The organism is Streptomyces sp. MCA2 (assembly GCF_023544705.1).
Taxonomy (GTDB): Bacteria; Actinomycetota; Actinomycetes; order Streptomycetales; family Streptomycetaceae; genus Streptomyces; species Streptomyces decoyicus.
Genome location: NZ_JAMJFM010000002.1, coordinates 1 through 230686, shown reverse-complemented (window position 1 = coordinate 230686; position 230686 = coordinate 1). Strand labels below are relative to the sequence as shown.

At 69.8% G+C, this 230686-nt stretch carries 180 protein-coding genes, 15 pseudogenes and 2 riboswitches (1 of these 197 cut by a window edge); of the genes and pseudogenes, 105 read left to right on the top strand and 90 right to left on the bottom strand.

Features of this window, described 5'->3' with window-relative positions; all coding sequences use genetic code 11:
- The 3 genes from M8I34_RS02845 to M8I34_RS02835 all read right to left on the bottom strand — a co-directional run.
- Window positions 1–761, bottom strand: partial view of an ABC transporter substrate-binding protein gene (locus M8I34_RS02845; protein WP_374210844.1) — the 5' portion only. 454 nt of this gene lie to the left of the window's left edge; 761 of the gene's 1215 nt are visible here — the first part of the coding sequence; it begins with the start codon at window positions 759–761; the stop codon falls past the left edge of the window.
- 248 nt (window positions 762–1009) lie between these two features.
- Window positions 1010–3856, bottom strand: a complete 2847-nt coding sequence (locus M8I34_RS02840) for a SpoIIE family protein phosphatase/ATP-binding protein (protein ID WP_250047697.1) — start codon at window positions 3854–3856, stop codon at window positions 1010–1012.
- 264 nt (window positions 3857–4120) lie between these two features.
- Window positions 4121–4681, bottom strand: coding sequence for a TetR/AcrR family transcriptional regulator (locus M8I34_RS02835; protein WP_250047696.1), 561 nt, complete (start codon window positions 4679–4681; stop codon window positions 4121–4123).
- A gap of 94 nt (window positions 4682–4775) precedes the next feature.
- On the opposite strand from M8I34_RS02835, the gene M8I34_RS02830 reads away from it, so the two are divergent.
- Window positions 4776–5417, top strand: coding sequence for a DUF2867 domain-containing protein (locus tag M8I34_RS02830; RefSeq protein ID WP_250047695.1), 642 nt, complete (start codon window positions 4776–4778; stop codon window positions 5415–5417).
- A gap of 210 nt (window positions 5418–5627) precedes the next feature.
- Here the strand turns inward: M8I34_RS02830 and M8I34_RS02825 are convergent, their stop codons facing one another.
- Both M8I34_RS02825 and M8I34_RS02820 read right to left on the bottom strand, forming a co-directional pair.
- On the bottom strand, window positions 5628–6008 hold the full coding sequence (locus M8I34_RS02825) for a hypothetical protein (RefSeq protein WP_250047694.1): 381 nt from the start codon (window positions 6006–6008) through the stop codon (window positions 5628–5630).
- A 503-nt stretch (window positions 6009–6511) separates the two neighbouring features.
- A complete protein-coding gene (locus M8I34_RS02820) occupies window positions 6512–7327 on the bottom strand; it encodes a methyltransferase domain-containing protein (protein WP_250047693.1) in 816 nt (271 codons plus the stop codon).
- A gap of 183 nt (window positions 7328–7510) precedes the next feature.
- Between M8I34_RS02820 and M8I34_RS02815 the strand changes: the two genes are divergently transcribed.
- Window positions 7511–8152 carry an HAD family phosphatase gene (locus M8I34_RS02815; RefSeq protein ID WP_250047692.1) on the top strand — a complete coding sequence of 214 codons (642 nt, stop codon included), beginning with the start codon at window positions 7511–7513 and terminating at the stop codon, window positions 8150–8152.
- A gap of 118 nt (window positions 8153–8270) precedes the next feature.
- Here the strand turns inward: M8I34_RS02815 and M8I34_RS02810 are convergent, their stop codons facing one another.
- Window positions 8271–9407, bottom strand: a complete 1137-nt coding sequence (locus tag M8I34_RS02810; RefSeq protein WP_250047691.1) for an ABC transporter substrate-binding protein — start codon at window positions 9405–9407, stop codon at window positions 8271–8273.
- Between the two features lie 264 nt (window positions 9408–9671).
- Here M8I34_RS02810 and M8I34_RS02805 point away from each other — a divergent pair.
- Window positions 9672–9968 (top strand): annotated as a pseudogene (locus tag M8I34_RS02805) (GntR family transcriptional regulator); the annotation flags it as partial.
- A 45-nt stretch (window positions 9969–10013) separates the two neighbouring features.
- Here M8I34_RS02805 and M8I34_RS02800 read toward each other — a convergent pair.
- The 3 genes from M8I34_RS02800 to M8I34_RS02790 all read right to left on the bottom strand — a co-directional run bounded on the left by M8I34_RS02800 (window position 10014) and on the right by M8I34_RS02790 (window position 13255).
- Entirely contained in the window at window positions 10014–10184 is a 171-nt protein-coding gene (locus tag M8I34_RS02800; RefSeq protein WP_250047690.1) for a hypothetical protein, read from the bottom strand.
- Window positions 10185–10623: 439 nt separating this feature from the next.
- Window positions 10624–12324 (bottom strand): APC family permease, encoded by a 1701-nt coding sequence (locus M8I34_RS02795; protein ID WP_250047689.1) that lies wholly within the window; start codon window positions 12322–12324, stop codon window positions 10624–10626.
- A 565-nt stretch (window positions 12325–12889) separates the two neighbouring features.
- A complete protein-coding gene (locus M8I34_RS02790; protein WP_308371789.1) occupies window positions 12890–13255 on the bottom strand; it encodes an EamA family transporter in 366 nt (121 codons plus the stop codon).
- On the opposite strand from M8I34_RS02790, the gene M8I34_RS02785 reads away from it, so the two are divergent.
- Both M8I34_RS02785 and M8I34_RS02780 read left to right on the top strand, forming a co-directional pair.
- Window positions 13229–13453 carry a hypothetical protein gene (locus M8I34_RS02785; protein WP_250047688.1) on the top strand — a complete coding sequence of 75 codons (225 nt, stop codon included), beginning with the start codon at window positions 13229–13231 and terminating at the stop codon, window positions 13451–13453. The two genes, M8I34_RS02790 and M8I34_RS02785, sit on opposite strands and share 27 nt — an antisense overlap.
- Entirely contained in the window at window positions 13447–14007 is a 561-nt protein-coding gene (locus M8I34_RS02780; protein WP_250047687.1) for a class I SAM-dependent methyltransferase, read from the top strand. Before M8I34_RS02785 ends, M8I34_RS02780 begins: the two co-directional genes overlap by 7 nt.
- A gap of 193 nt (window positions 14008–14200) precedes the next feature.
- On the opposite strand, the gene M8I34_RS02775 is transcribed toward M8I34_RS02780, so the two are convergent.
- The gene (locus tag M8I34_RS02775; RefSeq protein WP_250047686.1) at window positions 14201–15535 is read right to left on the bottom strand and encodes a multicopper oxidase family protein; all 1335 of its coding nucleotides are present in this window, start codon (window positions 15533–15535) and stop codon (window positions 14201–14203) included.
- A gap of 641 nt (window positions 15536–16176) precedes the next feature.
- Between M8I34_RS02775 and M8I34_RS02770 the strand changes: the two genes are divergently transcribed.
- Complete coding sequence (locus tag M8I34_RS02770) at window positions 16177–16665, top strand: GNAT family N-acetyltransferase (protein WP_308371787.1); 489 nt, start codon at window positions 16177–16179, stop codon at window positions 16663–16665.
- Window positions 16666–16673: 8 nt separating this feature from the next.
- The gene (locus tag M8I34_RS02765) at window positions 16674–17144 is read left to right on the top strand and encodes a hypothetical protein (protein WP_250047684.1); all 471 of its coding nucleotides are present in this window, start codon (window positions 16674–16676) and stop codon (window positions 17142–17144) included.
- 131 nt (window positions 17145–17275) lie between these two features.
- Here M8I34_RS02765 and M8I34_RS02760 read toward each other — a convergent pair whose 3' ends face one another.
- Both M8I34_RS02760 and M8I34_RS02755 read right to left on the bottom strand, forming a co-directional pair.
- On the bottom strand, window positions 17276–17803 hold the full coding sequence (locus M8I34_RS02760; protein ID WP_250047683.1) for a GNAT family N-acetyltransferase: 528 nt from the start codon (window positions 17801–17803) through the stop codon (window positions 17276–17278).
- 101 nt (window positions 17804–17904) lie between these two features.
- The gene (locus M8I34_RS02755) at window positions 17905–18570 is read right to left on the bottom strand and encodes a nitroreductase (protein WP_250047682.1); all 666 of its coding nucleotides are present in this window, start codon (window positions 18568–18570) and stop codon (window positions 17905–17907) included.
- A 115-nt stretch (window positions 18571–18685) separates the two neighbouring features.
- Here M8I34_RS02755 and M8I34_RS02750 point away from each other — a divergent pair.
- Window positions 18686–18906 (top strand): annotated as a pseudogene (locus M8I34_RS02750) (transposase); the annotation flags it as partial.
- Window positions 18907–19312: 406 nt separating this feature from the next.
- Complete coding sequence (locus M8I34_RS02745; RefSeq protein ID WP_250047681.1) at window positions 19313–20893, top strand: alpha/beta hydrolase; 1581 nt, start codon at window positions 19313–19315, stop codon at window positions 20891–20893.
- 133 nt (window positions 20894–21026) lie between these two features.
- Here the strand turns inward: M8I34_RS02745 and M8I34_RS02740 are convergent, their stop codons facing one another.
- Window positions 21027–21479, bottom strand: a complete 453-nt coding sequence (locus tag M8I34_RS02740; RefSeq protein WP_030985756.1) for a VOC family protein — start codon at window positions 21477–21479, stop codon at window positions 21027–21029.
- A gap of 316 nt (window positions 21480–21795) precedes the next feature.
- On the opposite strand from M8I34_RS02740, the gene M8I34_RS02735 reads away from it, so the two are divergent.
- Entirely contained in the window at window positions 21796–22527 is a 732-nt protein-coding gene (locus tag M8I34_RS02735; RefSeq protein WP_250047778.1) for an HdeD family acid-resistance protein, read from the top strand.
- Window positions 22528–22754: 227 nt separating this feature from the next.
- On the opposite strand, the gene M8I34_RS02730 is transcribed toward M8I34_RS02735, so the two are convergent.
- Window positions 22755–23624, bottom strand: a complete 870-nt coding sequence (locus M8I34_RS02730) for an alpha/beta fold hydrolase (protein ID WP_250047680.1) — start codon at window positions 23622–23624, stop codon at window positions 22755–22757.
- Window positions 23625–23858: 234 nt separating this feature from the next.
- Here M8I34_RS02730 and M8I34_RS02725 point away from each other — a divergent pair, with 234 nt between their 5' ends.
- The 5 genes from M8I34_RS02725 (at window position 23859) to M8I34_RS02705 (ending at window position 30228) form a co-directional block, all read left to right on the top strand.
- The gene (locus M8I34_RS02725; protein WP_250047679.1) at window positions 23859–24371 is read left to right on the top strand and encodes a CGNR zinc finger domain-containing protein; all 513 of its coding nucleotides are present in this window, start codon (window positions 23859–23861) and stop codon (window positions 24369–24371) included.
- Window positions 24372–24606: 235 nt separating this feature from the next.
- Window positions 24607–26400: an MOSC and FAD-binding oxidoreductase domain-containing protein gene (locus M8I34_RS02720; RefSeq protein ID WP_250047678.1), complete on the top strand. Its 1794-nt coding sequence runs from the start codon at window positions 24607–24609 to the stop codon at window positions 26398–26400.
- Between the two features lie 350 nt (window positions 26401–26750).
- Window positions 26751–28427, top strand: a complete 1677-nt coding sequence (locus M8I34_RS02715) for an FAD-dependent oxidoreductase (RefSeq protein WP_250047677.1) — start codon at window positions 26751–26753, stop codon at window positions 28425–28427.
- Window positions 28424–29881, top strand: a complete 1458-nt coding sequence (locus tag M8I34_RS02710; protein ID WP_250047676.1) for an ATP-binding protein — start codon at window positions 28424–28426, stop codon at window positions 29879–29881. The genes M8I34_RS02715 and M8I34_RS02710 overlap by 4 nt, the downstream gene beginning before the upstream one ends.
- Entirely contained in the window at window positions 29878–30228 is a 351-nt protein-coding gene (locus tag M8I34_RS02705; protein WP_244416710.1) for a UBP-type zinc finger domain-containing protein, read from the top strand. Before M8I34_RS02710 ends, M8I34_RS02705 begins: the two co-directional genes overlap by 4 nt.
- Here M8I34_RS02705 and M8I34_RS02700 read toward each other — a convergent pair.
- Entirely contained in the window at window positions 30225–31208 is a 984-nt protein-coding gene (locus M8I34_RS02700) for an IS481 family transposase (RefSeq protein ID WP_250047675.1), read from the bottom strand. The two genes, M8I34_RS02705 and M8I34_RS02700, sit on opposite strands and share 4 nt — an antisense overlap.
- 124 nt (window positions 31209–31332) lie before the next feature.
- The gene (locus M8I34_RS02695; RefSeq protein ID WP_250047674.1) at window positions 31333–32559 is read right to left on the bottom strand and encodes an amidohydrolase family protein; all 1227 of its coding nucleotides are present in this window, start codon (window positions 32557–32559) and stop codon (window positions 31333–31335) included.
- Between the two features lie 112 nt (window positions 32560–32671).
- Between M8I34_RS02695 and M8I34_RS02690 the strand changes: the two genes are divergently transcribed.
- The gene (locus tag M8I34_RS02690; protein WP_250047673.1) at window positions 32672–33163 is read left to right on the top strand and encodes a MarR family winged helix-turn-helix transcriptional regulator; all 492 of its coding nucleotides are present in this window, start codon (window positions 32672–32674) and stop codon (window positions 33161–33163) included.
- A gap of 257 nt (window positions 33164–33420) precedes the next feature.
- On the opposite strand, the gene M8I34_RS02685 is transcribed toward M8I34_RS02690, so the two are convergent.
- The gene (locus tag M8I34_RS02685) at window positions 33421–34737 is read right to left on the bottom strand and encodes an SGNH/GDSL hydrolase family protein (RefSeq protein WP_250047672.1); all 1317 of its coding nucleotides are present in this window, start codon (window positions 34735–34737) and stop codon (window positions 33421–33423) included.
- A gap of 334 nt (window positions 34738–35071) precedes the next feature.
- Between M8I34_RS02685 and M8I34_RS02680 the strand changes: the two genes are divergently transcribed.
- From M8I34_RS02680 to M8I34_RS02665, 4 genes are all read left to right on the top strand, one after another.
- Entirely contained in the window at window positions 35072–36259 is a 1188-nt protein-coding gene (locus tag M8I34_RS02680; protein ID WP_250047671.1) for a glycosyltransferase, read from the top strand.
- Window positions 36260–36557: 298 nt separating this feature from the next.
- Window positions 36558–37202: a TetR/AcrR family transcriptional regulator gene (locus tag M8I34_RS02675; protein ID WP_250047670.1), complete on the top strand. Its 645-nt coding sequence runs from the start codon at window positions 36558–36560 to the stop codon at window positions 37200–37202.
- Window positions 37203–37533: 331 nt separating this feature from the next.
- Window positions 37534–39327, top strand: a complete 1794-nt coding sequence (locus tag M8I34_RS02670) for an MFS transporter (RefSeq protein ID WP_250047777.1) — start codon at window positions 37534–37536, stop codon at window positions 39325–39327.
- Window positions 39327–39875, top strand: a complete 549-nt coding sequence (locus M8I34_RS02665) for a MarR family winged helix-turn-helix transcriptional regulator (RefSeq protein WP_250047669.1) — start codon at window positions 39327–39329, stop codon at window positions 39873–39875. Before M8I34_RS02670 ends, M8I34_RS02665 begins: the two co-directional genes overlap by 1 nt.
- 151 nt (window positions 39876–40026) lie before the next feature.
- Here M8I34_RS02665 and M8I34_RS02660 read toward each other — a convergent pair whose 3' ends face one another.
- Window positions 40027–40470, bottom strand: coding sequence for a nuclear transport factor 2 family protein (locus M8I34_RS02660; protein ID WP_250047668.1), 444 nt, complete (start codon window positions 40468–40470; stop codon window positions 40027–40029).
- 133 nt (window positions 40471–40603) lie between these two features.
- Window positions 40604–42019 carry a DEAD/DEAH box helicase gene (locus M8I34_RS02655; protein ID WP_250047667.1) on the bottom strand — a complete coding sequence of 472 codons (1416 nt, stop codon included), beginning with the start codon at window positions 42017–42019 and terminating at the stop codon, window positions 40604–40606.
- A 660-nt stretch (window positions 42020–42679) separates the two neighbouring features.
- Here M8I34_RS02655 and M8I34_RS02650 point away from each other — a divergent pair.
- A complete protein-coding gene (locus M8I34_RS02650; RefSeq protein ID WP_374210848.1) occupies window positions 42680–44329 on the top strand; it encodes a GAF domain-containing protein in 1650 nt (549 codons plus the stop codon).
- A gap of 173 nt (window positions 44330–44502) precedes the next feature.
- On the opposite strand, the gene M8I34_RS02645 is transcribed toward M8I34_RS02650, so the two are convergent.
- Window positions 44503–45240, bottom strand: a complete 738-nt coding sequence (locus M8I34_RS02645; RefSeq protein WP_250047665.1) for a response regulator transcription factor — start codon at window positions 45238–45240, stop codon at window positions 44503–44505.
- A gap of 168 nt (window positions 45241–45408) precedes the next feature.
- Between M8I34_RS02645 and M8I34_RS02640 the strand changes: the two genes are divergently transcribed.
- Window positions 45409–46860, top strand: a complete 1452-nt coding sequence (locus M8I34_RS02640; RefSeq protein WP_250047664.1) for a globin domain-containing protein — start codon at window positions 45409–45411, stop codon at window positions 46858–46860.
- Between the two features lie 266 nt (window positions 46861–47126).
- Here the strand turns inward: M8I34_RS02640 and M8I34_RS02635 are convergent, their stop codons facing one another.
- Complete coding sequence (locus tag M8I34_RS02635; protein WP_250047663.1) at window positions 47127–48101, bottom strand: YafY family protein; 975 nt, start codon at window positions 48099–48101, stop codon at window positions 47127–47129.
- Window positions 48102–48184: 83 nt separating this feature from the next.
- Between M8I34_RS02635 and M8I34_RS02630 the strand changes: the two genes are divergently transcribed.
- Window positions 48185–48928, top strand: a complete 744-nt coding sequence (locus tag M8I34_RS02630; protein WP_250047662.1) for an alpha/beta fold hydrolase — start codon at window positions 48185–48187, stop codon at window positions 48926–48928.
- Window positions 48929–49021: 93 nt separating this feature from the next.
- Here the strand turns inward: M8I34_RS02630 and M8I34_RS02625 are convergent, their stop codons facing one another.
- Complete coding sequence (locus M8I34_RS02625) at window positions 49022–50131, bottom strand: M4 family metallopeptidase (protein ID WP_250047661.1); 1110 nt, start codon at window positions 50129–50131, stop codon at window positions 49022–49024.
- A 444-nt stretch (window positions 50132–50575) separates the two neighbouring features.
- Here M8I34_RS02625 and M8I34_RS02620 point away from each other — a divergent pair, with 444 nt between their 5' ends.
- The gene (locus M8I34_RS02620) at window positions 50576–51775 is read left to right on the top strand and encodes an Ig-like domain-containing protein (RefSeq protein WP_250047660.1); all 1200 of its coding nucleotides are present in this window, start codon (window positions 50576–50578) and stop codon (window positions 51773–51775) included.
- 83 nt (window positions 51776–51858) lie between these two features.
- Here M8I34_RS02620 and M8I34_RS02615 read toward each other — a convergent pair whose 3' ends face one another.
- Window positions 51859–53358, bottom strand: a complete 1500-nt coding sequence (locus tag M8I34_RS02615) for a DUF4334 domain-containing protein (RefSeq protein ID WP_250047659.1) — start codon at window positions 53356–53358, stop codon at window positions 51859–51861.
- A gap of 313 nt (window positions 53359–53671) precedes the next feature.
- On the opposite strand from M8I34_RS02615, the gene M8I34_RS02610 reads away from it, so the two are divergent.
- The 3 genes from M8I34_RS02610 to M8I34_RS02600 all read left to right on the top strand — a co-directional run bounded on the left by M8I34_RS02610 (window position 53672) and on the right by M8I34_RS02600 (window position 57480).
- Window positions 53672–55204 carry a prenyltransferase/squalene oxidase repeat-containing protein gene (locus tag M8I34_RS02610; RefSeq protein WP_250047658.1) on the top strand — a complete coding sequence of 511 codons (1533 nt, stop codon included), beginning with the start codon at window positions 53672–53674 and terminating at the stop codon, window positions 55202–55204.
- Between the two features lies 1 nt (window position 55205).
- A complete protein-coding gene (locus tag M8I34_RS02605) occupies window positions 55206–56633 on the top strand; it encodes a cytochrome P450 (RefSeq protein ID WP_250047657.1) in 1428 nt (475 codons plus the stop codon).
- Window positions 56634–56763: 130 nt separating this feature from the next.
- A complete protein-coding gene (locus M8I34_RS02600) occupies window positions 56764–57480 on the top strand; it encodes an SDR family oxidoreductase (protein WP_250047776.1) in 717 nt (238 codons plus the stop codon).
- Between the two features lie 105 nt (window positions 57481–57585).
- Here M8I34_RS02600 and M8I34_RS02595 read toward each other — a convergent pair whose 3' ends face one another.
- Window positions 57586–58494, bottom strand: a complete 909-nt coding sequence (locus tag M8I34_RS02595; protein ID WP_250047656.1) for a PDR/VanB family oxidoreductase — start codon at window positions 58492–58494, stop codon at window positions 57586–57588.
- A 26-nt stretch (window positions 58495–58520) separates the two neighbouring features.
- On the bottom strand, window positions 58521–59156 hold the full coding sequence (locus M8I34_RS02590; RefSeq protein ID WP_374210843.1) for an MSMEG_1061 family FMN-dependent PPOX-type flavoprotein: 636 nt from the start codon (window positions 59154–59156) through the stop codon (window positions 58521–58523).
- Window positions 59157–59292: 136 nt separating this feature from the next.
- Between M8I34_RS02590 and M8I34_RS02585 the strand changes: the two genes are divergently transcribed.
- On the top strand, window positions 59293–59937 hold the full coding sequence (locus M8I34_RS02585) for a TetR/AcrR family transcriptional regulator (RefSeq protein ID WP_250047655.1): 645 nt from the start codon (window positions 59293–59295) through the stop codon (window positions 59935–59937).
- Window positions 59938–60085: 148 nt separating this feature from the next.
- Here the strand turns inward: M8I34_RS02585 and M8I34_RS02580 are convergent, their stop codons facing one another.
- Together M8I34_RS02580 and M8I34_RS02575 are read right to left on the bottom strand one after the other, a co-directional pair.
- A complete protein-coding gene (locus M8I34_RS02580) occupies window positions 60086–60616 on the bottom strand; it encodes a DedA family protein (RefSeq protein ID WP_250047654.1) in 531 nt (176 codons plus the stop codon).
- Entirely contained in the window at window positions 60613–61359 is a 747-nt protein-coding gene (locus M8I34_RS02575; RefSeq protein ID WP_250047653.1) for a class I SAM-dependent methyltransferase, read from the bottom strand. Before M8I34_RS02575 ends, M8I34_RS02580 begins: the two co-directional genes overlap by 4 nt.
- A 391-nt stretch (window positions 61360–61750) precedes the next feature.
- Here M8I34_RS02575 and M8I34_RS02570 point away from each other — a divergent pair.
- A pseudogene (locus M8I34_RS02570) lies at window positions 61751–62223 on the top strand (NUDIX hydrolase).
- Window positions 62224–62387: 164 nt separating this feature from the next.
- Here the strand turns inward: M8I34_RS02570 and M8I34_RS02565 are convergent.
- Window positions 62388–62822 (bottom strand): hypothetical protein, encoded by a 435-nt coding sequence (locus tag M8I34_RS02565; RefSeq protein ID WP_250047652.1) that lies wholly within the window; start codon window positions 62820–62822, stop codon window positions 62388–62390.
- Between the two features lie 819 nt (window positions 62823–63641).
- On the opposite strand from M8I34_RS02565, the gene M8I34_RS02560 reads away from it, so the two are divergent.
- The 6 genes from M8I34_RS02560 (at window position 63642) to M8I34_RS02540 (ending at window position 70078) form a co-directional block, all read left to right on the top strand.
- The gene (locus tag M8I34_RS02560) at window positions 63642–64145 is read left to right on the top strand and encodes a tyrosinase cofactor (protein WP_250047651.1); all 504 of its coding nucleotides are present in this window, start codon (window positions 63642–63644) and stop codon (window positions 64143–64145) included.
- Window positions 64146–64186: 41 nt separating this feature from the next.
- Entirely contained in the window at window positions 64187–65005 is an 819-nt protein-coding gene (locus M8I34_RS02555; RefSeq protein ID WP_250047650.1) for a tyrosinase family protein, read from the top strand.
- Window positions 65006–65797: 792 nt separating this feature from the next.
- Window positions 65798–66457, top strand: a complete 660-nt coding sequence (locus M8I34_RS02550; protein ID WP_250047649.1) for a YceI family protein — start codon at window positions 65798–65800, stop codon at window positions 66455–66457.
- A 498-nt stretch (window positions 66458–66955) separates the two neighbouring features.
- A complete protein-coding gene (locus M8I34_RS41200) occupies window positions 66956–67090 on the top strand; it encodes a hypothetical protein (protein ID WP_284049850.1) in 135 nt (44 codons plus the stop codon).
- Between the two features lie 616 nt (window positions 67091–67706).
- Window positions 67707–69203 (top strand): alpha/beta fold hydrolase, encoded by a 1497-nt coding sequence (locus M8I34_RS02545; RefSeq protein WP_250047648.1) that lies wholly within the window; start codon window positions 67707–67709, stop codon window positions 69201–69203.
- A 368-nt stretch (window positions 69204–69571) separates the two neighbouring features.
- Window positions 69572–70078, top strand: a complete 507-nt coding sequence (locus tag M8I34_RS02540) for a hypothetical protein (RefSeq protein WP_250047647.1) — start codon at window positions 69572–69574, stop codon at window positions 70076–70078.
- Window positions 70079–70212: 134 nt separating this feature from the next.
- On the opposite strand, the gene M8I34_RS02535 is transcribed toward M8I34_RS02540, so the two are convergent.
- A complete protein-coding gene (locus M8I34_RS02535; protein WP_308371816.1) occupies window positions 70213–70578 on the bottom strand; it encodes an RNHCP domain-containing protein in 366 nt (121 codons plus the stop codon).
- A gap of 650 nt (window positions 70579–71228) precedes the next feature.
- On the opposite strand from M8I34_RS02535, the gene M8I34_RS02530 reads away from it, so the two are divergent.
- Together M8I34_RS02530 and M8I34_RS02525 are read left to right on the top strand one after the other, a co-directional pair.
- Entirely contained in the window at window positions 71229–71801 is a 573-nt protein-coding gene (locus M8I34_RS02530) for a hypothetical protein (protein WP_250047646.1), read from the top strand.
- Window positions 71788–72105, top strand: coding sequence for a transcriptional regulator (locus M8I34_RS02525; RefSeq protein ID WP_250047645.1), 318 nt, complete (start codon window positions 71788–71790; stop codon window positions 72103–72105). Before M8I34_RS02530 ends, M8I34_RS02525 begins: the two co-directional genes overlap by 14 nt.
- Before the next feature lie 240 nt (window positions 72106–72345).
- Here the strand turns inward: M8I34_RS02525 and M8I34_RS02520 are convergent.
- Together M8I34_RS02520 and M8I34_RS02515 are read right to left on the bottom strand one after the other, a co-directional pair.
- Window positions 72346–73020 (bottom strand): annotated as a pseudogene (locus M8I34_RS02520) (response regulator); the annotation flags it as partial.
- On the bottom strand, window positions 73017–74351 hold the full coding sequence (locus M8I34_RS02515) for a sensor histidine kinase (protein ID WP_250047644.1): 1335 nt from the start codon (window positions 74349–74351) through the stop codon (window positions 73017–73019). The pseudogene M8I34_RS02520 and the gene M8I34_RS02515, both read right to left, overlap by 4 nt.
- Window positions 74352–74714: 363 nt before the next feature.
- On the opposite strand from M8I34_RS02515, the gene M8I34_RS02510 reads away from it, so the two are divergent.
- The 3 genes from M8I34_RS02510 to M8I34_RS02500 all read left to right on the top strand — a co-directional run bounded on the left by M8I34_RS02510 (window position 74715) and on the right by M8I34_RS02500 (window position 80472).
- Window positions 74715–76928, top strand: a complete 2214-nt coding sequence (locus M8I34_RS02510) for an MMPL family transporter (protein WP_250047643.1) — start codon at window positions 74715–74717, stop codon at window positions 76926–76928.
- A 1504-nt stretch (window positions 76929–78432) separates the two neighbouring features.
- Window positions 78433–79185, top strand: coding sequence for a hypothetical protein (locus M8I34_RS02505; protein WP_250047642.1), 753 nt, complete (start codon window positions 78433–78435; stop codon window positions 79183–79185).
- Between the two features lie 453 nt (window positions 79186–79638).
- The gene (locus M8I34_RS02500) at window positions 79639–80472 is read left to right on the top strand and encodes an SDR family oxidoreductase (RefSeq protein WP_250047641.1); all 834 of its coding nucleotides are present in this window, start codon (window positions 79639–79641) and stop codon (window positions 80470–80472) included.
- Window position 80473: 1 nt separating this feature from the next.
- Here M8I34_RS02500 and M8I34_RS02495 read toward each other — a convergent pair whose 3' ends face one another.
- The 3 genes and pseudogenes from M8I34_RS02495 to M8I34_RS02485 all read right to left on the bottom strand — a co-directional run bounded on the left by M8I34_RS02495 (window position 80474) and on the right by M8I34_RS02485 (window position 82050).
- Entirely contained in the window at window positions 80474–81205 is a 732-nt protein-coding gene (locus M8I34_RS02495) for a transposase (RefSeq protein WP_250047640.1), read from the bottom strand.
- 239 nt (window positions 81206–81444) lie between these two features.
- Window positions 81445–81621, bottom strand: a pseudogene (locus M8I34_RS02490) (ISL3 family transposase); the annotation flags it as partial.
- A gap of 6 nt (window positions 81622–81627) precedes the next feature.
- Window positions 81628–82050 carry a transposase family protein gene (locus M8I34_RS02485; RefSeq protein WP_250047773.1) on the bottom strand — a complete coding sequence of 141 codons (423 nt, stop codon included), beginning with the start codon at window positions 82048–82050 and terminating at the stop codon, window positions 81628–81630.
- A gap of 293 nt (window positions 82051–82343) precedes the next feature.
- Between M8I34_RS02485 and M8I34_RS02480 the strand changes: the two are divergent.
- Window positions 82344–82753: pseudogene (locus M8I34_RS02480) on the top strand (DUF6086 family protein).
- Window positions 82754–82877: 124 nt separating this feature from the next.
- Here the strand turns inward: M8I34_RS02480 and M8I34_RS02475 are convergent.
- On the bottom strand, window positions 82878–83729 hold the full coding sequence (locus M8I34_RS02475; RefSeq protein ID WP_250047639.1) for a LysR substrate-binding domain-containing protein: 852 nt from the start codon (window positions 83727–83729) through the stop codon (window positions 82878–82880).
- An 80-nt stretch (window positions 83730–83809) separates the two neighbouring features.
- On the opposite strand from M8I34_RS02475, the gene M8I34_RS02470 reads away from it, so the two are divergent.
- Window positions 83810–84373 carry a cupin domain-containing protein gene (locus M8I34_RS02470; protein ID WP_374210842.1) on the top strand — a complete coding sequence of 188 codons (564 nt, stop codon included), beginning with the start codon at window positions 83810–83812 and terminating at the stop codon, window positions 84371–84373.
- 176 nt (window positions 84374–84549) lie between these two features.
- Entirely contained in the window at window positions 84550–84912 is a 363-nt protein-coding gene (locus M8I34_RS02465; protein ID WP_250047638.1) for a DoxX family protein, read from the top strand.
- A 504-nt stretch (window positions 84913–85416) separates the two neighbouring features.
- Here M8I34_RS02465 and M8I34_RS02460 read toward each other — a convergent pair.
- Window positions 85417–86169, bottom strand: a complete 753-nt coding sequence (locus M8I34_RS02460) for a DUF4232 domain-containing protein (RefSeq protein WP_250047637.1) — start codon at window positions 86167–86169, stop codon at window positions 85417–85419.
- Window positions 86170–86731: 562 nt separating this feature from the next.
- On the opposite strand from M8I34_RS02460, the gene M8I34_RS02455 reads away from it, so the two are divergent.
- The gene (locus M8I34_RS02455) at window positions 86732–87262 is read left to right on the top strand and encodes a DM13 domain-containing protein (protein WP_250047636.1); all 531 of its coding nucleotides are present in this window, start codon (window positions 86732–86734) and stop codon (window positions 87260–87262) included.
- Window positions 87263–87508: 246 nt separating this feature from the next.
- Here the strand turns inward: M8I34_RS02455 and M8I34_RS02450 are convergent, their stop codons facing one another.
- On the bottom strand, window positions 87509–88303 hold the full coding sequence (locus M8I34_RS02450) for an oxidoreductase (protein WP_250047771.1): 795 nt from the start codon (window positions 88301–88303) through the stop codon (window positions 87509–87511).
- A 260-nt stretch (window positions 88304–88563) separates the two neighbouring features.
- A complete protein-coding gene (locus M8I34_RS41195; RefSeq protein ID WP_284049896.1) occupies window positions 88564–88686 on the bottom strand; it encodes a hypothetical protein in 123 nt (40 codons plus the stop codon).
- 195 nt (window positions 88687–88881) lie between these two features.
- Window positions 88882–89068, top strand: a riboswitch (cobalamin riboswitch).
- Window positions 89069–89279: 211 nt separating this feature from the next.
- Between M8I34_RS41195 and M8I34_RS02445 the strand changes: the two genes are divergently transcribed.
- From M8I34_RS02445 to M8I34_RS02425, 5 genes are read left to right on the top strand one after another with little or no spacing between them, the layout of a single operon-like run.
- Entirely contained in the window at window positions 89280–90779 is a 1500-nt protein-coding gene (locus tag M8I34_RS02445) for a CoA-acylating methylmalonate-semialdehyde dehydrogenase (protein ID WP_250047635.1), read from the top strand.
- Window positions 90780–90784: 5 nt separating this feature from the next.
- Window positions 90785–91930, top strand: a complete 1146-nt coding sequence (locus tag M8I34_RS02440) for an acyl-CoA dehydrogenase family protein (protein WP_374210841.1) — start codon at window positions 90785–90787, stop codon at window positions 91928–91930.
- On the top strand, window positions 91927–93003 hold the full coding sequence (locus M8I34_RS02435) for an enoyl-CoA hydratase/isomerase family protein (protein ID WP_250047633.1): 1077 nt from the start codon (window positions 91927–91929) through the stop codon (window positions 93001–93003). The genes M8I34_RS02440 and M8I34_RS02435 overlap by 4 nt, the downstream gene beginning before the upstream one ends.
- A complete protein-coding gene (mmsB, locus tag M8I34_RS02430; protein WP_250047770.1) occupies window positions 93000–93980 on the top strand; it encodes a 3-hydroxyisobutyrate dehydrogenase in 981 nt (326 codons plus the stop codon). The genes M8I34_RS02435 and mmsB overlap by 4 nt, the downstream gene beginning before the upstream one ends.
- The gene (locus M8I34_RS02425; protein ID WP_250047632.1) at window positions 93977–94768 is read left to right on the top strand and encodes an enoyl-CoA hydratase; all 792 of its coding nucleotides are present in this window, start codon (window positions 93977–93979) and stop codon (window positions 94766–94768) included. Before mmsB ends, M8I34_RS02425 begins: the two co-directional genes overlap by 4 nt.
- Window positions 94769–95003: 235 nt before the next feature.
- Here the strand turns inward: M8I34_RS02425 and thiI are convergent, their stop codons facing one another.
- Window positions 95004–96356, bottom strand: coding sequence for a tRNA uracil 4-sulfurtransferase ThiI (gene thiI, locus M8I34_RS02420; RefSeq protein WP_250047631.1), 1353 nt, complete (start codon window positions 96354–96356; stop codon window positions 95004–95006).
- A 153-nt stretch (window positions 96357–96509) separates the two neighbouring features.
- Window positions 96510–96728: riboswitch (cobalamin riboswitch) on the bottom strand.
- A gap of 1044 nt (window positions 96729–97772) precedes the next feature.
- Here thiI and M8I34_RS02415 point away from each other — a divergent pair.
- The 3 genes from M8I34_RS02415 to M8I34_RS02405 all read left to right on the top strand — a co-directional run bounded on the left by M8I34_RS02415 (window position 97773) and on the right by M8I34_RS02405 (window position 118917).
- Window positions 97773–111419 carry a non-ribosomal peptide synthetase gene (locus M8I34_RS02415; protein WP_250047630.1) on the top strand — a complete coding sequence of 4549 codons (13647 nt, stop codon included), beginning with the start codon at window positions 97773–97775 and terminating at the stop codon, window positions 111417–111419.
- The gene (locus M8I34_RS02410; RefSeq protein WP_250047629.1) at window positions 111416–118621 is read left to right on the top strand and encodes a non-ribosomal peptide synthetase; all 7206 of its coding nucleotides are present in this window, start codon (window positions 111416–111418) and stop codon (window positions 118619–118621) included. The genes M8I34_RS02415 and M8I34_RS02410 overlap by 4 nt, the downstream gene beginning before the upstream one ends.
- Window positions 118622–118689: 68 nt before the next feature.
- Window positions 118690–118917 (top strand): MbtH family protein, encoded by a 228-nt coding sequence (locus M8I34_RS02405; protein ID WP_250047628.1) that lies wholly within the window; start codon window positions 118690–118692, stop codon window positions 118915–118917.
- Window positions 118918–119076: 159 nt separating this feature from the next.
- On the opposite strand, the gene M8I34_RS02400 is transcribed toward M8I34_RS02405, so the two are convergent.
- On the bottom strand, window positions 119077–120042 hold the full coding sequence (locus M8I34_RS02400) for a YafY family protein (protein ID WP_250047627.1): 966 nt from the start codon (window positions 120040–120042) through the stop codon (window positions 119077–119079).
- 96 nt (window positions 120043–120138) lie between these two features.
- On the opposite strand from M8I34_RS02400, the gene M8I34_RS02395 reads away from it, so the two are divergent.
- Window positions 120139–120504, top strand: a complete 366-nt coding sequence (locus M8I34_RS02395) for a VOC family protein (protein ID WP_250047626.1) — start codon at window positions 120139–120141, stop codon at window positions 120502–120504.
- 87 nt (window positions 120505–120591) lie between these two features.
- Window positions 120592–121577, top strand: a pseudogene (locus M8I34_RS02390) (IS481 family transposase).
- Here the strand turns inward: M8I34_RS02390 and M8I34_RS02385 are convergent.
- Together M8I34_RS02385 and M8I34_RS02380 are read right to left on the bottom strand one after the other, a co-directional pair.
- Entirely contained in the window at window positions 121574–122293 is a 720-nt protein-coding gene (locus M8I34_RS02385) for an aspartyl/asparaginyl beta-hydroxylase domain-containing protein (protein WP_250047625.1), read from the bottom strand. The pseudogene M8I34_RS02390 and the gene M8I34_RS02385 overlap by 4 nt on opposite strands.
- A 614-nt stretch (window positions 122294–122907) precedes the next feature.
- On the bottom strand, window positions 122908–123798 hold the full coding sequence (locus M8I34_RS02380; RefSeq protein ID WP_250047624.1) for a helix-turn-helix transcriptional regulator: 891 nt from the start codon (window positions 123796–123798) through the stop codon (window positions 122908–122910).
- A gap of 134 nt (window positions 123799–123932) precedes the next feature.
- On the opposite strand from M8I34_RS02380, the gene M8I34_RS02375 reads away from it, so the two are divergent.
- Both M8I34_RS02375 and M8I34_RS02370 read left to right on the top strand, forming a co-directional pair.
- Window positions 123933–124838, top strand: a complete 906-nt coding sequence (locus tag M8I34_RS02375) for an MBL fold metallo-hydrolase (protein WP_250047623.1) — start codon at window positions 123933–123935, stop codon at window positions 124836–124838.
- A 29-nt stretch (window positions 124839–124867) separates the two neighbouring features.
- Window positions 124868–126306 (top strand): annotated as a pseudogene (locus M8I34_RS02370) (carboxylesterase/lipase family protein).
- A gap of 229 nt (window positions 126307–126535) precedes the next feature.
- Here M8I34_RS02370 and M8I34_RS41810 read toward each other — a convergent pair.
- Window positions 126536–127281, bottom strand: a pseudogene (locus M8I34_RS41810) (hypothetical protein).
- Between the two features lie 790 nt (window positions 127282–128071).
- Here M8I34_RS41810 and M8I34_RS02360 point away from each other — a divergent pair.
- Complete coding sequence (locus M8I34_RS02360) at window positions 128072–128887, top strand: SDR family NAD(P)-dependent oxidoreductase (RefSeq protein ID WP_250047622.1); 816 nt, start codon at window positions 128072–128074, stop codon at window positions 128885–128887.
- On the opposite strand, the pseudogene M8I34_RS02355 reads toward M8I34_RS02360, so the two are convergent.
- From M8I34_RS02355 to M8I34_RS02340, 4 genes and pseudogenes are all read right to left on the bottom strand, one after another.
- A pseudogene (locus tag M8I34_RS02355) lies at window positions 128878–129061 on the bottom strand (IS5/IS1182 family transposase); the annotation flags it as partial. The gene M8I34_RS02360 and the pseudogene M8I34_RS02355 sit on opposite strands and share 10 nt — an antisense overlap.
- A 54-nt stretch (window positions 129062–129115) precedes the next feature.
- On the bottom strand, window positions 129116–129670 hold the full coding sequence (locus M8I34_RS02350) for a LysE family translocator (protein ID WP_250047621.1): 555 nt from the start codon (window positions 129668–129670) through the stop codon (window positions 129116–129118).
- A gap of 331 nt (window positions 129671–130001) precedes the next feature.
- Window positions 130002–130604, bottom strand: coding sequence for an HAD family phosphatase (locus M8I34_RS02345; RefSeq protein WP_250047620.1), 603 nt, complete (start codon window positions 130602–130604; stop codon window positions 130002–130004).
- A 4-nt stretch (window positions 130605–130608) separates the two neighbouring features.
- A complete protein-coding gene (locus tag M8I34_RS02340; protein ID WP_250047619.1) occupies window positions 130609–131367 on the bottom strand; it encodes a DeoR/GlpR family DNA-binding transcription regulator in 759 nt (252 codons plus the stop codon).
- A gap of 72 nt (window positions 131368–131439) precedes the next feature.
- On the opposite strand from M8I34_RS02340, the gene M8I34_RS02335 reads away from it, so the two are divergent.
- From M8I34_RS02335 to M8I34_RS02320, 3 genes are all read left to right on the top strand, one after another.
- Window positions 131440–132630, top strand: a complete 1191-nt coding sequence (locus M8I34_RS02335; RefSeq protein WP_250047618.1) for an MFS transporter — start codon at window positions 131440–131442, stop codon at window positions 132628–132630.
- Between the two features lie 32 nt (window positions 132631–132662).
- Window positions 132663–133436: an alpha/beta hydrolase gene (locus M8I34_RS02330; RefSeq protein WP_284049868.1), complete on the top strand. Its 774-nt coding sequence runs from the start codon at window positions 132663–132665 to the stop codon at window positions 133434–133436.
- A gap of 1028 nt (window positions 133437–134464) precedes the next feature.
- Entirely contained in the window at window positions 134465–136033 is a 1569-nt protein-coding gene (locus M8I34_RS02320) for an alpha/beta hydrolase (protein ID WP_250047616.1), read from the top strand.
- A 426-nt stretch (window positions 136034–136459) separates the two neighbouring features.
- On the opposite strand, the gene M8I34_RS02310 is transcribed toward M8I34_RS02320, so the two are convergent.
- Window positions 136460–137251, bottom strand: coding sequence for a S9 family peptidase (locus M8I34_RS02310; RefSeq protein ID WP_250047615.1), 792 nt, complete (start codon window positions 137249–137251; stop codon window positions 136460–136462).
- Window positions 137252–137373: 122 nt separating this feature from the next.
- Window positions 137374–138918: an FMN-binding glutamate synthase family protein gene (locus M8I34_RS02305; RefSeq protein WP_250047614.1), complete on the bottom strand. Its 1545-nt coding sequence runs from the start codon at window positions 138916–138918 to the stop codon at window positions 137374–137376.
- A gap of 645 nt (window positions 138919–139563) precedes the next feature.
- Here M8I34_RS02305 and M8I34_RS02300 point away from each other — a divergent pair.
- Both M8I34_RS02300 and M8I34_RS41805 read left to right on the top strand, forming a co-directional pair.
- Entirely contained in the window at window positions 139564–140994 is a 1431-nt protein-coding gene (locus M8I34_RS02300) for a cellulase family glycosylhydrolase (RefSeq protein ID WP_250047613.1), read from the top strand.
- Between the two features lie 217 nt (window positions 140995–141211).
- Window positions 141212–141349, top strand: a pseudogene (locus M8I34_RS41805) (transposase); the annotation flags it as partial.
- A 173-nt stretch (window positions 141350–141522) separates the two neighbouring features.
- On the opposite strand, the gene M8I34_RS02290 reads toward M8I34_RS41805, so the two are convergent.
- The 6 genes and pseudogenes from M8I34_RS02290 to M8I34_RS02265 all read right to left on the bottom strand — a co-directional run.
- Entirely contained in the window at window positions 141523–142020 is a 498-nt protein-coding gene (locus M8I34_RS02290; RefSeq protein WP_250047612.1) for a GNAT family N-acetyltransferase, read from the bottom strand.
- A gap of 293 nt (window positions 142021–142313) precedes the next feature.
- Window positions 142314–143297: a glycine betaine ABC transporter substrate-binding protein gene (locus M8I34_RS02285; protein WP_250047611.1), complete on the bottom strand. Its 984-nt coding sequence runs from the start codon at window positions 143295–143297 to the stop codon at window positions 142314–142316.
- Window positions 143297–143651: pseudogene (locus M8I34_RS02280) on the bottom strand (ABC transporter permease subunit); the annotation flags it as partial. The pseudogene M8I34_RS02280 and the gene M8I34_RS02285, both read right to left, overlap by 1 nt.
- A gap of 48 nt (window positions 143652–143699) precedes the next feature.
- Window positions 143700–143903: pseudogene (locus tag M8I34_RS41185) on the bottom strand (ATP-binding cassette domain-containing protein); the annotation flags it as partial.
- Between the two features lie 205 nt (window positions 143904–144108).
- Window positions 144109–144755: pseudogene (locus tag M8I34_RS02270) on the bottom strand (ABC transporter permease).
- A 49-nt stretch (window positions 144756–144804) separates the two neighbouring features.
- A pseudogene (locus M8I34_RS02265) lies at window positions 144805–144975 on the bottom strand (Lrp/AsnC family transcriptional regulator); the annotation flags it as partial.
- 741 nt (window positions 144976–145716) lie between these two features.
- Between M8I34_RS02265 and M8I34_RS02260 the strand changes: the two are divergent.
- Window positions 145717–146334: a flavin reductase family protein gene (locus M8I34_RS02260; RefSeq protein WP_250047769.1), complete on the top strand. Its 618-nt coding sequence runs from the start codon at window positions 145717–145719 to the stop codon at window positions 146332–146334.
- A gap of 187 nt (window positions 146335–146521) precedes the next feature.
- Here the strand turns inward: M8I34_RS02260 and M8I34_RS02255 are convergent, their stop codons facing one another.
- The 8 genes from M8I34_RS02255 to M8I34_RS02220 form a co-directional block, all read right to left on the bottom strand.
- Entirely contained in the window at window positions 146522–146755 is a 234-nt protein-coding gene (locus M8I34_RS02255; protein WP_250047610.1) for a DUF2277 domain-containing protein, read from the bottom strand.
- Window positions 146756–146783: 28 nt separating this feature from the next.
- Complete coding sequence (locus M8I34_RS02250) at window positions 146784–147575, bottom strand: alpha-ketoglutarate-dependent dioxygenase AlkB (protein WP_250047609.1); 792 nt, start codon at window positions 147573–147575, stop codon at window positions 146784–146786.
- Between the two features lie 30 nt (window positions 147576–147605).
- Window positions 147606–148178 (bottom strand): hypothetical protein, encoded by a 573-nt coding sequence (locus M8I34_RS02245; protein WP_250047608.1) that lies wholly within the window; start codon window positions 148176–148178, stop codon window positions 147606–147608.
- 31 nt (window positions 148179–148209) lie between these two features.
- Window positions 148210–148755 carry a methylated-DNA--[protein]-cysteine S-methyltransferase gene (locus M8I34_RS02240; protein ID WP_250047607.1) on the bottom strand — a complete coding sequence of 182 codons (546 nt, stop codon included), beginning with the start codon at window positions 148753–148755 and terminating at the stop codon, window positions 148210–148212.
- 372 nt (window positions 148756–149127) lie between these two features.
- Window positions 149128–150357 carry a sorbosone dehydrogenase family protein gene (locus M8I34_RS02235; protein WP_250047606.1) on the bottom strand — a complete coding sequence of 410 codons (1230 nt, stop codon included), beginning with the start codon at window positions 150355–150357 and terminating at the stop codon, window positions 149128–149130.
- A 342-nt stretch (window positions 150358–150699) separates the two neighbouring features.
- The gene (locus tag M8I34_RS02230; protein ID WP_250047605.1) at window positions 150700–151443 is read right to left on the bottom strand and encodes a hypothetical protein; all 744 of its coding nucleotides are present in this window, start codon (window positions 151441–151443) and stop codon (window positions 150700–150702) included.
- Between the two features lie 345 nt (window positions 151444–151788).
- Window positions 151789–151974 (bottom strand): hypothetical protein, encoded by a 186-nt coding sequence (locus tag M8I34_RS02225; RefSeq protein WP_107050179.1) that lies wholly within the window; start codon window positions 151972–151974, stop codon window positions 151789–151791.
- A 318-nt stretch (window positions 151975–152292) separates the two neighbouring features.
- Window positions 152293–152673, bottom strand: coding sequence for a VOC family protein (locus tag M8I34_RS02220; protein ID WP_250047604.1), 381 nt, complete (start codon window positions 152671–152673; stop codon window positions 152293–152295).
- A gap of 982 nt (window positions 152674–153655) precedes the next feature.
- On the opposite strand from M8I34_RS02220, the gene M8I34_RS02215 reads away from it, so the two are divergent.
- A complete protein-coding gene (locus M8I34_RS02215; RefSeq protein WP_030983041.1) occupies window positions 153656–153886 on the top strand; it encodes a DUF6296 family protein in 231 nt (76 codons plus the stop codon).
- 190 nt (window positions 153887–154076) lie between these two features.
- Here M8I34_RS02215 and M8I34_RS02210 read toward each other — a convergent pair whose 3' ends face one another.
- Complete coding sequence (locus tag M8I34_RS02210) at window positions 154077–154376, bottom strand: hypothetical protein (protein ID WP_250047603.1); 300 nt, start codon at window positions 154374–154376, stop codon at window positions 154077–154079.
- A 292-nt stretch (window positions 154377–154668) separates the two neighbouring features.
- Here M8I34_RS02210 and M8I34_RS02205 point away from each other — a divergent pair, with 292 nt between their 5' ends.
- Window positions 154669–155520: a GNAT family N-acetyltransferase gene (locus M8I34_RS02205; protein ID WP_250047602.1), complete on the top strand. Its 852-nt coding sequence runs from the start codon at window positions 154669–154671 to the stop codon at window positions 155518–155520.
- A 123-nt stretch (window positions 155521–155643) separates the two neighbouring features.
- On the opposite strand, the gene M8I34_RS02200 is transcribed toward M8I34_RS02205, so the two are convergent.
- Window positions 155644–156342, bottom strand: coding sequence for an aspartate/glutamate racemase family protein (locus M8I34_RS02200; RefSeq protein WP_250047601.1), 699 nt, complete (start codon window positions 156340–156342; stop codon window positions 155644–155646).
- A gap of 455 nt (window positions 156343–156797) precedes the next feature.
- On the opposite strand from M8I34_RS02200, the gene M8I34_RS02195 reads away from it, so the two are divergent.
- A complete protein-coding gene (locus M8I34_RS02195) occupies window positions 156798–157559 on the top strand; it encodes a chitinase (protein WP_250047600.1) in 762 nt (253 codons plus the stop codon).
- Window positions 157560–157824: 265 nt separating this feature from the next.
- Here M8I34_RS02195 and M8I34_RS02190 read toward each other — a convergent pair whose 3' ends face one another.
- Window positions 157825–159114: a bifunctional GNAT family N-acetyltransferase/ATP-binding protein gene (locus M8I34_RS02190; protein ID WP_250047599.1), complete on the bottom strand. Its 1290-nt coding sequence runs from the start codon at window positions 159112–159114 to the stop codon at window positions 157825–157827.
- Window positions 159115–159435: 321 nt separating this feature from the next.
- Between M8I34_RS02190 and M8I34_RS02185 the strand changes: the two genes are divergently transcribed.
- The 4 genes from M8I34_RS02185 (at window position 159436) to proP (ending at window position 165246) form a co-directional block, all read left to right on the top strand.
- Window positions 159436–160164, top strand: a complete 729-nt coding sequence (locus tag M8I34_RS02185) for a Mut7-C ubiquitin/RNAse domain-containing protein (protein ID WP_250047598.1) — start codon at window positions 159436–159438, stop codon at window positions 160162–160164.
- Between the two features lie 766 nt (window positions 160165–160930).
- Window positions 160931–161746 (top strand): hypothetical protein, encoded by an 816-nt coding sequence (locus M8I34_RS02180; RefSeq protein WP_250047597.1) that lies wholly within the window; start codon window positions 160931–160933, stop codon window positions 161744–161746.
- Window positions 161747–161871: 125 nt separating this feature from the next.
- The gene (locus M8I34_RS02175) at window positions 161872–162570 is read left to right on the top strand and encodes a class F sortase (protein ID WP_250047596.1); all 699 of its coding nucleotides are present in this window, start codon (window positions 161872–161874) and stop codon (window positions 162568–162570) included.
- A gap of 1164 nt (window positions 162571–163734) precedes the next feature.
- The gene (gene proP, locus M8I34_RS02170; RefSeq protein WP_244416788.1) at window positions 163735–165246 is read left to right on the top strand and encodes a glycine betaine/L-proline transporter ProP; all 1512 of its coding nucleotides are present in this window, start codon (window positions 163735–163737) and stop codon (window positions 165244–165246) included.
- 182 nt (window positions 165247–165428) lie between these two features.
- Here proP and M8I34_RS02165 read toward each other — a convergent pair whose 3' ends face one another.
- Window positions 165429–166085, bottom strand: a complete 657-nt coding sequence (locus M8I34_RS02165; RefSeq protein ID WP_250047595.1) for a maleylpyruvate isomerase N-terminal domain-containing protein — start codon at window positions 166083–166085, stop codon at window positions 165429–165431.
- 80 nt (window positions 166086–166165) lie between these two features.
- Here M8I34_RS02165 and hemC point away from each other — a divergent pair, with 80 nt between their 5' ends.
- Window positions 166166–167101, top strand: coding sequence for a hydroxymethylbilane synthase (gene hemC, locus M8I34_RS02160; RefSeq protein ID WP_250047594.1), 936 nt, complete (start codon window positions 166166–166168; stop codon window positions 167099–167101).
- Window positions 167102–167359: 258 nt separating this feature from the next.
- On the opposite strand, the gene M8I34_RS02155 is transcribed toward hemC, so the two are convergent.
- Window positions 167360–168247 (bottom strand): LysR family transcriptional regulator, encoded by an 888-nt coding sequence (locus M8I34_RS02155; RefSeq protein WP_250047593.1) that lies wholly within the window; start codon window positions 168245–168247, stop codon window positions 167360–167362.
- Window positions 168248–168390: 143 nt separating this feature from the next.
- Between M8I34_RS02155 and M8I34_RS02150 the strand changes: the two genes are divergently transcribed.
- Window positions 168391–169137, top strand: coding sequence for a hypothetical protein (locus M8I34_RS02150; protein WP_250047592.1), 747 nt, complete (start codon window positions 168391–168393; stop codon window positions 169135–169137).
- 86 nt (window positions 169138–169223) lie between these two features.
- Here the strand turns inward: M8I34_RS02150 and M8I34_RS02145 are convergent, their stop codons facing one another.
- The 3 genes from M8I34_RS02145 to M8I34_RS02135 form a co-directional block, all read right to left on the bottom strand.
- A complete protein-coding gene (locus M8I34_RS02145; RefSeq protein WP_250047591.1) occupies window positions 169224–170414 on the bottom strand; it encodes a hypothetical protein in 1191 nt (396 codons plus the stop codon).
- Window positions 170415–170488: 74 nt separating this feature from the next.
- Window positions 170489–171094 carry a dioxygenase gene (locus tag M8I34_RS02140; RefSeq protein ID WP_250047590.1) on the bottom strand — a complete coding sequence of 202 codons (606 nt, stop codon included), beginning with the start codon at window positions 171092–171094 and terminating at the stop codon, window positions 170489–170491.
- A 610-nt stretch (window positions 171095–171704) separates the two neighbouring features.
- Window positions 171705–172460 (bottom strand): SDR family oxidoreductase, encoded by a 756-nt coding sequence (locus tag M8I34_RS02135; RefSeq protein WP_250047589.1) that lies wholly within the window; start codon window positions 172458–172460, stop codon window positions 171705–171707.
- 248 nt (window positions 172461–172708) lie between these two features.
- Here M8I34_RS02135 and M8I34_RS02130 point away from each other — a divergent pair, with 248 nt between their 5' ends.
- Window positions 172709–173509 carry a helix-turn-helix transcriptional regulator gene (locus M8I34_RS02130; RefSeq protein ID WP_250047588.1) on the top strand — a complete coding sequence of 267 codons (801 nt, stop codon included), beginning with the start codon at window positions 172709–172711 and terminating at the stop codon, window positions 173507–173509.
- 102 nt (window positions 173510–173611) lie between these two features.
- Window positions 173612–174862, top strand: coding sequence for a GNAT family N-acetyltransferase (locus tag M8I34_RS02125; RefSeq protein WP_250047587.1), 1251 nt, complete (start codon window positions 173612–173614; stop codon window positions 174860–174862).
- Window positions 174863–174943: 81 nt separating this feature from the next.
- Here the strand turns inward: M8I34_RS02125 and M8I34_RS02120 are convergent, their stop codons facing one another.
- The gene (locus M8I34_RS02120; RefSeq protein ID WP_250047586.1) at window positions 174944–177349 is read right to left on the bottom strand and encodes a LuxR C-terminal-related transcriptional regulator; all 2406 of its coding nucleotides are present in this window, start codon (window positions 177347–177349) and stop codon (window positions 174944–174946) included.
- A gap of 357 nt (window positions 177350–177706) precedes the next feature.
- A complete protein-coding gene (locus tag M8I34_RS02115; protein ID WP_308371767.1) occupies window positions 177707–178015 on the bottom strand; it encodes a hypothetical protein in 309 nt (102 codons plus the stop codon).
- 375 nt (window positions 178016–178390) lie between these two features.
- On the opposite strand from M8I34_RS02115, the gene M8I34_RS02110 reads away from it, so the two are divergent.
- The gene (locus tag M8I34_RS02110; RefSeq protein ID WP_250047584.1) at window positions 178391–179137 is read left to right on the top strand and encodes a Clp protease N-terminal domain-containing protein; all 747 of its coding nucleotides are present in this window, start codon (window positions 178391–178393) and stop codon (window positions 179135–179137) included.
- Window positions 179138–179427: 290 nt separating this feature from the next.
- Here the strand turns inward: M8I34_RS02110 and M8I34_RS02100 are convergent, their stop codons facing one another.
- Both M8I34_RS02100 and M8I34_RS02095 read right to left on the bottom strand, forming a co-directional pair.
- Entirely contained in the window at window positions 179428–179931 is a 504-nt protein-coding gene (locus tag M8I34_RS02100) for an ABA4-like family protein (RefSeq protein WP_250047583.1), read from the bottom strand.
- Window positions 179928–180857 (bottom strand): hypothetical protein, encoded by a 930-nt coding sequence (locus M8I34_RS02095; RefSeq protein ID WP_250047768.1) that lies wholly within the window; start codon window positions 180855–180857, stop codon window positions 179928–179930. Before M8I34_RS02095 ends, M8I34_RS02100 begins: the two co-directional genes overlap by 4 nt.
- A gap of 221 nt (window positions 180858–181078) precedes the next feature.
- Between M8I34_RS02095 and M8I34_RS02090 the strand changes: the two genes are divergently transcribed.
- Together M8I34_RS02090 and M8I34_RS02085 are read left to right on the top strand one after the other, a co-directional pair.
- Complete coding sequence (locus tag M8I34_RS02090) at window positions 181079–181732, top strand: MerR family transcriptional regulator (protein ID WP_250047582.1); 654 nt, start codon at window positions 181079–181081, stop codon at window positions 181730–181732.
- Window positions 181733–182248: 516 nt separating this feature from the next.
- A complete protein-coding gene (locus M8I34_RS02085; protein WP_199812690.1) occupies window positions 182249–182407 on the top strand; it encodes a hypothetical protein in 159 nt (52 codons plus the stop codon).
- Between the two features lie 78 nt (window positions 182408–182485).
- On the opposite strand, the gene M8I34_RS02080 is transcribed toward M8I34_RS02085, so the two are convergent.
- The 5 genes from M8I34_RS02080 to M8I34_RS02060 form a co-directional block, all read right to left on the bottom strand.
- Window positions 182486–182830 carry an MmcQ/YjbR family DNA-binding protein gene (locus tag M8I34_RS02080; RefSeq protein WP_250047581.1) on the bottom strand — a complete coding sequence of 115 codons (345 nt, stop codon included), beginning with the start codon at window positions 182828–182830 and terminating at the stop codon, window positions 182486–182488.
- Between the two features lie 218 nt (window positions 182831–183048).
- On the bottom strand, window positions 183049–183546 hold the full coding sequence (locus M8I34_RS02075) for a potassium channel family protein (protein WP_250047580.1): 498 nt from the start codon (window positions 183544–183546) through the stop codon (window positions 183049–183051).
- Between the two features lie 175 nt (window positions 183547–183721).
- On the bottom strand, window positions 183722–184690 hold the full coding sequence (locus M8I34_RS02070) for a serine protease (protein WP_250047579.1): 969 nt from the start codon (window positions 184688–184690) through the stop codon (window positions 183722–183724).
- A gap of 217 nt (window positions 184691–184907) precedes the next feature.
- The gene (locus M8I34_RS02065; protein ID WP_250047578.1) at window positions 184908–185645 is read right to left on the bottom strand and encodes an HAD family hydrolase; all 738 of its coding nucleotides are present in this window, start codon (window positions 185643–185645) and stop codon (window positions 184908–184910) included.
- Window positions 185646–185785: 140 nt separating this feature from the next.
- Window positions 185786–187018: an alpha/beta hydrolase gene (locus M8I34_RS02060; protein WP_284049860.1), complete on the bottom strand. Its 1233-nt coding sequence runs from the start codon at window positions 187016–187018 to the stop codon at window positions 185786–185788.
- 319 nt (window positions 187019–187337) lie between these two features.
- Here M8I34_RS02060 and M8I34_RS02055 point away from each other — a divergent pair, with 319 nt between their 5' ends.
- From M8I34_RS02055 to M8I34_RS02030, 6 genes are all read left to right on the top strand, one after another.
- Window positions 187338–188324: a winged helix-turn-helix domain-containing protein gene (locus M8I34_RS02055; RefSeq protein WP_250047576.1), complete on the top strand. Its 987-nt coding sequence runs from the start codon at window positions 187338–187340 to the stop codon at window positions 188322–188324.
- 194 nt (window positions 188325–188518) lie between these two features.
- The gene (locus tag M8I34_RS02050) at window positions 188519–190354 is read left to right on the top strand and encodes a glycoside hydrolase family 15 protein (protein ID WP_250047575.1); all 1836 of its coding nucleotides are present in this window, start codon (window positions 188519–188521) and stop codon (window positions 190352–190354) included.
- 248 nt (window positions 190355–190602) lie between these two features.
- Window positions 190603–192399, top strand: coding sequence for a coagulation factor 5/8 type domain-containing protein (locus tag M8I34_RS02045; RefSeq protein ID WP_250047574.1), 1797 nt, complete (start codon window positions 190603–190605; stop codon window positions 192397–192399).
- A 177-nt stretch (window positions 192400–192576) separates the two neighbouring features.
- Window positions 192577–194007: a cytosine permease gene (locus tag M8I34_RS02040; RefSeq protein WP_250047573.1), complete on the top strand. Its 1431-nt coding sequence runs from the start codon at window positions 192577–192579 to the stop codon at window positions 194005–194007.
- Window positions 194008–194310: 303 nt separating this feature from the next.
- The gene (locus M8I34_RS02035) at window positions 194311–195399 is read left to right on the top strand and encodes a type II CAAX prenyl endopeptidase Rce1 family protein (RefSeq protein WP_250047572.1); all 1089 of its coding nucleotides are present in this window, start codon (window positions 194311–194313) and stop codon (window positions 195397–195399) included.
- A gap of 536 nt (window positions 195400–195935) precedes the next feature.
- On the top strand, window positions 195936–196373 hold the full coding sequence (locus M8I34_RS02030; RefSeq protein WP_250047571.1) for an ATP-binding protein: 438 nt from the start codon (window positions 195936–195938) through the stop codon (window positions 196371–196373).
- A 437-nt stretch (window positions 196374–196810) separates the two neighbouring features.
- On the opposite strand, the gene fabV is transcribed toward M8I34_RS02030, so the two are convergent.
- Window positions 196811–198019, bottom strand: coding sequence for an enoyl-[acyl-carrier-protein] reductase FabV (gene fabV, locus M8I34_RS02025; protein WP_250047570.1), 1209 nt, complete (start codon window positions 198017–198019; stop codon window positions 196811–196813).
- Window positions 198020–198405: 386 nt separating this feature from the next.
- On the opposite strand from fabV, the gene M8I34_RS02020 reads away from it, so the two are divergent.
- The 3 genes from M8I34_RS02020 to M8I34_RS02010 all read left to right on the top strand — a co-directional run bounded on the left by M8I34_RS02020 (window position 198406) and on the right by M8I34_RS02010 (window position 202519).
- Window positions 198406–199029 carry a hypothetical protein gene (locus tag M8I34_RS02020; RefSeq protein WP_250047569.1) on the top strand — a complete coding sequence of 208 codons (624 nt, stop codon included), beginning with the start codon at window positions 198406–198408 and terminating at the stop codon, window positions 199027–199029.
- Window positions 199030–199574: 545 nt separating this feature from the next.
- Entirely contained in the window at window positions 199575–201563 is a 1989-nt protein-coding gene (locus tag M8I34_RS02015) for a hypothetical protein (protein WP_250047568.1), read from the top strand.
- A 224-nt stretch (window positions 201564–201787) separates the two neighbouring features.
- Window positions 201788–202519 (top strand): SDR family NAD(P)-dependent oxidoreductase, encoded by a 732-nt coding sequence (locus tag M8I34_RS02010; RefSeq protein WP_250047567.1) that lies wholly within the window; start codon window positions 201788–201790, stop codon window positions 202517–202519.
- Between the two features lie 48 nt (window positions 202520–202567).
- On the opposite strand, the gene M8I34_RS02005 is transcribed toward M8I34_RS02010, so the two are convergent.
- Window positions 202568–203692: an MFS transporter gene (locus M8I34_RS02005; protein ID WP_250047767.1), complete on the bottom strand. Its 1125-nt coding sequence runs from the start codon at window positions 203690–203692 to the stop codon at window positions 202568–202570.
- A gap of 449 nt (window positions 203693–204141) precedes the next feature.
- On the opposite strand from M8I34_RS02005, the gene M8I34_RS02000 reads away from it, so the two are divergent.
- From M8I34_RS02000 to M8I34_RS01970, 7 genes are all read left to right on the top strand, one after another.
- Entirely contained in the window at window positions 204142–205506 is a 1365-nt protein-coding gene (locus M8I34_RS02000; RefSeq protein ID WP_250047566.1) for a helix-turn-helix domain-containing protein, read from the top strand.
- Between the two features lie 234 nt (window positions 205507–205740).
- On the top strand, window positions 205741–206349 hold the full coding sequence (locus tag M8I34_RS01995; RefSeq protein WP_250047565.1) for a toll/interleukin-1 receptor domain-containing protein: 609 nt from the start codon (window positions 205741–205743) through the stop codon (window positions 206347–206349).
- The gene (locus M8I34_RS01990) at window positions 206346–208673 is read left to right on the top strand and encodes a hypothetical protein (RefSeq protein ID WP_250047564.1); all 2328 of its coding nucleotides are present in this window, start codon (window positions 206346–206348) and stop codon (window positions 208671–208673) included. The genes M8I34_RS01995 and M8I34_RS01990 overlap by 4 nt, the downstream gene beginning before the upstream one ends.
- Before the next feature lie 34 nt (window positions 208674–208707).
- Window positions 208708–209610: a hypothetical protein gene (locus M8I34_RS01985; RefSeq protein ID WP_250047563.1), complete on the top strand. Its 903-nt coding sequence runs from the start codon at window positions 208708–208710 to the stop codon at window positions 209608–209610.
- Window positions 209607–210872 carry an OmpA family protein gene (locus M8I34_RS01980; RefSeq protein WP_250047562.1) on the top strand — a complete coding sequence of 422 codons (1266 nt, stop codon included), beginning with the start codon at window positions 209607–209609 and terminating at the stop codon, window positions 210870–210872. The genes M8I34_RS01985 and M8I34_RS01980 overlap by 4 nt, the downstream gene beginning before the upstream one ends.
- 15 nt (window positions 210873–210887) lie before the next feature.
- Window positions 210888–212561 carry a hypothetical protein gene (locus M8I34_RS01975; protein ID WP_250047561.1) on the top strand — a complete coding sequence of 558 codons (1674 nt, stop codon included), beginning with the start codon at window positions 210888–210890 and terminating at the stop codon, window positions 212559–212561.
- Complete coding sequence (locus M8I34_RS01970) at window positions 212558–212977, top strand: hypothetical protein (RefSeq protein WP_250047560.1); 420 nt, start codon at window positions 212558–212560, stop codon at window positions 212975–212977. Before M8I34_RS01975 ends, M8I34_RS01970 begins: the two co-directional genes overlap by 4 nt.
- An 18-nt stretch (window positions 212978–212995) precedes the next feature.
- Here M8I34_RS01970 and M8I34_RS01965 read toward each other — a convergent pair whose 3' ends face one another.
- A complete protein-coding gene (locus tag M8I34_RS01965; protein ID WP_250047559.1) occupies window positions 212996–213298 on the bottom strand; it encodes an HIT family protein in 303 nt (100 codons plus the stop codon).
- Between the two features lie 349 nt (window positions 213299–213647).
- Window positions 213648–214214 carry a GNAT family N-acetyltransferase gene (locus M8I34_RS01960; RefSeq protein ID WP_250047558.1) on the bottom strand — a complete coding sequence of 189 codons (567 nt, stop codon included), beginning with the start codon at window positions 214212–214214 and terminating at the stop codon, window positions 213648–213650.
- A gap of 199 nt (window positions 214215–214413) precedes the next feature.
- Here M8I34_RS01960 and M8I34_RS01955 point away from each other — a divergent pair, with 199 nt between their 5' ends.
- Together M8I34_RS01955 and M8I34_RS01950 are read left to right on the top strand one after the other, a co-directional pair.
- Entirely contained in the window at window positions 214414–214812 is a 399-nt protein-coding gene (locus tag M8I34_RS01955) for a DUF3662 domain-containing protein (RefSeq protein ID WP_244416823.1), read from the top strand.
- 85 nt (window positions 214813–214897) lie between these two features.
- Window positions 214898–215386, top strand: a complete 489-nt coding sequence (locus M8I34_RS01950) for an SAM-dependent methyltransferase (RefSeq protein WP_250047557.1) — start codon at window positions 214898–214900, stop codon at window positions 215384–215386.
- Between the two features lie 62 nt (window positions 215387–215448).
- Here the strand turns inward: M8I34_RS01950 and M8I34_RS01945 are convergent, their stop codons facing one another.
- The 4 genes from M8I34_RS01945 to M8I34_RS01930 form a co-directional block, all read right to left on the bottom strand.
- Complete coding sequence (locus M8I34_RS01945) at window positions 215449–215760, bottom strand: DUF4326 domain-containing protein (protein ID WP_250047556.1); 312 nt, start codon at window positions 215758–215760, stop codon at window positions 215449–215451.
- A gap of 260 nt (window positions 215761–216020) precedes the next feature.
- Window positions 216021–216317, bottom strand: coding sequence for a hypothetical protein (locus tag M8I34_RS01940; RefSeq protein WP_030983120.1), 297 nt, complete (start codon window positions 216315–216317; stop codon window positions 216021–216023).
- A 163-nt stretch (window positions 216318–216480) separates the two neighbouring features.
- The gene (locus tag M8I34_RS01935; RefSeq protein ID WP_250047766.1) at window positions 216481–217242 is read right to left on the bottom strand and encodes a MerR family transcriptional regulator; all 762 of its coding nucleotides are present in this window, start codon (window positions 217240–217242) and stop codon (window positions 216481–216483) included.
- Window positions 217243–217547: 305 nt separating this feature from the next.
- Window positions 217548–217925, bottom strand: a complete 378-nt coding sequence (locus tag M8I34_RS01930) for a hypothetical protein (protein ID WP_250047555.1) — start codon at window positions 217923–217925, stop codon at window positions 217548–217550.
- A gap of 513 nt (window positions 217926–218438) precedes the next feature.
- Here M8I34_RS01930 and M8I34_RS01925 point away from each other — a divergent pair.
- The 8 genes from M8I34_RS01925 to M8I34_RS01890 all read left to right on the top strand — a co-directional run bounded on the left by M8I34_RS01925 (window position 218439) and on the right by M8I34_RS01890 (window position 226763).
- Window positions 218439–219050, top strand: coding sequence for a flavodoxin family protein (locus tag M8I34_RS01925; protein WP_030074981.1), 612 nt, complete (start codon window positions 218439–218441; stop codon window positions 219048–219050).
- Between the two features lie 1005 nt (window positions 219051–220055).
- The gene (locus M8I34_RS01920; protein ID WP_250047554.1) at window positions 220056–221060 is read left to right on the top strand and encodes an acetylserotonin O-methyltransferase; all 1005 of its coding nucleotides are present in this window, start codon (window positions 220056–220058) and stop codon (window positions 221058–221060) included.
- A 28-nt stretch (window positions 221061–221088) separates the two neighbouring features.
- On the top strand, window positions 221089–221739 hold the full coding sequence (locus tag M8I34_RS01915) for a thermostable hemolysin (RefSeq protein ID WP_250047553.1): 651 nt from the start codon (window positions 221089–221091) through the stop codon (window positions 221737–221739).
- On the top strand, window positions 221726–223297 hold the full coding sequence (locus M8I34_RS01910) for an AMP-binding protein (RefSeq protein ID WP_250047552.1): 1572 nt from the start codon (window positions 221726–221728) through the stop codon (window positions 223295–223297). The genes M8I34_RS01915 and M8I34_RS01910 overlap by 14 nt, the downstream gene beginning before the upstream one ends.
- The gene (locus M8I34_RS01905) at window positions 223294–224235 is read left to right on the top strand and encodes a TauD/TfdA family dioxygenase (RefSeq protein ID WP_250047551.1); all 942 of its coding nucleotides are present in this window, start codon (window positions 223294–223296) and stop codon (window positions 224233–224235) included. The genes M8I34_RS01910 and M8I34_RS01905 overlap by 4 nt, the downstream gene beginning before the upstream one ends.
- Window positions 224232–224909 (top strand): O-methyltransferase, encoded by a 678-nt coding sequence (locus tag M8I34_RS01900; RefSeq protein ID WP_250047550.1) that lies wholly within the window; start codon window positions 224232–224234, stop codon window positions 224907–224909. The genes M8I34_RS01905 and M8I34_RS01900 overlap by 4 nt, the downstream gene beginning before the upstream one ends.
- A gap of 16 nt (window positions 224910–224925) precedes the next feature.
- Window positions 224926–225504, top strand: coding sequence for a nuclear transport factor 2 family protein (locus M8I34_RS41575; protein ID WP_308371814.1), 579 nt, complete (start codon window positions 224926–224928; stop codon window positions 225502–225504).
- Window positions 225501–226763 carry an amidohydrolase family protein gene (locus M8I34_RS01890; RefSeq protein WP_250047549.1) on the top strand — a complete coding sequence of 421 codons (1263 nt, stop codon included), beginning with the start codon at window positions 225501–225503 and terminating at the stop codon, window positions 226761–226763. The genes M8I34_RS41575 and M8I34_RS01890 overlap by 4 nt, the downstream gene beginning before the upstream one ends.
- Window positions 226764–226772: 9 nt before the next feature.
- Here the strand turns inward: M8I34_RS01890 and M8I34_RS01885 are convergent, their stop codons facing one another.
- Entirely contained in the window at window positions 226773–227282 is a 510-nt protein-coding gene (locus M8I34_RS01885; RefSeq protein ID WP_051817687.1) for a MarR family winged helix-turn-helix transcriptional regulator, read from the bottom strand.
- A gap of 331 nt (window positions 227283–227613) precedes the next feature.
- On the opposite strand from M8I34_RS01885, the gene M8I34_RS01880 reads away from it, so the two are divergent.
- Complete coding sequence (locus tag M8I34_RS01880) at window positions 227614–228264, top strand: alpha/beta hydrolase (protein ID WP_250047548.1); 651 nt, start codon at window positions 227614–227616, stop codon at window positions 228262–228264.
- Window positions 228265–228414: 150 nt separating this feature from the next.
- Here M8I34_RS01880 and M8I34_RS01875 read toward each other — a convergent pair whose 3' ends face one another.
- Window positions 228415–229338 carry a CAP domain-containing protein gene (locus tag M8I34_RS01875; protein ID WP_250047547.1) on the bottom strand — a complete coding sequence of 308 codons (924 nt, stop codon included), beginning with the start codon at window positions 229336–229338 and terminating at the stop codon, window positions 228415–228417.
- 346 nt (window positions 229339–229684) lie between these two features.
- Between M8I34_RS01875 and M8I34_RS01870 the strand changes: the two genes are divergently transcribed.
- Window positions 229685–230686, top strand: a 1002-nt coding sequence (locus tag M8I34_RS01870) for an RNA polymerase sigma factor (RefSeq protein WP_250047546.1), incomplete at its 3' end; no start/stop codon positions are given.

Sequence of the window (230686 nt, the reverse complement as noted above, 5' to 3'; positions counted from 1 at the left end):
GCGAAGAATTCGATGCCTGGCTGGATGTTGTCGAACGACCCCCCGTTGGCGAGTGCCGCCGCGTACACGGCGGCGAAGGCCGATCCCGCGGTCGTGGGTTCGCCGTGGATCGCGACCATGCCCTTGTACTCCGGCTGGAGCAGATCTGCGAAGGACGCGGGGCAGGTCCGCACGCGGGCGGCGTCGCAGCCGATGGAGACATAGCCGCCGTAGTTGTTGTACCAGCGGGCGTCGGCATCCTTCTGCTCCGGTGGGATCTGGTCGAACGGTGCGACCCGGTAGGGGGCCAGCAGGTCCTGCCGCGCCGCCGACTGGGCGAAGGAATCCCCCAGGTCGAGCACGTCGGGGGCGCGCTCTCGGCCACCGTAGCGCTTCACGGCATCGATCTCCTGCTGGCTGTGGCCGCTCGGATTGTCGATGACGACCTTGATGCCGTACTTCTTCTCGAAGCCGTCGATCAGCCCGCTGTAGTTGGCCCACTGGCGCGGCAGCGCGATGGTGTTGAGCCTGCCCTCCCGCTTCGCTGCCTTGATCAGTGCCGCCATCCCGCCCACCTCCGCGGCGGATCCGGCCCGGGAAGGTTCGACCGGCCGGGTGGCTCTCCCTTCCTCGCAGCCGACGAGACCGAGCACCGTGAGGCCGAGACAGCAAAGGAGAGCGCCCACGCGGACCCGATGATGTGTAGCCACGACGCCTCCAGCAGGACCAGGTGGGGGAGCGGTCCGCCGAGTGGGTGGCGGACAGGGACCAGAGCAGGCCATGGCACGGTGCGGTCGTATGGCCCGTACAGCGGCCCCGCTGCCACGGACGGCGCACGCCCGGAGAGGGGGCGGAACGCCGACGGGGCCTCGCAGTCCCGCCGAGCGGGCGTCCTCGGCAACCCCGCGGGGCCGTCGACACCTTGGCACGCGGGCGGTCCTGGCGCCGCCCCGCCGCGACGTGTCACTGCCCGAATTCTCTGTCCAGCAATGGTCCAAAACAGCGTACTCCGCCCCCTTGCGGGCCTCCGTCAAGACGGTGATCGGGCCAGGTCACAGCGGCTGAGAAGGTCTTCCTGCGACTCCTCTTCCTCGGGCAGGGCGTCGGGCCCGACCGCCTGAGCGGCCCAGATCGTCTTGCCCCTGGGGGAGTAGCGGGTGCCCCAGTGTTCGGCGAACTGCGCGACGAGGAAGAGGCCGCGGCCTTCTTCGTCGGTGTCCTTCGCCTGGCGGATGTGCGGGGAGGTGCTGCTGCCGTCGGAGACCTCGGAGATCAGGGTGCCGGGGGTGTGCAGGAGCCGCACGTGGATGGGCTCGGCGCCGTAGCGAATGGCGTTGGTGATCAGTTCGCTGAGGATGAGCTCGGTGCCGTAGGCGATGCGCTCCAGACCCCAGTCCGCCAACTGGCGGGCACAGTCGTTGCGGACCGGGCTCACCGCCGCCGGGTCGCGGGCCACGTCCCACTCGGCGACGTGTGCCGGGTCCAGCCGCCGGGTCCGGGCCACCAGCAGCGCTACGTCGTCGGTGGACCGGGCGGGCAGCAGCGATTGCAGGACGGTGGCGCAGGTGTCCTCCGGCGTACGGTCCGGTCCGGTGAGGGCCGCCCGCAGTGCTTCCATTCCGGCGTCCAGGTCGTGGCTGCGGTTCTCGACCAGCCCGTCCGTGTAGAGCACCAGCCGGGAGCCTTCCGGCAGCGTCAGTTCGGCGGTCTCGAACGGCAGGCCGGCGCCCAAGCCGAGCGGTGGGGAGACCGGCGCGTGCAGGAACTCCACTCTCCCGTCGGGGTGGGCCACGGCCGGTGGCAGATGGCCGGCCGTGGCCGCGGTGATCCGGCCGGAGACGTAGTCGTAAATGACGTACAGACAGGTCGCGCCGGTGATCGCCGGTCCGTCGTCGGTGTCCTCGTCCTGGACGTCGATGTGGGTCACCAGCTCATCCAGGTGCCCCAGCAGTTCGTCGGGGGAGAGGTCCAGGGCCGAGAAGTTGTGCACGGCGATGCGCAACCGGCCCATGGTGGCCGCCGCGTGCAGACCGTGTCCGACGACGTCGCCGATGACCAGCGCCACCCGGGCGCCGGGCAGCGGGATGACATCGAACCAGTCCCCGCCCACTCCGGCCTGGGCGGGGAGATAACGGTGCGCCACCTCCAGGGCATCCTGGTCGGGCAGGCCGCGGGGCATCAGGCTGCGCTGGAGCGTCATCGCCATGGTGCGCTCACGGGTGTAGCGCCGGGCGTTGTCGATACCCACCGCGGCCCGCCCCGCCAGTTCCTCGGCGAAGGACAGGTCCTCGTCGTCGAACGGAGGGGAGCTCCCCGACCGCCAGAAGTCCACCAGCCCCAGCACCACTCCCCGGGCGCGCAGCGGTACGACCGCCAGGGAATGCACCCCGTGGTCCAGGATGCGCCGGGCGCGTTCCGGGTCCTGGGACCGCCAGCCGGAAGAGCCGGCCAGGTCCGGCTCCACCATGGAGCGGCCCTGGTCCACACCCGCCGCCACCGAGGTGCCTGGGACGAACCCCCTCAGCTCGCCGACGGGGTGGAGCGGATGGTCCGGCGCCAGGCCGGCGATGGCCGTCCGACGCAGCTCGGTACCCGCCACGGCCGGCTCCTCACCTTTGAGGACCGGATCCAGCAGCTCGACGGTGACGATGTCGGCGAACCGGGGGACCGCCACCTGCGCCAGTGCCTCGGCAGTGCGCTCGACATTCAGTGTGGAGCCGATCCGCATCCCGGCGTCGTAGAGGAGCCGCAACCTCTCCCGCGCCACTTCGGCACGCCCTGACAGCCACCTCAGTTCAGTGGTGTCGCGCAGGGTCACCACGCTTGCCTGGTGGGCTCCGTAGGGGGTGGTCGACCGCTTGTTGACGGCCAGCAGTCTGTCCTGGGCCAGGTGCACCTCGTCGGTGGCGATCCGGTCCGACGCCAGGAGCTCGGCGGTGCGGTGGTCCAGCCCCAGGTCGCCGACAGGGCGGCCCTCCGCGTCCGCCGGCAGGTTCAGGAGACGCCGTGCCTCGTCGTTGGCCAACAGCAGCCGCCCGTCGCGGCCGACGATGAGGACGCCCTCCCGCACCGCGTGCAGGACCGCATCGTGATGCTCGTACATCCGGGTCATCTCGGCCGGTCCCAGACCGTGGGTCTGCCGGCGCAGCCGACGGCTCACCAGCCCCGCGCCGCCTCCGGCGAGCGCCAGCGCCCCGACCGCGGTGCCCAGGAAGATGGGCAGCTGCTGGTTGACCGATTTCTGTACCTTCTCCACGGTGACCGGTGCGGCGACGATGGCGACGACCTTGCCCGAGGAGTCCTTGACGGGGGCCGCGGAGACCACGGAGAGGCCCAGGGCGCCCTCGAAGGTCCTGGTGAAGGGCTTGCCCCGGGCAGCCTCGGCATACGGGCCGATGACGTGCTTGCCGATCTGCCGCGGGTCGCTGTGGGTGAGGGTGATCCCGTCGAGCTTGTACACGATGAGCGCGTCGACGCCGGAGGCCTTCCGGGCCGCCTCGGCGAGCGGCTGGAGTTTCGCGGTCGGATTGTCGCTGTTCAGCGCCTCCTGGAGGCCCCAGGAGTGCGCGAAGGACTCGGCGGCGGCGAGCGTCCGGTGCCGGGCGTCGGTCATGGTGTCCCGCTGGGCCTGGACGACGATGGCCACCACTGCCGCCGCGACCAGCAGCACCACGAGCACCAGCTGGAGGAGGAAGACTTCCTGGGCGACGCTGCGGGTGGGGAACGAGGGCGGTATGTGCTGCGGACCTCCGGCACCCGCAGTACCTTCGTCCGGCTGGTCGCCGGTGCCGTTCCCGGCAGGGGACGCGCCCGGAGCTGCGGAACGGCCGGGCGCGCGGCTCAGCCGGCGCCGGAACCGCCCCGAATGTCCGCTCATGATTCACATTTATCCTGCTTTGCCGCGGCGCTGGCAAGGCGCGCTACGGCAGTTGCCCCACGGGTCGGCGAGTGGGCTGCCAGGGCGCGGGCCGCACCGGCTCGTGCCGGGGCGGGTGCCGGCTCGCACCAGCAGGCGCTCGCTCGCACCGGCAGGCACCGGCAGGCACCGGCTCGCACCGGCCCTCGTCGGCCTCGCCGCTCGACGGCGGGGATCGTCGTCCGGTTGAGGGCTCCGAACCGTAATCGCGTCCGGCGGCGGGCGCTACCGCAGGAGCCATTTTCTCGTCAGCTCCATTACTTCTGCCCGGCTGCGACCGCCGTGGTCGGCGGCGATGAAGTGGCTGCCGATCCGCACCGAGAAGGTGATCATGCAGCGGACCTCGACGTCATCCTTGTCGGGGCAGAAGGATCCGAACAGTGAGCGCAGGTAGTCCATCCGCCGGTTGTCGACGCGTTGAAGGCGGCGCGCGACGGCCTCGTCGCGCCGGGCCCAGTCGCGGATCGCGAGGTCGATGGCGGTGCCCGTCACCGCTTCGGCGCCGAGCGAGGTGACGAGGGTGAACAGCCGGTCCAGCTTGGTCCGGGCATTTCCCCCGCCGCTCTCGACCTCCTCGATCACCGCCTCGGTGACCTCGCGCTCCCACGTGTCGAGCATCTCGGCGAGCAAGGCGTCCCGGTTGCGGAAGTACCCGTAGAAGCCGCCCTTGCTGACGCTGAGCGACTGCGCCAGCGACTCGATCCGTACGGCCTCCGGACCGCCGACGGCGAGCACCCGCAAGCCCTCCTCGATCCACCTGCCGCGAGGCGTGCGGGCATGGGCCATGGTGTGTCTCCCCTCACATCTTCCTCATCTATACGGTGCCGTATAACTGGGTCTAGTCTCATCTATACGGCATCGTATAGATAGGGGCCGCCTCATGAGACTCCCCAGAACCGCACACACATCCCGTCCCTGGCGGATCCACGAGATCGCCGGCGATTTCCACGTCGAGGACGTGTGGGCCCTGCCGACACCGGGCGGTCCCGATGACCTCCGGCACCTCGTGCGCCAGATCGCGAACAACGAGGGCGACGACGGGGGCGGCAGGAACGAGGGCGACGGCGAGGCCAACAGGGCAGCCATCTCCTCGCCCGTGTACCGCGGACTCTTCGCGGTCCGCTGGATGCTCGGGAGGCTGCTCGGCTGGGACAAGCCCGGCACCGGCATCGGCGCCCGGGTACTGACGCTGCGCGACCGGTTGCCTGTGGACCTCCGCGAGTGCCCTCGGGGGCCCGACCCCCGTTCGGTGCCGCTCACCTCCGTCTACCAGTTGCACGACGAGTGGGCGGCCGAGATGTCCAACCGGACCGTGCACGCGGTGATGCACATCGGCTGGGTCCCGGACGGGGCCGATGGCTATCGCGGTCAGATGGCCGTCCTCGTGAAGCCGAACGGGCTGTTCGGCGCCGTCTACATGGCCGCTATCAAGCCGTTCCGGTACGTGGGCGTGTATCCGGCGCTGTTTCGAGCGATGGGAGGCACATGGCAGGCGAGCGCCGGTCAACGGAGCGCGGGATAGCCGGGGCCGGCGGAGCGCGCAACCGTCGCCTCGGCGAGCGCGAGCCGGCCGCCCGTCAGCTCGGGCAATGCCCGCGGGGAGCGGCCGTGGAAAGGGCGAGGGGCCCGCTACGGGGGTGCAGGCCCCTCGTCCTCTCCACGGCCGCTCAGCCGCCGGGGCGCAGGGGCGGAGGTGGCCGAGCGCCGGGGGAGGGGCGCGCCCGGGCCGGGGCTACCGCGGTGCGGGCTCCTGGTACTTGAAGTAGGTGACCGGGGTGCTCGGCTTGGGGGACTGGACGTAGACCCGGGCGGGGATGGCCTTGATGTGCTCCTTCTCCGGACCGGTGCCGGGTGCCCCGGGTGCCGCCTGATACTGAACGAAGAGGTAGCCGACGTAGTAGGCACCGTCGCGCCGGCCTTGCAGGCTCCCCTTCTTGTCAGCCGGGAACTCCGTTTCGTACTTGTCTTCGTACTTGTCCTCCTGCGTGCCCGTTACGCGGTTGAGGGAGGTGGAGGAGTAGCTGTAGGTGAAGCCGATCTCGCCGCCGATCTCTCCCCCCGCACCCCCATTGGCGGGAGTGCTGATGACCTTGGGCGTGAACTTGCCACCCATCCCGTCAGATCAGCGCCTGACCCGCCCGTCGGCGTCGTCGGCTCCGTCGCGAGGGTGGGGACGCTGGAGGAGGCGGGTGGCAGGAGTGGAAGGGGGCAGGGGTGGCATGGTGCGGCATGGCGACTCCTGGAAGAGGTCCACGTTCCCGACCATCGTGGCCGCGGTGCACCCCCCCAACTCATCGCTCTCAGGTCGGGATGCGCCGCCTGCCCAACGGCAGAACCGCCGCGGCCACCTCGCCCTCAGGAACCACGGGCTCTCTCCCCAAAGACAGACGCCCGACCGCCCCGGCCTGGAGCTTCGCCGCCTCCGGCCCGGGGCTTCGCCGCCTCCGGCCCGGGGCTTCGCCGCCTCCGGCCCGGGGCTTCGCCGCCTCCGGCCCGGAGCTTCACCGCCCCCGGCCCGGGGCTTCGCCGACCTCGGCCCGGAGGCCTCGTCGGGCCCTCCACCCTCGCCGGGACTCCTGTGCCGCTACGCGGACGATGGACCGGGCCGGCACGCCCTCATGGGCGGCGGCCCCACGCGGAGATCATCGGGGACGTGGCGAGGTCGAGGCGGCCCGAAGTGACGTTCGCGAGATGCCGGTCGATCTCCTCGTCCGTCGCGAGGCCCGCCGCGACCAGCCTGCCGCGTACTTGTCGGGTCGTCGCCGCCTCCAGCACGTCGCAAGCCGCGGACGTGAGCGGGAAGTAGGCATCCGCGGTGACCTCGGTCAGCCCCGCCTCCCGCAGCAGCCGGGGGAGCTTGCGTCCGTAGGCCAGATCTGCGCCCCGAGCCGCCAGCAGCGAGCGGAATCCGGCCCGCAACCTGTTGGCCAAGGCCTGCTCGGGCCCGTACTCGTCCAGGCAGATCAGCGGCTGCGATGCCGGATCGGCGTCTTCCAACAGCAGCCACCCGCCCGGCCGTAGTGCGCCGACCATCGCGCGCAGGGCCCGCTCCCTGTCGGCCACATGCACCAACACCAGTCGGGCGTGGACGAAGTCGAAGCCGCTCCCCGGCGGCTCGTCCTGGCCCACGTCGTGGCGCAGCACCTCGATGACCCCTCCCGCTGCCTGGGAGGCCCAGGAAGTGTCGATGTCGGTCGCCACTACCCGACCGGTCTGCCCGACCCGGTCGGCCAGCCATGTCACCACCGAGGGGCCGCCAGCTCCGATCTCCCAGCACTGCCACCCCGAGGCGATTCCCAGGCCCTCGATGTGCCGGAAGGTGGTGGGGTCGAAGAGCTCGCTGAGCGCGTCGAATCGGGTGCCCGCCTCGGGCTGTGCATTGTCGAGGAGGTAGCCGCCGTCGTCGCGGGAGTCAGGTGCGGAGCACGTCATGGGGGGATTATCCCCCTCCCGTAATACCCCTGTCGTAAGGCACTACCGACCCCTCACACCCCTGCCGCCGGCCCCTGGGACGGCGCTGCGACCAACGGGAGTGAATCTAAGACTCGTCCCGCAAACTGCCTGCTCCGATGGCATGATCGAAGCGTGCACAGTGAACTCGGTCAGCCTGGTGCGATGAGATGTGTCCTGTTTGATGTTGATGGCACGTTGATCGACGCCGTGGACAATCAGCGCCTGGTGTGGCGAACGTGGGCAGAGCGATACGGACTGGACCCCGATGAGGTCTACCGTGTGGCGCTGCGGACGAGGCCGATGGAGACCTTCGCGCAGGTTGCTCCGGACCAGGATCCCGGGGAGTGCCTCGCCGCACTGCACGAGCTGGAGGACGAGGACGTCCGCTCCGGCGCCTATACGGCCTTCGGCGGCGCCTCGGAGCTGCTGAGCGCTCTGCGGCCCGGTTCCTGGGCGCTGGTGACTTCGAACTATGAGCACCGGGTTCGTGGACGCTTCGCACGGACGGGCTTGCCGCTCCCGGAGGTGCTCGTGGATGCGGCCGCCGTGGAGGAAGGCAAGCCGTCGCCGGTCCCGTATCTGCACGCGGCCGCGCTACTTGGAGCCAGGCCGGAGGAGTGTCTGGTCATCGAGGACGCCCCTTCCGGAGTGGAGTCCGGGCTGCGTGCCGGGATGACGGTGTGGGGTGTCAACGCCCCTGCGGCGGTGGACGGCGTGCACCGTCACTTCGGCAGCCTGCGCGAAGCGGTCCGCGACGTCCTTGCCTTCGCGTCCGGCCGCCGCGATCCTGCGGCTCGGTCGTGAGGCGCCCGCCGAGGGACGCGAGCCGGCCGGCCGCGCGGTGCCGCCGCTGAGGAAGCGGCGGGCACCACGTCGGCACGGGTGTGAGTCACGGTCAGCCGGTGGCGGAGACGCGCGCCCCTCAGCCCCAGGCCTGGGCGATGACGCCCTTGGCATTGCTCTGCTGGGTCTCGGTCGGGAAGGTCGGCGTGCCGGAGACCTTCGGCAGCTTCGCCGCCGCGGACTTGTCGAGCGTGCCGGCCTTCTTCATGGCGTCCATCAGAGCCGGGCGGGCGTATCCCTTGAGTCTGAGGTTCTGGCCCTCGGTGCTGTAGAGGTACTCCTGCCACAGGCGCGCGGCCGCGGGGTGCGGCGCATCCTTGTTGATGGCCTGCGAGTAGTACTGGGAGAACTTGCCGTCCGAGGGGACCGTGACCGTCCAGTCGACGCCCTTGGACTTGAACTGGTCGGTGTACCCGGCGTTGAGGTAGTCCCAGTCGATGCTGATCGGCGTCTGGCCCTTCTCGATGGTGGCCGCGGTGGACTTGACGGGCGTGTAGTTACCGTTTTTCTTCAGCTTGGCGAAGAAGTCCATGCCGGGCTGGATGTCGTCGTAGGAGCCGCCTCGGGCGAGGGCGGCCGCGTACACGGCGCCGAAGGCCGAACCCGAGGTGGTGGGGTTGCCGTTGAGCGAGACCTTTCCCTTGTACTGCGGCTGGAGCAGATCCTTGAAGCTGGTCGGGCAGGTCTGCACACGCTTGGCATCGCAGCCGAAGGAGATATAGCCGCCGTAGTCGTTTGCCCAGCGGCCGATCGAGTCCCGCTGGACATCGGGGATGTCAGCGAAGCCGGCGACCATGTATGTCGCGAGCAGCCCCTGCTGGGCGGCGCTCTGCGCGAAGGAGCTGCCGAGGTCGAGGACGTCGGGCGCGTTGTCCTGGCCCTTGCGCGAGGTGACCGCGCTGATCTCGTCCTGGCTGGCTCCCTTCGGGTTCTCGACCTCGACCTTGATGCCGTACTTCTTCTTGAAGCCGTCCATCAGGGCGCCGTAGTTGGCCCAGTCGCGGGGCAGCGCGATCGCATGCAGCGTGCCCTCCTTCTTGGCCGCCTTGGCCAGGGCACCGATACCGCCGGCGGCCTCGGCCGTGGTCGCGGTGGCCGCGCCCTTTCCACCCTCGGCTGTCGACGCGTCGGGGTCCGCGCCACAGGCGCTGAGGGTGACGGCGGCGACGGTGAGGACGCCGGTGAGGACGGCTGTCCTCGGCAGGAACACGGTCACGGTCTCTCCAGGGGTACGCACAGAGCATTGAGGGGATCATGCGGGGCTACACAAGGGATGTACGTGGGGGGTGAGCACTTGTCCGACGACTTGTCTGACAAGTTGGGCCTCAGTAGGCCCAACTATGGTGTCCGCCAGGTAAACATTGGGGAAACTAATGACTTCAATTCCCTCGCAATCGCAGCTCGCAGGGGTCGGCACGGCACCTCGGCCAGGCCGTCCGCGCTGCACAATCTGCGCACAACTCCGCGCGGCAGAGGAAGTATGACGGCACGATGCCAGGAGATCGCCAAGAGCTGAGGCGGGTGATCGATGGCGAGGGATGCACCGTGAGCGGACTGTCCCCCCGGCGGAGACCGAACTCGCGGCCCACTGCGGCGTGTCGCGTGGCACGGTCCGCCAGGCCGTCGCGTCCCTGACCGCCGAGGGGCTCATCGGGTCACGACAGGGTGCCGCCGAGGGACTGATCGGGTCATACCAGGGCATCCGCTGTGTGGTCCTGGCTGGTTGCCGCAGCCAGAGCTTCACCGACTGGGCGGTTTTGCGCAGTGGGCGCAGGCGAGGGAGGGGCCGCTGCCGTGCAGTTGACGGTGACCCGCCGCCCGCCTAATCACTCAGCCCCACGACGCTCCAGCCCCGCCGGGCCGCTTCGGTGAGGACGTGGCCCCACTCCTCCAACGGGGCGGTGAACCCGTCGAAGTCGCCGACCCGGCCCCTGGGGTCGTTGGCATGCTCGTCAAAGGCCCCACGCAACCCGCCGATCCGGGCCCCAGTCATGGCTAGTCGACGGTCATCACGGTGATGTCCAGTCCCATGGGGGGGGCGGGGAGGCTGCTGATCGCCGGGACACGACAGTGCTGTTCGTGGACAGCCGTGCTGATTTCTGGCACCAGGTGTGGAGGGATCGCCCGGTCTGGAACAATCCTGGCTGCCCGGTCAAAACTGCCCAAACGAGCGCTCTGTGAGGACGTATTGGCCGGCGATGTCATTCCGGAGCCGGGCCGTCCTTGCGGTCCTCACTCGTCGCTGCCGGCCTGACCGGACCGTCGGTAGGCCCTCACCCAGCGGGACGTCCTTCTCCGCGCAGCAGCGTCTGACTTACGCAAGACCGCGCAGCCATGGACGGTGGAGCGGGGATGAAGGGAGATGCGCCGGGCCACGGGCGTCACCCGGACCCGGCGCGGTGCCCTCAGGGCGGGGTGCCCTCAGGGTGCCCTCAGACGGAGGCCATCGGGCGTGCGTCGTCGGGGGTGACAGTGGTGGTCGGGGCGGCCTCGGCGGGGGACGGATCGCCGGTCAGGCCTCGTTGGTGTGCCCTGACCCCGGAGCGCACCGCCCAGAAGTAGAAGAGCGGGGCGGTGACCGCGATCAGGACGGTGCCGAGCACGCCGGGGAGGATGTCCCGGCCGCCGAACTCCTGGCCGCCCAGCGCGGACACCGTGGCCGTCCACACCAGGAAAGCGATCATCCACCAGGCCGGGGCGAAGTGCCGCAGCAGGCCCGACCATCGCCCTCCACCGCCCTTGCCGGACGCTTGCCGGCCCCTTTCGAGCTCGCCCCGGCGCCACAGCACCAGCGCCGCGACCGGTGCGGCCACCAGCGTCAGCACGGTGATCTTCCCGGTCTCCGGCCACTTCGACCAGTACAGCGCGCAGGCGGCGAAGGCGAAGGTGACCGGGCACAGCACCCCGGCGGCCGGCAGCCGGAAGGGGCGGGGCAGCTCCGGGCGGGTCCGCCGCAGCACCCCCACCGCGATCGGGCCGATCAGATACGAGATGACCATGGCCGCCGACACCACACCGGCCAGCGCCTGCCAGCTGCGGCCGACGGTGAGCAGCAGCACGACGGAGAAGCCGAGGTTGAGCCACATCGCGGGGCGGGCGGTGCCATAGCGGGGGTGCACGGCCGCCAGCTTCCGGGGGAAGAACCTGGTCTCGGCGAGGTTGGTGACCATGTACGCGGCCGAGGCGACATTGGCGATGTTGGACCCGGCCGGCGAGATGAACGCGCCGAACTGCAACATGGTGACCACCCAGTGCAGCATCAGCAGCCCCGCCAGGTCGGCGAACGGCGAGTTGAGGTTCACGCCCTGCCATCCGCCGGACCGCGCCAGCAGCTCGGGCGGCACCGCCCCCAGGTAGGCGACCTGTAGCGCCAGGTAGATCACCAGACCGAGTGCGAGCGCACCGACCAGGGCGACCGGGATGGCCCGGCCCGGGTTCTTCGCGGCCCCGCCGAGGTTGACCACGGCCTGGAAGCCGTTGAAGGCGAAGACCACACCGCAGGTGGTGACGGCGGTGAGCACGGCCGGCCAGCCGTACGGGGCGAAGCCGCCCTGCGCGGTGAAGTTCGAGGTGTGGAAGCCGGACCCGACCAGGGCGAGCACCGCCAGTACCGGGATGGCGAACTTGACCAGGGTGAGCACGGTGTTGGCGCGGGCCAGCAGTTGGACCGACCAGAAGCAGGTCAGCCAGAGCGCGAGGGTCAGAACCAGCGCCACTGCCGTACCGGAGAGGGTCAGCTGGTGGGTGGCCGGATCGACCAGGCCCTTCGCCCAGCCGAAGCTCCAGGACGTCATGTACTGGGTGGCCGCGATCGACTCGATCGGGATCAGCGAAGCGGTCGCGATCCACACCGCCCAGCCGGTGAGGAAGCCGAGGACCGGGCCGTGCGAGAGATGCCCGTAGCGGGCCATGCCGCCGGGGATCGGGTAGGCCGAGCCGACCTCCGCGTACGACATCGCGATCATGCCGATGAAGAGGGCGCCGATCACCCACGCGACGACCGCCGCGGGGCCCGCCACCTGGGCGGCGGCGCCGGCTCCGAAGAGCCAGCCGGAGCCGAAGATCGAGCCGATGCCGATCATGATGAGGGCGAAGAGGCTGAGCCCCTTGCGCTCGCCCGCGCTCATGTCCATGGGAAGTGTCGTCCGTCCTGGTGGTGCCGCATGCCCCCTCGCCGTTGAAGGGCCGCTGTCGTCTGCCGCGGACAGCTTATTTCCGGCCCATCGCCGGGAACGCCGCTGAGCTGCCGGAACACGACGTGGACCGACCCCTGTGGACCACGATCCCGGGACCAACGGCCCCAGACCCACTGCCTGTTCACTCCCGGACCACCGCTCGTGGGCGGTCCGGGAGATCACTGCATGAGACGCGTCACAGCTACGGGTGGCTCGGCTCGTCCCCCTCACGCCTGCTGATGACGCGGCGGCCGGTCCCTTCCCCCGTAGGGCCGGCCGCCGCCACAGCTACCGAGCCTGAGTGACTGGGTCCTCTCCGGCAATGGCTTTCGGCGTCCCGGACAGCCATACAGCTGTCCGGGCTGGTCAGCGGCATGTCCGGACAGTTCCGGCCCGGGTATCCGGTGTGGCCGGGACGGGATGGTCGGCCATCCGTAGTGCTGCCGGAGGCGTGGCCCGCCTGGGGGAGGACGGCTCGGGCGTGCGGGCCCGCGACGATGCCGGGTGTGGGCAGGTGGTGAAGCTACTCGGCAGGCGTTCGGGACGTCAGGTCGTCCGGTGTGCCGCTTGGCCTGTCGGGTGGGGTCGGCTTCGGGGCGCGGCTCGGGGCGCGGGTGGCGCCGATGGAGGCGAGGGCCACCGCGGTCACCCCGGCCCACTGCGGGACGCCGAGGTGCTGGCCGAGGAGGACGAGGCCGATGAGAGCTCCGACGGCGGGCTCCAGGCTGGTCAGGATGCCGAAGACGCGGGGTGGCACACGGCGGAGGGCTTCGAGGTGGAAGGTGTAGGGCAGGACGCTGGAGAGTACGGCGACGGCGGCGGCCAGGACGCCGACCGCCAGCAGCACCCATAGGGTGCTCGGATGGATCAGGATGAACGGCTGCTTCATTCCTCGTCGTTTGGTGCAGCGGCGGTCGCATACGCCGAGCACCGTCCGGACTACGCGCAGGCCGCGGTGCGGTGGGCGCTGGAGCCCGCGTCCGGCCCGCGCGTGCTCGACCTCGGCGCCGGAACCGGCAAGCTCACCGCCACGCTGGTCGCGCTGGGTGCCGAAGTCATCGCAGTCGAGCCGATTCGGCGATGCTGACCGAGCTGCGCCGCTCGCTGCCGGCTGTCCGTGCCCTGTCGGGTAGTGCCGAGGCGATACCGCTGCCGGACGCGTCCGTCGATGCTGTGCTGGCCGGCAACGCCATGCATTGGTTCGACATGGCCGTCGCGGGACCCGAGATCGCCAGGGTGCTCGCACCCGGCGGCATCCTGGCCGGCCTGTGGAACGTCCTGGACGACCAGGTCGAGTGGGTTGCCGGGCTCGCGCGGGTCAGCGGGAGCGCGGCCATCGGCCCGCGTGACACTCCCACCAGCTGGCGCGCAGAGACGGCAGACATGCACCTTCCAAAGACTGGCGTGGCCGCCCGGTTCGGCTCGCCGGAGCAGGCCGAGTTCCCGCACGGGCACCGCCGCACCGCCGATTCTCTCGTCGCGACCATCGCGACGCGCGCGGGGGTGCTGGTCATGCCGGAACAGGAACAAGAGGTCACGCTGGGCCGGATTCGCGCTTTCCTCGCGAGTCGACCGGAGACCGCCCGCGGCGAGTTCACTCTCCCGATGCTGACCGGCGTGCTGCGCATCCGGCGGCTGTGAAGCATCACGTCGACACCCGAGCCTGACGGGCTTGCTCACCTGAGAAGCAACGAACCGCCGGGGCAGTGCCGTTGGGCTCCCGCTAGGCCGTCGCAGCCAGTGGCTTCATGGGCCGTGGCCCAGGCGACCGTGCGAGCACGCGGAGGTGCGTCGGCGGCCGTCGCTGTCCAGCGGCCCTACGGTCCAGGTCGGCTCAAGCGTGCGGCATGGCGTGATGATGAGGGATCGGCTCTTTGCCGGCACCGTTGGCGGGCTGGTCGCCGACGATCTCGAGGGTGGCCATCATGCCGGCGTCCTCGTGGTTGAGGATGTGGCAGTGCAGCACCGTCCTTCCGACGTAGTCCGAAAAGCGGATCCGGATCACGGATTCCCCGCGCGGCGAAATATCCACCGTGTCCCGCCAGCCGTAGAACCTCACCGGAACACCGTCCTTGCTCATCAGCTGGAAGTCGTCGGTGTGCGTGTGGAACGAATGCACCTCGTCGGATTGGTTCCGAACCGTCCACTCCTCGACGGCGTTCAGCTTCGCCCTGAAGTCCGTGCGATTCATGTCGAATTGCTTGCCGTTGATGAAGAACTGGGTCCCTTGTGCGTTCTCGGTGAACGTGATCGTCTTCCGAGCGGCGATCTTGGCGTTGGACAGATCCCGTGTCGGTGCGAAGGCGGTGGGAATCTTCACCGGGGCCATTGCCCTGCCCTGCGAGACGACCGTGGCGAGGGTTGCCCGGGGGAACTGGTTGCCGGCCGAGCCCGTGTTGTAAGGGAGCGTCTGAAGTTCGGAAGTACCGGGCCGGCCGCCCTCCACCAGCACATCGAAGCGCGCCGCGGCGGGGATGACGATCGAATCGGCGGAATAGATCGTGTTGACGGGATTCGCGTCCCTGGCGATCACGTGGAACTTCCGGCCGGGCAGTGCCACCTTGTAGAAGATGTTGGCGCTGATGTTGGCGATCCGCCAGAGCTGAACCTCGCCCGGCCGGATGTCGATGACGGGGTTCAGCTGGCCGTTGACCGTACGATGCGTGGGACTGCCGATCTTGAGCCCTTCGGTCTTGACCTGGTCACCCTGGACCTGGAAGTCCTTGAGCGCGACGACGCGCTCCCTGATGCCCCGCAGCGATTCCGGCAGATACTTCTTCAGCCCGTCGACGATGATGAGGCCGGACATCCCCCCGGCCGTCTGAGCGGCACTCTGCGTGTGTGGGTGCGGGTGGTACCAATACGTCCCCGCGGCGAGATTGCTCGGAAACTGGTACGCGTAGTGATACGTCTGCCCGGGCTCGATCGCGAGGAAGATGTTGTCGGAATTGCCGCTCGGTGAAACATGCAGGCCGTGAACGTGCAGGTTCGTCACCTTGTCGATTTTGTTCACCACCGCCAGCTCCATCCGATCCCCGGGTTTGATGCGCAGGGTCGGCGGCATGTACTGCCCGTTGTAGGTCAGGGCCCACAGCTTTCGGCCGGCGAGTTCCACCTTTTTGCGCTCCACCACGATGCGCGTGCGCAGCAACCCGTCCTTGCTCACCACTTCCGCGGGGTTCCGCAGCGCATGTGCCGACCGGGCCGAGGCCCAGGAGGAATCCGACGGAGAGGAGGCCGGGTCGTGCTCCGCACCCGAATTGCTACAGCCCGAGACAAGGGCGAGAACGGCGAGGAGCGCCCCGGCAAAGGACTTTCCTCCCTGGGAACGAAGCCGCATCACGTTCCTCCGATTTGACGTAGCGCCAGGAATGCGGCCGGATCGCTACCGCACAAGGCATCTTTCGGCCCATCCTGGCGCGAGAGCCCGCCAACGGGGACAACGACCCGCTGGCGCCTCGCATGACCGACCCGAACAGCGTCAGTCCGGGCCGAGCTCACGAAGCGAGCGAGACCACCGGTGGAATGGCAGGGGCGGTACGGAGGTGCCCCGTACCGCCCCTGTGTTCCCGCCCCTAAGGGTTGTCCCGTAACTGCTGGTCGTCACTGAGGGGCGCATCATGAAAACGGCCACCCCCTGCTTGGACTGGCCTCAGAGTTGCTCGCCCTGATGCCCCACATGGACGAGGGCTGTGAGACGGTGCGGCGACCGCGGATTTCACCACGTGGCGGGGGCCTGCACGCGAAATCCTCTGGTCCGTAGGCTCCTTGGGGTGATCGGATAGGCGCATGAGTCTTCCTCGTAACGGAATGTCCGAGGTTGTCGTGCCAGTCCTCGTCCGTGACCTGACGCCCACTGATCTGCCGGCCTGTACGTGGGCCGGCTCGACCGCCCATCTGATGCAGGTGGAACGGGAGTTGGTGCGCGCGGCAGCGGGAGAGGTGGACTATCTGGCGGTGTGCACCCCGGCCGATGTTCCGGTGGCGATCGGAGGCATCGACTACCAGGTCACGGCCGGCGTAGGCACACTCTGGCAGCTCGGGGTACTCCCGGCCCTTCAGTCCTGTGGTCTGGGCACCATGCTCATCCGGGCCGCGGAGGACCGCATCAGGTCACGTGGCCTGCACAGGGCCGAGCTCGCGGTGGAGGAGAGCAATCCACGGGCCCGGGCCTTGTACGAGCGGCTGGGCTACCTGGCCCACGGTCGCCGACCGGACGCCTGGGACGTCCAGGCGCCGGACGGCTCACTGCTCCGGTACGAGACCATGTGCACGCTGATGCACAAGGACTTGTCGTAGGGGGCCGCGTGGCGATGGAAGTGTGGGCACCGATCTTTTCACTCGCAGGCGTCGCCCTCGGCGGCGGCCTGACGGCACTCTCCCAGCGCGCCACTCAGCGCTCCGCCGAACGCCTGGAGGAACGCCGCCAGGCAGCGGCCACCAGCGAGGCGCGCCGAGCAGAGCAGATACAGGCGATCAAGGACTTCATCGCCTGCGCCCAGGACGCCGAACGGGCGGCCTACAGCCGCCCCGAGGCTTGGGGCGATGACGAAGACTGGAACAGCGCCGCTTCGGGTGCCATGACCAGGCTCTGGATCGCTGAACGGCACCTCGTGCTGCTCGGCGACGCGGACCTGCACGCCCCTGTGCACACATACGGTCGGGCACTCAACCAGGCGGTGTGGCGAGAGATCGGCGACGTCGAGGTCAACGAGCACCTCGAGGAACACAAGATCGCCTTCATGGCCGCAGCACGCGCGAGCCTCGCTTCCCCTTGAGCCCAAGCAACCTAGGTGGGACCCCTCCGTTCAGGAGCCGCCAAGACGAGCGGCCTCCGACGTCCGTCTCGAAACCCTGAGCAGTTGGGGAACGAAGAGCGACACTGGCCGGATTTCACAGGTTTCCATCATCACTGGAGAGCGACGCGCAGGTCCCGGATGTACCAGTGGAACCGTGTGCCGTCCTTGCTGTGCAGCTGCTTGCCGGGGGTGAATCCTGCCCGCCGCGCGACGGCGGCGGATGCGGGATTCTCCGGCTCCACCTGGATCACCGCCTCCTCCCCGCCCTCACTGGCCGCGTACTGGGACGCGAGGAGGACCGCGCGGGTAGCCAGGCCACGCCCCCTCCAGGACGGATAGAGGCCGTAGGCGACATTCACCTGGCCGGGAGCCAAGCCCTCCCCTGTGAACCGCAAGTCGATCGTCCCCGCAAGCGTCTCGTCGGCGCCGGACCGGATGCCGAAAGCGCGGAGCGGCCCGGCAGTGTCCCACTGTTCCCGGCAGTGCTGGAAGTACGCTTCAACGCCCTCGCGCGTGCCGGGACCACCGTTGAGCCAGCGAACCAGCAGCTCATCCTCCCCCGTGAGATGCGCCTTCACATCGTCCAGGCGCAGCGGCGACAGAGTGATGATCCCGTCGGACAGCTTCACTTCATGCATCCGCCGATTCTTGACGCTGAAGCTGCGTCGATCCAGCGGAATTCCGCGAGACGTTGCCCAGAGCTACGAGGAGCCCAGACAGGGCCTGGTGCGAATCCCGGTCACATTCCGATGAAGCTCACTGTTTCCGTCATGTGCGCCCGCTCGGTACGAAGTCGTGGCACGCCTTCCTTCTCGAATCCCACCGAGACGCCGCAGAACAGTACGAGCCCGTCATCGGCTCCGACCGTCTGGCTGACTGTCTCTCGATACATGGTCCACATGACCTGGGGGCAGCTGTGCAACCCTTCAGCCCTCAGCAATAGCATGACCGTCTGCAAGTACATGCCCGCGTCACCCCACTGTCCGGGCCCCATCGTCCGGTCGAGGTAGCAGAACAGAACGACCGGCGCCCCGAACGCCTCAGAGTTCAGGGCAGCGATCTTCCTGGGCCTGTCAGGGTCGTCGCGCTCGATTCCGAGTGTCTTGTACCGCTGGGCGGCTGCGGCGGAGAAGCGGTCCAGATACGGCGAGGTCAGTTCGGCCGGGTACATCGGGTACTCCCGGTCATCACCCGGGTCTCCCGCCAGGGCCCTGGCCGTCGCGCGCCTCTTCAGTTCGGCCAAGGGCTCACCGGTGACCACATACACACGCCACGGCTGGAGGTTGCCACTCGACGGAGCCCGCGTCGCAGCAGCCAGCACTCGTTCGAGTATCCCCTTGGATACCGGCTCATCGCTGAACGCCCGCACGGCCCGTCGACTGTCCACGGCCTCATACACATCCAAGTCTTCGCGTCCTTCCATTCGACCGGGCCCTCTACCGTATTCAGTAGTCAGTAGTCAGTGCCGAGCATCACGGGTCCTGGGGCAGCGTCCTGACGGCCAGTCCGGTCGTTGGGCTGTGAGAGTCAGAGGTGACCTGACGGACGATCAGTGGGTGCGGCTTCGACCTCTCCTGTCAGTGCGTAACGGGCGTTGTAGCAGGTGGCGGGATCACCGGCAGGTGATCAACGGGGTGTTGTACCGGATCAGGGCGGGCGTGCAGTGGCTGACCTGCCGGAGCGTTATGGGCCGTGGAAGACGGTGCACGAGCGGCATCGCCGCTGGTCGTCAGACGGCACGGCACGCGGGAACTCGTGCTCCATGCTCGTACTCGGGGCGGCCTGGTATCGCAGTTCCTGGCCCCAGAGACCACGGACATGGATCTGTACGCGCAGCCCGTGCGGCCCGCGCAACCCGGGAGGGCGTGGTGAGGGCGTTCTGGGGCGGTGGGCGCCGGGAGGGTGTCCGTGACATGTGAACTGCCGCTCTCGGCGCGGCCCATGCAGCGGGGACGGGACACAGGCCGGACGCCCTGGACGGCGGTGCGGGATGATGGATACGAGCACCGTGTCCGACTCCAGGACCATATGTACCAGCAGTCCGTCCACCCACAGTCGGACACGTCGTGCCCTGCTGGGGGATTCGCCCCAACTGCCCTGTGCGCAAGGGTGAGTGCGTCCCACACGTACTGACCCGAAGGGCCCACGTGCGAAGCAGACGAATAGCCCCCGTTCTGGCGGCGAGTGCCGTCGCGGCGCTGATTCCGGCACTCACGCCGGCGACCGCCTCCGCCGCCGAGAACCCCTTGCCGCAGCTCCTCAAGCAGAGACCGGCCTGGCACCGCTGCAACAGCGAAGCTCCGGCCTCCTTTCAATGCGCCACCCTCAAGGTCCCGTTGGACTACAGCCGTCCGGGCGGCAAGAAGATCGACCTCGCGATATCGCGGATCAAGGCGAGCAGCCCCACCGAACGCCACGGTGTCCTGCTGCTCAATCCCGGGGGACCGGGGGGCCAGGGCCTCGATATGCCGCAGTCGCTGTCGGCCGAGCTCCCCAAGTCCGTGCAGAGGAAGTATGACCTCATCGGCTTCGACCCGCGGGGTGTCGGCCGGAGCTCCCCTCTCAGCTGCGGTCTGACCGCCGAGGAGGAGAACTGGCAGCGTCCCTACAAGGCCGCGTCGTTCGCCAAGGACGTCAAGTGGGCCCGGACCGTCGCCGAGAAGTGCGACGCCAAACAGGGCGACAAGCTGCCCCACATCACCACGCGCAACACCGCCCGTGACATGGACGTCATCCGGGCCGTGCTGGGCGAGAAGAAGATCTCCTACCTCGGGTACTCGTACGGCACCTATCTCGGAGCCGTCTACACGCAGATGTTCCCGCGGCGCAGCGACCGGATCGTACTGGACAGCGCCGTCGACCCCGCACGGATCTGGCGGGGGATGATGCAGGTCTGGTCAGAGGGCAGCGAGCCCGCGTTCACGAGGTGGACCGAGTGGACCGCCCAGCGGAACGCGACCTACAAGCTGGGCAACACCCCGGACAAGGTCCGCAAGACGTTCTGGGCTCTGGTCGCCCGGGCCAACCGGAAGCCGATCGAGCTCAACGGCGCCTCCCTGAACGGCGATGACATCCGCGCGGGCCGCGCCATGTTCTTCAGTGTGCGCGAGGCCGCGGAGGAAATCGTCGAGCTGAAGAAGGCCGCCGACGGCAAGGGCTCGTCCTCCACCCCTGACACCGTGAGGCCCGAGCGCCCCGCACCGCCGGCATTCGGCGCCGGCGTGCCCTCGGACAACTCCAGCGCAAGCTTCTGGGCAGTCGCCTGCTCCGACACCCGCGCCTGGCCGCGCGACCCCGAGCAGTACCGCCGCGATGCGATCCGGGACAAGGCCAAGTACCCGCTGTACGGCGACTTCGCGTCCCAGATCAAGCCGTGCGCGTTCTGGAAGAAGAACGGCAGCGAACCCGCCACCACCATCGACAACAAGGTCGGGGTGCTCACCCTTCAGAACGAGTGGGACTCCCAGACGCCGCTGTCCAGTGGCCTCGGCATGCACCGGGCCATGAAGGGTTCGAGGATGGTCACGGTCGCCGGGGGTGTCGGACACGGCATCTACGGTTCCAAGTCGTGCGCCGACAAGACGGCCACCGCGTACCTGACCACGGGCAAGCTCCCCGCGAAGGACGTGACCTGCCAGGCACCCGCGCCGGCACGTGAGCGCAGCAGCGCCGGCAAGCTGCCGGTTCCCCTGCCTCCGGGCATCCCGGGGCTGCCCGGCCGCTTCTGATCCGTTCCGGACGAGGTGATGTGACGTGGGGCCTCTGCCGAGCGGAGGCCCCATGTCATGTGGACCTGCATGCCGTATGGACCTACATGTCGTGTGGACCTACATGGCGTGTGGACCTGCATGGCGTGTGGAGCTAGCCGGAGTTGGTGTCGGTGCGGGCGAAAATGCCTTCCAGCATTCCGGTGGCCTGCCCGACCTCGATCAGGTAGCCATCAGGATCGCGTAGGTAGCAGCGGACCTCGGCACGCCGGTCGATCGGTGGGGTCAGGAACTCCGCTCCCTTCGCGCTCCATTGGGCGTAGCAGGCCTCGATGTCGGCGACCCGCAGGTTCATGAAGCTGGAGACGGTGTGCGGTTCGCCGGGCGGGACCAGCGTCACATCGGGCTTGTCCGGGGTCGGGCCGCCGCCCGGATTCATGATGATCCAACTGTTGGCGAGCTTCACGATGCAAGGGTTCTCGTCCAGGACGACCTGCCCGCCGAGCACCTCGCTGTAGAAGCGGCGCGAGCGTGCCACATCACGCACCGTCAGGAAATGTGTCATCAGCAGCCCCTCACTCGGGGCTGGAATACCGTCGTTGTCCATCTGGCGCCTCACTCCGCCGACCGCGATACCCGGCGCATTTTCCGTGTCATTCGACATCTTGGCGATGGCGGCACAGCCCGTGGCGGTGCTTCCCACGTGGTGGGCCTCTGCCTTCCATGGCATCGCGCCACGGGGCCCGCTGCAACCCGTGGGTGCCCGGGCAGCGCCCGAGCGGCCGTTCCGCCTGCTCACGGGGCGTATGGCGGCTGTGGCCACCGACGGGAGCGGTGAGCGTCTGCCAGGCGGGACGGGGCCAGTCGGGTGACGATGGAACTCGATCCCTCTGACCGTGCTCTTCCTGGAGGAGGCAGACGACATGGCATACCCCTCCGATTCCTCAGGCGCAGGCGCAGGCGCAGGCGCAGGCGCAGGCGCAGGCACAGGCCCCGGCACAGGCACCGGCCCTCCGCACGGCACCGAGCCCCGAGATGCCTCCCCGGCCGGGGGCCTGAATGCCCTGGCGAACATGGCCTGGCAATTCCTGCTCATCATGGGCCTGGCCGCGATCGCCCTGGGCGTCCTCGTCCTGGCCTGGCCTGTCCAGACCCTGCGGGTCGTCGGTGTGCTCTTCGGCATCTACCTGCTGGCCACCGGAGTCTTTCAGCTGGCCGCTGCCTTCGGGACGCACGTCCCTCGGCATCTGCGGGTGTTGCATTTCGTCGCGGGCGCGCTGTTCATCCTGCTGGGCCTGGTCTGTTTCCGGGGCACCCTGCAATCGATTCTGTTGCTCGCGCTGTGGATCGGCTTCGGCTGGCTGCTGCGCGGCATCATGGTGACCGCCACGGCGGTCTCCGCCGAGGACATCCCGGCGCGCGGCTGGCAGATCTTCTCGGGGATCATCATGGCTCTGGCAGGCATCGTGCTGATCGTGTCGCCGTTCAGCTCGATCGCCGCGCTGGCCTTGGTGGTGGGCATCATGGCCATCGTCGTGGGCGCTGTCGAGGTCTTCCACGCCGTCAAGATGCGCGTCGAACTCGGCCGCCTCACCGAGGGCACCACCCCCAAGCGGCGGCCCATGTTCCATTCCCGGCCGCACCCCCAGCACTGATCACGGGGCGCGCGAGGCCACCCGGGCGGCGAAGCATCGCGAGGTCGGGCGGTGAAGCATCGCGAGGCGTCCATCGCAGCATTGCGAGGTGTCCCTCGCGCGCCACACGAAGGCGATGCGGTCCTGGAGTGCGACGGTGTGCCCGGGCCGTGCGGTGAATTCCCAGGCGTCCGGGTGGCTTTGCCGTCGCCGGTGAGGGCTCTCCGGCTCGCCAGTCGTCGCGCGCCTCAGGCGAGGACACGGGCGAGGAAGCCACGGATGTGCTCGGTGATGGCCTCCAAGTGGCTCTCCAGGGCGAAGTGTCCGGACTCGAGCAGATGGATCTCGGCCTCGGGCAGGTCCTGGGCGAATGCCTTGGCTCCGTCGGGGCCGAAGATCTCGTCGTTCGCTCCCCAGACCGCCAGCAGTGGAACCTGCGAGTCGCGGAAGTACTGGTGGACCCGCGGATAGAGGTCCACGTTCGTCGGGTAGTCGCGGAAGAGCTGGAGCTGGATCTCGTCGTTGCCCGGGCGGTCCAGCAGCGCCTGGTCATGGACCCAGTTGTCAGGGCTGACCAGACTCGGATCGGCGACTCCGTTCACGTACTGCCAGCGGGTGACCTCAGGGGTCAGGGCGCCGCGCATGGGGGCTTCGGTGTCCGGACCCGGAGCATTGGCGTAGGCGAAGGCGCCGTCCCAGAAGGACTTGACGAAGCCCTCTTCGTAGGCGTTGCCGTTCTGGGTGATGATCGCGCTGACGCGGTCCGGGGCTTGGAGGGCGAGCCGCCATCCAATGGGAGCGCCGTAGTCCTGTACGTACATCGCGAACCGGTCGACGCCCAGGTGCTGGAGCAGTCCGGAAGTGACATCGGTGAGGGCCTCGAAGGTGTACGGGAAGTCCTCTGGGGCCGGCATCGCGGACTGGCCGAACCCGATGTGATCGGGGGCGATGACGTGGTAGCGGTCGGCGAGCGCCGGGATCAGGTGGCGGAACATGTGCGAGCTGGTCGGAAAGCCGTGGAGAAGGAGCACGACGGGCGCCTTCGGGTCGCCTGCCTCCCGGTAGAAGACGTCGAGACCGTTGACGGTGGCGGTGCGGTGGTGAACTGCGGAGACCATGTCCCTAACCTTTCTCTTGGGTTTTAGTGGTTATGGAGTCAGTCGAGCACGTTGCGCCTAACCTGTCAATGCATTTTTAGGGGTTAGGTGGTGTGGAGCTGGGTGAGGCTTGCGGTTGGGGCCTCGGCCTCTCCCAAGCCTCCGTCCGCGAGGGGGTGCCGGCCAGTGCGGCACTGGGGCCCTCGGGGTTCGTGTAACCTGTCAAGCGGACTAATGCGGTTAGGAGGTGCAAGGGTGGCCGGTCGGGAAGAGCAGGACGCACTGCTGGAGCTCCTCAACACCACGCCCGTGGTCAACGGCGTCGTCCAGGACCTGTTCGCGGAGCCGGACACCGCCAGGTCCTGGCAGCAGGCCCACGGCGGCACCGGCACCGCGGAGGAGCTCCGAAGCCTCGTGCGGGCGCGCGACGCCCTACAGGACGTGGTGCGCGGCAGTCGGCCCGCCACGTCGCTGGCCCCGCTCCTGAAGGACGTCACCTCCCTCCCGCACCTTTCGTCTGCCGGGGTGTCGTGGGAGCTGGACGCCCCCGCTGAGCGCCGGATGGCGGTGGAGGCGGTCATGGCGTGGAGCGCACTGCTGGAGACGATGCCCGGCCGGCTGCGGCCGTGCGCCAACGCGGAATGCCGGCTGTTCCTCATCGACCGCAGCAAGACCAACAAGGGCCGCTGGTGCTCCATGGCCGTCTGTGGCAACCGCATGAAGGCCAGGCGGCACTACCAGCGCACCCGCGACGGCGCAGCCGAGTAAAGGCGCCGGCGGTCACCTCTGATGACCACGGGCCCGTCGACGCTTCGCCTTGGCGATCTCGCCGAGGGGCGTTTCTCCAGCGGTGCAGGTGCAGGTGCAGGGAGGCGCCCCAGCACTGCCCGGGTGGCGGCCGGAATCGCGGCGCCACCGGCACGAGAATTAGGATCGGCTTGAGCGCACAGATCACAGCGCCCTGAGGCTGCCCCCGGACGGCCACCTCGCAGGAGGGTCCGCAATGGCGACGCTGCTGTCCGTCAACGTAGGAATGCCCGAGGACGTCTCCTGGCAGGGGAGGACCGTCCACACCGGAGCCTGGAAGTCCCCCGTGCGTGGCCCCCGGACGGTGCGGCGGCTGAACATCGACGGAGACGGTCAAGGAGACCTGGCCGGACACGGCGGCGAAATTCGTGCCGTCCTTGTCTATCAGCTGGAGTCCTACCGGTACTGGCAACAGCAACTCGGTCGCGACGACCTGACCTTCGGGAACTTCGGGGAGAACTTCACCGTCGATGGCCTGCCCGACGACGAAGTATGCATCGGCGACCGGTACCGCATCGGCGAAGCCGAATTCGAAGTCACCCAGCCGCGCGTCACCTGCTACCGCGTCGGCATGCGCCTGGGCGAACCCGCCATGGCCTCCCTGTTGGTAGCCCACCATCGCCCCGGCTTCTATCTGCGTGTCCTCGCCGAGGGACGAGTCCAGGCCGGCGACGAGGTCACCCTGACGCGCAGAGGCCCCGGAGAACTCAGCGTCGCCGACACCGACGCGCTGCTCTACCTCCCCGGCCGCGACCCCGCGAAACTGCGCACAGCACTGAACATCCCCGCCCTCAGCCCCGGATGGCAGCAGTCCTTCCGTGAACTCGCCGCCGCCCGGCAGCCCCAACAGGAACCGGGATGGCCGGGCGAACTCGCCGGCACCCAGCAGCCCCGCGAAGAGCCGGGATGGCCGGGTTTCAAGACCATGCGCGTCGCCCGCATCGTTCCCGAGACCCCCACCGTCTCGTCGGTCTACCTCGACGCCACCGACAACACACCCCTGCCTGAGGCCCGCCCCGGCCAGTACCTCTCCATCCGCCTCGCCGTCGGCGGGGCCACCGCCGCGGTGCGCAGCTACTCCTTGTCGTCCGTGCCCACCGCCTGCACCTACCGCATCAGCGTCAAGCACGAGCCCCACGGGCAGGTCAGCAGCTATATCCATGCCAGGCTCCACCTCGGGGACCTCGTGGACATCGCAAGCCCCCGCGGAACGTTCGTACTCGAAGAAGGCACCTGCCCGGTCATCCTCGTCTCGGCAGGGATCGGTGTCACTCCCGTGCTCGCCATGCTTCACCAACTCGCCGCCGCACGAGACCCACGCCCTGTCTGGTGGATCCACATCGCCCACGACCGCGCCCAGCACGCTTTCGCCGACGAGGCCCACGAGCTCCTGGCACAACTCCCCAACGCCCACGAGCACATCTACTACACCGCCGAAGCCGCTCCACATGAAGCCGCCCCACATGAAGCCGACCCACATCCCGGCGAGCCCCACATCACCCAAGGTCGTCCGACCGCCTCCTCACTCGCGGCCCTGGGCGTGCCCGCCGATGCCGACGGCTATCTCTGCGGACCTCCCGCCTTCATGGACGCCCTCGGCGGTTACCTGCGCGATCACGGCCTGCCTCCCGAGCGGATCCATACCGAACAGTTCAGCGCCCTCCCCGCCATCAATCCCGGCGTAACGCCCACGACCACGGTCCGGCCGCACCAACCCCCCGGCCCACCGGGCGACGGCCCCCTCATCACCTTCGCCCGCAGCGGCATCACCACCCCATGGTCACCCGCTCACGCCTCACTCCTCGATCTCGCCGAAGCCTGCGACATCCCCACCCGCTGGTCCTGTCGCACCGGCGTCTGCCACACCTGCATCACCCACCTCGTGTCAGGCGACATCACCTACACCACCCAGCCTCTCGAACTCCCCGAGGCCGGCACCGTCCTCGTCTGCTGTAGCAACCCGACCACCGAAGTCGTCCTCGACCTCTAGCGTCCGCCGACAATGGCACGGGTCGGCCGAACCTCAACTCGGCTGATCAGGCGGCAACTTGGCTCACAGTGCGCCGCGCCCAGCACCCGGGCGCCTTCGATGCGCCGAGGCGGCCCCGCCGGTCGGTCTCAGCCGGACGCTCTCAGCCCGGAGGAACCGCACGACGGCGGCGAGGCCGGCCCCCGCCCGCACCCTGGGCGGCGGCAGCTCTCGGCAGGGGGCCGCACTCCCGATCTTGCGTAGCAGAGCTTGATAATCACCCATAAAATGGTCATTGCTGGCGCACTGGCGAGCCGGACAGGCACACGAAGTCGGTGCGGAAGGGTGATCGACCCGGGGACGGGGTGCCTATGGATCAGGCCGCCAGTCCGGCCCGGACCGTCATCATGACTGTGGACGACGACCCGGGCGTATCGCGTGCTGTCGCCCGCGACCTGCGGCGACGCTACGGCGCGGCGTACCGGATCGTACGCGCGGAGTCCGGCGAGTCCGCCCTCGATGCCCTGCGCGAGCTGAAGCTGCGCGGCGGCCCCGTCGCGGTGATCGTGGCCGACTACCGGATGCCGAAGATGAACGGCATCGAGTTCCTCGAACAGGCTCTCGACATCTACCCCGGCGCCCGGCGGGTGCTGCTGACCGCGTACGCGGACACCAACGCGGCCATCGACGCGATCAACGTCGTCGACCTCGATCACTACCTCCTCAAGCCCTGGGAGCCGCCCGAGGAGAAGCTCTACCCCGTCCTCGACGATCTGCTTCAGGCCTGGCGGGCCACCGATCAGCGGCCGGTGGCCGTCACCAAGGTCGTCGGGCACCGCTGGTCGGCGCGCTCGTCGGCCGTACGGGAGTTCCTGGCCCGCAACCAGGTGCCGTACCGCTGGTACTCGTCCGATGATCCGGAAGGCCGGCGGCTGCTGTGCGCCGCGGGCCAGGACGGCCTGCGGCTCCCGCTGGTGATCACTCCGGACGGCACGGCCCTCATCGAGCCCGAGGACCAGGAGCTCGCCGCCCGGGTCGGCCTCGCGACGACCCCGGCTACCGACTTCTACGACCTGGTCATCATCGGCGGCGGACCGGCCGGTTTGGGTGCGGCGGTGTACGGGGCCTCCGAGGGGCTGCGGACCGTCCTCGTGGAACGCTCCGCGACCGGGGGCCAGGCGGGCCAGAGCTCGCGCATCGAGAACTATCTCGGCTTTCCGGACGGCGTGTCCGGGGCGCAGCTGACCGACCGGGCCCGGCGTCAGGCGGCGAAGTTCGGTGCCGAGATACTGACCGCGCGCGAGGTCAGCGGGCTGGAGATCAATGGCGCCTCGCGCGTCGTCCGGTTCTCGGACGGCTCCGCTGTCGCCGCGCACGCCGTGATCCTCGCGACCGGCGTGTCGTACCGGCAGCTGGAGGCGCCCCATGTGACCGAGCTGACCGGCTGCGGAGTGTTCTACGGCTCGGCCCTGACCGAAGCGGCCGCGTGCCAAGGTCATGATGTGTACATCGTCGGCGGGGCGAACTCCGCAGGCCAGGCCGCGATATACCTGGCCCGGAGCGCCAAGTCGGTCACCGTACTGGTGCGAAGGCCCTCCTTGTCCACGTCGATGTCGCACTACCTCATCCAGCAGGTCGACGAGACGCCCACGATCTCCGTACGCACCAACACGGTCGTCGACGCCGCCCACGGCTCGCGTCAACTGGAACAGATCACCCTGCGCGACACGGCGACCGGAGACACCGAACTCGTCGACGCCCAGTGGATGTTCGTCTTCATCGGCGCGGCCCCGCTGACCGACTGGCTGGAGGGAACGGTGCTCCGGGATTCCCGCGGGTTCATCCTGACCGGCCCCGACCTGACCGCGGACGGGCGCCCGCCGGCCGACTGGGAGCTGGACCGGCCGCCCTACCACCTGGAAACGAACGTCCCGGGCGTGTTCGTGGCCGGAGACGCCCGCGCCGAGTCCGCCAAGCGTGTCGCGTCCGCAGTGGGAGAGGGAGCGATGGCGGTCATGCTCGCCCACCGGTATCTGGAGCAGTCATGAACGGCCGGCCGATGCCGTGCAGTCAGGAGGAACTCGGCTCGCTGTTCCTCTTCGAGAAGCTGGCTCCCGACCAGATCGCCCTGCTCTGCCGCGAAGGCCGTGTGGAGGAGTTCGAACCCGGGCCCGTGTACGGGGAGGGCGACGCCGCCACGTGCTTCTACGTGCTGCTCGAAGGGACCGTCGTTCTCTCGCGCCGGATCGGGGACTACGACGTGGAGATCAACCGGAGCTCCGGCCGCGGGGTGTACGCGGGAGCCTTCCAGGCCTACCTGGGTGACCGCTTGCGGCAGGTGTACAACAGCTCCCTGCGGGTCATCGAGCCCTCACGCTTCTTCGTACTTCCCGCGGAGACCTTCGCCGCGATCATGCGCGAGTGGTTTCCCATGGCCGTACACCTGCTGGAAGGCCTCTTCTTCGGCACCAAGAGCGCCCAGGAGGCCGTCGGCCAGCGAGAACGGCTCCTGGCGCTCGGGTCGCTGTCCGCAGGGCTGACCCATGAGCTGAACAACCCTGCCACCGCGGCCGTGCGCGCCACGTCCGCGCTCCGTGAGCGTGTTGCCGGCATGCGCCACAAGCTGGGCATCATCGCGGCACGCCCGTACCGGCGCGACAGCCTGGAGACACTCATCGACGTCCAGGAACGCACGGCCGAGCGCGTCGCCAAGGCCACCACCCTGAGCCCGCTGGAGGCCTCCGACCGGGAGGACACCCTCTCCGACTGGCTCGACGACCACGGCATCGCGGACGGATGGCAGCTCGCGCCGACCTTCGTACAGGCCGGCCTCGACACCGAATGGCTGGACCAGATCGCCGCGGTCGTGGACAGCGACACCCTCGAAGGTGCCGTGCGGTGGCTCAACTACACCGTCGAGACCGAACTGTTGATGAACGAGATCGAGGAGTCGACCAACCGCGTCTCGGCCCTCGTCACCGCGGCCAAGCAGTACTCGCAACTCGACCGTGCACCCCACCAGGTCGCCGACGTGCACGAACTGCTGGACAGCACCCTGCTGATGGTCTCCGCGAAGATCGGCCCCCACATCACCGTCGTCAAGGACTACGACCGCACCCTGCCGAAGATCCCGGCCTACCCCAGTGAGCTCAACCAGGTATGGACGAATCTGATCGACAACGCCGTCTCGGCGATGAACAGCACGGACGCCGACGGCACGTTGACCGTACGCACCGCGCGCGACGGAGACCATCTGCTCGTCGAGTTCCAGGACACCGGCCCCGGGGTCCCCGAGGAGATCCGCGACCGCGTCTTCGACCCGTTCTTCACCACCAAACCGGTGGGTGAGGGCACGGGCCTCGGCCTGGACATCTCCTGGCGCATCGTCGTCAACAAACACCAGGGGGACCTGCGACTCGACTCCGCCCCCGGCGACACCCGCTTCCAGGTACGCCTCCCGCTGGCCTCCGCCGACCCCCAACCCCCACAGGAGCCGTCATGAGTTCCCCGAACGGAATCGACCCCTCGGTCCCACCCAGCGGAGCCGGCTGCGTCGAGTGCGACGCCGACGGCGGCTGGTGGTTCCACCTGCGACGCTGCGCACAGTGCGGCCACATCGGCTGTTGCGACGACTCGCCCGCCAAGCACGCGACGGCCCACGTGCGGGCCACCGGGCACCCGGTGATCCGTAGCTTCGAACCGGGCGAAAGCTGGTTCTGGAACTACGAGACCTCGGAGATGTCCGCCGCGGGCCCGCACCTGACTCCCCCCGAGAGCCACCCGGCCGATCAGCCCACCCCCGGCCCCGCGGGACGAGTCCCGAAGGACTGGGCCGACCGACTGGGCTAGGTGTATTGACCCGCAGCATTGTTGATTCGACTGATGGGCGGGTGGCCGCCGAGTGCAGTGTGGCAGCGGTGATGGTTGTAGGTGTGGAGGAACTCCACGAGAGCTGCGGTGCGCTCGGCGTTGCTGGAGTACGGGCGCACGTACGCCCATTCGTCGAGCAGCGTGCGGTTCAGGCGTTCGACCTTGCCGTTCGTCTGCGGGCGGTACGGTCGGGTGCGTTTGTGGACGATGCCAGCGACGCTCAAGGTCTGGCCGAACAGCTTGGATCGGTAACAGGAGCCGTTGTCGGTTAGGACGCGTTCGACGGTGATGCCGTGTTCGGAGAAGAAGGCGTTCGCGCGTCGCCAGAACGCGGCTGCGGTCTCCTTGCGCTCGTTGGCCAGGACCTCGCTGTAGGCGAGCCGGGAGTGGTCGTCGATGGCTGTGTGGACGAAGCTGTATCCGATGACGGGGCTGCCGCCCTTGCGCGCATCGGTCGTCGCCTGCCTGTTGGCACCGGCCTGCTGCCGGGGCTTGATGCGGTGCCCGCCGCCGTCGGGGATGTTGCCGAGCTTCTTGATATCGACGTGGATCAGCTCGCCGGGGCGTGCGCGTTCGTACCGGCGAATTACCTGGCCGGTGGGCCGGTCCATCCAGCGCAGTCGGTTCAGTCCGTGGCGGGTGAGCACGCGATGGACTGTGGAGGCGGGTATGCCCAGGATCGGACCGATCCGTGCGGGGCCGAGCTTTCGCTCGCGCCGCAGCGCGCAGACCTGTTTCTCGACGTCTGGGGCAGTGCGGTGCGGGGTAGTCCGGGGCCGACTCGTGCGGTCGAACAGGCCGGTGTCGCCCTCGGTGCGCCAGCGACGTACCCACTTGTAGGCCGTGGCGCGGGAGATGCCCATTTCGTCGGCTACGTGCGCGACGGGGCGCCCGGCTCGGACCCGGTCGATCAGAAGTCGTCTGCCGTAGACGGTCAGTCGGGCGTTGGGGTGGGACACGAAGACCTCTGCTGTGGTGCGGATCTTGATCAGTCGTCTGGGCTCAGGCGGGGAGCGCAGGCACATGAGGCCGCCGACCCGGTGGTCGGCGGCCTATGGCGCTGTGTGGTGGGCGGCAGGAGGGTCAGGCCGCGAGTCGGGTGCCGCGGCGCCAGATGGCGCGGGTGTTGAGGGTGTCGGAGATGGTGCTGGTGGGGTCGCCGTCGATGAGGAGGAGGTCGGCGCGCATACCCTCGGCGATGCGGCCGCGGTCTTCGAGGGCGAAGCGGCGGGCAGTGGTGGCGGTGGCTGCGCGCAGGGCCTGGGCGGGGGTGAGGCCGGCTTGAACCAGGTACTGCAGTTCGTGGTGGACGCTGGCGCCGTGGGCGAGCCCGCCCAGGAAGGGCAGGGGCAGGGAGACGTCGGTGCCGGCCAGCAGGTCCACGCCTGCGTCGGCGAGGGCCTTGACGGTGGCCAGGACGTCTTCGATCTTGCCTTGGGGGTAGTGGCCGAAGGCGGAGCGCAGGGCCTTGTCCCAGTCCGCATCGAGGCGGGTGGCGACGCGCGGATCGTCGGCGAGGTCGCTTCCGGTGATGCCCATCATGGAGGCGTTCAGGACGACGCAGGGCACGACGAACACTCCAGCGGTCTTGACCAGGTTGATGATCTCGTCGGTGTGGGGCTGGTCCATGAAAAGGTGGGCCAGGCCGTCGATACCCGCCTCGATGGCCATACGGGTGGCGTCCACGGTCAGGGCGTGGGCGATGGTGAGCATGCCATGCTTCTTGGCCTCAGCCACGCCGGCGTTCAAGGTGGCCTGGTCAAGCATGGGCAGGCCCGGATGCCCTTCGACGCTGCCGTCGTCGACCATGAACTTGATGTAGTCCGAGCCGCGCTCGATCAATTGCGGGATGAATGCAACGGCTTCTTCGGGGGTGGTGGAGAACGGCATCAACGGCGGCTCTCCTGCAGGCTTGGCGCCGGGAGGAGGGCCGGGACGGAAACCCTCGGGGAACAGCTCACTGGGGTGGCCGCCCGGAGGGGTGATACCGAAACCGGAGGAACGCACGTCAGCGACGGCATCGTCCTCGCTGATGTGGGCCCGGTTGTCCCGCGTGTTGGTGCCCTGCATCTCCAACTCGGTCGTCACACCGAACCGCAGCGCCAACGCCAGCGCGTCCCGGCTGGTGTGGACGTGCGCGTCGATCAGGCCGGGGAGCAGCGTGGCGCCGCTGCCGTCGACGATCTCGGCCCCTGCTGGGGCGTCGCCGCCGATGCGGGCGATGTGCCCGCCCTCGACGAGCACGGTGGTCACCCCCAGCGGCTTCTCGCCGTCGAAGACCCGGGCACCAGCAATAGCGGTCACGGACATGGCTTACCTCGATCCTGGAGTACGACCCTCCATCTCAACGTATACCTAAAGCTATGCACATGCATAATGGAATGGTTATGCATGTCGACCAAAACTCCCTAGGATGGGCGGCATGAGCAGCTCGTCAACGCCCCGGGAGACCGGCAAGGGCCTCTTCGATCAGGTCGGACCTGCCCTGTCGCGGCTGCGGCGGCGCACCTCGGGCGGACGCGGGGATCTGACCCGCAACCTCGTCCTGAACGTGGTCGCGGACGCGCCCGGCGAGATGACGGTCGGCGGCATCGCCGCCGAGATGGGCGTCACCCAGCCCGTCGCCAGCCGCACCATTGCCGCCTGCATCGCCGACGGACTGCTGCGGCGATCCGCATCCCAGGCAGACGGCCGCCGCACCGTCCTTGAACTCACTCAGGCCGGCCAAACCGAGCGCCGCCGCTTCGCCTCCGAGCAGCGCGAGACCTTTGAGCACATCACCGCTGCATGGGAGCCGACCGAGCGCATGCAGTTCGCCCAGTTCCTCATCCGCTACAGCCAGGACGCCAGCGCCTGGTCCGCCCGGCAGACCCACCGCAGCGACGATGACACGAGTGCCCGCGCACACGACTGAACCACCCCGCAGCGATGTAGCGCAGGACCAAAGGGCAGGACCCGCGTCACGCCGCAACATCACCCTCGGGCAAGCTCCCGAAAACCGGACGAAGCGAACCCCTGAGCATTGTCAACAACGCTCGTGGGCAATACCGCTAGGCAGCTTGTACCTGGCGGTCCCGTCACTGTCGATGCCGGCGGCTTCGATCGCCGCCACGGGCCGCCCGCCGCGTCGATTCGCCGTGTCATACGGTCATGGCGCTGCCGGTGTGGGTGTCAGAGGGCGTCGAGGTCCACGGCGGAGGCGATGGCGTGGAAGCCGGCCTCGTTGGGGTGCAGGCCGTCTTTGAAGACGTAGCCGGGGCGCGGCAGGGTGGGATCGGCGGGGTCGGCGAGGGCACGATCGACATCGAGGACGGCGTCGTAGGCGCCGCCGGCGCGGATCCAGTGGTTGACGGCGGCCCGGACCTTCTCGCCCTGCTCGCTGTAGACGGGGAAGAGGGCGCCCTTCATGGGCAGGATGGTCGCACCGACGGCCTTGACACCGCGGGCGTGGGCGGCGCGGATCAGCTGTTTGTGGGCGTCGATGATCTGGCGTGCGGTCACGTGGGGTGCGGTGCCCATACAGGGGTCGGCTATCTTCGGGGCGCCGATGTCATTGGCGCCCAGGTGGATGATCACCGTGCGCACGCCGGGGCGGTCGAGCACATCGCGCCGGAAGCGGTCGGTGGCCTTGTCCCCGTAGCAGGGGGAGTCGTTGAGGAGCCGGTTTCCGCCGATACCGGCGTTGACCACGTCCAGCGGGCGGCGGTCGGCCACGAGGCGTTCGGCGAGCTTGTCCGTGAAGCGGTGGTCGGCGCCGGGTGTGGCCCCTGTCCCGTCGATGAGCGAGTCACCAAAGGCGACCACGGTGCCACGCCGCGGGGAGGCGGCGCCGGACACCTCCACCCCACTCAGGAAGTACCACGCGTTCGTGGACTCCTTGAACAGGTCACCCGCCGGATCGGACAGTCGGCGTCCGGAGGCGCGGTACGAGGTGGCGGTGGTGAACCGGTGGAAGGTGGCCGGACCGGTGCGGCCGGCGAAGTACAGGGTGACGGTCAGCTTCTCCAGCGGGGAGGTGCGCAGGCCCTCGGCGTCGCTCACGAGGTCTCGTCCAGGGGCGATGGTGGCGCCCTGGCGACCGCCGAACGTCACCTTGCGTACGGTGCCCGGCCAGACCTGGGCATCGCCGGCGGACCGGCCGACGGTCGCGGCAGTGATCCGCAGCGGCGTGGTGCCGTAAGCGTTGGAAAGCCGGATTCTTAAGGCGGAGCCGCCGTTTGCGACGCGGACCACTTGGCGTACGGACTGGTCGGCGAACCCGTGCTGTGACCAGTTGGGCCCCCAGTCCTCGCTGCCCGCGACGGGCCGCTGCATGGCCGTGCCCCACGCCCCGGTCCACACCGGCCCCTTGCTGTCGCGCAGCTGCGGCCGCGCGTCGCCGTGTGCCACAGCTGTCGAGACGGCGAGCGCGGTGAGTACCGCCGTGACAGCGGCGAGCGTGCCCCGCCGTCCCGTCCTCTTCAAGGGCCGCGGCTTTGCTGAACGCATCAGGTGTCTCCTCGGGAAATGAGTGATGAGGAGATCTCAGCGCCATTCGGCTCCGAGGTCACCAGGGCTGTCCCCCGAATCGGCCTTCGGGCAGGCCCTACCTATGGCAGGCCGTCCCCTTGCCCGGCGGCAGGCCAGTGGGCGTGGGCGCGTGCGCACACCAGCGTGGGTGAGTGAGCACACCAGCGTGAGCGAGTGTTGCGGGGGCCCGCAGGGGGCCGGAAGGGCGAGTGGTAGATTCTCAACAAGCGTTTAGTTTTTGAGAAGTCGACCGTGAAGTCCGGGGCGAGGCCCACACGTTGGCGCCCGCACCGCATCGTGGAGAGCGAGCACCATGCGCATCCTCATCACCGCACAGGCCATCTACTCGCACCTCGCGCCTCTGGTGCTGCCCGTGGCGGAGAGAGCCCGGGAGGCAGGTCATGAGGTGGCCATCGCCACGGGAGCCGGCGTTGTCCAGCACATCGAGAAGCGCGGACTCACCGCGCTGACGTTGCCCCACATGCAGTCGATGGGGGAAGCGCTCCAGGGCGGTGCGCTCCGGCCCCCGCCGGAGATGGCGAAGGTCGGCTCCGTGACCGTCGAGCTGGCGCCGGAGTTCTTCGCCGCGGCCTTCGTCGGGCACCTTGCCGAGGCCAGCACCCCCGACCTCCTCGAAGTGGCGAAGAGCTGGCAACCGGACCTGATCCTCCACGAGTCGACCGAGTACGGCGGCTATCTGGCGGCGGAGAGCCTCGGCATCCCGCACGGCGCTCTGGACATCGCGCCGATGGCGCCGTACGCCCACCCCGCCGTGACGGAGGAGCTCAACCGCCAGCGGGGGAAGCTCGGCCTGGCGCCGGTCAACGACGCCTGGCACCCGTTCCGGGACTTCCGCGCCGGAGTCGTTCCGGAGGACTTCTACCCCACGGACAGCCGACTGCCCGGCGCCCGCTACTACCAGGTCCCCACCCAGACGGCACAGGGCGGTCTCGACCCGGACATCGCCCAACTCTCCACGGACCGGCCGCTGGTCCTCGCCACCCTCGGGTCGAACGCTCCCCGGCTCCCCGGCGGCGCCCATGCCCTGCTGGAGATCATCGTCGAGGCTCTCGGAGAGCTGCCGGTCACCGGTGTCGTGGCCCTGGGAGCGGACCGCGACCCGCGGCAGTGGGACGGGCCGCGCCCCGACAACGTCCATCTGACGTCGTTCGTCCAGCAGGAACTGCTGCTCCGGTCCAGCGACCTGTTCATCACGCATGCTGGGTTCAACGGCACCCGGGAAGCCCTGGCGGCCGGAGTCCCCATGGTGGCGGTGCCGTTGTTCGCCGAGCAGTCCCACAATGCGGGCCGGCTCCACGAGTTGGGCGTCGGGACCCGGATAGACGTCCAGGACGTCACCCGCGACTCGCTGGCCGCGGCGGCGCGCAACGTACTGGAGGACCGCTCCTACCGGTCCCGCGCCCAAGGATTCCAGCGCCGGTCCCACGCTCTGCCGGACCTCGGCCGGCTGGTGGAGGACGCCGCGGCGCTGGCCGCCTGAGCCGGACGGCTCCCGTCCGCACCTCACCACGGTGACGGTTCCGCCGAACCGTTCTCCCCGTCTCGTTCCGGCCGTTGGTACTCCAGCGGCCGGAGCGCAGTGGTGGTAGGGGCCGGCTGGGCGTCGGCCATTCCCCGTGCCGCAGCGTCAGCTCCTCCCCATGCTGCAACGTCGGCTCCTCCCCATGCCGCAGCGTCGGCCGTTCCCTCCGGAGCTTTTCGATCCGCCGTCTCCAAGGTGTCGGCGCCGCCCGGAGGTGCTTGTAGCATCAGGGCCGGCACCGGAAAGGGGACCGACTTTGACCTGCGCCGATGCAGCGACGAATGCGCCGGGACAGGCCGCGCGGCGGAAGTACGATTCAGCGGACCCGGCCGAGGAAGCAGTCCTTCCGGAGCGCAAAGGCGAGCGCACACGTCGGCGCATCCTGACGGCCGCACGGCGGAAGTTCGCCGAAGTCGGCTACGAGCGCGCCACCATCCGCGCCATTGCGACTGAAGCCGACGTGGACAAGTCCTCCGTGATCCAGTACTTCGGCAGCAAGCAGGACCTGTTCCGCGAGGCCGTCCACTGGCAGATCCCCCACGACGAACTCACCACCAGCGACCCCGGCCACACGGTGGAGAACCGCCTGCGCGGCATGCTGGACACCTGGGCCGCGGATCCGGACGGCCCCATGGCGGTGCTCCTGCGGACCAGCATGACGAGCGAGGAAGCGGCGGAGCTGCTGCGCCGGCATGTCACGGCCGAGGTCACCGATCACATCGCTGCCACCATCGATGCTCCCGACGCGCGACTGCGTGCCGCGTTGTTCAGCGCGATCATGATGGGTCTCGCCGCCCAGCGCTATCTGCTGCACATGCCCGACCTGGCCGAGGCGGACGTGGACGACATCGTGCGGATCGCCACTCCCTTGCTCCGTGGCCTCGTCGCTCCGGAGGCGTGAGTTACCTAGCGTCGGATCCCACCGCGGGTACCCGCAGGCCCGCCCGCCCGCGATGAGGCCCTCGCCTCCGCATGAGGACGGTGCGCGGCATCCGTCGCCCCGCATCCGTCGCCACGGATCCGTCCTGGCCGGACTCCGCGCCGAGAGTTAGATTGGTTGATGTCAAGCAAGTAAATATCCCGGTGGGAGTAGGTGCCCCGTGGGAAGTACTGCTGCTGATTCCGGCGACCGGGCCGCTGCCGGCCCGCGGCCGCGCCGCGCACAGGGTGCGGGCTACAAATGGGTCGCGCTGTCGAACACGACCCTGGGCGTGCTGATCGCGTCCATCAACATGTCGATCATGCTCATCGCGCTGCCCGACATCTTCCGGGGCATCGGCGTGGACCCGCTTCAGCCGGGGAACACCGGCCTACTGCTGTGGCTGATCATGAGCTATCTGGTCGTCACCGCCGTGCTGGTGGTCAGCTTCGGCAGGCTGGGCGACATGTACGGCCGGACCCGGATGTACAACCTGGGCTTCGCCGTCTTCACCGTCTTCTCCGTGCTGCTGTCGGTGACCTGGCAGCACGGCACGGCCGGCGCCCTGTGGCTGATCGCCATGCGGGTCCTTCAGGGCGTCGGCGGCGCGATGCTGATGGCGAACTCCAACGCCATCCTCACCGACGCCTTCCCCGCCCGGCAGCGCGGCCTCGCCCTCGGCCTGAACCAGGTCGCGGGCATCACCGGTTCCTTCGTCGGGCTGGTGCTCGGCGGCCTGCTCGGACCCGTCAACTGGCGGCTGGTCTTCCTGGTGTCGGTGCCGTTCGGCGTGTTCGGCACCGTCTGGGCGTATCTGAAACTGCGGGACACCGGAATCCGCACCCCGGCCCGGCCGGACTGGTGGGGCAACCTCACCTTCGCGGCCGGACTGATCGCCCTGCTGGCCGGGATCACCTACGGCATCCAGCCCTACGGCGGACACACCATGGGCTGGAGCAATCCCACCGTGCTGGCCGCGATGGGGGGCGGGGCGCTCCTGCTGGCCGTCTTCTGCGTCGTCGAGACACGGGTGGCGGCGCCGATGTTCCGGCTCGGGCTCTTCCGCATCCGCGCGTTCACCGCGGGCAACCTCGCCAGTCTGCTCGCCTCGCTCGGCCGCGGCGGCCTGATGTTCCTCCTGATCATCTGGCTTCAGGGGATCTGGCTGCCCCGGCACGGCTACGGCTTCACCGAGACCCCGCTGTGGGCCGGCATCTACATGCTGCCGCTGACCCTCGGCTTCCTGGTGGCCGGTCCGGTCTCCGGATGGGCTTCGGACCGGTTCGGCGCCCGGGCCTTCGCCACCGGCGGGATGCTGCTCGCGGCCGGCACGTTCGTGGCGCTGCAAGCCCTGCCGGTCGACTTCGACTACCCGACCTTCGCGTTGATCCTGCTGCTCAACGGCATCGGCATGGGCCTGTTCGCGGCCCCCAACCGGGCCGCCATCATGAACAGCCTGCCGCCCGACCAGCGCGGGGTGGGCGCCGGCATCAGCACCACCTTCCAGAACTCGGCCATGGTGCTGTCCATCGGCATCTTCTTCTCACTGATGATCGCGGGCCTGGCCGGGTCCCTGCCCCGCGCCCTCACGAGCGGGCTGACCGCCCAGGGCGTCCCGGCACCCGACGCCGCCAAGGTCGCGGCGCTGCCACCGGTGGGCGTACTGTTCGCCTCTCTCCTGGGCTACAACCCCGTCCGTACCCTCCTCGGGCCGCAGGTGCTCGGCCACCTTCCGCCCGGGCATGCCGCGTATCTGACCGGACGGGAATTCTTCCCGCAGCTGATCTCCCAGCCGTTCTCCGACGGGCTGGCCGTCGCCTTCGACTTCGCCATCGCCGCCTGCCTGATCGCCGCGGTCGCCTCGCTGCTGCGCGGCGGACGCTACGTCCACGAGGACGGGCGGGCCCGTACCAGGGTGGGGGACGTGTCGGCGTCGGCGTCGGCGGCGGCACCGGTCGCCGCGGGCGGCGGCACGCCCGGGTCCGCATCCACGAACGGCCCCGGCCCGGCCGCCAAATCCGGCGCACTCACCCGCACCGACGCGCCACTACCCCTGCCCCCACACCCGCCCCCACTCCCGCCACCGCCGCCTCCCAGGAGCCCTTGATGCAGCAGCCCGACTCCGACCTGGGCCCTGACTCCGACCTCGGCCTCGACGCCGACCTAGACCCCGGCCCCGCCACCGAGCAGTCGCCGCCGTCCCGGGCAGAACCGGCGGAGCTGGCCGGGCGGCTGCGTGCCGTGATCCAGCAGTTGCTGCCGCTGCTCCGCGGCCTGAGCCGGCACCGCGATCTCACCCCCAGCCGGACGGCCGCCCTCGCGGCGCTCGCCGCCCACGGTCCGCTGCGGGTCAGTGAACTCGCCGCACGGATGAACATCGCCCTGTCCACCACCTCGCGCATGGTGGATCTGCTGGACAACTCCGGCTGGATCGCGCGCCGTCCCGACCCCGCGGACCAGCGCGCCAGCCTGATCAGCCTCAACGACGACGGGCTGGCGCTGCTGCGCACCGTACGCCGGGAGACAACCGGTCTGCTCTCCGAACGGATCGCCCAATTGGACCCCGACCGGCAGCAGTTGCTGTACGAGGCGCTCCCCGCGCTGGAAGAGCTCGTCGCATGGGAGAAGCCACCGGCCGGCCCGCAGCCACGGTGATCAACGGCATTCTCGGACGGGACGCGAGGAAACCCTGATCGAGGGCCCGCTCCGGTAGCAGTGAGGTGAAGCGGGACCCTCGGGAGCTCGGGACCCCCGGGAGCTCGGGACCTCGGGAGCTCAGGGCCTCGGGAGCTCAGAACCTCGGGACTCAGGAAGTCCTGCACGCCTCGGCGATCGACACGCTGTTCTCGTAGAGGTGGTGCCGGGTGATCCGGCCCTCCTCGACGGTGAGGCGCAGCGCGAACGGTCCCTCGAAGGACTTCCCCGTCGCGCGCACGGTCCCCGAGAGGTGCCCCATCAGGACGGCGTCGGTGCCGTCCACGAGGAACGTGTCGACGGAGGCCCGCGCGTCCTCGGCCACCGTGTGTTCGGCCAGCTCCGTGACCTGGGCGGCGCATTCTGCGCCGGTGGAGCGCGGCCGGATCCACGGGACAGCGGGGTTCTCGGCGAGCAGCCAGTCGACGTCGTCCGCGAAGAGTGCGACAAGCCGCTCGACGTCCCCGGCCATCCGGGCTGCGAGGAACTCCTGGACGACGTGGCGGGTGGTGTCGGCAGCGGAACTCACGCTGGTGTCGGGGGACTTGACGGGCATGGTGCACTCCTCGGGCCTGCGGTGCCGGAACCCTCGTCGGGGTCTCGTTGACGTGCACCACGCTGCCGTAGTGGGGGAGTGCGGTCCATTACGTCAGGGGTAAGGGCCGGCCACGGCAACAGGGCAGCGGCTCTCAGGCGCCGCGGCGCACCCGGGCCGCCTTGCGGGCCTCGGCGAGCTTGCGGGCCTCGTTGGCCTTGCGGGACTTGCCGCCGGTGCCGCGGGAGGCGTCCTTGCTGGTGCCCAGCCCGCGGAAGGGGGTGTTGGTGTTCTTGGCCCGGGGCGTGGCGGGCCCACCGTCGAGCGGGGTGCCGGAGGGAGCCTTGGCCCCGGTGATCCGGCTCAGCTCCGCCTCGCCCGAGCGCACCTTGGTGATCGTCGGCTCGATGCCGGCCTCGGCCGTCAGCCGGCTCATCTCGCGGCGCTGGCTCGACAGCACCAGTGTGACGACGCTGCCGGACTCACCGGCCCGGGCGGTGCGGCCCGCGCGGTGCAAATAGTCCTTGGGGTCGGTGGGCGGGTCGACGTTCACCACGAGATCGAGGTCGTCGACGTGCAGACCACGGGCCGCGACATTGGTCGCCACCAGGACGGTGATCTGGCCGTTCTTGAACTGTGCGAGGGTCCGTGTGCGCTGCGGCTGGGACTTGCCGCTGTGCAGGGCCGCGGCGTGCACGCCGCTGGCCCGCAGATGCCGGGTGAGCTGGTCGACGGCGTGCTTGGTGTCCAGGAACAGCAGTACGCGGCCGTCGCGGGCGGCGATCTCCGTCGTCACGGCGTACCGGTCGGGGCCGTGGACGATCAGCACATGGTGGTCCATCGTCGTGACCGCGCCCGCGGACGGGTCGACCGAGTGGACGACGGGGTCGTGGAGGTAGCGGCGGACCAGGTGGTCGACGTCGTGGTCCAGGGTGGCCGAGAACAGCATCCGCTGGCCGTCGTGGTGCACCTGGTCGAGCACCTCGGTGACCTGCGGCAAGAAGCCCATGTCACACATCTGATCGGCCTCGTCGAGAACGGTGATCCGTACCCGTCCCAGGCGGCAGGCCTTGCGCTCGATGAGGTCGTGCAGACGGCCAGGGGTGGCGACGACGACCTCGGCCCCGTCGCGCAGCGCGGCGGCCTGCCGGCCGATCGACATGCCGCCGACGACCGTGGCCATCCGCAGCCGGAGCGCGTCGGCATACGGCGTGAGCGCCTCGGATACCTGTTGGGCCAGCTCCCGGGTAGGCACCAGGACCAGGGCGAGAGGCTGCTTCGGCTCCGCGCGCCGCCCGGCCGTCCGTGTGAGCAGCGGCAGTCCGAAGGCGAGCGTCTTGCCCGATCCCGTGCGCCCGCGCCCCAGGACGTCGCGTCCCGCGAGGGCGTGGGGCAGCGTGGCTGCCTGGATCGGGAAGGGCTCGTGCACACCGAGCTCGGTGAGCGTCCGCAGCACCTCGGCCGGCAGCTCCAGGTCGGCGAAGGAGGCGACCGGGGGCACCGTCGGGGTGAGGGGCGCCGGCTGGGCGAGCTTGCCGTGCGAGGTGTCGAGGCGGTCCGGGTGGTTCATGAAGAGCCTTCCGCAGGGGGAACGTACCGAGGAAGGCCCGGCAGGAATGAGCAGCCCAGTGATGAGCAGCCGACGAACAAGGGGAACCGTACGGACGAAATCGCCAGCCGGCACAGTCGTCAAAGCATTTGAGGCTAACACGAAGTAATGGTTCGACCCGGCGCTGTGGTGCTGGTCGCTCCGCTCGCTCCGCCTGCTTCAGTGACGGGCAATGTACGGAGAGTCATGCCCGACGTCCCATCGCCGGCCGTGCTCCCTGCCAAGGCGTGCCATCGCGGAAGAGAGGCCAGAAGCGGTGCGAGGTGAGGTGGCCGGAGCCGGGAAGGGCCATCGGCACGGGGGAGACCGGCCCTTCCCGGCAGACACATCGTCAGCCGGATCGGCTCCGCGGCCCCAGGGCCGAACAGCCCTCCTTCGCCCGGCGACCGGCCCTCGGCGGCGAGACGGTCGGCCCTCGCCGCGGCACCCTTCCGATGGCCGGTCGGCGCCGGTGCCCGCCGGTGCTGACTCGCTGATCGCGTAGGCTGCCGAGCAGACGTACGGGATCTTTGGAGCAGCACGGTCATGTCCGAGTCGCAGCAGTACGCACCGGCCGTGAGTGGTCCGCACGGACCGCAGCTCCACGAGCCGGACCGGGTGCGCGGCCTGCTCGACGCCGTGATGAGCCTGGGGCGGGGGCTCGAACTCCCGAAGGTGCTCAAGGGCATTGTGGAGGCCGCGGTCACTCTCACCGACGCGGAGTACGGGGCGCTCGGTGTGGTCGGGGACGGGCAGCTGTCGCAGTTCCTGCCCGTCGGGATGTCCGACGAGCTCATCGGGCTGATCGGCCGGACGCCGTGCGGTCGCGGCATTCTCGGGGAGTTGATCCGTAACCCGGAGCCGCTGCGCCTCACCGACCTGACCCAGCATCCGCACAGCTTCGGCTTTCCGGCCAACCATCCCCCGATGCGCACCTTCCTCGGGGTGCCGGTCCGGGTCCGCGACGAGGTGTTCGGCAACCTCTACCTCACCGAGAAGCGCGGCGGCGGCTCGTTCGACGCGGACGACGAGGCGGTGTTGACCACGTTGTCCATCGCGGCGGGAGTGGCGATCGACAACGCCCGCATGTACCACGAGAGCCGCCGCCGTGAACGGTGGTTGGAGGCGCTGGGCGAGATCACGCGCAGCCTGCTGTCCGGTACCGAAGCCGACGAGGTGCTACAGCTGATCGCACAGCGCGCGCAGGAGGTCGCCGGCGCGGACTGCGCGGCGGTCCTGCTGCCGGTGCCCTCGTCCACGGACCAGCTGACGGTGGCGGTGGCGTGCGGTACGGGCGCGAGCCGGATCCTCGGGCTGCGGGTGCCGGCCGACGGTTCCCTGCCCGGGATGGCCGCCCGCAGTGGCCGGCCCGTGGTCAGTGCCGATTTACGGGACGACTCACGGGCGTACCCGCTCGGCCCGGGTACTTCCGGCAACGGGGCCGGGCACCCGCCCGAGGGGGAGGAGCCGGACGACGCCGTGCTGAACGGAGAGCCCGCGGAGAGGTACGGGCCGACGGTCGCCGTACCGCTCCAGGTGGACACCGGCTGCGGCGCACTGCGGCTGAGCCGCCTGGCCGGGCGGCCCGCCTTCGACGACGCCGAGGTCACCCTGATATCGGGCTTCGCCGACCAGGCCGTGATCGCCATGGAACTCGCCCGCCGGCGGGCCCAGTCGGAGGAGTTGACGGTCCTTCACGACCGTGACCGGATCGCCCGGGACCTGCACGACCTCGCCATCCAACGGCTGTTCGCGACCGGCATCACCCTCCAGAGCGCGACCCGGCTGATCGACCGCCCGGAGGCCGCCGAACGGGTCGGCCGCGCGGTCAACGACCTGGACACCACCATCAAGATCATCCGGTCCACCATCTTCGGACTGCGCACCACCGGGGACGGCAGGGGCGGCCGGGGTCTGCGCCGCGACCTGACCGAGACCGTGCAGCGGGCGGCCGGCCCCCTCGGCTTCAGCCCGGCGCTGCGGATCGACGGACCGGTGGACGCCACGGTCCCCGACGACCTGGCCCCGCACCTCGTGGCGGTGACCGCGGAGGCCCTCAGCAACGCCGCCCGCCACGCCCACGCCCGCCACCTGGACGTGACGCTGTCGGTGAACGCGGCCGGGGTGACGCTGACGGTGACGGACGACGGGGCGGGGGTCGGCGACGCACCGCACACCGGAGGTCTGGCCAACATGCGGGCCCGAGCTGATATGCACGGCGGCCGGCTGTCCGTCGAGACACCGGAGGGCGGCGGCACCCGCGTCGTCTGGTGGGTGCCGCTGTCGGACTGACCCCCGATCCGTTCCGGCGCCGGCCGCGGTGAGGCCGGAGTGGAAAGTACCGCCGTCGCGGCAGGCGGCAGGCGGCAGGCGGCAGGCGGCAGGCCGCACGCCGCACGCCGCACGTCTCGTGACGCACCGGGAGCGGTGGGTAGGTCAGGCCCCTGGGGTTGCCGGTGCCGCGGTCACGCCCGTGGCAGCCTGAGCCGTTCGACGACCATCGCTGCCTGGACCCGGCGGCCCACCCCCAGCTTGGACAGGATCGCGGACACCCGGTTCTTGACCGTCTTTTCCGAGAGGAACAGCCGGTCCGCGATCTGGCGGTTCGTCAAACCCTCGCCGATCAGGTCCAGCACCTCCCGCTCGCGCGGTGAGAGCCGATCGAGTTCGGACGTCTCCTCCTCGGCCGCCCCGGCCCCGCCCGGGTCGCGCAGCCGCTCCATCACCCGTGTCGCGGTGCGCGGATCCAGCATCGACTGCCCCGCCGCTACCGTGCGGATCGCGTGCACCAGCGCAGTGCCGTCGATCTGCTTGAGCACATAGCCGGACGCCCCCGCCATGATGGCGTCGAACAACGCCTCGTCATCGTCGAAGGACGTCAGCATCAGGCAGGCCAGCTCCGGCACGCGGGCCCGTAACTCCCGGCAGACCTCGATCCCTTCGTGGTCGCTCTCGGGGCCTTCGGTGCCGCCGAGCCGGACGTCGAGCACGGCCACCTGCGGACGGGCCGCCGGTACCCGGGCGAGGGCCTGCCGGGCGTCTCCCGCCTCCCCGACGACCTCGATGTCCTCCTCCGCCTCCAAAAGGTCCCGCACACCGCGGCGGACCACCTCGTGGTCGTCGAGGATGAAGACGCGCAGCGGCGTCCCGGGGGCGGCGACGGGCGCGGCGGGGCCAGGAGGAACGGGCTGATGGTGGTTCATGGACTTCTCACTCTGTGGTTCTCGCGGATCGGCAGGCACAAGGGTCCCGCCCACGAGGTTCGCCGGGCCCGGCAGCCTGCGCAAGGGCCGAACGGCCCTGGGGGACCGGGGCTCTTCGGGCACGGCACCGCGTTGCGACACTGGCGCCCCCGTCAGGAGGTCGATTCCATGCAGCAGTCCCGCCAGCCCGTACGTTCCGCGTCGTCCGCGTCGTCCGGACGGTCCGCCGCCAATACCGTGGGCGGTGAGTACCACGCCCTGCTCGCCCGGCACGACGCCATGCGGCTGCGGCGGCGCATCCTCGGCCAGGGCCGGGAACCCGCGACGGAAACGGCCGCCTTATACGACGGTGCCGCGGACCAGCGCCTGATCACGCAATACCTCGACCTGGTCACGCCGTTCGCCGGCCTGATCGCCCATCTCTACGACGAGATGTTCGCCCGGTGGCCCTACCTGCGGTCGCTGTTTCCCGCGTCGATGGACTTCCAGCGGGCACATCTGGCCCGCGCCTTCTGGTACCTGATCGAGAATCTGCACCGCCCCGACGAGGTGGCCGCCTCCTTCCGGCAGCTAGGCCACGATCACCGCAAGCTCGGGGTGCGTCCGGCGCACTACGAGGCGTTCGAGGCGGCACTCTGCGCGGCGCTGCGGCGCACGGCCGGGCCCCGCTGGGCCGAGGCGGTGGAACAGGCGTGGGTGCGGATGCTGCGGTTCGCCGTCGCGTCGATGGTCGAGGGCGCCGATGCCGCGCTCGCCGAACCCCCGTGCTGGCAGGGCACGGTGACCGCTCACGAGCGGCGCCGCCCGGACCTCGCGGTGCTGCGGGTCCGGCCGCATGAGCCGTACCCGTACCGGGCCGGCCAGTTCGCGGCGGTCGAGTCCCCGCTGATGCCCCAGGCGTGGCGCCACTACTCCCTCGCGTCGGCGCCGGTGCCGGACGGAGAGGTGGCGTTCCACATCCGGCGCACCGGCCCCGGCGGGGTCAGCGACGCCCTGGTCAGCGGCACCCGGGTCGGCGACGTCCTGCGGCTTGGCCCGGCACACGGCACGATGACGCTCGGGGACGAGGACCGCTCCCGCGATCTGCTGATGGTGGCGGGCGGCACGGGCTGGGCGCCGATCAAGGCGCTGCTGGAGGAGTGGGCGGGCCGTCGTCGCGGGACCGGCGGTCTTCCGCAGCGCCCGGCCGGCCGGGTCCACCTCTTCGTCGGGGCCCGCAGTCGCGCCGACCTGTATGACGCCGCGGCGCTGGACCGGTTGGCGGCACGCCACGACCGGCTGCGGGTGGTCCGGGTGCTGGACGAGGATGCCGTCCCGGAGAACGACGATCCGTCGGCCGGGTACGGTCCGCTGGCCGAGGCGGTGGCGCGGGACGGGCAGTGGTCGCCTCACCTCGCTTTCGTCAGCGGTCCGGCGGCCATGGTCGGTGCCACGGTCGCGCGGCTGACCGCGACCGGCATACCGGCGGACCACATCCGCCACGACCCGGTGCCGGAATCACTGACCCCGCCGACCGGCCGCGGGAAAGCTGACGGACCCGGACCTGCATGTGTGGAGGGACTGGTTGACGGCGTGCCCCTCGGCCTCAAGGGCGGCCTCAAGCGCGGGTGGGAGGTGTGATCCGGCGAGTGGGACGACGACGGCTGAGTGCTGGGTGAACTGTCCGCGAAGGGCCGGGTCCAGGAGCGGATGACGGCGTCGGCGAGCGGGGGAGGGGAGCCGGGGTCGCGGCCGGCCGACGCCTTCGAAAGGTCAGAACAACCAGGCCAGATAGGCAGAGATGGCTATTCCGGCGGTGGACAGGAGCGCCAGACGCTTGGCGATCCAGGTGGCAGAACACCCAGGGGTGGTCCCGGCGACCGTCTCGCCGGTTTCCACGGCCTGATCTACTTCGGAATGTCGCCGAGTGGTCGTTCGGCGGCGGCCGTGAGCTGGTGGGCCAAGTCCTTGAGCGATTGGCGCAGTTGGTCGGGGCTGTGGACCGTGAAGGGCCATTCCAGGGAGGCGAGCAGGCGGGCCACGCTGTCCAGCTGTGCGGCCTGCGCGCGCATCAGTACGCCGGTAGGGGTGGCGGTGAGGGTGGTGATCGTGCGGGGCAGCCGGCGTGCGATGTCCTCAAGGGGGCCTTCGATCAGTACCTCGACCTGCCACGGCGCGGGTGTCCGGGCCAGGGATGCCGTGAGGTGGGTGACCGGGTCGAAGTCGTCGGGGGCGGTGAACGTTGCCGCGCCGGTCGTGGCGGACGCGATCCGGTCGATGCGAAAGGTGCGCAGGCCGGCACGGAGGTGGTCGTGTCCGACGAGGTACCAGCACCCGGAATGGAAGACCACGCCGTACGGGTCGACATCGCGCTCCGTGTGTTCCTGGTGCCAGGAGCGGTAGCGCAGGCCGACGGTGTGACCGGAGTGGCAGGCATGCGCCAGGGTCAGCAGGACGCCTGCTTCGGGAGCCTGCGCGAGCACGGTGTTGGTGGTGAAGGACAGGGTGTCCCGCATGGCGGCCAGCGGTGCACGCAGCGGGTCCGGGAGCACTCGTTCGATCTTGGCGAGGGCGCCGGCGCCGGCTGGAGCGGCGGTGCTCATCCCGAGACGCTCACCGGCGAGCAGGCCGAGCATGACCACGAGGGCTTCTTCGTTGGTGAGCATCAGCGGTGGCATCCGGTAGCCGCGGGCCAGCCGGTAGCCACCGAAGCGGCCTCGGTCCGATTCCACCGGGATGCCCAGCTCGCGCAGGCGTGACGCGTAGCGCCGCACCGTGCGCACGTCGGTCCCCAGGCGGTCCGCCAGCTGCGCGCCGGTCAGTCCCGGGTGTGTCTGGAGGAGTTCCAGCAGGGCCAGTACGCGGGTCAAGGGATATGACATGGATCACTCGGCAATTCAGGGCGGAAACTGTCCTGTATGGACTCTACTCTCACCTCAACCCCTTAAATCCAAGGAGAAACCGCATGGCTACCTTCGTACTCGTCCCTGGTGCCTGGCTCGGAGCATGGGCATGGGAGGCCACCGCCCATGCGCTGCGGGAGCGTGGGCACGCGGCGCTGCCGATGACGCTGACCGGCCTGGGCGAACGATCCGCCCTCGCCACCCCGGAGGTGGGCCTGGACACGCACATCGACGACATCACCGCGTTCGTCGTGGAGCAGGACCTGCGCGAGGTCACTCTCGTCGCGCACAGCTACGCGGCGGTCCCGGTCACCGGCGCCGCGGCCCGCCTCGGGCCGCGACTGGAACGCCTGGTCTATCTCGACAGCGCTCCCTTCGCAGAGGGCACATGCCTGCTCGACGTCATGCCGGACGACGTGGTGGACCAGCTGCACCGGCAGGTTGCCGAGCACGGAGACGGATGGCGGCTGCCCTTGCCGCCCTTCGAGCTTCTCAGCAGGTTCAGCACCCTCGAAGGGCTCGACGAGGCCCAGCTCGACCTCATGCGCACCCGGGCCACGTCCCAGCCCTTTTCCACCTTCCAACAGCGGCTGACCCACGCCGGCGAGCTCGGTCCGGATGTCGACCACGTGGTGGTCGCGTGCCACGACGCCAAGGCCCTGCTGGATGCCGGGGTGCCGACCCTGGACTTCCTCAACCAGTCACCGTGGCGGCGCTTCCATCTGCCCACGGGGCATTGGCCCATGCTGTCCACACCCGTCCAACTCGCCGAGACACTGGACGCAGTGGTCACTTCCACCTGCTGATCAGGCGCCGCCGGCTCGGTATGGGCAGCGCCGTGCCGTCCTCCCTGGTGGGGGATCGGCACGGCCGGGGCGGTGCGTGCTGTGCGAGGTGGGTTACTTCACGTTGACCGCGGTCCAGGCTTTCTGGACGGTCCGGTACTCGGCGCCGGCTTTTCCGTACAGGGCGGCCGCGGCCTTCAGGGTGGCGGTCCGGGCGTTCCTGTAGTCGGTGGTCGAGGTGAACTGGGTGGTCAGCGCCTTGTACCAGATCTTTGCGGCTTTCTCGCGGCCGATACCGGTGACCTTCGAGCCGTCGTACGTGGGACTGTCGTAGACCACGCCGTTGATGACCTTCCTGCCGCTGCCCTCGGCGAGAAGATAGAAGAAGTGGTTGGCCACCCCTGCCGCGTGGTGGGGGTTGTCGAGACGCCCGATGCCGGGCTTCCAGTAGTCCGGGGACTTGCCGTCCTTGGAGGGCTTGTCCATGTAGCGCATCGGCTTGCCGTCACCATGAAAATTGACCTTCTCGCCGATGAGGTAGTCAGGGGTGTCGGCGGCGAGGTTGGCATGGAACTCCACCATTGTGCCGAAGATGTCGCAGGTGGCGTCGTTCAGACCGCGGAATTCGTCGCCCGTGTCGGCAAACCCGACCGTTGACTCGACGACTCCGTGAGTGAACTCGTGGGCCACGATGTCGAGTTCGGTCAGCGGGCGCTTGTCATCCTTGCCGTCGCCGAACCACAGGCCGTAGTCGTATTCGGCCTCAGCGCGGCCCTTGCCGTAGTGGACAATGACAGAGGGGCCCTGACCATTGCCCCGCATGCCTTTGCGGCCAAAGGTGTTCTTGAAATAATCCCAGGTCTTTCCGGCGGCGAAGTAGGCGTCGACGGCGGCAGACTGGCGGCTGCTCACGGTGCCGTTGCCCCACACGTTGTCACCGTCGGTGAACTGCTTGCCCGACGATTCTTCCCGGTTGTCGCGGTTGCCGAAGTCGACAGTTGACAGGCCGCCACGGGTCGGGTCGGTGAGTTCGTACCTGCCGTTGCGCAGCCGCGTGGTGATGTTGACCTTGCCGACGTGCACGCCGTTGCCGGTACCGATGCGGGTCTCCGTGGACCTTCCGGTGTGGTTGCTCGTCCCGGCGGAGGCCGAGACCGGCTGCACGGCCGCGACCACGACCGCTGCGGCGCTCGCCGCAATTCCCCGGGCCAACTTCCTACGCACTGTTGCTCCTTCTTGTTCCATACCTGTGAGCCGGCGGTGCGCGGTCGACGTCGATGGAGCCGAGCGCGGTGGGTAGAGGCGGTCGGTCCGGGGCACGCGCGTGAGTGGGGTGGGGGCTGATATGGCCAGGACTACCCGTGTGAGGCCTGGCAGGTAGGGAACGACCGTAAAGAAGACTTCTGAGAGCGCCTCTTAGATCTGTGAGGTGAACTTGCACAGAGCCGCCCTGCGGCGGCGAAGAGATGGGTCGCGAGAAGACCACATCCGTGAACGTCTCCGCAGCGGGCTATGTATGCGCATGGAATGACACAACGTCCCTGGTTGGAGCAGCTCGTGATAGCGCCGCACACCCCCACGCCCGATCGGTCCCGCCCTCCGCGTCAGGGCGCCCGCCGTGACAAGCAGGTGCCCGGCGCCTTGTGGCGCACCCGTCGGACGGGGCGTATGGCGGCCGTCACCGGGCTGCTCGCGGCGGGCGCGCTGGCGCTGTCCGCCTGTGGCGGCGGTTCCTCGGCCGGCGGGAACGACGACGACGGCAAGAACGGCCGGCCGGGTGCCAACGCCCCGGACGTCAAGATCAAGGTCTCGTCGAAGGACGGTGCCACCAACGCCAGCATCAACGACACCGGCGTGAAGGCCACCGGCGGCAAGCTGACCGAGGTGAAGCTCACCGAGGCCGAGTCCGGCAAGGACGTGGCCGGTGCCGTATCGTCCGACGGCTCGTCCTGGAAGCCCGGCGTCCAGCTGGAGCGCGGCACCAAGTACAAGATCGTGGCGAAGGGCAAGGACGCGAAGGGCCGGGCCGCCACCCAGAACTCCTCCTTCACGACGGTGTCCTCGGCCGACAGCTTCATCGGCAGCTACACCCCCGACGACGGCAAGACCGTCGGCGTCGGCATGCCGGTGTCCTTCAACTTCGACAAGGCGATCACCAACAAGAAGGACGTCCAGTCCCACATCACGGTGACCTCCAGCAGCGGTCAGAAGGTCGTCGGCCACTGGTTCGGCACCCAGCGCCTGGACTTCCGTCCGGAGGACTACTGGAAGGCCGGCTCCAAGGTCACCATGAAGATCGACCTGGAGGGGGTGAAGGGCGGCCAGGGCATCACCGGTGTGCAGTCCAAGACGGTGTCCTTCACCATCGGGCGCTCGCAGGTCTCCACGGTCGACATGAACACCCAGCACATGACGGTCAAGCGGGACGGCAAGACCCTCAAGGATGTCCCGATCTCCGGCGGCAGCCCCGAGAACCCGACCTACAACGGCCAGATGGTGATCTCGGAGAAGCTGGAAGAGACCAGGATGGACGGCTCGACCGTCGGCTTCGGCGACAAGGGGAAAACGTACGACATCGCTGATGTGCCGCATGCCATGCGTCTCTCCAAATCCGGCACCTTCCTCCACGGCAACTACTGGGCCGATGCGTCGGTGTACGGCAACCGCGGCACGAGCCATGGCTGCGTCGGTCTGCGTGACCACGAGGGCGGCGGGGGCGACACCCCGGGCAAGTGGTTCTTCCAGCAGTCGCTGGTCGGCGATGTCGTCATCATCAAGAACTCCGACGAGCAGACCATCAAGCCGGACAATGGCCTCAACGGCTGGAACATGTCCTGGTCCGCCTGGAAGGCGGGCAGCGCGGCCTGACCGGGCACGGAACGCACCGACGGCGTGGGAGGGGGCTACGTGTGAGGCACGCCAGCCCCTCCCCAAGCCCGGCCGTCGGCTCGCTATCCGCCGTCGCCAGATGACTGGGGCGGCGACGCGGGTACGCGGGTGAGGTGGAAGAAGAAGTCCGCGGGGGCCTCTTTCTTGTCCATCACACACAGCAGGACGTTGTCGGTGAGCCGGCGGAAGTGGTCGATGATGGGCAGTTGGTCATAGACCATCGCCGTGGACTGCTTGCCGCGGTACGTGACCTCGTGCAACGTGGCGAGGCCCATCTCCTCGTACGAGAAGACCGTCCCGTCCTCGTCGCGGCACAGCAGCGGCTCCACGTGCTCGGCGTCGACGAACCGCTTGCCGTACCACCGCATCTTCGTCAGCAGCGCGGCGTTCTCGCTGGTGTCCTCGAACCCGCCGCCCTGCCAGGTGCCGATGAGGAGATCGGTGTCGACCGGTTCGAGCTGGTCGAAGAGCTCCGCCAGCTTGGCGTTGTCGTACTGCCCTCCGGACACGATGACGTCCAGAACTTGCTGCTCGATGTTCATGGCCGGGGCCTCTCTCGGCTGGGGGACGAACGGGCTGAGCCGGGCGTGCGGGGCGCTGCCCGGTCCGCCCGGCAGGGGTGAGGTGGTGGTCTGGCCGGGCCGTACGGGGTCGAAGCGGTGGTACATCCGCGCATGCCAGAGCGCCACCCGCTCCAGTGCCACCGCGGAACCGTACCCGGCAGCGGTGAGCGGAGCCAGGGCCCGCCGGCAGTTTTCCAGCCCTTCCTCGGCGCGCCGGTACGCCTCCTGCTCGGTCAGACCGATGGCGAGTGCGTCGGTCTTCCCCTCGGACTGTTCCCGTTGGTGGCCGCGCAGGTCGTTGAGCAGGCGAATGGCCGTCGCGGCCTGGCGCAGTGCGCCGAGCAGCACAGGAAGGCGCCGGGGCAGACCTGGCTCGTCCATCAGGGCCCACAGGGCGGTGACCTGTTGTTCCACGCCGATGGTCCAGGCGCCGTGCCGTAGATAGTCCGCCAGCCGGGGCACGCCGCCACCGGCGGCCGCTGTCCGGGCCGCCTCCCGTTCGCCGCGCATGCCGAGGAGCGTCTGATGCATGCTTTTCCGCCAGATGGGGGTGAGTTCGGGGCGGCCGTCGCGGTACAGATCTCGGGTGATTTCCGCCAGCGCGCGCGCCAGGGGATCGTCGCTGCTGCTGCTGCTGCTGCCGCTGTCGCTGTCGCTGTCGCTGTCGCGCCCCGCGAGGACCTCGTGCCAGGCCCGGACGCGGTTCGGGGTCCCGTCCGGGCCCGCGGAGTGCGCTGCATCCGGTGCGTCCAGGACATTGTCGATCGCCATCAGCCAGACGGTGAGCCGGGACAACTGGTAGCAGGTCTCCGGCGGCAGCCAAGGGGTGAAGAACGCCGTCTGAAGACACATCAGGGGTACCAGTGCGGGGTCCACGGGCAGCCCGAGCTCTTTGAGCCAGATCTCCAGTCGCGGCATGCTCCGCAACGCGGCGGAGCATGTGTCCGCTATGGAGACGATCTCCCGGGGCGGGTGGCCGTGCGGTCGCGAAGTGTCCACACCGTCAGGCTACGTCCCGCGCTCATGCGGGTTCCGGTGCTCCGTAGCTTTTCGGCACGCACCCGGGCCGGTCGCACGCCGCTGCCGTGGCGCCTCGCCCCGCCTCGCCTGCCCTCGGCGAGCCGGCAGCGCGTCGGGCCCACAGCGCGTTGGGACGACAGCGCGGCGAGCCGTCATCCACGCCGGTGATCCATGCCGGTGCGTCACGCCTACGAAGCGGAACGGAACTCGGGAAGACAGAGGTCAGATGTCAACAGGACCTGCGACGCCGTCGATACCGGACGCGCACTTATCGCCCGCGCTCGCCACACGTGTGAGCCGTGCGCTTGCCCTCGCCACCCGGCACTCCCTCTCCACCCAGCGGGACAACGGTTCATGGCTGGCCACCCCCGACCCCCGTATCACGGAGACCGCACTGTGCACGCTGGCCCTGGCACACGCTCCGTACCCCGGCGCCGACCGAGCCGCCGAGCGGGGCAGGGCGTGGCTCGCCGACGGGGCCGCCCCGCAGAACCACCATCCAGTGGCCCATGCCATGGAGGCCGCGCTGCTGTCGCTGGCCCTGGACACCGGCGGCCCCATCGACGTGAGTCACCCCTCCTTCGCGGACCCGGCGCTGTCGGCCCGCTCCCGGCTCCTCCAGGCCATCGCCCTGTACACCGGCCGAGCGACCAGTGGCGGCACCGGTCCCGCCGCGCTGCGCACCCAGCTGGCCACCGCGGTCGCGGCCCAGGAGCGGCTCAAGCGCTGGACCCGGGTGGAACTCTGGTCCGCACACGCACTGGTGGAGACCCACTTCGGCGACCGGACATCCGCCCGGCAAGCCGCCCGTAGGGTCGCCGACGAGCAATCCCCGTCGGGCGACTTCTTCGGCAATCCGGTCACCACCGCTCTCGCGGCGCTCGCCCTCCAGGCTGCCGCTCCCGGCACAGCTGCCGCCCGCCGCTGTGCGGAGTACCTCCTCGCCAGTCAACTCCCGGACGGTACCTGGCGCTTTTCCACCAGCGATGTCTGGGACACATCGCTGACCGTGCGCGCCTTCCACGGCGCAGCGGCCTTCGACCGCCACGGGCTGCCGGCCGCCGTCGCGTTCCTGGTCGCGGCACAGAACCCGGACGGCGGCTGGCCGTACCGCCTGGGCGTCGAGTCCGACAACGACACCACCGCGGCCGTCCTGATCGCTCTGGACGGCGCAAGCGGTGCGCCCGGCACGACGATCCGGGCCGGGCTCCGTCACCTGGTCCGGCAGCAGACGGCCGACGGCCTCTGGCGGACATGGCAGTCCGCCGGGGACCCTCCGGTGGACGACGTGGTGGCCCATGTCGTCACCGCTCTGGCCCGCCACTCCGGCCGCCATCGCGCACACCTGGCCGTGGCGCGTGGCCGGCTCGCCGAACGCCTCGGCGAACAGGGGCGCTGGCACGCCGGGTGGTACCGCGGGCTGCCGTACGCCACTGCCGAGGTCCTTCCTGCCCTCGACGCGGCAGTACACGCGGGAGGCCACCCCGCCGCCCGGACTCTGGCCGAAACCCGTAATCCCGATGGCGGTTGGCCCGTCGAAGGGGCCGGGCCGAGCACTCCTGCCGCAACGGGACTGGCGCTCGCAGCCCTGGAACGTGGCGGTCTGCCCCACGAGGAACACTGGGCGCCGGCGCTCGGCTACCTCGTGGAGACCCAGCGCGACGACGGCACCTGGCCGGGCGTACCCCTCATGTACGGCCCGCGCCCCCTCCTCACGCATCACCCCACCCACACCCATGCGTTCGCCGTCGGCGGCCTCTTTGCCGGGCAGCGCCGCCTCCACACCGCTGCGGGGATCGGTGCCACCGCTGACAAGGAGGGCTGACATGCGGCCGGGTTCGAGAAGGAGCAGCAGGAGCAGCAGCAGCGGCATCCGTGCACGGCTGGCCGGCGGACCGGGACGGGCCGCCGCCGAGGCGCTCACCGAAGCCCCCGTCGCCCCCGGCCGCGTGCCGCTGGCCGGCCACGCCCCATGGATCCACCGGGACGCTCTGCGCTTCTTCCGCGAGCTGCGGCACCACGGACCGGTGACGAAGATCTACATCGGCCCCCGGCAGGTCCATGTCGTCAACTCCCACGCACTCGTCCGGGAGTTACTGACCGCGCAGGCCCGCGCCTTCGACAAGGGCGCGATGTTCGACGCCCTGCGCGTGCCCCTCGGCGACGGACTGATCACCGCCGCGGGTGAGCGCCACCTCCGCCACCGCCGGCTGATGCAACCCGCCTTCCACCACGACCGGATCGCCGGCTACGCCCGCATCATGTCCGAACGGTCCCTGGCGCGGGCCGCCATCTGGGAGCCCGGCACCACTCTCGATCTGGTGCCGGAGATCAACCGCCTGACGCTCGACATCCTGCTGCGTACCCTGTTCGCGGATCCCCAGGACCCCGAACTGCGCACCGCGGTCAAGGACTGGCTGTCCGTCAAGTACCACTCGATGCGCCTTGCCCTCTCCCCGCTGCACGCCTGGTCGGAACGTCTCCCGCTGCTTCCGGGATGGCGGCCGCCGCACGCCGGCCCGCTGCGCCGGCTGATCGCCGTCCAGCACCGCATCATCGACACCTACCGTGCCGATGGCCGGGACCGCGGCGATCTGCTGTCGATGCTCCTGGCCACGGGCGGCCCGGACGGTGTCCTGACCGACGCCGAAGTGACCGACGAACTGATCACCCTGTTCCTGGCCGGAACCGGCACCGTCAGCGCCTCCTTGGCCTGGGCGCTGCACGAGATCTCCCGCCGTCCCGACGTCCAACGGCGGATCCACGACGAACTCGACACCGTTCTCGCCGGACGGCCCCCCGGCTACGAAGACCTTCCGGCACTGGTCCACACACGACAGGTACTGACCGAAGTGCTGCGGCTGCATCCGCCGTCGTGGCTGCTGATGCGCCGCGCGGTGCGGCCGGTCACCCTCGGCGGCGTACGGCTCTCCCCGGGCGCGGAGGTGTTCTTCAGCCCGTACGCCCTGCACCTCGATCCGGAACTGTACGAGAACCCGGACGACTTCGACCCGGAGCGCTGGTCGCACGACGGTGCCGCGAAGGCGCCGCGTCACACCTATCTGCCCTTCGGAGCGGGCAGCCGGCTGTGCATCGGGGAGGACTTCGCCTGGACCGAACTGACCCTGGCGCTGGCCGCGTTCCTCGCTCACCGGCGCCTGACACCGGCCGATTCCACCCCCGTGCGGACCCTGGTCGGCACCGTCCTGCGCCCGGCCCGGCTGCCGCTCACGGCACATGCCCGCCCGTCCTGATCCGCCCGTCCTCCCACGCCTGCCTTCACCCGCTCGCCCATGCCCTTGCGAGGAGCCGCACATGCCAGCGCACGCACAGATGCCAGGTGACGGACCACAGCCCGGCCGACTGCGGGACCGGGTCGCCCTGGTGACCGGCGGCGCCTCGGGGATCGGCGCCTCGTGTGCGCGACGACTGGCCGCGGAAGGCGCCGTGGTGGTGGTCGCCGACCTCGACGAGAACGGTGCGACCCGGGTGGCGCGGCAGATCACCGCAGCCAGTGGCACCGCCCTGCCCCGCCGCGTCGATGTCACCGACCCGGACAGCGTCACGCACGTCGTCACGGAAGCCGCCGCCTTGCGCGACGGCCTGCGGATCGCGGTCAACAGCGCCGGAATCAACGGCCCCCTCAACCCACTGGCCGAACTTCCGCCCGCCGACTTCGACACCGTGATGAAGGTGAACCTGTACGGCGTCTTCCACGCCATGCGCTGCCAGCTCCCCGCGATGGCCGACACGGGTGGCGTCATCGTCAACCTCGCCTCCATCGCCGCACATTCGGGCTTCCGGGGGCACGCCGCCTACGCCGCCGCCAAGCAGGGTGTCCTCGCCCTGACCCGGACCGCGGCGCGCGAATACGCCGGCCAGGGCATCCGGGTCGTGTCGGTATCACCGGGAGTCGTCGACACCCCGATGGTCACCTCGCTGCCGCCCGGAGCCACCGACAGTCTCCTCACTGCCGTCCCCCTGCGGCGTACCGCGCAGCCGGCCGAGGTCGCCGCACTCATCGCGTTCCTGGTGTCCGACGACGCCTCATACATGACGGGCAGCGACCATGTCGTCGACGGCGGTTACCTGGCCAAGTAGCGTGCGAGTGCCGGCCTCGCAGCCGTCCGCGCGCCGCCGGCGGTTCCACCGACCCCTTCGGGCCGGGCCAGCGATCTCTTCGGTCCGGGGGAGCGGTCGGCGGTCTCAGAGGTCCAGCACCAGACGCGGACTCAGTGCACGAGACACGCAGGCGTACATCCGGCCCGCGGGGGCGCCGATGTCGTCGCGGTGCTCAGGCTCGCCCTCCAGGACCGTGAGTTCACAGCTTCCGCAGACGCCCTCGCGGCAGCCGGACGGCAGTGGGTGCCCGGCGTGCGTCAGGGCGTCGAGCAGGGTTTCGTCGGCCGGCACCTGGACCGTACGTCCGGACTTGGCACACAGCACTTCGAACTCCGTGCTCGCCGCAAACGGCCTGGCCACCGGGTGGAACCGCTCCGTGTGCAGCCGGTCGGGCGGGAACGCGGCCCCCGCCGCGGTGAGCATCGGCTCGGGTCCGCAGCAGTAGACGAGGGTGGCGGGGTTCAGCCCGGCCGCGAGGGCGCCGAAGTCCGGCCTGCCCTGTTCGCGCGTGGCGACGATGCGGACGCGCCGGCCGTACGCGGCACGCAGCTCGTCGGCGAACGGCATGGTCGCGGCCGACTGTCCCACGTACACGAGCGAGGCCGGGACCTGGGACGCGGCCGACGCGCGCAGCATCGGCAGGACGGCGGTGATGCCGATGCCGCCCGCGAGGAAGAGGTATTCGGGCGCGGGCACGAGCGGGAAGTGGTTGCGGGGCAGCGACACGTCGAGGGTGCGTCCCTGGCGCAGGAACCGGTGGATGTATTCGGACCCGCCCCGGCTGAGGCGCTCGTACCGTACGGCCACGCGATACGACGTGCGGTCGTCCGGATCCCCGCACAGCGAGTACTGCCGGGTCAGCCAGTTCGGCAGCGCCATGTCGATATGCGCTCCGGGTTCCCAGGGCGCCAGTGGTCCCGCGGTGGCGCGCAGGACGAGGGAGACGGCGTTCTCGGCGACCTGATCGATGCGGTCAACGGTGGTCTGTTGCATGGCCTGTTGCCTGGTCAGTTGCATGGTCAGTAGAGCTTTCGGTAGGCGTCTTCGAGGCCGCGGTCGAGGACGCCCGGGTCGATGTCGAGGCTGAACTGGGCCGTGGCCATCTCACCGAGCGTCGGCATTTCCTCGGCGAGGGCCTGGCTCGTGGGGTCCCACAGCCGCGAACGGACGAGGGCGCGCCCACAGTGGAAGTACGCCTCCGTCACCTCCACGACGAGCGCCAGCTCCGGCTCCCTGGCCTCGGTCCGCATCCTGGCGAGCACATCGGGCTCGTCGGTGGGGTAAGCACGTCCGTTGACCCGCAGCGTCTCGCGCAGCCCGGGGATGAGGAAGAGCAGGCCGATCCCGTCGTTCTCGGCGAGGTTGCGGAAGGAGTCGGCGATCTTGTTACCGGGCCGGTCGGGTATCGCGAGCGTGTGGGTGTCCAGGACCTTCACGAACCCGGGGTAGTCGCCCCGGGGCGAGCAGTCGGCGCGGCCCGCCGCGTCCGCGGTGGCCATCGTCAGGAACGGGGAGTGCGCGATGAAGCGATGGAAGTGCTCGTCGATACGGTCGAGGATCTTTGCCTTGGTCATCGCTTCCGGTTCTCCGAGCCGGGCGAGGACCTCGGCGGGTGACACCCGCCGAGGGCGCGTACGGGGCTGCGACTGCGTCACGGGAACTCCTTCCGGGGCAGACAGGGGCCCGCGCCGGAGAGCGCCATGCACCGCTCCGCCGCAGGTCATGGCAGTATTGTGAGCAATTACTCAGGTCCTGCGCTACTCGCATTCGCAGCGCTGTCCAGGAGGTGTCATGACGTCGGGACGTCGCGGACTTCAGCCACGTAAACAGCCCCGTCAGGCACGGGCCGAGCTCACCCGGCAGCGGATCCTCGCCGCCGCTGCTCACGTTTTTGCCGAGTACGGCCATGCCGCAGGGACCACCAACCGGATCGCCGAGCGGGCGCGGATCTCCATCGGCTCGCTGTACCAGTACTACCCGAACAAGGACGCCATCCTCGTCGAGCTGCTGACCCGGCACCTCGACGCCGGAATGAGCGCCATGACACGCGGTCATGACGACGAGGCCCCCGACTCCCTCGACGAGGTCATCCGCCGTTACGTGCGCCTCACGATCGAGAACCATCGGGACGACCCCCAGCTCCTCCGCGTCATGATCGAACAGGCACCGCGCTCCCACGAGTTGCTCGAGAAGGTGTCCCAGTACCACCAGGCACTGACCGTCTTCGCCCGCGAGCTGATCGAGAATCACCCGGAGGCCCGGGTCGCGGACGGGGAGGTCGCCGCCCGGCTCGTCGTCTCCACGGTCGAGCTGGTCGTCCACCAGCTCATCGCCGCCCCCGACCCCCTCGACCCCGCCCGCCTGGAGAGCGAACTGGTCACCATGCTCACCCGCTACCTCACGGGTGAGCCGTGCAGCGGACCGCAGCAGAGCTGACGACTTGGTGAGCGATCGAGGTCGGGGGAGCGGGGCGCCGGCCTGGCGGGGGGCCGACGAGGCCCCCGTGAATGCCGGCCTGGCGGGTTGGCCGATGTGTCGCTGGAGGTCCGCCCCCTGCTTGTGGTCGGCATGGGCGTGCGTGCGGCTACGGGGCTCCGATCGCGGAGACGTGCTGGAGGGAGAAGGCTGCTGTGTAGCCCGCGCCGCTTTCCACGCTCGCCCAGGTGACCGAGGCCAGGGCACTGTACGGGGCGATATGACGGTACGGCAGGCCGGCGACGCCCGCCATGTGCGGGGCAAGGGTCCGCAGCACAGGCACAAAGCGGAAGACCAGAAGGGTTTGTCCGGCGCGCTTGTTCATGAGGGTCTCCACTCGCTGCCACGCCGAGGCAGGAATGCGGCGGCCGAGCTTCCCGGTACGTAGGCGCTTGCCCAGCACATGACCGGTTCGATGGCCAAGAGCGTCCCCGATCACGACAGCGCCGGCGGCGACTGCGATGACCCACATCAGGTTCATGCTGCCGGCACGGGCCAAGGCTCCCGCGGTGAGCATGAGAGCGAGAGTGGGAACGAGGGCACCCACCAGCAAAACGGATTCCGCAATGATTGCTGCGCCCAGCACCGTATAGGCGGTGGCAGGGGGAATCTGGCTGAGCAGACCGCTGAGGGTATTCATCGCGAAATATCTGGCTGGACAGTCAACGCGCCGGAGGCGTGGACCGCATCCATGGGCCGGCGCAGTTGCCACACCTGCGCGGGCGGCAGATTTCCCCATACGGTCCAACAGCCGACCGCGTACTGGTTGTGGTAGTGGTGCAACAGACCTTTGACGTCGAGCTGACGGCGGGCCTCTGGGCGGGATGTCAGTAAGGTGCGGACCCAGCGACTGCCGCAATAGGAAAAGTAGGTGAGAGTGCCCCCGGGGCGGAGCAGATCCAAGTAGCGATCCATGATTTCCTCAACCTGCCGGGGCGAGAAGTTGGCGAACGGCAGGCCGGAGACGATCACGTCATAACGGCGGTCGGTGGTGAGCTGTTCGACAAATATGTTGTGGACGCGCACTTGCTCCTGCTTTTCCAGCAGGTTCGGGTAGCCGTGAACCAGGCGACGCAGGTGTGCGGCAAAATGCGCGTTGGCTTCCACGATGTCCAGTTGGCTTCCCTGCGGCATCCGGGAGAGCAGAACGCGTGTGACCGAGCCGGTACCCGCGCCCACTTCCAGGACGTTCGACATCCGCGGCGCACGTTCCAGCAACGGGTCGGTCAGCAGGTTGGCCAGCGACTTGCCGCTGGGGGCGATGGAACCGACGGTGCGATGGTTCCGTACCGATTCAACCAAGAAGTCCCACCCCTCTGTCGCACGCCGACCCCGGCCCCGGCTATGGGTCGGGGAATCCGTATCGGCTGCCGTGTAGGACATGGGGGCTCCTGGGAAAAGGGACGGAGGATTCGACATCCCCATCCTTGAACGCCCAGGTCAATGCCGTCCTCCCCCACAGGGACCCAAAGCCGGACTGTCCTGAAGTGCCACCCATGGCCCCGGTGTCATCCTCTGGAGGGACGGCCGCCCACCCTGGGACCTAGGCGGTTCGTCTCGGGGTGATCAGCTTCGCGGAACGCGTCCTCGGACTCGGCGGCGACCTGTCGCCCGACCAGGACTTGTCCGGCCGGCTTGTGGATCGTGATCAGTAGGTGGATGAGTTCGTCGACTGTGTCGTGGCGGTGCTGCGGTTACGCTGCGGCGGCCTCGGGCCGTTCCACGAGGTGGCCGTCGACGTTGAGATAGCGTCCGAGGAGGGGGAGGTATGGGGATGAGTTTCCGGCTGGCGGCGTACGCCGTGTGCATCGAGGACGGGCGGGTGCTGCTCGCCTTCACGTACCGCCGAAGGGCGAGGCCAACTGGACTCTTCCGGGCGGCAGGGTCGAGCATGCGGAGGATCCGTTCGATGCAGTGATCCGAGAGGTCGCCGAGGAGAGCGGCTGCGACGCGGTGGTCGAGCGCCTGCTGGGCGTGGACTCAAGGATCATCCCCGCAGCCGAACGCACCGTTCCCGGCGGACCGGAACACCAGAATCTCGGCATCTTCTACCGGGTCCGCATCACCGGCGGCCAACTCCGGCCTGAGCCGAATGGTGAAGTCGTCGAGTGTGTCTGGACTCCGATCTCCGATGTCGCCGGCCTGCGCCGGTCATCGCTGGTCGACACCGGCCTCGCCCTGGCGCAGACCCTTCCGGTAACCGGCCACATCGCTCCCGTCCCGGTCGGCGGCCTGATCCAGCACTGAGGCAACCACCAACGTCTGCTTGACCTGCCGGTCGGCGAAACAGCAGGTCCCCGGAACCACGTTCCGGGGACCTGCTGCGTATTCGCCCCCGCGGCCGGAGCGGAGCGAGGGAGCCGGTGAAGCCCACAGCGACGCTGGGCGATACCCCTAGGGGGAGGTTGAGGTCAGAACGTCCAGGTGGTGTACCACGTCGCCTGACTGGCGGGATGGGCCAGGTCGGTGGTGACTCCGCTGAGGCGGCCGTCGGAGCCGCGGGAGCCGATGTAACGGCCCCTTGCGCCGTCGCTCCAGGCGATGACGAAGTAGAGGGAGGTGCCGTCCACGAACCCCTGCTCGATGGTGCCCGTCGTCGAACTTCCCGTTCTGGCTATGCCGGTGAGGTTCCCCTGGGCGTCCTGAGCCACGGAGAGCGTCGCGTTGGCCGAGTTGCTCTGATAGATGGTCCAGATACCCCCCACGTTGAAGTCGGCGGCCGCCGCCGCGGCAAGCGGTGCTGCGGAAGGCCGGTGCGCCGTCGCGGCCTGCGCGGAAGGGGCGAGGGTGATACCACCCAGGGCGACGGCGAGCGCCACGGCAGCCGTGGTGAGTCTGGCACGCATGAGGGTTCCTTCCCATAAAGGGGCATTTATGCGGCATGGGTGCTAGTGCGAGCCATGAGCCTCGCAGTAGCGGCTGTTCCCGGACAGGCGAGAACCGGTCATTGCGGCGCAGACGGGGTCGTCCTCCAACGAAACGCCCTACGCTCCCGTTCGGAATGGCCGGCGGCGGCGCGAAACATCGAGGTCGGGCGGTCACTTTTCCGTACGGGTGTCGGTGTCCTCGATGCGCAGAGCGCCCGGGCGGTGGGCGGAGTCGGGCAGCTTCAGAGGCGCAGTTCGAAGTCCCGGCCGGTAGTTCCGGCGTCACCAAGCAGAGGGCAGCGGTCGGTTGGAGGGGCGGGTTGCAGGGGCGGGTTGGAGGGGCTGGTTGGAGGGATCAGCGCCAGGCATTCACTCACGTCACCCCGCACGCAGGCACGCAGGCACGCAGGCACGCACGCACGGCGCGGAAGCCCGAGCCGCAAACACCCCGCATCTCAAGCCCCTTGCATTCGCGCCGAGTTCCGGCCGTGGGGCGTCTCACGGTTTTGGACGTCGGAGAGAAGGATCTGCGGCTGAGAACGCTCCACATCACGGAATATCCGGTTCCGCGCACAGGTGCGGCGGGGCGCGAGCACGATCACCGCCGTTGAACTCTGCACCTCCTCTGGGGTGTTGTCTCGTTCGTTGCCTGATCCGCCGGTGGAACTTGATGATCCGCTCGTCCCTGCCAGCATGTGGCGGCGCGGGCCGACCTTCGGCGCGCCGGCTCGAAGAACCCCTCTTGTGCGGTTCTGACGTGGAGGGGGGAGCCGAGACGAACAAACAGAGGAGTGGAACATGTCGCGTCCCACCCGACGCCAGGTGCTGCACGGCAGCGCCGCGACCCTGGCCGGAGCGGTGCTCGCCGCGCCGGTCGCCTTATCCGACACCGCCGCCGCCCGTCCCGTCGCCGGCCACGGTCACTCGGAAGGCCACCAGGCTCCCGGGGGTCACGAGATGCCGGAGCCCTTCGACGAGGTCTACCAGGGCCGCCATATCGAGGGCTGGCCGGCGGACGAAGACGCGCCGGAGAACGGAGGCCACGCAGGCCGCGCAAGCGAGGCAAGCCACGGAAGTCACGGAAGCCGGGCACATCCCCGGGCTGGCCAGGCCGGACCTCACGACGGCATGGACTTCGTCGTCCGCATCGACAACGACGACCTCCATGTGATGCGGAACGCGGACGGCACCTGGATCAGCCTGGTGAACCACTACGAGACGTTCACCACGCCACGCGCCCTGGCGCGCGCCGCCGTTCGTGAACTCCAGGGCGCTGACCTGGTCCCCGTCGTCACCGGCTGAGGCCTGGCCCCTGACCGTCCCCCCACCGAGGAGTCCTCGACATGGCAGTCCGGAAGAACCAGGCGGACCTCACCGCCACCGAGAAGCGGAACTTCGTCGATGCGGTGCTGGAACTCAAGCGCAGCGGCCGCTACGACGAGTTCATCAGCACCCACAACGCCTTCATCATCGGTGACACCGACAATGGAGAGCGGACCGGTCACCGGTCCCCGTCGTTCCTCCCCTGGCACCGCAGGTTCCTGCTCCAGTTCGAAGAAGCCCTACAGAGCATCACCCCGTCGGTCACGTTGCCCTACTGGGACTGGACCGTCGACCGCAGCCCCCGCAGCTCCCTGTGGGCCGAGGACTTCCTCGGTGGCGACGGGCGCAGCGGTGACGGCCGGGTGCCCTCGGGGCCGTTCGCCTTCGGCAACGGCAAGTGGCCGATGAACATACGCGTCGACGGCCGGACGTTCCTGCGCCGCTCGCTCGGCACCGGGGTCCGCGAACTGCCGACCCGGGCCGAGGTCGACCGGGTGCTCGCCATGACCGTCTACGACGCCGCCCCCTGGAACAGCTCCTCCGACGGCTTCCGCAACAACGTCGAGGGCTGGCGCGGACCGAACCTGCACAACCGGGTGCACGTCTGGGTCGGTGGGCAGATGACCACGGGTGCCTCGCCCAACGACCCCGTCTTCTGGCTGCACCACTGTTTCATCGACAAGCTCTGGGCCGAATGGCAGCGCCTGCACCCCAAGTCGGGCTATCTCCCGACCGGCAACACTCCCGACGTCGTCGACCTCCACGACACCATGAAGCCATGGAACGACGTCACGCCGGCGGACCTGCTGGACCACACCAAGTTCTACAGGTATGCATGACAGGTGCATGACATCCACTCGGCTCCGCGGCCTTCCGCGGCGGCGGGGAACGCGCAAGCGGACATCACGTCCGTGAAAGCGGGTGCGTCGCCGGCCTGCCCGCGGTCAGAACGAACGCGAGGGGCCGGCGGCGGGCATCTGTAGCGGGCGCGTCTTCAGCGAGGCGGATCTTCGTGGTCAGCCCGCCGCGGGACCGGCCGATCGCGTGGTCGGCCGACTCTCCGGCCGGGGCCCCTTATCGCGGGCCCCGGCCGCGTGTCGGTGAACCCCACACGATCGTGGGTTCCACCGACACGGATACCGCCCAGGCCGGCTCCTCGTCGGCGTCGGCGTAGGCGTGAGTCATCAGCGCGAGCCGTTGCTCGGCGAGTCGACGAGTAGGCCAGTTCCACGTTGTTAGCTGTGGCCTCGACCCCGACCCCGACCCCGACCCCGGCCCCGACGCCGACCGGGGCGTTGTGGCGGGGTCGGCCGACCTGCCCGATTAGAAGCTGTGACGTATCGACCACCGCACTGCCGACTGCGGCGCCCTTCCAGTACGCGGCTCGCGGCCTGAGCGTCCTCGCGAGAATCGAGCGGCGCTGGGAGCACAAGGACATCCTGCGGGTCGTGGACTGTCGCCATGGACTGTCGTCATGGACTGTCCGTCAGTGCACCCCATATTCGTGTCGATCCTGTGCATCTTTGCGGTCGGGGGCATGGAATCCGGACGAGGCTGCCCATCTCGCTGGGTAGCGCCTGCCTATGCCGTGATAGCACGGAGTAATCCAATTCGAGGAAGGCTACGACCGCATGGGTATCTTCAGCCGTCGTCAGAGCGCGACTGTCCAGCCGACGCAGGCTGTTGGCCCCCGTACGCCTTTCCCGGCGGCCGACGCCACCGGAGTCGCGCTCGACCCCGCACTTCGTGCGCTGACGGGGCAATGGACCATCGACCGCCCGCATAGCCGCATCGGATTCTCCGTGCGGCACGCGATGGTCACGACGGTGCGGGGTGCTTTTGCCGATTACGACAGCACGCTGTATTTCGACGGAGCCCGGCCCTCCCAGTCCCGGGCCGAACTCGTCATTCGGGTCGCCAGTGTCGACACGGGCGTAGAACAGCGGGACGCACACCTCATCGGCACCGACTTCTTCGACGCGCACCGCTACCCGGAGATGGTCTTCCGCAGCACCTCCACGATCCACGAGGGCGCAGAGAGCTTCCGCATGACAGGGGATCTGACCATCCGCGGCATCACCCGGCCGGTCGAGCTGCAACTCGACTACCTCGGCTCGGTCTTGGACCCGTTCGGCTATGAGCGGGCCGGCTTTGACGGCACCACCACCATCGACCGCACCGATTGGGGCTTGGTCTACAACCAACGTCTGGAAGCGGGCGGCGCCATGGTGAGCGAGAAAGTTCGCTTGCAGTTCGATATCTCCGCGATCCGGTCCGTGCCCCTGGCGTAGTTGCCCCGGGATGCCCCCTGCATTCCGTACGCCTACGCCTACGCCTACGCCCACGCCTACGCCCTCGACGAGGCGAGCTGCGTGCCGTCACACGGAACTGGCCTGACGTGCACCCCGCTCACGGCACGCTGTCGTGAGATCGGAAGCAACATGCCATTCGGGCTGTCGCCGCGCGGCCGAGGGTCTGGCGACCGCCGTCGTCGGGGAGGCGGCCGAGTTTCTTGATGTCAATGCACGACCACTAGCGCGCAACATCCGCTTCACCGGTACTGACAGCCGCCCTCGACCACTCCCGTGCAGCCGCCGTCGCCGAGTCCGGTGCCGTATGTGCGTGGCGCACGGACGCGACGCGAGGAGTGACGTCGGCGCCAAGAGCGCGTTGTCCTGCCCGCGGTCTTGCGTCAACTGCTGGGCAGTCGGCCAGCAGGTTGTTCAGTTCGGCTGCGCACAACCCATTGCCCCTGCTCCTCGAGGTACGCGCCCCATGCCGTTTCGGCGGTGTCCGCTGACGCGGCCGCGAAGGTGCCGAGGGGCGTCGACACGATCTCCGCGGTGATTGTGGTGGTTCCGCTGATCGCGGTGTTCGCGGTGATGTCCTCCGGGGCGCGGCAGCGGAGCACGGGCGTGCCGTAGGCGAGTAGATGCCGCTGGGGGAGTCGAACGCCCAGCGACGCAGTGCGTGTGCGAGGTCCGCGAGGTCGACGCCGTCCGTGGCGGTGGCTCGGGACGGGACTCCTTGCGTGCTCCGTCATGGCCACCATCCCTTCCTGCCCGGCCTGTTATGCCCTATCGCTATCAGAAGTGCCTGTAATAAATCATGCGCCACTCCCTTGACGGATGGTGTCGGTGCACCTCAAGCTGAGCGCAGTTACACCCCATAACAAGAGTGTTGATGCATAGCGGAAGAGGTTCTGGTGGGTCCCGATGAGCGCGTCGAGCTCGGTCTGCCCGGCAAGGCGGGGCCGGAAGCGCGGTACTGCCATACGGCTCGGTGCCTGGGCCCAGTGCGGGGGAGCCCGTGGTCCGCGGGCAGGCGGCCGGTGCGTCGTACGCCGGGCAACGCAGGGGCCACGGCCGCCACTTGTCCAGCAGGCCCGCCAGCTTGGGCGCACGTCATCGGTACGGCCTCCGCCGCCACCACGACGCGACCGACGCCCTGCGCGGGCGTCAATTCCGTCCACCCATCACCCTCCCCGCACATCCCGACCGCACCGGCAGCGCCGGCCCGCGCCCTTCAAGGAGAACCGTCATGAGCAGAGTGATGAGACAACTTCGGCGGACGCTCACCGCCATACTGACGGCCGGGGTGGTACTGGCCACGCCGGTGCTTGCCACGCCGGTGGTCGCCGCGCCCGGCCGTACCGCCCCACAGGCCCCGACGGGCCACATCACGTGGCATCCGTGCAACGACGCCGGGTTCCCGGGCATGCAGTGCGGCACGATGCGGGTGCCGGTGGACTGGTCCAAGCCGCGAGCCGCGCAGCTCGATCTGGCCCTGGTCCGCCGCAAGGCAGACGACCCGGCACGCCGTCAGGGCACCTTGCTCCTCAACGACGGAGCCGGTGGCTCCTCGATCGAGCAGCTGAGGCTGGCGACACGCAACGGTTTTCCCGACATCGCCGGTGCCATGACCCAGCGGTTCGACATCGTTGCGGTCGACCCGCGAGGGGTCGGCCATAGCACCCCCATCCGCTGCTCCGAGCCGCTCAAGCCCGCCGGGGTCAGCTACTTCCCGAAGAACCGGGCCGCGTTCGACAAGCTCGTGGCCCACAACCGCACCTTCGCCAGGGACTGCCTGCGCCGCAACGGACCGCTGGTGGCCCATGTCGACCTGACCAGCACGGCCCGTGACATCGAAGCGGTCCGCACCGGGCTCGGCGTCCGCCGGCTCAACTGGTACGGCATCCACTACAGCACCCTGCTCGGACGCACCTACGCGGCCCTCTTTCCCGGCCGGTTGCGCACGATGACCCTCGACACCGCGCTGGACGACACCACTTCGCCCCTCACCCGGATCGTCAAGGAGACCACCGGCGCCGAGGAGGCCTTCAACCGGTTCGCCGCCTGGTGCACCCACTCGGCGAAGTGTGCCCTGAAAGGACATGACGTCGCTGCCGAGTACGACGCCCTCGTCGCCCGCGCGGACCGCACCCCCGTCCCCGTCGCCGGCGGCACACACCGCCCGCTGACCGGTGAGGACATCCGCGGTGCCACCCAGGACTACCTGAACATCGCGAGCGTCACCTGGCCCGCCCTGGCCGAGGCGATCGTCAAGGCGCAGGCGGGCGACGCCACCGACTTCACCGTCGACCCCGATGGCACCCTCGATCCGGTGCAGGTCCTGGTGCCCGCCTGCCTGGACAACGCCCGTCCGGTCAGTACCTTCGAACAGGCCGACCGACTGCACAAGTCGCTCGCCGCACGCGCACCGCACCTCGGCGGCGCGGTGCGCTCCTGGACCGCGCTCGTCGGCTGCCTCGGATGGCCGGTTCCCGCCAAGCCCGTGCAGGCCGGCCGCCTGATCTCCGGGGCACCGCCCGCGCTGGTCCTCCAGTCCACGCACCAGGCCCTGGCTCCCCACGCGGCGGGCTCAGTCATGGCGGCCCAGCTGCCCGGCAGCGTCGTACTCAGCCGCGAGGGCGATGACTACAGCATGTTCCTGCTGTCCCCGTGCGTCCGTGAGGCGACCAACCGCTACCTGACCGACCGCATCCTGCCCGCCCCGGGCACCACCTGCACCAACTGACTCCCTGGGTGCCCCTCCACCCCAACGGGACTACGCCCGCATGAACGAGCCCCCTCCCGCGGGCACTTCGACACCCCGCGTGTCCTGCCCCAGCTCCAGGCATTGAGGACGGGCGGTACGTGCCACGACCCGGCCCGGCCCGACCTGGCCCGGGCCCAGACGCCGGCCTCGCCCGGACATCCGAGTGATGTCCGGGCGGGGCCGTCCCGTCATCGCCGTGCCCCGCCGCGCAGCACCACTACAACCTCTTCGGCCGCGCAGTACCACTACAACCTGCGCGGCCGGCTCCTCCACGCCACCTTCCCGACGCGGTCCTGGACCTACAGCGAGACGACACCTGCGGCAGTGCTGGCTGGCAAGATGGCTCAATGTTCGATTTCGGCATCGACGGATATCAACCGGTGTGGTTGCACGGCCGTAGAGAGGTTGTGCGGGAGCACGGGCATCGCCTGCGTGGTCTTGCCGGCCGGACTCTGACAGGAGTCTGGATGGTCTGGGACGTAGAGGATGACGAGTGGTTCTGTGACTGTCCCGTGCTGTTCGACTTCGATGGCGAGCAGGTCGAGGTCAACCATCAGAAGTTCGACGATCTTTCCCTTACGTGGAACACGATCGACATCGGCCGTCCGGTGCGTTGGCCCGGCTTCGACCTGCGATGGCGTCCTGAGCCTCTTGCCGAGTTGGATGCTCTGCGGAGTCTGTCCCTCAAGGGGGTCGAACTGCTCGAATGGACCGGCAGGGATGTGGCTCAGGGGAGGGTTGACGTGAGCTTCGACTTCGAGGTGAATCGGGCAACCGTCTTCAATGCTCTCGATGAGAACGGGCTGAGCTTCGGTTCCCCTGGTCCGCATCAGCGGGCCTACGCGCTGGGCTGACGCACTTGGAGTTGCTGACGCACGCGGAGTTCAGGCACACCGCCAGGTCGGGGTGGTTTCGGGCCCCGGATTGAGTGCAGACCCAGTGAGACATAGGGAAGCGGCTCCCGCTGCGAGCGGGAGCCGCCGGGGCGTCAGAGGAGTGTCCGACGCCGGTTTGTGTGTCCGGCTTCGTGATGCCCGATGGCCCTGTGCATCAGTGCGATGACGGTATCGAGGTCGTCGCCCTGGTGCGGGTCGTCGGCCATGCGGTTGCGGCCGCGGGTGCCGCAACCGGTGCATTGGTGGACGATCATGTAGCCCTTGGCGGAGTGATGCGCGACGGCCACCGGGCGCATCAGCGCCTGACAGTCGTTGGCACGGTCTCCGGGCGAGACGTCCACGTGCAGCGAATGCAGACAGCGCGGGCAGTGGTTGCGGTAGCTTCCGTTGGCCAGCGCCGCGACTATCTTCCCGCAGTTTCCGCAGGTGAAGCCGGTATTTTCGGTTGTTCTGCTGATGGTGCTGCTCCTCAGCGAGTCGAAGGGATCTTCAACTCGGAGGCGCAGGGTTCCGTTCGTTCTCCCCCTGCCGAAGCAGGGGTCGCAGGCTTGACTGGGGAGTGACGCGGTTCACCGCCGCTCGGGGCGGGCGATTACTTCCGGCTCCAGCTTTACCAGAGTGCGCTTGCAGCTCCGGATCCGGACCACGACTGGGTTTGGGTAGTTGTCCCAGCCACTGTCACGCGGGTTTTCCACGTGCCGCCGGTAGGTGTCCATCCAGTCTCACTGCCGTCGGCGTCGTCCCCCGTCAGACAGCACCAGCAGCGGCATGCTTCATCGTGATCACGCCACCTCCTTGATCTTCCGAGCCTCCGCCGCATGTCATGTGGGTGGGCTGCGGAGACTCCCTCCATCATATTCGGGAGCCGGACGCCGTCTGAAAAATCGCTGGTCAGGCGGCTTCCGCAAGTGGGGGAGGAGCGAGAGGCCCGCGAGACCAGCGGGTTCCTCCGCTTCCTGAAGCAGGTGATGCACACGGTGGTGGAGTACTGGTGGTAGCACCGAGGCCTGAGGATCTGACGCCCCGTTGACAGGCCCGGGCATGGGAAACTAGTTTCCTCTCAGGAAACTGATTCTGCTGAGGCAACTAATACTCCGAGGAGACAGTCATGTCATCCACGCCCTCGTCATCCGGCCCCGACGGCCTTGACCGCCTCGACGGCTCTCGCCCCCCGGCAGACGAAGCAGCCCGCGCGCTGAAGGACATCGACCGGCGCCGGAACCAGGCGCACAGCTCGGCCATCAACTCCCGTTGGGTGTATGTGCTGTTCGCCGTAGTGTTCTTTGCGCTCTTCGCAGCCCCCGACTTCCTCGGACAGGGAGCGGCCGGCTGGACCTCGGTGGCTTTCGGGATACTCGCCGTCGGTTATGTCGCGCTGCTCAACACCCGCAGCGGCTCGGCTCTACTGGGCCAGCCCGTCCGGCCGCGCAGGCAGGAGATTTCCGGGCGCTTCCGCCGTTACGCACTGTTCACGCTGCTTGCCGTGCTCCTGGCCGGCTTCGCCATCCAGCTGCTGCAACCGCACTGGCACCTCGACGTGCCGTACTGGCGGACCGCGGTGGGCGCGGTGGGCGGCGGCGCCCTGGCCCTGTTCGGGCCGCGCTGCCAGCAGGCGCTGCTCTCGGTCGCCGTACGCGGCGGCCGTCGCGCAGGGGAGAGCGCCCTCGATGGCACACACTGACTTCGACCCGGTACTCCTTGACCCCACCCGGCTGACGATCGTGTCGTTGCTCGCGGGCGTACAGTGGGCCGAGTTCGGCTGGGTGAAGGAGTCGGCGGGACTGTCCCCCTCCGCGTTGTCCAAACAGGTCAGCACGCTGGAATCGCACGGGTACGTCGAGGTGCGCAAGGGGTACGTCGGCAAGCGCCCCCGCACCTGGGTGAACCTCAGCGAGGGCGGGCGGGCAGCGCTGGAGGCACACGCGGCGGCTCTACAGCGGATCGTCGAGGAGTCACGGCGCACGGCGAGCGGGGACGGCGCCTAGCGGGTACGGCGCCTGGATGGATGCGTCCGATGTCCGCAGTGGTCAAACGCTCCCTGATCGCCTATGACCACTGAGGGCATCGGACTTATTCATCTACGTCTTCATCTACGTCGTGTTTCAGAACCGGGGTCGGGGTCTCGTCTCGCGCCGTGACGATCTGGGTGCAGGGCGACTGGGTACAGGGCGAGGGGAGTTGGGTTCGCTGTGCCCGTAGCCGGGCGGATCCCCGGCTGCCGTGCGGGCAGTGACCAGGCCCGATTCGTAGGCCGCGATGACCGCCTGGGCGCGGTCGCGGACGGCGAGCTTGTCGAAGATGCTGGTGATGTAGTTCTTGACCGTGGAGAGGCTGATGTCCAGGGCGCGGGAGATCTCGGTGTTGTCGAGGCCGGTGGCCATCAGATGCCACACCTCGACCTCGCGGGGGGTGAGTTCACCCAGGCCGGTGGGGGCCGGCGGTGCACCGTGGGGTGTCCGTACGTAGGTGGAGATCAGCCGGGTGAGCAGGCGCGGCGCGACGGCGGCCTCTCCGGCGTGGACGGTGTGGATCGCGGCGCTCAGGTCCTCCGGGGAGCTGTCCTTGGGCAGGAACCCGTAGGCTCCGGCGCGCAGGGCGCCCACGACGTACTCGTCGAGGTCGAAGGTGCTGAGGGCCAGGACCCGGCAGCCGGGCACGGTGGCGGCGAGTTCCCCGGTCGCGCCGACTCCGTCGAGGACGGGCATCCGGATGTCCATCACCACTACGTCGGGGCGCAGTTGGCGGGCGAGGGTGACCGCCTGCGCGCCGTTCTCGGCCTCTCCCACCACCTCGAGGGACGGGTCGGGGGAGAGGATCAGCGACAGGCCGCGCCGGACCAGCGGCTGGTCGTCCGCGATGAGCACCCTGATCCTCGGTCGGGTCGGCCCGGTTCCGGTCATCGGCGCGCTCCCTCGTGCTGGACGGTGGCCTCGGCCGTCTCGTCCGTGGTGAGTGGCAGCTCGGCCCTCACGGCGAACCCCCCGTCGGTCTGCGGGCCGACGGTGAGGGTGCCGCCGTGCAGGGCGACACGTTCGCGCATGCCGATCAGACCGTATCCGCCTGAGCCCGCCGCCGATGTCCCCTCCTGCGGTGGTGTGCCTCCGCCGTCGTCCCGCACCTCGATGACGACCCGGTCCTGGTGGTACGTCAGCTGTAGGGACGCGCGGGCGTCCCCCGCGTCCCCCGCGTACTTGCGGGTGTTGGTGAGGGCCTCCTGGGCGATCCGGAACACCGTGAGGCCGACGGTGGGCGGCAGCGGGCGCTGCGGTCCGCGAACGCTGAACTCGGTCGGCAGTCCGGCGAGGCGGGACTCGGCGACCAGGCGGTCGAGGCCGTCGACGCCGGGCTGGGGCAGCGACGGCGCGGCCTCCGGTTCGTCGTCGCCCCGCAGTACGTCGAGGAGTTGGCGCATCTCGCGCAGCGCGAGCCGCCCGGAGGACTCCAGGGTGACCAGGGCGTCTCGGACCACCTCCGGTTGGGCGAGGTTGGCCCGGGCTCCGCCGGCCATCAGCTGCATGGTGGTGATGTGATGGGCCACGATGTCGTGCAACTCCCGTGCGATGCGGCGGCGTTCGTCGGCCACGGCACGGTCGGCGAGGAGTCTGCGGTTGGCCGCCACCTCCTGCTGCCAGCGGTTGATCGCCAGGGCGGTGCCGACGACGATCAGGGTGGTGAGGGGCGGGGTGATGGTCTCCTGCCAGGGCGGAATCCGGCCGTTGCTCTGGCTCAGCAGCGTCAGCGACACCGTCGCGGCGGCCGCGACCGCCGTCACCCGACCGGGGCAGGCCCTGGCGACCGAGTACAGGGCGACCACCAGGACGGCACCGAAGTGGCTGGGCAGCGGTACGGTCAGGGCGGCCGTCGCATCGAGTGCCAGCGCGGCGGCGAGCGCCGCCACCGGGTGGCTGCGCCGGGCCAGCAGCGGCATGGCCGCCAGCGCGACGAGCAGGAACCCGGCCACGCTCACGTGGTGCCGGCCGTCGGGGTCGTTGAAGAACGCATAACTGAGCAGGTTCAGCGCACAGGCGCCGCCGGTCACGAGTGCGTCGTTACGGGTCCATGGTGGCTCGGCGCTGTCGATGTCCACCGACTCGTGGTCATCGTCGGGCCCGATGTCCACCGACTCGTGGTCATCGTCGGGTCCGACGTCCACCGATTCCTGGTCAGCGTCGGGCTCGATGTCCACCGGCTCCTGGTCGCCGTCGGGCCCGATGTGTCGGCTCCTGGGCATGCCTGTTCCCCCCTGTGTCCGGCCTCCCGGCCCCCGGGGACAGGGTTGCACAGCGGGCCGTAGCCGTAGCCGTAGCCGTAGCGGTTGCGGTAGCGGTTCGTGGCCACTGTCCCGGGCGTGACCTGGATCGGGAGGGCCAGGAGCAGGGTCAGGACCAGGTCTAGAACGAGGACCAGGATCAGGACTGGAAACGAGGACTCGGACCAGGACCAGGGTCCTGTTCGCGGGCCGGGGAGGGCCCCAGGGCCCCGGTCCGGATCATCCGCTGCCACGACGCTCGGCGGCCCCTCGCAGTGATGGTCTGGAGACCGGCCGGGAACACCCGGCAGACGTCGCATTCAAGTCCGTCCGCCGGAGGACATCGTGATCCGCGCCCTGACCGGATACTCCACCAGACACCCGTGGAAGGTCATCGCTCTCTGGGCGGTGCTGGGTGTCGTACTGAGCGCCCTGGCTCCGACACTGATCGCCCGTGTCACTCAGCACCAGACCGGGGACTTCCTGCCCCGTAGCTACGACTCGGCCGCCGCGTTGCACATCGCCGAGGAGCAGTTCGGGGTGAACCCCGACGCCACCACCGTGACGGTGCTGGTTGCCCGGTCCGACGGCAGGGCCTTGAGCGCCGCCGACCAGAAGCGGGTCGAGGCCGAGGCGGCGAAGCTGGGCCAACGCCGGGTGACCATGCCCAGGGAGGACGACGGCCCGCAGTTCCTGGTCCCGGACCGCTCCCAGACGCCCCGGGTCGCCCCGGCGATGACGGCGCCCGACCGGAGTTTCGAACTGCTCTCCGTCCAACTGACGGGGAATCCCTCGGACAAGGGGGTCCAGGGCGTCTACCGGGCTTTCCGGGACGCTGCGCGGACGCAGTTCTCCGAGGCGGGGATGCGCACCGGATTCACTGGGGGCCTCGCCGACACCGTCGACACCACCGATGCCCACGAGACCGCCGCGAAGGTCGGCGGCGCCCTCGTCATGGGGTTCATCGTCCTGCTCAACGTGCTGGTGTTCCGAAGTGCGCTGGCGGCCCTGCTACCGCTGCTCGCGGTCGCCATGATCGGCGGCGTGGCGATCGGCACCGTCGCGGGTGCCGCGATGCTGGCCGGGCGCAAGCTCGACGCGAGCACCCCGAACCTGATCAACGTGGTCCTGCTCGGCATCGGCATCGACTACCTCTTGTTCCTGCTCTTCCGCTTCCGCGAGCAACTGCGCAACCGGCCCGAGCAGTCCGCGCGTGAGGCGGCCGAGCAGGTCTCCGGCCGGGTGGGTACCGCGATCACCTCGGCGGCGCTGACCATCGTGGCCGCGTTCGCCACGCTGGGCCTCGCGACCTTCGGGCAGTTCCGCTCGCTGGGCCCCGCGATCGCCGTCGCAGTCCTGGTGATGCTGCTCGGCAGCCTCACCCTGCTGCCGGCGCTCCTCGCGGCCGCCGGGCGCAAGATGTTCTGGCCCTCCCGAACCCTGCGCCACAAGCCGAGTGAGGGGCGCGCCGCCCGCCTCGGCGCACTGGTCACGCGACGACCGCTGACGATGCTGACGGCCTCCGTCGCCCTGCTTGCCACGCTGGCCGCCGGGTTGATCGGCATCCGCATGGACTACGGTCGGGGCGACTCCGGTGACCGGACACCCGCCGCGGCCACTGCTGCCGAGATCTTCCGCACGCTGCCGGCCGGAGTGTCGGACCCGACGAGCGTCTTCGTCACCGCCACGGACGGCGACCGCCCCCTCACCACCGCCCGACTCGACGGCCTTTCCCATGCGCTCGCCCAGGTCGAGGGCGTGGGTCAGGTGGGGCAGACCATCCTGAACAAGGACCGTCGTGCCGCCCGGATCGACCTCTACCCGACCGCGGACCCGCAGAGCCAGCAGGCCCGCGACCTGGCCTCCGGACCGATACGGGACGCGGTCGCCCAGCACACGCCCGCCGGGACGACGGCACACGTGGGCGGAACGGCGGCGGTCTTCGCCGACATCTCCACCGCCGTCGACCACGACCTGAAAATCGTGTTCCCGGTCGCGGCCGCCCTGATCGCGCTGATCCTGCTGCTGCTCCTGCGCAGCCTGCTCGCACCGGTCGCCCTGTTGCTCTCCGTCGGACTCGGCTTCGCCGCCACCCTCGGCGCCGCCACGCTGCTGTTCCAGCACGGCCTCGGCAAGCCGGGTGTCAACTTCACTCTCCCACTGGTGCTGTTCCTGTTCGTCGTGGCCCTGGGCACCGACTACAACATCCTGATCGCCGACCGGATCCGGGAGGAGATGCAGCGACCAGGCCCGGCCCGCACCGCCGTTTCCCGTGCGGTGCGGCACACGACACCGGCCATCGCGACGGCCGGCCTGGTCCTTGCCGGCTCCTTCGCCACGCTCGCCACGACCCCGGGAAACGAACAAATCGCCTTCGCGATGGCGCTCGGCATCATGCTCTCCGCGCTCGTCCTTTCGCTGGTGTTGGTTCCCGCCCTTGCCGCACTCCTCGGCCGGAGCATCTGGTGGCCGTTCCGCCCGAAACCCACCACGGGCGGCCACCCGCAGCACCAAGCGCACGCACCCGCCCCGGAGCCCGACCAGGTCACGGCGTACTGATGGAGGGAGCGGCTCAGCCGGCCAGTGAGCACTTCAACTGGCCGGTGGCCGGCGCGGCCTCGTATTGACCTACACGAGCGCGTCCGCTCGTTGCCGCCGGTCATTGACGATCGCGGAGCCGCGGCCGGCGCGTCATGCGATGTCTGCCTGTCTGCCCTGTCTGCCATGTCTGCCATGTCTGCATGGACGGCCGGCTGCTGACCGTTGTCCGAGCTGCCGTCGCCTCCCCCGCACCTTCGTGGGCCGGGCGGGAACACGGCTTCCTTCGGGGCGAGGCCGAAGAGCGCCCGGCCTGTGCGGGCGCGGCTGGGAGCATCGTCCTGCCCTGCCCTGCCCTGCCCTGCCTGCCTTGCCGAGTCACGCCGCGTCGTGTCGCGCCACGTCGTGTCGGCATGGTGGATTCCCGGGCGCCGAGAGGACGTGGTCAGCCAACCCTGTGGAACCGAAGTCGACTGCTGAGCGTGACTAGTTGTGTGCCCTGCGCATAGACGGAGGCTACAGTCCTTTTGACGGAGACGGTGGGGCTCGGGTGCCGACGGGCGTCGACTGGGGCGGCCGAGCCGTTCGAGGGAGAACTGGATGGGAGACCGAAGCAGGTACGCGGCCCGAAACGCGGCGCTCGTTGCCTTGATGATCGCGTCGGCGGGGTGCGCCCAGGCGGAGCCCGGCGGACGTGACGAGGGTGGTTCCGGCCTTGGCCGGCCGAAGCCAGAGACCAGCGCTGACGCCCCTGTCAACCCTGGGTCAGCTGAGTCTGCCTCAGCGGCTCCGGCTCCGTCGGACCGCGGTGGCGGGGCGGACCACGGTGCTGTGGGTGACCAATCGGCGGCCGGCGGTGCGGGTTCGAGTTCGAGTTCGAGTTCGAATTCGAGTTCGGGTTCGGGAGGACGGAAGGATCCGTCAGGTGGCGGCCCTTCCTATGGCGGGGACCCCATCCCTCCCGTCAAGCCGCCACCCGTCGACCATGGTGAGCCCCCGACTTCGGACAGCGGTATGGATCCGACCGGTGGCGGGGACGGTGGTGGCGGCGACACCGGCGGCGCCAGCATCGGCGGCGCCGGCGGGGAGGGCAGCGAGACCTGTTCTCCGCCGAACGGATCCCAGTCCCCGTCTCCCCGGCCGGATCCGACGCAGCCGGCCACACCGTCACCCCCGCCTGACGCCAGCCCTTCGCCGGATGGATCCTGTGCTTCCCCCTCCGGTACCTGAGCGCCGGGACGAGCAAGGTAGGCACTTGAGCAGCAGAGGAATCCAACGGCACCCCCAGTCATGGCGAGTTGATCCGCGCACGCGGGGCAATGGTGCGACGCGCCGCCCTCAGCCAAGTCGCAGGGGGCCGCAGACTGGCTTGCGCGCCCCTACCCGCCGAACAGCAACCGCCGCGCGACGAGAGAGGCCTGCCACGCCGGCTTCTTCCGGGGCTTCCGGGCAGCCGACCGGGGACCGTACGGCAGCCGGACTGCTCGGCGTAGTGGTGGCACAGGCTTCCTTCCTCGTAGCGATCATGTACTTTCTGGGCGCCGTCTACCTGACCTCCTACTACCACTACTTCCGCCTGGACGCTTTCAGCCTGGGCTTTGGCTTCGCCGAGCTCTCGATCCAGAGCCTGAACGTGCTGAAAGTGCCTGTCGTGATCGTCCTGACCGTGGCTGTCCTTGCCGCACGGCACCTCACCACCAGGGAATCCGCTCCTGCACAGGGGAGCCTGGCACGCATGCTGGAGAGGTGGGGTCGGGCCGTGGTCCGAGCCCACCTGGCCTTCATCTTGGCCGGACTGGCTCTCCTTCTCCTATGGTCCCGCATCCAACCCTACGGATGGACGGCTCCCTTGCTGCTGGGGACCGGAGTGTTCCTCGGGCAGACTCCTTGGGCCGGTGGAGGTGCGACCCCCGCCACGCTGTGGAGCAAGGCGGTGCCCGTTTTCACCGGCGGCCTGTTGATGATGTGGGCGTTCAGTCTCGCCACCAGCCAACTGGGCGAACAGGAGGCCCAGCAGGCCGCCGGCCAACTCGTGCGCCGCACAGCCGTCGCGGTCCTGAGCACCGACCGCCTCAGTCTGGCCGGGCCAGGGCTGAAAGCAGAGGACCTGGGAGCGAAAGCGCACTACCGGTACCGCTACACCGGGCTACGCCGGATCATCGAACGCAACGGCCGCTACTACCTGTTGCCCCTCGGCTGGGACCCGCGGACCGGACCTACCTACGTCATCCAGGACGGTAACGATGTCCGAGTCGAGCTGTTGCCCGGAACGCAATAGGGTCTGCCGTCGGATCCGGCGGCAGACCCTATTGCGCCGACTAGGCACAGCGATCAATGCCCGGCCGGTGCTGCGTGGTCCTGAGCTCCAGGAGCGCGGCTGCGTGAGTTTCGCCCGGTAGTTCGTACCTCCGGGGTGGCGCCGACGAGGCGGTGCATCTGTACGTCGCCCACTGGTACGGCCACCACGGGAGCTTTTGGCCAAGCGAGGTGTGCCGATTTGACCTGCAAGTACCCGTCTACGTCCATGACTTCGGGGCTCAGGCACAAATTCCGTGAGGACGATCAGTTGTCCTGTCTGTTGCTTACTGACTGTCGGCGTACTCGGCGAAGTGGCCAGAGGCGTACGGATGAACGGGCCCAGCGGCAAGACCTGCCCGGAACCCCTTGACCTCAAGTGCGATTGAGTTCCTAGCGTTTCTTCCAGGTCATCACTGACGACGGGAGAAGGCTCATGATTCTGGTGACGGGAGCCACCGGGAACACAGGAAGTGCTCTGCTGAAGGAGCTGCATGCGTGCGGCGCCGGGCCGCTGCGGGGTCTCACTCGTGACGCCACAGGGGCTTCCTTTCCCGAGGGAGTCGAGACGAATGAGGGTGACCTCGCTGACATCGCTTCACTGAAGCCTGCGCTGGACGGGGTGCGCTCGCTGTTCCTCGTGCCGCATATGGGCTCGGACGCCGACATCCTCGACGCCGCCCGGCAGGCAGCAGTCGAGCACGTGGTGCTCGTGTCATCCATCACCGTCCAGACCCATCCTCACCTGGGCCCAGCCGGCGAGAACATGGCTGTCGAGCGGCTACTCAAGAACGGCGGCATGGCCTGGACGATTCTACGGCCGACGCAGTTCGCCTCGAATGCCCTGTGGTGGGCGGCGTCGATCCGCGAGCACCGAACGGTCCGCGTGCCCTATGCGGACACCGGGCTCCCCACGATCCACCCCGCGGACATCGCCTCGGTGGCACGGGTGGCGCTGACCGAGCCCGGTCACCAGGGGCGCACGTATGCCCTGACTGGTCCGGAACGGGTTACGGCCCGCCAACAAGTGGAGTCCATCGCAAAGGCCCTGATGCGAGATGTGCCCATCGCCGAGATCAGCCGGGAGGAAGCCCACCGTCATTTGGCCACGTTTCTGGGAGACGAGTCCGCGGACGCGGTGCTCGACGTGACCGGCGGGGACGTCAACGACGAACTGCTGAAGGTACGCGACACGGTTGCGCGGATCACCGGGTCCCCGGCCAGGCCGTTCCAGCAGTGGGTATCGGAGAATGCCGGTGTCTTCCGCTGATTCAACCTGGTCCTGAGTACGTTGATGCGTACTCAGTTGGGCACTCTCCCGTGTACGTCGACACTGACTGTGTTGACGAGCGGGCAGCCGTGAGTAGGACGCGTTTGCGGAGGAGCGGGAGTTTGGCGCGGCCAAACATCTGGCGTTTGATCATCTTGATGTGGTTGACCCGCCCTTCCGCCGGACCGGAGTTCCAGCGGGTGGTGAGCCCCTGGAGGACGGTGTCCCAGTCCTTCGCCAGGCCGGTGGCGAATGTGTGGAGGCCGGGCAGGTCCTCGGCGCGAGTGGCGGTGATCCAGTCTTTGAGGTGCTGGCCGGAGCGTGTTGTGACGATCTCAGTGAATGCGCGGACGTGCCCGTAGAGGGCGGTCAGTTCGGGGCAATGGGCCAGAACGGAGGTGAACTGGCGGCGTTCGTCGTCGCTCAGGTGCTCGGGGTGTCGCGTCATCCAGCCGGTGACCTGCCGGACGCCCGGTGGTGCTGGGACGACAACACGGATGCGGCGTCGGCGCCTGGATCGCAGGTAGTCGCTGATCGTTTGGTAGCTGCCGCGGTAGCCGAGTTCCTGGAGCTCGGCGTGCAGATGAATCGCGTTGGTGTGTCCTTCGGCCCAGCGTTTGTCCAGGTGGGGTTTGTAGGGGTCGAGCTGGCTGGGCCGGGGCTGGTGTCGTCCGGTGAGCGGTTCTTCGGGGGTTGCGGCGCGGGCGGTGCGGCGGACGGTGTTGCCACCCATATGCAGTTCCCGGGCGATCTCACGGATGCCGTGTCCCTGGGCCAGCAGCGCGTGGACGGTCGCATGGCGTTCGCGGATACGGGCTCGATGGGCGACATTTCCTTCTCGGCATCCGCACAGTCGGCACCGGCATTGTTCGTCAGGCCATCAGCCCTCATAGCAGCCCTTTTCGGGCAGTTATTATGGCGACGCACGCTGCGTTCGACTGCGGTGCCGAGATTCTGCCAGAGATGGAAGCGGTCGGCGACCTGGACCGCGTTCGGAGCACCAGTGCGGGCCCCATCGGCGTAAGAACCGCCCCGGTCAGGGCAAATGATCTCGGAGCAGGGATGGGCGCGAAGCCAGCCGGCCAGGGCCGATGCGTCGCGGCCGGGCAGCAGATCGAGCGGCCGGCCGGTCTCGCAGTCGATGAGCACGGTGCCCTAGTGCTGTCCGCGTCGGGTGGCTAAGTCGTCGACGCCGAGCACCTTCGGAACGGTCCAGTCGGGATCGGGCAGGGCCATAACGGTCCGCAGGAGTGTTGTCCGGCTCACCCGTGTGTGCAGGACAGCGGCCAGACGGCTCCCAGCCCGGCCACCGAGTGTAACGGCGACAGCCTCAAGAACCCGCCGGGCGGCAGGCGTACGTCGGCCGTAGCGAACAGTTAGGCCCTTGACCTGCTCGGCGAACGTGCGCCGCGGATACCGAACGTTCTCACAGTACAGCCGCCGCACCGTCAGCTCGATCAGTACTGGCCGATCCCCAACAGGCGTATCGGCAAGGCGCCTTCCGTACGTACTGTGCACCCGGTTGGACACAGCCGTACACCTCGGGCAGGCCACCTCGGCCTCCCGGGTTCTCGTCATCACGTGAACCGCTCCGCGCTTGAAGAACACGCGCTCCACCAGAAACTTGCTGAGGTGCGGAAACAGGTCACCGACGAGCTCATCACACCGGACCACGATCCCAGATGACACTACGTCACCGAGAACAAACCCCGTTGATCGTCCTCACGGAATCTGTGCCTGATCCGACTTCGGGGAGCGGTCGTTGACGACTTCGAGCGGCAGTTCTGCCTGACTGACCGTAACGTCATGTGCTCACGACGCTGGCCGGGTAAGAGCAGCAGGAAGAGGCGGCATTGAGTCAGTACTACGACATGGGCGACCAGACCGTGTGGAATCCGTCCAACGGGGCCTCCCGGTTGTTTATGAGCCAGGTGAGCGTCTATCAAGCCGAACTGGGCCTGCCGTCCGGCATCGGAGCCATGCAGGCTGACGAATGTCAGATCGACCTGTCGTCTTCACAGCGTTCGTCGACGCCCTGCTCGCGTGGCACCGCCGAACGAGTCACGCCGTCATGGTTGCCCTGTCCGAGGGGTTCGTTGCCACGGTGCTGGTCCTGGCGGAGAGAGCAGGCATCGAGGTGACATGTCAATCAGCAGCCTTCACCGAGGCCGACGGCCTCAAGGATGTCCAGGCCCCGACGGCCCCGGATCCCTTTGAAGGGGCATGGGCAGCCGCCATTCAGCAGATGGCACGCGAGCTGGGCCGCTGCATGGCGGTCTAAGCAGTCGGCCCAGCTGCCTCGGAGGCCCCGAATGGATTTGCCGCGTGCGACCGGCCCGTTGGGCACTTGGGCGGTCGTGCCCGGCTGGGGTCGTAGGTGCTCAGTGGTGGTAGGAGGTGCTTGCTCAGTGGCGGTACGCGGCCATCGCGATCTCGAGGAACGAGCGGATCAACGGGTTGGTGTCGCCCTCGTTGAACACCGCGACCACTCGGCTTGGCGCCATGTCGACCAGCGGAATCGCGGCCAGGTTCTCGGGCAGGTCGTGTCCGAGTGGGGCCAAGCCGACCGTGCTGTTCCAGAGCACGGCCTGAAGGCATTCCTGGACGACGCGCACCACCGGGCCCTCGCGCGGCGTGCCGCCGTTCCAGTACGACTGCCAGATCGGGTCGGTTCCCTGCGGGAACTGGAACCAACGGCGGTCGGCCAGGTCGGCCAGCTTCAGGTGGTCGCGACGGGCCAGTGGATCGTCGGCGCGCAGTACCGCACCGACCGGATCGGTGCGCAGCTCACGCACCGTCAGGGCGGTGTCGTCGAACGGCGCACGGGTCACGGCGACGTCGACCATTCCGGCGCGCAGCCCGCAGGTCGGGTCGGTCAGGTCCGTGTTGCGGATGTGGATGTCGACGCCGGGGTGGCTTCGGCGGAAGACGGCCGCCAGCTTGCTGATGCCGGGGTCGGTGCCGTCGCCCAGGATGCCGATGGTGAGGGTCGCGGCGCCGGCCGCCGCGGCCACGCGGACGCGGACGCGGTCGGCCTGGTCGAGCAGGGCCCGCGCTTCGTCGAGCAGCACTGCCCCCACCGGGGTGAGCGCGATACCGGCAGGCGAGCGGGCGAACAGCAGGGCGCCGACCTCTGTCTCCAGCTGCTTGATCGCCCGGCTCAGCGGCGGCTGGCTCATGTGCAGCCGGGCGGCGGCCCGGCCGAAGTGGAGTTCCTCGGCGACCGCGACGAAGTAGCGCAGGGTACGTAGCTCCACGCGGCAACGATACCCGCAAGGTATCGGCGTGGCGGAACAGGTCTTGGACACTCGCAGGGCCCTGGCGGTGCACTCGGAGCATGACCGACGAAGCGAAGTTCAGTGAAGCGAAGATCAGTGAAGCGACGAAGACCAGTGAAGTGAAGACCAGTGAACCGCAGGTCGGCCCCGAGGTATCGGTGATCGGCCCCGACGTATCGGTGGTCGGCCCCGACGACGGGGAGACGATCGTCATGGGGACCACGCGCATGCGCGTTCTCGAAGACGGCAGTCACACCGGGCATCGTCTGGGGATGGCCGAGTCCGTCCTCGCCCCGCACACCGACGGACCGCCGCAGCACCGCCACGCCCAGCACGACGAGGGCTTCTACATCATCTCCGGCACGGTGCGGTTCACCGTCGGGGACAAGGGCTACGACGCGACCGCGGGCACGCTCGTGATGGTCCCGCCCGGTGCCCCGCACACCTTCGCCAACCTGACCGACCAACCCGCCGTCATGCTCAGCACGTTCACCCCCGCCCTGTATGTGCAGTACTTCCGAGACCTCCAGCGCATCACCGCCGACGGCACGCCGCTGACACCCCAGGCCGCCATCCACACGATGAGCCGCTACGCCACCGAGCCCGCTACCGACTTCGCCTGAAGCCCCGACGAGCCGACACCGCCCGGCTGCCCGCCACCGGACCGGGAACAGCCAAGGCCGCGCTCCCGCCTCTCGGCGTCCGGGTCGCTCACACACGCTCACATGCCGTTTTCGGGCACTTCTCCCGGAGCCGGCGGGTCACTGTCACCCACAAACGGTGACCATGAAGGGAAATCATGACCATCGTCTACTGGATCGTTGCCGGACTGCTCGCCTCCTTCTACTTCTACGCGGGCGTGGTCAAGGTGATCCGCAGCCGCGATCGGCTCCGCCCGATGATGGCTTGGGTGGACCGCATACCGCTACCCGCCGTCAGGGCGCTGGGAACGCTCGAAGTTCTGGGCGCCGTCGGACTGCTACTGCCGCCGGCGACCGGCATCGCGCCTTGGCTGGCTCTGGCCGCGGCCATCGGGTTCGTGCTCCTACAGATCGGTGCGATCACCGTGCACCTGACCGGCGAAGACCGCCAGGTCATGCTCAACGTCGGGCTCATCGCCACTGCCGCTGTGACCATCTGGCCGGCCACCAGCTGGCTGTGACCGAGCAGAACTCTCGACCGGCAGATGCGCTGTCAGTTGATTGTCAGTCGCTCCCTTGCATGCCGAATGGCCTGGGAAGCGCCGTGCCCTGACCAACGGCCGCGGATGCCGCTGCCGGCGTCGTTGACCGGCGGCCACCGCAATGGGGGGCGGCGATCCGGCGTCTGGGGCGGGGGCCCGTGAAGCGGAAAGTCCGCTGCCCTGGTGCGTCACACCGGGGCAGCGGACTTTCTTGGCGCAGGCGCAGGCGCAGGCGCAGGCGCAGGCGCTGGGCGGGACGAGTCCTCGCCGGGTGGAGAGCAGTCAGCGGCTGTAGATGGCCATGATGGGGTCGCTGTCGTCGCAGCACACCTCGTGGTAGCCGTTCGCCTGGGCCTGCGGGAGTTGCTCCGCTTCGCACGCCGCCTTCGAGGGGTACTTCGGGCACCGACGGGGACTGAGCTGGTCCCGCTTGGTCCCGCTCAGAGATCTTCTTGGCTCATGTCCAGGGCAGTGCCCAGGTGGTCAGCCGATGGGGTTGACGAAGGTGGCCGGGTGGGTGGCGCCGGTCTGGTCGACGAGCGGACCCCAGGGCCACTTCAGGGTCAGCGCGGTGGTCTCGTTCGGCGGGGTGACGACCGCGGAGGCGGGCATCCAGGGGTGCGCCTCGTCCTTCCTGGCCATGGCGAGGTTGATCGTGAAGTCGGTACTGTCCCCGGGCTCCAGGGTGATCGAGCTGTGCTTGGCCGACGAACGGCGCAGCGACCAACTCTGACTGCCGTTCTCGGACTTGAGGTCCACGCCCGGGAATCCGCCGATCTTGCAGGTGCTGCTGCCCTTGTTGGTCAGCACGATGCTGGTGGTCGTCGCACCGTCCGCGTCCGGGGTTGCATCGCCGCCTGTGGCGAACGACGCCTTGAGGCCGGAGGTGTGGCAGCGCTGGACGCCCGAGCCCGACCCACCACCGGTAGCCGCCTGCGCGCCGCCCGGCTGCTTGCCCGCAGCGCCCGCCTTGGCCTCGACCTTCGCGTCGACTTTGGCGTCGACCTCGGCACCGGGGCCCGCCTGGCCATCGGAGCCCTGGGCCCCGGCGGAGGAGCCCGCGCCGCCGGACTCTGCGGCGGCCACGCCCGTGTCCGTGCGGCCCGCGGGCTTGGCGCCGGCGGCGTCCGAGCCGGAGCAGGCGGTCAGGGTGAGGCCGGCGGCTGCGGTCAGGGCCGCGGCGGCAATGCGCAGCGTGCGGCGACGAGCGGTACGGGCGGTGGTGGTGGCGCTCATGTGGTGTCCCCCGGGGCAGTCGGTGTCGTTGGCTCTTCGGTACGTCACCCACTTTGGTCTGGGCCACTGTTGCGAGGCTGCTGCTCCACTAACGTCCGGCTAACAGGGGCGTGATGAGGGGAAGGACGTCAAGGAGAACCCGAAGAGGCAGGCGTAGCCGCCTAGTTGGGAAGAAAACGCCCAGCCGCTTGCGGAAGCAGGGGCATCCGACAGGCCCTACAAGCGCCCGACAGGCCCGACAGCCAAGGTCATAGCCATAGCCACAGGCGTCCCGCCCCACAGCGACCGGAACGGTCAGGACACTCAGCAGTTACGCGACCCCTCGGACACCTCCAAGGCCTCCCAGAGCGGGGGCGGGGCGGGGCGAGGACAACCATGCGGAACCTAGGGCCTGACCATGGGCCGCTCCCTCCGCAGCCCGGCCGGGACTGCGGGCCTGACTGGTTACCGGTGTCTTACGAGGCGCCCTTCCCCACGCCCCGACGGGGTGGCTGCGGGTTTGCTGTACGCATGAGGGGCCCGCCGATAGCGGTCGGCCCCCTGTCCCCTTCAGGAGGCCCTGGTGTCCCGAGTGTCCCGCCGTACCGTCGTGCCCCTCCTTCTCGTGCTGGTGGTCGTCGCCGGAATCGGGCTTTATCTCTTCCAGCCTTGGAAGGCGTTCACCGACACCACGGTGAACGAGGCGTTGCCCACGGCATCCGCCCCCGAAGTGAAGGGCGGGGAACCGTCGATGAAGAGCACGAGACCGAAGGACCTCGCCGAAGGCCGCTTCGTCACCCACGAGCACGACACCAGTGGCACCGCCCGTACGGTCCGGCTGGCGGATGGCGGCCAAGTGCTGCGGCTGGAGGACCTCAAGACCTCCGAGGGGCCGGATGTACGCGTCTATCTTTCGGCCCGGGCCGCCGATGCGGCCAAGGCCGGGCTCGATGACGGGGCAGTCGCGCTGGGGAAGCTCAAGGGGAACCTCGGAAGCCAGAACTACACCGTCCCGGCCGGCACGGACCTGTCGAAGCTCCGCAGCGTCGTGATCTGGTGCGAGCGGTTCTCGGTCTCCTTCGGCGCCGCCGATCTCGCCCCGGTGTCCGGCTGACCCGTTGAACATCTGGATATGCACACGCGTAGCGGCTCTGCCACAACGTCTGCGAAGCCACCTCGGTGGCGGCCGGTGGCAGCCATTGGCGGCTTGATACCCGCTCCCACAGCAGACTGCGATACGTGTCGTAGTTGTAGTCCCGGTCGGCGAACGGCCGCTTCGGTCGGTGGCGTGGGCGATCGCGCCCGTCTTGGCTTCCTCGGCGGCAACGGACCTGCCCACCGTCCTTCGCCCGAGCCCCTGTCAGGTGGTCTTGATCTGGCCTCCGTCGATGACGAATTCGGCGCCGGTGATGTTGCCGGCACGCGGGGAGGCCAGGAAGGCAACGAGGTCGGCCACCTCCTGGGGTTCGGTGATGCGTCCGGTGGAGATGCCCATCTGCTGGGGTACGACCTGGTCCAGGGCCTCCTGTGCCGTGCCGCCCGCACTGGCCGCGACGGTGTCGGCGAAGGCGCCGGGGGCAGTCCAGAACGGGGTGCGTACGGGGCCGGGAGCGACGGCGTTGACGCGGACGCCACGGGGAGCGAACTCCTCCGACAGAGCTTTGGTGAGGTTGCTCAGGGCGGCCTTGGCCGCTGAATAGTCCACCACCATGGGGAACGGCAGGCGGGCGTTGACCGAGCTGATGTTGACGATCGCGCCCTCGCCGTGGGCCAGCAAGTGTGGCAACGACGCACGGCTGGCGCGCACCGCGCTCAGGAATGTCATGTTGAGGGCGTGCGTCCACGCTGCGTCATCGACGTCGAGGAAGCTGGAGCGTGGGTTGGTGGCGCCGACGTTGTTGACCAGCACGTCGATCCGGCCATGTCGGTCTGCTGCCTCCTGGGCCAGCGTGTCGGCACCGTTGGCGTCGGCCAGATCCACGGAGTGGAAGGTGACGTCGTATCGCTCGCGCAGGGCTGCCAGCTCAGTGGTTTCCGTACGGCTGCCGACCACCACGCGCGCGCCCTCACGGCCGAGTGCCTCGGTGACGGCCAGCCCGATGCCCTTGCTGCCTCCAGTGACAACGGCGACCTTGTCCGTCAGGTTCAGCTCCACCGGGATCTCCTCCTGCGTCACGCTTCCAGCATGAATAAATGCGTCTGAATCGGTCGTACTGGGTGAGTGTCCGCTCTCGTTTCGGAGCAGCCCCGTCGCCACGCGGCCTGCGCTGAGGATTCCCGCCCACCAGCACCCTTCGGGGGCCTTGGGACCTCACGGTTCCGTCGGCGGTCGGGTCGTGACGGCGGGGTCGCCGGACACCTCCTGACGCAGCACCGGCTGGGGGTGTTCTCGTAGAGCCGGTCGTCGAACATCAGCTAATGCCCGGGTCGGCTGTTGCCGAACCACTGGTGGGCCAGTTCATCGGCGATCAGGCGTTCCGAGGTGCGTGCGCCGTCGAGGTGGTTGGTGCCGAAGGTAGTCGTGCCCTGGGCCTCCACCGGGAGACCGGTTCGCGAACCGCAGACGACGGGGCCGTGCCGGAGGCCGCCTGCCGGCCTTCGACAAGACCGCCACCCTCCACCAAGCAGCACCCCACCTCGCAACCATCCACATCTGGACCGCACGACGACCCGAAAGAAACGGCCTGGGTCCCCTGGTGCGGCGGGGCGGGGTGGACTTACTAGGACGTCCAACTATATGTTCGTGGGCAAGGCCCGCGGTGCAGGGAAGCCGGCGTGAATCCGGCGCGGTCCCGCCACTGTGACCGGGAAGTGTGCTCTTCGAGCAGGACAGGCCACTGACGGAGAAGTCCGTCGGGAAGGCCGGAGGGCGCGCGCTGATCCGGGAGTCAGGATACCGGCCGCGGGGTGTTCCGTGTTGTCCACGAGGATGGAGCAGACACGCATGGCACCGGTCCGTACCCACGACCCAGGTGATCCGGCGGAGCAAGCGGTGGCGCACGCCAACCCCTAGTTCCGCGACGGCTCTTCGGCCTTCGCGTCCCACGGCCTGCCCGTACGCGCACCCCACCGGGTGTGGTCTGCGGCCTGCCGTGCCATCCCCGGATCGCACCTGACGAGAGCAGGCTCTCATGGTCCGTGAACTGACACATTTCATCGGCGGCAAGCATGCACCGGGAACGTCGGGGCTCTTCTCCGACGTGTACGACCCCAACACCGGCCTGGTCCAGGCCCGTGTCCCGCTGGCCGGGCGGGCCGACACCGAGCGGGCAATCGCCGACGCCGAGTCGGCACAGCAGGAGTGGGGCGAGTGGAATCCGCAACGCCGCGCCCGGGTCCTGCTGAAGTTCCTCCAACTCGTCGACGGGGAGCGGGAGTCGCTGGCCCGGCTGCTCTCCGCCGAGCACGGCAAGACCGTCGCCGACGCGCACGGTGACCTTCAGCGCGGCCTGGAGGTCGTCGAGTTCGCCGCCGGGATCCCCCATCTGCTCAAGGGGGAATTCACCGACAACGCGGGCGGCGGTATAGACGTCCATTCGCTGCGCCGTCCGCTCGGTGTCACGGCCGGCATCACCCCGTTCAACTTCCCCGCGATGATCCCGCTGTGGAAGGCGGCGCCGGCCATCGCCTGCGGCAACGCCTTCATCCTCAAGCCGTCGGAGCGCGATCCGTCCGTACCGCTGCGGCTCGCGGAACTCTTCCTGGAGGCCGGTCTGCCGCCCGGTGTGCTGAATGTGGTCAACGGCGGTAAGGAGGCGGTCGACACGCTCCTTGCGGATCCCCGCGTGCAAGCCGTCGGCTTTGTGGGCTCCACCCCGATCGCCGCCGACATCTACGCCACCGCCGCCGCGCACGGCAAGCGCGCCCAGTGCTTCGGGGGCGCCAAGAACCACATGATCGTGATGCCGGACGCCGATCTCGACCAGACCGTCGACGCCCTGATCGGCGCCGGGTACGGATCGGCCGGCGAACGCTGCATGGCGATCTCCGTTGCCGTTCCCGTGGGGGAGGACACCGCCGATCGCCTGGTCGCCCGCCTCAAGGATCGTATCGCCATGCTGCGGATCGGTGCCTCCGATGACCCGGACGCCGATTTCGGTCCGCTGGTGAGCCGGGACGCCCTCGACCGGGTACGCCGCTACGTCGACATCGGCGTCACCGAAGGAGCCGAACTCGTCGTAGACGGGCGCGACTTCACACTCCCCGGGTATGAGAACGGGTTCTTCGCGGGTGCCTCGCTCTTCGACCGGGTCGCCCCCGCGATGCGGATCTACCGGGAGGAGATCTTCGGCCCGGTCCTCTGTGTGGTGCGCGCCGCCGACTACGAGGAGGCACTGCGGCTGCCCAGCGAGCATCCGTACGGCAACGGGGTGGCGATCTTCACGCGGGACGGGGACACGGCCCGTGACTTCACCCGCCGCGTCAACACCGGCATGGTCGGCGTCAACGTACCGATTCCGGTCCCTGTCGCCTACCACACCTTCGGCGGCTGGAAGCGGTCCGGCTTCGGCGACCTGAACCAGCACGGACCGGACGCGATCCGCTTCTACACCCGCACCAAGACCGTCACCTCGCGCTGGCCCTCCGGGGTCAAGGAGGGCGCGAGCTTCACCATCCCGACGATGGGATGAGCCCGATGAACAGTACTCTCACCAAGGACCAGCTCGCCCTGGCCGAGGTCACCCTCGACTTCACCGAGGAACACCTCACGCCGCACGCCGTCGCCTGGGACCGCGACAAGCACTTCCCCGTCGATGTCCTGCGCAAGGCCGCCGGCCTCGGCCTCGGCGGTGTCTACGTGCGCGAGGCATCCGGCGGCTCCGGCCTCACCCGCAGCGACGGGGCACTCATCTTCGAGGTCCTGGCGACCGGCTGCCCGTCCATCGCCGGTTACCTCTCCATCCACAACATGGTCGCCTGGATGATCGACCGGTACGGCGACGAGGGGCAACGCGTCCGCCGGCTGCCGGATCTGTGCTCCATGGAGGCGCTGGGCAGCTACTGCCTGACCGAACCGGGCGCCGGATCGGACGCCGCGGCACTGCGCACCCGCGCCGAACGCGACGGCGACCACTACGTCCTGAACGGAGTCAAGCAGTTCATCTCCGGAGCAGGCGCGGCGCAGGTCTATGTCGTGATGGCGCGCACCGGCGGGGGAGGGCATGACGGGATCTCCGCGTTCGTCGTCGAACGGGACGACCCTGGACTGTCCTTCGGGCCCAATGAACAGAAGATGGGCTGGAACGCGCAGCCCACCCGGCAGGTGATCCTCGACGACGTACGCATCCCGGCCGACCGCCTGCTCGGGGCCGAGGGGGAGGGCTTCCGCATCGCCATGTCGGGCCTCAACGGCGGCCGCCTCGGCATCGCCGCCTGCTCCTTGGGCGGCGCGCAGAACGCATTGAACCGCAGCCTGTCCTACCTCGCCGACCGGGAGGCGTTCGGCGCTCCTCTCCTGGACGCGCAGGCGCTCCGGTTCCGGCTCGCCGACATGGCGACCGAGCTCGCCGCGGCCCGCGCCCTGGTACGGCAGGCCGCCGACGCGCTGGACCGTGACGACCCGCAGGCGCCGCAGCTGTGCGCCATGGCCAAGCGGTTCGCCACGGACACCGGCTACTCCATCGCCGACCGGGCACTGCAAATGCACGGCGGCTACGGCTATCTCAGCGAGTACGGCATCGAAAAGATCGTCCGCGACCTTCGGGTCCACCAGATCCTGGAAGGAACCAACGAGATCATGCGCGTCATCGTGGCCCGCGGGCTCACGGAGGTCGTCCGATGAGCGGAAACGAGGACACCGTACTGGCGGCCGTCGAGGGCCGCACGGGGCGTATCACCCTGAACCGGCCCCGGGCCCTCAACGCCCTCACCCACGAGATGGTGCACAGGATCGCCACGGCCCTCGATGCATGGGAGCACGATCCGGCGGTCGAGACCGTGGTGATCACCGGAGCCGGAGAGCGCGGTCTGTGCGCCGGCGGTGACATCCGTGGGATCTATGAGGACGCACGTGGAGGCGGCGGCGACGCCTCGGCTGCCTTCTGGCGCGACGAGTACCGGCTCAACGCCCGGATCGCCCGCTATCCCAAGCCCTATGTGGCCCTCATGGACGGCATCGTGATGGGCGGCGGAGTCGGCGTCTCGGCGCACGGCAGCGTCCGCATCGTCACCGAACACTCCCGGATCGCCATGCCGGAGACCGGCATCGGCTTCGTGCCCGACGTCGGCGGTACCTATCTGCTGTCTCTGGCCCCGGGGCAGTCGGGCACCCATCTGGCGTTGACCGGGACGGCCGTGGGAGCTGCGGACGCGCTGCTGTGCGGGCTCGCGGACCACTTCGTCCCGGCACACCGGCTGCCGGAACTGAGCGAGGCCCTTGCCGTGAGGGAGGTGACCGACGTACTCCCCGCATTCGTCGGTGAGGCGCCCCCCGGTGAACTGGGCGCGCACCAGGAGTGGATCGATCACAGCTATACCGCCGACACCGTCGAGGAGATCGTGAACCGGCTCCTCGGGAGCGGCGCCCCGGAAGCGAAGGCGGCAGCTGAATCGATGCTCGCCAAATCGCCCACCGCACTGAAGGTCACGCTGGCCGCACTGCGCAAGGCGCGCGGCCTGGGACCGCTGGAGGCAGTCCTTGAACAGGAGTACCGCGTCTCCTGCGCGGCACTGTCCGCCCCGGACCTGGTGGAGGGCATCCGCGCGCAGGTGATCGACAAGGACCGGACGCCGCGCTGGACGCCCGCCACCCTCACCGAGGTGACGGACGACGACGTGGCCCGCTTCTTCGCCCCGCTCGGTGACCGGGAACTGACCCTGGCCACCGGCGACTCCCCGCAGGAGGTTCCGTGGTGAGCAGGGTCATCGCCTTCATCGGCCTCGGCCACATGGGCGGCCCGATGGCCGCCAACCTGGTGAAGGCCGGGCACCGGGTCCTCGGGTACGACCTGGCGGCGGAGTCTCTGGCGGGTGCCACGGTGGCGGGCATCGAGGCCGCCGGATCGGCTGCGGCGGCCGCGTCCGGCGCGGACGTGGTGATCACCATGCTCCCCGCGGGCCGGCATGTCCTCGCGCTCTACCGCGACGAGGGGCTGCTGGCGGCAGCCAGGCCGGGCACGCTGTTCATCGACTGCTCCACCATCGATGTCGCGGACGCCCGCATCGCTCACGAGGCTGCCATCGCTGCTGGTCACCGGGCATTGGACGCACCGGTCTCGGGCGGCGTGGTGGGAGCCGAGGCGGCGACGCTGACCTTCATGACGGGCGGAGGCGCGGCCGAGTTCGCCGAGGCCGAGCCGCTGCTGTCCGCGATGGGCAGGAAGGCGGTCCACTGCGGTGCCGCGGGGGCCGGACAGGCCGCGAAGATCTGCAACAACATGATCCTCGGCATCTCCATGATCGCCGTCAGCGAGGCATTCGTCCTCGGCGAGAGCCTGGGCCTGTCCCATCAGGCGCTCTTCGACGTGGCCTCCACCGCGTCCGGCCAGTGCTGGGCCCTGACCGTCAACTGCCCGGTGCCGGGACCCGTCCCCGGCAGTCCCGCCAACCGCGGCTATCTCCCGGGCTTCGCGGCGCCGCTGATGGCCAAGGACCTCGGCCTGGCCGCCAATGCGGTCCGTACGGGCGGCGTGCGTGCCGAACTCGGCCTGAAGGCGTCGGAGTTGTATGCCGCGTATGCGGCGGGAGCCGGGGCCGACGAGGACTTCTCCGGGATCCTGCGGGCCCTGCGGGACGGAGTGGTGGCCGAGCCGGGAGTCGAGTCCGGGGCCGAGCCCGGGGCCGAACCCAGGAGCGACACGAAAGGAGACACCAAAGGAGGCACCCTCGCATGACCCACCCCTACGAGACGGCTTACGGGACCATCCGCGTCGAGGGCAAGGGCCGTACCGCCCTGGTGACCCTCCATCGCCCCAAGGCGCTCAACGCACTGAGCCTGGAAGTGATGACCGAGGTCGTCGCAGCAACCGAAGCGCTGGACCGGGATCCGGAGGTCGGCTGCATCGTCCTCACCGGGTCGGCGAAGGCCTTCGCGGCCGGAGCCGACATCAAGGAGATGGCCCCTCAGGGCTATCTCGACATGTACCTGAGTGACTGGTTCACCGCTTGGGACCGGCTCGGGCAACTGCGCACCCCGACGGTCGCGGCCGTCTCCGGCTTCGCGCTGGGCGGCGGCTGCGAACTCGCCATGCTCTGCGACATCCTGCTGGCCGCCGACACCGCCGTGTTCGGCCAGCCGGAGATCAAGCTGGGCGTCATCCCGGGCATCGGCGGATCCCAGCGGCTGACCCGCGCAGTCGGCAAGGCCAAGGCGATGGAGATGTGCCTGACCGGCCGCACCATGGACGCCGCCGAGGCGGAGCGGGCCGGCCTGGTCTCACGGGTCATCCCCGCGGACGACCTGCTCGACGAAGCCCTCGCGGTCGCCGACACCGTCGCGGGGATGTCGCTGCCCGTCGCGATGATGGCGAAGGAGGCGGTCTCCCGCGCCTTCGAGACGACCCTCACCGAGGGAGTCCGCTTCGAACGGCGGTTGTTCCACGCGGTGTTCGCGACCGCGGACCAGAAGGAGGGAATGAGCGCCTTCGTCGACAAGCGGCCGCCGGACTTCGTCCACTGCTGAGCGGGCGGGGCCGTGTTCGGTGTGAGCCCTGTCGACGGAAACAGGGCTCACACCGAAGGTGGTGCGGGCTCAGCACTCTCGTCACCGGCAGACCGACGGGCCCGGGAGCCGCGTCGGCAGGGAGCACGCCTCACAGTCCCGCATGGCCCGCATGGCCCGCACGGCGGTCGGCGTCACATGCTCCGGATTTCGCGGGCCGATCCCGATCACGCGGACCCGACGCGGACCCTCCCGGTCATGACGACACCGCCCCGGACGGCCCCGTCGCACACACGGCCGGGCCGGGGCGGCCGAGCGCAGGGCCGCTGTCCGGGGTGTCCAGGCTGTCCGGGCCGTCCGCGTCGGCCTCCCCCTCCCCGCCGGTCTCTCCCGGGTACATGATCTGTACGTCGCGCAGCAGGCCGTCCACCACCTCGTCGAGATCGAGGCGCTTCTCCACCGAACGCAGGCCGGTCAGTCCGGCCCGGAGGGAGACCCGGGGCGGCGCGAGGAGCTTGCAGCAGTCCTCGTCGGGCAGCACGGAGATCTCCGCGGTGCCGATGGACCGGGCCTCGTCGATGATCTCCTGTTTCTCCCAGCCGACCAGCGGCCGCAGCACCGGCAGGGTGGCGGCCTCGTCGACGGCGGCCATGTTCGCCAGGGTCTGGCTGGCCACCTGCCCCAGGCTGTCACCCGTCACCAGGGCCTCCGCCCGGGTCCGGCCCGCCAGCGCGGAAGCGGCGCGGACCATCAGCCGTCGCTGCGCGACGACCTGGAGCCGGCCGGCCCCCGCGATGGCCAGCTGCTTCTGGGCGTGGCCGAGTGCGATGACGTGCAGCCGCCCGCCGGGCTGGTAGCGGTTGAGTTCACGGGCGAGGGCGTACGCCTTGTACACGGAAGCGGCGTCCGTGTACGGAGCGCCGGTGAAGTGGACGAAGTCGCAGTGCAGTCCGCGACGCATCGCCCGGTAGGCCGCCACCGGCGAGTCGTAGCCACCGGAGAGCAGCACCAGGGCGCGTCCGCTGGACCCGACGGGCAGGCCGCCCGGTCCCGGGTGACGGGTCCAGGAGACATAGCTCTCCTTGCGGTCGATCTCGACCGAGATCCGTACATCCGGACTGGAGAGGTTCACCGGCAGTGGCCCCAGGGCCTCCCGGACGCGCGCCCCGAGAAAGCGCTCGAACTGCGACGAGGTCATCTCGAAGCCCTTGTCCCGGCGCTTGACCCGCACGGCGAAACTGATGCCGGGCCGCTCGGCGCGGGCTCCGGCGACCGCGTCCACGGCTGCCTCGGTGATGTCCGTAACGGTGCTCGGGACGCGCAGGGCTGGCTCCACCGAGTTGAACCCGATCACCCGGCGGGCGCGCTCCACAAGAACCTCCAGGGCGACCTCACCGCCGAGCACAGTCACGTTCTGGCCGGACTTGATCCACGTGGAACCGCCGACGCCCCGCAGAGCGCGGCGGAGGTTGTCGTGGAGCCGCTCGGTGAACGAGTGCCGGTTGCGGCCCTTGAGGAAGATCTCACCGTGTTTGAGCAGGACACAGGGCCCACTCGGGCGGGGCGCCCTGGGGGAGGGGAGGGACGGAATGCTCGGTTCGCCGGGCACGAAACTCTCCTTCGCGAGTCGTCGTGAGGGCCGGCGCCGGGCCGCGAACGGGGCGCGGGCCCCGCCCGTCCCCGCTCTGCGCAGGGCTGGGTGGCACACACCACTCGCTCAGCGGTCCCGCTGCCGGGACGCGTGGATCCGTGCGCGGTGATCGCACCCCGCACGAGCAGTGGCAGGTCTTCGGACTCGTGGGCACTTCCCGAAGGACGGGACACCTACTGGCCGTCGCTTCCCAGGTCACATATGCACCCAGTGCTTCATGACGGCGGTCGTTCCCACTCACCGCTGCGAGGCAGTCCCGGACTCCCACCGGGTTCCCTCTTGCGACACCCCGTCTGGCGGACGGGATGAACCAGCTGCCGGTCCAGGGTAGACAAGCTGCCGGGCCAGGGTGGACAAGGGCGCCAGCGGGGGACTACGGAGACCGAGCCGTGATGGTGCGCACAGGCCGCAGAGGCCCGGCGCCGCCGTGCTGTCCCGTGGATGTGGAGACGCCATCTTCTGGCTGATACGCGTCGGTTGCGTGGCGCAATGCCCGGGGGGCGGCTGAGGCCAGGGGGCGATTGCACGCCACACACACTGACGGCACAGCGGGCGCGGCTGGCTGAAATGAGATCTATGGAGGTCTATGGAGATCTATGGGGCTCCTGGTGCAGTGTTAGACGGCTGTGCAGCTCAGTGACGGCCGAGGCTGTAGGGATCCCGCTGTTCACGGGGTGCGAGGGGGGGAGGAAGCGATCTCCTCGGGGCTCTGGCCGGAGCTTCCGGCCCGTCCAGACTTGCCCTCACGAGTGATCCATTTCGGCCACCCGGCGATTGTCTGCATGTGGAGTACTTCGAGAAATTTCCACACTTTAGATTTGGAGAGGTTCTGGCGGGAGAGCAAGGCCAAAAGTGACAGGAGCGGTGCGGCGCTCATGGCATGGCGGTCAGGCGAGGATGGAGGACCGCCGGCGGCACCAGAGACTCGTGCTCCTTAGTGGAGGGCCCTACGGTCCTTTCCACCGTGCCGGCTTGGCAGTTCTTTCGAGGGCAAGGCCCATGCGGCTGTGCGGACGGCCGGTTCGACAACGGCCTTGAAATGGACCGGGCACGATCCCGGAGGAGAGCACCGAGGGTTCTGCCGTTCCGCACCTCGCCGGCGCGTGAACGCACTCGTGGCAAGGGTGGCTGGCCCCAAAGGCGACTGGCCCCGAGGGTGGCTGGCCCCGAGGGTGGCTGGACCTTTCTCCGGTTTTCAGCCGGGAGAGCGCCCTACGTCGCCGGCCAGAGCTGCCGAAGTGCCTCGAGGTCAGCACCGCTGACGCCGAGCTCCGATCTCGTCCGTATCCCTCCGCCCTGTCGGGCCGGGGCCCTTGAACCGTCGGCCGACGACCTGAGGGTTCGCCACAGACTTCCGGAAAGATTGGGTGTGCAGTGTCCCGTCCTCAGCACCGCAGCTGGCCGTTGTCGATTGCGCAGCGTGGTATTTGGTTTGCGCAGCAGCTCGACCAGGACAGCCCGAGCTATAACACTGCGGAGTACCTGGAGATAGCGGGCCCGATCGATGTGGTGCTGCTCGACGCCGCGGTGCGGCGGGTGGTGGCGGAGACCGACACGCTGAACGTCCGCTTCACTCAGGAAGGCCAGGAGCTCCGGCAGATATTCGAGCCGGCGGACGACGGGTTGTCCGTCCTGGACATCAGCACGGAACCGGATCCGCGGGCGGCCGCCGAAGCGTGGATGCGGGCCGAAACGGACCGGCCGGTGCGCCTTGAGTCCGGTCGGACGTTCACCCTGGCGCTGCTGCGGGCCGGTCCGGAGCGGTACTTCTTCTACCTGCGAGGTCACCACCTGGTCACCGACGGGTACATGTGTGCGCTGTTCGTGCGCCGGCTGGCCGAGGTCTACACGGCTGCGCTGCGCGGGGCGCCGGTACGGGAGGACGACGGCGGGTCACTGGACCTGCTCCTGGACGACGAAGCCGCCTACCGCGCCTCGGAGCAATACGGTCGGGACCGGGATTACTGGCTGGGCCGGCTGGCGGGCCGCGCCGAGCCGCGCAGCCTCGCGGACCGGGCGACCGGGGTCTCGCGGAGCGTTCTGCGGGAGACCGCGCAGCTGCCGTCTGCGGCCGTGGACGCCTTGCGGGCGTCGGCGCGCCGGTCACGGGTCGGCCTCCCCGTTCCCCTGATGGCCGCCGCGGCGGTCTACCTCAGCCGGATGACCGGCACCGAGGAGGTGGCCCTCGGCATCCCGGTGACCGGGCGGACCGGCAGCGGACGAGGCATCCGCGGGCCGATGTCCAACGAACTGCCGCTCCTGCTGGAAGTCCGGCCCGGCATGAGCGGCGAGGAGCTGCTGCGCCATGTGTCCACCGAGGCCCGGCAGTTGCTCCAGCACCAGCGCTACCAGTACGAGGACCTGAGCCGCGACTTGAAGACGGTGGGCAGCGGCCGCCGCCTCATGGGCCCGTCGGTCAACATCATGTCCTTCGCCCATGAGCCGGCATTCGGCGACGCCCGCGCGAGGCCCGTCAACCTGTCGACCGGGCCGGTCCACGATCTCAACATTTGCGTCGACGACCGGTCGGGCGACGGCACGATGCGCGTGCATTTCGATGCCAACCCCGCCATGTACGGCGCCGCGGAGAACGCCGCCCATCAGCAGCGCTTCCTCCAGGTGCTGGACGGTCTCGCCGCGGCCGACCCGGGACGGCCGATCGGCAGGCTGGAGGTTCTGCTCCCGAAGGAGCGCGCACAGGTGCTGCCGCCTGTGGGCGAGTTCCGTGCCGAGGTCCCGGACCGGACGCTTCCGGAGTTGTTCGAGGCGCAGGTGCGGCGGACACCGGATGCGGTGGCGGTGGTGGCGGGCGAGGTGGAGTTGTCGTATGCGGAGGTGAACGTCCGGGCGAACAGGCTGGCGCGTGTGCTGGTGGGGCGGGGCGCGGGGCCGGAGCGGTTGGTGGCGGTGGCGTTGCCGCGTTCCGCGGAGTTGGTGGTGACGTTGCTGGCGGTGGTGAAGGCCGGTGCGGCCTACCTGCCCATCGACCCCGGCTATCCGATGGGCCGGATCGAGCTGATGCTGCGTGATGCGGATCCGGTGTGCGTGGTGGCCCCGGGTGGGCTCGCGCGGCAGCTTCCCTGCGACGAGGGAAAGGTGCTGGTGCTCGACGACGCGAGCACCGTTGCGGCTCTTGCCGCGCAGCGCGGTGATGACGTGACCGGGGCGGAGCGTTCGGCGCCGTCGGTGTCGTCGCATCCGGCGTATGTGATCTATACGTCGGGTTCGACCGGTGTGCCGAAGGGGGTGGTGGTCCCGCACCGGAACGTGGCGCGGCTGTTTGCCGAGACCGAGCGGTGGTTCGGGTTTGGTGCGGATGACGTGTGGACGCTGTTCCATTCCTTCGCCTTCGACTTCTCCGTCTGGGAGTTGTGGGGGGCGTTGCTGCACGGCGGTCGGCTGGTGGTGGTGCCGCACGAGGTGTCGCGTGCGCCGGCGGAATTCCTTGACGTGTTGGTGCGTCATGGGGTGACCGTGCTCAATCAGACGCCGTCGGCGTTCCATCAATTGATGCGGGCCGAGGCCGAAGACGCGGAGCTTGCGGCGAAGTTGGCCCTGCGGACGGTCATCTTCGGCGGTGAGGCGCTGGAACCGGGGAGTGTGGCGGAGTGGCTCCGGCGGCACCCGGTGGATGGGCCGCGGCTGGTGAACATGTACGGCATCACCGAGACCACGGTTCATGTCACCTACGCGCCACTCGGCGAGGAGGACGTGGAGAGCGGACCGTCCCGCTGCGTGATCGGCCGGCCGATTCCCGACCTCCGTGTCCATGTGCTGGATGCGGCGCTGCGGCCGGTACCGCCCGGCGTCACCGGCGAGATGTACGTGGCGGGTGCGGGGCTGGCCCGCGGATACCTGAACCGCTTCGCCCTGACCGCGCAGCGATTCGTGGCCGATCCCTTCGGCGCGCCGGGCTCTCGGATGTACCGCACCGGTGACCTGGCCCGGTGGACCGCCGACGGACGGCTCGACTACCTCGGTCGCGCGGACGGTCAGGTGCAGTTGAGAGGGTTCCGCGTCGAGTTGGGCGAGGTCGAGGCGGTACTGGCCGGGCACGAGGACGTGTCCCAGGCCGCGGCCGTCGTACATGAGGACCGCCCGGGCGACCAGCGGCTCGTGGCCTACGTCGTCGGCGTAGGGGCCGACGCACCGGACCCGGCCCGCCTGCGGGAGGCCGCCGCCCGGAGCCTGCCCGCGTACATGGTTCCTTCCGCGATCGTGCCGCTCGAAGTGCTGCCGCTGACGGTCAACGGCAAGCTCGACCGCGCCGCGCTGCCCGCTCCGGATCCCGTCACACCGGCCCCGGGGCGGGCGCCGCGCTCGACCGTGGCGGAGATCCTGTGCGGCCTGTTCGCCGAGGTCCTCGGTGTGGACCGGGTCGGCGTCGACGACGGATTCTTCGATCTCGGTGGACATTCGCTGCTCGCCACGCGCCTGGTCAGCCGCATGCGGGCGGTACTGGGGGCGGAGCTCTCGGTGCGGGATGTCTTCGAGGCGCCGACCGTGGCCGGACTCGTGGCGCGGGTGGGCGCCGGAGGTGAGCGGCGACCCGCCCTGCGTCCGGCCGGCCCTCGCCCGGAGGTGGTGCCGTTGTCGTTCGCGCAGCGCCGGCTGTGGTTCCTGCACCAGTTGGAGGGGCCCAGTCCGACGTACAACATGCCGTTCGCGCTGCGGCTTTCGGGGGAGCTGGACATCGGTGCGCTGAGCGCGGCCCTGAACGACGTGGTCACCCGGCACGAGACCCTGCGCACGGTGTTCCCGGAGGCCGGCGGGGCCCCGAGACAGCGGGTGCTCGCACCGGACGAGGCGGTGGTGGAGCTCGCGGCCCACCAGGTGACCGAGGCCGGGCTCAGCGAGGCGCTGGGTGCCGCGGCGGCATACCGGTTCGACCTGACCTGCGAACCGCCGCTGCGCGCCGACCTGTTCGCGCTCGCCGCGGACCAGCACGCGCTGCTGCTGGTGCTCCACCACATCGCCGGTGACGGCTGGTCGAACGTCCCCTTCGCCCGGGACCTCTCCGCCGCCTACACGGCCCGCTGCTCCGGCCGTGCCCCCAAATGGGCTCCGCTGCCGGTCCATTACGCCGACTACGCGCTGTGGCAGCACGACCTCCTCGGCAGCGAGGACGACCCGGACAGCCTGATCTCCGCTCAAGTCGCCCACTGGACCCGTACGCTCGACGGGCTGCCCGAGCATCTGGACCTGCCCACCGACCGGCCCCGTCCGGCCGTCACCGCCCACCGTGGCGGCAGTGTGCGCTTCACGCTGGACGCGGACCTGCACCGGCGGCTCGCCGCACTGGCGCGGGAGTCCGGCGCGACCCTCTTCATGGTGTTGCAGGCCGGACTCGCCGCCCTGCTCAGCAGGGTCGGCGGGGGCACCGACATCCCGCTCGGCAGCGCCATCGCCGGCCGTACCGACGAGGCCCTCGACGACCTCGTCGGGTTCTTCGTCAATACGCTCGTGGTGCGCCTGGACACCTCGGGCGACCCGGCCTTCGGCGAACTGCTCACCCGCGTACGGGAAGCGGACCTGGCCGCCTACGCGAACCAGGACGTGCCCTTCGAGCATCTCGTCGAACTGCTCAACCCGGTCAGGTCGGCGGCCCGGCACCCGCTGTTCCAGGTGATGCTGACATTGCAGAACAACGCCGCCCCCGAGATCGCCATGCCCGGCCTGCGCGTGACCGCCGGCACCACCGAGCTGAACGCGGCCAAGTTCGACCTGCTGTTCAGCCTCACCGACCGGTACACCGACGACGGCGGCCCGGACCGGGTCGACGGGGTGCTGGAGTACAGCACGGACCTTTTCGACCACGCCACCGCCGAGGGCCTGGCGGCCCGGTTCGTGCGGCTGCTGGAGGCCGCGGCGGCCGGGCCGGTCCGGCCGATCAGCGCCTTCGACCTCACCGACGCCGCCGAGCGCGAGAAGCTGCTGGTGACCTGGAACGGCGTCGCGTCCGCGTACCCCCTGACACCGCTTCCGGGGCTGTTCGAGGCGCAGGTGGCGCGGACGCCGGACGCGGTCGCGGTGGCCGACGGCGGCACCGATCTGAGCTACGCCGCACTGAACGCGCGGGCCAACCGCCTGGCGCGGCTGCTCATCGGCCGCGGTATCGGCCCGGAGCAGGTGGTGGCGGTCGCCCTGCCGCGCTCCGCCGACCTGGTCGTCGCGTTGCTGGCCGTGCTGAAGACGGGCGCGGCGTACCTGCCCGTCGACCCGGCCCACCCGGCCGAGCGGCTCCGCTTCCTGCTCGATGACGCGCGCGCGGTCTGTGGACTCACCGCGAGCGCGGTCGCCGCGGACCTGCCCGCGACAGACCTGAGCTGGATCGTGCTGGACGACGCCGGGACAGCGCGGGACACCGGGCAACAGCCCGAGCGCGATCCGTCGGACACCGACCGGACGGCGGCGCTGCGGCCCGGGCATCCCGCGTACGTGATCTACACATCGGGCTCCACGGGCCGCCCCAAGGGCGTGCTCGTCGAGCACCGGGCGCTGGCGTCCTACCTGCACTTCGCGCGGGGCGCCTACCCGGGCACGGCCGGGACGGCGCTGCTGCACTCGCCGGTCTCCTTCGACCTGACCGTCACCGCGCTGTTCGCGACGCTGACCTCGGGCGGCCGATTGCTGGTCGGGGACCTGGCCGACGGGTCGCCGGCAGCGGGCCCGTACACGTTCCTGAAGGCGACGCCGAGCCACCTCGCGCTGCTCGGCGCCACGCCCGGCCATCAGGCGGCGGTCGCGGACCTGGTCCTGGGCGGCGAGCAGCTCACCGGTGAACAGCTCGGGCCGTGGCGCCGTGCGCAGCCACAGGCCACGGTGGTCAACGAATACGGGCCGACCGAGTCCACGGTGGGCTGCCTCACGCATCGTGTGCCGCCTGGCGCCGCGACCGGGGACGGCCCCCTGCCGATCGGGCGGCCCGTCCCGAACACGCGGGCCTATGTGCTCGACGCCTGGATGCGGCTGGCGCCGCCCGGCGTGACCGGGGAGCTGTACCTGGCCGGGGCGCAGCTCGCGCGCGGCTACCTGAACCGGCCCGGCCTGACGGCGGAGCGGTTCGTGGCGGACCCCTTCGCCGGGCCGGGGACGAGGATGTACCGGACCGGTGACCTCGCCCGGTGGACCGCGGACGGATTGCTGGTCTTCGTCGGCCGCGTCGACGAGCAGGTCAAGCTCCGGGGGTACCGGATCGAGCCGGCGGAGATCGAGACGACGCTGTCCCGGCATGAGGCCGTGTCACAAGCCGCCGTCGTCTCCCGGGAGGACGAGGCGTCCGGCACGCAGCTGGTGGCCTATGTCGTCCCGGCGGCCGACGAGCGGCGCGACGACGAAGCGACACAGGCACAGCTGGGCGAGTGGCAGGACGTGTACGACTCCCTGTACGGCGCCGGGCGCGCCGGTGCGGAGCCCGCCCCCTTCGGCGAGGACTTCACCGGCTGGACCAGCAGCTACCACTCAGAGCCGATCCCCGTCGGGCAGATGCGCCAGTGGCGGGACGCCACCGTCGCGCGGATCCGCGAGCTACGGCCGCGGCGGGTGCTGGAGATCGGCGTGGGCAGCGGCCTGCTGCTCGCACAGCTCGCGCCGGACTGCGAGGCCTACTGGGGCACCGACATCTCGGCGGCCGCGATCGAGGAGCTGCGGGCCCAGGTGGACCGCCAGGGCCTGGCCGGGCGGGTGGAACTGCGGGTCCAGTCCGCCGCGGACGCCGACGGACTGCCGGCCGGCCGCTTCGACACCGTGGTGATCAACTCGGTCGCCCAGTACTTCCCGGACGCCGGCTATCTCACCGGCGTGATCGGCACGGCGTTGGAGCTGCTGGCGCCCGGCGGGGCGGTGTTCCTCGGCGACGTGCGCGACCTGCGGCTGCTGCGGTGCCTGCACACGGCGGCGCAACTGCGCCGCGCCAGACCGTCCGCCGACCTCGCCGTGCTGCGCCACGCGGTGGAGCAGGCCGTGCTGCTGGAGAAGGAACTGCTGCTCGACCCGGGATACTTCACCGCGCTCGCGGCGCAACGGGACGACATCGCCGGCGTCGACCTGCAAGTCAAGCGCGGCGCCTACGTCAACGAGCTGAGCCGCTACCGGTACGACGTCGTGCTGCACAAGCGGCCGGCCGCCCGGATGCGGGCCCTGGAGACGGCGCCGGAGCTGCGGTGGGGCCACGACGTCTCCGGCCTCGATGCCCTGGAGCGGCACCTGGCCGCGGCCCCGGTGCCCGCGCTGCGGGTGACCGGGGTCCCCGACGCGCGGCTGGCAGACGAGGCCGCCGCCCTGCGGGCCCTGGACGAGGGACGGCCGCCGGTGGACCTACTGGCCCTTCTCGGAGCCGCAGAGCGGCCCTCGGCGCCGGACTTCGGGCCCGACACCTTCTGCGAACTGGGCGAGCGACTGGGCTACCGGGTAGCGGTGACGCGCTCGGGAAGCGCCGCCGAGAGCCTTGACGTGCTCTTCACGGACCCGGCGTCGGCCGCGCTCAGCGCCGTCCACCGACCGGCCGCGACCGCCCCGGGTGCGTCACCGGCGGTGCTCGCGAACGACCCGGGGGCCTCCCGGCGGCGCGGTGAACTCGTCGCCGCGCTCACCGTGTCGCTCCGGGAGCAGTTGCCCGCGTACATGGTGCCGACCGCGGTGGTGGTTCTCGACGCGCTCCCCCTGACCGTGCACGGAAAGCTCGACCGGGCGGCGCTCCCGGCCCCGTACCTCGGGTCCGTCGCGGGCTCGCGTCGGCCCGCCTCGCCACGGGAGCAGGCATTGTGTGACCTGTTCGCGCAGGTCCTCGGCGTGGCGGCGGTCGGTGTCGACGACAACTTCTTCGCCCTCGGCGGGCATTCGCTGCTGGCGACCCGGCTGATCAGCCGCATCCGCTCCGTCCTCGGCGCCGAACTGACCGTCCGCGCCGTGTTCGAGGCGCCCACGGTCGCCGGGATCGCCGAGCGGCTGAGCGAGGCGCAGGCACGCCAGGAGGAGCCGCGTCCGGCCCTGCGGCCGGTGCCCAGGCCCGATGTGGTGCCGCTGTCCTTCGCGCAGCAGCGGCTGTGGTTCCTGCACCGTCTGGAGGGGCCGGGCGCGACATACAACATGCCGGTCGCCCTGCGGCTGCGCGGTGAGCTGGACGAGGCGGCGCTGCGGGCCGCGCTGGCGGACGTCGCGGCGCGCCACGAGAGCCTGCGCACCGTGTTCCCGGTGGTGGACGGGGTGCCCCGTCAGCTCGTCCTCAAGGCGGCCGGTGTGCGCCCCGAACTGATCGTCCGGCAGATCGACGAGGCCGGGCTGCGCGAGGCCGTGCGAGAGGCGGCGCGCTATCCGTTCGACCTCGCGGTCGATCTGCCGCTGCGGGCCGAGCTGTTCGTCCTGGGCCCGGATGAGCACGTACTCGTGGTACTGATGCACCACATCGCGGGCGACGGGTGGTCGATGGCTCCGCTGTCGCGGGACTTCGCGGCCGCCTATGCCGCGCGGTGCCGGGGCGAGGCTCCGTCGTGGGCGCCGCTGCCGGTCCAGTACGTGGACTACACGCTCTGGCAGCGCGCGCTGCTGGGGGACGAGGACGACCCGGACAGTCTGTTCGCCCGGCAGGTCGCCTACTGGAGCGAGGCACTGGCGGACCTGCCCGAGCAGCTCGCGCTCCCGGCGGACCGTCCCCGCCCCGCCGTGTCCACGTACCGCGGCGAGGTGTTGGACTTCGACCTGAGCCCGGAGCTGCACCGCAGGCTCGCGGGTCTGGCCCGCGCCGGGGAGGCCAGCCTGTACATGGTGCTGCACGCCGGTCTGGCCGCCCTGCTGACCAGGTTGGGCGCCGGCAGCGACCTGCCGATCGGCAGCGGCATCGCGGGGCGCCGCGACGAGGTGCTCGACGACGCGATCGGGCTCTTCGTCAACACGCTGGTAATGCGGACCGACACCTCCGGTGATCCGTCGTTCGACGAACTGCTCGGGCGCGTGCGGGAGACGGCACTGACCGCCCACGCCCATCAGGACGTGCCCTTCGAGCATCTGGTGGAGGTGCTGAACCCGGTCCGCTCCGCGAACCGGCATCCGCTGTTCCAGGTGGCGTTGGTGCTTCAGAACACCCCGGAGGCGGGTCTGACGCTGGCCGGGGTGGACGTGACACTCGAACCGGCCGGTTCGGGGACCTCGCGGTTCGACCTGTTCTTCAGCGTCACGGAGCGCCCCGCCCCGCCGGGAGCGCCCACCGGCTCCTTCGGCGGAGTGCGCGGGACGGTGGAGTACAGCACCGACCTGTTCGACCGGCGGACGGTCGAGGCCATAGTGGCGCGATGGATCCGGCTCCTCGAGGAGGTGAGCGCTGACCCGGCGCGGCGCATCGGCGAGGCCGACCTCCTCACCTCCGCCGAGCGTACCCAGCTGCTGGGCGCCGCTGTTGACCCGATCCCGCCGTCCGTCGTCCCGGCGTTGTTCGAACGCCGGGCGGCGAGTGAACCCGGGGCACCGGCGGTGCTGTCGGAATCCGGCGTGCTGACCTACGAGGAGCTCAACGGCCGGGCGAACCGGCTGGCCCACCTGCTGATCTCGCGAGGGGTCGGACCGGAGCAGACCGTCGCACTGGCCTTTCCCCGCTCCGCGGACCTGGTCGTGGCGATGCTCGCCGTTCTCAAGGCGGGGGTGGCCTACCTCCCGCTCGACCTCGGCTACCCTGCCGAGCGCCTGGCGTTCCTGCTCGGCGACGCCCGGCCATCGCTGCTGCTGACCTGCGATGCCGGCGGCGCCGGGATACCGGGCGCCGACGATCTGCCCACACTGAACCTGGACGACGACGCCGACGGACACCAAGCCGCGGACCTGGCCGGCAGGCCGGACACCAACCCCGAAAACGCCGACCGCGTAAGCCCGTTGATGCCCGCGCACCCCGCCTACCTCCTGTACACGTCCGGTTCGACCGGCACCCCCAAGGGCGTGACGGTCACCCACACCGGAGCGGCCGCCCTGGTGGCGACGCAGACGCAGGCCTTCGACTGCGGGCCGGGCGACCGAGTCCTCCAGTTCGCCTCGCCGAGCTTCGACGCGGCGTTCTGGGAGCTGTGCATGGCGCTGCTGACCGGTGCGGCGCTGGTGGTGGCGCCGCCCGAGCGGCTGCTTCCGGGGCCGGACCTCGCGGCGCTGGTGACCGAGCAGGGGGTGACGCACCTGACCGTGCCGCCGGTGGCGCTCGGGGTGATGACCTCCGACGAACTGGCGCCGGTGGGCACGCTGGTGGTGGCCGGTGAGGCCTGTTCGCCGGAGACGGTGGCGGCCTGGAGCCGGGGCCGACGGATGGTCAACGCCTACGGGCCGACGGAGTCGACGGTCTGCGCGACGATGAGCCGACCGCTGTCCGGCGGGGGCGGCGAGGACAACGTTCCGCCCATCGGCACCCCGATCCTCGGCGCACAGGCCTATGTGCTGGACGCCGGGCTGCGCCCGGTGCCGCCGGGCATGGTGGGCGAGCTGTACCTGGCCGGCGCGGGCCTGGCCCGCGGCTATCTGGGGCGGCCGGGCTTGACCGCCGAGCGGTTCGTGGCCTGCCCGTTCGGCGATGCTGGAGCGCGGATGTACCGCACGGGGGACCTCGCGCGGTGGAACTCGGCGGGCGACCTGGAGTTCGCCGGGCGGTCCGATCAGCAGGTGAAGGTCCGCGGCCACCGGATCGAGCTCGGCGAGGTCGAGTCCGCGATGGCCGCCCACCCCCGGGTGGCGCAGGCGGTCGCGGCGGTCCGCGAGGACGGGCCCGGCGGGAGCCGCCTGGTGGGGTACGTCGTGCCTGCGGCAGAGGACACCACGGAGGCCACGGACAGAGCGACGTCCACGGAAACAGCAACGTCCACGGAAACTGCGACGTCCACGGACACCGAGTGCGCGTCGGACGGGGCGGGCCGAGTGCTCGGGGAGTGGCGGCAGCTGTACGACACGCTCTACGGGCAGTCGGCGCCCGCTCCGTTCGGTGCGGACTTCACGGGCTGGAACAGCAGCTACGACGGGCAGCCGATCCCGGAGGGCGAGATGCGGCAGTGGCGGGACGCGACCGTCACGCGGATCCGCGAACTGCGGCCCGGACGCATCCTGGAGATCGGGGTGGGCCGAGGGCTGATCCTGTCCCAGCTCGCCGCGGAGTCTGAGCAGTACTGGGGTACCGACCTGTCCGCGGTCGCGGTCGAGGCCTTGGCGGCCCAGGTGGCCGACGACCCGGAGATCGCCTCCCGGGTCGAGCTGCGGGCGCAGCCGGCCGACGACCTCACCAGGCTGCCGCAGGGCTTCTTCGACACCGTGGTCCTCAACTCGGTGGTCCAGTACTTCCCCCACGCCGACTACCTGACCGAGGTCATCGCCAAGGCGATGGCTCTCCTTGCGCCGGGTGGTGCCCTGTTCCTCGGCGACGTCCGCAACCTGCGGTTGCTGCCGATGTTGCAGGCTGCCACGGGCAGCACCGCACCGGAGCGCGAGTTGCTGGTCGACCCGGACTTCTTCCCGGCCCTGACCGGCGTGGTGTCCGGGATCGGCGCCGTGGATGTCCGCCTCAAGCGCGGGCGGTACCACAACGAACTGTCCCGCTACCGCTACGACGTTGTCCTGCACCGCGCGTCGCCGGCCGCGCAGGCGCGGTCGTTCGATGAAGCACCGGTGCTGCGCTGGCCGGAGATGACCGGCGGGACGGGCCGGCCGGAGATGACCGGCGGGACGGAGATGACCGGCGGGACGGAGCGACTCGCCGCGCTGCTGGTCGAGCGTCGGCCGGACCGGCTGCGGGTCACCGGTGTCCCCAACGCCCGGCTGGCGGGCGAGGCCGCCCCGGCGCACGCCGTGCCCGTGGACCCGGAGGACCTCTACGAGCTGGGTGAACGGCTCGGCTTCCAGGTGGCCGTCACCTGGTCGGGCGAGGAAGGCGACGACTGCTTCGACGTACTGCTCTCCGACGCCCCGGACGGCGCCGGTGCCGCCGTCACCGGGGCGTACCGGCCGGTGGTCTCCGGGGCGCCGGACCGGTCGGCTCTGCGGGGCTTCACCAACGACCCGGCGGCGGTGGCACCGCCGGTGCCCCTGGGGGCCTCCGTACGCGCCCGGCTGGGGGAGAAGCTGCCGGAGTACCTGGTGCCCTCGGCCGTCGTCGCGATCGACGCCCTGCCGCTGACGCCGAACGGCAAGGTCGACCGCGAGGCGCTGCCCGCCCCGGAAGCCGCCGGCGCCGTGGCGCACCGCCCGCCGACCACCGCACAGGAGCGACTGCTGGGCGACATCTTCGCCGACGTACTCGGCCTGCCGGCCGTCGGCGTCGACGACGGCTTCTTCGACATCGGCGGCGACAGCATCGTCTCCATCCAGGTGGTCAGCAGGGCCAGGGCCGCGGGGATGGCGATCACCCCCCAGGACGTGTTCCGGCACAAGACCGTGGCCGCACTGGCGGCGGCCGCCCGCACGCTCGACGCGGCACCGGCCGAGGCCGAGGCGCCGCAGGCGGGCATCGGCGCGGTGCCGCTGACGCCGGCCCTGCACGAGCTGCGGGAGCGGGACGCGGATCCGGGCACCCGGTACGAGGCGATGACCATGGAGGTCCCGGCGGGGCTGTCCGCGGCGCGGATCGAGGCGGCCCTGCAAGCGGTCCTGGACCACCACGACGCGCTGCGGATGCGCCTGAACCGGGTCCCCGGCGCGGAGACGGACCGGGACGAGTGGCTGGCGGAGGTGCTGCCCCCCGGGGCGAACCGGGCCGCGGACTGCCTCCACCAGGTCGGTGCCGCGGCGAGCGAGGACCTGCTCGCCGCGGAGGAGCGAGCCGCGTCGTCGCGCCTCGCGCCGGAGTCGGGAGCGGTGCTCCAGGCGGTCTGGTTCGACGCCGGGTCCGGCGGGCCCGGGCGCCTGCTGCTGGTGCTGCACCGGCTCGTGGCGGACCCGGAGTCCTGGCGCATCCTGCTGCACGACATCGCCCTCGCCTGCGAGGCGGCTGCCGACGGCCGACGGCCCGAACTACCGGAAATCGGCACGTCGTTGCGGCGCTGGGCCCAGCACCTGCGCGCCCAGGCACAGGACGTCCGACGCGTCGCGGAGCTTCCACGGTGGACCGAGATCCTCGCCGGGGTGGAAACCGGGCCCGGGGAGTCGGGCGGGGACCTGGGCGGGGACCTGGCCGGCCGGCCGATGGAGGTGCCGGGGGAGGCGGTGGCCGCAGCCGGCGCGCTGACGTTCACCCTGCCCGCCGAGCGCACCGAGGCGCTGCTCACCAGCGTGCCGGCGGCCTTCCGCGCCGACGTCGAGGACGTGCTGCTGACCGCGTTCGCCCTGGCGGTGGCCGACTGGCGGCGCCGCCGAGCGGCCGCCTGCCCGAGCGAGGCGGACACGTCGAAGAATCCGGACGCCCGAGCCGCCCGAGCCGCCCGAGCCGCCGGGGACGCCGGTGGTAACGCGGTGGTGGCCGAGGTACGACGGCCAGGCCGGTCGGGCCTCGCCGAAGGCGTCGGCCTGTCCCGCACCATGGGCTGCTTCACCGTCACGCATCCGGTCCGCCTGGACCTGGGTGGTGTGGACTGGCACGAGCTGTGGGAGGGCGGTGCCGCCGCCGGAGCGGCCCTGAAACGGGTCAAGGAACACCTGAGGTCCCTGCCGGACGGTGGACTGGGCTTCGGCCTGCTGCGCCACGTCAACCCCGACACCGCCCCCGCCCTGGCGGGCCTGCCCGCACCCCAGGTCGCCTTCCAGTATCTCGGGCGGCTCCCGCAGCCCCCGACCGGCTCCTGGCCGGCCGAGCCAAGTGCGCCGCGGAAGCACCAGATCGAGGTGAAGGTTGCCGCCGTGGACCATCCGGGCGGCTCGCGGCTGACCGCGACCTGGTGCCGGCCGCAGGGGTGGTGCACCGAGGCGGACCTGCGCGACCTGGCCGACACCTGGACGCGCGCACTGGAGGCGCTGGCCGCCCATGCGAGGAGCCCCGCCGCGGGTGGTCTCACCCCGTCCGACGTACCGCTGGTCCGGCTGAGCCAGGACAAGCTCGAGCGGCTCCAGGCCACGTGGAGGAGAACACGATGACTCAGGCGGAGACACCGGGGGAGACGCAGGCGGAGCTGGAGGACGTCCTGCCGCTGGCACCACTGCAAGAAGGACTGCTCTTCCACGCGCTCTACGACGAGGCGGCGCTCGACGTCTACACGGTGCAGCAGGCCTTCGACCTGGACGGTGCCCTCGACGCCGTCGCACTGCGCGCGGCCGCGCGGGCACTGCTCCGGCGCCATGCGAGCCTGCGGGCCGGGTTCTGGCACGAGGATCTGGACGAGCCGGTGCAGGTCGTCCCGCGCGAGGTGGCGCTGCCCTGGCAGGAGGCCGATCTCGGCGCGGTGGATCCCGACGCGCGGGAAGCCGAGGCGGAGCGGCTGGCGACGGAGGACAGACGCCGCCGCTTCGACCCCGCCCGCCCGCCGCTGCTGCGGTTCACGCTCGTCCGGTTCGGGCCGGCGCACCACCGGTTCCTCGTCACCGCCCATCACCTGGTGCTGGACGGGTGGTCCGCGCAGCTGATGCTGGCGGAGCTGTTCGAGCTGTACACGCGGGGCGGCCGGGACGAGGGGATGCCGTCGGCGGCCAGGTACCGGGACTACCTGGCCTGGTTGGCAGGTCAGGACCGGGCGGCCGCCGAGGACGTCTGGCGCGACATGCTCAAGGGCGTCGACGAACCGACCCGGGTCGCTCCGGCGAACCCGTCCCGGGCGGCCCAGCCGCCGGGCCAGGTGCTCCACGACCTGCCCGACGACCTCGCCGCGGCGCTCGACGGCCTGACCCGCCGTGCGGGCCTGACGCTGAACACGGTGTTCCTGGGGGCCTGGGCGCTCGTGCTCGGCCAGCTGACCGGCCGGGACGACGTGGTGTTCGGCACGACGGTGTCCGGGCGCCCGCCCGAGGTACCCGGGGCCGAGCGGATGATCGGCCTGTTCGCCAACACACTGCCGGTCCGGGTCCGTCTCGATCCGGCGGAGCCGCTGGCCGGGATGCTGGCGCGCCTTCAGGAGGATCAGACACGCCTGATGGCCTGCCAGCACGTGGGCCTGGCCGCCATCCAGCGCACGCTGGATGCCGGTGAACTCTTCGACACGGCAACGGTGTTCGAGAATCTGCCGACGGAAGACACCGCGGCGGCCACCGTCGCGCACGGCAGCGGGCTGCGGGTGGTGGCGAGCCGGAGCTACGGCGTCACTCACTACCCGCTCAACTTGATGGTGATGCCGGGAAAGCCGCTGCGGCTGCGTCTGGACCACCAGGCCGACCTGTTCGACCGGGAGAGCGCGGAGGCGATCATGGGCCGGGTGGTCCGGGTCCTCCGGGCCACGGTCGCGGACCCGGGGCGGCGGATCGGCGCCCTGGAGATCCTGGCACCGGCCGAACGGGACCAGGTCCTGGTGGAGTGGAACGGCACGGTCGGCGAGCCGCCGTCCGTCCTGGTCCCCGAGGCCTTCGAGGCACAGGCCGCGCGGACCCCGGACGCGGTGGCCGTGGTCGCCGACGGGGTGGAGCGGACGTTCGCGGAACTGCGCGCGCGGGCGGACGAGCTCGCCGGGCAGCTGGCCGACCGCGGTGTCGGGCCCGATGTGCTGGTCGGTCTGTGCGTGCGCCGGTCGGCCGACATGATCGCCGCCGTCCTGGCCGTCTGGAAGGCCGGAGGGGTGTGCGTGCCGCTGGACCCCGGCTATCCGGCGGAGCGCCTGGCGTTCATGCTGGCCGACACGGCGGTGCCCGTGGTGGTGACCGAGCGGGCACTGGCCGGGCGGCTCGGCGAGTGCCGGGCGCCACTGCTGCTGCTGGACGCGGACGCGCCCCCGGACGCGGACGCGCGCCCGGCCACGGACGCGCGGGCCGCCACGGGACAGGGCGCGCCGACCGAGCAGCCGGTCGTGCGGGGAGACGGGGGAGACCGGGGAGACCGGGGAGCGTACGTGGTGTACACGTCCGGGTCGACGGGCGTGCCGAAGGGCGTGCTGGTGACGCACCTGGGCCTGGCGAACCTGTTCGCCAGCCACCGCGAGCGCGTCTTCGCCCCCGCGGCGGCCGAGGTGACCGCGGCGGCCGGGCGGCGGCTGCGCGTGGCACACACGGCGTCGCTGTCGTTCGACGCGAGCATGGGACAGCTTCTCGGCCTCGTGGCCGGGCACGAACTGCACGTGGTGGACGACGACACCCGCCGCGACGCCGCCGCGCTGCTGGCGTACGTACGCAGCCGGGGCATCGACTACCTGGGGATCACGCCGTCGCTGCTGCGCGAGTTGGCGGGCCTGGGGATGCTGGACGGCCCCGGGCACCGGCCGGGCGTGATCCTGTTGGGTGCGGAGGCCACGGACGCGGCGCTGTGGGAAACGCTGCGGGAGCACCCCGGCATCGAGGTGCACAACTACTACGCGCCGAGCGAGTGCACCGTGGACGCCGTCGGCGCCCGGGTACGGGACAGTGCCCGGCCGGTGATCGGCAGGCCGGTCCGGAACATGCGGGCCTACGTGCTCGACGCGCGGCTGCGGCCGGTGCCGCCCGGAGTGACGGGCGAGGTCTACCTCTCCGGAGTACAGCTCGCCCGGGGATATCTGAACCGGCCGGGTCTGACCGCGGAGCGCTTCGTCGCCGACCCGTTCGGGGGGCCGGGGAGCAGGATGTACCGGAGCGGCGACCTGGCCCGCTGGACCGCGGCCGGATTGCTGGAGTACGCGGGCCGGGCGGACGACCAGGTCAAGCTGCGCGGTTTCCGTGTCGAGCTCGGCGAGGTCGAGGCGGTGCTGGCCCGGCACGCCACGGTCGGGAACGCGGTCGCGATGGTGCGTGAGGACAGGCCAGGCGACCAGCGCCTGACCGCCTATGTGGTGCCCGCGCCCGGTGCCCGGGTGCACCCGGGCGAGCTGCGGGAGTTCGCCGCCGGGAAGCTGCCCGGGTTCATGGTGCCCGCCGTGGTCGTCGTGCTCGACGCGCTGCCGCTCACCCCCAGCGGGAAGCTGGCCCGCCGCTCCCTGCCCGCCCCCGGGCCGGGGATCCACGGGGCCGGCGGCCGCGAGCCGCGCGAGCCCGCGGAGGAGATCCTGTGCGGGCTGTTCGCCGAGACGCTCGGGAGCGCGCAGGCCGGGATCGACGACGACTTCTTCGCCCTGGGCGGGCACTCGCTGCTCGCGACCCGCCTGGTGTCGCGCATCCGTGCGGCGCTCGGTGTCGAGCTCGCCGTACGGGACGTGTTCGAGGCTCCCACGGTGGCCGGTCTGGCGGCCCGGATCGACGCGTCGGGCCTCGGGCCTGTCTCCCCGGTCTCCGCGGGGCTGCGGCCCGCCGACGACCGTCCCGCCGAACTGCCGCTGTCGTTCGCCCAGCGCCGCCTGTGGTTCCTGCACCGGCTCGAAGGCCCGTCGGCCACGTACAACATGCCGTTCGCCCTGCGCCTGACCGGGGACCTCGACATCGCCGCGCTGCACGCCGCCCTCAACGATGTGGTGGCCCGGCACGAGGCGCTGCGCACGGTCTACCCGGATGCGGCGGGCGTGCCGCGCCAGCATGTCCTCGACCCCGCCGACGCCGTCGTCGATCTGCCCGTGGAGGCCGTCGACGAGGCCGGGCTCGCCGCTGCGGTCGCGGACGCGGCCGCGCACCGTTTCGCCCTGTCGTCCGAACCGCCCCTACGCGCAAAGCTGTTCACGCCGGGACCGGGCGAACACGTCCTGCTGCTCGTGCTCCACCACATCGCGGGCGACGCCCTGTCCAACCGCCCGCTGGCCCGCGACCTGTCCAGCGCCTACACCGCCCGGCGCGCGGGCCGGGCACCGTCCTGGACACCGCTGCCCGTCCAGTACGCCGACCACACCCTGTGGCAGCGGCGGTTCCTCGGCGAGGCGGACGACCCGGACAGTGTGCTGTCCCGGCAGGTGGAGTACTGGCGGCGGACGCTGGCGGGGCTGCCGGCCGAGCTGGAGCTGCGCCGGGACCGGCCACGTCCGGAGGTGGCCAGTCACCGCGGCGCCACGGTGCCGCTGCGGGTGGGCCCGGAGCTGCACGCCCGGCTCGCCGCGCTGGCCCGGGCGGGGCACGCGAGCCTGTTCATGGTCGTCCAGGCGGCGCTGGCGGCACTGCTCACCCGGGACGGCGCCGGCACCGACATCCCGATCGGCACGCCGACCGCGGGGCGCACCGACGACGCGCTCGACGACGTCGTCGGATGCTTCGTCAACACCTTGGTGATGCGCACCGACACCGGTGGGAACCCGAGCTTCGCGGAGCTGCTGGACCGGGTGCGCGAGGCGGGCCTGGCCGCGTACGCGCATCAGGACGTGCCGTTCGAGCACCTGGTGGAGGTGCTCAACCCGGCGCGCTCGGCAGCCCGGCACCCGCTCTTCCAGGTCCTGCTGACGCTCCACCACACCCACGACCTGGCGGTGGACCTTCCGGGGCTGCACTGCCGGGCCGAGGGGACGCAGTCGCAGTCGGCCAAGTTCGACCTGCTGTTCAGACTGGCGGAACGCCGCACCGCGGACGGGCTGCCCGGCGGTCTGGAAGGCACCGTCGAGTACAGCACGGACCTGTTCGACCGGGGCACGGTGGCGGACCTGGCGACCCGTTTCGAGCGGCTGCTCGATGCCGCGGCCGCCGACCCCGCCGAGCGGATCTGGCGGCTGGGCACCCTCACGCCCGCCGAGCGCGGGCGTGTCCTGGTGGAGTGGAACGACACCGCACGGCCGCCGTCCTCCGCGACGCTGCCGGAGCTGTTCGAGGCGCAGGCGGCCCGGACGCCGGATGCGATCGCCCTGTCCGCCGGGGAAGCCGACCTGACCTACGCCGAGTTGAACGCGTGGGCGAACCGTCTGGCCCATGCTCTGATCGAGCGCGGCGCCGCACCGGAACAGGTGGTGGCCGTCGCCCTGCCGCGCTCGGTCGAACTCGCCGTGGCCCTGCTGGCCGTGCTGAAGTCCGGCGCGGCCTATCTGCCCGTCGATGCGCACTACCCGGCCGAGCGGATCCGCGCCCTGATCGAGGACGCCGGGCCGGTCTGTGTCCTGGACGACCGGGACCAGGTCCGGCACCCCGGCGACCGGCCCGCGGTGAATCCGGACGGCACCGTCCTCGGTACGCCGTTGACGCCCGCGCACCCCGCCTATGTGCTCTACACCTCCGGCTCGACGGGCGCGCCCAAGGGCGTGGTCGTCCCGCACGCCGCCGTCGTGAACCGGCTGCTGGGCATTCAGGCCGAGTTCGGACTCGAACCCTCCGACTCGGTCCTGTACAAGGCGCCGACGTCGTTCGACGCGTCCGTGTGGGAGTTCTTCTGGCCTCTGACCACCGGGGCCCGGATCGTGGTCGCCGACCCCGAGGGGCATCGGGACCCGGCCTATCTGGCTCAGGTGATCCGCCAATACGCGGTGACGACCGTGCACTTCGTGCCGTCGATGCTGCGGACCTTCCTCGACGAACCCGCCGCGGCCGCCTGCGCCGGCCTGCGGCGGGTCCTGACCGGAGGGGAGTCGCTCCCGGCGGACCTGCGGGACCGCACCCTGACCGTGCTGGACGCGGACCTGCACCACCTCTACGGCCCGACGGAAGCCACCGTCCACGCGACGACCGGAACCTGCGGGCGCACCCCGGCCGCGGCACCGGACGGCCGCACGGTGCCGATCGGACGCCCCGTCAGGAACATGCGTGCCTACGTGCTGGACGCAGGCCTGGGCCCGGTGCCGCCGGGCACCGTGGGAGAGCTCTACCTCGCCGGCGTACAGCTCGCCCGTGGCTACCTGAACCGCCGCCGCCTCACGGCCGAACGGTTCGTGGCCTGCCCGTTCGGCGCGCCGGGGGAGCGGATGTACCGGACCGGGGACCTCGCCCGCTGGACCGAGGACGGCGTTCTCCACTTCGCCGGTCGCGCGGACGACCAGGTCAAGCTGCGCGGGTTCCGCATAGAACCCGGCGAGATCGAGGCGGCCCTGACCCGGCACGCCACGGTCTCGCGGGCCGCCGTCGTCGTCCGCGAGGACCGGCCCGGACAGCGGCGGCTGGTGGCGTATGCGGTCGGGGCGCCGGGTGCCGAACCGCAACCGGCCGAACTGCGGGCCCACGCCGCCCAGATGCTGCCCGAGTTCATGGTCCCGGCCACGGTCGTCGTCCTGGACGCGCTGCCGCTGACCCACAGCGGGAAGCTGGACCGGCAGGCCCTGCCGGAGCCGGGCCCGCGCTCGCCGGTCTCCACGTGGCCGGCGCGCACGCCCGAGGAGGAGATCCTCTGCGGCCTGTTCGCCGAGTGCGTCGGCGCGGTCGCCACCGGCATCGATGACGACTTCTTCGCACTCGGCGGTGACTCGCTGGCGGCGATCCGGCTGGTGAGCCGGATCCGGGACACGCTGGGCTGCGACCTGTCGGTCCGGGACCTGTTCGCGGCACCCACGGTGAGCCGCCTGACGGAACGCCTCCGACGGGGCGTCCCGTGCGACGCCTTCGACGTCCTCCTGCCGCTACGGGCCTCCGGCGGGCTCCCGCCGCTGTTCTGCATCCACCCCTCCGACGGCCTGAGTTGGTGCTACACCGGGCTGCTGCGGCAGCTGGGGCAGGACCGCCCGGTGTACGGGCTCCAGGCGCGCGGCATGGCACGGCCGGATGCGTACCCGGAGACGATGGAGCACCTGGTCACCGACTACGTCGCGCAGATCCGTTCGGTCCAGGCCACCGGCCCCTATCATCTGCTGGGCTGGTCGTTCGGCGGCCTGGCGGCCCACGCCGTCGCGGTCCGCCTCCAGGCCGAAGGCGAAGAGGTGGCTCTGCTCGCCCTGCTCGACTCCTACCCCCGGGACCCCCAGAGGGCGGTTCCGCCTCCGGACGAGCAGGAAGTCCTCTCGGCCCTGCTCGACTTCGCGGGCCACGCCGAGGACGGCGTACCGCTGCGGATCGCCGACGTCATGGAGGCTCTGCGGAGCGGCGGCGGACCTCTGGCGGACGTGGAGGAGCGCCGCGTAGTGGCCATGACCGAGATCGTCGCGAACAACGCACGGCTGTCTGCGGCGCATGTGCCCGGTCGGTTCGACGGGAGCCTCCTGCACTTCACGGCGACCGCCGAACGCTCGCCGGGGCTGCCGACCGCGGCCGCCTGGGAGCCCGCCGTCACCGGTCGCGTGGAGCGGTACGCCGTGGACTGCACCCACCAGGAGATGTGCAAGCCCGTGCCGCTAGCCCGGATCGGGCGCGTGGTGGCCGAAAGGCTGGGCGACATCGCAGCATCGGGCTACCGCAGCCGGTAGCCGGAGAGTTGGAGAGCCGGGAAGCCGGGAAGCCGGAGAAACCAGAAGAAGGAAGAAGGAAGCACACCATGACCAACCCCTTCGAGAACCCCGAGAGCACGTACCTGGTGCTGGTCAACGACGAGGGTCAGCACTCCCTGTGGCCGTCCTTCGTGGAGGTCCCGGCCGGATGGGAGGTCGCCCACGGGGAGGACTCCCGGGAGGCCTGCCTCGCCTACGTCGAGGAGCACTGGACCGACATGCGCCCGAAGAGCCTCGCCGAGGCCATGGACGGGGCCGGCGGGACGGGTTCCTGACCCGTCGGTGACCGGCACACCAGAATCCTGGTGAGTCCGGCGTTGTCGGTGTCCCGCAAGCCATTGCGGAACACCGGACAACACCTCTCTTGAGCGGGCAGGGCCGCTAGTTGTACCGACCGGGGACATTGATCGAGAGCAGGGCGTGCCGCTTAGCAGTCACGAGGCTGGGGCCGAGTGTCTTTCAGTCAGGTCCTTGGCAAGCTGGCTGATGCGTTTGCGGGCTGTCTCTGGGGTGAGTATCTCGATGTGGTTGCCGAACTGGAGGAGCTGACGCACTGACTCGATGTCGGGGTAGCGGACGACAATGGTGCACCAGCCGTTTTCCGTGTCGGAGACATCGTGGATGCGGGTGCCGAGGATGCGCCGTGCCAGGTCGAGGCCATTTTCTCGCAGACGGACGGTCACGCTCACGCGGCCTGGCCTCTCGGTGCGTTCCTTCAACGCAGCCCACCTTGTGCGGAGGGTCTCATCTGGCCGGAGAACAGCTGGCGCGTCGAGTTGTTCGTAGGCCGAGAGTCGTTCCAGAGCGAACAGCCGACCGGTCCCATGGTCGTCGGCGATGAGATACCAGCGGCCTGATTTCGCCACGATCCCGTACGGGTCGACCACCCGCGCCGAGGCCTGTTTCTCGGCGCTGCGCCGGTACTGGATTCGCAGCCGGCGTCGGTGTCGCAGGGCCGAGGCTAGATCCGATACGTCTACCGCTGGCTTTGAGTCAGCAAGCCACGCGTTGCTGTCCACCAGTACCAGGTCCGCCAGTCGCAGCAGGCTCGGCGACTCAGGTGCTGCGGCCTGGCGGGCGGCGATCTTGCGCGCGGCCGACTCCTGCACCGCAGACAGGCCCATGCGCTCAAGTTGCGCGCTGTCCAAACCAGCCACGGAGAGGGCCTCCAGCTCTGGTGGTTCCAGATGGCATGCGTTGAGCCGTGCACCGGGGAGCAGAACGATCCCACCATTCCGCCCGCGTTCGGCATAAACAGGCACACCTGCTGTCGAGAGTGCCTCGACATCCCGCAGCACAGTCCGCCGGGACACCTCCAGGCGCTTGGCGAGCTCGGTGGTGGTGATGCGCTGACGGGTCTGTAGGAGCAGCAAGAGGTGCAACAGCCTCGAAGCCTTCATGCTGACCAATGTTCGCAGAAAAAGGTGACAGGTTCTGTCGCGGTTAAGCGATCAACTGGAGCGGTACCGAGAATTCAACGATCTGAGGAGCGCTCTATGCCCGCACCCAACCTGTTCCTGATCTACGTCCGCGACGCCGAGTCCGCTACGGCCTTCTACAGCGACCTGTTCGAGATCGAACCGACCTTCACCAGTCCCCACTACGTGGCTTTCGAGGTAGCCCCCGGCGTCCTGTTCGCGTTGTGGACGGGGGGCAGCGAACACGCGGTCCCGAGCACCCCTCGCACGAGCGAAGTCGGGCTGATGGTGCCGGGAGCAGCGTCCGCAGTTGACGAGATCTTCACGAGTTGGGTCTCGAAGGGAGTCCATGTCGTGGAGGAGCCGTACGACGCTGTCTTCGGCCGCACGTTCGTGATCACGGACCCCGACGGCAACCTCATCCGGGTCTCCCCGGTGGACTGAGCTGCACGACCCTTACCCACTATGTTCGTTCTCGAAGGGCCGGCCACACACGATGGCCGGCCCTTCAGCTTGTCCAGGAGCTCAGACATGTCACATCCGAACGCTGCCCTCACCCCGCGCCACCGTCTGAAAGTCGCGCGACTCGTCGTTGACGACGGCTGGCCAATCAGCGAAGTTGCGGCCCGTTTCCAGGTCTCCTGGCCCACCGTGAAGCGCTGGGTCGACCGCCACCTTGCTGGCGAGTCAATGCAAGACCGCTCGTCCCGACCGAAGACCTCGCCGAAGAAGACGCCCAAGGCAGTATCGATGCGATGCGTCAGCTTGCGGAGGCGATTGAGGGAGGGCCCAGTTCAACTCGCGACACGACTCGGCATCGCCGCGTCGACAGTCCACCGTATTCTCACCGCGGCGCGGCTGAACAGGCTGTCCTATCTCGACCGTGCCACTGGAGAACCCATCCGCGCTTACGAGCACCCGTACCCCGGCTCGCTGGTGCACGTGGACGTTAAGAAATTCGGGAACATCCCTGACGGCGGTGGGTGGCGCTATGTCGGGCGACGGCAAGGCGAGAGGAACCGCTCGGCCACTCCCGACAAGCTGAAGAGCAAGTGGGGCAACCCGAAACCGGCTACGCCTTCATGCACACGATCATCGACGACCACTCACGCGTCGCATACACCGAGGTACACGACGACGAGACCGCCATCACCGCCGTCGGGGCGCTGCATCGAGCAGTGGCGTGGTTCGCCGAACACGGCGTTACCACCGAGCGAATTCTGTCGGACAACGGAGGCGCGTACCGGTCCTTCCTCTGGCGCGACACCTGCGAGGCCCTGGCCATCACGCCGAAGCGCACACGCCCTTACCGACCGCAGACGAATGGCAAGGTGGAGCGCTTCCATCGAACAATGGCCGACGGCTGGGCTTACGCCCGCTGCTACCAGTCAGAACAAGAGCGACGGGACGCACTCAAGACGTGGCTAAACCACTACAACCAGCACCGGCCCCACACGGCTTGCGGCAACCAGCCGCCCTTCTCACGATTGACTAACGTCCCCGATCGGTACAGCTAGTCGCGCTGGAGTAACTGCGCGAAGCGCCGCTCCCAGGCGTCCTGATTTCCCTTGGCTTCCTGAACGAACCGGCTCCGAGCGATCCCTTTGATCACCATGTCGTTGACCAGGGAGTACGGAAAGGCCATCGGCCGTACGACATCCATGAACAGCACGGCACGGTCCTCATCGGTCCCGTTCCACGCCTCGTGTACGTAGGTGTCGTCGAAGAACATCCCGGCCCCCTCACGCCAGTGCGCCTCTTGTCCGCCGACGCGAATTCCGCAGGAGTCCTCGGGAGACGGGACCTTCAGTCCGAGGTGATAACGGACCACGCCCTTGTAGGGGCCGCGGTGCGGTGGCACGTGTTTATGGGGGCCGAGGATCGAGAAGAAGGCCGTTTTCAGACCGGGGATGTGGGCCAGCAGTTCAGCTGTCCGCGGGCAGCGGTCGCAGTTGGCGTCGAACCGCAACCCGTAACCGTAGAGGAAATAGGTCTTCCACTGGTTGTCGTTGGTGATGTGGCGTTGGCCGGTCGAGATGTCCTGGAAATTGGGCAGCGCGTCGCGGTGCTCCAGCAGGGTGTCGAGTTCGGCTCTGATGTCACGCCAGTTGTCTTCGAGCCCTCGACTCCACGGGAACTCCGATTCCGAGATGAACGGGCTGTCATCGAAGCGGGAGTGGTGGACCATCTGCTTTTCGATCCACTTCACCAGCGCGGGAAGAACTCTTGGCACAACTACACCCCTGCGTCGTCGGTTCGGTTGCTGGTCCCAGATGCGCGGCATCCCGAGCTCGACCCGGCCGCCGGCGGAGACGACCGGACCGGACAACTCGGCTGTGCACCGGTCCGGTGCCGCGCACATGACGTCGGACCTTCGGCGATCCCGAGACTCGCGAAAGGGTCTTTCTGACCCCTTGGCCGAGATGTTGCACCCTCATTTATGGGAACTTCACAAGCGGTGAGTGGTGCAGCTCTGACGCCTTCCGGGAACCTCCCGCTTTCAGGGGCCCGGTGTTCCGCCCGGTGAAAAAGGGTTGAACGGCGGATACCGCATGCCTTCCCTCAAGTTTTATTGGTCGCTACATCAGGTGGCGGGTGGGCTGCCAGCTTCGGATGATCCGAAGTTCGCGTCAAGGTCATGATCCGGACGATCCTGGCCAGAATGCGCTGTCGGCGGTGCCGCCCCCGCGTCCAAGCGCGGTGCGTTCACGGGTGGTGAACCACTGCTCTCCGCTGAGCTTCCGGAACGCGTAGGACAGACGACTGGGGACGGTGCGTGTGCCTCCGTTCTTCGTCCCCGCCAACGGGCACATTCTCGGCCCGGTCACCCTCCACGCCCTCACCCGGTTACCAAATTTCCCGCTGTACCGCGCCGTTGGTCTCCGGCCGCCGCGCGCCCGTCTGCCGGAGCAATGCGAGAGCGGCCTCCGACGAGGATCCGGCGGGCGCCGTGCACACCACGAGGGCCTGCTCCGGTGAGCGGACGAGAGCGAGCGTCTGTTGCGTCACCGTCAGCGGCCCCGTCGTCGGATGGTGCAGGTCGTAGGACGCCGCGTCGCAGGGCGACACGCGGTGGTCCCGCCACAGCGCGACGAACTCCGGGCTCTTCATCGTCAACTCGCCGATCAACTCTGCCAGCAGCGGATCCTCCGGGTGCCGGCCGACTACCGTGCGCAGGTTGCCCACCACCGCGCGCGCCTTGCGGTTCCAGTCCTGGTACAGCTCACGGCAGTGCGGGTCGAGGAACAGCATCCGGGTCATGTTCGGGCGGCGCCCCGGGCTTTGCGGAGCGAGCGGATCCAGGTGTCCGGCGAGCAGCCCATGACCCAGGCTGTTCCAGGCGAGCACATCGGTGCGGCGGCCCAGAACCAGAGCCGGGACACCGTCCAGTGCGCGCATCAGGTCCCATGTCTCGTCTGCGACCTTCTCCGGCCGCGGACGGCGGACCTGGGGCGTGCGGCGTGCGGCGTCGGCGAGCCGGGCGAGATGAGCGCGTTCGTGGTCGCCGAGTCGCAGCGCCCGCCCGATGGCGTCCAGCACCTCGGCCGAGGCACCACGGGACAGTCCCTGTTCGAGCCGGGTGTAGTAGGAGGCGCTGACGCCCGCCAGTTGCGCCAGCTCTTCCCGGCGCAGCCCCGCCACCCTCCGAGGCCCGAAGGCGGGCAGTCCCACGTCCTCCGGCCGGAGCCGAGCCCGGCGCGCCTGTAGAAAGTCGCCCAGTGGGCCAGGTCCGTCCATACGTGCAGTGTGCAAGGCGGCAAGGCACGCAGCCACCCCCTGAGAGGGGTAGGTCACAGCGGGGCTGGCCGGCCCGGACGGCAGCGCCCAAGCTCGGGAGCATCCGGCCATGCGCCCGAACCACGAGGAAGACCATGGAACAGATCATCCTGGGTGACGTCACCGTCACTCGCGTCAAGGAGTACTACGGCTCGGTCGGGATGGCTCCGGCAGAGTTCTTCCCGGACAGCCCCGAGGGAGCATGGGAGCGGCACCGCCCCGTCCTGGCGCCGGACTTCTGGGACCCCGCCACGAACGAGTGCCACTCGGCGATCCAGTCCTGGCTGCTGCACAGCGAAGGGCGCACGATCCTCGTCGACACGGGTGTGGGCAACCACAAGGACCGGCCGTACGCGCCGGTCTGGAACCGTCTCGATACCGGCTACCTCGACCACCTCGCGGCGGCCGGCGTCCGGCCCGAGGACGTCGACATCGTGGTCAACACCCACCTGCACATCGACCACGTCGGCTGGAACACCTGCCTCGACGGCCGCACGTGGGTACCGACCTTCCCGAATGCCACCTACCTCATACCGCGACGGGAGTTCGACTTCTGGAACCCGGCCAACGGCCACGAACCGCTCCTCGGCCGCGGCAACCAGAACGTGTTCGAGGACAGCGTCGCCCCGGTGCACCGGCTCGGGCTGACCGAACTGTGGGACGGCTCCTACCGGATCGACAAGAACCTGCGGCTGGAACTCGCGCCCGGCCACACCCCGGGGTCGTCCGTGCTGACGCTGGAATCGGGTCGCGACCGTGCGCTCTTCGTCGGGGACCTGGTGCACACCGCTTTGCAGATCATGGAGCCGGACACCAACTCCTGCTTCTGCGAGGACGCGGTCCAGGCACGGGCCACGAGGCACCAGCTGCTCGGCCGCGCGGCCGAGACCAACGCCCTTGTCCTCCCCGCTCACCTCGGCGGCCACGGCGCAGCCGAGGTGGAGAGGGACGGCTCGAAGTTCGCGATCAGGCAATGGGCAGGGTTCTCCCGCCTCACGTGAAGCACCGAGACCGAAAGGAAGAGTTTCCCGTGTCCCAGCACTCATCCCCAGTCGTCGAAACGACTTCGGGCGCCGTGCGTGGTCTGCGCGACCGGTTCGGCGACCTGTACCGGGCCATCCCGTACGCGAGGGCCCCGCACGGCGCCCGACGCTTCGCCCCACCTGCACCGCACCCCGGCTGGTCCGGAGTCAGGAACGCCACGCAGCCCTCGCCGACGGCACCACAGCCGGTCCGCGCCTTCGGCCGTCTCGACATGACCCCCTACTTCGGACCGGGCTGGGTGCCGGGCGACGAGTACCTGACCGTCGACATCCGCACCCCGGCCGCAGACGGCGAGCGGCGCCCGGTCATGGTCTTCGTGCACGGTGGCGGGTTCGTCACCGGCTCCAACCGCGCCGCGCTGTACGACGGCAAGGCCTTCGCCCGCGACGGTGTCGTCCTGGTGACGGTGAACTACCGGGTCGGCATTCCCGGCTTCCTCGACCTCCCCGGAGCCCCGCCGAACCGCGGACTGCTCGACGTGCTGTCCGCGCTGCGCTGGGTGCGTGACACCATCTCCTCCTTCGGCGGCGACCCCGGCAACGTCACCGTCTTCGGTCAGTCGGCGGGCGCGACGATCACCGGCGCGCTGCTCGCGACACCGGAGGCCGACGGCCTGTTCCGCCGCGCGATCATCCAAAGCGGCACCGGCACCGGCGCCTTCACCCCCGAACAGGCCCAGCGGGTCACCGAGACGGCCGCGAAAGCGCTCGGCGTCCAGGCGACCGCCGAGCAGTTCGCCGCGGTCCCGGACGAGCGCTTCCTCGGCATCCTGCCGCAGCTGGCCGGACTCGACCTGCGCACCGCCACCGCCAGGGACCCGTTGCTCGGGTTGAGCCCGTTCGGCCTGGTCCTGCCCGTCCAGCCCGCCGACGCGCTGACCGAAGGACCGCCGCCGAGGTCGCCGTGCTCATCGGCAACAACACCGAGGAGGGGAACCTGTACCTCGTGCCTCAGGGGAAGCTGGAATCCTCCACCGAATCCGACGTCCTCGCCCTCGCCTCAGCCGGGTACGCGGAACCCGCCGCCGCGGTCGCGGCCTGTAGAGCGGCACGCCCAGGCGCTCCGCCCGGCGAACTGCGCTCGGCACTGCTCGGCGAAGCACTGTTCGGCGCCGGCAGCACCCGGATGGCCAGGGCGCACTCCCGGATTTCAGGCGGCCGGACGCACGTCTACTCGTTCGCCCAGCGCTCGACGGCCCTCGACGGCCGGCTCGGCGCCGCGCACACGGTCGAGCTGCCTTACGTGTTCGACCTTGCCGACGAGCCGTGGCTGCACGGTGACAGTGGCCTGCTGGGCCCGGACGCGGCGCAGGTGGGTCTAGCCGAGGCGATGCACGGAGCCTGGATCGCGTTCGCCCGCGACGGCGACCCGGGCTGGGCCGCCTATGACCCACAACAACCGGTGGTGAAGGTCTTCGGGGGCTGACGCACCCTGCCTGCGGCACCGCGCCGGCCTGAACACTCCGGTGCGCGTCACGAAGACGGCCCCATGATCAACCCCAGGCCATGCCGCTCAGGACAGGCCATGCTGCTCAGGAGGGGGCCGCGTCAGCGCCCTCGTTCCCAACGGGCCCGCGCGCAAGGCGCCTGGCGGGCAAAAGCCCGGTTCAGACCCAGCTCGATCACCGGCAGCGCTGATCCGTTTCCCAGCGTACTCAGCTGCCCACCCCGGCCTCCCACTTGCGCCGGCGCAGCACGTGGTGGCTGAAGAGGTGTCGGCTTCGGTCGAGCAGTTCCCCCACCTCCGCGGCGCAGCACCGCACGTCCGCCGACGGATGCCAGCGCTGCACGGACTGCCCCGCCCAGGTGCGCAGCTTCACATCCGGGTCCTCCAACAGACCGACCGCCGCCCGTAGCGCCACGATGCCGCCACGTGCGTCGAGCAGCCGGAATGCGCCGACGCGGACGTGCCGCGGCCGCTCGGAGCCGGTGCGTTCCAGTAGCCAGTCGGCGGGCAGCTCCTTTGCCGAGGGCAGCAGGGCGACGGCGGTCTCGCGGACCACACTGGCGCCAGGGTCGTCGAGGAGCGGCCGCAACTGCTTCGCATCCGCGCAGTCCAGTGTCCGCAGTCCGGCCACCGCCCGCCGAAGGCACCTCTGTCGCGGCGGCCGACGCGGAGGATGAGCGGCGCGAGGCCGCGGGCAGAGTCCACATCGAGGGCCTCGCGGAGGAGTTGCCGGGCACGTTCGCGTACTGGGCCGACCCAGTCGGCGCAGCGGATCACGACCAACGGCAGCAGACCGGGGTATCGGGCCGCCTGACCGACCGCCTCCTGACGGATCCGCCCGTCGCGGTGGCAGAGAGCGAGTGCGAGCCGAGACTCGCCGAGCTGAGTCGGATCGGCGGGCAGCGGGGCAAAGTGCTCCCACTCCGGCAGCAACTGCGGGCGGTACCAGGCCACCTCACGCACTCCGGCATCCAGCGCGAGCCAGTCATTGGGGTCGGCGACATCAAGCGTTCCCCGAAGCGGCGCACCTCCCACGAGTCGCCCCGCTGCCGCTGTCCCACCCTCGATGCCCGCAAGCATTCCCGCCCCCTCCCGTAGCCATACCGGGTGATCGTAGGGTGTGGGTGTCGCGCAGGGCGCGCGAAATATGGCCCGTGATCTCCGAGGGGCACCGCTCGGCACCCTGCCCACCAGAAGCCGAAGACCAGCGCAGGGACAGGCGCCCGGCCCCTCCCGCTCACCAGCACGCTCGCGCCGCCTGACGATCATCCCCAGTAACCATGGTCACGACGTCACCCCGGCATCCGGCCACCACCGCACTGCACAGACCGAGCAAGCCGGACCGGGCCGGACCGAGCCGGACCGAGCCGGACCGAGCCTTCGCCGCGACGCAGAGCGGCGCGCTGAAGTACTCAGTCACAGCGCGCCAGTTCCAGGTTTCCAGACGCCTGCGGCGCACCGCTGCGTCCGGCGTTGGAGTAGCTACCCGACCGTCAATGGGCCGGCCCATGATGATCGGGGACTTGGACAGGATTATTCACTTTCTGCTGGTGATCCGACGGCCTGCTCGGACAGCGTCGTCGTGGGCGGTGGCCGTGCCGTGGACTTCGCCTGCCATGCGATGAGTTCGTCCAGGAGCTGGCCGGTCTCGACCCGCTGGTGCTCGATGGCGTCACGGCCACGGCGCTTCGTATGCTCACAGCGCGGGGAACCGGAAGCGGACCACCTTCGGAGGCGAACGACCATGTCGGAACAGCGTGTTGTCCTGGTGACGGGCGGCGGAACGGGAATCGGGGCCGCCACCGCCCGGCTGCTGCGCACCGCCGGGCACCAGGTCGTGATTTCCGGGCGGCGGCCCGAGCCACTGCGCCGGGTGGCCGAGGAGACCGGAGCGCTGGCCCACCCTTCCGACGTCGCCGACCCCGAAGCCGTGCGCGAGCTCGTGGAGACGACGGTGACGGCCTACGGGAGACTCGACGGTGTGGTGCTCAACGCCGGAATCGGGCGGGGCGGCGCGGTCGGCGACACCGAGGTCGAGGACTGGGAAGAGCTGATACGGACCAACCTCACCGGCCCGTTCCTGCTGCTGCGTGCAGCGCTGCCGCATCTGCTGGCGGCCCGCGGCGCAGTGGTCGCGGTCGCCTCGGTCGCCGCGCTCCGCAACAGCGCCGGCAACGCCGCCTACGCGACGTCCAAGGCGGGTTTGCTCCACCTCTGCCGCTCCCTCGCCGTCGACTACGGGCCACAGGGGCTGCGGGCCAACGCGGTGTGCCCGGGCTGGGTGCGTACGGAGATGGCCGACCAGCGGATGGCGCGGTTCGCGGCGGAGGCAGGGCTGGCGGGCGGGGCCGAGGCGGCGTACGAGGAGGCGAACCGGCTGACTCCCGCCCGGCGGCCGGGCGATCCGGAGGAGGTCGCCGAAGCCATCGACTGGCTGCTGTCGCCCGCCGCGTCCTACGTCAACGGTGCCGTCCTCAACGTCGACGGCGGAGTGACCACGGTCGGCGTCGGCGGTGCCGCCTTCGACCACCGGATCGAGGCGCGCACCCCGCGCCAGTAGGCGGCGACCAACAGAACCCGGTCCTCCAGACGCCGCCCCCACGGCCGGCCCTTGCGGGACCGGGTCCCGCGCCGTCATGCCGCAGCGTGGTGATCAGCTTGCCGAGCGGTCGCGGGCTCAGCCCGCGACCGGCGCTGTCCAGGACGGCTCCGACGCCGTGAGCACACCAGCCACGCCAAGATCATTTCACCGTAACCGACAGCTGGGGGACGGCTGGGACATGCGGGCTCAGCTCGCCGTCGCTGTTCGAACCCCCAAGACGACGAGAACGCCTCCCGCCAGGCGACTCATCCCACGCCGGAATCGAGGTGTGTCGATTGCCGTGCGTGCGGCGGCGGCCACAGTTGTCCAGAACAGCGACCACACCAGCACGACGGCTATGTGTGCGACCGCAAGCGTGACCATCTGTGGCGCGATGGGGCGGCTGGAAGTCAGGAACTGCGGAACCAGGGTGAGATAGACCGACGCGGCCTTCGGATTGAGGACGTTGGACCACAGCCCCTGCCCAAAGCCCCCGAGTTGAGTCCACGGCAGTCGCCATCGCCCGCGTGTTGTTGGTTTGGCGCCTCGACGCGCTGAACGCCACGTGGTCACGCCCAACCAGATGAGATAGCTGCCGCCCAGGAGCTTCACCACCGTCAGCGCCCGAGCTGACGACATGACCAGGGCAGACAGGCCGACCGCGGCAAACGTTGCGTGGACCAAGAGCCCGCACGCCGAGCCAAATGCGGCGCGCACACCGTCGGACCGGGCCAGGCCAGTCCAGTCCGATGCGGGCGGCATTGATCTGCGGGCTGAACCGACCGTCGGGCCGGTAGTACTCCACCGAAGTGATCTCGACTTTGTCCGGAGCAAGGCCGTCCAGCACCTGCGGCACCGCGCGATCACCACCCGAACATGCCCCAACAGCTCATGCACGGACCAGGGTTCACCCCTCATCGGCCGATCCCACTGGGCCTTGGGCACTCCTGGAAACGCGCGGGACCTTCACGGCTTCAAGGCGCAGTGCCTCAATGCACAATGCCTCAAGGCACACACCGCTGATCCATCCACATTGATCAAGCTATCGGCAGCTTCCACCCCACACCCCCCTCAGTCGGATGGAAGAGCCTGGTCAGAACCATTGAATGAGAGCCTGCCTCAGCCTGCCCGGGGTGGTGAAGAGGTGCCCCTGCATGCCGAGCGCTTCGGCAGCACGTACGTTGTCTGCGCGGTCGTCGACAAAGAGGATGCGGCCCGGCTCCGTCCGCAGGGCGTGCTGACACCACTCGTAGGCCTCGCGCTCGGGCTTGGCGTGGCCCATGCGGCACGAGAAGGCCCGCACCGGGAAGCACTTGAGCCAGGCATGATGCGCTTCGTAGTGCGAGGCCAGCTCTTCGGGGATGTTGGACAGCAGCCCCATGTGCCGGCCTGTGGCGGCGAGTTCCTCGACCAGGGCGACCATCGTGTCGTCGACCGCACTCCAGCTCGCGATGTCGGCCTCGACAAGGTCGGTGATCCGGCGGTCGTCGAAGCAGGCGCCGATGGCGTCGGCCACCTGACGCCAGTAGCCGGGGCCGTTCACCTCACCGCGGTCGTAGGGCGGGCGCAGCTCCCAGTAGGCGTCCCAGAAGGCAGGCCCCGCCACCCCTGCCGTCCGGGTAAGCCGGTTCTTGCCCTCGGTGGACTGATGGCGTGCGATGACGCCGAAAAGGTCAAAGAGCACGGTGTCCGTCACGTGGTCACACCTTCCGTACGGTGACGCCGGCGGCCGTGATCGCGCCGGTCTCGTCCTCCGGAGCGGCGTCGTCGGTCACCAGGGCGTGCAGTGCGGAGGCGGGCGCGACGAAGGCGAGTGCGGTGCGGGACAGCTTCGCGGACTCCGTGACGGCGATGACGCGGCGGGCGGAGGCGATGGCTGCGCGCTTGACCGCCGCGTCGTCCAGGTCGTAGGCGGTCAGGCCGTCCGCCGCGGTGAGTCCGCAGCAGCCGATGACTGCGGTGTCGAAGCGCAGCGCGGCCAGCGAGGCCTGGGTCAGCGGGCCGGTGAGCGCCAGTTCCCCCGATCGTGGGTGGCCACCGGGCACCAGCAGGGTCACGTTCAGGGCTCCGGCCAGCGCGTTCACCGCGTGCAGGGAGAGAGGTGCGACGGTCAGGCGGCGGTGTTCCAGCGCACGAGCCACCTCGAGGCAGGTCGTGCCACTGTCGAGAACGACGGACTCCCCGTCGGCGATCAGGTCCGCGACCTCGGCGGCGATACGCCGCTTGACGTCCGTCCCTTCCTGCGCCCGCAGCGCGAAGGGCGGCTCCTCGCCCCGCAGCAGCAGACTCCTGGCTCCTCCGCGGTAACGCTCCAACACGCCCTGGTCCGCAAGGACTTCGAGGTCGCGGCGGATAGTCATCTCCGATGTGCCGGTGAGCGTTGCCAGTTCCGCGACGCCGACGCGGCCCGCCTCCCGTACGGCCTCGGTGATCTGCCTCAGTCGATCTGTGCTAGCCATACCCCAATTGAACATTCATCGCGTTCGAAACGCAATCTTTCGCAACTCAACAATGTTCGTTATGTTCGAAGCGTGAATAGATACCTACGGGCCGGCCGTCTGGCCACCTTCGCGTACTTCACCCTGAACGGCTTCCTCATGGGGATGTGGATCGTCCACATCCCGGTCATTGAGCACCGCGCAGGGATCAGCCACGCCTTGCTCGGCTGGCTCCTGCTGCTGCTCGGTGCGGGAGCCTTCGCAGGCATGCAGGCCACCGGCCCGCTCACCGACCGTTTCGGGTCCCGGATGGTCGTACCGCTCAGTGCGGCACTGTGCAGTGCCGCGGTCGTCCTGCCCGGCCTGGCCGCGAACGCCTGGGCGCTGGGGGCGGCACTTCTCGCGCTCGGCGTCGGCAACGGCTGCCTGGATGTGAGCATGAACGCCCATGCCGTCCAGGTCGAGCATGGTTACCGGCGGCCCGTCATGTCCGCCTTCCATGCAGCCTTCTCCATCGGCGGGGTCCTTGCCGCGCTGGTCGGCGCCCGCACGCTCAGCTGGAACTGGAGCCCGGTGACGACCCTCGGCGCGGTGGCGCTCGTCGGCCTGGCCGTCACCGCCCTCGCGGCCCCCGCGCTACTGCGCCCCGCCGCTGCCCACCGCCCCATGGACGCCGCTGCCGCTGTGGTGAACGCCCCTCGCACAACGCCCCGTCACATCTGGGCACTGGCCACCCTGGCACTGATGATCATGCTGTGCGAAGGCGTGGCCAACGACTGGAGCGCACTCCATCTGCGCAATGTCCTGGACGCGCCCGCCGCCACCGCCGCGCTCGCCTACGGCTCCTTCGCCACCACCATGACCCTCGGCCGCCTGCTGGCCGACCGGGTGGCCGCACGCTTCGGCCCGGTGGCCATCCTCCGCCACGGCGCATCCGTCGCCGCACTCGGTCTGACCGCGGCGGCCCTCTCACCCTGGACCCCCTTGGCCCTGATCGGCTGGGCCGTGTTCGGGGCCGGGCTCTCGGGATGCGTACCCCAACTCTTCTCCGCGGCCGGCCATACCGACCAGGGTGCCGCCGGTACCAACGTCTCCCGCGTCGCCGGCCTCGGCTATCTCGGCATGCTCGCCGGGCCCGCCGTCATCGGACCGCTGACCCACGTCCTGCCCCTCAACCTCACCTTCTTCCTCCCCGTGTCGTGCTGCGTCATCGCCGCCGCCACGGCCGGCATCGTCCGACCATCACGCCACACCCCTGCACTCCTGGAGGCCGAGGCGGTATGACCGGCACCAGTCACCTGAGCCCGCACCACGAAATGCCCCGCTCGTTCACCATCGACTGCGACGGTGAAATCCTCAGTTGCGCGGCAATCGAACCGCTGAGGACACCCACGAGCCCACGCACCCCCCTTGCGGCTGTAGTTCTGCACGGCGCGGGCACCAGTGACAAGACACGCCACACCTCTCTGATGGCCGACTTCGCCGCCCGCGGACACCACGCTCTCGCCTGCGACTTCTCCGGGCACGGCGACAGCACCGGTCAGCTCGGGGAGCTCAGCCTGCAACGCCGGTTCCGCCAGGCCCGCGCCGTGATCGACCACTGCGTCCCCGCCGGTTCCAGCCTGGCGCTGATCGGATTCAGCATGAGCGGGCAGACCGTCGCCGACCTCGCCGCGCACTATGGCTCACGCGTGGCATCCATCGGACTGTGCGCACCGGCGGTCTACGCAGCCGACGCCTGGACCGTGCCCTTCGGCGCGGGCTTCACCGAGATCATCCGCATACCCGAGCACTGGCGAACCTCCCCTGCTTTTGAGGTCTTCCGCTCCCTGTCCACCCGGGCGGTACTCGCCACACCGGCCCACGACGCGGTGATCCCTCCAGCGGTCACGGAAGCCATCGCCTCCGCCCTCGGCACGTCACGCTCGCGCTTCACCCGGCTCGTCCACCCCGGAGCCGACCACCGGCTCGGGTCCTGGCTCGCCGACAATTCCGTCCCACGCAGCCGCTTCGTCGCAGCCGTCCTGCGAGGTACGCCCTACGAGTGCACGCCCTACGAGTGCACGCCCCCTCCACCCCGGCTGGGCTGAGGCAGGCTTCTCGCCGAAAGATCACCCACCCCCTGCGGTCCCGCTCGCGAACCACTCGCGACGCCTTCAGGAAGGCGGAGCTCATGACGCATGACAGTTGACGTACAGATCGTCCGCGAGGCGACCCACAAGATCGTGGACGCCTTCGACCGGTTGTTGCCGCAGTTGTCCTCGACTGCCGCGCCTTTGAACCAAGAAGCGGCCGACGGCTTGGTGAAGAGCGAGGCAAGCACCCTCCTGGTCGCAAGCTTGCTTGAGGGCGGGCAAGGGGCCGTCGCGTCGGTCGCCGGGGTGACGGGGCGGGCTCGCCCGGCGGGGTCGCTCGTCGGCCGGGGCCCAGAGGCCAACCCCGCCGCCGAGGGCGTCCCCGCACCAGGCCCAACGGTCGCCCTGGCCGACAAGGCGTACTCCTCACGCGCCATCCGCGAGCACCTGCGCAAGCACACAGTCCGAGCAGTCATTCCGGTTCCCGCTGATCAGCGGGACACCGTCCGCGGCGGGGCAGCCGTGGCGGCAGGCCACCCGCCTTCGACCGCGAGGTCTACGCGCAGCGCAACACCGTCGAGGGGTGCATTGACCGGCTCAAGCAGTGGCGAGGGATCGCCACCCGCTGCGAGAAGACAGCCACCATGTACCTGGCCGGACTCCACATCGCAGGCATCTTCCGCTGGTCCGCTCGACGATCCAAGCGAAACACCCTGGATCGCCGCAGACGAGGGGTGCGTCGAGCAGGCCACAAGGTCGGACGCCCTCGATCCCCGCTGCTCGCGTCCTGCGACTGCTCGCCGAGCACTGGTCACTCTGGTCGTGTCGCTGCTCGTCCCCGTCACGCCGGGCCGTGACCACAGTCGGTCACGGCCCGGAGCGGTCTGGGTCTTCGCCGGCTGTGTCGCCTCCCAGGCGATGGCTCCACGTGTTCGTCTATCGACGCTGCGTAGGCCCCATATCCGACTGTGACGGAGGAAACAGCGCAATAGCGGTGACTGTGAGCATGCTTCCCCGGGGGCAGCGAGAGAGCGAGAACGGAGATGCCCATTCCCCGCCAGTCCAAATCCTTGACGGCCGGTGTGCTGGCCGTCACCACCTTTGTGGTGACGGTGGGCGGTGTCGGAGGCGCTGCGGCGTCCCAGCCCCACGACGCCAAGGGCAGGAACACTTCCGTCCCGGCGTTGCCCGCGCACTTCGCGCAGCAGAAGGTCCGGTGGACGTCCTGTGGCGTGGACGTCACCCCGAAGGCCGTGCCCGGTGCGGAGTGCGGCTGGGTGAAGGTGCCTCTCGACTACGCAGACCCGGACGGGAAGACCGTCAAACTGCGAGTGTCGCGGGTGCGGGCCAAAGACCCCAGCCGTCGGCTGGGGTCGCTGATCTTCAACCCCGGCGGGCCCGGCGAGGGCGGTGCGGGCTTCGTGGCCGATGGAAACTGGCAAGCCGGTGAAAAGGCTCGGGCCCGCTACGATCTGGTCGGCTTCGATCCGCGAGGCATAGCCGGTTCCGGGCAGATCAGGTGCCCCGACGGTGCCCCCGAGGAGCCCGAGAATCCGCCGCGTACCGAAGCGGAGGCCGAGAAGGCGTTCGCCGACGCGACCCAGCGGGCCCGGGCTTGCCAACGGGCGAGCGGCGCCGTTTTCGCGCATATGGACAGCGTGAGCGTGGCGCGCGACCTGGACGTGCTGCGTACGGTCCTCGGCGACGCCAAGTTGAACTACACCGGCGTTTCCTACGGCACCTTCCTCGGCCAGCAGTACATGAAGCTGTTTCCCGGGAAGGTGGGGCGGATGGTGCTGGACGGTGTGGTCGATCCCGCCGCCGATATGCAGCAGGTCTCCCTACTCGACGTCAAGGTCTCCGAAGACGCGTTGCGTCGGTACGCCCGAAACCTTGTCGCGCGCGGCGATGACCGGCTGGGGGACACGGCAGGGGAGGTCGTGCGGAGGCTCGCCCGGTTCGCCAAGGAGCTGGAGCGGAAGCCGCTGCAAGCGGCCGACGGTGAGGAATTCACCGATGCCGCCTTGTCCGGGTATCTGAGAACGGCCCTGAATGACGAAGAGAGCTGGAAGCAACTGACCAACGCGCTGGTGGCCGCCCTGGACGGGGATATGAGCGCCTTCGAGCATTTCGAATCCGATACTGGCGGCGAGAGGCCGACACCGCAGGAGGAGCAGGCCGAGGAGAACATGTCCTTGAGCATGCCGGCGGTGCTGTGCCTGGACTCCCCGTCAGCGCCGAAGTCCCCGAAGGAGATGCTCCACACCGCGGACGCGTTCGCCGAACGATCGCCGCTCTTCGGTCGCTCCCTCGCCTGGCAGATGATCGACTGCGCGACGTGGCCGCTCGCCCCCACCGGTGTGGTCGAGCCGATCAAGGGATCCGGGGCCGCACCGGTGCTGCTGGTCTCGTACACCGACGATCCGCGAACTCCGCTCACGAACGCGCAGGCGGTGCACCGGCAGTTGGACAACAGCTCGCTGCTCGTACGCAAGGGCCAGGGACACGGGGCGTACGCCTCGGAGGATCCGTCCACGTGCACCGACCGTGCCGTCGACACGTATCTGGTCGGGGGAAAGCTACCCGACAAGGTCGCCAACTGCTTGAGCTGACCCGTGGAGGCCGGCGAGTGTTTCGGGGCCCGGCGTGCGGTATCACGCCGGGCCTCCGACGCCTGCGCAGCTCAGCGCAGCCGATCACCGCGGCATCGCTTGGCATGGACGGATAGGGCTGGAACAGCCGAGCCGTAGATCTCCATGCTCCCCAGCTGGGCAGTTTCCTTCGGAGCGGGACGTTGGTCCCGGTGTGTCGTTGACTGAGGTGCAGTGGGCGCGGATCGAGGCGCTACTTCCGGACCAGAACGCCCTCTACCGGCACGCACGCTGCTGACGAACACCGCACCGGCGTCACAACGCCTTCTTCGGCCTCGCGGATGCCGTCACACCGTGCGCAGCCTGTTCCGACGCGCCTGGGCCACCCACCGCTGGGAAGACCGCCCCACCCGCGACCCTGCGCCCCCGTACCTGTCCGAGCGGGCACTAGACCACCTGAGATGCCTCTCCTGCGGGCTGTGACCCGTGGATGTACTGGTCGGCCCAGGCGCTGATGATGTGGGCGGCTCGCTGTGCTTGTCCGCGGGCGGTCAGGAGATGGTCTGCTCCTTCGAGTGAGACGAAGCTTCGCGGGTGTCGTGCCTCGCGGAAGATCTCTCCGGCGTTGTCGATGTCGACGGTGTTGTCGGTCGGCGAATGCAGGACGAGTAGCGGCAGGTCCAACTCGCCGATCCGGTCCCGCAGGTGGGCACGGCGGACGTCTTCGACGAAGGCGCGCTTGAGGACCAGGGTCTTCCCGCCGACGAACCACTCGTGCGACCCGTCGCTGAGGACGCGATCCACGACCGCGTCGTACTGTCGCTCGACGTGGCTGGGATCGACCGGCGCCCCGATCGTGGCGACCGCGCGGACGCCGGTTGCCTCGGCCGCCGCGGCGAGGACGGCGGCGCCTCCCCATGAGTGCCCCACCAGCAGGTCTGCCGGAGTCCCTCGCTCCGCCATCATGGCTGCGGCACGGATCGTGTCCTGGACCTTGACGGTGAAGGAACCGTCCCCCCAGTCGCCGTCGGAGTCCCCGATCCCGAGGTTGTCGAAGCGCAGCATGCCGATCCCCTCGCGTGCCAGCTGCTTGCTGACACGCGACGCGGCCGGCGAGCCCTTGCCGAGCGTGAATCCGTGCACGAAGATCCCCCAGCCGCGGATCTCGCCGTCCGGCAGGTCGATCGCTCCGGCCAGTTCGGGGCCGACGACGCTCGGGAATCTTACTTTTTCGCTCATGTTCTGATCACCTAGGCAGGGGCTGTTCGTGGAGCAGGGAAGACAAGGGTGCCACCAGCCGGCGCCACGCGCGCACTCCGGGCAGGGGAGCGGCGAGCGCGGTGCCGGCCGTGATCGGCGCGTCAGGCGGTCGGCTTCTGGTCGGAGGACTGCTCGGTGGTGAGCAGTGCGGTGATCTCCTCGGCGAGGTGCGGGCCGAGCTCGCCCCAGCCGTCCTTGTAGCCGTAGACGCCGGCCAGGGTGCGGGCCTCGTAGTCGCCGTTCATGATCTCGATGTCCGTGGCCGTGATGAGCGCCGGGTGGGCGACGCCGACGGCCGCCGAGACCTTCAGCAGCTCCTTGCGGAGGGTGCGCAGGTAGACAGCGGCCCGGGTGGCCTTCGAGGCCGGGTCGAGGCCGCGGGCCAGCCACGGGCTCTGGGTGGCGATTCCGGTGGGGCACTTGTCGGTGTGGCACTTCTGCGCCTGGATGCAGCCGATCGACAGCATCGCCTCACGGGCCACGTTGATCATGTCGGCACCCAGAGCGAAGGCGACCGCGGCGTTCTCGGGCAGGCCGAGCTTGCCGGAGGCGATGAATGTCAGGTCGTCGGTCAGCCCCCGCTCGGCGAAGGCGCCATAGACCCGGGAGAAGCCCATCCGGAAGGGCAGCGACACCGAGTCGGAGAAGGTCAGCGGCGCCGCCCCGGTGCCGCCCTCGCCGCCGTCGATGGTCACGAAGTCGACACCACGGTCACCACGCGCCATCAGCGCGGCCAGCTCCTGCCAGAACTCCATCTCGCCCACCGCGCTCTTGATCCCGACCGGCAGGCCGGTCTCGGTGGCGAGCAGTTCGACGAAGTCGAGCATCGAGTCGACGTCGCCGAACGCGGTGTGCCGGGACGGGGAGGCGCAGTCCTCGCCGAGCGGGATGCCGCGGATTTCGGCGATTTCCGGGGTCACCTTCGCGCCCGGCAGCATTCCGCCCAGCCCGGGCTTGGCACCCTGGGAGAGCTTGATCTCTATCGCCTTGACCGGGGCGCCGGCGACCACATCCTTGAGCTTGTCGATGTTGAAGCTGCCGTCCTCGTTGCGGCAGCCGAAGTAGGACGTACCGATTTGCAGGACGAGGTCGCCGCCGTTGCGGTGGTACGGCGAGAGACCGCCCTCGCCCGTGTTGTGCAGGGTGCCCGCCAGCGCCGCCCCCTTGTTGAGCGCCGTGATCGCCGCGCCGGAGAGCGATCCGAAGCTCATCGCCGAGATGTTCACCACGCTCGCCGGTCGGAACGCCTTGGCGCGCCCGCGCGGCCCGCCCAGCACCTTGGCTGACGGCAGTGGGGCCTGCGGGTCGTGCATGTCGGGCAGCGTGCCGGCGAACGTGCGCTGCTTCAGGTAGGCGTGCCCCTGCGTGTGTTCCACGTCGTTGTCGGTGCCGAACCCGAAGTAGTTGTTCTCCCCCTTCGCCGACGCGTAGATCCAGGTGCGCTGGTCACGACTGAACGGGCGCTCCTCGTCATTGGAGGTCACTATGTACTGCCGCAGCTCAGGCCCGATCGTCTCCAACAGGTACCGGGCGTGCCCGAGCACGGGGAAGTTCCGGAGCAAAGCGTGCTTCTTCTGGACAAGGTCACGAGCGGCCACCACTGCCAATGCTGTTGCGGTGGCCGTGGCGATGGTCCGGGCGCGCATGAACGTTCCTCTCCTCGGTGCTGGACTCCATTGCCATGGGGCGGAGTCGTCGTGCCGGGCGTTGGGCGGCGGGCACGACCCAGCGGGCGTCAGCGTCCGTCGGAGGACGCCAAGCGATATTAGGGGCTCGCCCGGATAGAGGGTCGCGGGCGGGGTGGTCTTCCCGGTGGTGGGTGGTCCAGGGGCGTCGGAACAGGCTATGCACGGTGACGCCCATGTAACGCGGCGTAACGTCTGAGCGTCGGCCTTGCGGTGCCGATGAGACGCACGCGTAGGGGTCAGGACTCGTTGCAGGAGTTCTGGAGAGTGTCCGGTCAGGAGCGCGAGACGTTCGAGGCGGGGTTTGCCGAACCGGTTCGGCGAGCCGTTGAGGAAGCCGTGCGGGTAGCTGGGTTTGAGGTGGTTGGCGCGGGCCGGACGCCGCGAAGAGCCCGAGGAAACCCCAGCGAAGGCCTCGAGGAAGACCCAGGCGAAGACCCAGGCGAAGACCCTGGGGAATCCCCCGGCGATGACGCCGGGGAAGCCCTTGAAGAAGGAAGACCCGCCAACTCCCGCGAAGTCATGGGAACTTCACCCACCCGCCAGTAGCATCCGGCCGGCCAGTAGCACGCCGCCCAAGCAGCCATCCTCGAAAGGGGCTCCTGCATGCGCTTGACCTCCCGCGTCGCCCCCGCCGCCCTCGCCGTGGCCGCCCTCCTGCTCGGCGTCCTCCCCGCGCAGGCCCAGGCCGACCCCGACCGCGCCCCCGACCGTGCCCCAGACCGGGTCACGGTCGGTGACCGCACCTTCATCGCCGACGGCCAAGGCCGCGCGCTCCAGTGGCGCGGCTTCAACCTCGCCGACAAGAGCAGCCGAGGCACCCACGCGTTCGCCGACATTCACGAGAGCGACCTCAAAGACATGGCCGCCCGGGGCTTCAACCTCGCGCGCCTCGCGTTCTTCTGGGACGACCTCGAACCCACCCCCGGGCACTACGACCGCGGCTACCTCACCAAGATGCGTCGCATCCTCGACTGGGCCAACCGCTACCACATCAAGGTCATCCTCGACGCCCACCAGGACGTATACGGCCCCCACTTCGGCTCCCGCGGCGTCCCCGACTGGGCCACCCGCGACGAGGGGTTACCGTTCTGGCCGATACCCGACGACTGGTTCTCCGAGTACTTCGAGCCATCCGTACAGACCGCCTTTGACCACCTGTACAAGGACGCCGACCTCCGCGCCGCGCACGCTCGCATGTGGATGACGGTCGCCTCCGCCCTGGGCAGGCACCCGGCGCTGCTCGGCTACGACCTGATGAATGAGCCGTTCGCGAAGTTCCTCGAAGGCGAAGACCTCCCCGCCGCCGCGGCCCGCTTCGAGGCCACCGAGCTCACCGAGCTGTGGAACCGCCTTGCCCAGGCGATCCGTCTGGTCGACCACAGGTCGTGGGTATTCGTCGAACCAACCGTCATCGTCGGTGTCGGCGTCCCAACCCAGATGGGCCACATCGACGACCCGCATGCCGGCTACGCGCCGCACTTCTACGAGACCGCGATGGAAACCGGCGCCGACTACGACCCCAACGGCACCTTCATCCCAGCCTACGAGGCCGCGATCAGCGACTACCCGACCCGTCACCGGATGCCGGTGATCGTGGGGGAGTGGGGCGGCAACCCCTACGTTCCGCACGCAAGCCAGTTCGTCACCGACATGACGGCCTCCCTGGACCGCTTCGCCAGTGGCTGGACGTGGTGGCAGTGGTGCCGGGGCGGCGGCTACTGCTTCCTCGACCAGACGGGCGCCGCGAAGCCCAACGCCCAGCTGCTCGTCCAGCCGTACGCGCGGGCCGTCGCGGGCGACCCGCTCAAGTTCGCGTACGAGCCGGCTACACGCACCTACACGCTCACCTTCCGCACCCGCGACAACGCAGAGGGACCCACCCGGATCACCGTGCCCAGGGACACCTACCCAGGCGGCTACCGCGTCGACATCCAAGGCAACAAGGCCAGTTGGGACGACCACGGCCAGACCGTCACCGTGAGCACCCACGGCAGGGCCGGAGCCACCTACAGGGTCACGATCAGCCCGAGGTAGCCCCACCCGATCCGCGCGGGGGCTGCGGCCCGCGGCCCCCGCATCAACGCAGGCCACCCGCATCGCTCTGTGCCTGTTGGCCCAGCGGATCGATCAGCTGACCAGGCAGATTCGTGACCTGGAGCGGCACCTGACCGGGTTGGTGGAGTGTCACTTTCCGCAGTTACTTGTCCCGGTGGGGATCGGGCCGGATGGTGCCGCCGCCTTGCTGATCACGATGGGGGATAACCCAGAACGCCTGTCCAGCGAGGCGTCGTTCACGGCGCTTTGCGGGGTCAGCCCCGTCGAGCACTCCTCCGGCCGTCAGCGTCACCACCGGCTCAACCGCGGGGGCGACCGAAGAGCCAATGCCGCCCTGTATCGGATCGTGCAGTCACGGCTCCGGTTCGATGCACGTACCCGTAACCACTACGAGCGGCGCATCGCGGAGGGCAAGACCCGGCGCGAGACATCCGCAAGGAACGCGCCCGCATCCGCGGCGAGAAAGGTATCCGCTGGGGAGGCCGCCCGCTTCCAGCAGCAGCTTGATCAGACAGGTACTTCAAATATGAGTTCGAGGCCGTCTTCCTCGTCCCATTGCTCTCCGACCTCGACGAAGCCAAATCCAGAAATCGTGGCCAGGGATGCCGTGTTGTCAGGACTGATCGTCACCCGCACGGTCCTGACCCGGGCTTCTGCAACGGCCCGACGTACCAATGCGCTCAGCATCGCTCTGGCGTAGCCCTGACGACGGTAGACGGGGATCACCGAATAGCCGAGCTCCACCATGCCCGCCTCATCCGGTGGCCCATGGAACCCGGCATAGCCCACGACGGCACCTGCCGGCTCGGCTACCACGATCTGTGTGAGCCACCCCGCGCAACCCCGGTCCGAGATCAGCTGATTCACCCGGTACTGCCACACCCACTTTGCCGTGTCGGTGACGAAGTACTCGGGGAGAGCGACACCTGCTTCGGCACTGGCTTGAGCCAGATCGTCCTTGAGCAAGGCGACCATGGTCGTGCTCGCTAACTCAACAAATCGCACGGACTTCCCCCTCGTGGAGGCTGGGGTCCGGCGCTCGGCTTCGTCTGACACAGCGGGAATCTTCGTGGCGCGTCCAGAAGATGTCCAACGGTTTTCACAGCGGCCAATGCATACCCCGGCCAGATTGCGGCCCCGTCCCATCGACCTCAGCCGCGCCCCGGTGAACCTTCCCGGTCAGAGCACTAGGGCGCGTCGTTCGGATCGTGGTGGTCCCGGCCCTCCGGACGGCAGCGTCCACGTGAGCGGCAGGGCGCTCTCCTCCTGCTCGTCGGGCGCTCGTGCGAATCCGTCTGTCAGCCTTCCCGGATGAAGCCCTCCCGCACCAGCCAGTCCTTCGCCACCTCGTGCGGGTCCTCTCCGTCCACGTCCACCCGCGCGTTCAGCCGCTGGGCCTCCGCCCCCGTAAGCCGCTTGGTGATCGGGGAGAGGAGGTCGGCGATGGCGGGGTACTTCCTCATCGTGGCGCTGTTCATCTCGGGTGCCGCGTTGTAGTTGGGGAAGAAGTGCCGGTCGTCCTCCAGCACCTTCAGCTTGAGTTCGGGAATGCGGCCGTCGGTGGTGGCCGCCACGCCGAGGGCGCAGGCCGCGCCCTCGGCGACCTGGGTGTAGACGACGCCGTCGTCCATCTTTTTGAAGTTCCCGCGCCGGAGGGCGAATCCGTACGTCTTCGCCACGCCCGGCAGACCGTCCTCGCGCACCGAGAACTCGCTTCCGCCGCAGATCGTCGCCGCGCCCGGGTCTTTCTTCGTCAGACGTGCCACGTCGGAGAGTGTGCGCAGCCGGTACTTCTGCGCATTCGCCTGGTTCGCGACCAGCGCGTAGGTGTTGTTGAGCGGGGCGGCGGTCAGCCAGGTGACGCCGTTGCGGCGGTCCTCCTCGCGTACGGCCTCCCACTGCTCGTACGGGTCGACGACCCGCTTGGTGTGACCGAGGTAGGTGATCCAGGCCGTGCCGGTGTACTCGTACATCCCGTCCGCCGCACCGGACTTGACCGCCTCGCGGGCACCGATCGAGCCCTGGATGTTCGTCCGGTCCAGGACTTCCGCGCCGGCCGCTTTGAAGACCAGCCCCATGATCTGGCCCAGGATGATCTGCTCGGTGAACTCCTTTGAGGTCACGGTTAGTTGGGCGCCCTCCAGCGGTCGCCCCTTCCCGATGGAGCCGGGCTGCACCGAGTCGGCCAGCGGGCTGCCGCTGGTCAGTCCGCAGCCGCTCAGCCCTGCGGCGGCGAGCAGCAGGGCGCCCGCGACGGCCGTCCGTACCTGGGCCAGGCGCATCAGTCCACCTCCAGGCCGCGTGGGCGTAGCAGTAACTCGACGAGTGTCCCCAGCCAGTCCATGATCAGCGCCATGGCGAGCGTCAGTACGGAGCCGAGCACCAGCACCGGCATGCGCTGTTTGGTGATGCCGGAGGAGACCAGGTCCCCGACTCCTCCGCCTACGCCGAAGACGGCCCGACATCGCGGTGCCGACGTGCAGCACGAGCGCGGTCCGTACGCCCGCCAGGATCAGCGGGACGGCCAGGGGCAGTTCGCCCCGGAACAGCATCAGCAGCGGCGACACCCCGATGCCGCGCGCCGCCTCCACGAGTGCCGGGTCGGTGGCCCTCGGGCCGACCACGGTGTTGCTCATCTCCTCGACCCGGTCCCGCACCTTCGCGCGGGACCGGCCGGCCGTCTCCGCTACGAGCCCGATGTTCTCGGTGACGGTCATGTGTGGGAAGAGATCCGTGGCCTGGTTGGCGTAGCCGATGGTGCGGCGAAGCGCCACGGGGATGACGCCGGTGACATCCTCGCCGCCGATGGTGATCTGCCCCGAGGCCGGCTCGATCAGCCGGTTGGTCATCTTGAGGGTGGTGCTCTTGCCGCAGCCCGAGGGCCCCACAAGGATCACGGTTTCGCCGGCCGCTTCGTTCCGGGTCACGTCCTCAACGGCCGGGGCTTGGCTGTCCGGATAGCGCTTGGTGAGGTTGTCCAGCCGGATACTCGCGCCGGCGGCGGCCGGCCGGTCGGGCCCGGCGGATCGGGCGGATCCGCCGGAGCCCGCGGCGCCGGACGTCGGGGAGGTCGGTTCGACGATTTCGGCAGAGTCAGCCACGGGTCCCCCGTGAGATGGTGAGCCGTCCGATCAGCACGTACCCGGCGTCGAACGGCAGGGCTGGGACGACGATTCCGAGCGTCCCCGACAGTACTTCGTTGAGCGTGTTCGCACTGCCCAGGCTGGAAATCCCACGGAAGATCTGGTTGCCGAGCCCGGGCCCTGAGGCAAAGGCCGCGATCGCCGCGATGCCTGTCAGCATCTGGGCCGACACCCGGACACCGGTGAGGATGGGCGGCCGGACGAGGGGCAGTCCGCCCCTGAGCAGCTGGGCGAACGTGACCTCCCTATGCCCTTGGCGGCCTCGACGAGGGCTGGGTCGACTCCGCGCAACCCGACGACCGCGTTACGGACCACCGGCAGCAGTCCGTACAGCGTGGGCGCGATGACGGCCGGCGCGACGCCGAGGCCGACGACCGGGACGAGCAGGCCGAGGAGAGCCAGGGAGAGGACGGTGAGGATGCTTGCGGTCATGGTGATCGCGAGGTTTTTCGCCCACTCGGTGCGGTAGGTGAGGACGCTGGTCAAAACCCCGAGCACCGTGGCGACGACCATGGACGGGAAGACGGCGCCGGCGTGCTGATAGGCGCCCACCAGCAGCTGCTGGCAGCGGGTGCCCAGGTACTCCCAGAAGGTCACTTCTCGGTCCCTCCCTCAAGGCCGGTCCTCCAGCGGTCAGCGGTCCATACGGCGCCTGCCGCGACGCCTGGCGCACCAGTGGAGTGATCCGGAGCGGCACCGGATTCTCCAACGTGATCGCCGTCGAGGCCCGCACGATGCCATCGAACCCCACCATCCGGTCGATCATGCGCTGCAAGTCGGCATTCGAGCGTGCCACCAAACGGCACAACATGTCACCACCCCGTCAGCGGCGAGGAGTACTTGGGCCGCGCCCGACGGGAGCCGCATCATCGGCTCAGCAAACTCGCACTGCTCGCCAACGGCTGACCCACCCGGGCATCCGACATGACTCTCCCCCCCCCCGGTGGTGAGGGGACGGACGGCACCGGGTCGGAGGGATTCCCGGTGTCCGCGACAGGTCGTTTGACACAGATGACGGCGTCGCCGGCACGCGGGGGCGTACGAAACGGCTGGACCGGGAACGTAGGCGGCCGGGTAGGGCAAGAGGCGGGTAGGGCCAAGCCGGCCAGGAGCTGGCGGAATTCGGGGCGCAGGACGATCCAGTCGATGGAGCCGTCGGGCTTGATGACCTTGCGCTTCTTGAAGGCTGAGGTGTCGCTCCCGGTAGACCTTGGTGAAAGGGTCCATTGCCGTCGGACCCGGTGTCTTGGGCGTCTTCGAGCTGACGGTCCACGCCGGCTTCGAGACCGAAGCGGTCGGAGGAGGTGCGCAAGTAAGCACCTGGGCGCTTGGGGGCGTAGGCCGCAAGGTGGTCGTGGAGGGTGAGGGTGGCTTGGCCGTCGCGGGCATGGGCGGGCGCCTCGAAGTCCCCTCAGAGGGTGGGGGCTGCTGCTGGCACGGTGTGGTCTCCTGGTGCTCGGTGGCTCCGCTACCAGGTACTTTCTGTCGCATTAAGGGGCCGGGTGGTGCCGTGGATCCGCTGTAGGATCCGCGGCCGTCCGTGTGGATACTGATCACCATGCGTACCGATTTTGATCCCGCTGCCATGTCCCGCAACGAGTTCTACAAGCTCCTGACCGCGGTGGTTGTTCCGCGGCCGATCGCCTGGGTGTCGACCATGTCCCACGACGGCACGGCCAATCTGGCCCCGCACTCGTTCTTCACGATCGCCAGTGTCGCGCCGCCCGTTGTGCAGTTCAGCTCGGTCGGACGCAAGGACACCTTGCGCAACGTCGAGGCGACCGGGCAGTTCGTGGTCAACCTCGGATCGGAGGCGCTCTTTGAGCAGATCAATGACACGGGTACCGACTTCCCGCACGGGGTGAGTGAATTCGAGGCGGCCGGGATCGCTTCCGAGCCGAGTCTGCGGGTCAAGCCGCCGCGGGTGGCGGCCTCGCCGGTGGCATTGGAGTGCGAGGTGCACAGCACGCTGGGCATCGGGGATTCCACCGTGGTGTTCGGGCGCGTGGTGCATGCCGTCATAGCGCAGGACGTGCTGGTCGACGGGCACCCCGAGATCTCCAGGCTGAAGCCCCTGTCGCGGCTGGGGAAGGACGAATGGGGGACGGTCGGCGGCGTGCGGGAGATCTCGCGCATTCGGCATGCGGACTGGCGGGGGCCGGCGGGCGGCCGATAGGGGGCACGGGGCCCGCGGAATCGGTGGGCTTGGGGCTTCCTCTTCCGCGTACGGAGGGTTTCCGGACGATCGCCGTCCGATTGTGTGCGGGGTGGGCCAAGCCCATGCAGGGCGCGGCGGCGGCCGGGTCGTAGGTCTGCCGGGGGCTGTGGGGCTGTCCGTACTGGCGAGGCCGGCGCTGCCCGTTTCAGGCGTGTGTGTGCCGGCGGGCGGCGGAGCCGCGGATCTGCAAGCCGTCGAGGAGTTCCTGGGTCGCGGCCGCCACGGCGTCCACGGCCTGGTCGAACACCTCGCGGTTGTGGGCGGCCGGGGCGCGGAATCCGGAGACCTTGCGGACGTACTGCAAGGCCGCGGCCCGGATGTCCTCGTCGGTGACCTCGGGGGTGGTGGGCGGACGGAGCGTCTTGATGCTGCGGCACATGAGTCCAGTCTGCCTCGCGGTGTGGCAGTTATCCCTCCAGGCCGGTCACCCGCATTGTGAGGTTGAGCCGCCCGCTGGTCAGGCCGGTCGCCGGGTCACCGGTACCCGGCCTGACCTTGGGCACGCCGTGGTACGCGAAGCGGGAGGGCCCGCCGAAGACGAAGAGATCACCTGAGGCCAGCTCGATGTCGGTGTACGGCTTGGTGCGCGTCTCGGTGTTGCCGAAGCGGAAGACGCAGGTGTCGCCGATGCTGAGGGAGACCACCGGCGCGTCGGAGCGCTCCTCCTTGTCCTGGTGCATGCCGAGCTTCGCCTGGCCGTCATAGAAATTGATCAGCGCGGTATCCGGTGTGTAGTCGTCGCCCGCGGCGGCGTCCTGATACGCCTCCACCAGCGCGCGGCGGCCCAACTCGACCATCCAGCGCGGGAATTCGGCCACCCGGGCGCCGTTCACGTCGTCGGCGGTGCGGGTGTACGCGTACGGCTGCCAGTGCCAGCCGATGCACACGGTTTGGACGGACATCACGCCGCCGCGCGGAAGCTTGGTGTGCCGGATCGGGGCCGGGCCGCGGGCCCAGCCGCGACAGGCGGTGACGAGCTCGCGCTGCTGGGCAACCGTCAGCCAGCCGGGGAGGTGGACGGCACCGGGGGCGATTTCTCGGCGGCCTGCGCGGGCGTGGCCCTGGTCGGACGCGGTGGGGTGGAAGCGCCCGGCGGTATGAGGGCCGTCAGCTCCGTGGGGTCCGTCAGATCCTTCAGATCCTCTCGGGCCGCCCGCAGGTTCCCCGAGATCTTCGAAGCCGGGAAGTGGCGTGCTCATGTGCTCCTGCCTTGCCTGATCGCTCGCTGTTTACAGCGTGCCACGGGGATGAGCCGTCGGCCGACGGGCCGGTAGTTGCTGGGTCACCCAGCCGCGGTCGACGGTCCAGGTGCCGCCGTCCGCAGTGACACCGCGCATACCTTGCAGCGTCGTCGGGCCGGCCAGGGCGGGGACGCGGGAGTCGCCGAGAGCCGCAAGGCCGTACGTACGTGCCGGGTCCCAGTCGGTGCTGTGGCGCAGTCGCCGGCTCATCTGGGCCCAGCCGAGAGGCGCGGCGGCCACCACCCAGGCATCAGGGGCCTCGGCCGTGAAGCGGTTGGCCGCCCGGAGCCAGGACGCGGCGGACTCCGGCCAGTCGACCACGGAGAGTACCGGCAGGCGTCCAAGGGCGCGCCAGGCTTCGGCGAACGCTGCCGCGGCCGAACGCGACACGGTGTCCCGGCTGTGCCCGACGACCACTGTGGCAATACGAGTGCCGGGCGTGGTCAACAGGGCCAGCAGGGCAGCGAGTTCGGCGTCGGAGTGCGGGGCGGGGGAGGGGAGGTCGCCGTACGCGGCCGCCTCCGCCGGGGCAATGAGGGGAGAGGGCATGGGGGAGGTCATGGGTGAGGGATGTCCCGGGGGAGGGGCGGGTTCAGATGAGTGTGGGCTGGAGTGCGCCCTCGTGGGTGAGCAGCGCGGTCTTGCGTTCGACGCCTGCCGTGTAGCCGCGCATCGTGCCATCCGCGCCGATCACACGATGGCACGGGCGCAGAATCGGCAGCGGATTCGCGCCGATCGCGGCCCCTAGCGCCCGTATGTCGCTGCGCGGTACGCCGAGGGCCTCGGCCAGCCGTCCGTAGGTGGTCGTGGTGCCGTAGGGGATGGTCTCCAGCGAGGCCCAGACGCGCTCCTGGAATTCCGTACCGGTCGTACGGAATTCGAGCGCGAAGCGGGTGAGCTCGCCGGCGAAATAGGCGCGGAGCTGGCGGAGGGCCTCGGCGAAGGGCCGGGCGTCGCGACGCCAGTGCGGCCGCACGGTGGCGGCGCCCCGTTGCTGCGGCATGGAGAGGGAGATCAGGGCGGTGCCGCCGGGCGCGGTGGGCGATTCTTCGCCGACGAGCAGCAGCTCACCCAGAGGGCTGTCGAGCGTGGTGTAGCTGATGGTGGGGGTGGCGGTGGTCGCCGCGGTGGAGGTCATGGCGCTTCCTCGTTCGTGTTCACTGCTTTCACTCTTCGAGTCTGCGGGGTCGTCCTCGCCTCGGCTGGCGGAAAACGGACGTCACGGTGGGCGCTGGTCGGTCACAGTCACAGTCATAGTCGCTGACCGCTGACCGCTGACCGCTGACCGCTGACCGCTGACCGCTGACCGCTGACCGCTGACCGCTGACCGCTGACCGCTGACCGCTGACCGCGGTCCGCCGGTTCGCCACCACCCGTCGGTCACCCACTCCCCATCGACCGCCACCGATCACTCGCTCCCCCCCACTCGCCCTACCCGCGCTCTGGCCATCGGCGTGTCCACCCGTCGCCCGGGTAGCGGCCGACGCGCCGACCACGTTCCGTGGGGGAGCTATCTGAGGTCGATCTGGAACACCTTGTCGGAGCCCGCCTCGCCATCGCCGTTGTTGTCGGCGTTGGTGGTGGTCAGCCACAGAGACTTCGTGCCGGGACCGGGTACGGACTCGACCGTACGCAGTCGTCCGTAATGGTTTGTGTAGTACGCCTTCGGGGTTCCCGCGCTGGTGCCGGCGACTGGGATGCGCCACAGCCGCTCGCCGCGCAGCGCGGCCATGTAGATCGCCCCGTCGGCGTAGGCGACCGCGCTGGGCGAGGCTTCCGCGACGGGCCACTGACGCTTGGGGTCGGTCATCCCGGTGGCCGAGCATCCGCCCTCGCATATGGGCCAGCCGTAGTTCTTGCCCGGCTCGATGAGGTTCAGCTCGTCGTACTTGCTGTCGCCCAACTCGCCTTCCCACAGGCGGCCTTCGGCGTCCCAGGTGATGCCCTGAGGGTTGCGGTGGCCGTAGGAGTAGACCAGTGAGTCGAAGGGGTTGCCGGGGGCGGGCATTCCGTCGGGAGTCATCCGCAGGATCTTGCCGTTGAGGGAGGTCTTGTCCTGGGCGAGATCAGGCGACTGCGCGTCGCCCGTGGTGGCGTAGAGGTAGCCGTCGGGACCGAATTTGATGCGCCCGCCGTTGTGGTACGTGTTCTTTCTGATGCCGTCCACCAGCACCTTGTAGTCGCTGAGGGCACTGCCGTCGAAGGTCATGCGGACTATGCGGTTGCCGTCGGCGGCGGTGTGCATCACGTACACGTAATGGTCGTTCTTCCAGGACGGCGATACGGCGATGCTCAGCAGTCCCCCCTCGCCGCCCGTGGTGACGACGTTCGGGACCTCGCCGATCTGCCGCTTCGTACCGCTCTGGGTGAGCGTGTAGACCTTGAACGAGTCGCGCTCGGTGAGGAGGGCGGAGCCGTCCGGCAGCCAGCTCAGGCCCCAGGGGATGGACCAGCCGGACGAGACGGTCTTTGGGGAGCCGGGCTCGGAGGCGGAGGCGGAGGTGGGGGCGGGGGCCGGGGCCGGGCTTCCGGCGGTGTGGCTCGGAGCGGTTATGTGGCCGGTACCGGCCGTGTGGTCCGTACCGGCGGTGGGGCCCGTGCTGGCGGTGTGGCTCGGACCGGCTACGTGGTTCATATCGGTGGCGCGGCCTGTGCCGGGGGCCGAGAGGAGAAGTCCGGCAGCCAGGGCGGCAGGGACGGCCACGGTCCAAGTGGTGCGGTGCGCGGGTCTGGTGCGCATGCGTATGGAGTCCTCCAGTCAGGACGATGCGACGAGACGTTCCCTCGGGACGAGCATCAGTAGCGCCGAGCTGATAGGAGAGTTTCCTGTTGTTTCGGCCCCGGAAACTACTGCGCCTCGGGGGGAGGGTCAAGGCTGGAGGGTGGGCGTTATCTGCCGTGTCCACTAAGGGAGTTGATGCCATCACGAGGGGGCCGTGGCCGGTTTGGGCACCGTGATGGCTGCGCTGACGACGCCGCCGCCGCGGACGGGGGTGTGTCCGTGGCGGCGGCGTCAGCCAGGGAGGGGTGCCGTCACACGGCCAGGCGTAACCAGGAGTGCTGAGCCCTGTCTTCGACGCCCTCAGGGGTGGTAGTGCTCGACGATCTTTGTCGCGACGCCGCCCTCGACCGTGACCCGGACGTCGAGCGAGTTCATCTTGGCCGCCTCCTCCAGCTGCGCCTCGGTGCACGGGGAGGTGCCGTAACCGCTCTCGTCCATGGTGACATTGCCGTTCGACGCGCACATCGCGGCCGCACCCAGGCTCTTTGTCTGCGAGCCGACGAAGAACCCCTGCTCGGGCCCGGAGTCCGGAGCCACGGTCATCTTGCCGGGAGCCAGGTACTTGAGGACGCCGTTCCAGGTGCCGCTCACACCCTTGCCCTGGGACGCAGATCCGGACCCGGCCGCCGAGCCGCCACCTGAGTCCGTACCGCCGGTGTGGTCGGCGCCGCCCGTCCCCTTGCCGCCGTCCGTCCCGCCGTCGCGATCCGTTTTGTCGTCACTCGCCCCGCCGCTGGCACCGCCGGTCTTCCCAGGCGCAGACGGTTTCCGGCTCGGCGTCGACTTGTCCTTGGCGCGGGGTTCGTTCGCAACATCGCCCAGGGCCGCTGCCTCGTCCGCCACGCGCGAAGGGTCGGGGCTCGACGAGACCTTGGTGCTCGCCTTCGTGTCGTCACCGCCGCTGCCGCAGGCGGTCAACGAGAGTGCGGCCACGGCGACCAGCGAAGCGGCGGCGACCCGGCGCCCACGGCGTAAGGCGGAGCCGGCGGATCCGGTGGCGCTGTGGGCGTCTGCGTCGACGTCGGAGACCTTCTTCCAGGACATGAAACCCCTTTATGTGCAAGGTGCCGCACAGCTTCTCTGGGGAATGCGCCGTTTGCCGCGTGGAGTCTGTGTTGGCATGGGCGCAGGCGCGTGCGTGTGCGTGTGGTTCGGGCGATGGAGGATGCGTACGGCCTTTGTTCCGCTTGTGTGAGCGGTACAAGCGCCAGCTTGGCGCCGGCCACTGCCGATCTACTAACGCACCACTAACGCGGTCTACGCAGCCGCTTGTTCACCGCAAGCCGAGCCTGGAGCGTGGGGATGTCACAGACACTGTCCAGGCGGGAGGCGGGCGAAGGCGGGAGGCTCGCAGGCCGGGCGCGGCCGTTGCGTTGACCGTGCACGAACCTACGCCGCCTCGACAACCTCCGAGCGCACCGCCAACGTCCAGATCTCCAGCAGCACCGCATACTCCGCCATGTCCTGAGCCGACCACGCCACGCCGCGGCGGGCGCGCACAAATCGCCGGATCGATTCGTTCGCCTCGGAAGCAGGAACGGGCGCCCCCGTAGGGGCAGAAGGAGTTGGGGACATATGAGCCATGCTAGGGGCAGACACTGACAACGAGGCCCCGCTCGCGGCCTCCCGGTGGTCGCAGCCGGTGCCCCGGCCGACGCCCCTGCGCCATCTCAACTTCCTGACCAGCAGAGACAGTCGGCCCTTCGCTCGGCCTTTGCTGCCTGCATGTGTCCATTCCCACACGCTCCGCGGTCACCCTCGGTCACTCAGCGGCGGTAGCCCCGGTCGCCGGAACCAGGCCTGTATCGCCGGCCCGCCGGCCCGCCAGCCCGGTAGCCCGGTAGCCCGGTAGTCCGGCAAGCCCCGCTCGCCTCTTTCTCCTTTCCCCGTCCTTCAATGGAGGAAGAGGCAGAAGGGGTGGCCCGCCGGATCGAAGAGCACACGAAGATCGCCCTGCGGCTGGTGTGCGGCGCACGTGGCACCCGCTGCGACCGCATACGCCTCGGCCTCGGTCAGGTCATCGACGCGTATATCGAGATGCAGCATCTTCTGCTGCTCCTCGGGCAGTTCCGGCCACACCGGGGGCTGATATCCCGGCTCGGACTGGAAGGAGAGCCCCGTTCCCCCCTCCGGGCATCTGAGCAGCACCCAGTCGGGTTCGCTGATTGTCACCTCCCAACCGAGCAGTCGCCCATAGAAGTCCGCAAGCACATGAGCATCCGGGCAATCCAAGACCACCGTCGCAAGCGAGAACCGAGGTTTCTCCGCCACCATCGCTCCTATCAACAGACCGAATTGACACATCAACTGGAAACGCCGCCTCGATAAGCCAACGCGACAACCCAGGGGACTCGGAATCGTCGGCGGCTGTCCATACGGTGGCCGGCCAATACCGTGGCTGGCCATACGGCGGCAGGGCTCATGGCCGTGTCCTGGTCGAGGCTGATGAAGATGGCGCGGTGGCTGGGCGATGGCTGCGCGGAGGATGGCCCGATCGGGTGACGCTCGTCCCGGGCCCTCGCGGCTGGCGCCGGCGGCCCACACCTTCCGTCGCGGCCGGTGGCCAGGGCTCGCACCCGCTTCATCGCATGCGGGTGCGTCCGCCACCCCTCATCTTTCTCGGGCGGGATGGCTCTCCATGAGCACACCGCCGAGTTCCGTCGAGCCCGCCGTTGTCAGTGGCGCCCCGTACGGTGGCTCCCGTAAATATCCGAGCTGCTGGCGCTACTCGGACCCGCCCCGCTCCTGTGACAGCGCACGGGAGCGGGGCCACACATCCGATCCGTACTCCTGCCGCTGCGCGGTGCCGTCCGGCCCCGCCCCGCCCGGCATCGAGCTGTCCCGCACCGCCGTGCACCGCCCCGCACCGCAAAGAGCGCGCCGTGCCACCCAGCTCATGGAATTCCTTGAGCGTCTCGCCCAGGCCCGCACGGTCGAGCCGGGCCCGCTGGGCCCCCGGGGCCCGCCCAGTCCGCCCAGCGCAGGCAGCCCAGACAGTGCGGGCAATACGAGCAGCGCGGCGCCAGCCGATCGGTCCGCCGTAGATCGAGCCCAGCCGGCCGGCCTCCTGGGCGGGCAGCTCGGCATACGCCCGCCAGGCGGCATACGCCCGCCAGGCGACGAAGCCACCGTCCGCCTCCTCCTCAGGCGCGCCGGGCCCGTGTGGGCGACGATGGAAGGGCCGAGGTGCAGTGGCGCGCGTACAGGGGCGGCGGGGGACGCCCGGAGCACCTGCCCAGTCTTGTCGGAGGCCTCGATGGATTATCCGGAATGCTATGAGCTGGTATTTCAAGCTCCTGCGGTCGAGGACGACGTGGTGATCGTCCGTCGTACCGAGCGGGCCGGAGCGGGAGGCTATCCGGTCTACGAGGACGAGTCCGGGATCGTGCGCGCGGAAATCAGCGACCGGGGAGAGGTCCGCATGCTGGCCAGCGGGGGACATCAGATGCTCCGGACGCCGCTGCTGGCGCGACCTCTCACGCCGTGAGGGTTTCCGGAGTCACGTCTGGCAGTGTTGGACGGGCAATTCCGCTCACGTAGCGTAATCACCCATTTCCGTTGCGTGCATTTCGCGGGGCGGTTTTTATCGATCAGCCATCGCGAGCGCCACAGGCGCGCAGCCCGGCCCGATCCGCCCGTCAGGTTTTGTCTCCGCCGCCCTCACACCTGCACGGTTATCAGAGCCCGCGCAGATGATTTCGCCTTTTGGGTGTCCGTCGACCGTCGGGCATGGTGGCGTTCTCGCCGCCCTCATTGCTCTCGCCGTGCGCGCTGTCCACGTCGACCACGTCGACTGCGTTGGCCTCACCGTTCCCGGTGGGAGCGGAGCCGGCATCGGGATCGGGATCGGCCTGGGGCTCGGATTGCGGCCCGGGGGCGGTGGTCCGGCCTTCGAGGGCGGCCATGGCGCGTTCGAGCGTCTCACCGGTGACCTGCATCCGGATCCTGGCCAGTCGTTCTAACTCGGTACGCGACACCGCGTCAGCGTACCTGCCGCGAGTTCAAACCTCGGCATGACCCAAGATTCCGTGACGATGGGGGAGTTGGCGGTCACATTGCGCTCAACCCGGGCGATCCCAACTTTGAGGACAGGCCTTAGGGAGCTCCACCTTACGGCTTCGTTCGCGAGAGGGCGATCGGCAGTTGATCGGCAGTTGATCAGCGCTCCGTCCAAGAGCTGGTCGTTGCCGGGCATTCATGGGGGCGGGACGCCGCTGCCGGTAGTGGGCCGGATTAATCCGTGGCCGTGGTTCGCGGTCTGCTGCTTGGATGCGCGGTGTGAATTCTGTAGATCTTGATGATCGTCGTGCATTGCTGGACCAGCTCGAGGCGTACTACGACGCTGTCCCCCGCTCCGGCGCCCGGGCCGAGGACTTCGGGCCCTTGACGCTGTTCGTCCGGGAGGGGCAGGGGTGGCCCTTCTATGCCCGCCCGACCTTGGAGTGGGAAGGAGCGGCGAGCGCTGACGAGGTGACCCGAGTGCGCGCTCGGCAGCGGGAGTTGGGCATCCCGGAGAGCTTCGAGTGGGTTGCCGAGACCGCGCCCACGCTGAAGGCCGCGGTCGAGCAGACGGGGCTTGCGGTGCACGCGCACCCCTTGATGGTGCTGGGCCCGGACGCTCCGACCCCTGAGGTGCCCGAGGTGGCCGACGGTGTGGTGCTGCGGACCGTCGGGCCGGACGACCCGGTGCTGCCCGGCGCGCTGGCCGTCCCTCACCTGGCCTTCGCCGATCCCGGGACCGGTGTGGGTGTGGCAGGGGTCGCGGAATTGGACGAGGCGGTGCGGAGCAGCGCCGGCGACGGGTCGGTGGAACGCTCGGCCGCGCGCATGCGGGCCGGTCTGACGTGTGTCGCCGCCGCGGTGCAGGACGGCACGGCGCTGTGCGCCGGTCAGCATCAGCCGGTCGGGAAGGTCAGCGAGATCGTCGGAGTGGGGACTCTGCCCACCGCACGCCGCCGTGGTCTCGGGCTCGCGGTCACCGCGGCGCTGGTGGCGGACGCACGCTCGCGAGGCGTCGAGACGCTCTTCCTGTCCGCGGGCGACGACGATGTCGCACGGATCTACGCCCGGCTCGGCTTCCGCCCCGTGGCCACCGCACTGATCGCCGAACCCGCCGAATAGCGGCTCGCGGGTGCCCGTAACCCGTGATGCGCGACGGCATTACGGGCTACGGGCTACGGGCTACGGGCTACGGGCTACGGGCTACGGGCTACGGGCTACGGGCTACGGGCTACGGGCTACGGGCTACGGGGCGTCGGCGAGGGCGCGTGTGACGGCTGCTTCGGCGTGCAGCCGGGTGGTGGGGAAGACCGGGACCGGGCTGTGCTCCGGCTCGATGAGCAGCTCGATCTCGGTGCAGCCCAGCACGATGCCCTCGGCTCCGGCGGCGACGAGATCGCTGATGACGGCCATGAATGCCTGCCGGGATGTCTCGTGGACGATGCCCTGGCACAGCTCCTCGTAGATCACGTGGTGGACGGTTCTCCGCCCGGCGGTGTCCGGGACGAGCACGTCCAGACCGTGGCTTTCGAGTCGCCCGCGGTAGAAGTCCTGCTCCATGGTGAAGGCGGTGCCCAGCAATCCGATGCGGCGCAGACCGCTGGAACGTACGGCGTCCGCTGTGGTGTCGGCGAGATGCACCAACGGGATGGTCACGGCAGCGGATACCTCGTCGGCGACCTTGTGCATGGTGTTGGTGCAGAGCAACAGCATGTCCGCGCCGGCCGATTCCAGTGCCCTGGCGGCTTCGGCGAGCACCTGGGCGGCCTGTTCCCAGCGTCCCTCGACCTGGAGGCGTTCGATCTCTGCGAAGTCCACGGAGTAGAGCACACACTTCGAGGAGTGCAGGCCGCCCAGCCGCTCGCGCGTCAACTGGTTCAGCAGCCGGTAGTACTCCGCCGTGGACTCCCAGCTCATGCCTCCGAGCAACCCGATCGTCTTCATCGGGCCACCTTCGCACAGGACGCGGGCTGTTGCGTCAGCACTCCGGGGCCGTGGTCGGCCTTGGCGCGGTCCCGATCTTTCGCGGGGGGCTGACGACGACCGCTCCGCCGGGGGGCGTGCCTCCAGGGGGCTCTCCGGAGAGGGGCAATGGGACGGCGCATTGGTATGGACATGTTCAACGCGCTGCCCATAACCTGGCGTTGGTCTAGACCGCAGCTTCTCGCGGTCCCAGTCCGTCGCAGCTGCGTCGTGCCCGTACCTGTCCCTGAACGTGCCGCTTGGTCGATCCGCGCTCTCTCACTCGTACCGCGGGGGAGAGGAGTGGATTTGTCGCCGAGGCAAGTCGACCTACGTCAACTCACGTGGCCTGTAAGGCGATTCGCTCATTCGGCATTTCCCCCACATGCAGTGGCCGCTCCTGTCCGGAGGCCGGCCGCGCGAAGGAGTCACCGCACATGAGATCGCGTATTGCCGCACTGTTGGGCGCCGCCGCCGTAGCCGCAAGCGTGGCCCTCGTCGGGCCGACGATGCCCGCGGCCGCCACGCCGGCCTGCTCCGGCTGCGACGTGGCCCCGGCCGGAACCGACACCCGCGCCGACGGATTCGTCGTCAGCGAGGCGCAGTTCAACCAGATGTTCCCGAACCGGAATGCGTTCTACACCTACAGCGGGCTGACCGCGGCGCTCAGCGCTTATCCGGAGTTCGCGAACACCGGGAGCGACACCGTGAAGCGCCAGGAGGCCGCGGCCTTCCTCGCGAACGTCAGCCATGAGACCGGTGGCCTCGTCCACGTCGTGGAGCAGAACACCGCGAACTACCCCCACTACTGCGATGCCAGCCAGCCGTACGGGTGCCCGGCAGGGCAGGCCGCCTACTACGGCCGTGGCCCGATACAGCTCAGCTGGAACTTCAACTACAAGGCGGCGGGTGAGGCGCTCGGCATCGACCTGCTGAACAACCCCTACCTGGTGGAGCAGGACGCCGCCGTCGCCTGGAAGACCGCGCTTTGGTACTGGAACACGCAAACCGGGCCGGGCACCATGACCCCACACCACGCGATGGTCAGTGGCGCCGGGTTCGGTGAGACCATCCGCAGCATCAACGGTTCCCTGGAGTGCAACGGCGGCAACCCCGGCCAGGTGCAGAGCAGGATCAACGCCTACCAGAGCTTTGTGCAGATCCTGGGGACCACGCCTGGCGGCAACTTGAGCTGCTGAGGAGGGAGTGGTCGGGTGGGGCCGGCACCGGGCGGTCCCTGACGCCGCAAGCGGTGGTGGGTGGCGCGTCCTGCCGGCCGGTCGTTCCAGTGCACCGGGAGGTGTTCCGTTCCCCGGTTGAGTATTCCGGTGCACTGGACGGGGCCGTCGAGGCAGACGTCCACGGCCAGGCCAGGCCAGGCCAGGCCAGGGGCCGGGGCGGGGCGGGGCCACCGGAGGCCGTCGCCAGGAGCGTTGCGCCGCGTACGGGCGTCAGCAACGGGCGTCAGCAACGAGCGTGGGCAGTGATGTCCGCGTCGAATTCGTCGATCATTGCGGGGGTGACGGTCGGCCGGCACTGGGCGATGGCGGCGAGATAGTCCTCGGTGCTCGCTCCGAGCCGCCCCTGCGCGCCCGCGCCGACGCCGATCGCCTCCAGATCCCGTTCGAAGGAAGTCTGGGCGGCCACCCGGGCGGCGTGTTCGATGTCGGCCGGGGTGAACAACTCACTGGCCGCCACCAGCGCGGCCACATCCACATCGGCCCGGCCGTCCGTATACCGGGACCAGATGGCCGCTCGGGCCGCTGTGTCCGGCGTACCGATCGGGATCAAGTAGTCGAACCGGCCGGGGCGCAGGAAGGCCGGGTCGAGCGAGCGGATGGAGTTGGTCGCGCACACCAGCAGCCGTTCGTCCCGCTCCCGGAAGCCGGGTATGAGCTTGAGCAGCTCATTGGTCACGCCGTGCAGCCCGCCCGGTTGTGCGGGCTCGCTGCGGAGCGGCGCGATCTCCTCGACCTCGTCGATGAAGACGAGGACCCGCTCCAGCTCCGCGATCCGGGCGAACGCGCTGCGCAGGGCCGCCGCCAGATTGCCCTCGTCGGCCAGCCGGGACGGCAGGAGCTCGACGAACGGCCAGCCGAGTCTGGCGGCGATACCGCGGGCGAAGGTGGTCTTCCCGGTTCCCGGCGGACCGAACAGGGCGATCGCCCGCGGCGGCCTGACCCCGTGCCGGGCGGCGCGCTCCGGCTCCGCCAGCGGCAGCACGACACGCCGCTCGATCAGGTCCTTCTCCGCTTCCATGCCGGCCACCTTGGCCCACAGGTCGGTGGGCAGGAACCGTCCGCCGAGGTCCTCCAGGAGGCTGGCCGCGGGCCCGTGATGCGGCTCGACCTTTTCGAAGTAGGCCACGGCAGGCTGCCGGGTATAGCCGGCGTTGAGCAGTCCCTCCCCGAGAAGATCTTCCTCGGGGAGCACATAGGCGATACGGCTCACCCGGGCGGCGATCAGCCGCCGCTCCAGCTCCACCAGCAGAGCACTCGCCAGCCCCCGGCCGCGCCAGGCCGAAGAGATCGCGATCCGCATCACCCAGCCCCGCTCACCCGCGACACACGCGAGCGCCGCCCCGATGGGCGCGCCCTGGTGGACGGCCACCACAGCCGGCTGCCGAGAGGTCAGCGCGCTGATGCACTCGGCGAGCGAGAAGACGGACTCCTGCCCGAGCTCGGCCGTGGAGTCGATCAGGTGGACCACTTCGGCGAGATCGTTCTCGCGGTAGTCGTGGATGAGCCAGTTCACCGGTACCGCCCCTCATTGGTGATGTTGGTGATGTTGGTGATGTGGTGGCAGTGAGGCTAGGGGCGGCGGGGGAGCGGGTCCCGCTCCATCGTGAACAATCCGGGACGCCGATCGCTACGGTCCGTACGTAGCCAGATCCGCCGCAGCCGCGGTCGGACCGCGGCGCGCCGCACCCGAGCCGTCAGGCGGGATTTTGCGGACAGGCTCGGGACCGGTCCGGCGGATCAAGGTCGGAGGTGGGGCACGGGAGTCTGGTTCTCCCCCTGTGACCGGCCAGAATGCGCTGGCTGGCCCGGTCCGCACGATGGCATGCTGTCCGGCGTGAACGGTCCTGAGATTCATGTCAGCTTCGCCCCTGAGCTGCACCTTTTCATCGCGTCGGAGCACACCACCACCGCCCCTGCGCTCGTGGTGACCGACGGGGCGTCGACGCTCGGCCATGTCGTCGAGTCGCTCGGCGTTCCGCTCACCGAGGTCGGGCGTCTCGTCGTGGACGGTGCGGAAGTTCCCGTCTCCCATGTCCCGGGAGCGGGCGAGACCATCGCGGTGCACGCCGTCGAGCGCCCGCAGCGGATCCCCGGCGCCCCCCTGCGCTTCCTGCTCGATGTGCACCTCGGCACCCTTGCGCGCAGGCTGCGGCTGCTCGGCGTCGACGCGGCGTATACGAACGAGGACCCCGGCGACGCGGCGCTGGCGGCGCTCTCGGCGAAGGAGCGACGGGTACTGCTCTCCCGGGACCGGGGGCTGCTGCGACGCCGGGAGATCTGGGCGGGCGCTTTCGTCTACAGCGACCGTCCCGAGGACCAACTCCGGGACGTACTGGGCCGCTTCGCTCCCGCACTCGCCCCGTGGACGCGCTGCACCGCCTGCAACGGCCGGCTGGCGGACGCGGACAAGAACTCGGTCCGGGAGCACCTCGAACACGGCACTCAGCGCACGTATGACGTCTTCGCGCAGTGCACTGCCTGCGACCGCGTCTACTGGCGGGGGGCGCACCATGCCCGCCTGGAGGCAATCGTCGAAGAGGCACTCCGGGACAGCGCCACCTGAGGTGAGGTCAGACGAGGGGACGTGTGGCCCTCGGTGCCTTCAGGAGAAGCAGAGTCCGCCTGCCGGATCGGCCCCACGGGCGTACGGATTCCGCAATGCGGGTGGGTGAGAGCACCTGTGGTGCGCGGCTGAACGACGCAGTGGAAAAGGGCTGTTGAGGTTCTTCCCCCGGACCGGACCACGGTCCGCGTGGGCGGTCCGCTGAACGGACTCCTGCTGAACGGACCTTTGCTGTACGGGAGTTCGCCTCAATTCGTGTGCTACGTGCACTACGTGCGCTATGTGCGCCACGTGTGCTACGGAGTGACGGCAGCCCGCCAGAGCCGGTGTCCGCAGGGCGCAGGGCGCAGGGCGCAGGGCGCAGGGCGGGGCCCGTGGGCTTGCCCCGCATCCATCGCGTCGGGTTCCCCGTCGAAATTCACTCGCCGACCGGCTCTCGTCCCGGCACGGGCACGGGGCTGTCGTACCGTCGGCGTGTCGCGGAAAGCCCCGCTCGCCGCGCTCGTTCACGGCTGAATTGCACCGCCGTGGAGGGCCGCAAAAGTGCCTCTAGCCCAACCGTTGCGCGACACGCCGACGACGCGCGCCATCCAATGGGTGAATCCACCGCCTTGGGCCACCCGAAGAGCCCATGGCGTCCCTCGAATGCGACGTTCTCCGGTGGTGCGAGGCCGCGATCCGGCTGACGGTGATCACGTCGCCACTGCGATCCGATGAGCCGACAAAGAGTCAGCCTTCGCAGTCGCGCCGAAAGGAACATGTCCCCATGCGCACTGCTCGCACCCTGTTCGCCTCAGCCGCCATTACGGCGGTGCTTGCCATCTCCGCTCCCGCTGCGAACGCCATGATCACGGCGGACATTGCCTCGGACAGCGCTTCTTCCGCCACCAACAACGACCACGACAGGAACGGCGACCGCGACCGTGACCACGGGCGGGGCAACGGCCGTGGCGACCACCGCGGTGACAACTGCCGCGACAACGGTCGCGGCGGGTACGGCCGTGACAACGGCCGCGACAACGGCCGTGACCGTGGCAACGGTCGCGACAACGGACGTGACAACGGCCGTGGCAACGGCCGCGACAACGGACGTGACAACGGCCGCGACAACGGACGTGACCACGGCCGCGGTGGATACGGCGACCGTGACCACGGCCACGGCCACTGGGGTGACAACTGCGACCGCAGGCCGAGCGGCGGTATGCACACCGGTGGCGGCGCCATGGCCAAGACCGTGCTCGCCGACTGGGACCAGAGCAGCGGCTACGGCGACGACCACGACAAGCACGGGCGCGGCGGCGACCGCGACCGTGACCACGGCCGCGGCGGGTACGGCGACCGCGACCACGGCCGTGACCACGGCCGGGGTGGCTACGGCGACCGTGACCACGGTGGCTACGGCGACCGCGACCACGGTGGCTACGGCGACCACCGCAAGCCCCACGGCGGCATCCACACCGGTGGTGGCGGCCTGGCGACCGGTGGCGGTATGGCCGCCGGCTCGGTGCTGATGCTCGGTGGCCTCGGTGCCGGTGCGTACATGCTGCGTCGTCGCAACACCTCGGGCGCTGCGGCGGCCTGACCCGGCTGCCCCATGCGGGAGCCGCTGTGCTGTCGCGGCCACCGTTCCTCGCGGACGGTGGCCGCGGCGACGGCATTACCGCCGCTCCTCACGCCTCCCCGCCCCGTTCATGAAAGGCACCTCACATGACCGCCCAGCAGTCGCCCCAGCCGAATTCGCACCCACCTCGGACCGCCTCCGCGTCCCGCCCCGTCGGCCGCGGCCTGCTGTGGTCTGCGGGAGCGTTTCTGCTGGGCTCCCTGCTCGTCTACAACTCCGTGGACACGTCGGCAGACCCCAAGCCGCAGTCCCCGTCCGCCGTGGCCTCCTCCGCCACGCCGAGGTCGTCCGCCTCCCCGGCGTTCCCCGATCTGGCCCTGCCCCGTTCCGCGCCGAAGCGGGTGCGGATTCCGCAGATCGCCGTCGACGCGCCCTTCACCCAGCTGAGCATCGGCTCGACCGGACAGCTCGATGCGCCGCCTGCGGCGGACAAGAACCTCGTCGGCTGGTTCAAGGACGGCGCAGCGCCGGGCGAGCGCGGCTCGGCGATCATCGCCGGGCATGTGGACACCAAGACCGGCCCCGCGGTGTTCCTGCAACTGGAATCGCTCAAGCCCGGCAGCACGATCAACATCACTCGTGAAGACGGCGTCATCGCGACCTTCAAGGTCGACTCCGTCGAGACCTTCAACAAGGCGAGGTTCCCCAGCGACCGGGTCTACGCCGATGCTTCCACCGCGCAGCTCCGTGTGATCACCTGCGGTGGGGCATACGACAGGAAGGTCAAGGACTACGTCGACAACATTGTGGTCTTCGCCCACCTCGCCTCGTTCAGACAGGGCTGATCCCCGCGACGCGCCTGAGTCGTCCGGCACGGCTGAGCCATCGGACTCACCTCACTCGCCTGACGCGCCCCGCGCCCTGAATCGTTTCCACGCGCCGGGCCGGGCTCGCTTCGTATCCCGCAGACCATGCAGACCATGCAGACCACGCAGACCACGCACTCCATGGCACGCCCAGGTTGACCTCCGGTCAGCCTGGGCTTTGTCATGGTCGGCGCCGGACCGGACCGGAGCAGCGGGGCGAGCCCGCTCGGGTAGCGGGCGCGGCCAGGAGCGGGCGTCCCGCCGGGCAAAGCCGTCGGCCGCGCGTGGTGACGGGCTGATGCGGCGGTGTGCTGATGTGGCGGTGTGCTGAAGCGGCCGCGATCGGCCGACTCACTCGCGTACGAGACAGAGGGCGGGGGAGGGGGCAGGCGTGGACCCGCTTCGGTGAGGGGGCGCTCCGGCCGGACCACGCGGTCGGGCGCGCCCGAGCCTGGCGGGACTCCACCCGAATCCGGGGCCGGCCGGCCAGCGCAATGCGCGACCGTGACCCGTATGAATTGTCCGTTGAACGGTGTCTTCCGCGAACGGGGTGATGCCCCGGGCGCGCAACTTTTCCGGTTCGCGTTGCCCTTCGCGGTCCGGCACCCATGGCCTTATCAGATCCCGTGCTCCGCCACCTGGGACGGAGCACGGGAAATGAGTACAGCTCGCCGCTGGGGGGCGGGCAGCGCCGGGAAAGCGGGACCCTGGCTGACCCTGGCGCCAGGTGCACCACGGAGGCCTTCTTCTGGAGACCGTGACCGTTCGAGACCGGCCGTCACCGCTTGAGGCCGATCATCAGGAATCCCACGGCCCATGAACGGCGGTGGTGCCGACTCCTCGGGATTCCGACAATCCCTTCGGCCCCCGGCCTCTCCCGCCCCGGCCTCTCCCACCCCATGAAGCCGACAGGCTGTCAGCCGGTGCGACACGCGGTGCCGTGGCATTCTGCCGATACGGATACCAGGGGAATAATGAACCGTCAATGAAACCATTGGCGCGCCGCTGATCTGCCGAGAGGCATTCATGAGGCACCCGATTCCGGCCTGTTGACGGGATGACATGAGCGCTGGACGCCAAGGACCGTCGAATCCGCGCCGGGGCCGGAAGCCGGCCCGCGGAGGCACTCCCGCCACCGACCGCATGCTCCGCATTCTGCTGCGCCGCCGCAAACGGCCGCTGAGTGCCGAGGATGTGACGGTCACCGACCGGCCCGCCGTACGCAAGGCGGTGTCGGCGGCGGCACTGGGCAACACCATGGAGTGGTTCGACTTCGGGGTCTATGCCTATCTGGCCGGCACCTTGGGAAAGGTCTTCTTCCCGTCGAGTTCCCCCGGGGCCCAGGTGGTCTCGACGTTCGCCACATTTGCCGCGGCGTTTCTCGTCCGGCCGCTCGGCGGCCTGGTATTCGGCCCGCTCGGCGACCGTATCGGCCGTAAACGCGTACTCGCCGCCACCATGATCATGATGGCGATCAGCACCTTCGCCGTCGGATTCCTGCCCACCTACAACACCATCGGCTTCGCCGCGCCGATTCTGCTGCTGATCTGCCGTCTGGTCCAGGGGTTCTCCACCGGCGGGGAATACGCGGGAGCCACCACCTACATTGCCGAATACGCCCCCGATACCCGTCGCGGATTCCTCGGCAGCTGGCTCGACTTCGGCACTTTCGTCGGTTACGCGCTCGGCTCCGGTCTGGTGACCCTGCTCACGGGCGTGCTCGGCGACGACGGCTTGGTGGCCTGGGGCTGGCGGCTGCCGTTCCTCGTCGCCGGACCCTTGGGGCTGATCGGTCTGTACATGCGGCTGCGGCTGGAGGAGACCCCGGCCTTCCAGCGGGAGGCCGAACAGGCACACCACGACGCGGAGGAGACCCGTGCCACGGGCGGCGAGGACCCGGTGGAGGAGGCCCGCCAGTCCGGTAAGGGGCGGCTGAAGGAGATCTTCACCCAGCACTGGGAGGCCGTGCTGATCTGTATGGGGCTGGTGCTGCTCTACAACGTCACCAACTACATGGTGACCTCGTACCTGCCGACGTTCATGACCGAGACGCTCGGGCAGAACGCCCTCACCGCCCAGCTGCTCGTGCTCGGCACCATGATCGTTGTAGTGCTCACCATCACCACCGTGGGCCGCACCTCCGACCGGTGGGGCCGCCGGCCCGTGTTCATGGCGGGCAGCGCCGCCATGATCGTCCTTGCCGTGCCCGCCGTGCTCCTCATCCGCGGCGGCGGCATCCTGCTGCCGGCCTTCGGATGCCTGATCCTCGGGCTCTTGCTGGTGTGCTTCGCGGGTACGTCCGCCTCGACACTGCCCGCACTGTTCCCGACCCGGCTGCGCTACGGCGCGCTGTCGATCGCCTTCAACATCTCGGTCTCGCTCTTCGGCGGTACGACACCGCTCATCGCCTCCGCGCTGGTGCAGGCGACCGGCGACCAGTTGGTTCCCGCCTACTACCTCATGGTCGCCGGTGTCATCGGGCTCATCGCCACCTTCTTCCTGCACGAGACGGCGGGAAAGCCGCTGCGCGGCTCCGGCCCGATGGTGGAGAGCGAGGAGCAGGCCCAAGAGCTGGTGGCCAAGAGCCGTACCGAAGCCGGGCGGCGGGCCAGGGACCTCTGGCTGCGGCTGCGGCACCCATGGGCGCGGCACTGAGCATGCCGACGGGCAGCGGGCTCAACGGCGCGGCCAGGCCCGACGCTCACCCGGCCGGCGCAACTGCCCCGGACTGATCCTTCGCCAGGGACCGGTCCTCGCCCAGGACTGATGTCCGTCAGGGACCGATCCTTCGCCCGGGACTGACCCTTCGTCCGGAACCGAACCGTCGCCGCCCGGCCTTATCCCCGGACCTCGCCGTACCAGCGCCACGTGGTGCGGTGAGGGCGCCCCGGCAGTTCCGCGCGTCCGGTGGCCCACAGCAGGGTGCGCCAGGGGTCGGCCGCCTCCGTCACGTCCGGAAACAGCCGGGCGAGTACCCGTGTGCACAGATCGGCGGGCGGATTCCAGGCGAGCCCTAGCCCCTCCGCCAGATCGTGCGTGTGCACCAGGGTCTCCACGGTGCCCATCGCGGCGAAGCCCTCGGGATCCGACACCCCGAACACATGATGGGCGCGCACCTGCGGCGGCATCGTACGGACCATGGCCACCAGCAGCGCGCCGCTCGCCTCCAGCACCTGGAGCAGGCCGGCAGGACCCGCCGCACGGTCGGCGTGCACGGCATTGGCGGGGCCGCCGGGGCGTCGGCTCTCCCAGACGAAGGGCACATTGCCCTCCAACGGCGGCTTCCTCGGGCCCAGTTGGACGGCGTAGGCGAAGAGGTCGTCACTGAGGTGCTCGACGGTCTCCCAGCAGTCCCACTCCAGTGAGCCCGCCTTGCCGTCCCATGCCGTCGGGGGCGCCTCGCGCAATACGGTCACCGCGAGCTGTACGGCGCGGTCCAGATCGTCCGCGGCTACGGCGGACGGCGGGAGTTCGGTTTCGGTTGATCGGGACATGCTGGGACCGTACCGGAGTGCCGGTGGACTCGGGGCCTGCTGGTGGCCGTAGCACCGATCTGACGGTCTATCGTGGGCGCATGTCCGCCCCTGAACTGATCCGTATCGTCTCCCGCGACTCGCCGATGGCCCTGGCCCAGGTGGAGCGGGTCCGCGCCGAGCTCGGCGCCCTCCACCCCGGCATCGCCACCGAGGTCGTCCCGGTCAAGACGACCGGCGACCGCTGGATGGGCGCTCTCTCCCAGGTCGAGGGGAAGGGGGCGTTCACCAAGGAGGTGGATGCCGCCCTCCTGGCCGGTGAGGCGGACCTCGCGGTGCACTGTGTCAAGGACATCCCGGGTGACCGCCCGCTGCCGGCCGGCACCACCTTCGCCGCCTTCCTCGAACGCGATGACGTCCGGGACGCGCTGATCCACCCTGGCGGGCTCACCCTCGACGAACTCCCCGAAGGCACCCGGATCGGCACCTCGTCGGTCCGCCGGATCGCGCAGCTCGCCGCCTCCCACCCGCACCTTCAGTGCGTGCCGATGCGCGGCAACGCCAACCGCCGGATGGAGAAGCTCGCGGCCGGTGAGGCGGATGCGCTGCTGCTGGCCGTCTCGGGGCTGGAGCGCATCGGCCGTACTGATGTGATCACCCAGATCCTGTCCGTGGACGAGATGTGCCCGCCGATCGGCGCGGGCGTGCTGGCTCTCCAGTGCCGCGAGGACGACACCGACACCATCGACGTGGTCAGCGGGCTGGGTCACCCCCAGACGTTCCAGGAGACCACCGCCGAACGCATGCTGCTGCACGTTCTCCAGGGCCACTGCAACAGCCCGATCGCCGGCTACGCCAGGACCGACCGCCGCGGCGAACTGTCCCTGCGGGCCTGCGTCTTCACCCCGGACGGCAAGACGGTCCTCAACGCCCACGAATGGGCCGGGCCGCTCACCCCGGAGACGCTCGGCACGTCCGTGGCCGTCGCCCTGCTGCGCCAGGGCGCCCGCGAGCTGATCGACGGCATCGCGCACTGAAGTCCGTTTCCCGGAGTGCTGGTTCCCCGGTCGGTAGCCGGCACCGGCTCTCCGGGCTCCGGGCTCTCTCCGGGCTCCGGGCTCCGGGCTCTCCGGACCCCGGCTCTGTGTTTCGGCCCGGCATCGGCTGCGAGAGCCCGGGCAGCTGCCGGCATGTGCCCAGTCCCCTCCCGCGCCGATGCCGTCCTGCCTCCCTCGCGCGCCAGGCCGGCCTCCCTCACGCACCTGGCCCACCGTCCCCGCGGGACCGGCCGACCATCAGGAAGCCGCCACGAGGGCAGCGGCGAGCCGAGCCGTCGGTCCGTCCGGCATCTCGTGGTGCAGTGCCTCGATGCGGTGGACCAGACGTGGTGTGCGGACGGGAACCGCTCGGATGCCGGGCAGATCGTCGAACTCCCGCTGGGGGAGCAGGGCGAGGCCGTGTCCCGCGGCGATGAGTGCGGTGAGTCCGCGGACATCGGTGCCTTCGTAGCGCAGAGACGTGCGGTAGCCGTCGGATCCGCTCGCGGTCCGTAGTTGTGCGAGCGGAATCGCGGTGTCGGGTGCCTCGATCCACTGGGCGTCGGCGAGGTCGGCCAGGCGGAGACCGGCCCGGTCGGCCAGCCGATGCCCTGCGGGCAGCGCCACGGCAAGTGGCTGTTCGGCGAGGGCCGTCGTCGTGAGGGGACCGGTATCGGGCAGCTGGAGCGGATCGGCGGGGGCGGCCATCCCGTCGACCAGGCCGAGGTCCACGGCCGCGGTCGCGACGTCGCGGGTGAGGGCCTCGCGGCCGAGGACGCGCACCGTCACGTCCAGGCCGGGCTGTGCTCCGCGTAGATCGGCGAGCGTGCTGCTGAGCCAGGCCGTCATGGCCAGCGGTGCGACGCCGAGGACGATCCGGGTGGCGGGCGCCGTGGTCAGCCGGGCCATGTCCGCGCGGGCGGCGTCCCATCGGAGCAGCAGGGGCCTGGCGTGTTCGAGGAGCCGGACGCCGACGCCGGTCGGGGCCACCGGCCGCCGTTGCAGCAGGGCCGCTCCGAGGTCCCTTTCGAGCGCGGCAATGTGCTGGGAGACCGCCGACTGCGTATAGCCGAGCTCGCGGGCCGCCGCGGAGAACGATCCGTGGCCGGCCACCGCAACGAACGTACGGAGAAGATGCGGATCCATGCCCTGCCCTCAAGTCCTGATGGCTTTACCGGTATCGAGCCACCGCCGCCTGCTTCGGCCCGGCCCCTGTCATCAGTATCGCTAATGGGAGGGTCATGGATCATCGTTGGTGCTGAACTCGGTTGCCGGGTCAGGATGCCCGTATGCCCGAACCGCAGAAGTTTCCGACGGCCCGTATTGCCCTCGTGGGTGACCGCTCGCCCAGCGTCCGCTCCCACACCAGGATTCCCGGCCTCCTCGAAGCGCTCGCCCGGCGCGATCAGCTGATCCTGGACGCGTACTGGATCCCGACCCCGGACGCGGAATCCCCTGGTGCGCTCGACGGGTTCGACGCCGTCTGGCTGGTACCGGGGAGCCCGTACCGCAGTGAGGAAGGGGCCCTCGCGGCCGTCCGCACGGCCCGCGAGCAGGGGATTCCGTTTCTGGGTACCTGTGCCGGATTCCAGCATGCGCTGCTGGAGTTCGCCCGCAACGTATGCGGGCGCTCCGGTGCGGCCCATGCGGAGAACCGGCCCGAAGCGGAGGACCTGGTGATCGTCCCGCTGGCCTGCTCCCTCGTCGGCCATGAAGGCGCGGTCGAGGTGAGCCCCGGATCGCTGGCGGAGCGCGTGCTCGGGGCCGAGCGGACCGTTGAGCGTTACCACTGTGCGTACGGCGCCGACCCGGCGTGTCCGGACCTGTTGCGTACGCACGGAATGCGCTTCAGCGGCGTCGACGAGGCGGGCGACGTACGCATCGCCGAGCTGCCGGACCACCCCTTCTTCCTCGCCACCCTGTTCCAGCCGGAACTCGCCGGCGACGGCAGGCGGCCCCATCCGGTCATCCGGGCATGGGCCTTTGCGGCAGCCGAGCGGGCCGCCCGGCGGTCTGCTCGGCCGACGCTCAGTTAGGTGTGGTCGGATCGGGCCTGAGGGACCGGGGCCGGCCGCCGGGAGGGAACGAACTCCCCCGCCCCCTCCCGGCGGTGGCCCTGGGCTCAGCCCTTCAGCCGGGTGATCGTCGGCACGAGGTCTCCGTGTTCGGCGATACCCGCGGCCCAGAGATCGGCGCTCTTGGGCACCGTGGTGAAGCTCCGTACGACGATGTCCGGGGCGGAAGCCGTGTCCCACCGGTTGTTCCGCCCGTCCCACCGCAGGGCCACCGGAGCGGCGCCCTTACCGCCGACGGCCCAGAGTTCGCCGTTTGCCGCCTTGCCGACGGCGCGCAGCCGCCCGTCGGGCACGTTCGGCGTCGTGGCCGTGGTCCAGGCCGTGCCGTTCCAGTGCGCGGCGAAGGGACGTTCCGCGCTGCCGGACGTGCTGCCGCCGACCGCCCAGATGTCGTCGGCGGCGAACGCGGTGATGCCGCCGAGCCAGGTGTGGGAGTCCTCGGGGCCGGGCACGGTGACATGCTTCCAGCTGGTGCCGTCCCAGTGCAGCAGCAGTGCCGTCTGCGGTGACTTCGCGTCGGCGGCGTACGCGGTGCCGGCCGCCCAGATATCGTCCGGAGCGAGGGCGGTGACGCTGCTGAGTTCGCCCTTGCCGACATCGGGCAGGGTCTGCCGGTGCCAGCTCTTGCCGTCCCATGACTGGATGGCCGGGACTCCGTCCTTGACCGACCGGTTCATCGCCCGGCCCACCGTCCAGGCCTTCCCGTCGGACGTCGTCGTCACGGCGTCGGGAACGACCCGGCCGCCCGGGTCGCGGTCCAGTTGGTGGGTGGTCCAGTTGGTGCCGTCCCAGTGCACCGACGCGCTGCCCACCGCCCAGATATCGGAAGCCGTCCGGACGGCCAGGGCCTGCGGAAAGCTGTTCTCCGGCAGGGTGGACTCCTGGGCCCAGGACGTACCGTTCCAGCGCAGCGCGACGGCCTCGATAGCGGTGGCACTCTTCAGCCGGTAGCCCACCGCCCAGGCCTGTTGATCACTCAGCGCCGCTATCGCGGTGAGATCGCCCTTCACCACGGGCACCGGCGTCGTCTGCCACCGGTCGGCGCGTGACCCGGAGGATGCGGGGGACGAGTCGGGGGCGGTGTGGGACGAGGCAGCACTTGTCGTTGCCGCGGATGCGGCCGGTTCACCGTTGAGGCCGGTCAGCACCAGCGTTCCGGTGACCACGGTGGCGGCCAGTGCCGCCAGCAGCGGCACCCGGCCGGGACGCCGCCGGGGCAGGGAGGTACTCGAGGGCATACGGACTTCCTCTTGTCGGGGGGGCTCGGATCCGAGCGGCGGCGGCGACTGGGGAGCGCTCGACCGCCGGCTGTTCAGACCTTGGTAGTGATCACGAAGTCGAAGGTGCCGGTGTAGCCGCCGTCCTTCGGGCCGGTGAGGCCGATGGCGCAGGCGCGGTTGAGCAGCCGGTCGGCGGCGTTGAGGGCGGCGAAGTCCCTGCCGTACGCCTGAGTGTCGTCGGGGAAGTACAGCTGGGTGACGAGCACGGGACCGCCCGACGCCTGCACCTGCGTGTGGATATGCGGTGCCCGTTGGCCCCAACGGCCCCAGTAGTCCCGGGGAATGATCGTCTGAAGCCGATAGCCGCCCCTGCTGTCCGTGTACTGATGCCCGCGGAGCGAGAACCCCGAAGTGTCGTAGTCGCCGTTCTGATCGCACTGCCAGAACTCGATGAGTGTTTCGGGCAGCGGTGTGCAGGCGGTGTCGTACACGACTCCGCTGAGGTCGAGCCGTACTCCGCGAGTCGCCGGCGTGATCAGATCGCCGCGTGCGGGGGAGTTGGGCTTGAACAGCGGGCCCTCGATGGACGCCGGGGTTTCCTGGCCCGAGCAGGCCGGGGTGACGGCGAGGGGGAGCGCCGCTCGGCGTGGCGACGAGGGCCGGCCCGTCTCCGCGGCCTCGGCCGCAGGGCCTGCCACGGAAGCCACGCCCGCCCCCAGCGCGACCGAAGTCACGCCGACGGAAGTGGATCGGATGAAGGACCTCCTCGAACTTCCCTGCTCGCTGCCTGCCCGTGACGGGGGCTGCGGGCCGGTCGCAGCCCCCGGGCTCGTATCGTCGGCGTACCGCATCGCATCTCCTTGCCGGAAGGAACTCGTTGACGGGGCACCCCACGGGTGTGGGTCGTCCTTGACGGCCGGGTCAGCGATGATGACGTGACGAACGGCTGACGATGACTGTCCTCGGCGGTGTCCTGGTGACAGTCATGCCTGTGACGCCCACACCCCCTCCTGACGGACGTCCCTGTGCCGGACGGCCCTCAAGGGGATGGCGGAGGACCGCGGTACGGCCGCCCCACGTGAGGTGCGCTCTCCGGTTCAGCCTCCGGTGCCGCGCCAGTCCCCACATCGGTCGGATGACCGGTGAGTTGCGCGCGTGACGAAACCTCGGACGGGGGGCAGGGTCAGGGGCAGGGCCATGGCCACGGCCAGGGCCGTCGTCATGGCCGGGCCGGTGGGGGAGTCCCGCCGTAGCGGATTCATTCCCCGCAACGGTCCGGGCCTCGGAACCGCTCACAGGCGAGGAGTGTCAGCCCTGGGCGGTGGGCCGGACGACGATCTCGTTCACATCGACCGTGGCCGGCTGCTCGATCGCGAACGCGATGGCCCGGGCGATCGCCTCAGGCGGAATAGCGATCCGGTCCCGGGTCTCTGTGATCTGCGCTCTGACCTGCGGATTCGTCGATGCATCGGCGAAGTCGGTGCCCACTATGCCGGGCGAGACGGTGGTCACCCGCAGGGAGTCGCCGGCCTCCTGGCGCAGGCCTTCGCACAGGGCGCGCACCGCGAACTTCGTACCGGCGTAGACCGCCATGTTCGGCACGATGCGGAACGCGGCCGTGGACGCAGTGGTGATGAAGTGTCCGGCGCCCTGCGCCCGGAAGACCGGTAGCGCGGCGCCGATCCCGTGCAGCACACCCTTGACGTTGACGTCGACCATCCGGTCCCACTCGTCGACGCGCAGATCGTCGAGCGGCGAGATCGTACCGACCCCGGCATTGCTGATCAGCACGTCGAGCCGGCCGAATCGCTCACCGGCCAGCGCGACCAGGGCGTGCAGGTCGTCCCGCCGGGTCACGTCCGTGCGCGTCTGCACGGCCGAGCCACCCGCCTTCTCGATCCGGGCCACCAGATCCGCGAGCCGCTCGGACCGCCGTGCACCCAAAACGAGCCGCGCGCCTCGCTCGGCGAGCAGCAGAGCGGTCGCCTCGCCGATGCCACTGCTGGCCCCCGTGATCGCCACGACCTTGCCGTCGATCCCCGACCTGATGCCTGTTTCCGACATGATGACTTCCTCTTCTCTCTCGTTACCGCGGGTTCGGGCCGTTACCGGGGCCGGTCGTTACCGGGATCCGCGCAAGCGCCGGAACCCGTCCGTGCGCCAGGCGCTCCGGACGCCGGGATGAGTCCACCGGGATGAGCCGTCCACCGGCTCTCGGTGAGGGCTGCGACCCCCACTCAGACACCAGTCTGCGCCGGCTTTAGCCTGGTATACAGAGCGCGTTTATTCTGGAACCAGAGGTGCCATCCACCATGCCGAAACAGCCGGATCAACGCCGTGAGCTGAGTGCTTTCCTGCGCAGCCGCAGAGAGCGGATCACTCCCGGCGAGGTCGGTCTGCCGCAGACCGGTCGCCGCCGGACGCCGGGACTCCGCCGCGAGGAACTCGCACTGCTCGCCGGGATCAGCGCCACCTGGTACACCTACCTCGAACAGGGCCGGGACATCCGCGCCTCGGACCAGGTGCTCGACGCCCTCGCCTCGGCGCTTCGGCTCGACCGCTACGAACGCGGACACCTCTTCCAGCTCGCCGGTCACGCGCCGGCAGCCGAGGCTGAGGAACAGGAGCCGCTCGCTGCCGAGGTGGCGGCCGTCCCGCTGCTGATCCAGCCGCACCCGGCGTACATCATCGGCGGGAACTATGACGTGCTCAGCTACAACCAGGCGGCCGACGAACTGTTCCCGCAGCTCACCGCGGCCGCTGACCGACCGCCGAACTTCGCCCGCTGGGTGTTCCTCGAACCTGCGGCCCGGGACGTTCTGGTCGACTGGGAGCCCGAGGCGCGCGGCCTGCTCGCCCGGCTGCGCACGCTGGCCGGACGCCACCCCGGCGACCCCCGCTACACCCGGCTGATCGACGAGCTGAACGCGGGCAGCCCGGAAGTGCGTGACTGGTGGCCGCGATACGACGTACAGGCCCGGCGCGGCGGACGGAAACGGCTGCGACGCCCGGGACGCGGCACGATCGACTACGCGTATACCGCATTCCACCTGGCCGAACAGCCGGAACAGACACTGGTGATCTACTCCGACGAACCGGAATCGGTGGGCTGAGGCGGACTGGTTCCCGGCGACCGCGCAGAGCGCCGCGCCGGGTCTGCGTCTCGACCGGTTAATTCGATCGTGCGGCGGCGCGATGTCCGCTACACAGAAGCGGTGACTGATCCGTATCTGCTGCGTCCCGTGACCGATGACGAGTTCGCACCATGGGCCCGCATGGTCGCCAACACCTACAACGAGGACCGGTCCGACGAGGAACTGGCCGACAATCGAGCCACTGTTGAACTGGCGCGCACGATCGGTGCGTTCGACGGCGAAACCCCCGTCGGCGGCACCGCGGCCTACGCCCGCTGCCTGGCCGTCCCCGGCGCCGTCCTCCCGGTCGCGGGCGTCACCTGGGTCGGCGTGGCCGCCACCCACCGGCGCCGCGGCATCCTCACCGCGATGATGCGCAAGCAGCTCACCGACCTGCATGAGTGCGGCGGCGAGCCGATCGCTGTGCTCCGCCCCTCCGAAGCCGCCATCTACGGCCGCTTCGGTTACGGGCCCGCCACGCGCGGGGCCCAGCTCCAGTGTGAGAAGCGCTCGATGGTCTTCCGGCCCGGGACCGCATTCGGCGACGGGACCATCCGGCTCCTGGGCCGCGACGAGGCCCGTCCGTTGATCGAGAAGGTCTACGACCAGGTCCGCACCGGCGCGGTCGGCCGGCCCGACCGAACCGACCGCTCCTGGGACAGCCGCCTGTCCGACGAACCTGAGGCGCGTGCGGGCGCGACGTCTCTGCGCTTCGCCGTGCACCAGGATCCTGGCGGTCACATCACCGGGTACGCGCTCTACAGGATCAGGAGCGCAGTCGACGTCCTCGGCAACAACGCAAGCGCGGTGCAGGTCATGGAGTTCGAGACGACCTGCCACCAGGCGTACGCCGCGCTGTGGCGCTTCCTCGCCGGTATCGACCTCGTGCCATGGATCGGGTACGAGGCGGCGGTCGACGAGCCGCTGCCGCACCTGCTGACCGATCCCCGTGCGGTGCGCTCGACGCAAGTGGACCGGCTGTGGGTACGCCTGGTCGACGTCGACCGGGCGCTGGCCGGGCGCCGCTACGCAACGCCACTGGACCTCGTCCTGGACGTGGAAGACAGCTTCTGCCCCTGGAACACCGGGCGCTACCGGCTTCAGGCCGACGGCGACGAGGTCTCCTGCGAGCGCACCCATGACCCCGCCGATCTCCGGCTGACCTCAACCGAGTTGGGCGCTGCCTTCCTCGGCGGTACCACTCTCGCCTCCCTCGCGGTCGCCGGCCGAGTCAGCGAACTGCAACCGGGTGCCCTGGCCCGCGCAACGAGCGCCTTCCGCGGAGAGCGGGAACCGTTCTACCCGGGAGGTTGGGCGTTCCCCACCTACTGAGCCGCCGCGTCCATGGCTCTCTCCCGGCACTCGGAGGACCGGACGAGCCGGCCGGGCCGGGGGCGGCGGCCCGAGCCAGGCTCAGTTGCCGGGCTCGGGGTCTCCCGGCCGTCCCGCGACCCGGACGGCGATCTGCGTACGGGACCTGACCCCCAACTTGTCCCGCACCCGGTCCAGATGGGCGGCCACGGTGCTCTTGGAGAGGCCCAGATGGGAGGCGATCTGTTGATTGGTCATGCCCTCGGCGACGAGTTCGGCGACGGCCGACTCCCGCCCGGTCAGCGGGGGTTGGCCGATCGTGGCGGCCCGGCCACGGATCTCGTCGTGATCGCTGCCGTGGACCACGGAACGGACCTGAGTGCCGCGCAGCGCATACGCGAGCAGCCGCGCGCCGCGCAGTCGGCGGCCGGCCGCCATCGCCGCACTGACTCCGGACGGATGAACCCGCTCCTTGACCCGTGCCACGACCGACTCCACCTGACCCCACCAGTGCGCTTCCGGCTCCGTGTCGATCCGCCGCCGTATCGCGGCGGCCGCCGCGTACAGCCGTAACGACCGCTGTAGCTCCCCACGTTCGGCTGCCACCATGGCCAGCCCTTCCAGCGGATAGAGCGCATGAAAGCTCTCGCCGGCAGGCGTCTTGAGCAGCACCTCGGCGAACCGCCGCTCGGCGGCTGCCAAGTCGCCCTGCGCCAGCCGGATCGCTCCTGCGGTGTGCAGGGCGGCCGTCAACTGGTTTGCCGGGGCGCCCGCTTCCAGCTCGGGCAGGCACTCCTGCATCAGCCGCTCGGCCTCCTCGGTCCTGCCCGTCTGGAGCAGCGCCCAGGCCAGATGGTGCCGGCAGAGCGCGAGATCCAGCGGACGGCCGAGCGTACGGACCACAGCGAGGCACTCGGCGAAGACGGCGACGGCGTCGGCGAACTCGCCCCGGCACAGCCGAGCGGCCGCCAGCGCATCCAAGGCATTGGCCAGCCTGGCCGGATGCCGCCCCGCGCGCTCGACGGCGACGGCCTCCCGGGCGAGGTCGAGGGCCGCGGCATGGTCGTCCTGAAGACAGGCCGACCGCGCGGCCAGCGCCAGCGCCGCGCCCCGGTCCTCGCAGTCCTGCACCCGCTCCAGCACCCCCGACAACAGAGCGCGCGCGGACGTCAACTGCTCCTGCCGGTACTGCAATCGGGCCAGCGCGGACGCGAGCGGGACATGCCGTCCGTCGGCACGGGACGCGGCGTAGGCGACGGCCGCCGCGAGGTTCTCCTGCTCCTCGATGAGGGGACCCTCCGCGGTGTCGGGGAACGCCCCTGACGCGGCGGCGCCGGCAGCCTGCCCGGCCAGCCAGTCGAGCGCCCGGCTCCAGGTGTCGTGCAACTCCCCGGCTTCCGCGAGCCGGTCCATCCCATAGGCCCGGATGGCACTCAGCTGCCGGAACCTCGCCGCGCCCCGCGGCTCGTCCCCGCGTACCCGGACGATCAGGGACTTCGCCTCCAGCGCGCAGATCACGCGTAACACCTGTTCGGGACGTACGAGGTGGTGGGCGTCCGGGTGACCGATGCCGTCCGTGCGGGGGGCGATGTCGTGGGGGCCGACGATGTCGTGGGGAACTCTGTCCCCGGCCCCGGCCCCGTCACCGCCTCCCTCTCCGTCGGCGCAGACTGCGGCCGCTCCCTCCGCGTGGAAGCCGCCCCCGAGCACCGACAGCCGCCGGAACACCACTCTCTCCAACGGATCCAGCAGTCGATGGCTCCAGTCGATCGCCGCCCCCAACTCGCGATGCCGGCCCGGTCCGGTCCTGCTGCCATCGGTCAGCAGGGACAACTGGTCGTCCAGGCCGTGCAGGATGCCGGTCAGCGAGAGTGAGCCCGCGCGGCCCGCCGCCAGTTCGATGGCCAGGGGCAGCCCGTCCAGCCGTCGGCAGATCTCGGCCACGGTACGAGCCTCGCCGCGCCCGAGCTCGAACGTCGCGTCGCTCGTCCGGGCGCGCTCCAGGAACAGCCTGACCGCCTCCGAGCGCAGCAGCCCGGCCAGGTCGTGGTCCTCGCCTGTGGGCGTCAGCGACAGTTCGGCGACACGGAAGACGACCTCGCCGGGGACCCGTAGCGTCTCCCGGCTGGTGGCGAGAATTCGCAGTCGGGGGCAACGGGCGAGCAGCGTGGCAGCCAACTGTGCGCAGGCGTCGGCCAGATGCTCGCAATTGTCCAGCACGACCAGCATGGTGCGGGTGCCCAGCGCATGGACCAATGCCTCGACCCCTGCCCGGCCACCGCGCTCGCGCACCCCGAGGGCCGCGGCAAGAGCCTGCGGCAGCAGCTCGCCCTCTCGCAGTGAATCCAGCGCCACCCACTGCGCGCGGCCCGCCCGCGCGCCCCGCACACTGCCGGCGAGCTCCAGTGCCAGGCGTGTCTTGCCCACTCCGCCGGGTCCGGTCAGCGTCAGCAGTCGCGAGGACCTCAGCAGCGTACGTAACCGGGACAGCTCTCGCTCGCGCCCCACGAAGGCATCGAGCGAGGGCGGCAGCCCACGACCTGCCGGCTCCGCCTGCGCCGGGGCGTGCCGCTCCGCGCGCTGCCGGAACGCGCGTTGCCGACAGGCACGGGAGCAGTACCGCGCGGGCCGGCCGCCCGGAGCCTTGCCGCCGCTTGTCGCCCGTGAGGGCGTCGGGAGCGGCGCACCACATGCTTCACATCCCTGCGACTTCGCCACACCAGGCATCCTGCCTAACACGCGGCACTCGCACCAGCGTTGCTCTCCGGCACCGTCCGGGATCCGCCCAGCCGCACGCAGCTGTCTCAGTCGACGAGATCGACGCGGAACGTATGCGCACCCGAACCTGCGGATGCGCCTGGGCTGTCAGAGTTCGTGGCCCCCTGGCTTTCCGCTCTCCCACGGCACGACGACGACTTGCTCACTGTCCTCATAAATGATCTTCCCGGGGTTGGTGGACTCGACCCGCTCGCAGCTCACGTCATGCACCGCCAGGATCTCCAAGTAGTCCTCCACCCGGTCGATGAGATGCACCGCGGTGGCCTTGAACCACGCCACCGCTCCCGGGTTGAGGTCGTGATCGTAGATCGTGGGGTCGATGTGCGACGGGTTGGTGTAGTTGGCGTCATACCAGTCGTTGCCGGCGCGCCAGAGGCGGTACTGCTCGTCGCTCAACGTTCCTTGCCGGGCAAGGTTGTTGGCGAGGCCGAAGACGCCGGGGAAGTGGCCCCTCGGACTGCGCCGGGTCCCCTGAAACCTTACGTACAACGCCTCACCCACGAGAAGTCCTCCAGCTGATGTGTCGGGAAGGAAGCTGACCGGCCACGGCCCAAGCAGTCGCCGGGCTCATCTTCGTCGAGGAAGCAGCGGCGCCTCATGCTTCTTCGCCGATTTGGGATCCCGCCATGTCACCCCCCCCATGTCACCCCATGTCGGCTCCCGCCATGTCGCTACGGTGGCGTGCGCGGGGCCCAACTGGAGGCCGTGGCGGGGCAGATGGGTGTCAACCCCGGGTTGACGACCCCTAGCTGTCAACCTAGGGTTGCCCCCATGGTGAATCCCCTTCGCATGACCCATTCGGTCCGGCTCGACGACCTGATCGAAGCCATCAAAAAGGTCCACTCCGATGAACTGGAACAACTCTCCGACGCGGTGATCGCCGCGGTTCACCTCAGCGATGTGGCGGACCACCTGATCGGTCACTTCGTGGATCAGGCGCGGCGCTCGGGCGCGTCATGGACGGACATCGGCAAGAGCATGGGGGTGACCAGGCAAGCGGCACAGAAGCGCTTCGTTCCCAAGGCTTCCGGCGAACCGTCAGGCCTCGACCCCAGCCAGGGTTTCGGCCGGTACACCGACCGGGCGAGAAACGTGGTGGTGTCGGCGCAGAACGAAGCCCGTGCCGCAGGCAACGACGAGATCCGGCCCGAGCACTTGGTGCTGGGGCTCCTGTGGGAGCCGGACGGACTCGCCGCACGGGCGATCACCGCGCAGGATGTGCCGCTGGACGCCGTGCGCCAGGCAGTGGCCAGGGTGCTGCCGCCGGCGGTCGACGAACTGCCCGAACTCGTCCCGTTCGATGCCGCTGCGCGGAAGGTACTGGAACTCACCTTCCGGGAAGCCCTGCGCTTGGGCCACAACTACGTCGGGACGGAGCACATACTGCTCGCGCTGCTGGAACTTGAGGACGGTGCAGGCGTACTCACCGGCCTCGGTGTCGACAAGGCGACCTCCGAAGCCCACATCGGCAGCGCCGTCGCCGCCATCCTTGCCGCCCACGAGCAGAAGAACCCTTGAGCGGCGCTGAGCCCGTTCCTGCCTCAGGCTGACGCGAGGCGGAGGGCGAGAATCGCTTGGACGGCGATGGCGGTGATGCGGGTGGTGCCGCATCGGGGTTTGCGTAGAAGGCGCCAGTTCTTGACGAGCGCGCGGAGGCTCCTGGCTGGACAGCTGATCTCGATAATCACCCGCCCACCAGGAGCCTCTCCATATCTGGACACCGTCGCCTCTGCGCTCAACTCCCGCTGTATACCGTCAGGTTGAAGCCACTGTCCGTTCCGGAGTCCAAAGTGGGCTCGCGCTGCTGATCAGCCGTCCGTGGCGGGCGAGGCGGGGCCGTGCTCGGCCTGCGTGGCTCCGCGGGACGCGGCAACCGCGAGGTCGTCGCGCGTCGAACGCCGTACCCTCACCGCTCGCAGCCCCAGGAACACCAGCAGCCCGAAGGGCGACAGCAGGATGGTGAAGACCAGCAGGGGCCCCATCAGCAGGGCGGGGATCTTGAGCCGTCTGGCCTCCCGGTACATCCACTGCCCGATGAGCAGATCCCAGGCGATGACCTGCGACCAGATGGCTCCCGCGCCGTCCGCGAGTGCCGTCAGTTCGCGGAAGGTGCCGAGGTCCGGGCTGCTGACCGCGGTCCAGAGTTCGGGGAACACCGGGACGGCGAGCGCGAGATAGACGAGCAGTACGGGGACCACGGTCAGCGGTGACCCGGCGATGCGGGCGGTCGGGCCCCAGCCGGGGGCGAAGATCATGAGCAGCCAGACGGGTGCGGCCAGCCAGAAGGAGAGCTCGAAGAGGGATTCGGTCATGACGCGAGTTCCTTCGAGGCACGGACGTCCGAGGCGCTGACGTCTTCAGTAATTGTCTTGCCTGCAAGGGGAGTGGGGGCTCGAAGGGATCCGTATGTCCCGAGAATGACGGACACCAGGATCAGGCCGGCCACCCCCAGCGTCATGCCGTCCGGCTGGATCAGCGGCTGACCCCGCAGCGCCTGCCAGAGGAGCAGAGCGAAGGCGGCGGCGTACACGCCCGAGGCGAGCAGCACCAGGCGCAACCGGACCCGGTGGTCGGCAAGGCGGGCGAAGCGTGGCGCGAGGGCGGTCAACACCATGACCAGCAGCGGCAGGAGTTGCAGGGCATGCATGCCGACGAAGTGCGGGATCCGCAGATCTCCGCCGGTCGTCGACCAGCCGGTCAGCGGCATGGAGGGGCCGCCGTCCGGCACGCCCACGCTGTGCGCGCCGACCACCTTGGAGACGCCACGCCGCTGCCCCGGCGCGGGCTGTGTCATCAGGAAGCCGACGGCAGCCCCGGCCAGCGCCAGGACGATGCCGGAGCGCATTGCCCAGGCGGACGCACGGTCGGCGATTCGGGCGCGGAGCAACAGCACGGCGACGGCGAGCGTGCCGAGCCACAAGATGACGACCGTGACGGCCATCGCGTTGAACAGCGCTTCGTCGAAGGGCGTTTCGTGGTTGAAGTGGCTGCGCTTTCCGCGCATCACCTGCCCGGCGATGATCACCATCTCGACGAGGCCGGCCAGCGCGACGACCGTCCCAGCCCACCAGCCCACGCGCCGGCCTCGGGGGAGAAGCGACAGCATCCAGGCCAGGGAGAGGCAGTACGCCACGAAGGAGACCGAGAACTTGAACGGCTTGAACCAGATCGGCGCGCCCACCAGCACGCGGTCGTCGGCGACGAGCCCCACGGCTGATACGGCCGCCATCACCACCATTGCCGCCGAGAACAGCACCAGCGGCCGATGCCACGACCGCCATGGAGCCGAAGACCACCACGACGGCACGGACCGCGAAGACGGAAGTAACGAAAACATGGATAACCCCCCTCATGGATAGCAGCACTATCTGCTATCTGATAGCCCAACTATCTATGATGGAGGCGAAGCTGGCAAGGCCGGCGAGGTGAACAGGGCGAAGGTCAAGGAGTGAACCGGCAGTGCGCATCGGAGAGTTGAGCCGAACCACCGGAGTGTCGGTGCCGACGATCAAGTACTACGTCCGTGAAGGGCTGCTGCCTCCGGGTGAGCTGACCAGCCCGAATCAAGCGACCTACGGCGAGGCGCACGAGCGCCGGCTGCGGCTCATCCGCGCCCTGCTCGATGTGGGCGGCATGAAGGTGGCCGAAATCGCGGACGTACTGACCGCCATCGACGATCCGGCGCGTCCGCTGCACAAAGTGCTCGGTGTCGCCGCGGATCGCCTCGGCGACGCAAGTGTCGAGCACGACGAGCCCGAGTCGGCGGCCGCGCATGCCGTCGTCGCCGAGCTCATCTCCCGGCGTGGCTGGCAGACGCACGAGTCGGACCCCGCCGCGGCCGATCTGTCCAAGGCCCTTGCCTCCATGGCCCGGTTGGGGCACGAAGCGTTCGTCGAGGTGCTCGACGACTACGCCGACGCGGCCGAGCAGGTCGCCCGCGCCGACCTCGCGTACGTGGACCGGCGGGTGTCGGTCGAGGACATGGTGGAGAGCGTGGTGATCGGAACCGTACTGGGTGAGGCGGTGTTCAGCGCGCTGCGCAGGCTGGCCCATGTGGACGCCTCGGCGAAGCTGTACGGCGCGGAGGGGCCGCCGGAGCAGAAGACGAACTGACCCGACACAAGTCCCGACACAAGTGGGGAAAGGCTCACTGTCGGAACTGCCTGTGCCGGCGGCGGAATCCATCGGTTTTCGGCGACCTGCTGCCGCTCGGGTAATTCAGCTCACCCTCCCGAAGCAGTCTCATCTGCACGGGGTCCGGGTGCTCGGTGTGCAGGTCGCCACATCACGGGCGAATGGATTTCGGGGTTCCGCCGGGAGGGAGAGCGGGCAGGATGCCGTAGTCCAGTAGTGCAAGTCCGAACTAACGTGGCACGTGAGACCGAGCAAGAGCAGGAAAGGCCTACGCGAAACGGACGTTCCCTCATCAACGGTCTCAGGCGCGGGGTGATCTTTGCGTGGTCGCCGCGCTCATGACACGATGTCCAGCGCCGCACGGGGGAGCGGCGGACGAGTGGGGACAACCTCCCTTAGTGCACCGAGTATTCCACTGCGGTGCTCCCTACTTCCCAGGGCGGCGAGAACCTACCAAGCCGCAATCCAAGAATCACAAGGGAACGGGACACTGACATGACTACTTCCACGCACACCTCCAGCCCCACCCCGATCTATGAAGAGCTCGTCGAGGAGCACGGAGATATCCTCGCCGAAGCCCGCGAGGCCGCCGAGCGTTCCCAGCAGACGGCGTCCCAAGCGCTCGACTGGAGTGACCTGCGCCGCCGGCATTGATATCTGCGGACGTCGCGCCGGGACCGTGGTGAGCGATTCCGGCGGGGGAGTGGCATCGGGCAGCAATTGCCGGCCGGCTCATTCCGTCCGGGGGAAAGCCTCCACCAGCCGTGTCGGAGCAGCTTGCTTCCAGGAGTCCACGAGGATGTCCCGCAGCTCGTCCATGTCCTCCAGCTCGGCGAGCCGCACCCGCACCCAGGCGGAGCCGGCCTCGTGCGGCGGCACCCAGAACTTTCTAGGTTCCGCGGCGATCAACTCCTGCCGCTCATGTATCGGGCATCTCACGGCGAACGACGTCTCATCGTCGGGGATCGTGATGAACATCTTTCCGGCGACCCGGAACGTGGGCATCTCCCAGGCTTCCTTCTCCACCGTCTCGGGGAGGGAAAGGGCGATACGGCGGACATCAGCGGAATCGATCACGCTCACCAGCTTAGACACACAGGGAATGAGCTGACAGGCTTCCCCGCACACAAGCTTCCTCGGGCCTCCCAGCCCTTCCTCGGGCATCCCGCACGGTGAAGCCATGGCGCCGTTGGAGGCCGCGGCGCCCCCCGCCGGACGGTACGGAGCCCACGTCCAGGGCCCGCCAATCCTTTCCTCCTCGGCCCTGCTCGGCCAAGAGCCGCCGCCCTCCTTGCTCAAGGGGCGGAGTGCGTACCTTTGTCCCGGATCAGATTCTCGACATGGTCAAAGCGCGCGTGCAGCATGCGCAGTTCCGAACGCATCGCCTCCGCGTCCTCGCGTGCGTGGTTTCCCACCGACTTGCCCAGGCGGATCATGTCCTGCTCCGCGTGGCCGACGAACCAGGTGGCGAGGGCCGCCGTGATGACGCCGAACGCCGTAATGGCGCTGAGCATCAAGAAGGAAGCAATGACGCGGCCCCACAGGGTGACCGGATAGAAATCCCCGTAACCCACTGTGGTAGCGGTCTCGATCGACCACCACAATGCCCTCGGGTAGGACGTGATATTGGCGTGTGGCGCGCCGGATTCGGCGACCACGACCAGCGCGGCACCCCCGAGAAGTACCGCGGTCATGACGACGGTGACCCAGAGCGCCGCTTGTGCATGGAGTCGGCGCCACGATTCATTGCCGAAGAGGCGATTCAGTACGGACAAGAGAAATGACGGCACCAACGGGCGTCACCTTCCACTGCGGGCGGGCCTGGTGGGCAAGCAGCCTTTTAGTCATCGCTGACATTGCTGACATTAACAGGGCCCAAGGCAATGCCCGGATATGTGGAGGGCGATGACGCGTCTGGCGTTCCTCCACCGTCTATTCATCCGCCGTCCACTCATCGACACTTTTCGCTCACTTCGACGGCGGACTCCGGCGCGGTCCGGCGGGCGTATCGCCGCGCACGGCGTGCAAGTAGAGCGCCAGCGTGTCGCGCGTGAAGTACGAGCTGTAGGAGACGTCCGGGAAGTCGCCCCCGGTGTGGTAGCCGCCGATGACGCCGATCAGAGCGTAACCGGTGAAGTCCCGTACCAGAAAGGGCCCGCCGGAGGTGCCGCCGATATAGCCCGCGCAGGCGATCTCCAGAAAGTCGCCGGGGGCGGCCGGGTCGGTACTGGTGTACCGGTGCGTGGCGGAGGCGCAGTCCAGGGGCTTGGGGTGGCTGGTGTCGCTGTTGCCGGGGTAACCGATGAGCCGTACTTTCCGGTGGTCATATCCCGGGTACGGCAGGAGGTCGAAGCCACCGGTGACCGTCTCCACCTCGGCTCCGTCCTCCCGCGCCGCGAGCCGTACCACCGCGTAGTCCCAGCGGGCGCCCGCGTTCGTTCCGAGGTCGTAGTACCGCTGGTCGAGGTAGATGCGGTCGACCGGATAGATCCCGTGCGGCTTCAGGCCGTCGTGATACTGCGGCACGAACGACAGATGCCGTTTCGGGTCGGGGGAGCGGAGACAGTGTGCGGCACTGACCACGAGGTCGCGGTGCGGGCTGCGCACGACCGTCCCGCCGCAGAACCGGCCGGTGCTGCTGCCGTCCGTCCAGAAGAAGGTTCCCACCTGGGGGAGGCCGTCGAACGGGTGGCTCGGTGGAGTGGGTCCCGCTGCCGGGGGCGGCGTCTTCGCACTCCTGGTCACGACGGCCGGTTCCGCTGCCCTCATCCGCTGCGGGCTCCAGTACGAGTCGGCCGACGCGGCCGGGCGGCCGGAGCCGCCCGGTGCAGCCGCCGCGTGCGCAGGTGGTCCGGGCGGGAGGGTGAGCGCGAGTCCGAGAAGCAGAGGGGTGAGCAGCAGGGTGAAGCGGCCGCGTGCAGCAATCGGTCTGCTCATGATCCGGGTCCTCCCCAGGGCACGGCGTACGGAACGGGAGACAGATGCGAGGCGAGCGAGCCATGGTCCTACGCCGGGGAGGCGGATGGCGAGAGGCCGGGCCGGAATTCCCGCTGGTGGTGGAGCGGGTGGGCGCCGAGTGGGCAGTGGGATGCCCGTGACGGGTCCGCCGGTGGCTGCCGGGGGTCGGCCATGGCTCCGGGCATCCCGACCACGTTCAGGCCGAGAGCAGCCCCGCCAGCCGCAGTACCGCGTCCAGCCCTCGTAGCGAACCGGGAGCGGCTCCCGCAGGAAGCACATAGGAACGCAGGCCCGCCCCTGCCGCGCCGCCGTCCTTGGCGGGATGGTCCCCCACCATGAGCGTCTCGGACGGATCCGCGCCCAGCTCCCGGCAGGCGTGGTGGAACAGCAACGGGTCGGGCTTCTCCGTGTGGTGCTCGTAGGAGTGCACCCAGGCCGAGATGAACCGGTCGAGGCCGTGGTGGGCGAAGGTGGCCCGCAGGTCCCAGCCGACGTCGCTCACCACTCCCAGGGGGAGGCCGCTTTGGGTGAGGCGGGCGAGCGTGGACGCGGTGTCCGCGTAGGGCAGCCACTGCTCGGGGGCCCGCAGCTGTTCGTAGAGCGCCTCGGCGCAGGGAGCGAGCTCGGGGACCGAGGCGTACCAAGTGGTGAAGGCGTGCCGGTGGGCCTTCGAGGAGACGTCCCGCGCACGTTGGGCTTCGACGACGTCAGGGTGGGACAGGTTGGCTTCCAGCCCGTTCAGCAGACGGTCCATCATCGCGTCGTCCACCGGCTCGGCGAGTGCTGTCCGGATCCTGTCCTCGTACGCTCCTATCTGGAACAGCGTGCCGGAGAAGTCGAAGAGTACGGCGCGAACGGCGGCCGGGCGCCGTGCTACCGAGGCGGCTGTGACGCGGAGGGGGCCTTCGGGACCGCAGACAGGGACGAAGCTCATGCGTTCTTCCTATCGCACTGTCGCAGTTCCGGTCGTGGGGTTGCGCACACCGCCGCGGTACGGCGAAGGCTTTAGCCGTACGGCAAAGGCCTCCGCCGTACCGCGAAGTGCGCAGCCCTCCGCTTTCCCGCCGACTTCGGTCAGTGCGCGGGCAGATGCCGGGCGAAGAAGGAGTGCACGTAGCCGCGCAGGAGGGGAACCGACACGGCGGGGTCGATGGCGCCGACCAGCTTGTTCCGGTTGTCGGCGGTCATCAGGCCGGCGGATTGCAGCTGGGGGGCGATGGTGGCGTAGTCGGTGAACACCCCGTGTGTGGCGTGGTCGAGCTGACGCCGGCGGGTGCGGCCGTGCGGATGGGCGAGCATCGCCGACCAGGAACGTTCCAGTTCCTTCTGGTAGCGGAAGCCATCCGTGCCCAGCAGGAGCAGCGGCCGGTCCACCCCGTACCGGGCGACCGGGTACAGCTTCCCTTCCCGGCCGGGCGCCTCCGGTGGATGGTCCAGAAACCCTTCCAGGTTGACCGCCGCGACGATGCGTCGGTCCTCGTACATCGCCTGGGCCGCGGTGGTGCCGCCGGCCGAGTGCCCGTAGACGCCCGTCCGCCGCAGATCCAGCGCACGACCGAGGCCGTGCGGCAGCGGGCGTCCCTCCGCGTCCGGGTTTCGCCCGGCTGCCAGCGCTTCCAGCTGGTTCAGCACGAAGCGGGCGTCCGCGATCCGGGTGTCGATCAGGCGGCGGAAGAGTGCCGGATCCGCCCGGGGGTCTCCTCTGAGGACGGTGGTGCGGACCTTTTTCCTCCCCTTCATCCGGTGCGGGAACTCGACCTCACTGGCATCGCCGGGGTGGTCGATGGTGACGACCATGTAGCCGTGGCTCGCCAGCGCTTCGGCGAGACCGGTGCCCAGGGTGCGCGGGTCGCCGCCTCCCGGGCTGTACAGCAGTACCGGTCGTCGCGCGGGCAGTGCGGGCGCCCCCATGTGGGAATGGGTGGTGGTGGCCGCCCAGTTCACCCCGCGGGTCGGCAACTCCCTGTGGAAGAGGGGATCGACATGCGGGAGAGTCTTCGCGGCGCCCTCGGTCATCTGCGGTGCGACCGGGTAGCCGCGGACGGTGCGGGCCGGATAGAACACCGTGACCATCACTTCCCGAACGGGGAGCGGCTCCCATGGGTCGCGCCTGGAGCGATCCACCAGGTGCAGTGTGGTGACCCCGGTCGGGTGCGGTCCGGTGGGTGCCGGCAACCGTACGGTGACCTCGCCGGCGGGTTGCGCCTGTCCGGACTGCGCCTGTGCGGGGTGTTCCTGGGGTCGTGCTTGTGCGGGTCGCGCCTGCGCGGGGTGTGCCTGCGCGCGCCCGGCGCCCGCGAACAGCATCGCGGCCGCCAGTACCGCTGACTTGGTGACGGTTCGTCGGTCTGCCACGGCCGCCACCTCCCCGCCGCCCGCGGTGCAGGCAACCCCCTTTCCGACAGCGGAGGTTCGGCCCGCCCGCCCGTCGTCGACCGCCTTCTTGCGCAACATGGCTCTCCCTTGTGCCGCGGCTTCTTCCGCTGTGACGTCAGTCCTTGTGCCTTCCGGCCGCCCCCTGGGTGGAGGGAAGGGGGCACGACCTGGATGCTGGCAGCCGGCGGGGAGGGCCGGCCATCGTTGAGGCCCTGCCCTGAACGATGGCGCGCTGCCACCAGGGAGAGTAGTGATCCGGATCCATTTCACGACCGCCGACTTCGCCCAGGTCCGCTTCGCGCCCCGGCCGGCTCCCTTGCAGGAGCTGAACGTGGCGCTCATGAAAATGTGCCGGCCGGACGACGAGTTGCTCTTCGGCCGCTGGAGACGACGCCTGCTCCGGTCCCTGCCTCCCGCCGTCCTGCCACTGAGGGACGTGGTCCCTGCGGAGGCGGCCCCCGCCTTCCTCGACGTGTTCAGCGACACGCTGAAGGAGGGAGCGGACACCGTCCGGGCCACACGCCCGGACCTGGTGCGCTCCGAGATGGAGCGCGTGTACGCCCGGCAGGCGTCCCCGGCTCCGCTGTGGATCCGTGGCCTGCACCGCGGTGACGCCGAGGCCTGGCAACTCCTCGTCCGGGCGCAGCGGGCCGCCTTCGATACGGCACTGCGGCCCGTGTGGCCTCTGGTGCAGGACCTCCACCAGAGGGAGTTCCTCCGCCATGCGCTGGCCGTGGCGGAGCACGGCATCGGCGCCGCACTTGCCGCACTCGTTCCCGGCTCCCGGGTGCACGAGAGCGGCTGGGAGCTCGACGCACCGTACGAGCAGGACATCGAGCTGCGCGGTCGTGGCGTGCTGCTTCTGCCCACCTTCCACTGGACCGGCCGGCCCCTCATCTCCCACCTGCCCGGCCGTCCGCTGACCGTGACCCACCCGGCCGGTCCGGGGGTGCCGCTCCCGTCGGCCGAGTCGGATGACACGGACGACGCGCTCGCCGGGGTGCTCGGGCGCACACGGGTCGAGATCTTGCACCTGCTCGCGGACGAGCACACCACCAGCGCGCTCGCCCGGCGGCTGGCCGTCAGCAATGCCACCGTGTCCGCCCACACCGCCGCGCTGCGCGGCGCGGGCCTGATCACCACGGTCCGCGCCGGGCGCGCGGTCCTGCACCGCCGCACTGCCCTGGGGAGCCTGCTGGTGCGGCGCCGGGGCGGAACGTGCGGTACGCACGGCTGACCGGATGTCGCCAGGTCATGGGCGTAGCCGGCCGTGCCCGGCGGTGGTGGCGACGTCCTCCGGACCCCGCGCTTCGATCACACACAGTGACCCATCGTTGCCGTCGCCGACCGCCCCTCGCCGGCTCGGCGTCCGCAACCGTGCGGAGGTAACCTGAATCCACTGCTCCCGCAGCCCCGTCCCGGGGAGGTCGGATGACCGCCGCTGTGAGCCTCCGCCCCAGTAGGGCGGACGCACTTCGCTACACCCCCATCGCCGAGCACGGCCTGATCGGGGACATGCGTACGGCCGCGCTCGTCGGGACCAACGGCACCATCGACTGGTACTGCTGCACGCGGTTCGACGCACCCAGTGTCTTCGCGGCGATCCTGGACGCCGACCGTGGCGGAGCCTTCGAGCTGGCCCCGGACGTACCCGCGCGGACGAAGCAGTTCTACTTCCCCGACACCAACATCCTGATCACGCGGTTCTTCGCGGACCACGGTGTCGGCGAGGTCCAGGACTTCATGCCGATCGTCGACGACTCACGTGAGGCGGACCGCCACCGGCTGATCCGGCGGGTGCTCTGCGTGCGCGGGGCGCTGCCGTTCACCGTCCGTGTGGCACCGCGCTTCGACTACGGGCGCAGTACGCACACGGTGAGTACGCGGCAGGGGCAGACCGTGTTCGACTCCCCGGATCTCTCTCTTGCGCTGACCTCCAGCGTTCCGGTCGAGATCGACGGCCCGGACGCCACTTCCTCGTTCACACTGGCCGAGGGGGAGACCGCGGTGTTCGCGCTCGACCGGATCGGCGACGGGGTGGAGCCGCGGGCCTGTCCGGTGACGGAGGCGGAAGAACTGTTCGGTGCCACGGTGCGGTACTGGCGCAGATGGCTGTCGAAATCCCGCTACCGAGGGCGCTGGCGGGAGATGGTGCACCGCTCCGCGCTCACCCTCAAGCTCCTCACCTACGCCCCGACCGGGGCCATCGTGGCCGCGCCCACGACCAGCCTGCCCGAACAGGTCGGCGGCGAGCGCAACTGGGACTACCGCTATGCGTGGGTGAGAGACGCCGCGTTCTGCATCTATGCGCTGCTCCGGCTGGGGTTCACCGACGAGGCCAAGGCCTTTGTGCATTTCCTGTCCGAGAACGTCGGCCTCAACGACGGTTCCGGCGGACCGCTTCAGATCATGTACGGCATCGACGGCCGCAGCGAACTCCCCGAGGAAGAACTCCTCCACTTGGAGGGCCACTTGGGCTCGACGCCCGTGCGGATCGGCAACGACGCCGTCAACCAGCTCCAACTGGACATCTACGGGGCCCTCATCGACTCCCTCTATCTCTACGACAAATGGGGAGAGCCGCTGTCCAGTGAGCACTGGGAAACGGTAGGCACCCTGGTCAACTGGGTCTGTGACAACTGGGACCAGCCGGACGAAGGGATCTGGGAGACCCGTGGCAAGACCCAGCGCTTCCTGTACGCGCAGCTGATGTGCTGGGTCGCGATCGAGCGCGCGATGCGGATCGCCACCCACCGGGGCCTGCCGGCGGATATGCCCCGCTGGGCGCATGCCCGTGACGCGATCTACCACCGGATCATGGAGCGCAGCTGGTCCGCCGAGCGGAAGGCCTTCGTCCAGCACGAGGGCGACAACGTCCTCGACGCGGCCGTCCTGATGATGCCGCTGGCCAAGTTCATCTCTCCCACCGACCCGAAATGGCTCTCCACCCTGGACGCGTTGGGCGAGGAGCTGGTCTCCGACTCCCTGGTCTACCGCTATGACCCGCGCCGCAGCCCGGACGGACTGCGAGGCGAGGAGGGCACCTTCTCGATCTGCTCGTTCTGGTACGTCGAGGCGTTGTCCCGCGCCGGCCGGGTGGACGAGGCCCGGCTCGCCTTCGAGAAGATGCTGACCTACGCCAACCACCTCGGGCTGTACGCCGAAGAAATCGGCCGTACCGGCGAACAGATCGGCAACTTCCCCCAGGCCTTCACCCATCTGGGCCTCATCAGCGCCGCGTTCAACCTCGACCGGGCACTGGGCTGACGAACTCCTTCGCCCTGCTCTCCATTGACATCTACTGAACGCGGCGAGGGCTCCGCGAGACTTGCGCGCCTTACACAGAAACACCGTAACTAGGCTAAATAGCTTGGCTCTTGAGGGTTGGTCAGGTCCAAGTTCGCGGATTCCCGACAGAAGTCTTGACGTGCCGTTCACATGTGATGAACATGCATCGGGCAAGAGAGCGCTCCCATGCACTTCACTCGTTCACTTCCTGAACAAGGAGAGCTGCGATGCCCACACCCCCCACAGGTGCCACGTCCCCTCGTACGCCGAAGCCCTCGCGCCGCAGGGTCCTGGCCGCGATGGCGGCCGCGCTTCCCGCCGCAGGCCTCCCGGTGCTGGCCTCCCGGGCCTCCGCGGCGCCCGCCGCGGCCGCCGCACTTCCGGGCGGGGGCGATCTCGGCCCGAACGTCCTGGTCTTCGACCCCGCCACGCCCAACATCCAGGGAAAACTCGACGAGATCTTCAAGCAGCAGGAGTCGGCCCAGTTCGGCAACGGAAGGTACGCGCTCCTCTTCAAGCCGGGCACATACAACGGCCTGAACGCCCAGCTCGGCTTCTACACCGCGATCGCCGGCCTCGGTCTGTCGCCCGACGACACGACCTTCAACGGTGATGTGACCGTCGACGCCGGGTGGCTCAACGGCAATGCGACACAGAACTTCTGGCGGTCGGCGGAGAACCTCGCGCTCCGTCCCGTCAACGGCACCAACCGGTGGGCCGTGGCCCAGGCGGCACCGTTCCGGCGGATGCACGTCAAGGGCGGGCTGAACCTGTCGCCCGACGGCTATGGCTGGGCGAGCGGCGGCTATATCGCCGACAGCCGTATCGACGGCACGGTGGGCCCGTACTCGCAGCAGCAGTGGTATACCCGTGACAGTTCGGTGGGCGGCTGGAACAACGCCGTGTGGAACATGGTGTTCTCAGGAGTCGAGGGAGCCCCCGCGCAGAGCTTCCCCAACCCGCCCTACACCACCCTCGACACCACTCCGGTCTCCCGTGAAAAGCCCTTCCTCTATCTCGACGGGGCCGACTACAAGGTCTTCCTGCCCGAGAAGCGGACCAACGCCCGCGGCACCACCTGGGGAAACGGCACACCACGGGGCGAGTCCCTTCCGCTCGGCCAGTTCTATGTGGCCAAGCCCGGCGTCGACGCGGCGACCCTCAACGCCGCGCTGGCCCAGGGCCTCAACTTGCTTCTCACGCCCGGGATTTACCACGTCGACCGGGCGATCGAGGTGCAGCGCGCGAACACGGTGGTCCTGGGGCTGGGGTACGCGACGATTGTTCCGGACAAGGGGGCGACGGCCTTGAAGGTGGCCGACGTCGACGGTGTTCGGCTCGCCGGGTTCCTGATCGATGCCGGTCCGGTCAATTCCGCCACCCTGCTGGAGGTGGGCCCCGAAGGCTCCTCCGCGAGCCACACCGCCAACCCGACCACGGTCCAGGACGTCTTCCTGCGGATCGGCGGGGCGGGCCCCGGCAAGGCGACCACCAGCATGGTGATCAACAGCAACCACACCATCGTCGATCACACCTGGGTCTGGCGCGCCGACCATGGGGACGGAGTGGGCTGGGAGACCAACCGGGCCGACTACGGGGTCCGTGTCAACGGTGACGACGTCCTGGCCACCGGGCTCTTCGTCGAGCACTTCAACAAGTACGACGTGGAGTGGCGCGGCGAGCGCGGGCGCACCGTCTTCTTCCAGAACGAGAAGGCGTACGACGCTCCCGATCAGGCCGCGGTGCAGAACGGCAGCATCAAGGGGTACGCCGCGTACAAGATCGCTGACGACGTGACCACGCACGAGGGGTGGGGCCTGGGCAGCTACTGCTTCTACAACGTGGATCCCACCATCCGCCAGGACCACGGCTTCGAGGCGCCGGACAAGCCGGGTGTGAAGTTCCACGATCTGCTCGTGGTCTCCCTGGGCGGCAAGGGCCAGTACGAGCACGTGATCAACGGCATCGGCGCTCCGACTACGGGTACCTCGACGGTGCCGTCGACGGTGGTGTCTTATCCGTGAGGTGTGGGGGGTGAGGTGGGAGGCGTGAGGCGTGGGGCCTGAGCCCTGAGCCCCTGGGGCTGTCTCCGTCTCCGCCTTCGTCCGGCACCGGCCGGTGGTGCCGGGTCAGGGGGCCGTTGCGGGCGGGCCGGCTGTCCGGCCTACGGTAGGGCGCGCATCTGTTGAGCCTGGAGAGCCATGACCATCGAAGAATCCGCCTTCCGAGGGCGGATGCCTGCCCGGCCCGGTGACCTGACGGTCGAGCGGCACGGCATCGAGCCAGTGCCCGAAAGCAACCGCTATGGAAGGTCTGCTCGACTTTTCACCGTATGGTTCGCCCCCAACCTCACCATGACCGGAGTGTTCTCCGGCACCGTGGGCGTCACCCTGGGGCTGGACTTCTGGACGGCCCTCACGGCCATGGTGCTCGGCACGATCGTCGGCGCGGTACCTGCCGCGTACCTCGGTACCTGGGGCAGCCAGACCGGGACCGGGCAGCTGCCGCTGTCGCGGCTGGCCTTCGGCCGTGGAGTGGCACTGCCCGGCATCATGCAGTGGCTCTCCTCCGTCGCCTGGGACGCGCTCATCGGCCTCTTCGGCGGTGAGGCACTGGCCCAGCTGCTCGGCTGGCCGTTCTGGCTGGGCGCGCTGGTGGTCCTGCTCCTCCAGGGAGCCGTCGGCGTCTTTGGCTATGAAGCGCTCCATCAGCTCCAGACGGTGATGACCTTCGTGCTGGGCGCCGCTTTCCTGGTCCTGAGCGTCAAGCTGCTGTCCGGCGTGCCGCTTCCCCTGTCGGGCTCCGCGCACGGTGCCGACCGTTTCGGCGCCTTTGTCCTGACCAGCACCATCGCACTCAGTCTGGCCATCTCCTGGGCCCCCTACGCCTCGGACTTCAGCCGCTACCTGCCCCGTACGACATCCCGGCCCCGGATGTTCTGGTACTCCGTGCTCGGCATGGTGCTCTCCTTCGCCTGGGTGCAGGCGCTGGGGCTGTGGGGGGCCGAGCTCTTCACCGACCAGACGGCCGCCGGGGTGCACGGGCTGCTGGGTGGCGGGGTGCTCGGCGCCTTCGGCCTGCTGGCCATCGCGGCCGCCGCGGTGTGCAGCAACGCCATGAACGATTACAGCGGCTCCCTGGCGCTCCAGACGGCCGGCATACGGGTTCCCCGGCCGCTCGCTGCGGCGGCAGCGGCCGTACTCGGCTTCCTGTTGGTGCTCTGGATGCATGCCGCGGACACCACGACGCGCTTCCAGAACCTGTTGTTGTTCGTGGGCTACTGGATCCCCGGTTTCGTCGGCATCGTCCTCGTCGACGCGAGGCTGCGCGCCAAGGCCCGCCGCGGTGCGCCGATCGACGTCGAGGCCGAGTTCGCCCGTCCTCAGCCGTGGTGGCCCGCGTGTGCCGCCTTCGTCGTCGCGTTCGCGGCGGCCATGCCCTTCATGGACACGACCCTGTTCGTCGGCCCCGTCGCGGCGGCGCTCCATGGCGCAGATTTTGCGTACTACGTCGCGTTCATTGTCTCTGTTGCCGTATATGCACCTTTGCGGCGTTTTGCTGGTGCTCGTGCGGCCCGTGCGGCCCGTGCGGCCCGGACGTCCGAGCCGGCCGTGACTGCGCCGGGCGCCTGAACCCTTCGCGTACGACCGCTGGGCCGAGGGATCTGGATCGAGGGATGTAGTCCCTGGCCGCGACACGTCATGCCGCAGGAGGGTTTGCCGGGCCGTTCGTGTCGGGTGCGCCGGGGCGCGGCTTCATCGTCGACGCCACGGGCACACGTAGCTCTCGAAGAGCTTGCGGGGTACGGCGGGCCGGTGCCCGACCGGTGCGTCCGGTCGCGGTGACGAGCCGCCACCGGGCCCGGTTCGATGCGCACGGACGATTCCGGCGGACGCACCCGGACGTCCCTCCCGCTGATCGTGAAGGGAGAGCTGATGGCTACGACCTGCGGCACGACGACGCCGGTTCGGGGCTCCGCATGGCGGGCCTGGGGGAGAGCGCTGCTCGGCGGTGCGGTGATGGCGTGTGCGTTGGGGGCGGGCAATGCGCTGGGGGAGGCGCTCGCGCGGCTGCTCGGCGCCGAGGGATACCTGCGGCAGCTGCTGCCTGCCGCACTGGTGAGTGCGCTGGCCGTCCCGGCCGTACTGGGCTTACGGGCCATGCGGTCAACGAGCCGCCGCCCCATGGGTCTGGGGCCCCGTTCCTCGGCGCCCCTCGGGTTCCTTCGTGGCCTGGGCGTCACCGCCTCGTGTGCCGCCGTCGCGCTCGGAGCGGGTACGGCCCTCGGGTGGGTCCACTGGTCCGCCCTTGACCCGGCAGTCCTCACCTCGTTCCTGGTGGGCAATGCCTTGGTGGCCGTGCTGCTGGAGGCGCTGCCGGAGGAGGCGACACTGCGTGGTTACGCCTGGGCCTCGTTGCGCGACCGGCTCGGCGGGGTGATCTCGGCCCTGGGGACGACGGCGGTCTTCCTGCTGGTGCCGGCGGCATCCACCGTGGCGCAGGCCGGGGTGTCCCGTCTCGTGGGCGTGGCGGCTCCGCCGATGGGTGTTACTCCCGCGGGTCAGGATCCGATTGCCTATCTCGTGCTGCTCTCCGTCTTCGGCCTCACGCTGCTGGCCGCGCGGACGGCGCCGGGGTCCGCGCCCCTGTGGGTGGCGATCGGCACCCATGTGGCTTTCCTCAGCGTCAACCGCGTCGTGTTCGAGGGCGTGCAGCGTGGCGCAGGCTGGTCGGCGAAGGTTGCCCCGGCCCACGCCGCGGTTCTCGAACTGGGATATCTGGCGGCCACCGCGATGGTCTTCGTCGGTGCGCGGGTCGTGTCGTCCCGTGTGCGGGCGCGGGCGCAGCGACGTGGGCCGGGGCGTCCGTCCGCGGCGACGACGCACAGCGCGGGCGCGTGGACAGGGGTCGGCTCGCGACTTGTCCCGGCCGGACGGGAGTGGCCGTCCGCTGTCGGCCGGGAGGGGCCGTCACATAGCCGAGGGGCGCGCATCATTCGACGTGGTGAGGTGGGACAGCTGTAGGTTTGTTTGCCCCTATTTGACTGATTAGGGATGGATCTGGTCGGTCATGTGGTGTCGAGCCCGGCGCGGGAAAGTGGCGCCGGGCCGCGTCACGTCAGGCCGCCGGATACGCGTCCCTTCCTGCCGCGCACCGACTGGAAAGGGCCAGCCCCTACCCATCGGCCCGTGAAGGAAACCGGGGAAATGCCCGATTGCTCGCGGCGGATTCGGGCACCCGACTGTCCGGAGGAGGATGACGGTGGTTCCGCTTTTGCCGCTGCCGCTCTCGCGCTGAGCACTTCGGCGCCGGAGGGCGCGGGCAGGCCTGAGGGCGTGGCGGCGGCCGTACTCGCCGTCCAGCTGCCGGGTCGGCGTGAGGTGTTCCACAGCACTCCGCTTGGCCATGTCCGTTCGGGACAGGCGCGGGGCCGGCCTTTCCACCGTTGCGGCGAAGAAACCATTTCGTCCCACCTCGGAGATTGGGGATTGGTGGCCCGGGAAGAGGGCACGCTCTCCGGCCTGAAGGCAAGACGACGCGATATGAGGTGAGCTTTATCATGAGCACCGCCGAGGCTCCGCACACCAATACGGCGTCGCCGGTGCTGGAGCTTCAACTCGATTGCCATTCCGAAGCAGTCGGGCCCGCACGGCACCTTGCATCCGGCTATCTGGAGCAGTTGGAGCCCTCCGTGGAAAGGGACACCAGGGAGGCGGTGATCCTTGTCGTCTCCGAACTGGTTACCAATGCGGTACGGCACGCGGGCGGAAAGACCTGCACCTTGCGGCTGCGGGCCGGCCCGGAGTCGGTGGTGGTCACCGTAGGCGATTCCAGCCCTGTTCTTCCCCGCCCCCGCACCCCCGACGTCACCGGAGAGGGCGGAGGTTTTGGATGGTCGATGGTCTGCCGGATCGCGACCGCCGTGGAGATCAGGCGAGAACAGGCCGGTAAAACCGTGACCGCGATCGTCCCCCTCCAGGGGCGCGGCACACCGTGACCGGCCAGGCCGTGGCCGATGAGCCACGACCTGAGCACACAGCCGTCCGCCACGGCGGACACCCGGGCCGGCCAACCGGTCTGATGACGACGCGGTGGATGTCGACCCGACGCCGGCCACCCAATTGAAACCAGGCCCGGCCGCCTGAATTCCCTGACGGTGGAATCTAATTCGCCGCGCAGGCAGAAGACGAACGACCGTACGTCCGCCCACACTCCTGGCCGCGCCCCTCGTCACCAGGGAAACTTCCCTCCTCATGGCAGGACTTCCGTAAGACGAGCGCGCGCTCTTTCCTCAACGTGACGAACTCACCACTCACCCTTACTGCCAGGCCAGGTCGACGAACTCACCCTTACTGCCAGGTGATGTCAGGGGACGTCAGAAAAGAGGTGGCGTCCGGCCGAAACCACCGGATCCGGTGGTCGTTTTCCCGGGGATCAGGAAGTGGCGTCCGGCCAGGGAACCTGGGTCGCGGTCGGGGCCGTGTAGTCGGTTCCCGGTACCGCAAAACCGTAGAGGCGCTGGACCTCGGCGTGGAACCAGTCGAGATCGGCGAGGCGGGTAATGGTCTCGGTGGTGGCCGAGTCCCACCTTTCGGTGACAGCGGCCTGGACCGCGCTGTTGAGTTCCCAGCCGTCGAGACGGACCCGGCCGTCCTCATCCGTGTCGAGCGGCCGGACGCCGGTCAGCTGGTCCCACAGGTCGGACAGCTGCGCAATCGGCGGCACCAGAGCCTCGCCGAGAACGCCGCGCAGCAGACCGACGTAGAGGGCGATGCCGGGGATGGCGGTGGAGGACTGCGTGACCGCGGCCCCGTTGACGGAGGTCACCGCTCGGCCGCCGACCAGCTTGCCCAGGCGCTCGTCGAGCGTGCGGGCGGTCGCTTCGAGATGGGCCTTGGCGGCGCCGATGGTGCCCTGCCGGTAGATCCCGTCCGTCAGCGGGGAACCGATGTACGACAGAGCGGCGGTGGAGAATCCGTCGGCGAGCAGGCCGCGGTCGGCGAGATGATCGATCCACCGCTCCCAGTCCGCGCCACCCATCACCGCGATCGTCTGCTCGACGTCATCGCCCTCGGCCGGCTGCGTCTCCACCTCCTTGACCTCGGGAGTCCCGTCCCCGTCGAAGACGAGGGTCTTGGTGCAGTAGGCCTCGCCGATGGGCTTGAGGGCCGAGGCGTAGGTGATACCGGTTTCCGGGTCGGTGCGTCGCGGTGAGGCAACCGAGTAGATCAGGTGGTCCAGGCGGCCGAAGCGCTGGCGGAGGAGGTCCGTGACCTGGTCCTTCATCTCGTCGGAGAAGGCGTCGCCGTTGAGGAACACCATGTCGTGGCCGTGCCGCCGGGCGAGTTCAGCGGTGGCGGCGGTGCGGTACCAGCCGGCCGTGGCCGTGCGCCGCTCGGTAGGGGCCTTCTCGAAGCAGACGCCGATGCCGCGGATCCCCGCCCGGGCGAGTCCGGCGATCGTCGCGGCCAGCCCGTAGCCGGCTGACGAGCCGATGACGAGGGCCACCGGAGCGCTGTCCGGGACGCGGGCGGGCGCGGGGGCGGCCTCCCACATCTCCTGCACCAGGCGCTCGCAGCCGGCCGGGTGGGAGTCGAGGAAGAGGAATCCCCGGCTTCGCGGGGTGATGACACGTTCGCTCATGACGCACGTCCTTCAGGTCGTCGCGGAGGAGGCGGGCCGCCACCGGAGCACGCACCGCCCCTGCAAGTCTGCGTCCCTATACCTCCCCATGATCGTCTTGGCGGCCACAGTATTGGAGTGACGCATTTGGAGGTTTTCCCTCAGTTCGAGCGGAGACGGGTCTGCCGCCGCGCCGGCCTGGGGCTGCACCGGTCCGGGGACGGCCGCATGCACTTCCGGGCGCGGCGAGCGCGAGCCACGACCAAGTCTCCGCACCACCGGGGCGGGGGCGGGCCCGGCGGTGACATGAGCAGGGTCTCGATGACCTAGTTGACCCGCCGTCACATCAGTGTCCGGCCGCGGAGCCCGCCTCCGGACGGGACGTCCCGGCTCCGTACACTCACTGCATGCTTCCCGGACGTACCCCTTCCCCTGATGCCGCCATGTTCCCCTTCGGCAAGCAGCGGATGCGCCGAACCATGCCCGGTGCCCTCGCCGCTCTCGCCTTCGGTCTGTCGATGCCGGTCTCCTGTGTGGTCTACGGATACGGCGTCGGAACCTGGGTGTTCGCGGTGCTCTGGTTCCTGGTGTTCGGAGGCGTCGGGGTGTTCATGGGCTGGGTCGGGTGGTCGGACCGCGACGCGTACCTGGCGTTCGACGCGACCGGCGTGTGGTGGTGGCACAACAAGACGGCGCACGCGGTCATCCCGTGGGACTCGCTCGACAGCGTGGGTCTCTTCCTGTGTCACCAAGGGCCGGACAACTCGGGGCACCGGCTGGCGAGTCTCGAACTGTGCCCGACCGGCGGGGTGCAGGAGCACGACCCTTCACTGGCCCCGTTCGTCATCGAGGAGCAGTCCGGGGTGCCCGGCGTGTCCGACCGCCGCTACCGCATCGGCATCCCCGTGTTCGCCACCCGCCACTACGGCCAAGCGCTGCTCGAGGCCGCCCGCTCCCGCGCCGCCCACCGTTGGTTCGGCGAACACGAGCGCACCGCGGGCTACCTGCGTCCCCAGGACCTCATCAGCTAGAACCGGCCCCGCACTTCGGGGGCGGGCGGGCGAGCCATCCGCCAGCCGCCGTTCGTCGTGGATGCCTCGCACACTCCCCGCCAACGACCCTGTCGCCTCATAAGCCTGCTCGGATGCCTGCTCGAAGCCGCCCAAACCACCGAGGGGCGTATCGATTTCCCTCGATGGCGGCGACAGCTTGAGTACTGGTGGCCGGCGGACTCCTGCCCCCTGTCTCATGACGGGGGCTCTCCTGCGTCCGTCGCAGAGCCAGAGCCGGATCGCTGCGTGGTGACGTGACCGAGGGGTAAGGCGACGAGCACGCCGACTACGCAGGCGAGGTGAACTCACGAGTTCGACGAAGCCGACGGCGACGGCGACGGCGACGAATCACGATGCTGGAGACGGAGTCAGAGGCTTGTGCGGCATATTTCGGATTTCGCGTGAGTGGCGCTATCTGGCCAATAAAGGAACATTTGGTATGGATATGCCCATAGCGCCCCGTGATCCTCTCCAGAGGGTTGGCCGGACCTGGTCGTCGCTGATGACCGCAGGTGAGGAGTGGTATGGCAATCGAGGAAGTGGCCCCGGTGGAAGGCGCTGTGCGGCTGAGGGAGATGCTGCGCGGCACGGCGACCGCGAGCGAGAGCCGGTTCATGAGGGGGCTGCGGCAGGGGCGGGAACAGGGCGTGCTGGTCGGAGCCGCGCTGCACGCCGCCGAACGCTCCAGGCTGGGGAAACCCCTCACTGAACTGGAGCGGGTGCTGCTCAAGGCGTTGAGCGATCTGATGCCGCAGGCGGATGTGCACGCGTGCGGGCAGGAGTACCGGTCGGCTGTCGCGGACCTGGGGTCGCTGGACATCGTGCCCGCCTCCGTCACGTCCCGATCGCTGTCGACGGGGTACACGGTCACCGAATTCAAGGAGCGCCTGCCGGTCATCGGGCGGGAGGCGGTCACGCTGGCCAACGCGGCGCTCGTGGATCCCGCCGTGCTCGCTACCGGGGAGGCGATCGACACCGCGGAGTTCAAGCAGGGGATCCGCGACTTCGGTTATGGGGCGACCGTGTTCAACCGTCCCCCGCAGCCCCCTGAGGAGCGGGGCAGGCCCGTGCCCGGCTACCGGGCCAAGGTGGAGTTCGACAGCTTCTACGTCCGCCGGGCGGTAGGTGACCAGTGGGGCGGCAAGGACGAGATCTACTGGACCGTCGCAGCCGCCTCCGACAAGCACAAGGCCCCCACCTACAAGTCCAGTGAATTCGGGGCGATCAAAAAGAGCGACACCCGCCCGTTCACCGGTGCGGACAGAGTGGTCTTCGACGGGCAGGCCGGCACGCACCTGGGCCTGCATGTCGCCGCCTGGGAGGCCGACCAGAGCAGCTCCGAGTGGTACGACAAGCTCTTCGAAGTCCTGCAAGAAGTGGTCGACGGACTGCACGTCACCGACCTCCTCAACAACTTCAACCCCACGTTCGCAGGTGATCTTCTGGGCTACGCCCTGGAGATCACGAAGCTGTTCATCTTCCTCAAGGAGTACCTGCGCAACAAGGACGACCTGTCCTGCGAGCGGATGCTCTTCTTCGACCGCCACACCCTGGTCACCCTGTTCAACCGCGGCCAGGACACCTGGGAGTTCAACGGCGAAGGCCACCACTCCCTGCGCATCCGCTACACCGGCCAACGGCCGGTCTTCCCCGCCGGGGCCCTGGAGTACGTCACTGTCACCGGCTCCGGCATCTTCACCAGGACGAGCGCACCCGTCGCGCTCGGCTGGACCAGCTCCGCACCCCCGGCACTGGCCTCCTACGACGGCAAACTCCACGCCGCGTACATCCGCCCCGGCGACCGAGCCGTCATGTGGAGCGTGCTGGACAACGGCGCCTGGTCCGAACCCGTGCAGGTCCGCTACTTCGGCAGCGACTACGCCCCGGCCCTGGCCGTGTTCAAGACCAAGCTGTACATGGCGCACACCGGGATGGACGGAGCGGTGTATGTGTGCAGCTACGCGGGCAGCGGAGCGTGGAGCGCGGAAACGAAGCTGCGCGACCTGCACACCGAACGTGCGCCGTCCCTGACCGTCGACGGCCCGAATGTCCCCGTCGTCGGCGAGCGTCTGGTGGTCGTCCACCGGTCCGGCAGCGGGGCCGCTCACACCATGTACTCCCGCTACGGTGACGACTGGTCGACCCTGGGCAACCCGGGCGGCCGTTGGTCCACGGCGGACGGACCGTTCTCGATCGCCGGATACAACGACAAGATCTGGTACGCCTGCCGCACAGCCAACAGCCACAACCACGCCGGCTGGTACATCCCCGAGGGTCACTATTCCGGTGAACTCGCCCCGCCCTCGAACTGGCTCACCCCGGACTCGCCGACGATCACCGTCCACGGCGGCAAACTGTGGCTGGCCGCCCGCGGAACCGACAGCAACCTGTGGCTCCTGCACACCACCGGCGACACCTGGCAGAGCGCTCCCACTGTCCCTGCCGGCGCCATGGAAGGCGAACCGGCCCTCGCCTCCCACAACGGCAAGCTCCACGTGATGTACCGCCGCTGACATCTGCCCCTCGGTTCCCCCAGAGAGTCGGCGAATCCGGTGCGGAGCCCAGCCCCTCCCCGGGGCAGGTGCACCGCTTCCAAGAGCGGATGGAGGCGGGGTCGGGTCGGACTGGCCAGGTGCATTGGCCCGGAAGGTTGTTCACGCGGTTGATGGGTACTGGCTTGCGGCGCGGTGCAGCTGCGGGGGCCAGGTGATCGAACTTCGATGAAGTAGGGATTGTCATGCTGCTGGAGAACAAGACCGCCATCGTCTACGGCGGCGCTGGAGCGATTGGCTCCGCGGTCGCCCGCGTCTTTGCCGGTGAAGGCGCCACGGTCCACTTGGTCGGGCGCACCCACGCACCTCTGGAGGAGCTGGCCGGCACCATCGCCGGATCCGGGGGTCGCGTCGAGGTCGCCACGCTCGACGCGACCGACCGCGCCGCGGTCGAGCAGCACGCCGATGCCGTCGCCCGGCACTCCGCGGGGATCGATATCGCCTTCAACGCCACTTCCAACGACGACCTGCACGGCACCCCACTGGTCGACATGGCCGACGAAGACGTGCTGCGCCCCGTCACCAAGGCAGTCACCACCCACTTGACTCTGGCCACCGCCGTCGCCCGCCATATGATCCCCCGCCACACGGGGGTGATCCTGGCCATGGGTGGCGGCCGGGAAGCCATCCCTGGCCTCGGCGGCTCCCACATTGCCTGGTCCGCCCTCTCCGGTCTGTGCCGCCAGCTCGCCGGCGAACTCGGCCCGCATGGCATCCGGGCAGCCTGGCTGCTCTCTCCCGGCTCGCCCGATCCATCCAGCCCGCCCGAGGATGACCCTGAGGCGACCGTGACTCTCCTCCACCGCCGGCCCCGTCTCGAAGACGTCGCCCACGCCGCAGCCTTCCTCGCCTCCGACCGCGCGCCGACCATGACCGCCACAGAGTTCAATGTCACCGGCGGCGCCGTCATCGACTGAACACACTCGCCGAGCCGTCCCCGTCTCACATCGGGAGGACAGGCAGCTTTACGCGGCCGACTCCGGTCCGTGGCGCAGCAGCCGCCCGCCGAGCAGCACCGCGCAGGCCCCGACGGTCAGCAGTCCGCCGACGAGGAAGGTGCCCCGCACGTCGGCGAGCGGCAGGACCAGCCCTCCGAGCGCGGCGCCCGCCGCGATACCGGCGTTGTAGGCGCCGGAGTTCGCCGCGAGTGCGATATCCGTGCGGCCCGGTGCGCAACGCAGCATCTCGTTCTGGGTGGTCATGAACACCGGCCCGAGTGCACCGCCCATCAGCACCAGGAACGCCACCGCCGCCACTTGATCGGTGCCGGTCGCGTACAGGCCGAGCATGCCCACCGCCTGTGTGGCCACGGCAGTGGTCAGCGCGGCGCGCGGAGAGCGGTCCAGCAGTGCCCCGGTGACGGTCACCCCGGCCAGACACGCCACACCGAAGGCCACGAACAGGGCGCTGACCGTGCCCGGGGAGAACCCGCTCACGTCGCCCAGGAACTTCACGATGTAGGTGTATCCCGCGAACGCCCCGGTAGCGGACAGGGTTCCGGCCGCCAGCACGGTCCCGAACCGGCGGGCGTCGGGACCTGTTCCGTAGGCGGCGTGCTCTTCGTCCGGGCGCGAGGTCGGCAGCACAACGGCGATCGTCACCAGGGAGACGAGTCCCAGAGCCGCCGGCAGGGCGACTGGCACCTGCCAGTCGCTGCGCCGGCCCAGCCAGGTTGCGGCGGGAACACCGAGCACGAGGGCGAGCGAGCCGGCGACGGACAGTGCGCCGACCACACGCCCACGGACCTCGGGCGCGAACAGGCCCGCCGCGACCGGCCCCAGAACGGCCCAGAACAGCGCCTGGGCGAGCGCGGTCAGCAGTCGCGCCGCGAGCAGTAGCCCGTAGGAGGTCGCCGACGCCGCCACCAGACTGGACACGACCAGCGCAGCCAGTAGCCCCGTGAGCACATGCCGTCGGGGCACTGCCCGCATGACGTGGGCGAGCGGCAGAGACGCGACGGCCACCGTCACGCCATAGCCGGTGACCAGAAGGCCGACCGCCGACACCGACACCCGCAGGCTTTCGGAGATGAGGTCCAGGAGGCCGACCGGCAGGTTCTCCGCGGTGTTGAAGGTGAAGGCGCCCAGCATCAGGGCTACGAGTACCGCGGACCTGTGCCAGGTAGTCAGTTGCGTCGTGACCCTACGGTCTCGCCCGGACTTCGCCGGTTGCGCCTGCTCCGTGGCACCGTCCATGGGGGTACCTCACCGGGCTCACCGGTACCGCCGCAACCGAATTCGTCTGCCGTGGCGGGGGAGGGGGCGCCTCAAAGGATCACGTATGGCCTTCGAGGTCGCAGTCGCCCCATTGAGTCTGGCAGCCCGGCCGGTCCGACCGGCAGGCCATTCCGGGGCAGCAGATGTGTGCCAACTCCCCACCATCGCCAATGATCTCAACGATTCCGGAACGGACGAAGGCAGTGAAGTGACCCGTTGCGCAAGGGCTCCTTCCTGCGGAGAAGGGGATTTGCCTCGTGCGAAGCGGAGCGTGATGAAACCGATAGCAAGCAATGTGTGAGGAGGATGTGAGAGTCGGTGTGATGCGTGGCACACTCCCCTCACCGGTCGCGAGCGATGAGGGGGGCGGCGGGGTGCAGCGGATTCCTGTGCGGTTCGGGGCGGAGTTACGTCGGCGAAGGATTGAAGCGGGGTTGTCGCTGGGGGAACTGGCGACTCTGATTTGCTTTTCCAAAGGGCACTTGAGCAAGATCGAGCGCAGTGTGAAGGCGCCCAGCCACGATCTTGCCCAGTTATGCGACAGCGCCCTCAATGCCGGAGGGCAACTCAGCAGCCTGATTTCCGCACCTGAGCGCAGCGCCGTCGTGTTGCCCGTCGCGGAAGCGGATGTCGGCACGCCCTGGACATTACGTATGCAGGCCGGCGGCCGGAGCGACTTCGTGGCATTCGACCAGGCGTCGCTCGGCGCCGGGGCCCTGCCCTCCACCCTCGTGAGTTGGTCGCTGGCGCCCCCGCTCCTCGAAAGCGGGGAGACGAATTCGGCCTTGCCGTACTTCCGCACCATCTTCGACGAGTTCCGCCGGATGGGGCAGCTCTTCGGGCCGTCCGTGGTCGCCCAGCTCTGCATCGCGGCCACCAGCGCCCTGCGGGGCATGGCCCATCAGGCGCAGCCGGGTCACCGTGAAGTCGTGCTCCGGCTCGCCTCCCGGTTCGCCGAGTACACCGGGTGGATGGCGCAGGAGGCGGGCAGCGACGCGGCGTCGCTGTGGTGGACCGAGCAGGCGGTCCAGCTGGCCGCGGACGGCGGCGACGACGAGCTGGCCGCGTACGCCCTGGTCCGACGGGCGGAACTGGCCCTGTACACCGGCGATTCGGTGGCCACCATCCAACTGGCCCGGCGGGCCGGACAGCAGGCCCGCAGCGCACGCATCCGCGGACTCGCCGCGCAGCGCGAGGCGCAGGGGCACGCACTGGTGGGTGACCGCGACGCCTGCCGCCGCGCTCTCGACCGCGGTGCGGAACTGACCTCCGGCGCGGCGCCCCCGGGCGGCGTGGACCCGGTCCTCGGCAGTATCCATCTGCCGGATCTGACGGCCTTCGTCGCCGGCTGGTGCATGCACGACCTCGGTTCCCCGGCCGAGGCGGTCACCCTGCTCGGGGACGGTCTGGACGCCATTCCGCCGGAATCCCGTCGGGCCAGGGCCCGATATGGCGCCCGGCTCGCGCTTGCACTGGCGAACGTCGGTGAAATCGAACAGGCCTGTGCGATCGCCGAATTGGTCGCCGGTCATGTTGCCCTCATCGACTCGGCGACCATCCGTGCCGATCTTCTGCGCCTGAGCCGCGCGCTCAATCGTTGGCCAAAGAATCCCACCGTCCGACGGACCCTTCCACATATCGCGCTGGGTCTGCACGCCAACCGGACCGGGCCGGAAACTCCTGCCTGACTGCTGACCCACCGGCCCGCCGCACGCGGAAGGCTGCCCGAAGAACCCGTACTCCCGACGTATCCGTGGTGTTCCGTTGCCCGCCCAAAAGGCCGAGGGCAACGCGTTGACCACGCCTGAAACCCCTGTGAATCTCGGCTTCATCCCCCTATGCCCCGCGACAGCCCGAGTGGCCCGTGCAGCACACGGCTGCCGCAATCCACCGCTGTCATCCTGAGGAAAGGCAGAACAATCATGGCCGGAGTATTCATCAACTACCGGACCGGTGACGGCGCCGTAGCGGCTGTCCTGCTCGACGAGGAATTGAAGGACGTATTCGGGCCGGAGAACGTCTTCCGGGACCGCCGCACCACTCCGCCGGGCGTGCACTTTCCGCCCGAGTTGTGGCGCCACCTCGAAAACTGCGGGGTCCTCCTGGTGCTCATCGGCCCGAACTGGCTCTCCGTGCGGGACGAGGCCGGCCGGCGCCGGATCGACGTACCGGGCGACTACGTCCACGACGAGATCCGCGCGGCCCTCCAGTGGCGCAAGACCGTCCTCCCCGTGCTGATCGATTCGGCCGTGCTGCCGTCCAAGGACCAACTCCCCGCCGATATCGCAGAACTGACGGAGCGACAGTTCATGCAGCTGCGGGTGCCGTACGCACATCTCGACCTCCCCGACATCACGGACGCGCTGCGCGGCCATGTACCGGTGAGCAGGGCGGACCGGCAGCCGGCCCCGGCGGACGGGACCGCGCAGCCGGGCGGGAACTCCACCTATGACCGGTGCGCCGTCAACAACGGAAGCGGCAACCCCAGCTACTACGAGGGCCGCGACACACAGAGCGGAGGCAGGCCGTGAGCGAGACCGAACAGGCCGTCGCGGAGGGAGAGGCGCCGGAGGGGCCGGTCGAGGACCTCTCCCCGGCGGCGGACTCCGCTCCGGCCGCGGACGACCCCGCACCGAGCGCTCCCGAGCCGGTGGAGCCCGCCGCGGCCCCACCGTCCGACGGCACCGAAGCAAACCCCGCGGGCGCCGCGGCCGACCACCCAGCAGCCAAGATCGGCGACCCCCGCCCGTCGGCCCAGGAGACCGGCCGCCAAGCACCCCGCCGGGAAACCGGCGACGGCGGCGACTTCACCCGCTACCAGCAGGCCCGGCAGCAGAACGCCCTGAACAAGCTCAAGCGCAGTGCCGTCGCCAACGGCAGCGGCTCCGCCTTCTACGCCGAGCAGCTGACCATCGGCGCCGACACCGGCATCGAGATCCAGGTGCTGAGCGTCTCCGCGCTGACCGTCGCCCAGCACCTCGACGCCCACCAGGACGTCGACCAGCAGGCACAGATGGCGTCCCGGCTCGCGACGCAGCACGTCCTGGTGCTCGCCGGGCAGCCGGGAAGCGGTCGCCAGTCCACCGCCCTGAAACTGCTCGCCGGCTGCTGCCCCGACGACAGCATCAAGATCCTGCACAGCGAGGCCCAGGGCATCCTCCAGGCGCTGTGCCGGCGCGCCGACGAACTGCTCACCCCGGGCGGCTTCGTGGTGGACCTGGACGACCAGCCACTGAAACTGTCGACGCTCGAAACGCTCGGCCATCTCGCCCGCAAACAGCGCGCGTTCCTCGTCGTCATCGGCGAACCGGGCCCGGTGGACCCCGACCGGCTGCGCCCCCACGCCTTCGAGCACCGGCGCCCGGCCCTCGGCGACGTCCTGGCCGTGCACCTGCGCAGGCTGCTCGCCGGGCACCCCGGCGCCTGCACACAGCCGGACTGCACCGCCGAGCACACCACGGCGTTCATCACCCGGATGCTGGAGTCACAGCAGGTGCAGCGCACCCTCGACGGAGCCCCGTCCGTGCGCAGCGTCGTGGAGTTCGCCGATGTCCTGGCGCAGCGCGTCCATGCCGAGGACACCAGCCTCAATGAGGTCATCGGGCAATGGCGTGACCGGTTGCGGCGGCTGGCGAAGCAACTGCTGCACGTCCCCGCGGAGACCTCGCAGGGCCCGGTCCTGGATCCACACCGCCAGGCGTTCCGTATCGCCTATGCGTTCTTCCACGGCCATCCGCTCTCCGACGTCTTCGAAGCGGGCGAGGTCCTCAGCGCGACCGTCCTGCCGCGCTACGAGACCCGTGAACCGGCACCCACCAACCACGTCTTCGAACGGGAACTGGACCAGCTGATCCCGCCGGAGATGCGCGCCAGTGCCGACGCCACGTCCGGTGGCCGCGCCGACGACAACCCCCGGCGCGCCAGGCTGGTGGACGAGGAGCTGATGCACGCGGTCATCGAGGTCGTCTGGCACGACTACGACAGTCTGCGCGACCCGCTGCGGGAGTGGCTGACGGCGCTGGTCGCCGGCCCGCTGGAGCGGATACGGGTCCGTGCCGCGCAGATCGCCGGAATCCTGCTCAGCCATGACTTCGACAGCGTCTACCGGGACCTGATCCGGCACTGGGCCGGGGAGTCCGCGGCCTACCGGCAGTCCGCCGCGCTGGCCCTGGAGATGGCGGCCCACGACCCGCGGCTGGTGCACCGGGTACGGGGCCAGATCAGAAGCTGGCTGAGCAGCCCCCGGTGGCAGCTCCAGGACAGCGCGGCCCGGGCCTACGGAACCCTGGTCGGCGCACAGGACGTCCCGGACACCCTCTGGGCACTGCGCGAACTGGGCAGCCGGCCGGAGCTGGCCTTCAGCAGCTCGGTGGCCTTCTCGATGTCCTGGCTCTATCTCGCCGGCGCCCCGGGACCGACAGCTGACGCCCTGGACCACTGGATCACCTCGGACAACGACCATCTGTCCCAGCACGCCATCCGCACCCTGCTGATCCTCAGCCGCTACGGCGCCGGCCCGGACCGCCGGGACCGCCCCGTCCTGGCCGACACCGCCATGACCGACCCGGACCGTGCCGAGGCCCTGGTGCGCCTCTGGCGCCACGCCCTGATGGGGAAGGACAGCTCGACCCGCGCCTGGGACCTGCTGCGGCGCTGGCTGCTCGCAGGCGATGCGGACAAGGAACTCGCCGCCTTCCTGGAGGTACTCGTACCGCGGATCTGCGCCCGGCCGCTGTCCCTGCGCGCCGGGTTCTACCTCGGCATGTGGGCCGGACGGCACCCGGACTCGGCCACCCTTCGCCGGCTCCGCCCCCAGCCGCCCCGAGGCGGCCGCGCCACCGACTCCGCGTCCTGACCGACGCCCCGTACGGATACGAAGAGGAGAGACCATGACAGAGCGCAAAGGACTGCGCGCCCGGCTCCGCAACTGGTGGCACCGGGTAACGGGCAAGAACGGCGCGGAGACCGTCGACGGCCCCGAGCCCGTCGACGAGGCGGACGGCACCGACACCCCGGTCGCCGGACAGGCGGCGCAGGCCGAGGCGGCGGTGGAGCTGCCACCGGGCGAGGAGGCGCTGTCGGTAGCGGCGCGCGGCGATGTGTTCGCCTTTGAACTCGTCCCGCACTTCCGCTGGAGCAGCCGGGAGATGCCGCTGGACACCCTGCGCGAGCGCGCGGCGCTCCACGAGGAGGCGGCCCGTGGCAAGCTGCTGCGCCGCGCCTGGGCCGTCGCCCGGACCTGCGATCCCCTCGATCCGGTGGCCGCGGAGAAGGCCGTCAACAAGGAGCTGCGCGGCGGGTGGTGCTACAACGACGACAAGGGCCTGATCCGCTGCCGGCCGTCGGTGCGGATGCGAATCGACCCGGCGCTGCGCGAACATGTGCTGCCCTTCCACCTCGCCGAACTGCGGCTGACGGAGGAGCACCGCCTCGGTGAGCTCAAGGCCGGACAGGTGCAGGCGCGCACCGAGCGCTGGCTGCACGTGATGAGCGAACTGGAGCTCCTCGGCACGCTGGGCCCGGCCGAGCGGCGGCTGCTGGTGCCGTTCGCCGCGGCACTCGCCGACGAGGACTTCTTCAAGGTCATGCAAGCCCTCAAGAACACCCGCCGCAACGGTGCCGAGGCGCTCGCCGGCGTCCTCACGGCCGCGACCAAGCACCACGAGCAGGTCGGACTGTTCGAGTACGCCAACGCCTACGACAAGGCACTGAGCGAATTCTGCCGCCAGATGGGACTCAGTCCCTTCTCGTGGGTGGACTCCACGGCCGACGTCGAGGAGCTGGCCCCGTGACCCCAACGGACACCGCAGCACTCCGGGCACCCGGACGCCGTAAGGCAGCGCCCACGCTCGCCGGAGCCCTCGTGACGGTGCTCACGGCCGGCCTCCTCAGCGCCTGCGGGGACGCGCCACGCCTGGACGCCTGCGCCTGGATGAAGGAGCCCGTGGACGCTGCGGGCCGCACCGTGGTCCTCGTCGACGACTCCGCCTCCGTACGAGGCAGGACCGCCGGACGCGACTACGCCCACAGCATCGGCCGGCTCCTCGCAGAGGTGGTCGACCGCAAGGACATGGTCTCGGTGGGCAGCTTCAGCGGCGACTCGGCACAGATCACCTGGATCGCCAAGGACCGCTCGACCGACTGGATCAAGGACAACGACAACGCGATCAATCAGAAGAAACGGAAGCAGCAAGCGGCCGACTGTCTGACCGACCTCGTCGGCAAGGCCGAAAGCGCCGCCCCCCGAAGCGGTGGCAGCAACGTCCTTGCGGCGCTCACGGCAGGCGTCTCCTCACTGGACGCCGCTTCCGGCAGCCGCAGTCTCCTCGTACTGACCGACGGGCTCTCCACCACCGGCTGCGCCGATCTGCGCGCGGCCGCCTTCCGGGACACGAGCGAGATCAACGCCATCGCCCGGGTCTGCGCCGCCCGCGACGAGACACCGTCCCTGACCGGAGTGGACCTCACGCTCGCCGGGCTGGGCCAGCCGGCCACCGACCAGCCCGCTCCCACGGCGGCCCAGCGCACCTGGCTGACCGCCCTGTGGCGCAAGCTGTGCGGCGCCGCGGGCCCGGCCGCTCGCGGCACCTCCTGCACCCTTGCCCCGACGGCCGTCGGCACCGCCGGACAGCGCGCGCCGGACAGGAAGCCGCCCCAGGACCCGGTGATCCGCTACGCCGACGACCGCCCCGAGACCTACCAACTCCCCGGCGCCGCACTCTTCGACACCAACTCGTCCACCGTCCGCCCCCAGGCCCTGCCGTTGCTCAACGATGTCGCGGTCAGGGCCCGCACCACCCCCGGCAGCAGGGTCGCCGTCCTCGGCTATGTCGATCCGCGCGGCCGCCCGGACAACAACCAACAGCTGTCGCAGGCACGGGCGAACGCGGTGAAGAAGGTCCTGACCGGACTCGGGGTGACGCGGGTGACGGCACACGGCCGGGGCCTGCCGACGGGGTGCTCGAAACCGGCCGATGCCGCAGGGAGCCGGATGACCGCAGAGGAAAAGCTCCAGTGCGACCGGCGCGTCGACATCGAAATCATCAGGAAATGAGGACGGCGGGCAGCGATGAACACCACCAACGGAAAGCACCGGCCAGGGCCGGCCGCCCGCTATCAGGCGGCGGTCGACTGCCCTCCCGGCAGTGACCCCACCTTCGTCGAACTGGACGTCAAGAAGCGGCCCGCCGCACGGCCGGCGGACCAGACCGACAACCGCGAACAGGCCGCCCTCATGCGTGCCTTCACCGACGCCAACACCGTGCTGACCGCCGCGCAGCCGGGGCTCGGCAGCGCGGCAACCGCGGCCGCCCGCACCTTCCAGGAGGCACGGACCACCATCGAAGCGGCCGAGCGGTTCACCGTCGCCCGGACGTCCCGGCGGGCCCAGGAACGCGTCGGGGAACTGCGCACCCGCCATGCCGACGACGGGCCGGAGAGCCTGCGCCGCCCCCCGGTGCTCTGGCGGCGCCTGCTGTGGCCCACCCTGGTCGCCGGCGTGGCCTTCGACACGATGTTCATCGGCACGCTGATGCAGCGGTTCTTCGGGCTGGGGGAGGAGCAGGCAGTCGCCTACTACCTGGCGTACTTGCCCGGGTTCGGGGTCGCCGTCTGCCTGCTGGCCGCGGGCAGTCTGCTGGCCGAGTCCGTCTTCCGGCGGCGTACCCGGGCCGCCCGCACACTGGAGCGGACCCACCGCGGTCCGATCGCCGCCCTGCGCGAGGCGGTCTGGCCCAAGAGCCCGCGTACGGAACGGCGGAAGGCCGGGGAACTGCCCTGGCCGAACGCGGCCGGACCCGTGCTCTTCGCCCTGGCCATTCTCACGATGGTCGGCATCTGGGCCCGTATGCGCGCGGCCGACGCGGTACGCGAGCATGTGGACCTGGCACCGGACCAGGGCGCCGTCGTCCTCCTCACCCTGGTGCTCAGCACCGCCGCGATCGTGGTCAAGGTGCTCGCCCACAACCCCTGCGCCGACAGCGACCGGGAGGCCCGACGGTCCGTGGCCGACGCGGAGAAACGCGGCCGGGAGCTGCTGGGGGAGGCACGGCGCAGGCTGGTGGGGCACACCGAGACCTGGTGGCGGCTGCGTTCCACGGTCGAGGCGGCGGCGAGCGACGCCCACCGGACGCTCGACGAGGCATGCATCCGCATCGTCGAGGAGCGCGCCCGCACCGGCGTGGCCGGCCGCCACGACTTTCCGCTCACCACGCCCGCCTGGCCGTACCCCGCGGCGGTACGCAACGGAGCCGCCCCGCCCACCGACGAGCGGGCGCCCACCCGTCCCACACCGCCCCGGGCGCGTCTCGAACTCCTCGATCAGGCCTACAGGGTGCTCGAACGCTACGCCCCCGAACCGCTCGAAGACCGGCTCAACGGCATCGCCGACGATCTGAACGCACAGTTCCGTGAACCGCCCGAGCAGCGGACCGAGCAGCCCGATGCGACGACGTCCGGCGAGGCCCAAGTACCTGATGATGCCCAGGAAACCGACGGGGCCCGCATAGCCGATGGGGCTCAGATATCCGGGAAGGTCCAGGAGGCCGACGAGGCCGGGCAACCCGCCGACGCCCACGTACCCGACGACGCCCCGGACGAGGTCCACGTACCGGATGAGCCCCGGACGCCCCATGACGACCGGGACCGGGCACCCGGCGAGTCCAGCACGGCCTCGCCGGGGGAGGAGCCTCGTCACGCCGGCTCCGACAGCCCGCGGCCCGAGGAAGGAGGGACGACGGCATGACCGTGCCACCGCGCTTTTGTCCGGAGGAAGTGAAGCACCTGGAGTTCCTCCAGACCGTGATCGCCCGGCATGCCAACACCTCCTTCGTCGTGAAGAGTTGGGCCATGACCGTCAGCGGTGCCTTCATCGCGGTCGCCACCCGCGGTCCGAGCTGGAAGACGGTGGTGGTCGCGCTGGGACTGGCGGCGGGATTCTGGCTGCTCGACAGCTACTACCTCGGCCAGGAGCGGAGGTTCCGTACCCTCTACGAGAAGGTCGCCGACCGCCGTACCCCGCAGGTGCCGCCGTTCACCATGGACGCCGAGCAGTACGGCGACCGAGTGCCCTGGCGTGGGGTAGCACTGTCCAGGACGATGCTGCTCTCCTATGGCGTCCTGGTCGCCATCGACACCATGACGGTCCTCTTCCTCGCCTGAGTGGTGTGGCTCCGGCGGTCATCTCTCCGCGGGCCGGGCGGTGGTCCACGGCAGAAGCAAGCCGTCGCCGTCGGCGCGCGGGACGAGGTGGAGGTGAAGATGGCGGACGGTTTGGGTGGCCGACGGGCCGCGCGAGGTGATCACATTGCAGTCGCCGGCCTCCGCCGCGAGTTCGGCGGCGCGCAGCATGGTGGTCGCGGAGACCGACGGGTCCTCGGCGACATCGGCCACATGCACCTTGGGGATGATCAGCAGATGCCCGTCGGTGACACCGCCATGGCGAGGCCGGATGGCGAGGGTCTCCGGCCACTCGCGCAGCACCGTTGCCGGTGCCCCGCCCCGGACGATGAGGCAGAAGGGACACCCGGGCCGATGAGCGCCACGGGGAGTCCGCGGATTCCGGACGCCGGCCCCGGGCACGTCTCCGGCCACCTTGCGGAACTCCCCATGACCGACCATCAATCCTCCGCGGGGCTGTTCGGGCCGGGCGCACCGGTCGGGGCCGGCCCCTCCCGTCAGGCCGGGCGGCCGGGCTTCACCGGGCCGTCGGGCGCGCGTCTGCTGAAATCAATGATCGACCAGGAAATCCGCCGTCGCGGTGCTTGGCCTCATTCCGTCATTCCGCCATTCCGTCCAACGGGAACGCTACGTGCCCCGCGGAGGGCCGTCGTCACCACAGTCTGTCGATCTCGCCCGGGTACAACTCGATGCGGGAGTGCGGAAAGGACGACCGATGCCGGCGGCCCCGGGGCGAGAAGAAGTCGGCCATGGTGACCTTGTCGAAGCCGGGGCGGTCGCTGGGGAACGGGGCCAGGGGCGTACCGCCGACGAGCACCGCGCCCGGCAGGTGGTGCCAGCCCGCGCTCTCGTAGAAGGACCGGAGCGGCCGGTCGCAGGTGAACAGGCCGATATCCAGATTCATGGCTGCCATTGCTTCACGGGCGGCCGTCACCAGACGGCGGCCGTGTCCCTGGCCGCGGGCGGTGCCACGGGTCACCACCGTGCTCAGCCCCGCGGCCCGGAACCGCTCTCCGTCATGGACGAGTGGTTTGGTGAGGATGTCCAGCGCGGCGAGCACCGTGGCACCGTCGACGAGCAGCAGGGACACCGGCCGCAAGGCAGGGTCGTGGGCGAAGGTGCCGGGCGCCGACGAGGAATCCGGCGGCCAGGCCTCGTCCCGCAGCTCCGACACCTGTGTCTGGAGACCGGGCGGGACATCGGCTTCAGGGAAGGTCATGATCGGCACCTGCCCATTGTGGCTGCCGGTGTGAGGAGGGCCAAGGGTTTTCCTGTGACCCGACCGGACCCGACCCGACCCGAGCTGCCCGGCCTGCCTCGTCCCAGCCCGACGCATCACCTCGTAGCCGCCTCGCCTCCGATGACTCCGTAGCGACCCCCTTCCGCATGTGCATGGCGCCCCAGGGCAGACGATCTCCATGGGATTGCTGATGCGTTGGGAACGAGTGGTGGAGGACTGCGAGAGCGCGCTGCTGGCCAAGATTTTCCGGACCGATCCGGTCCAGTTGTTCGACGCGCTACGGCAGGAGTGTGACGGCCATGCGGTCGTCTGTAGCCAGAGCAGAGTCCTCGTGCCCAATGACTACACCGTCGAACTTGCGAAAGAGGTGCACGATGAACTGGCCGAACGCGGCGGACAGGTGGGGCAGCAACTGACCGATGTGCTGGCCCGGCATGCCGTCGACCGCGGATACGAATGGGCGGGGCCGCTCACCGTCCACGTCACCGCCGCCGACGTGCCGAACGGCCGGTACCGCATATCGAGCGCGGCCCTCGCGCACATTCCTGCCGGTGCCGCCGGCCCCCAAGGGATGTGATCAATATCCGGTTTCGCCTGATCCGACGGGCTCTGCCGGGGCAGACTGAAGCCTCTGTCGAACGTGTGCCCGTCTGGAGGCCTGAATGGACCCGACCTCGCAGCGTCAGCCCGGTGCCGTAACCGTGCGGCCCATCGGTCAAGTGATGAGCCCGCGGGGCGAACTCACCGACGACCACTGGGGCGAGGTTCCTGCGGTGATCCGGCTGGATGCCGCGGTCTATGGGGAAGAGGCACTGCTCGGGCTGGCGGACTTCTCCCACCTGGAGGTGGTCTTCCACTTCCATCGTGTGCCCGAGGAGGAGATCGAGACCGGTGCCCGGCATCCGCGTGGCAATACCGACTGGCCGCTGGTGGGCATCTTCGCCCAGCGGGGCAAGGACCGCCCCAACCGGCTGGGTGTCTCACGGTGCACGCTGGTGAAGGTAGACGGCATGGACCTCCACGTCCGCGATCTGGACGCGGTCGACGGGACCCCCGTGCTCGACATCAAGCCCTACCTCCGAGAGTTCGGCCCCCGCGGAGAGCTCCGGCAGCCGCAGTGGTCGACCGAGCTGGTGCGCTCCTACTACTGACAGCGGAGGGCCGGGACCCAGTCTCGGGAAACGGCCCGGCCGCTCCGTGCCCGCTCGGCTTCTCACTCCATGGAGTCGGCGATCTCGGCGATCACCTGGGCATGGCAGGGCTCCGGGAGGCACCAGCAGCCGAGCCGGTGGCCGCGCAGTTCAGGCAGGAGCGCGAGCAGGTCAGGGCGCTCCAGCAGATAGGCGCGGTACTTCGCCAGGACCTCCGCGCGGGACCCGTCCGGGCCCGGACGGAACGGACTGGCCAAGGGCGAAGCTTTGAGTTGCCAGCCGCCCCGGTTCATGGCACGCCCCACATAGATCACATCGGCGTACTCCGGGTCGTCCCGGTGGCCCTTGAGATTGACGACCGTCGTGCGTTTCATGCCGCCATTCTCACGCTTTCGTCCGCACGCTGCCCACCGCCCCCGGCAGGACGAAGGCCTACCGGGGGCGGTGGTGTACGCGAGTGCAAGCGACGAGCGATGCGCTCGGTGAACGACCGGTCCGGCTCTCCTCGTCGTCCTGGCCGTGGAACAACGGACGGCCGTCCCCCCCCGTAACCGCAGACTTGCACGGGGACGGCCGTCCAGCTCGGGATTGCTACCTGCGGCTCACCGATGAAATGCCGCAAGCCGGAGAGGGTTTAGAGCGGCCGGGCCCACAGGTCCCACCGCAGCCCCGTGCCGTCGCAGAAGGGGTCGGCCCACTTGCCGCTGTTGACCAGGTCGGTACCCGCGGCCTGGCAGCCGCCGAGGGTCCAGAACTTCTTGCCGGTCCACACCGTTCCGGGCGGCCCGTCCATCGGCTTGGCCGGCGCGTGGAAGGCGGCCGGCGCGGCCTCGGCTCCGGTGGTCGCGTGGGCCTGGGCGGCGCCACCCAGCCCGATGACCGTGAGCGCGGCGGCAGCGAGTGCAGTGGTGAGAATGCGCTTGTTACGCACGAGAGGTCCTTTCCCCGTAGTGCCGGGCCCCGTGCGGGCCCGTCACCTTGCATACGGATGCGGCCCCTTCGGCGTATGACACGTCGTCGTGTGACCTGGGTCACATGTCAGCCTTGGCGTCGTTGCCGGGGCCCGCGGCGCCCCGGCAACGTGAGCAGTCGGTTCAGCTCAACCGGGCGTCGGCGTAGACGACCATCGCGTCGCGCTGGTAGACGGCCAGCCCGTCGGCGATCTTGTCGTAGTTCGCACGGATCCCGGGGTCGTCGACGTAGGTCTGCCCCAGGCCCTTGTACGCGTCCGAGTTCGGGGTCCAGAAGCGGCAGATGCCCTGGTAGTGGGCGTCCAGTTCGGCCTGTACCGCAGGATCGGCAGCCGGTGTGCCGGACGCCATGAACTCCGCGATGCGGATCATCTGCGCCGTCACCTCACGCTGCCACTGCTCCGTGTCCTCGGCGGTCATCGTCTCGATGACCTGCTGGGTCTGCTCCCACTCCTGAGGCCACCGCTCGCGCACCTCGGCCTCGGCGGGGTGGGGCTCGAATCCCTCGAACAGGTTCTCCGGCCTGTTGATCTTCGTCGTTCCGTCCATGTCCTTTTCCTCCTCCAGTTCGGCGATGGTCCGCCCGACCGTGTGTGCCAGCGTCTCCAGCCGGTCCCGCTCCTTCAGCAGCCGCCGGTGGTGTTCGCGCAACACGGCCACCTGATCGACCTGGCTGTCCAGAACCGCCTGGATCTCGCGCAGCCCCAGGTCCAACTCCCGCATCAGCAGGATCTGCTGGAGCCGCAGCAGGTCGGCCTCCTCGTAGAAGCGGTGTCCGTTGCTTCCGATCCATGCGGGCGGCAGCAGACCGACCTCGTCGTAATGCCGCAGCGTCCGGGACGTCACCCCGGACATCCGGGCCACCTCCGCGATCGACCAGGCCATTGCCGTGCCTCCCATCGCCGGGCCGGTCTCTCCGGCCACACAGAAGACCGTAGAAGTTGACGCAGCGGAAACCGCAAGCCGGACCGGCGTGCGGATCGTGCGAGGCTTGAGACCGAGCCGGTGGGGGCCGCCGCTTCCGTGGAGAAGTGACGGCCCCCACCGTGATCCTGACGCTAAGTCAGAAATATCGTGGCCGGGTTACACACGGTCGCTCCGGGCCCCGCCCCCAAGGCCGCTGGGAACAATCCGCGCCACCGCCACCGAGCGGTGCTTCCGCAGGTTCCGGGCGGATGCGGGGGGGGGGGTCAGTCGCTGTCCTCGCCGGTGACGGAAAGGCGGGTCGCGCGGCGGCCTGCGTAGCGGACCTTGCGGTTGTCGGCCCTGACCATCTGCCGGCGCTCCTTGATGCAGGAGCGCACACTGCACCCCGAGCAGCAGGTGCTGCCGAACAGCAGTGTGCCGGGGTGCTCCCACCGGCAGCGTGTGTCCGCGTCCTCACGCGTCGGGTTCGGCGGCAGATCGCAGGCGCCGTGGCGGTGGTCGTGGACCGGCCGGGGGTGGTGCTCCGTGTAGCGCACCCACAACGGCTTCGTCCTGTCCGTACGGGACATCTCGTTCCTTCCGGAACCGCCGCCCGGACTCCCGGAGACCTTCCGGGCGGGCGGCTGGGTTCGCCACTTCACGGCGACCCACTCCTTCCGTTGTTCGAGGGCACGATCCACGGGAGTGGAACCTTTCAGAGTATCGGTGAGCGTCTTCTGAGTACAAGAACTCCCCACGGGCGCAGGCGACATGAGGTGGCCGGTCAGCGTCGTTCGGCCGGATGGCTGGGCTCCGGGCGCCTTACTGCTGTGCCGGGGTGCAGGTCCGCGGAGCTGCGCGGCGGTGCGCCGGGCTTCGTGTCGTCGCGCTCGGCCCCACTGTCGATGCGGCGCCCGATTTCGTCCGGTTGGGGGGAAGTCGCGGACGGGCCGGTCATGGTGACGGGGTGTCCGGTGTCGCGCGCGGCTGCCCAGAGAAGTGGAGGTGGCCGGGTGAACTATTCCGACCTGCCGGTTTACCTGTTCTTTTCAGGGTGTTGTCCAGAGGCGCTTGCCTTGGAAGCGCGGGGATGGATAGCGTAACCAGCACCTAAAGCTTTCTGAACAGCTTTAGTGAAAGCTAAACATCGTATCGGTCCCGGGTGGGGGAGAAGCATGCAGATCAAGGTTGCGGTGGCGTATCACAGTGGATACGGCCACACCGCAAAGCAGGCCGCGGCCGTCGCGGCCGGCGCGGAAAAGGTTCCCGACACCCAGGTGCGCCTGGTCTCCCTCGCCGAGCTGAACGACGAACTGTGGGAGGTGCTCCAGGAGTCCGACGCCCTGATCTTCGGCACGCCGACCTACATGGGCGGCAGCAGCGCCGTCTTCCGCGCGTTCGTCGAGGCCACCAGCCAGGTCTGGGGCGACAACATGCGCTGGAAGAACAAGATCGCCGGTGGCTTCACCAACAGCGGCAACATGGCGGGGGACAAACTCAACGCGCTGATCGACATCGCGCTGTTCGCCGCCCAGCACGGCATGGTCTGGGTCGGCCTCGCCGAGTACGGCGGCTGGAACACCTCCTCGGGCAGCCCCGAGGACATCAACCGGCTCGGCAGCTGGCTGGGCGCGATGTCCCAGTCCAACAACGACGAGGGGCCCGACGTCACCCCTTGCGCCAGCGATCTGCGCACCGCCGAGGCACTCGGCCGCCGGATCGCCGAGACCGCCCACGTCCACCGGGCCGGCCGCGCGGCTGTCGGGTTCGACGAGGTCTCCGACTGACCTTCGACGGCCCGTACCGAGGCAGCTGAGACCGGGAGGGGGGCCCGATGAACAGCCGTCAGGAACCGGTGGTTCCCTATGTGGACGCGTCCGAGCAGGCTCGGAGCGACGCGAGCAGCGGTTACCCACGCATCGGGGCGGCTGCCGTACGGGGGCGGGGCGGCTCGCGACGCCCCGGTGGGGGTGCCGTGCCCGGGACCGCCGCCGTCTCCCGTGCCGGCGGTGGGGGCCGCCCTCTCCGTACCGCCGTCTCCTGTCGGGGGATCGCCGGGTGCGGGCCCGCCCGGTCCCGTATCCGGCTCGCCGGCCCCGGCAGCGACGATCCGACGACCGGCAGGGCGAGTGGAATCGACTGTGCCGTCAGCCGCTCGCATCCCGGTGGAGCGCCGGTCGTCCGTCTCGTGCCAGGGGCGTCCCCCTGGTGGTTCCTGCCCCGCGCCATCCGCGTCCGGAGTGTTCCGGGACGCCATGACATCGCCGCCCCACCGGCTCCGCCACGCCTGGCCCACCGCCCCGGCACCGAACCGCTCCCGATCCACGGCACACCGGCCGAGGACGCCGCTGCCCGGCTCCGTACCGGCTTCCCATACGAGGCCACCGGAAGAGTGCCGGGTCATTTGATGCCCTGTGCTGCCGCTGATGCCCTGTGTTGCCGCGCTGTCCGGGCGGCGGCCGGTTCGTCCGGTGCCGTCACGGGGCGGGCGTCGTCACCGGGCGCCGCGGCCGGAACCGAAGCTGCACACCACTCCGATGGGCCCCGCACCTCGGAGTGATCCACCACGGCCGCCACGGCGCGCAGCACCCTCCCCCCTCGCCCTCGTGGCACAGCCGGAGCCGGTTCGCCCCAGGGGCGCATCTGCTCCACGGCCCCGGCCGGCTGAAGCTCGTCCCCGTTCGGCAGTCCCATCGCCTTCACCGTGCCCGCGCGCCGCCGCGAGCACGGTGTGTCCTGGCCGCGTGCCGTCGGCGCGGCTGTTGTCACCTGCCATCCTGAGGAGATCAGCCATGTTCAAGACCACTACCGACGCCGAGCTGGCGGGCAACCCGATCGATGAGGTGATCGGTTCCACCATCCGCTACGCGGCGCTCACTTCCGCCGCCAAGCTCGGCATCTTCACCGCCCTGGAGGAGGACGGCCCGAAGACGCTCGACGAGCTGGCCGCGGCGATCGGCGCGAGCACGGACGGCACCCGCGCGGTGGCCGACGTCGCCGCCGTCCTGGGCTGGCTCACCCTGGAGGACGGGCGCTACCGCAACGGCCCGCTCGCCGAACGCTGGCTCGGCAAGAACGCCGAATACGACTTCACCCCGGCGCTGCTGTGGGCGTACGAACTCACCAACGTCATGTGGGAACTGCCGCAGGCCGTACGGGACGGCAAGCCCGCTCAGTCGCTGTGGGAGCGCTGGGCCGACAACCCCGATGCCGGGCGGGACTTCTCCGCGTACATGCGGGTCAAGTCGCGGCTGACCGTGCAGTCCATCGTCGACGCCGTACCGCTGCCCGAAGGCGCGCGGCGCCTGTTGGACCTGGGAGGTTCGCACGGACTGCACTCCATGGCCATGTGCCGTCGCCACCCCGAGCTGTCCGCCACCATCCTCGACCTGCCCGAGGCGCTCGCCGACACCGGCACCGCGATCGCGGAGGCGGGACTGACCGACCGGATCACCCTGGAGCGCGGCAGCTTCCTCAGCGGCGACCTCGGCACCGGATATGACGTGGTCTTCCTCTTCGAGATCGTGCACAACCACACCGACGAGGAGAACCGGGACCTGGTCGCGCGGGCCGCCGAGGCGCTGCGGCCGGGCGGCCGGATCGTGGTGCTGGAAGACGTACGCGGCGAGGAGCTCGACGAGCACAACGCGGCGTTCTCCCTGGCGATGTACGCCTGCTCGGGCGACCGCACCTACAGCCTGCCGGAGATCTCCGACTGGCTCACCGGCGCGGGGCTGAAGACCGTCGAGCGGATCGCGTTGCCCTCATCCGTCTCTCTGGTCGTCGGCACCAAGTAAGCCGGCAGCCGGGGAAGGGGGGAGCACCGTGCAGATCGATCTGGCACACCGGGCGAGCAGCTCATGGCTGGACGCCGCGGACCTCGCTCGCGAGGTGTACGCCCAGGCCTACGGCGCCGATGTGGCGCCCCGGCCCGACTCGTTCATCGTCGCCCGCCCGGACTGCGGCGGGGCGGCGGAGCCCTGCCCGCCACTGGCCTGCGCGGGGCTCACCTTCGGCAGGGACCAGGAGCTGTTCTCCGAGCGGTATCTCGACACCGGGATCGAGGCCGCCGCACTGGACCGTCTCGGGGTCACGGTGGACCGCAGGCGGGTGGTGGAGGTGGGGGCACTGGCCACCAGGCGCGCCTCGGTCGGCCGTGAACTGATCAGAGCCACCCCGATCATCTCCTGGTGCCTGGGCATGGAGTACATCCTGTGCACCGCCACCCGGAGCCTGATCACGACGCTGGCCCGTACCGGCATCTGCTTCGAACCGTTCGGACCCGCCGACCCGGACCGGCTGCCTCCCGACGAGGCGGCGCGCTGGGGCTCGTACTACGACCAGAAGCCACAGGTCGGCGTCATCGCGCTGAACGCCCTGGACCGGCTGTTCTCCGACACCACCGGGCGCTACTCCGTCACCGACCTCCAACTGAGCATCAGCGCAATGGAGGTGGCCGGCCATGCGGGCCATTAGGGAGAGCCTGGTCAGGTTCGGCGAATCGCCGCGTCCGATGATCGAGGTGCTGGGGGAGGACGGTGTCCCGGCCCGGACCTTCGGCTACCAGGAGGTGACGCGCCGGGCCGCGGACCTCGCCGAACGGATCGGCCACGGGGACGGCCGGCCGCTGCGCATCGGTGTGGTCTGCGGCAACACCCCCGAATTCGTGGTCGCCGATCTCGCCCTGATCGTCGCACGCGCCATCGAGGTGCCGGTCCCGCTCGCCTTCTCCGCCGAACAGGCCGCCGGTCTGCTGGAGGAGACCGACCTGTGTCTTGCGGACGCGGCCGGGCAGGAGCGGCTGACGCAGTGGGGGAGGGACCGGGTGCTGCGCCCGGACTGCACGGTGCTGCCGCTGTCCACCGACGGGCCCGTTCCGTCCGCGCCGCTGGTACTGGCGCCGGACGGCGTCGGCGAAGCGGACTGGGAGTGCAAGGTCATTCACACCTCCGGGACGACCTCACGTCCCAAGGGGGTACGGATCCGGGCGGCCGCGCTGAATGAACTGCTGGGCTCACTGCGCTCGGTGATGCCCCGCGGGGCCTTCGCCCGCTATCTCTCCGTCGTTCCGTTCAGCCTGCTCATCGAGCAGGTCACCGGCCTCTACATGGTCCTGCTCGACGGCGGGACGCTCGTCCTGATGCCGCCCGGCAAGGCCCTGGTCGGCACCGCGGCCGCGGCCCCCGCCGACGCCATGCCGTACGTGGCCGCGTCCCGCCCGACCGCGATGGTCGCCACGCCCGCGCTAGTCGATGCCTTCGCCACCGCCGCGGACGAGGCCGCGGCCGACGGACGGGCCGTGGCACCGGCCCTGTTCGGGAGTGCCGAGGCGCCGCTCATCTGCTGCGGCGGTGCGCCCGTGCACCCCGAGCTGCTGCGCCGCCTGGAGGAGCACGGCCTCCCCGTCCACGAAGGGTACGGACTGTCCGAGAACAGCTCCGTGGTCAGCTGGAACACCCCGGCCGCGCGCCGCACGGGCACCGTGGGCCGACCGCTGCCACACGTTCGCGTCAAGCTCGCGGACGACGGGGAACTCCTGGTCAACAGCACCTCGTTGTTCGCCGGCTACACCCGCGACGACCCCTCCAGCCTCGTCCTCGACGCCGACGGCTGGCTCCGCACCGGCGACCTGGCCCGGATCGACGGGGACGGATTCCTCAGCATCACCGGCCGCAAGAAGAACGTCATCATCACCGCGGCGGGCCGCAACGTGGCCCCCGAGTGGGTCGAGGCGCAGTACGCCCAACTCCCGTTCGTCCGCGCCGTCGCGGTGGTCGGCGACGGACTCACCGTCCTCCACGGACTGTTCCTGGTCGAGGAGTCCACCGACCTCGCGGAAGCCGAAGCAGCCGTCCGGGAGTTCGGCGCGGCACACCTCTCCGAGGTGGAACGGGTCGCCGTACCGCACCTCACGGTGGCCGACGAGTGCCTCTACCGCAGGTTCTTCACCGTCACCGGCCGGCCCATGCGGGCAGCCGTCCGCACCGCTCTGTCCGACGGAACGCTGTACGACCACCAAGGAGCTGACGCATGACCACGACCGCTGACGTCCGGCCCTACGGCGCCGCCACGGGCCGGCTCGTCCTGCCCGCCGCGGACGGTTCGCTGGGTGCGCTGGACCCGGCATGGGTCACCGGGCTGCTCGCCGACGCCGGCTTCCTGCTCTTCCGGGGCTTCCACACCGACCTGGAGGAGTTCACCTCGTTCGTGAAGGCGCACTCCAGCCGGATCACCCTCGACCCGGCACGCTCCTTCCACGGCGGCGAGGTCGCCCAGAAGGTGGACGCCGGCACCGGCGCCGTCGGCCTCCATCTGGAGAACGGCAACAGCCCCTTCGGACCCGACCTGACGTGGTTCCTGTGCGAGAAGGCCGCCGCCAGTGGCTCCCGGACCACCGTCTGCGACGGCTACCGCGTCTGGGACGCGGCCAGTGACACCGCCCGCGCGGTCTTCGGCATCAAGGACATCATGTACAGCCGCCGGGTGGAGGAGCCCAAGTGGAAGGCGTTCGTCTGCCACCAGACGGAAGGCCGCAAGGACCCCGACGACATCACCTTCGCCGATATGAAGGAACTGGTGGGCAGCAATGTCTCCACCACCCTCCAGCTCAACGACGACGGCTCCCTCCACTACGCGTACCGCACCGGCGCCGCCCGCGCCACGCTCTTCGGCAGCCGGCTCGCCTGGGCCAACAGCATCTTCGGCCCCTCGTACAACTACGAGACCCCGCACATCACCTTCGCCGACGGCACCGACATCCCCGAGGAACTCCTCGCCGAATTCCGCCGGCTCACCTCCGAACTGACCGAGGAGCTCGACTGGCAGGACGGTGACCTGGCGCTGATCGACAACACGCGGGTGATGCACGGCCGCCGCGAGATCCTCGACACCGACCGGACCATCTACAACGCACAGAGCTACCTGGACCCCGCACTGCTCGCCGCCGTGCGGAAGGGACAGGCACAGCGATGACCCTCACCCCCACCGGGCTCGACGACGCGCGCGTCGGCGCCGTCCTGGACGAGATCGCCCGCACCGCCGAGCACCATGACCCGGACGTGATGAAGCGCGCCTACGCCACCGCGGCCGACTGGCCGCAGCCGCCCACCGCCCAGGAGGCCGCCGAGCTGTGTGCCCAGGCCGCGCTGCCCGTGCACCCGCAGGTCGGCACCTTCCTCTTCCAGCTCGTACGGAGCCTGCGCCCGGCGCTCGTCGTGGAATTCGGCACCTCCTTCGGCGCTTCGACGATCTATGCGGCGGCGGCGCTGCGCGACAATGGCGGCGGCCGCATCATCGGCTCGGAGCTGCATCCCGGCAAGGCCGACCGTGCACGCGCCCACCTGGAGCGCGCGGGGCTCGCCACCTACGCCGAGATCCGGACCGGCGACGCCCGCGAACAGCTCGCCGCGCTCCCCGGGCCGGTCGACCTGGTGCTGCTGGACGGATGGAAGGAGCTCTATCTCCCGGTCCTCAAGGTGCTCGAACCCGCCCTGCGGGCCGGCTCCCTGATCGTCTCCGACAACCTGCCGATGCTGCCGCCCGAGTTCACCGACCACGTCCGCACGGCCGGCAACGGCTACCTCTCCCAGCAGCTGCCCCTGGGCGACGGCATCGAATTCTCCCTCCGTCTCCAGGACGAGGCATGACGCCGCCGCTCTCGGCATCCGCCGGGCGCCGCACCACCCCGTACGCACGGAAAGGGCTCTGAACACCTGTGAATCCCCGTACCCACCGCCGTACCCTCCTCCGGGCCGGCTTCGCCGCGCTGCCCCTGGCGGCAGTGACCCCGGCCGCACACGCCGCCGAACGGCCGGCAAGCTCACCGCCGCCCAGGTATCGAGCTGGACCGATGCCTATCTGGAGGCCTGGCGGACCAAGAACGACACCGCCGCGGTCCGGCTGTTCACCCCCGACGCCGTGTACGAGGCAGTGCCCGGCGTTCCCGCCCAGACCTTCCGCGGGCGCGAGGCCATCGGACGCTACTGGCGCGACATCACTGCCGGCCAGAGTGATATGACGGGCCGTCATGGCACCCCGGTCGTCACCGGCAACCGGGCGGCCGTCGAACTCTGGGTCACCCTGCGGGCCCCCGCCATCAACCCCGACGGCGACCACTGGGTCACCTTCCTGGAGAGCAACATCCTGCTCTTCACGCCCGACGGCCGCTGCCGGCGCAACACCGAGTACTGGAACCTCCAGATGGGCCGCCTGCAACCGCCCCAGGGGTGGGGCACTGCATGACCTCCGCCCGTACGCTCCTCACCGGTGGCCGCGTCCTCAGCATGGACCCGGCCATCGGTGAACTGCCGTCCGCCGACATCCTGGTGGAGGACGGCCGGATCACCGCGGTACGCCCGGACCTCGACGCCACGGAGGTGGGCGAGCGGATCGACGCCCGCGGGTGCCTCGTGCTGCCCGGCTTCGTCGACACCCACCGGCACATGTGGCAGGCCGTACTGCGCGGCAGCGGCGCGGACCAGACCCTCGACGAGTATTTCGCGACCGTGCTGCACACCCTGGCGCCCCGGCTCACCGCCGATGATCTCCACACCGGGAACCTGCTGAGCGCGCTGGGGGCGCTGGACGCGGGGGTGACCACCGTGCAGGACATCTCCAACGTCGACAAGCCGACCGAGGAGTACACCGACGCCCTGCTCGATGCGCTCACCGACTCCGGACTGCGCAGCGTCTTCGCCTACGGACACGGCACGGCACAGGATGCCCGCCGGGTCCGTACCCGCCGGCTGCACGCCAAGGACAGCCTGGTGACCATGGCGCTCAACGCCGAGGCCGGCAGTGAGGAGACCATCCGGCGCGGCTGGGCCCTGGCACGGGAACTGGACCTGCCGACCGCCCTGCACGTCCGGGGCGGCAGACCGGTCTCCCGGCTGCGCCGCCTCGGCGTACTGCGTCCCGGCACGGTCTTCATCCACGGCACCGGGATGGAGGACGGCGAGCTGCGGATGATCCACGACAGCGGTGGCGCGCTGTCGGTCGCGCCCGCCATCGAGATGACGATGGGCCACGGGCTGCCGCCGTTCGCCGCGGCGGCGGCCGCCGGACTGCTGCCCAGCCTCAGTGTGGACGTCGAAGTCGCCGCGCCGAGCGATATGTTCACGCAGATGCGGGCCGCCTTCCAGATCGGGCGCTTCGCCGCGCTTCAGGGCCATGCGGGCCCGGAAGCGCCCTTGCTCACGGCGCGGGAGGTCCTGGAGTTCGCGACGCTCGGCGGCGCCGGGGCACTCGGGATGGCGGACACCATCGGCTCCGTCACCCCGGGCAAGCAGGCCGATCTGCTCGTGCTGCGGACCGACCGCCCCGGCGTGGCGCCGGTGTATGACGCCACGGCGGCCGTCGTGTCCTCGATGGACCGCGCCGATGTCGACACCGTGATGGTCGCCGGGCGGGTCGTCAAGCGGCAGGGGCGGTTGCAGTACGCCGGGCTGCCGCGGCTGCTGGCACGGGCCCAGGGCGTGCGCGACCGGCTGGCCGCTCGCTGACGTCGGCGGTCAGCGGCGGATCAGCACGCCTTCCTCGATGGCGGCGAGGGCGATCCGCAGCTGCTCGCTGAGCGCCTTCGCGGTGGGGGCCGGAATGCGGTCGACGAGCCGGGCGTGCACGGCGGTGGTGGCGCGCACTGCCGCCTCGGCGGTCTCCACCCCGCTGGGCGTGAGCTGCACCCAGCTGCTGCGCGCATCGTCCTCGGCCGCCGCGCGGGTGACATATCCGGCGGCCACCAGGCGCTTGATGACATTGCTGGTGCCGCCGGAGGACAGCAGGAGAGCGTGGGTGAGATCGGTCGGCTTGAGGCGGTAGGGGGCGCCGATCCGCCGCAGGGTGGCGAGCACTCCGTACTCGGCCTGGGTGAGCCCCAGCTTCTCCAGCTCGGCTCCGGCGGCGATGTCGAAGGCCGAAACCAACAGGGCGGTCCGTTTGGCGAGTTCCAGCGGGAGACCGGCGATTTCGGGCAGCTCATGTCCCCATGCCGAGATGATCTCGTCTACGTGGTCAGGCTCCACTGAGAACCGCCTTCCCTCTACCTAAGTGCTCAGTCCAAACATATCCCACCGTCCGGACAGGCACGTTCTGACCTGGGGAGACTGTGTGCTTGCCAGATGCAGACACTGTGAAAAGCTTTCCATCTATCTTTCAATATAGCTTTTTCCAATGCTTTCTCTCTATGCTTCTCCCATGTTCAAGCGTGAGTCGAGGCGTGCTCTGGCCATGACAGCGGTCCTGGTCCTGGCTCTGACCGGCGCCACTGCCTGTGCCGGCCGCACCGCGGAAAAGGCCCCACAAGGGAGCGCAATGGCGGAAAACCGCCGCTCCGCCGAGGAAGGAACCGTCGGAATGCGAGAGTTCAGCGCCGCGCCGGACCGGCTGCCGTCCTGCTTCCGCGGCGTCCGGGGCGCCACCGCATACCGTCTGCCCGGTTCCTCGGACGGCGGCCGCCTGGTCACCGTGGGCACCGGTCCGCACGGGGTCGTCTTCGCCCCCATCTCCTGGGGCGACGCCTGTGAATGGGCGGCCGAGGCCAAGCGGCTCGCCGCCGACGGCTACCACGTCGTCACCTTCGACTGGGGGGCGGACCGCCGCCGGACCGTGTCCGACGCGACCCGTTTGCTGCGCTCGCGCGGCACCAAGAGCGTGGCGTGGGTGGGCGGCTGTATGGGCGGCACGCTGATGCTCGGCATGCTGACGGACCGCACCGCCCGCCCGGCCGGCGTCGCCGGCATCAGCCCGCTCGCCTCGTTGGGCGGCTACACCGCAGGGAACGGCACGTCCTACGGCGGCGAACTGCTGCTCCTGGGGACCGCCGACGATCCGCTCTCCGACGAAGGGCGGCTGCGCGAGGTCGCCCACAGCTTCCCGAAGGCCGAGGTCAAGGTCCTGCCCGGCACGCTCCACGCCGCCGAGATCTTCGCCGGTCCGCACGGTGACGCGGCCCGCCGCAATCTCGACGGCTTCCTCGACCGGACCTTCGCCCCGACGGGCGGCTGACCCCTCGCGGCTGACGTCCCGGTGCCACCGGGCCCAGCAGTCCGGACCGGACCGACCGGCCCGAACTGCTGGGGAACCTGGGGGCTACTGGGGACGCGTGGTCACCGCCCCGGCCGGCGAAGGAGCCAGTGCACCGATCGCCGGGTGCGGTCAGGCGTGGGTGCCGAAGTCCTGGGTCCACCACGGGCCGTTGGCGCTGAGATTGACGCCCACTCCGGTGGATTTGTAGGAGCAGTTGAGGATGTTGTCACGATGGCCCGGGCTGTCCATCCAGCCCTTCACCGCCGTGGACGGATCCTTGGGGCTCTTGAAGATGTTCTCGGCCCAACTGCCCCACTGGAAACCGGCTTTGGTCATCCGGGTTCCGGGATCGACGCCTTCCGGGGTGTTGTGCTCGTAGTAGTTGCGGGCGGCCATGTCGTCCGAGTGGGCCTGCGCCGCGGCCTGGATATGGGGGTCGACGGTGAGCGGGCCGCAGCCGCGCTGCGCCCGCTGGGCGTTGACCAGCTCGACGACCTTCTGCGCGAACGCCGCGGCGGTGCCCGTCGCCGCCCGCGTTCCGGCCGGGGCGCCGGCTCCGGACTCGCGCCGGGGGGCGCGGGGTGTCGTGCTCTTGACCGTGTTCGTGGTGCGGTCGGGGGTCTTGGCGTGCGGCGGGGGTGAGGTGTGCCGCTTGCCGTGTCGCTTGGCTTCGGACGGGGAGGCCGAGGGCTTGCGGCTCTTGGGCGGCTTCGAGGCCTTCGGCGTCGGGGAGGCGGAGGTGGCGGCGTCGGTCGTCACCGGCGCGGACCGGCCCTCTGCCGCGAGCGCCTGGTCGGCTCCGGAGTCGGGCCGTATCAGCACCGCACCGGTAGCACCCACGACGATCACGGAAGCCACCGCCAGCAGCGTGACCTTCCGCCGGGGATGACCGCCACCGCGGTGCAGACCGCCGTTCCGCCCGTGCCGTCCCCCCGAGCGGCTGCCGGCGTCGGACAGGCCGGAACGCCGGTGCGTGGCGGACCCGTTCGCCCGGCGGCCGCTCCCCGTAAGGGCCTCGTCGTGCAGATCCGTCTGAAGGTGGTCGTTGTTCATGGTTCCGTTTCCTGTGGGGGCTGGGGATCCGTCGGGCCTGCGGGCCGCGTGGTGCGAGGCCCGGGTGGTCCGACACATGGGAGATCCCGGGGGCGGGACCCGATAACGAAAACCTCGCAAGATTTTTTCTGCGTCCTCATGAGCGGTCCCGGCGAGACCCTCGGTGATCCCGCACGGACCGGCTGCCGCGACGCGTGGCCGGGGCCGTCGGCCCCGGGCTGAGCCATGCGCGTGGGCCGGGGCGCGGGCGCCCTCCGGATCCGCGTAGGTTTTTCTGTTATCGCGACGTGCCCACGGAGTCACCTGAGTGCGGGGGTTACGCGTACGCACGACTGAACAGGGATGAATGGGCGTGAAGCAGGAAAACGGGACGGCAGCCGTCGAGGCTGCCAAGGCCGGGGACGAACATGCCCGGGAGGAGCTGATCGCCTCCTACCTCCCGCTGATCTACAACGTCGTGGGCCGTGCACTGGACGGCCACGCGGACGTCGACGACGTGGTGCAGGAGACCATGCTGCGCGTCCTGGAATCGCTGGCGGACCTGCGGGAGCCGGCGTCCTTCCGCTCCTGGCTGGTGGCGATCGCCATGAACCAGGTACGCCGCCGGTGGACCACCGAGCGCAAGACACCCGTCGTCGGCCTGGAACACGCACCGGAACGGGCCGACCGCTCCGCCGATTTCGTGGACCTGACCATCCTGAAGCTGGGACTGTCCGGCCAGCGTCGCGAAGTGGCCGCGGCCACTCGGTGGCTGGACGAGGGTGACCGGTCGCTGCTGTCCCTGTGGTGGCTGGAGGCCGCGGGGGAGATCACCAGGCCGGAGCTGGTCGCCGCCGTCGGGATCGACTCCCGTCACGCGGCCGTCCGGGTACAGCGGATGAAAGAGCAGCTCGAGGCCGGGCGCGTGGTGGTCCGTGCGCTCGCGGCGAGTCCGTCATGCCCCGATCTGGCCGAATTGACGGCCACCTGGGACAACGAACCCTGCGCCCTCTGGCGCAAACGAATATCCCGCCATGCGCGTCAGTGCTCGGCATGCTCCGGGCACTGGAAGGACCTCCTGCCCGCCGAGGGGCTCCTGGCCGGCCTCGCCCTCCTGCCGCTGCCTGCGCACCTCGCCCCGCCCGCCGCCCTGGCCCCCACCGCCGCGACCGCTGCGGCGGCCTCGGCCCCCGCACACCACGCGTCCGGAGCGCCCGGCGCACCCTCTCTGCCGAAGCGGCTCCCCGGGCCCCGCCGACTGAAGAAGGGCACCGCCGTCACGGGTACCGCCACGCTCGCGGTGGCCGTCACAGCCGCCCTGTGGTGGTCGTCCGCTCCACCACCGGAGGACCGGAAGACCGAGCCGAAG

Bases quoted from the DNA above. Each gene is read 5' to 3' on its own strand.
- M8I34_RS01935 (WP_250047766.1), bottom strand. From the start codon at position 217,242: ATGGCCTGGTCGATCGCGGAGGTGGCCCGGATGTCCGGGGTGACGTCC.
- M8I34_RS02215 (WP_030983041.1), top strand. From the start codon at position 153,656: ATGGATTATCCGGAATGCTATGAGCTGGTATTTCAAGCTCCTGCGGTC.
- M8I34_RS02740 (WP_030985756.1), bottom strand. From the start codon at position 21,479: ATGGACAACGACGGTATTCCAGCCCCGAGTGAGGGGCTGCTGATGACA.
- M8I34_RS02070 (WP_250047579.1), bottom strand. From the start codon at position 184,690: ATGAGCAGACCGATTGCTGCACGCGGCCGCTTCACCCTGCTGCTCACC.
- M8I34_RS02180 (WP_250047597.1), top strand. From the start codon at position 160,931: ATGCGCACTGCTCGCACCCTGTTCGCCTCAGCCGCCATTACGGCGGTG.
- M8I34_RS02780 (WP_250047687.1), top strand. From the start codon at position 13,447: ATGCTGACCGAGCTGCGCCGCTCGCTGCCGGCTGTCCGTGCCCTGTCG.
- M8I34_RS02620 (WP_250047660.1), top strand. From the start codon at position 50,576: ATGGCGGCCGTCACCGGGCTGCTCGCGGCGGGCGCGCTGGCGCTGTCC.
- M8I34_RS02720 (WP_250047678.1), top strand. From the start codon at position 24,607: ATGGCGACGCTGCTGTCCGTCAACGTAGGAATGCCCGAGGACGTCTCC.
- M8I34_RS02360 (WP_250047622.1), top strand. From the start codon at position 128,072: ATGTCGGAACAGCGTGTTGTCCTGGTGACGGGCGGCGGAACGGGAATC.
- M8I34_RS02350 (WP_250047621.1), bottom strand. From the start codon at position 129,670: ATGCCGCCCGCATCGGACTGGACTGGCCTGGCCCGGTCCGACGGTGTG.
- M8I34_RS02150 (WP_250047592.1), top strand. From the start codon at position 168,391: ATGCCCGAACCGCAGAAGTTTCCGACGGCCCGTATTGCCCTCGTGGGT.
- M8I34_RS02255 (WP_250047610.1), bottom strand. From the start codon at position 146,755: ATGTGCCGCAGCATCAAGACGCTCCGTCCGCCCACCACCCCCGAGGTC.
- M8I34_RS02550 (WP_250047649.1), top strand. From the start codon at position 65,798: ATGGGTATCTTCAGCCGTCGTCAGAGCGCGACTGTCCAGCCGACGCAG.
- fabV (WP_250047570.1), bottom strand. From the start codon at position 198,019: ATGAGCGAACGTGTCATCACCCCGCGAAGCCGGGGATTCCTCTTCCTC.
- M8I34_RS02405 (WP_250047628.1), top strand. From the start codon at position 118,690: ATGACCAACCCCTTCGAGAACCCCGAGAGCACGTACCTGGTGCTGGTC.
- M8I34_RS02145 (WP_250047591.1), bottom strand. From the start codon at position 170,414: ATGCCCTCGAGTACCTCCCTGCCCCGGCGGCGTCCCGGCCGGGTGCCG.
- M8I34_RS02760 (WP_250047683.1), bottom strand. From the start codon at position 17,803: ATGCATGAAGTGAAGCTGTCCGACGGGATCATCACTCTGTCGCCGCTG.
- M8I34_RS02065 (WP_250047578.1), bottom strand. From the start codon at position 185,645: ATGAGCTTCGTCCCTGTCTGCGGTCCCGAAGGCCCCCTCCGCGTCACA.
- proP (WP_244416788.1), top strand. From the start codon at position 163,735: ATGCTCCGCATTCTGCTGCGCCGCCGCAAACGGCCGCTGAGTGCCGAG.
- M8I34_RS02645 (WP_250047665.1), bottom strand. From the start codon at position 45,240: ATGAACCACCATCAGCCCGTTCCTCCTGGCCCCGCCGCGCCCGTCGCC.
- M8I34_RS02380 (WP_250047624.1), bottom strand. From the start codon at position 123,798: ATGGACGGACCTGGCCCACTGGGCGACTTTCTACAGGCGCGCCGGGCT.
- M8I34_RS02545 (WP_250047648.1), top strand. From the start codon at position 67,707: ATGAGCAGAGTGATGAGACAACTTCGGCGGACGCTCACCGCCATACTG.
- M8I34_RS02005 (WP_250047767.1), bottom strand. From the start codon at position 203,692: ATGCTGGGCGCCTTCACCTTCAACACCGCGGAGAACCTGCCGGTCGGC.
- M8I34_RS02630 (WP_250047662.1), top strand. From the start codon at position 48,185: ATGGCTACCTTCGTACTCGTCCCTGGTGCCTGGCTCGGAGCATGGGCA.
- M8I34_RS02665 (WP_250047669.1), top strand. From the start codon at position 39,327: ATGCAGCAGCCCGACTCCGACCTGGGCCCTGACTCCGACCTCGGCCTC.
- hemC (WP_250047594.1), top strand. From the start codon at position 166,166: ATGTCCGCCCCTGAACTGATCCGTATCGTCTCCCGCGACTCGCCGATG.
- M8I34_RS02245 (WP_250047608.1), bottom strand. From the start codon at position 148,178: ATGACCTCCCCCATGCCCTCTCCCCTCATTGCCCCGGCGGAGGCGGCC.
- M8I34_RS02605 (WP_250047657.1), top strand. From the start codon at position 55,206: ATGCGGCCGGGTTCGAGAAGGAGCAGCAGGAGCAGCAGCAGCGGCATC.
- M8I34_RS01975 (WP_250047561.1), top strand. From the start codon at position 210,888: ATGAACACCACCAACGGAAAGCACCGGCCAGGGCCGGCCGCCCGCTAT.
- M8I34_RS02470 (WP_374210842.1), top strand. From the start codon at position 83,810: ATGACCGACGAAGCGAAGTTCAGTGAAGCGAAGATCAGTGAAGCGACG.
- M8I34_RS01890 (WP_250047549.1), top strand. From the start codon at position 225,501: ATGACCTCCGCCCGTACGCTCCTCACCGGTGGCCGCGTCCTCAGCATG.
- M8I34_RS01995 (WP_250047565.1), top strand. From the start codon at position 205,741: ATGGCCGGAGTATTCATCAACTACCGGACCGGTGACGGCGCCGTAGCG.
- M8I34_RS02330 (WP_284049868.1), top strand. From the start codon at position 132,663: ATGCCCCGCTCGTTCACCATCGACTGCGACGGTGAAATCCTCAGTTGC.
- M8I34_RS02320 (WP_250047616.1), top strand. From the start codon at position 134,465: ATGCCCATTCCCCGCCAGTCCAAATCCTTGACGGCCGGTGTGCTGGCC.
- M8I34_RS02815 (WP_250047692.1), top strand. From the start codon at position 7,511: ATGAGATGTGTCCTGTTTGATGTTGATGGCACGTTGATCGACGCCGTG.
- M8I34_RS02790 (WP_308371789.1), bottom strand. From the start codon at position 13,255: ATGAAGCAGCCGTTCATCCTGATCCATCCGAGCACCCTATGGGTGCTG.
- M8I34_RS02515 (WP_250047644.1), bottom strand. From the start codon at position 74,351: ATGCCCAGGAGCCGACACATCGGGCCCGACGGCGACCAGGAGCCGGTG.
- M8I34_RS02060 (WP_284049860.1), bottom strand. From the start codon at position 187,018: ATGCTGTTCGCGGGCGCCGGGCGCGCGCAGGCACACCCCGCGCAGGCG.
- M8I34_RS02495 (WP_250047640.1), bottom strand. From the start codon at position 81,205: ATGGGTGGCAACACCGTCCGCCGCACCGCCCGCGCCGCAACCCCCGAA.
- M8I34_RS01910 (WP_250047552.1), top strand. From the start codon at position 221,726: ATGCGGGCCATTAGGGAGAGCCTGGTCAGGTTCGGCGAATCGCCGCGT.
- M8I34_RS02045 (WP_250047574.1), top strand. From the start codon at position 190,603: ATGCCCACACCCCCCACAGGTGCCACGTCCCCTCGTACGCCGAAGCCC.
- M8I34_RS02525 (WP_250047645.1), top strand. From the start codon at position 71,788: ATGGCACACACTGACTTCGACCCGGTACTCCTTGACCCCACCCGGCTG.
- M8I34_RS01950 (WP_250047557.1), top strand. From the start codon at position 214,898: ATGGACCCGACCTCGCAGCGTCAGCCCGGTGCCGTAACCGTGCGGCCC.
- M8I34_RS02015 (WP_250047568.1), top strand. From the start codon at position 199,575: ATGGCAATCGAGGAAGTGGCCCCGGTGGAAGGCGCTGTGCGGCTGAGG.
- M8I34_RS02500 (WP_250047641.1), top strand. From the start codon at position 79,639: ATGATTCTGGTGACGGGAGCCACCGGGAACACAGGAAGTGCTCTGCTG.
- M8I34_RS02735 (WP_250047778.1), top strand. From the start codon at position 21,796: ATGGCATACCCCTCCGATTCCTCAGGCGCAGGCGCAGGCGCAGGCGCA.
- M8I34_RS02710 (WP_250047676.1), top strand. From the start codon at position 28,424: ATGAACGGCCGGCCGATGCCGTGCAGTCAGGAGGAACTCGGCTCGCTG.
- M8I34_RS02240 (WP_250047607.1), bottom strand. From the start codon at position 148,755: ATGACCTCCACCGCGGCGACCACCGCCACCCCCACCATCAGCTACACC.
- M8I34_RS02785 (WP_250047688.1), top strand. From the start codon at position 13,229: ATGGATCAGGATGAACGGCTGCTTCATTCCTCGTCGTTTGGTGCAGCG.
- M8I34_RS02485 (WP_250047773.1), bottom strand. From the start codon at position 82,050: ATGACGAGAACCCGGGAGGCCGAGGTGGCCTGCCCGAGGTGTACGGCT.
- M8I34_RS02200 (WP_250047601.1), bottom strand. From the start codon at position 156,342: ATGAAGACGATCGGGTTGCTCGGAGGCATGAGCTGGGAGTCCACGGCG.
- M8I34_RS02085 (WP_199812690.1), top strand. From the start codon at position 182,249: ATGACTACTTCCACGCACACCTCCAGCCCCACCCCGATCTATGAAGAG.
- M8I34_RS01945 (WP_250047556.1), bottom strand. From the start codon at position 215,760: ATGAAACGCACGACGGTCGTCAATCTCAAGGGCCACCGGGACGACCCG.
- M8I34_RS02225 (WP_107050179.1), bottom strand. From the start codon at position 151,974: ATGTCCCCAACTCCTTCTGCCCCTACGGGGGCGCCCGTTCCTGCTTCC.
- M8I34_RS02770 (WP_308371787.1), top strand. From the start codon at position 16,177: ATGTCCGAGGTTGTCGTGCCAGTCCTCGTCCGTGACCTGACGCCCACT.
- M8I34_RS02825 (WP_250047694.1), bottom strand. From the start codon at position 6,008: ATGGGTGGCAAGTTCACGCCCAAGGTCATCAGCACTCCCGCCAATGGG.
- M8I34_RS02505 (WP_250047642.1), top strand. From the start codon at position 78,433: ATGTACTTTCTGGGCGCCGTCTACCTGACCTCCTACTACCACTACTTC.
- M8I34_RS02800 (WP_250047690.1), bottom strand. From the start codon at position 10,184: ATGACTGGGGCCCGGATCGGCGGGTTGCGTGGGGCCTTTGACGAGCAT.
- M8I34_RS02400 (WP_250047627.1), bottom strand. From the start codon at position 120,042: ATGAAGGCTTCGAGGCTGTTGCACCTCTTGCTGCTCCTACAGACCCGT.
- M8I34_RS02030 (WP_250047571.1), top strand. From the start codon at position 195,936: ATGAGCACCGCCGAGGCTCCGCACACCAATACGGCGTCGCCGGTGCTG.
- M8I34_RS02830 (WP_250047695.1), top strand. From the start codon at position 4,776: ATGAGACTCCCCAGAACCGCACACACATCCCGTCCCTGGCGGATCCAC.
- M8I34_RS01955 (WP_244416823.1), top strand. From the start codon at position 214,414: ATGGGATTGCTGATGCGTTGGGAACGAGTGGTGGAGGACTGCGAGAGC.
- M8I34_RS02460 (WP_250047637.1), bottom strand. From the start codon at position 86,169: ATGAGCGCCACCACCACCGCCCGTACCGCTCGTCGCCGCACGCTGCGC.
- M8I34_RS02155 (WP_250047593.1), bottom strand. From the start codon at position 168,247: ATGGATCCGCATCTTCTCCGTACGTTCGTTGCGGTGGCCGGCCACGGA.
- M8I34_RS02635 (WP_250047663.1), bottom strand. From the start codon at position 48,101: ATGTCATATCCCTTGACCCGCGTACTGGCCCTGCTGGAACTCCTCCAG.
- M8I34_RS02095 (WP_250047768.1), bottom strand. From the start codon at position 180,857: ATGGTGGTGATGGCGGCCGTATCAGCCGTGGGGCTCGTCGCCGACGAC.
- M8I34_RS02835 (WP_250047696.1), bottom strand. From the start codon at position 4,681: ATGGCCCATGCCCGCACGCCTCGCGGCAGGTGGATCGAGGAGGGCTTG.
- M8I34_RS02660 (WP_250047668.1), bottom strand. From the start codon at position 40,470: ATGCCCGTCAAGTCCCCCGACACCAGCGTGAGTTCCGCTGCCGACACC.
- M8I34_RS02235 (WP_250047606.1), bottom strand. From the start codon at position 150,357: ATGCGCACCAGACCCGCGCACCGCACCACTTGGACCGTGGCCGTCCCT.
- M8I34_RS02425 (WP_250047632.1), top strand. From the start codon at position 93,977: ATGACCCACCCCTACGAGACGGCTTACGGGACCATCCGCGTCGAGGGC.
- M8I34_RS02680 (WP_250047671.1), top strand. From the start codon at position 35,072: ATGCGCATCCTCATCACCGCACAGGCCATCTACTCGCACCTCGCGCCT.
- M8I34_RS02375 (WP_250047623.1), top strand. From the start codon at position 123,933: ATGGAACAGATCATCCTGGGTGACGTCACCGTCACTCGCGTCAAGGAG.
- M8I34_RS01880 (WP_250047548.1), top strand. From the start codon at position 227,614: ATGCGAGAGTTCAGCGCCGCGCCGGACCGGCTGCCGTCCTGCTTCCGC.
- M8I34_RS02305 (WP_250047614.1), bottom strand. From the start codon at position 138,918: ATGCGCGCCCGGACCATCGCCACGGCCACCGCAACAGCATTGGCAGTG.
- M8I34_RS02000 (WP_250047566.1), top strand. From the start codon at position 204,142: ATGCGTGGCACACTCCCCTCACCGGTCGCGAGCGATGAGGGGGGCGGC.
- M8I34_RS02585 (WP_250047655.1), top strand. From the start codon at position 59,293: ATGACGTCGGGACGTCGCGGACTTCAGCCACGTAAACAGCCCCGTCAG.
- M8I34_RS02135 (WP_250047589.1), bottom strand. From the start codon at position 172,460: ATGTCGGAAACAGGCATCAGGTCGGGGATCGACGGCAAGGTCGTGGCG.
- M8I34_RS01900 (WP_250047550.1), top strand. From the start codon at position 224,232: ATGACCCTCACCCCCACCGGGCTCGACGACGCGCGCGTCGGCGCCGTC.
- M8I34_RS01875 (WP_250047547.1), bottom strand. From the start codon at position 229,338: ATGAACAACGACCACCTTCAGACGGATCTGCACGACGAGGCCCTTACG.
- M8I34_RS02130 (WP_250047588.1), top strand. From the start codon at position 172,709: ATGCCGAAACAGCCGGATCAACGCCGTGAGCTGAGTGCTTTCCTGCGC.
- M8I34_RS02040 (WP_250047573.1), top strand. From the start codon at position 192,577: ATGACCATCGAAGAATCCGCCTTCCGAGGGCGGATGCCTGCCCGGCCC.
- M8I34_RS02465 (WP_250047638.1), top strand. From the start codon at position 84,550: ATGACCATCGTCTACTGGATCGTTGCCGGACTGCTCGCCTCCTTCTAC.
- M8I34_RS02250 (WP_250047609.1), bottom strand. From the start codon at position 147,575: ATGAGCACGCCACTTCCCGGCTTCGAAGATCTCGGGGAACCTGCGGGC.
- M8I34_RS02175 (WP_250047596.1), top strand. From the start codon at position 161,872: ATGACCGCCCAGCAGTCGCCCCAGCCGAATTCGCACCCACCTCGGACC.
- M8I34_RS02715 (WP_250047677.1), top strand. From the start codon at position 26,751: ATGGATCAGGCCGCCAGTCCGGCCCGGACCGTCATCATGACTGTGGAC.
- M8I34_RS02730 (WP_250047680.1), bottom strand. From the start codon at position 23,624: ATGGTCTCCGCAGTTCACCACCGCACCGCCACCGTCAACGGTCTCGAC.
- M8I34_RS02020 (WP_250047569.1), top strand. From the start codon at position 198,406: ATGCTTCCCGGACGTACCCCTTCCCCTGATGCCGCCATGTTCCCCTTC.
- M8I34_RS02440 (WP_374210841.1), top strand. From the start codon at position 90,785: ATGAACAGTACTCTCACCAAGGACCAGCTCGCCCTGGCCGAGGTCACC.
- M8I34_RS01905 (WP_250047551.1), top strand. From the start codon at position 223,294: ATGACCACGACCGCTGACGTCCGGCCCTACGGCGCCGCCACGGGCCGG.
- M8I34_RS02795 (WP_250047689.1), bottom strand. From the start codon at position 12,324: ATGGACATGAGCGCGGGCGAGCGCAAGGGGCTCAGCCTCTTCGCCCTC.
- M8I34_RS02010 (WP_250047567.1), top strand. From the start codon at position 201,788: ATGCTGCTGGAGAACAAGACCGCCATCGTCTACGGCGGCGCTGGAGCG.
- M8I34_RS02195 (WP_250047600.1), top strand. From the start codon at position 156,798: ATGAGATCGCGTATTGCCGCACTGTTGGGCGCCGCCGCCGTAGCCGCA.
- M8I34_RS02110 (WP_250047584.1), top strand. From the start codon at position 178,391: ATGGTGAATCCCCTTCGCATGACCCATTCGGTCCGGCTCGACGACCTG.
- M8I34_RS02410 (WP_250047629.1), top strand. From the start codon at position 111,416: ATGACTCAGGCGGAGACACCGGGGGAGACGCAGGCGGAGCTGGAGGAC.
- M8I34_RS02220 (WP_250047604.1), bottom strand. From the start codon at position 152,673: ATGGTGGCGGAGAAACCTCGGTTCTCGCTTGCGACGGTGGTCTTGGAT.
- M8I34_RS02690 (WP_250047673.1), top strand. From the start codon at position 32,672: ATGAGCAGCTCGTCAACGCCCCGGGAGACCGGCAAGGGCCTCTTCGAT.
- M8I34_RS02230 (WP_250047605.1), bottom strand. From the start codon at position 151,443: ATGTCCTGGAAGAAGGTCTCCGACGTCGACGCAGACGCCCACAGCGCC.
- M8I34_RS02100 (WP_250047583.1), bottom strand. From the start codon at position 179,931: ATGACCGAATCCCTCTTCGAGCTCTCCTTCTGGCTGGCCGCACCCGTC.
- M8I34_RS02695 (WP_250047674.1), bottom strand. From the start codon at position 32,559: ATGTCCGTGACCGCTATTGCTGGTGCCCGGGTCTTCGACGGCGAGAAG.
- M8I34_RS02205 (WP_250047602.1), top strand. From the start codon at position 154,669: ATGCGCGGTGTGAATTCTGTAGATCTTGATGATCGTCGTGCATTGCTG.
- M8I34_RS02565 (WP_250047652.1), bottom strand. From the start codon at position 62,822: ATGCGTGCCAGACTCACCACGGCTGCCGTGGCGCTCGCCGTCGCCCTG.
- M8I34_RS01985 (WP_250047563.1), top strand. From the start codon at position 208,708: ATGACAGAGCGCAAAGGACTGCGCGCCCGGCTCCGCAACTGGTGGCAC.
- M8I34_RS02300 (WP_250047613.1), top strand. From the start codon at position 139,564: ATGCGCTTGACCTCCCGCGTCGCCCCCGCCGCCCTCGCCGTGGCCGCC.
- M8I34_RS02285 (WP_250047611.1), bottom strand. From the start codon at position 143,297: ATGCGCCTGGCCCAGGTACGGACGGCCGTCGCGGGCGCCCTGCTGCTC.
- M8I34_RS02705 (WP_244416710.1), top strand. From the start codon at position 29,878: ATGAGTTCCCCGAACGGAATCGACCCCTCGGTCCCACCCAGCGGAGCC.
- M8I34_RS02640 (WP_250047664.1), top strand. From the start codon at position 45,409: ATGCAGCAGTCCCGCCAGCCCGTACGTTCCGCGTCGTCCGCGTCGTCC.
- M8I34_RS02340 (WP_250047619.1), bottom strand. From the start codon at position 131,367: ATGGCTAGCACAGATCGACTGAGGCAGATCACCGAGGCCGTACGGGAG.
- M8I34_RS02595 (WP_250047656.1), bottom strand. From the start codon at position 58,494: ATGCAACAGACCACCGTTGACCGCATCGATCAGGTCGCCGAGAACGCC.
- M8I34_RS01920 (WP_250047554.1), top strand. From the start codon at position 220,056: ATGTTCAAGACCACTACCGACGCCGAGCTGGCGGGCAACCCGATCGAT.
- M8I34_RS02530 (WP_250047646.1), top strand. From the start codon at position 71,229: ATGTCATCCACGCCCTCGTCATCCGGCCCCGACGGCCTTGACCGCCTC.
- M8I34_RS02655 (WP_250047667.1), bottom strand. From the start codon at position 42,019: ATGAACCACCCGGACCGCCTCGACACCTCGCACGGCAAGCTCGCCCAG.
- M8I34_RS02050 (WP_250047575.1), top strand. From the start codon at position 188,519: ATGACCGCCGCTGTGAGCCTCCGCCCCAGTAGGGCGGACGCACTTCGC.
- M8I34_RS01970 (WP_250047560.1), top strand. From the start codon at position 212,558: ATGACCGTGCCACCGCGCTTTTGTCCGGAGGAAGTGAAGCACCTGGAG.
- M8I34_RS02555 (WP_250047650.1), top strand. From the start codon at position 64,187: ATGGCAGTCCGGAAGAACCAGGCGGACCTCACCGCCACCGAGAAGCGG.
- M8I34_RS01925 (WP_030074981.1), top strand. From the start codon at position 218,439: ATGCAGATCAAGGTTGCGGTGGCGTATCACAGTGGATACGGCCACACC.
- M8I34_RS02575 (WP_250047653.1), bottom strand. From the start codon at position 61,359: ATGTCCTACACGGCAGCCGATACGGATTCCCCGACCCATAGCCGGGGC.
- M8I34_RS02165 (WP_250047595.1), bottom strand. From the start codon at position 166,085: ATGTCCCGATCAACCGAAACCGAACTCCCGCCGTCCGCCGTAGCCGCG.
- M8I34_RS02670 (WP_250047777.1), top strand. From the start codon at position 37,534: ATGTCGATCATGCTCATCGCGCTGCCCGACATCTTCCGGGGCATCGGC.
- M8I34_RS02310 (WP_250047615.1), bottom strand. From the start codon at position 137,251: ATGAGCGAAAAAGTAAGATTCCCGAGCGTCGTCGGCCCCGAACTGGCC.
- M8I34_RS02560 (WP_250047651.1), top strand. From the start codon at position 63,642: ATGTCGCGTCCCACCCGACGCCAGGTGCTGCACGGCAGCGCCGCGACC.
- M8I34_RS01960 (WP_250047558.1), bottom strand. From the start codon at position 214,214: ATGACCTTCCCTGAAGCCGATGTCCCGCCCGGTCTCCAGACACAGGTG.
- M8I34_RS02445 (WP_250047635.1), top strand. From the start codon at position 89,280: ATGGTCCGTGAACTGACACATTTCATCGGCGGCAAGCATGCACCGGGA.
- M8I34_RS02435 (WP_250047633.1), top strand. From the start codon at position 91,927: ATGAGCGGAAACGAGGACACCGTACTGGCGGCCGTCGAGGGCCGCACG.
- M8I34_RS02820 (WP_250047693.1), bottom strand. From the start codon at position 7,327: ATGACGTGCTCCGCACCTGACTCCCGCGACGACGGCGGCTACCTCCTC.
- M8I34_RS02035 (WP_250047572.1), top strand. From the start codon at position 194,311: ATGGCTACGACCTGCGGCACGACGACGCCGGTTCGGGGCTCCGCATGG.
- M8I34_RS02840 (WP_250047697.1), bottom strand. From the start codon at position 3,856: ATGAGCGGACATTCGGGGCGGTTCCGGCGCCGGCTGAGCCGCGCGCCC.
- M8I34_RS02260 (WP_250047769.1), top strand. From the start codon at position 145,717: ATGCGTACCGATTTTGATCCCGCTGCCATGTCCCGCAACGAGTTCTAC.
- M8I34_RS02685 (WP_250047672.1), bottom strand. From the start codon at position 34,737: ATGCGTTCAGCAAAGCCGCGGCCCTTGAAGAGGACGGGACGGCGGGGC.
- M8I34_RS02580 (WP_250047654.1), bottom strand. From the start codon at position 60,616: ATGAATACCCTCAGCGGTCTGCTCAGCCAGATTCCCCCTGCCACCGCC.
- M8I34_RS02650 (WP_374210848.1), top strand. From the start codon at position 42,680: ATGAGCCTGGGGCGGGGGCTCGAACTCCCGAAGGTGCTCAAGGGCATT.
- M8I34_RS02540 (WP_250047647.1), top strand. From the start codon at position 69,572: ATGTTCGATTTCGGCATCGACGGATATCAACCGGTGTGGTTGCACGGC.
- M8I34_RS02395 (WP_250047626.1), top strand. From the start codon at position 120,139: ATGCCCGCACCCAACCTGTTCCTGATCTACGTCCGCGACGCCGAGTCC.